This is a genomic window from Paenibacillus sp. VT-400 (genome assembly GCF_001029205.1).
Classification (GTDB): domain Bacteria; phylum Bacillota; class Bacilli; order Paenibacillales; family Paenibacillaceae; genus Paenibacillus; species Paenibacillus amylolyticus.
Genome location: NZ_LELF01000067.1, coordinates 461,370 through 692,055 on the forward strand (window position 1 = coordinate 461,370; position 230,686 = coordinate 692,055).

Genomic DNA, 230,686 nt, shown 5'->3' on the forward strand with positions numbered 1-230,686 from the left:
GGGATCGGGTGTATGTTGTTGTGGAACGCATCGCGGCAGGGCAATATGTGTTGGAATGTGAGGTCGCGGGAGCGGAAGGTAATGAATATACGGGGGCGCTGCTGCCCATCGATTATATTGCTGGCCTGACGACAGCTGAATTGACACAGTTGCTGGTTCCTGGCGAAGACGAGGAAACGGATCAGGCCTTATATGATCGCTATCAGGACAAAGTTTCCCGTCCGGTTACGAGTGCCAACAAATATCAGTATGAGTTATGGGCACGGGAAAACTCCGGTGTGGGCAAAGCAAAGGCTTTTCCACTGTGGGATGGTCCAGGTACAGTCAAAGTGGCATTGCTGAATAATGAAATGCAAACACCTGCTGATGCGGTCATTAAGGCGGTGCAGGAGTATATCGATCCAACCCAGGATGGAATGGGCGAAGGTGCTGCTCCAATCGGACCTGTGGTTACGGTGGTGGGAGCAGAAGAAGTACCTATTGATGTGGAGGTGCAGGTCACGCTTGCTTCTGGTTCAACTTACGAGGGCGTGAAGACACTTATTGAAACGGGAGTTACGGCGTATCTGAAAGAACTGGCTTTTGCCGATCCGTTGGTTCGTTGGACACGTATTGCCAATGTCATTCTGGATATCCCACCCGTGATCGATTATAGCGATCTGCTGGTGAATGGTGGTATGTCCAATCTGGAGATCGCCCCCGGCGCAGTAGCCGTTCTCGGGACGGTGAAGGTGACATGAGTAAAGCAGAGATGTTAATGACTCTTTTGCCCCCATTGTATGAAAATGTGCTGGAGATGCAGCTTCTCACGGAGACCGAAGGTGTAGAGCTGGACAAGCTTACGGTGGGTTTGGAAAGTGTGCTGGACCAATTCTACCCGGAGTCTGCGACCTGGGCATTGGAACGTTATGAGCGGGATTTGCAGATTCCGACGAACCAAGCCAAGCCAGACGACCAGCGGAGATCCGTAATCATCTCCAAAATGCGCGGCAGCGGCAAAGTCTCTGGCTCCATGCTCAAAAACGTGGCGCAGGCCTACGAAAGTGGCGGGATTGATGTATCCGTTACGCCAGAGGAGTACTTGATCCGAATTCGTTTCATTGACACATGGGGCTTGCCGCCCAATCTGGACGACCTGAAGGCAGCGATTGAGGATATTAAACCGGCACATATGACCGTGGAGTACCGTCTGCGGTATTTGACGATTGCGGAAGTTGAAAGCATGACGCTGGATGAGATCGAACAGACCCGACAGGATAAATTTGCAGGAGGTGGAGCTTAAATGAATGAACCAAAAACACCAAATTTGGGGTTGAATAAGATTGACCGTTCCTCGCCCTCGACAACCTATTTTGATCTGGACAAGTATCTGGATCAGAACTGGGAGAAGGTTGATAAAGGTGTGGGGCAAGTCGAAGAACAGGCTGAGGAAATCGCAGCACAGGTGAGTAGTATTCAAGAGCGGCTGGATACGGAGAAGCGTAGATCAGTGACGTTGGAGCCAGGATTGCAAGTTGTTCATGCTGAACGTGCCTCGGCGTTTAAATTGGAAGGTTTGAAGGGCCGTACGCTTGTGAATTTGTTGGGGCGTTGTGGAGGTATGGAGAGTTTAACTGGTTTGAACGCCATTCGATCTAATCTTTCGTTGGATCTGATGAATAAAGTAGACGGGAGCAGTGGACTAAAGGTTACGGTTAACTCCGCTGCTTCTCCTAGCGCGGCAGGTGTTGCTACAGTGTCTATTCCTAATTTTAAAGCGAATAGCTTTTACGTATTAGTTGCAAATGTAAAAAACGGAAATTCGATAGAAGGGGCAACTATTGGATTCGGTGGAGAATTTGGCGGGCCATATTCAACATTCGTTCAGACAACTGATAAATTTGTTACGGTATGGGCAAAAAAGAAAGTTTCTACGCAGGGGAGTGGCATTATTGATTTTGCAGTTTTTGGAAATCTAAATCAGTATGGTTACTTTGACTCTGGTCGCCTTTATGAAATCAGCGAATCCGAGTACAATGCGCTTGACAGCATGAATCCGGAACAGGTAGCTCTTAAGTATCCTTATATTGATAGTGTGCAACCTGTGCTAAATCCATACGTGATTAGGTATGGGGAGAATCTGTTGCCGCCATTCTACGAATGGGAGAACACAGGACACACTTTTCTAGAAACGTCTACAACTACGGCTACTGGTGAGTTAGTATCTGGTTCTATTGGAACTGATGCATATGCCGTGACTTACTTAAGTGTATTAGCAAATCAAGATTACACGATTAGTAACCCGGCAGCAAGTACAGGCAAAATTCGAGTAAGTGTATACGATTCATATACAAGATTACAAGGTATGTTCATCAATCCGGGAGAGACTAAAACCATTAAAACAGTCTCAAAGGCTATAAAAATGGGTGTGAATCTAAGTGGTGTTACGCAATATACAGAAGATTTTGATGTGAATAAATGGACATGGTCTACGGGGAATAAAGCGAGTTTTGCACATCCAATCATGACTCTTGGTAATGTGGTGAAACCGTTTAAAACACGTGAAGATTCTATGTTTGCACTTCAAACGAATTTATATGCAGACCCGGTGACAGGATTGAATGCTGACGAAGTGTTTGAAAAGAATGGCCAATATTACAAGATGACCAAGTGGCGCAAGATAATTTTGGATGAAAGTCTTCGTTACCGATCAATAGCATCATCGTCTGGTTACAAAATAGTTGGTTGTACTCTATCAGAACCAGTAGCTGCTTTTAACAGCTTGGTTGTTACGAAGTACAATGGTAATGTGCTCACTAAAAACGGAAATATGTCTGAATTTGATAACGCCTACTTCAGAATTGCAGATTTATCAGACTTTAATGTATCTATTGCTAATGCAGATAGTGGATGGGGAGATTCATATACGCCGACAGCGGATGAGATTAAAGCGTATTTTATGGGCTGGAAGATGTATCTTGGTAATCAAGGCGATGTTAGCAAGCCATACAATGGTGAAACAGTTGGCAAAGCTTGGTGTCCATTAGACTCAATATATATGTCAGGAGGGTCTGCGACTCACTTTACGACAACATTGCCGGGTTCTCCTATAATACGGTCAGCATATACAAGATATTCTGAATGGACGCCATATCAACTGATATACCAACTGGCATCCCCAACTATCGATCCGATCACGTCAGAGGGTCAATTAACGTTTTTTGAGGGAGATAATCAGGTTGAAGTAGGTACAGGAATGATAATTAGAGAGAGTGTTAATCCAGTATATACTTCAGATGTGCATAAATCATATAACATTAATAACTATAATTTGTCAGCTAAATTAAATAGTAAGGTTAAAAAAATACTGTCCGTTTATAAAAATGATGTCAGAGATTACTGGGAGATCCTACGATTTAATCCGGAGTCAGAAGTTTATGGGTTAGAGTTAGCTTCCATGCCAGCCTCTCAATATGATCCATCGGCTTATTATACTGTAACATATCAGGTTCTTGATCAATTTTCACCAATATCGATTAACGGAACGATAGGAGTGAGTGAGAAATCTATTATAGAACAATTTATAAACGATTCTTCCAATATTTCGAGGCAGCTATCTGTAATGGAAAACAAAAATAACGAAATGGAGTTACAGCAGTATGCCGACAAAAACTATCTTAGAAAATCATCTAACATCAATGAAAATGAAAATCTAAATAACTTTGTGTTTGAGGGAGAATTTTATTGTCAACTTAGTCTGACTGCTGAAACACTTAAAAATTGTCCTGTTAGAGTGGCATTCAGTCTTAAAGTTAGTAAAAATGGAACGCAATATAAAGAGTCTATTCCAGGAGTAACACAAACTTTAATAACATTTCTTCCAGTAGGATTTACGACATGGCAGCGGAATCTATATGATACTTGGGGAGCTTGGGTCCAGATTCCGTCCAGAGAGGAATTTGAGAGTTTAAAGTCCTCTGTCAGTGATGGGAAATCGGCTATCGCTGCCGCCATTACTGGCAAGGGAGTAGTGGCATCAGGCAGCGATACATTTAGTCAAATGGTTGCTAAAATTAAACAGATTAACACAGGTAAGAAATTTGCTTCAGGTAGTGTTCCTGCTCTAGGTGAAGGTAATTATCGTGATTTTCAAATTGGTTTCACGCCAAGCTTTGGAATCGCGCACGCAGTTCCCTATAATCCTACCGATGCTAGTTTTTTTGTTTATTCGAATATTAATGGTAGTATGTTCAGGATTGAGCCTATAACAGGTGGTGTTAGAGTAAAACCGGGTACAAATAGAGGAACATCTAGTGGTGTTTTTTATGCTTTTGAATAAGGGTAATATAGGCTCAAGGAGGTGAAACCATGGAAAGATGGGACACTCTATGGAAATGGGGAATTGCACTAATGAGCAGCTCAGTAACCTACTTCTTCGGAGGTTGGTCAGGGGTACTCGGCGTACTACTCGTGTTCGTCATCCTCGATTACCTAACCGGCTTCGCGGCTGCGGGCATGAGTGGCAAGTTAGAAAGTAATGTTGGGATGTTCGGCATCGCCAGAAAGGTGTTTATATTTGCAATGGTATCGGTGGCTCATCTGGTGGACGGTGTTCTGGGAGACGGACATTTGTTCAGGGATGCGGTCGCCTTTTTTTATATCGCAAATGAGTTGTTGTCCATCATCGAAAACGGGGGTAAGTTGGGCGCTCCAATTCCGCCAGTGATTCGGCAAGCTATTGAAGTGCTCAAGGGCAAAGGGGGAACCGGGGAACTCCCCGGTAATTTCTCCCCGAGTGCCAAAGACTCTTTTTCACAGGCAGATCCAGATGACTTAGATTCACAGGCTGGAGATAGTAAGAAGTAATGCGACTATAGCAAACTAGCACGTGAAACTACACATAACTCAACACATCAGGGACACGCACACAAGCAACCCCTAATCCAACCGCATTAAATATATACAAACGGCAATTTGCCGCATAAAGGGTGTGAGAAACATGCAAACGAGGAGTTCAGGCAACACACAGGGCATTGACGTCTCTCGTTACCAGGGCAATATTGACTGGGCGAAGGTGAAGGCGAGTGGCATGACATTTGTATTCATCAAGGCAACTGAGGGACAGACATATACCGATCCGAATTACCAGAAAAATGTAATAGGAGCACTGGCGGCGGGCTTGATGGTGGGAACGTATCACTTCTTCCGCGCGACATCGACCGATGGTGCCAAGGCAGAAGCGGTACATTATGCCAATACACTTAACAAAGTTGGAGGCGCCAAAGCGTTACAGCTGCCACCTGTTATGGACTACGAGAACAACCCCGGCAACCTGAGCAAAGCGCAGATGAATACAGTTGCCAAAGCTTTTTTAACCGAATTACAACGTCTGACAGGTGTAAAACCGATCATATACACGGGCAATTCATTTGCCGGGAATTTTGACACATCACTCAGCTCATACGATCTTTGGATCGCGCGTTACAGCAACACCCGTGTACCGGAAGACCAACCGGCATGGAAGCGTTGGACGTTCTGGCAGTATACGGATTCAGGCAAGGTGAATGGCATTAGTGGCAACGTGGATATGAATGAATTCGAGGGAACAGCGGCACAGCTCAGAGCAAGATACGCAGCAGCCACTCCGAAACCCCCGGAGCCATCCAATCCGACGAATCCAAGTCATCCGAATCCACCAACTGAACCACCGAAAGGGGGCGAACCGATGACAGCCGAAGAGAAAGCAGCGTTTGATGCGCTCAAATCCCAGGTCGACAAACTGCAGGCGCGTCAGCAAATGGAAGTTCCAGTATGGGCGAAGGCAGCTGTGGATGCAGCACTGGCATATGACACCAAAAATCCATTGTTCAGCATCGATAATGGGGCGAGTTATGATTTTTACCGTTTTATTACCGTGATGCATCGCAGAGGTTTGTTTAAAAAGTGAGCTGATTCTTAGCAAATTAAAATATTGATCTTATCTGAATGTGGATTGAGAAGAGAAGGGACACGGGATGCTTTTTGTCGAACTGTGTTCCTTTTTTGTGTTTTGTGTAAGTGATATTAACACATATAATAAAGTTGAAGACTTATGTCTGTAAATCTCTTGTCTAATTGATTAATGTGATGTAAAGTAAGTTACACGAAATTGTTTTTCACCACAGTTTATTTACACAATCCTCCTCATCATGACAAAACCATAACATATGAAGTTATTGTAATGTCTCCCTGTTGTACAATCCAACATCTCAAGATGACTCGTTCATACATTTTACACATCCAATTTGCAAGAGAAAACCACCGTAATAAACAACTTACACATCCAAACAACCTAGCCTATGTTGAGTTTCTTTCATCCGTATTGCTAACGAACGATAACGATACCTAATCCGGTCTCCACACTTCATACTCAACACGACACGCTCAAGGAACAGACTTGATTGCGTAGCCAGCAGCGTAGTATCCATATGCCCATCAGTATTTTTAATCTACCAACTTAAACTTACTCTTACCAGTCCATACCCACTGGCTGTTGCTAATTGACCTAAGTTCAAATAAAACGCAACAATTTCATTCAATTTCATAGATTCATCTCACAAGATACGTTGTAGAACCTTTTTCTTTTTCTATAAAAAGTAATCAAACGACGTCCTCAATCCATGTGCATGATCTGAAATTTACCTGTATTCCATACGTGTCCCATGCTGTTTTTACATTTCATATACATGCCGTACTTTTCCCAGAACTTTAATTAAGGTATCGCAGGCATCTAAAGCCTTTTATATGATACATAGCACCAAACCAATTGCCAACATTGGAGATCTTTCATGCCAGCATCACACACATTATGAGACAGGGAAGGGTGTTGTACGTATGCGAATGAGAAAGAAATGGATGTCCGGTTTTTTGACTCTGGCTTTGAGTACCGTCTTGGTGTTGTCAGGCTGTTCGAGCAATGAGGGGGCTGGGAATTCACCTGCTCCGGCGGAAGGCAGCGAGCCACCAGCCGAGGTGACAGAAGCGCAAGATACGATGATTATGGGGCGTGGCGGGGATTCCGTTGCACTCGATCCGGCGATTGTGACCGATGGAGAGTCTCTGAAGATTGGACATCAGGTGTTTGACTCGTTGCTGGATTACAAGGAAGGCGGAACAGAGGTCATTCCTGGACTAGCAGAGAGCTGGGAGATTTCGGCGGATGGGCTCAAGTATGTGTTTAAGCTGAAGTCCGGTGTGAAATTCCATGATGGAACTGACTTCAACGCAGAGGCTGTTGTGTTTAACTTCAACCGCTGGGGCGATCCGGCGAGTGAATATAAATTCGAGGGAGATTCCTTCGATTATTACGATTCCATGTTTGGTCCAGAGGACGGACGTGTGATCAAGGAAGTGAAGGCGACGGACGAAACTACGGTGGAGTTCACATTGAACCAGCCACAAGCCCCTTTCCTGCAAAATATTGCGATGACGCCATTTGGCATTGCCAGCCCAACCGCGATTCAGGAGAAAAAAGAAAACTTCAAGAGCGAGCCTGTGGGCACCGGCCCATTTGTATTCAAAGAGTGGAAGCGTAACGACTCCATCACCCTGGAGAAAAACGCGGATTACTGGAAAGAAGGACTGCCAAAGCTGAACAAAGTGATCGTGCGTTCCATTCCGGATAATACCGCTCGCTTCAATGCCCTGCAAAACGGCGAGATTGATGTCATGGAAGACCTGAACCCGGACGATCTGTCCATTCTTGAGGGCAACAGCGAGTTACAGAAGATCGAGCGTCCACCGTTCAACGTGGCGTATATCGGCTTTAACTTTAAGAAGAAACCATTTGATAATGTGAAAGTCAGACAAGCCCTTAATCATGCGGTGAACAAGCAGGCCCTTATTGATGCGTTCTTTGCTGGGCAAGCTGAACCTGCTGTGAACCCGATGCCGCCAACGCTGTGGGGATACAACGATACCATTGAGGATTACCCATATGATCTGGAAAAAGCAAAAGCTTTACTGGCCGAAGCTGGCTTCCCTGACGGATTGCCTGATCCAGTAACCTTCTATGCAATGCCGGTATCCCGCCCGTATATGCCTGATGGCAAAAAGGTGGCCGAGGCGATCCAGGCCGATTTTGAGAAAATCGGAGTGACCGTCACCATCGAATCACCGGAGTGGGCAACGTATCTCGAAGATACAAAGGCCGGGGAGAAGGACGACATTTACATGCTCGGCTGGACAGGTGACAATGGTGACCCAGATAACTTCCTGTATACACTGCTGGATAAAGATGCCATTCCAAGCAACAACCGCAGTTATTATGTAAACGAAGAGTTGCATGTGTTGCTGACGGATGCGCAGAAAGAAACAGATCAGGAGAAACGTGCGGAGCTTTACAAACAAGCGCAGGCAATTATCAAGGAAGACGCACCGTGGATTCCTCTGGTACACACGACGCCAATTCTGGCGGGTAAAGCAAACCTGAAAGGTTTCGTTCCTTCTCCACTGGGCACCGAATCCTATGCCGGTGCTTATTTCGAGTAAGCTGTAAGCTGAACTTATCCATTTCAGGATAACTGCGATCTGAAGATGGCACTACAGTTCGGAGTGATTACGTTTTAATTCTTTCTATCAAAGCGCTGGTGAGACGAAATGCTTGGCAGAACCCACATCCGGACGTAACTATCCAAAGCATGCGTTTTTGCCGGCGCTTTTTATTTTGCACGATATGTCGAAGGCAGGTGAACAGGATTGAACAGCTATATTGTCAAACGTGTGCTTGTGTTGCTGCCCGTACTTCTGGGCATGACCCTGATTGTTTTTTCCATCATCCACGCCATTCCGGGTGACCCGGCCGAGACCATACTTGGGCAAAAGGCAACCGAACAATCCAAGCAGGCCCTTCGTGACCAGCTCGGTCTGGATAAACCTTGGTTCCAGCAATATTTTGCCTACTTGGGCGATTTGCTCAAAGGTGACCTTGGAACATCCATCCGCACCAAGGTGCCTATTGCCCAGGAAATTGTGCCTTATCTGACAGCAACCCTTGAATTAACGATGGCAAGTATGTTGTTTGCTGTCATTATTGGGGTGAATGCCGGGATTGTCAGTGCATGGAAGCACAACTCCTGGTTTGATTATTGCTGTATGGTCATTGCTTTGGTGGGTGTATCCATGCCAATCTTCTGGCTCGGTCTGATGGAACAATGGTTGTTCGCGAACAAGTTGCAGTGGCTGCCTTCCATTGGTCGCATGAATGCACGTGATCCGGTGGAAGCCATTACGGGCTTGTATGTGCTGGATACGATGATTGCTGGACAATGGAATCAGTTGTGGACCGTAACGAAACATTTGATTCTGCCAAGTGTTGCACTGGGGACGATTCCGATGGCTGTTATTGCTCGGATGACTCGTTCCAGCATGCTGGAAGTAATGAGTTCCGATTACATTCGTACAGCGAAGGCGAAGGGACTGGGGCCGTTTTTTGTCGTATATGGACATGCGCTCAAAAATGCGTTTATTCCCGTGCTCACGGTTATCGGCATCCAGACCGGATCGTTGCTCGGGGGTGCGGTGTTGACCGAGACTATCTTTGCTTGGCCGGGCGTGGGACGTTATATATATGAAGCGATTAGTTCGCGGGACTATCCGGTGATCCAGAGTGGCATTCTGATCGTGGCGTTCTTTTTCGTGGTGATCAACCTGATTGTGGACTTGCTCTACGCCGTGTTTGATCCTCGTATCAGTTATAAATAGGAACTCCATCAAGAACCAATCTGCAGAAGCGAAGCTAAAAGCTTTCTGAAAGAAAGCTACATCGGAAGCATAGGCTACGCATGAATCACCATATTTTCACCTTTAAATAGGTGGATCAATATAATCTGGGGATAACAGCGATCAGAAGATGATACTGCAATCGTAGGGCTTGAGTGTAATAGAACGCGTTGATCTTTTGTTATATTCATGTTCAAGAAAGGAGACACCGCATGGCCAAATTATCGACCAATACCGGACCATCCATTGACGCTGCGTCGGCGAGCACATCCGGTCCATGGCGGGAAGCGTGGAGAACGTTTCGGAGAAATCGGCTTGCGCTTGCGGGTTTGATCATTATCGTATTTTTTATCCTGTTGGCCTTCCTCGCGCCATACATCGCACCTTACGATTACAAGGAACAGGTGCTGGTGGATCGGCTTCAGTCCCCTTCGGCAGAGCATTGGTTTGGTACCGATGATCTGGGGCGTGACGTGTTTTCCAGAGTGCTGCATGGGGCGCGTATTTCCTTGTGGGTGGGCTTTTTCTCCGTCATTGGTTCCATTATCGCGGGTACGCTGCTTGGTCTCATTGCCGGATTTTATGGAAGATGGGCGGACATGCTTATCTCGCGTCTATTTGATATCTTGCTCGCCTTTCCGGGGATATTGCTCGCCATCGCCATTGTGGCGATATTGGGCCCGTCTTTGCAAAATGCACTGCTCGCCATTGCCATCGTGAACATTCCAACCTACGGAAGATTGGTGCGTTCACGGGTACTCAGCTTGAGACAGGAGGAATTCATTACGTCGGCACGGACACTTGGAGCGGGCAATGGGCGAATCTTGTTTCGCCACATCTTGCCCAACAGCCTTACTCCTCTGATCGTGCAAGGTACACTCGGAATTGGGACTGCGATCATCGAAGCTGCTGCACTTGGATTTCTAGGCATGGGCGCGCAACCACCCGACCCGGAATGGGGTAAAATGCTGTCGGACTCCCGTCAGTTTATACAAAAAGCACCGTGGACACTGATCTTCCCTGGCGTTTCCATTATGTTGACCGTTCTCGGCTTCAACCTAATGGGCGACGGCCTGCGCGACACCCTTGATCCTAAAATGGCGAAAAAGTAGAATTCTCAAACTCAAACTCAAACTCAAACCGTGACCATAACCGTAACCGTAACCGTAACCGTAACCGTAACCGTAACCGTAACCGTAACCGTAACCGTAACCATAACTTGTAACCCAAGCTCGAACTCAAACTGCAATTTTGATTGAAACCCTAACTCTGCAAGCCTAACTTTTTCTGTAACGCAGCATGCGTGCCAAAGGCAACGTTAACACTAACCGTAAGCACTAATTTTTATCACAATCCTATCTGAAGCTGTAACGCCAACACTTGCTTCAACTCTAAAGAACCCGGGAGCCCTTATTTTACGATTTCCAGCCAATTTCCCAGTCTAACGAACCTCACACACTCTATTTTGCAAAAACCTGCAGAAAGTCTCAAAAGGTTGGCTAAAGTCGAGAAATAGCGTGTCTACGATTCGTTAGCTTACAAAAACCTCCCAAAAAGGCCAATTAACGCCTCTGAGATTCGTTAGCGCGTGACTGTCATACTGCTCAAGACATTCAAGTAACCAAGATACCAACATATCAACATACCAAAGTACCCATACAACATACATCAGTCTCAACACAGTAAGACCGAGGATACTACAAGGTACATCAGATGAATATGTTTTAATCCTATCTACTATAGCAACAGACACATTACAATCTTTCATTACGCCGGTTCGAACTTTGGTTCGAGGCGGCTTTTGTTTTACCTGCGGGATTACGGTAAAATGATTGGTGATGTGCAAAAGTTAAAGAGTTATTCGATCTTTTAGTTAAAATAACCGCCTACGTATTGACACCCAATTTTCCCATATGTTATATAAAAGGAAGGGTTTAGCACTCCGATCATCAGAGTGCTAACAGATGATGTTTTTACTATAAGCTTACATATGGAATGATTCTGTTTTGGGAAATAGATATTAAACCTGAATAGAACATGCGAAGCCAAGGTGTGCAACAGAATTGAAGCTACATTCCACGTCTAGGAGATATCACTTCATTGATATTCTTTATCCTAAAAAATCAGTCGCTGATCAGATGCAAAAGTAGTGCAGGGGACGAAATCGATTTGGAGGAAGCGGAGCGTTCGCCTTTATCACCGGATTTCTCCCTTTTTAAAAGGGAATCAAAGAAATCTGTGGATAACAGCGATCCGAAAAACGATTCGTAACCGGAACGGCTATATTGCAGAACGTCGTGCACTTATTTTTACAATGAGCCAGTTAGAAGTGAATCACAATATCTGTGGACTAGAGCGATCAAAGGTTTTTGAGTCTACTAATGGCCGCAGGATTATCTCAGTTGCTTTCTATTTTCAATCAAATCATTCGATATCCCAATTTGAAAGGAGTCCAACCATTCATGGCTAAAAAAGAATTCCAGGCAGAATCCAAACGTTTGCTGGATATGATGATCAACTCCATTTACACCCAAAGAGAAATCTTTTTGAGAGAATTGATCTCCAACTCCAGTGACGCCATTGATAAAATTTATTACAGAGCACTTACCGACGATTCGCTCGTTTTCAACAAAGAGGACTACTTCATCAAGCTTACGATTGACAAAGAAAACCGCACGCTCACACTGACAGATACCGGTATTGGTATGACGCAGGAAGAGCTAGAGAATAATCTGGGGGTTATCGCGAAGAGTGGTTCCCTGGCGTTCAAGAAAGAAAATGAAGCAAAAGACGGTCACAACATCATCGGACAATTCGGGGTTGGTTTCTACTCGGCATTTATGGTGGCGGACAAGCTGAGCGTAACAAGTAAAACGCTGGGCAGCGACGAGGCTTGGAAATGGGAGTCCGAAGGCGCGGATGGTTACACGATCACACCAGCTGAGAAAGATTCAGTAGGTACAGAGATCGTCCTGACGATCAAAGAAAATACCGAAGAAGATTCGTATGACGAATTTTTGGAAGAGTACCGTCTGAGATCCATCATCAAGAAATACTCCGACTTCATTCGCTACCCGATCAAGATGGATGTAACGGGTCAACGTCCGAAAGAGGGCACGGAGAACGAGTTCGAGGAATACCAAGAAGAACAAACTGTGAACAGCATGGTGCCGATCTGGCGTAAAAATAAAAGCGAATTGACCGAAGAAGACTACAATAACTTCTATATGGAAAAACGCTACGGTTTTGACAAACCGCTTAAACACTTGCATATTAGCGCAGATGGCGCTGTGGTATACAATGCAATCCTGTTCATTCCGGAGAATACGCCGTTTGACTACTATACCAAAGAGTATGAAAAAGGCCTCGAGCTTTACTCCAACGGTGTATTGATCATGGATAAATGCGGGGATCTGTTGCCAGATTACTTTGGATTTGTTAAAGGTATGGTGGATTCGGAAGACCTGTCCCTGAACATTTCGCGTGAGATGTTGCAACATGACCGTCAGCTTAGCCTGATCGCGAAGAACATTAAGAACAAAATCAAGAGCCAACTACAAAGCCTGTTGAAGGACGAGCGTGAGAACTACGAGAAGTTCTACCAAGCGTTTGGGCGTCAGTTGAAATATGGTGTATACAGCGATTATGGTGTGAACAAGGATACATTGCAGGATCTGCTGTTGTTCACGTCTTCCAAAGAGAGCAAACTCGTGAGCCTGGACGAATACGTCTCCAGAATGCCGGAAGATCAGAAGTACATCTATTATGCATCTGGTGAGTCCATTAGCCGTATTGAGAAGCTGCCGCAGATCGAGGGTGTTCTTGAAAAAGGGTACGAAGTATTGTACTTTACCGATGACATCGACGAGTTTGCAATCAAGATGATCACGAACTACAAGGAGAAAGAATTCAAATCCATCTCCAGTGGTGACCTGGGCATCGAAGATAGCGCAGACAAAGAAGAAACGGACGCACAGGACAACGACAACAAAGAGTTGTTTGAAGCGATGCAAGCTCAATTGGCAGGTAAAGTCAAAGCGGTTAAAGCTTCCAAACGCCTCAGAAGCCACCCGGTATGTTTGTCCACCGAAGGTGAACTGACGATTGAAATGGAGAAAATCCTGAAAGCTATGCCGAACAGCGAAAATGTACAAGCCGACAAAGTGCTGGAAATCAACGTGAATCACGATGTTTTCAAATCGTTGAAAGACGCTTTCGCGCAGGATCAGGAAAAGCTGAACCTTTACACAAGCCTGCTGTATCATCAAGCATTGCTGATCGAGGGACTGCCAATTCAGGACCCAGTAGAGTTCACCAACGATATCTGTAAGGTTATGGTGTGAACTTTCGTACAAGCGTGCGATAATATCCTTGATGTAAAAACTCACGCAGCTTCGAGAGTAGACTACGTGAACATTAAGTTTTGCTGCATCCACCATATTCATCCGACAGGGCATTTCCGTCCTGTCGGTTTTTGTTTTTTTACCTACAACGGGGAGGGCGCGGGGAAGGCAGACTATCATTGTAGTGATGGATGATATTATTCTAAGTTGAACTTGATTTACACTCGATTTTAGCGAACTGGATGGTGAATACCATTATTGTATTTTAAGGACAGCAAAAGTAGTGAAGGGGAAGGAATCGATTCTGAAGAAGCGAAGCGTTCGCCTTTGTCTCCGGGTTTTTCCCTTAGTAAAGGGAATTCAGAAAACCTGGAGACAACAGCGATCAGAAGAACGATCCGTAACCGGAACGGCTACCTGGTGGCACAGTGAGTACTTATGGTTGTTCTGCTATGGGAGCGAGCATATGTGAATAATGAGTTCAATATGAATCATTGTCATTTAGATGCACGGATGATAGTCTGGCAGGGTATAATAAGAGAAGATGACTGTTCATCACAAGTTGATGTAAGAAGAGATGACAATCGCAGACAGGTTTTACTTTTCGAAACCACAGATGTTGTGTATAATCACTCAAAATAGAGACAGTCGGCTAGGAGTGATCCCCATGCAATGGAACGATCTGAGAGAACATAGACAATATCCTGAATTAACCAAATTGGATGGATCTCGTGCAGCGTATGAGCGGGACTATTCGAGACTCATTCATTCACCGACCTTCCGTCGGTTACAGGGCAAATCGCAGGTGTTTGGCGCAGGAACGGGTGATTATTATCGTACTCGTTTGACCCATTCCCTAGAGGTGGCACAGATTGCAAGAGAGGCTGCCCGAAGTCTGATTCGCCGTTTTCCAGAGGTAGACTGGGACCGCGCGGACAACCCCGGCCTTATTATTGATTCAGAAGTGGTGGAGTGCGCTGCAATCGTACATGATTTTGGTCACCCGCCGTTTGGACATAAAGGTGAAGAAGTATTGGATGGTATTCTGGATGACCTCATTAACACCGAGGCTAAGAAAATCATGAAAAAAAGCCGCAGCGCCAAAGTTCCCAAGGTCGAGTCTGAAGTACGTTCCGAGTTAAAACGGAAATACGAGCATTTTGAAGGCAATGCGCACAATTTCCGTCTCATTATGCACTTGGAGAAGCGTGAAGATATCGACGGACTGAACCTGTCTGATGCGGTATTACTAGGGATAAACAAATATCCGTACCCTGGGACAGAGAGCAAAAAAGGCATGTATCATCATGAGTGGCAATATATTCGGGAGATCCGTGATCGCTGGAACGTGCCGGCAGGCAAGAAGACGCTGGAAGCACAGCTGATGGACCTTTGCGACGATATTGCGTACTCCTCACATGACCTGGAGGATGGCATCAAAGCAGGTAAAATTGAAGTACATGAGCATTTCCTGCAAGATCCGCATGTGAATCGACTGATTGTGGATAAAATTACAACGCTGGAGGATCTGTTCTGGAACGGATGGACCCGAGAAGCGATTGGGCAAAAGGTAGAAGAGGTCCTCGCTTCGTTCCTGCGCATCTGGAATGAAAAGATGCCGTTCTGCGAGCATGATTACTCGCGTACCCGCCGTGAGGTGAAAGCCTACTGGGTGAGCTTTTTTGTAGGCAGTCTGGGCGTTATTGACGACGGTGACTGGAAGAAGGTAACCTTTGTCCGTGAAGGGGCTGAAGACCTCGACATGCTGCGTACGGTGAGTGTGCTCAAGAGTTTTGCCTGGGTAACCATGATTCGTGACCTGCGTGTGCAGCGGCTACAGAAGCGCAGTGAGTGGATGATTAAGCGATTATGGGATGCATTCCTGGATCCTGAAACGTCCAAATCCATTATTCCATCCGACTGGCTGCAGCGGTATGAGAAGGATCAAGCCAAAGCCCAGCCGATCTGGACTTGGGAACACATGGTGATCGATTACATCGCAGGAATGACGGATGCATTTGCCGAGAAAATATATAATGAACTATATGGTCTGAAGGTGGGTTCGATCTACGATTTGGATTAAAATTAACCGATATAAAGGGAGATGAGACGCATGGCTAAGCGAATGAGTGAGACGTTCAGTCTGGGCGTACTTGACCTTGTTCCAAGGTTAGACGATGTCACAGCGGAACAGGCACTTCAACAATCAGTGACACTTGCGCAACATGCCGAGGCTTGGGGATACGCCCGATACTGGACGTCAGAGCATCATGATATGGCTGAACTGGCATCGGCCTCTCCCGAAGTACTGTTATCGCACATCGGAGCAAGGACAACAACGATCCAACTTGGCTCTGGTGCGGTCTTGTTGCCGCATTATAGCCCGCTCAAGGTTGCGGAGTCATTCCGCCTGCTGGCTGCGCTCTATCCGGGGCGCATTGAGCTTGGGCTCGGACGTGCTCCTGGCGGTGGACCTCATGCCACGATGGCACTCAGTGGCAATTACTTGCAGCATGTGTCCAAGCTGCCTGAATCACTTGCAGCACTCACAGAACTGCTCGAAGACCGTTACATGTACGAGGATCATTCCGTGACAGCTCGTCCGATTCCCAAGCTTCCGTTATCACTCTGGATGTTGGGAACTAACGTGAAGAGTGCAGAATTTGCGGCACGGTTTGGCATGGGATATGTCTTTGGTCAATTCATGAGTGATGCCGATGGTACAGAGGCTGTAAGGCGATACCGAGAAGGATTTATGCCTAGTGCAACGATGAAGGAGCCTGAGGTTATGGTGGCAGTGAGCGTATTGTGTGCCGAGTCAGAGACGGATGCTATGGCCTGGAGTCGTGACATGGCGGAGAGGCGCAAGCTGGATGGGAAAGAACATTCAACCGAGTCGAATTCAAGCGGTATCGCGGGCTCTGACACGAATGATGAAGCCGTTAGTGATCAAAATGAATCGGTACGGCACTATGCAGGTACACCTGAGCAGGTATGGGCTCGATTGCAACAGGTGAGTCGCAGGCTGGATACGGAGAGGTTGCTTCTGGTTACGGCAGGACCAGATTATGAACGCAGGTTGGATTCATATCGATTGCTGGCTGAGCATAAGACAGCAATACTGAACTAGGCTGATCGCTTTATGATGTTAGCCGTTGAAATCCGAACAAACCGAAGAGCTGCAGATCGGGACTTTACCGTATGCTGCAGCTCTTCGGTTTGGACTTTGTCAAGATTCAACAATCTTTTACAAAATCAAGCATCTTAATGACAAAATAATGTTATAATACTTTACGTCTATTTTCCTATCGATATAATATAGAGAAGTTCTTTTGACAAGAGGTCAAAAGAAGGGAAAACAGTGACATAAGCACCTGAATTCGGGATGACCGAAGAGGTCAAGGGGGAAATCATATGTTCAGCAGATTTAAGATCAAGAGTATCGGTCTGCGTATCAGCATCGCGTTCTACTTGTTAATCCTCTGTTTAATTATTTTGAGTGTCACGATTGTCACCCGGATGAATTCAATTGAAACCAACACTAATGAAATTACGAACAATTGGATGCCATCAATCCAGCAAATTAACCGGTTAAATTATACCACAGAACATGTTCTGTCACTAAGTTATCGTCACTTTGACGCGGATGAAACAGACAAGGCATTCTTGTCAGAAGAGCGTACCAAGTATATTCGTGAAACGACGCAGGCGATTAAAATCTATGATCAGCAGGAGAAGTCTGCGGAAGAGTTCGAACACTGGAATGCGTTCAAGAACAAATGGGAAGCGTATCTCAAGATTAATACGCAATCGATCAAGCTGAGTGATGAGGGTCAGACACAGCTGGCGAAGGAAGTGGCTGATAAAGGTGCTGATTCCTTTGACACCATGCAAGTCGATCTTGATTATCTCGTGGAATACAATCAGGAACAGTCCAATCTTGCGGCGGCCCAAACGATTAGATCGGTACAGGATGGTAGATTAATCATCATTATCGGTGTTCTTGTCATGATTGCCATTACAGCGATCAGCATTCCGATTATTCGTTCACAGGTCGTGAAACCACTGCTACGTGTCATTAGTGCGGTGAAACTGATTGCAGAAGGACAATTGAATGTTCAGGACATACATACCAAACATGAGGATGAAGTTGGTGTTCTGGCCAAAGCGGTGAATGACATGAAAGGTAACCTGACTTCCATGGTTCTGAGCGTCAGACGAATTGCGGAAGCTGTTAATCTACAAAGTGGGGAACTGGCAATATCCTCAGAAGAGGTTAAGATTGGTAGTCGCCAGATTGCTGTGACCATGGAAGAGTCAGCCAAGGCCGCAGAGAGCCAGGCAGAGACAGCCGTGGAATCAGCCCGTACGGTTGAAGTGTTGAATGATCACATTCAGAATCATACGGAACAAGGCAGCCAGTTGCGCGTCATGTCGGATCTTGTACTGGAGCAAGGGTTGAATGGTCGCAAGGTGATGGAACAATCCGTGCAGCAGATGCAACAGATTTCCGGTTCGGTCTCTGCTTCCATGAACAAGATGGAACGATTGAATCGTAAAAATGAAGATATTTCCAAGCTGGTTCAAGTCATTCATGACATTGCACGCCAAACCAATCTGCTGGCATTGAATGCCTCCATTGAGGCAGCACGTGCGGGAGAGAGTGGACGCGGATTCGCCGTAGTGGCATCAGAAGTGAGGAAGTTATCTGAGGCTGTGCAGACTTCGGTTGAAGAGATCACTGCGATTACCGAGGATATTCAGCAGGAGTCACAAGGGGTGGTTGCGGAATTACGTACGAACGTTCAGGAGACCGAACTGGGTCAGGAACATGTGCTTACTTCAGGTCAACTCTTCCGTACAATTAATGAATCGGTGGAAGGCATGGTTGGTGTCATCGGCACGATGACAGATGGTCTCGCAGGCATGCAGGAAGCAAGCGGAAGAATGAATGATTTCAGTCAGCAGATTTCCGCTGTTTCGGAACAATCGGCAGCGAGTGTGGAAGAAGTTTCTGCATCGGCGGAAGAGCAAGTAAGTTCTATGGAAACGATTAGCGGCAACATTCAAAGTCTGAAAGAATTATCGGAAGATTTGCTTACATCCATTGAAAAATTAAAAATATAACCTTCTTATAATAGAAGAAGCTGGAATCACGCAGGCGGCTAATGGTGAGAAATCAGTATCATATATGAGCTGTTGGCCTATAACGTTTACTGGCAAGAATGATTGGATTTCCAATGTTATAATCTCAAAATAAAGTAAGGCGTTCCTCAACAATGGGAACACCTTATTTTTTTTCTGTCCAAATAGATACGTGCAAGGAAATGGGTAGTTGTCTAGCAGTCTAACATTGTATACAATGACTACCTGAAGCAAACGTATGAGTCGTATTTGATATGTCTTCAATGAGCTTACTATTTATATAGAAGAAACATGATTAATGAAGGAAGGAGAGGGGAATTTTGCCTGATGAAACACTTGGTATGTACGCTACTTCTGGGAAACACCTCTATACCTTTGCTTGCCACGAGAACGAGCAAGAATTATGCATGCTGGAGCTGAATACGCTGCTTGAACCGAGTTCGGAGATCCCTATGGATATGGGGTCGTATGTGTGGTCTGAACGATGTATTCCACCTGGACGCAGTCCTTTTATCCATGGCAGACTGGACGTGATCGGCGAAGGGGAGACTGTGATGGATCTGCTTCCTCTTGCCAAAAATATTCACCTGTTGCCAGATGAGACATTCAAGGTAGTTTGTCTAAAAGAAGGGGATCAAGCCCCTGATTATGCACAGTCTCGTCAACTGGAAAAAGAAGTTGGCATGTGCATTAAAGGCAAGGCACAGATGAAACAACCTAAGGTGACTTTCGGCCTAATCCGAACAGGAGAAAAATGGATCTTGGGCCAGTGGACAGAAGCGGATCGATCATGGCAGATTCATCGGCAGAAGCCGCAAAATTACTCAACTGGATTTGGCATCACGCTTGCGAGAGCGCTGGTTAATATTGCTGTTCCGAGAGTAGATAATCATCGATTGCTTGATCCATGCTGTGGTATGGGAACGGTTGTGATTGAGGCTTTATCCATGGGAATTGATGCAAAAGGTAACGATCTCAATCCTCTGGCTGTCCGAGGTGCACGTATCAATTTGCCGCATTATGGATATGATTCAGATCGAATCACACTGGGGGATATGAATGAACTGCAAGATTTGTATGATGCGGCAATTCTGGACATGCCCTATAATCTCTGCTCTGTACTTCCGGATGCTGAGCAACGAGCCATGCTGGAGAGTTTGCGCAGATTGGCAAAACGGGCGGTGATTGTTTCCACAGAGTGGGTAGAAGAGCACTTGTTGGAAGCGGGATGGACTGTAAAAGAGTACCGAACAGTACACAAAGGCACGTTTATACGTCATATTTGGCTGTGTATGTAAGCGTGAAAAAACAAAAACTCTACCTCTGAGGAAATTTCCAGAGGTAGAGTTTTTTATTGGTTACATATCAATTGATATCGTTGATCTAATTTGCACAATATTGCATGGGAACGGGTGTTTGTGTTAATATTTATGACTATAATCCACAAGGTTCACCGGCAGGGTATCGCCAGCGACGTAAGCTTCCAGATTTTTGACGAAAATATCGACTGCTCGATCCGCGTATTGCTCTGTACTTCCTGCGATATGAGGCGTAATTAACACGTTCTCCATGCCCCATAGCGGGTGGTCTGCAGGAAGAGGTTCTTCTTCGAACACATCGAGTGCGGCGAAGGCAACTTGGCCGTTTTGGAGTGCATTCAGCAAGGCTTCCGTTTTCACACTGGGGCCACGGCCTACATTGACAAAGCAGGCACCGGATCGGAACTGCTCAAATGCAGTTTGATCATATATATGTTTGGTTTCATCAGTTAGCGGTAAAATGTTAATTACATAATCGCCCTGGCTCAAGGCTTCATGTAAACCGGTCATGTCGTACATTTGGTCCACATTGGGGACATCCTTACCTGAGCGGCGAACTCCGATCGTGCGCATGCCGAGTGCTTTAAGAATACGGGCTGTTTCCGTACCGATCTCACCTACACCAACGATGACCGCTGTTTTGCCATGCAGTTCCGGCAGTGGTTTGGCAGGAGCTTTCCATTCGGCCTGCTGTTGATGCAGCATAGCTTGTCTCAGCCAGCGACTGTGGGATAACATCATGCCCAGAATAATTTCGGTGATTGGAATCGCGTGAACTCCATTTGCACTGGTGACCTGAACGTTCTTTTGTTGCAAATCTGCGAAGGGGAGATTGTCCACACCAGCAGACCAGACCTGAACCCACTTCAACAGGCTATCCTGTTTCAATGCATGTTCTGTGACGAGTGGGGACCAGCCGAGAATAATCTCAGCTTCTTTCAACTCAGCGGGGTCCAATTCCTTGGCTTTTCCGAATTTCAGGGTGTATCCTGGTGCAGTATTCTGAATTCGTTGTTGCTGTTCTTCGGATAGAGATGGAAAACATACAATTTTACCCATAATGTGTGGTCCTCCTGAGATAAATAGTTTGATGAGTTTGATGATTAAAGTGTATCAGATTTGGTGTTGGATGTGCATTAAGGTGGGAAATGCAGGAATCTAGCCTTATTTGCAAATGGTTATATTTGTGTCACTCTATACTTACCCAACTTGAAACGATATGTATAGTTATGAAATAATAGAGCGAACTTTAGAGAGGTGTATGCAATGAATAACCAATCACATCAGGATCATTCATCCCGACGGGAAAGATTGTTTGTAGCCATTCGTCTTCCTGTTGCTGTTCAGCAGTCTCTTCAGATGGATGCGAGGCTTGTACAGAACAAGCTAGATTTTCGTAAATGGACAGATCATAGAGATTATCATATAACCTTGCAATTTCTGGGGGATACGTTAGTTAGTGACATTGGGCACCTGCGAAAAGCATTGCGCTCAGCAGCAAGCGGATTTCAGCCGTTTGAACTTCAGCTTTCCGACTGGGGCACATTTGGACTTGAAGAAGCACCTAAGGTGCTTTGGAAAGGTGTTAGCGGAGAGATAGAGCACTTGTTTTCATTGCAAAAACAAATCGTGCAGGCAACTTCGCCCCTGGGGTATGAAGCTGAATTAAGACCTTATGCTCCCCACATTACCATTGCCAGAAAATATCTGGGACAGCTTCCAGGTAATGAAAATAAAGGGATATCTGGAGTGCTTCCGGAACATTCCACAGGTGTTAATTCATGGATGGTGGAGGACATTGTACTTTATGTGACAAGGCTGGGACAATCGCCAATGTATGAGGCCGTGGATACGTTCACTTTTTCCTGATAATCATTTTTATGCCATAAAATCACATTGACATAACGTTTATCCCTATGTAATATTAGCCATCGTTATTCAAATTCTTTTTTTTGGGTTACTTAGTTAAGGGAATTGTTTCGACAGGAGGAATCTTCGAATGAACATTATAAGCAAAAATCGTTGGGTAGCACCGATGTTATCAGTGCTGCTTGTATGTATAGTGGGGGTAAATGTCGTTCAGGCGACGGGGAAGTGGAATGAAGCTAGTGATAGTAAACAGATGACCGAACTTGCGGCTTCTGGGCAAAATAACCAAACATCTACGCAAGAAGAGAGGCGCATGATGGAAGATGGGACAAGTCTGTCCTCTAATCTGTCTGCCCAAACCGTAGCGTGGACTGAATCTCTGCCAGCGAAGAACTGGCTTACGACTGCTCAAGAAGAGCAGGAATTGCAAGAAGCCAAGGCCAAGAACAAAGCTAGAGCGGTAGCTGCGGCCAAAGCCAAAAAAGAAGCTGCACTGAAATTGGCTAAAGTGAAACGTGCCAAAGAAGTCGCTGCTGTAACAACTCCCCCCCAAAAACTATACTTTACACGGACCAAACTTCTGAACCAGGAAGACTCGAAACTTGCAACCTGGTCATACAGTGTGTCCGATAAAGAACTGCATCTGCTGCAAAAAATCGTCATGGCAGAAGCGGAAGGTGAACCGTACGAAGGCAAAGTGGCAGTTGCCAATGTTGTCTTGAACCGGCTGCGGTCAGCCAATTTTCCCGATACCATTTACAAGGTCATCCATCAGAAATCCCAGTTTAGTCCTGTAGCGAACGGACGTATGAAACGTGTGGTTCCCAACGAGGACAGCATCAAAGCAGTGAATGCTGCGTTGAACGGGAAGAAGGAAGTTGCCGATGATACGTATTATTTCTTATCATTGACGCTTGCTGACGATCTGACAGTTGCCCGCTCGCAGAAAAAAGTAAAAACGATCGGTCATCATACTTTTTACAAGTAATTGACCCGTAAATTCTGCAAACAGGCAGGGTAGTTAACTGTGTGTGCTTCACACGGCCCTTGAAAAAGCCTGAATCGTAGTTTTATTTCGTTATTTAAAAATATCGTTATACTCTAAATTACCCTTTTTTCTGCCAAATCATACGGTGGAATTAGTGAAAATAAAAGAAGGTTCCCTTCCAAAAATTCGGAAGGGAACCTTCTTTGTATATCGTGAGCAATTGTCTTGTCCCCACTAACACCTCGTGAGAGCTGTTCTAAAGGTCCATAGAGGCGTCAGAATGGTATTCTGGTACCTGACAAGGACGTGGCAGTAATTCCGGCTGTGAAGCGCTCCAAGGAGGTTGTTGTGACTTCGGCTGTCGTCGGAAACAATAAGTCATGAACAGCTTGAGCACAGCACTTCGGATCATAGACCGAATGGTTACCTGAATGATGCGCTACGTTCAGCGGGCTTTCAGTTTGAGTAGATGCCTGCTCCACTAATTGTCTGAAACGATTGGTGATCACGTCGGCAGAGTGAATGACGTGGCCGTATCCGGCTTGTACAAAGTATTCACAGTTCTCTTCCTCTTGACCTGCAATCGGAGGAATGAACAACATCGGTAGACCCTTGGCCAACGCTTCAGTGCATGTCATGCCACCTGGCTTCGTAATCAGCACATCGGATACATCCATGAGTTTGCTTACTTCCCGTGTATATCCCAGAATACGAATATTCGGGTGCTGGAAGCAAGGCATTTCCTTCATTTTTGCGATCATTTTTTCATTGCTTCCTAGACAGAAGACCAATTGAACACGATCTGCCCAAGACGTGAGAGCTTTCATATGATCCTCATCAAACGAAAGTCCCCATCCACCACCCATAAGTAGCGCTGTAGGCATGTTCTGAAGCCCCATCTCTTCCCGTAGCTTCACCTTATCTCCAGCTTCCCAGAAGTCTGGATGCACAGGGATTCCCGTGATCTGAATATGGGAGGGATCGACACCCCGGATCTCAAGCAATGCTTTGACCTGAGGGGTAGAGACCAGATATTTGTTCACTTCCGGATTAATCCATGTTCCGTGCACGTCATAATCCGTCACGACCGTATAGAGCGGGATATTCAGACCCTGTCGTTTGAGCCGGGAGATGACAGCATTCGGAAAAGGATGGGTACAGATCACCGCATCGGGTTTCAGTTGGGATACGACCTGTGCCGTCTGTGTATAGAAAATTCGGTGCAACGCCAGCTTGGTAAAACCATTTAATGATTTATTGTACTGTGTGCGGTACAACAGGCTGACCAGTTTGGGTTGAACCGATAGTGTCTTTCGATATGCAGAGAAAATTAGTGGAGCTACCGTTGGGTTCAAAAATTTGCCTAGTTCAATGACACGACTGTGAACATGTGGACTGACTTTTTTGATGCCATGTGCCAGCGCATGAGCGGCCTGAGTGTGACCGGTACCGAAACCTTCCGATAATAAGAGCACTCTTGGTTTTCGCATGAGTTCACCTTTATTCATAAGTTTTAATTCAAAAAGAAGATATTCATTGTTTATTCTAGCTATGGAATGCGTTACTACATGAATATACATTGAAGCACAAAATCATGTTTCTTCTATGAATATTTACACCATATATCATACAATGAGACAACTTAGACTTCATTATATACACGTATTATCTGAGTCATCTTACACTATAGACGACGACAGAAGGAGTTTCCACTGCATTTAGGTTAAAAAATATTAACACAATTTTTAAAATGTTAGGGTTGCAATCTGTTTTAGAAGGTGGTATTGTAGTTTTTGACCGAATGACCGAATTGTATTTCTGGTCATTTATGTAGAGCGATTGAACAATGAATGTGATTAAAGGAGGGATTAGATGGCTCCGATTGACAGGAGACAGCAGGTTATTCATGCAGCAGCCCAGTCGTTTGCCATGTTTGGATACAAAGCAACGACGATGGATCAGGTCGCCAAGATTGCGAACGTTGGCAAAGGAACGATCTATACGTTTTTCACCAATAAGGAACAATTGTTTGATCAGATCCTGGTAGAAGTGATTCAGGAAATGAAGAACATCGCGCATCGTGAAGTACATCAGGAAAGTGCATTTTTTGATAATCTGTTTCGGGTACTGGATGCCTTGTTGGAGTTTCGTCGTGATCACGATCTGCTCGTTAAGTTATCTCAGGAGCTGAAGGACTTTGGAACGCTGCAGGCCAAGGAAGGTTTGGACAAGGTGGAGAAAGTAATCTCCGACTTTCTGGCTAAGGAGCTTGAGAAAGCAAAAGACAATGGAGAGATTCGAGATTGTGATCCGCAAGTCGTCGCATTTATGATGATTCGCCTGTATATTGCACTCACCTCAGACTGGAGCAAACAACATCAACCGCTGAGCAAAGAGGAAATCAAGACTTACTTTCGCCTTTTCTTAATGGAAGGAATTGCTGCTGTAACGTAATCCAAATTTAATCTACTATAATATAAGGATTTTCACGCGTATCAAGCAGGGAGGCTTGTCGGAAGACAGGTTGTTTTTTTGTCCTAAAGTGACCGTTTGAGGAAAGTAGTCACTTCGTGTTTCAGTATGTTTTCTGGAATGCGACATTGTATTTCATTATGGTTATTCCTGCTCATGGAGCAGAGAGATTAAGGGGAGAAAATGACATGAAATCTTTATCCGTGTTTTTCAAGGATGTGGGATCGGCCGTGAGAAACCCAAAGGTGTTGATCCCTGTTATTGCAATTATGTTTATACCGATCCTGTATAGTGGCATCTATCTGGCGGCCTATTGGGACCCGTATGGTCATGTGGATGAGATGCCGGTTGCCGTTGTCAATCTGGATAAAGGTGCTGAGCTGGAGGGCAAATCCCTCCATGTAGGTAGTGATCTGGTGGATGAGCTGAAGAAAAATGCCGATTTTAAATGGGACTTTGTCAGTGCCAGTCAAGCCAAAGAAGGCATGAGTAATGACAAATATTATATGCAAATTACGATTCCGGAGAACTTCTCATCCCAAGCAACAACATTGCTGGATGACAAGCCGGAGCCGGCTGATCTGATCTATGAACCGAATGGCAATTACAGTTTTGTTGGTGCACAGATCGGTAAGACCGCTATTAAGGACCTGAAAGCAAAAGTCTCAGCCAAAGTAACGGAATCCTATGCAGAGACATTGCTCGACAAGTTCTCCGAAGTATCGGATGGCTTGGCTGAGGCAGGCGATGGGGCTGGTGAACTGAATACCGGTGCAGGCAAACTGGATGATGGTGCTGTTAAGCTCAAGGATAACCTGGCGAAGCTTGCATCCGGAACGCTTGAACTTCAGGAAGGACTTTCTCCATTAAGTGATGGTGTTAACGCGCTGCATACAGGGGCAACCAAACTTGAAAGTGGAACATCGAATCTTGTATCCGGTCTGCAACAGCTTCAGGCAGCTGCTTCGAGCCAGCTTCAGAGCGGAGCAGATCAGTTGAAGGATGGCAGCGCCAAGTTGGAAACCGGACTCCAGTCTTCACTGGATGGCACAAGTAAGTTGCAGGCTGGCCTGAAATCTTCAGAACAGGGCAGTGCAAAGCTGTCGGATGGTCTGCAAAGTGCAGTTCAGGGCAGCGGTACACTGGCAACAGGCCTGCAATCGGCTGTAGATGGCAGTTCCAAGGTGGCTGATGGTGCACAGGGCGTAGCCGCCGGATTGAAACAGCTTGCTGCATCGAACCCCGAACTGGCTGAAAATGCGGATGTACAGAAGCTGCTTGCAGCAAGTGAAGCTGTTGCTGATGGCAGTGCACAACTGCATGAGAGCGAGCAGAAGCTGGCACAAGGTGCAGATCAGCTACATCAGGGCAACCAGCAACTGGCTGCGGGTGCAACCGAGCTTCATGGAGGTCAGGAGCAACTTCTTGCTGGTGCGAACCAGCTGGTGGATGGTCAGAAACAATTGCTGGCTGGTGCAGGGCAGCTTAGTCAAGGAGGAGCGAAACTCTCCGATGGTCTGAAGCAGTTCAGCGGCAAATTGGGTGATGCTGCAAGTGGCGGTACATTGCTTGCAGATGGTGCCAAGCAGCTGGGCTCAGGAACAACAGCTTTGCAAACGGGTGTAGGTAAACTCAGTGGTGGCGTTAGTTCACTAACCGATGGTTCCAAGCAATTGGGTGATGGCGCGGGCAAACTGGCTGACGGCCTTACTGAGCTAAAAGATGGCTCGAGTGAATTGGAAACCAAGCTGAATGATGCCGCACAGAAAACATCCGAAGTTAAGAAAACGGATGATGTAGTGAACATGTTCGCTGAACCGGTAAACTCCTCGGAGAATACAGCAGAGAATGTGAGCAATTATGGTACAGGATTGACACCGTTCTTCCTGTCGATCGGTCTGTTTGTGGGATCGTTGATTTCCACGATTGTATTGAAAATGCGGGAAACGTCCGTACCTGGTGCAACAGGCTGGAATCGTTTTGTCAGCCGGACACTGGTATTTGGCTCCGTAAGTATTTTCCAATCAGTTATCGTGGCAAGTTTCATGTTATATGGTCTTGGACTGGAGACGCACAGCGTAGGGCTGTTCTATCTGTTTACCATTATTACGGGGCTGACCTTCATGTTGATTGTTCAGGCACTTGTAACCTGGCTGGATCTGCCTGGACGTTATGTTGTCATTCTGCTTCTGGTCTTCCAGCTTGCGGCTAGTGCAGGAACCTTCCCGGTAGAACTGATTCCATCATGGCTTCAGGCATTTAGCCCTTGGTTGCCAATGACACACAGCATTATGGGCTTCAAAGCCGTAGTATCGAGTGGTAATCTGGATGTGATGTGGCATCAGGCAGGTATTCTTAGCATCTATGCAGGTGTATCCATTCTGCTGACGCTTGCTTACTTCCTCTGGAATGGCAGACGTCCGAAAAAAGAAGTCGAACAGGCTGATTCTGGTCAAGTTGTGACGGCATAAGTCGAACCTGATCTTCAGCAGGGTCATATTTTTGAAAAAAAACTTTATTTTCTTGTAGTGGAATTATGCAATATAGTAGTCAAATAGTGCAAATAGCCTGTGACCCCAAAAAGGGGTTGCAGGCTATTTTGTATACAAATGCATAGAGAAGTAAAGTTTCGCTGGCTTAAGCAGTGAAAATTTGGTGGAATTATGGATAAACGTAGGCGGCACATGGAACGATTTTCTTCTGTCAGCAATTTAATTCAGTTGTACTCTGGCTTAAAAAGTGTATAATTATTCGAAAAAGAGATGAATTTAAACGTCACTACTGTAAAGCTGTACTGCAAAACATTTCTTATCAGAGGTATTAAAAAGTTTAAATTGCGCTGATGTTAGGTCGGTGTTAAAATAATAGAACTATATCAAAAAAACGTCGCTCCATTTCAGTAGCCGTGCCAGCGGCTGCGTGTTGATTTATACAGGCTGTTTGCCGGATCGTCCGGATCAGCTCATCTCATCTCATTTAATGGCTTCTGCCCAATGCAGGCATTATTTTTGACAGTCTCATGCTGTCACCTCTTCTATCTAGCAGGCTCTATCGCAAGCGAAAGGCCAGCTCCTCCCGTTTCATTGTTGCCTGTTGCCTATGTTCTTGATCTTTCCGAAATACTTCATTATAGAAAGGTTGCGTTCCATGAGACACATCGGATTACCTCCAAAACAGGGTCTGTATGACCCGCAGTTCGAAAAAGACGCATGCGGAATGGGTTTTGTTGCCAACATCAAAGGAGTACCTTCACACGATATCGTTAGTCAGGCACTGACCATGCTCAGTAACATGGAGCACCGTGGAGGACAGGGAAGTGAGCCGAATTCTGGTGACGGAGCAGGTATCCTGATTCAGATTCCACATCGCTTTTTTGCAGAGGAAGCGAAACGCCTTGGTTTTGCATTGCCTGAACAGGGATTCTATGGCGTAGGGATGTTGTTCCTTTCCCAGGACCCTGCCATTCGCAGTGCGCATGAAGAGAGCCTTAAGAAGATTATTGAAGAAGAAGGTCAGACGTTCCTGGGTTTCCGGGATGTTCCTACTTTTGATGAAATGCTTGGCCGTTCTGCGCTTGCAGCAAAACCTTATGTACGTCAGGTGTTCATTGGAAGATCCGCAGATGTGAAGGATGAGCTTGGATTCGAGCGTAAGCTGTATGTTATTCGCAGACGTGCTGAGCTGGCTATTCGTTATTCGGCAGATGAAGCAGAAGGTGGTTCGTTCTACCTTCCGAGCATGTCTTGTCGCAAAATTGTATATAAAGGCATGCTGACAACTGAACAAGTTGGCGGGTTCTATCTGGATCTGCAGGAAGAACTCGTGGAATCGGCCATTGGACTTGTGCATTCCCGTTTCAGTACCAACACCTTCCCAAGCTGGGAACGTGCCCACCCGTATCGCTTCATGATCCACAACGGTGAGATCAACACGATGCGTGGTAACGTGAACTGGATGCATGCTAGACAGTCCTTGTTTGAGAGCGAGTTGTTTGGTAACGACATTGCGAAAGTGAAACCAGTCATCAATCCGGACGGTTCGGATACAGCTATGTTTGATAACACACTGGAGTTCCTGTATCTGAGCGGCCGTTCTCTGCCACACGTGGCCATGATGATGGTTCCTGAACCTTGGAGCACGGATGAGGGAATGGACCCTGCCAAAAAGGCATTTTATGAGTATCACAGCACAATGATGGAGCCTTGGGATGGACCAGCAGCAATGGCCTTTACAGATGGTTTGCAAATTGGTGCAACACTTGACCGTAATGGATTGCGTCCAGCTCGCTATTATGTAACCAAGGATGACCGTATTATCCTGTCCTCCGAAGTTGGGGTACTTGATATCGCGCCGGAAGAGATCCTGTACAAAGATCGTCTGCGTCCAGGTCGGATGTTGCTTGTGGATACACAAGAAGGCCGCATCATCGCGGATGAGGAAGTAAAAGCAATCATTGCAGCCGAGAATCCGTACCAGGATTGGCTTGATGAGCATTTGATGGATCTGAGCGAGTTGCCGGAAGCACCGGAACTTCCTGATCCAAAACATGATAACGTGACCCAGCTTCAGCTGGCATATGGTTATACATTTGAAGAACTGCGTAAAATCCTGGAGCCGATGGCAACAACAGGTATGGAAGCTACGGGTTCGATGGGTTATGATGCACCGCTGGCTGTGCTGTCGGATCGTCCGCAGCGTCTGTACAACTATTTTAAACAGATGTTCGCCCAGGTAACCAACCCGCCAATCGATGCAATCCGTGAAGAGATTGTAACGTCTACAGCAACAACCATTGGTCCTGAGCGCAACTTGCTGAACCCTGAACCGGAGAGTTGTCGCCAGATCCGTCTGGATACACCGGTATTGTCCAATGAAGACTTTGCGAAGATTCGCCATGTGCGTCGCCCAGGCTTCCGCTCCATGACGATTCCAATCTTCTTCACCGCTGCGGAAGGAGCAGAAGGACTTCGCAAAGCGATGGATTTGCTCTTCGAAGCTGCAGATCGTGTCATCGACAAAGGTCATAACATTCTGATCCTGTCTGACCGCGGTGTGGATGCAGAGAATGCTGCCATTCCTGCATTGCTTGCTGTAGCAGGTCTGCATCACCATCTGATTCGCCATGGAACCAGAACCAAAGTCAGCATTATGCTTGAATCGGCAGAACCGCGTGATATTCACCACTACGCGTTGCTGCTGGGTTACGGTGTAAGTGCGGTGAACCCTTATCTGGCCTTTGAAACGCTGGATGACATGATTCAGCAAGGATTGCTGCGTGGTATCTCGCATGAGAAAGCAGTGAAAAACTACATTAAAGCAGCTACCAAAGGCGTTACTAAAGTGTTGTCCAAAATGGGGATTTCTACGATTCAATCGTATCGGGGAGCTCAAATATTCGAAGCGGTAGGTCTGAAATCAGATTTCGTTGACCGTTACTTTACCTGGACACCTTCCCGTATCGGTGGAATTGGGTTGGAAGAAGTGGCAGCCGAAGCGTTGACACATCATAACCGTGCCTTTACGGAAAAAGACGGTAACGATAAAGTATTGGATTCCGGTGGGGATTATCAATGGCGTAACGACGGAGAAGAGCATCTGTTCAATCCGCAAACCATTCATACCCTGCAACATGCAGTACGCACTGGGGATTACAAGCTGTATAAAAAATATTCCAAACTTGTACAAGGTGAGAATGATCAATTGTTGACCATTCGCTCCATGTTGAAGCTGAAACCGGTTGGAGCTTCCATTCCACTCGAAGAAGTTGAATCCGTAGAAGATATCATGCGTCGTTTCAAAACAGGTGCAATGTCCTTCGGTTCGATCAGTAAAGAAGCGCATGAAGATCTTGCCATCGCTATGAACCGTGTTGGAGGTAAATCCAATACCGGTGAAGGTGGAGAAGACCCGGCTCGCTTCATTAAAGATAGCAACGGGGATTCCCGTCGTAGTGCGATTAAACAGGTAGCATCCGGACGTTTTGGTGTTACATCCAACTACTTGGTTAATGCCGACGAGATTCAGATTAAAATGGCTCAGGGAGCTAAACCAGGTGAAGGCGGACAGCTGCCAGGACGTAAAGTGTATCCTTGGGTTGCTGAAGTTCGTGGATCTACACCGGGTGTAGGTCTGATCTCGCCACCACCGCATCATGATATCTACTCGATCGAGGATCTGGCAGAGCTGATCTATGACTTGAAAAATGCCAATCCGCGTGCTGAGATTAACGTGAAGCTGGTATCGGAAGTGGGCGTGGGTACCATCGCAGCTGGTGTAGCCAAAGGCCGTGCCGATATTATCCTTGTCAGCGGTTATGACGGTGGTACAGGTGCATCACCGCAAGGTTCGATTCGCCACGCAGGTATGCCTTGGGAACTAGGTCTTGCAGAGACACATCAAACGTTGATGCTGAACAATCTGCGTGATCGTGTTGTCCTCGAAACAGACGGCAAAATGCTTAACGGCCGTGACTTGGCGATTGCTGCCTTGCTTGGAGCAGAAGAGTATGGATTCTCTACAGCACCGCTCGTTGCACTTGGCTGTATCATGATGCGTGTCTGTCAGATGGATACCTGTCCGGTTGGTGTAGCGACACAGAATCCGGAATTGCGTAAAAATTATATGGGTGATCCAGCTCATGTGGTTAACTTCATGCGATTTGTTGCTGAAGATGTGCGTGAGATCATGGCTGATCTTGGTTTCCGTACTATTCAGGAGATGGTCGGACGTACAGATTGCCTCGAAACGGTAGAAGCCGTAGATCACTGGAAGAAAAAAGGTGTGGATCTGTCTGTATTGCTGCACGTGCCTGAAATGCCGGAAGGCTCTGCACGTTACCGCACACAGCATCAGAATCACCAATTGGAAGAAACGCTGGATATGCAACAATTGCTGCCACTGGCACAGTCTGCTATTGAATCCGGGCAACCGGTTGAAGCGGTGCTTCCAATTACAAACGTTAACCGTGCAGTAGGTACCATTTTGGGTAGTGAGATCACACGCAAATATGGACTCGCAGGATTGCCGGAAGATACGGTTAAATTCAAATTTGTCGGCTCTGCCGGACAAAGCTTTGGGGCCTTTGTACCTAAAGGTATGACCTTGACCGTTGAAGGTGATTCCAATGACTACGTAGGTAAAGGATTGTCCGGAGGTAAACTGATCGTGATGCCTTCTCCGAAAGCAACGTTTGAGGCGGAAGATAACATCATTATCGGTAACACGGCTCTCTACGGAGCAACAAGCGGTGAAGCGTATATCCGTGGTATTGCGGGTGAGCGATTTGCTGTACGTAACTCGGGCGCCAAAGTAGTCGTTGAAGGTGTAGGCGACCATGGTTGTGAGTATATGACAGGTGGACGTGTCGTTGTACTGGGCGATACAGGTCGTAACTTTGCAGCAGGGATGTCCGGAGGTATTGCTTATGTGTATGATCCGGAAGGCACATTCCTGAAACGTTGTAATCTGGAAATGGTTCTTTTGGAACGTATCGAAGATGTGGCCGAAAGTGCAGATCTGCGAGGCATGATTCAACGTCATGTTGCCAACACAGGAAGTGCTGTCGGTCAGCGCGTTCTGGATAACTGGCAAGATGCGCTGAATCAGTTCGTTCGGGTTATTCCGAAGGACTTCAAACGTATGACAGAACAGATCGAACGGATTCAGGCAACAGGTTTGACGGGAGAAGCAGCGCTGCTTGCAGCGTTTGAAGCGAATATGCGTGAACTTGCACGTGCTGGAGGTTAATAACTTCCTTGTTCCAAGGTGGAGTTGCATGAACAGGTTGTATTAAGAATAATAGGAGCAATATGGTTGCCATTCCGGCATCATATTGCTCCTATTTTGCTTTCGACAAAATTAGAACCCCATCAAAAAACGTTATCGCCATGAGACGACAACATCGAGGAACTTTCTCAAGTATAATAAGGCTAGTTTTGGAGGGCAGGGAAAGTATAAAGATAAGAGAGGTTAGCGGAATGAATATGAAGCATCCAAACAGGGACGATCGTAGGCCGACAGGTAAACAAGTCGAAGCAACCCAGATGGACATCATGAAGGTGTTACTGCAATGCGGAATCGACCCGGAGCGTTGGAACCATTTCGTATCCTCCGTCAACAACAAGCGTCCTTGACACAATAGACAAGCATGGAATGAAAGGGAATTAAGTCACAAAAAAAGCCCAGAAGCCAGAGATGTTATCTCTCGGGAACTGGGTCCTCTTTTCGGGTTTAGTCCATACTGCGTTCCATTCGGACAAACGCAATAAAACGACGTGCTTCTTCTTCTGTTAAGGACTTCCCATCAATCATCAGATCGAAGCGTTCCAACACTTCCTTATCCGACAACTCCAAGGTATCAACGAATTCACGTACGTCTTCATCCATCACAACATCGCTTTGCTTTGTACGTCCTATAAGATAATCGATAGACACATCAAAGATGTCAGCAAGTCTCGTTAACACTTCGAAATCCGGTTTACGTCGATTCTTCTCGTAGTGGGAGAGAGCAGCTCTTGTAATATGAATGGAGCTCGCAAGTTCTTCTTGAGTAAGTCCCCGCTGTTCCCGTAATTCCGCAATGCGATTTCCGTAGCTCATAAGCTATTTCCCCCTGAACGACATCAAATATATATTGAAACAATCCTGAGCCAAGTGTTTGATCAGGGCAGCTTTCCTGCAAAAGAGTAACTCCTCATGTGTTTCCTTTAACCCATTTCAATTTGTAAATAGGTCTGTCTAAGGACATCTCAAATTGTCGTAAATCAAAAGAACCATGTCCAAATACCGCTTGACATGATACGTATTGTATCGTAAATTGGACGTATGGAGTTACAAAATGTATCATTTGGAATATTTTAAGTATCTCCTTGTTGCCTGGACCATATACCTGTGAGAAGGAAGTGGAGGCAGTCCATGTAGGCTAATCCATTCTAAAGGAATGAAACCATGTATTCAATAATTCAGGAATGGGCTGATATGAAATTAAATGTCCATATGTACATTCAGGAGTTTCACGGGAAAATGGTAGACCGCAAAAGACGCCCTGTTCTGTTACTTGGAATGGACACTCAAGCAATCACCTTCCTGAGCGACCTGAACTTGCCGGTATCATCAGAAATGCTCATTGGTTTGGATGTTGAAGATCAACATGTATGTGTACGACTTCACGCAAGGTTGCAATGGAAACAGCCCTTCGGAGAGCTCACAATGTATCATTCAAACTTGCATATTCAGCACGAACAGAAACTATATATAACTGGACAGTTAAACACAATGCTTACTGAAGTTCAGTTTCCCGCGGTTTCCCGTTTTCAGTATGAAAAGGCAACAGAACAAAAGGCTCTGCAAGAACCCTATCATTACATTGATTTCACCATATAATTCCAAGTCGATTCTTAACATTTTCTGAACAAAACATGTACTTAACGCCATTTTACTATATTTCATAGCGTTATGCATTAGTTCTTTAACACCAAAAGCATTTGCGCAATGAATAAAGGGGCGAGGGGGCTCATACTATTTCAGGAAGTTTGGATATGGTTGAAATGCACTGCCACATATTATCGGGCCTAGATGATGGTCCTGTTCGAATGGAGCAGTCCGTTGCGATGGCTGAGAAGGCGGCAGCCTCAGGAATTACCTCCATTATTGCTACTCCGCATCACCTGAACGGGCAATACAACAATGAACCGATGGTGGTCAATCAGGCCGTGAACCTGCTCCATGCAGAACTTCGCAAACGTAACATTCGCCTGGAGATCCGTCCCGGACAGGAGATCAGGGTGCATGACAACCTGATTGGAGACTTATATGCAGGAAAGTGCTGCACACTCGCCGGAAGTCGTTACATGTTGCTGGAACTACCCTTTGGTCATATTCCCTCACAGTTCCCCAGGATACTGCATGAATTACGAATAGCGGGAATTACCCCTATTATTGCTCATCCGGAACGTAATCGTGTCATTTTGAAGAAGCCAAAGTTGTTGGCTGATTACTTGAGTCAAGGCGGACTATGTCAGCTTACCGCTCAATCTTTCACTGGGCTTTTCGGACGGAAAGTTCGGCAGTGGTGTTTTCATTTTTGCAAAGAAAACGGGTTTCATTTCATTTCATCAGATGCACATGATACGTGCAAAAGGACATTTGCCATAAGTGAAGGAGAGCGGGCCATCGAGCGTCGATTTGGAGCTGAAGCCGTTAAAAGGCTGGCAGAGAATGCGTCGCATATTCTATCGAATTCGTGTCTGGTCACAGAACGCTGGAAACCTCGCAAATGGCTACTGTCCATCTGGTAGTTACATAGGATAGATCACAACGTATAGGAGGAATGAAAGTGGAACTGAAAGGATATTTTCGACTCTTACAAAAGAAACTGTGGTTGATTGTTGCAATTGCTTTGATAGCCGGTGTGGGTGCAGGGGTCAAAAGCATTTTCTTCACCCAGCCCATCTATGAGGCAAGTTCCAAACTGATCGTGAACCAGACCTCTAACGTTCAAGGCCAGGCGATGATGGACTTCAGCATGATACAAACCAATATCAAACTCATTAACTCATACAGAGAAATTATTAAATCTTCCGCCATTATGGATAAAGTCGCTACCACGTATCCGGACCTAGGCTTAACCTCTGCTCAGCTCATGAATAGCACTTCCGTCTCTACAGCCAGCGAATCCCAAGTGATGAGCATAACTGTACAAGGGACTACCTACGAAAAAGCCGCAAAAACGGTCAATGCCATCTCCAACGTGTTCCAATCTCAAATCCCCCTAATCATGAAAATCGATAATGTGGCTATCCTCAGTGAAGCAAAAGTGGATAGTAACGCATCTCCAATTAATATGAAAACCACATTAAGCATCATTGTCAGTCTGTTCGCAGGTCTTGTGCTCGCGATTGCACTCGTATTCCTGCTGGATTATCTGGATGACACATTCAAATCCGAAGCTGAACTTGAAAAAGAGCTGGGCCTGCCTGTGCTTACAGTGATATCCAAAATGAAAAAAGATGATCTGAAAAATACGAAAAATTACGTATCTCAACAGAAAGTGGGGGATGGCAAATATGTCGCGGCAAACCAATGAAAATAACAGTCTGGTGACCTATTTTAACTCCAAATCTCAAATCTCGGAGGGATACCGTAAATTACGGACGAACATCCAGTTCTCCTCAATCGACAGTCATATCAAAAAAATCATGGTGGCTTCCGCTGAATCCGGCGAAGGCAAGACCACAACCATTAGCAACCTGGCGGTAACCTATGCCCAGGAAGGCAAAAAAGTTCTGCTGATCGATGCGGATCTGCGTAATCCTTCATTGCACCAGGTGTTTTCCGTACCCAATCATATCGGTCTGAGTAGTGTGCTGTCTAATCAGTACAGTGTGGAAGACGTGCTTAGAGAGAGTTATATCGACAATCTCCAATTGTTCACTTCTGGCCCAATTCCGCCGAACCCTTCCGAGATGATCGGTTCCAACCGGATGAAAAGGCTGATTGAGAAGTTAGAGGATCAATATGATGTCATCATGTTTGATACACCGCCTGTGCTCGCGGTAACGGATGCACTCATTGTGAGTTCGCTGTGTGATGGTGTGCTGCTGGTCGTGAACTCGGGCAAGGTCAAGAAGGAATTGGTGAAGAAGACCAAGGCTGCTCTAGAGCATGTGAATGCACGAATTCTGGGCGCAATCCTGAACAATATCAAAAACGCTGCAGTTCCGGTGGGCTACGGAGAGAAGTAAACCTTCCATCCAATGCTCCCAAGTAAACAGGTAATGTCTACTGCACCTTTATCACTGTAGGCACTCGGTCATGCTGTGGGTTCAATGAACCTTAGACGTTAATCGTCGAAGGTATGACGTGAGGACGGGTTAGATGCCCTGGTTCAACTTTTATCAAACTAAAAAAAAAGAGGATAGGGTGGTATTTATGAAAAAAGTGAGAAAAGCAATCATTCCTGCAGCTGGACTAGGTACACGATTTTTGCCAGCCACAAAAGCGATGCCCAAAGAAATGCTCCCTATTGTGGACAAACCAACTATACAGTATATCGTTGAGGAAGCCATTGCCTCTGGAATCGAAGACATCATCATCGTAACGGGTAAAGGGAAGCGGGCAATTGAAGATCATTTCGACAACGCTTTTGAATTGGAACATAACTTGCTGGAAAAAGGGAAACTGGGCTTGCTTGAAGAGGTCCGCAAATCTTCTAACGTGGATATCCACTACATAAGACAAAAAGAGGCCAAAGGACTTGGTCATGCTGTCTGGTGTGCACGTAACTTTATCGGTGACGAACCTTTTGCCGTGTTGCTCGGAGATGACATCGTCGTATCGGAAGTTCCATGCACCAAACAATTGATTGATCAATATGATCAGGTTCAACATTCCATTGTTGGCGTACAAACCGTACTTGCTGAACAAACAGACAGATACGGCATTGTAGACCCGCTTCAATCGGATGGCCGTTTGACAGAGGTTCTCAGGTTCGTAGAGAAACCTGCCCAAGGCACAGCGCCTTCCAACCTGGCGATCATGGGGAGATACGTACTGAGTCCAGAGATTTTCGAACATCTGGAGCAACAAGAGATTGGTCAAGGGGGAGAAATTCAATTAACAGATGCGATTCAGCGCTTAAATGAGACACAAGGAGTGTATGCTTACGATTTCGAGGGAGTACGTTATGACGTGGGCGAGAAACTGGGATTCATTTTGACAACCATCGACTTCGCTTTGCAAAAACAGGAACTTAGAATTCCAATGCTGCAAGCTCTGCAACAGATTCTGGAAAAAGAGTCGGTAGAACATGTAGCCGGGGGGGAGTTTGAATGAGTCCATCTCCCCAAACGAAGGAAGCGGAGATCGTTATGGACCCAAGTCTGGGGTACAATGCATCAACGATGTCAGGACAAAATGCGGATAAAGTGTATCTATTTATGAAAAGAATGCTCGATTTGCTGGGTTCTTTCATAGGTTTGATCATTTTGTGCCCCTTGTTTGCGGTCATCGGATTACTGATCAAAATTGAGGCCCCGCAGGGGTCTGTTTTTTTTCGTCAGGTACGGGTCGGACAGAATGGAAAAGAGTTTCATATGTACAAATTCAGGTCCATGGTTGCGAATGCAGAAGATCTGCTGGAACAACTGATTGATCAGAATGAAGTGAACGGGAATATGTTCAAAATGAAAAATGATCCCCGCATTACCCGGATTGGCAAGTTCATTCGGAAAACCAGTCTGGATGAGCTGCCTCAGTTGTGGAACGTGTTCAGAGGAGAGATGAGTCTCGTTGGACCCAGACCGGCTCTGCCCAGAGAAGTGAAGAACTACACTTCCTATGACAGACAACGTCTTCAGATGATCCCGGGATGTACGGGATTATGGCAAGTCAGCGGTCGAAATAGTGTTGGTTTTGAGGAAATGGTGGAGCTGGATCTGACGTATGCCCGTGAGCGCAGCATGATGGTGGACATCAAAATTATCTTCAGAACGTTCAAGGTGCTGGTAGGTTCGAAGGATGCGTTTTGAAACACGATTCTGGCTTTGAGGTGGCATAGCAGATATGCAAAAGACCGGTATACTTGCTGCATTAAATATGAAGTCGTTTAATATCATTCTTTTTTCGCTGGTAATTGTCTTCGCAGCAATCTATCTTCCGCTAGTCTCGGTTGTTGCACTTATAGCTGTGATTCTGCTGGGCGTTTATATTAAACAGCCCAGCTGGATTTTTATGATTCTCATCGTAAGTTTTTCATTGTCCATTGACAAAATATTTAGCATTCATCTGGCAGGACTGGATTCGCTGTCCTTCTACAAGCTGGCGATTCTGGGTTTTGTCGTCTCTCTTTTTCTACGCTTTGGTATTCGCAAAGAGTTGATATATCCTGCACTGGCGATTGGTTTTTTATTTGTGGAGAGTTATTTTCTATCTGATCTGCCCAGTAAGGTTAGTCCGCTCGATCCATTCAAGGCCTTTCTGGGAGTCATTGTTCCTTTTTTGTTGCTGATGCCCCATTTTTCAAGAGAGATCAGTCAACGAATTATACGTGTACTCGCATGGTTGCCGCTGTTCAGTCTTGCTGGTGGTTATATTCTGCAACTCGCCGGCATATTGTCCATTACTAACCTGGAGATGTCGGGAGTAACCCGGTTACAGGGTGCTAACATCGCCGCGCATCTGGCCATGTTGTGTTTTATCTCCATCTGCGTCTGTCTGATTCAGATCAAGCAAGGCCATCAGGTTGTTCTGTATTACATGCTTACCTTGACACATCTGGTCATTCTGGTCCAGACGGGAACAAGGGGGCCCCTTATTGCGCTTATTCCGATTATTCTGGTCTATCTCTTTGATCAACTGAAAGCCTTCATCAAAGGCAGAGTCAGTGCCATTATTCCTCTTATTCTGTTCGTTGTCGCTGTGGCCTATATGGTGATTGCGCAGTGGGACAATTATGAGATGAGGTCAGAGAGCAAAGGCCTGTCGGGAAGGGATGTAGCCTGGAATTATTTTATTGGCAAAGCAAATGAGTATCCGATATTTGGACGTGGACTCGGCTCAACTCTCGTAGCGAATGATGGAAGTATTTTTTCCGGCTTCGTTGTTCCGCATAATGAATACATTCGTTTTTATTACGATGGCGGGTTAGTTGGAGCCATCCTGTTGTTTCTATCGCTGCTGCTGGTGTTTCGGGCTGTTTACTTCCGATTGGGCGGCATGATCCGGTTGTATTTTGCCGGTATGATTATCGGTTTCCTGACCTATTCCTTTTTTGACAATACCCTGTCCACGGTTCATCTGATTGCTCCATTCTGTATCTTCCTGAACGTGTTATATGCTACGGGAAATGGAGTCCATTCCAAGTCAGGGGCTGAAGCAGAAGTGGATATACAGATACAGCGAGCCAAGGACGTATCCTTTTCAAAGGAGATTAGAACATGAAGGTCTGTTTGATCAGTTCTACAGGCGGCCATTTTGATGAATTAACCAAAATTATACCTGCGGTTGAAGAACATGATTATTTCCTGATTACCGAGAAAAATAAAAGCAGAAAAGTAGAATCGTCTCAGGGCAAAGTATACTTCTTAATGCAGCAAGAGCGTAAAAATGCGATGTTCTTGCTAATCTTTGTGGCTAATATTATCAAATCGTTTTTTCTATATCTGCGTGAGCGTCCAAAGGTGATCATTACAACAGGGGCGGGAGCCACATACCCTTTTTGCCTCATTGGTAAAATCTTCGGTGCCAAGCTGATTTATATCGAAAGTTATGCCAAAATCTATTCCTCCAGCGCAACCGGGAGATTGATGTACAAAATCTCGGATGAGTTCTTCATCCAATGGGAAACGTTGCAGGATAGCTATCCCAATGCGAAGTACAGGGGGGCTTTATTTTGATATTTGCTATCGTTGGAACCCAGCGTTTTCCCTTCAATCGGATGTTTGAGCTTATTGATGAGGCGATTGAGGCAGGAATTATTGAAGAAGAGGTTGTTGCCCAATCCGGATATACCGAGTATCAGCCGCGAAATTTCACTGTGATTCCTTTCCTCACGCAGGAAGAGATGAATGAATATGTGGAGCGCAGCAGATGCATTATTTCTCATGCGGGTGTTGGCTCCATCACAAATTGTCTTGAACGTGGCAAGCCGGTTATTGTCATTCCACGCCGGAAAGAATGGGGCGAGCATGTGGATGACCATCAGCTTGAGATCTCCAAAGTTTTTCAGGAAAACGGCTATGTGGCCGTCGCGGAGAGTCGGGCTGAATTGCAAAATTTGGTTCCTTGCATAGAGGAGCTGACGTTCCAGCCCTATGTGAGAAAACAGTCTGATCTGATCTTATCCATTAAAAATTACGTGAATAGTCTATAAGAGGTATGAAGATTAACCATGAAAAAAAGGAGTCTATCATGAAACCAAAAGTATTGGTTGTTGGATCATCCTTGAAGGATATGGGCGGAATTGTGAGTGTCATCAAAAACATTGAGGATTCCTCCATCTCGGAAATGTATGCCATGCAGCGGGTCGAAACGTACATCACGGGCAGCGTGTTATCACGGCTGCTTATTTTTATACGGGGATTCATGCAATTCTGGATGAAACTGTACACGTTTAAGCCGGATATCGTGCATATTCATATGGCGAACAATGGGAGCTTTTATCGGAAGTCTCTATTTCTGCTAACCGCACGAAAGTTGTTTCGAAAGTCAGTCATTCTGCATATACATGCGGCCAGCTTTGATGATTTCTACAATCAATTTGCTCTGCAGCGCAATTATTGTCATTACATTCTGAATCAGGCAGACAAGTTGATTGTCTTGTCCCAGACGTGGAAAGAATACTTTGCTACGATTGTTCCGGAGACAGCCATTGAGGTTCTTTATAACGGGGTCTTTGTCAAAGAACCGTTTGTAAGAGAACAACAAACAGCCGTTAATGCTCTGTTCATGGGCAGACTGGGTGAGCGAAAAGGAGTCTATGATCTGCTTCAGTCCATTCAGCAATTGAAGGCGCTAGGCGTTACAGCTACCTTTAATCTGGCAGGGGATGGCGAAGTCGAAGAAGTCAAAGCAATCGTGCAGCAGTATGGAATAGAGGATCGTGTCAATGTACTCGGCTGGATTAACGGAGAGCAAAAGGAAAAGCTGATGCGGGAAGCGGATCTACTGGTCCTGCCTTCTTATCATGAGGGATTACCTATGGCCATACTTGAAGCAATGAATTGTGGCTTGCCCATTATATCGACCACCGTCGGAGGCATCCCCGAAGTGATTACATCCGGTCATAATGGGCTGTTAATCGAGCCGGGAGATGTGCACGGGCTGACATCAGCGCTGGAATATCTCATCACGGATGAAGAGGTTAGAGCAAGAATGGGTTCACATAACAGAGAGATTATATCGGATAAGTTCGATATGAATCTTCTCGTGGGCAGATTATCAGGAATATATGATGCACTTCAAGTGAAGGTATCCTAGTGAACAGGAAAAGGTGATGAAATGAACCCCTTGGTATCTTGCATCATTACGACCCATAACCGGGCCGATTTATTGAAAAATGCGTTGAGAAGTGTACGTGAGCAAACACATCCGTATCTGGAGATTTTCATTGTGGATGATGGTTCAGAAGATCAGACGCCAGAGATCTGTCAGGCTTGGACCCGGGAAGATTCACGGATTCGGTACATCCGAGTTCCATATCCCAAAGGAGCCAACCATGCACGGAATGTAGGGATATCCCAAGCCAATGGCAAGTACATTGCCTTCCTGGATGATGATGATGAATGGATGCCTGACAAAATAAAAACCCAGGCGGAAGTGTTGGAGCGTTCACAGGAATCATTCACCTTTTGCAGCAAGTATCTCGCATACACGAATGAGCAGCATCAGGTGGTCAAACGGAAATTGTCAGTGGAACCTCGCGATGTTATCCGGTATGAGGATCTGCTTACATTCAACTGGATTGGGGAAACGTCCAAAATCATGGTACTTACCTCACTGGCCCGTGAAGTTCGATTCGATGAAAATCTGACATCCGCTCAGGATTATGATTTTTATCTGCGTATATTGAAACGAGGCTACATCGCCGTGAATGTGAAAGAACCGCTGGTGGATATCAACATCCATAGTGGTCCACGAATTTCAACCTCTACAACGGCCAAGTACAAGGGCCAACGCAAGATTATTTTGAAATACTACAATGACATGTCCAAGGAACAGAAGCGCCGTCAGTTACACCATTATCGAATGCTCGAATGGTCGAGAAATACACTTCGCAATAACGTTTATTTGAAAAAAGCACTATCGCTGTACCCTTGGTGGAAAGATTGGGTACTGCTCAAGCGTAATACCAAAATTATGATGCAAGGATTTCTAATGAGATTTCATGCAAGGCGCGCAGTTGGAACGTATACAGAGGAACCTGTGCGAATGAAACTAAAGTAAGAGGTGCCTGGATGGAAAATCCGACGGTGTATATGCTGCCCAAGATGATTGAAAACAATAAATTCAATGAGCTGTTATCCGATTCCATTGAGAACAAGGGATGGGAAGTGAAACAGTTTACCAAAAGAGATCTAATCAAACTGAAAAAAAATGATGTGCTGCATTTTCATTGGCCCAGCTTCTATTACAGAGGTTCATCCCTGCTGGCAACAGTGATCAAATCCATTCTGTATGTATTGATGATTTGTTTTGCACGTTTGCGCGGGGCCAAATTGTTCTGGACGGTGCATAACATCTGGCCACACAACAGCGGCAAGACGCGGTTCGATTATTGGATGAGAAAAATACTGGTCCAAAATTGCTCCAAGCTGATTGTCATGGGTAAACCCTTGATCTCGGAGATCTGTTCAACATTCGGGATTGATTCCAGCCGGATCGAGGTCATTCCGCATGGACATTACAAGGGAGTGTATCAGGGTAAAGGCGTGAATATCCGCTCCCGGTTTGGCATCCCGGAGGATAGTTATGTGTATGCGTTCTTCGGTCAGGTGTCGCCGTACAAGGGCGTGGATGATTTGCTGGAGGCATTCAAGGATCTGGATTCCGAACAAGCCCATCTGTTGATTGCCGGCAAAAAGGTAAAGGATTATGACCTTGGAGATGAATTTCTCAAGAGTGGACATATTCATACTCATTTTCATTTCATCGAAGATGATGAATATTCGGATTATTTTGATGCAGTCGATTCGATCATTCTTCCATACAAGCAAATTGCCACTTCAGGCAGTGCGATTCTGGCATTGACCTTCTGTAAACCGGTGGTGGCACCACGGATTGGATTGTTGGAGGAATATCTGCCTGAAGATTGTGCCGTGCTCTACGAACCTTCCGATCCGGATGGATTGCTTAAAGCGATGAATATGATCCGGTTAAAACAATCGGAGTTTCAGGAAGGCAGTGGTTTTGTCAAAGCGTTGGAGCGGCTGGATTGGCCAGTGATTGCCCAAAGGACACTTACCCTGTACTCCAGTTAGTGCAGATGAACGGGTGGACCTAATTGAAAAATATGGGGATGAAATGATGAAGGTAACCGTCGCGATCTGTACGTATAACCGTGCACAGGATGCGGTAGAGGCCATACGAAGTGCAATACAACAGAATTACGCAAGCAGCGACTATGAGATCATACTCATTGATAACAATTCAAAAGACAATACACGGGAAGTCGTGCTTCAAACCATCTTGCAGCATGAGAACCATTCGATCCGTTATGTGTTGGAAGAAAAGCAAGGCTTGTCTGTCGCCCGTAACCGGGCCATTCACGAGGCACGTGGCGAGTATATCCTTTTCCTTGACGATGATGCCTTTGCTTGCAGGGACTGGATTCACCAGATCGTTAGTGTGTTTGAGATGAATGAAAATATCGGTTGTGTTGGTGGCAAGATTGACCCGATCTGGGAAGTGCCTGAGCCAATGTGGATTCCACCGGAGAACAGGTCGCTGTTCACCATTCTGGATTTTGCAGATGAAGTCACTGAAATGAAAAGTCCTTATATTCCATTTGGTGCAAATGTGGCTTTTCGTTTATCCGTCTTTGATCAACTGGCTCCCTTCCGTGAAGATCTTGGAAGAGTGGGGAACAACCTCCTCTCCAGCGAAGAGAGTGAGTTAATTGCAAGAATACGGACAAAGTTCAAGGTATATTACACGCCGTATGGCGCGGTACAACATAAAGTAGCCAAAGAGCGAACGACAAAGAACTGGTTTCTGCGCCGAATCTATTGGCAAGGTGTGAGTGATGCTATTCGGGATCAGGATCGTGGTGTTGTGCGTACGGCCAAACATGGCATCAAGCTTGCACAGGGGATCACAACCTCACTGATCTACATTTATAATGCAGATCGGTTCACACGTCAGCTTGCCAAAGTATGTTACCGAAACGGCATGATTGTTGGGTCGCTTCGTCAAAACAGTAAGGGATGAGGATCGCTATGGCGCAAGTTGCACTTCGCAAAGTATTCAGAGGAAACGGCTTAATGAGTGCCATATTTCAGACAAGTGGAACCAATCTGCTGGTCATGACACTGACGATGTTGTCTTCCATTTTGACGTCACGCATGTTCGGCGTAGAGGGAAAGGGTGCATTCTCGGCCATCCTGTTCTGGCCAGCACTCTTAACCGGATTGGTCGGATTCGGACTACCAACTTCTATCATTTATAACATCAAACAGAGCGCAACCGAGAAGAGTGCACAGTATGTTCGGTTAAGCTTTCTTTTTCAAGTTCCGGTGTGCATCATCATTGGCATTGTGGCCTGGTTTGGATTACCTTTCTGGCTCTCCAGCTTTCCGCCGGAGGTCGTGCAGATATCCAGATGGTATACGATTGCTACCGTTCCTGTACTTATTGTCATCAATCTCATATCAGCTCTCTCGCAGAGTCGGGAGAAATTCGCTGTATATAATGGTATCCGGTTAATGATCCCCCTGTTTAATGTAGGCGGGCTTTTTGTGTTATGGGGCCTGGGCATGCTGAGCATTCAGCTCGCGGCTGCGATCTATTTTGTAACCAGCTTCTCAGTGGTGGCGTGGGCTATCTATGCCAACCGTAATGAATTGAGACTGAGATGGTTCAAGGATCGGGTGGATCAGAGTTCGGCCAAGAAGCTTTTTGGTTATGGCAGCAGGGTGTATGGTGTTGAATTGTTAGGAACGCTGTATACCCAGTTTGATAAAATCATTATTTTGGCTTTGCTCACCCCGCGTGATTTTGGACTGTATTCCGTCGTATTTGCGTTATCCCGAATCTACAATGCGGTTCAGACGGCGATTAGCAATGTTGTTTTTCCAAAAGTGACTGGATTGCCCCAAGAGCAGATTATTCGAACAGTTGGCAGAGCCTTCCGCATCTCGCTCATGGTCATGATGATCATTGTAATACCCACCATGTTTGTGGGGAACTACCTGATGGGTCTTCTGTTTGGCTCCGAATTTTTGGAAGCGAGCGTAGCATTTTATATTTTGGCTGTGGAATGCATTATTGGTGGTGGCTCCTGGATTCTGGCATCCGCATTTAATGCACTTGGTCGGCCTGGACTTGTGATGATCAGACAGCTCATTGCACTCTCGGTGACGGTGGCTTTGTTCTTTGTATTCACCCCGCTGTGGGGGCTCAACGGAATTGCGATTGCTTTATTGATCGGGTCCATTGTACGAATGGTGGTTACTGTGGCTGCGATGAAGATTGTATTTAAGGTGAAGTTTGCCGCCATGTTCTATGACAAGGAAGATCTGACGTTTCTCTATGAACGGTTAAATAAAAAAAGAAGAAGAGTCACCCAAGGAGGAGATGGAGATGCTGGGCACTAACAATATTCATCCAATGGAAGAGTTGAAGGGACATTTACGTCAGATTTTGAAGGTCATTCCACCGCGTACCGAAATCTATTATTTGGATTACCCGGTGCATAGCAATGGTGGCGACTTGTTGATTATGAAAGGTACTGAGGCTTTCTTCCGGGACAATGATATTCATGTACGTGCCAGATACAGCATTCTGGATTGCCCTTTGTCCCTCAAGGTACCGGAAGGTATAACGATTGTGTTGCACGGGGGAGGTAACTTTGGTGATCTGTACCCTGCCCATCAGAAATTGAGAGAGCGCATGATTGCCCAGCATCCGAATCACCGGATTGTCATTCTGCCTCAGACGATGTTTTACAAGAGTGATATTGAATTGAAAAAGACAGCACAAGTATTCAATCGTCATAAGGATGTACACTTTTTTGTCCGGGATACCTTATCTTATGAGATAGCCAGTAAAGAATTTCAACAAACCAATGTGTATCTATCTCCGGATATGGCGCATCAGTTATGGCCTCTTAAGTCCAAGAGCAAGCCTACTGCAGAGATGTTGTATTTCTTCCGGAAAGACATTGAGAAAACTCAGAATCAGGTGCATTACGAATCCGTCAGTGGATCTAAGGCCACGTTTAAAGACTGGGAGACATTGTACAACCGGGTAGACCGGAAGATCATTCGCATGATTACATCCCGGTTAAAGTCAGGGAAAGGCAGCTCTTTTGCCCGCTGGTTGTGGTACAAATACTCTGATCGGATGGTACATACGGCCATTAAGGAATTCAATCAATACCAAACCATCACGACATCCCGTCTGCATGGACATATTCTGGCCTGTCTCCTGGATCAACCGAACATCCTGCTGGATAATTCATACGGCAAGAACTCGAATTATTATGCAGCTTGGACCAAGAGCAATCCGGCAGGCAGACTGGAATCCAATCAGACCAGCACATATAACAAACCAACCGAGACCGGCAAGGGAGCAAGTACGGTTGTGTTATCGGATGGTGCAGCCCTATGAGAAGTATTCTGTTATCCGGCGGTTCTGGCAAGCGTCTCTGGCCGTTATCCAACGATTCCAGATCCAAGCAATTTCTTAAAGTTCTTCATGGGCCAGAGGGAAATCCGGAATCCATGGTACAGCGGGTATGGGGACAGCTGAATCATGCCGGACTTGCATCAGAGGCGCTTATTGCGACCAGTTTGCCACAGGTGGAGATTCTGACTTCTCAGCTGGGAGACGATGTGAGACTGGTTGTGGAGCCCGAGCGCAGAGATACGTTTCCTGCGATTGCGCTGGCAGCCTCCTATCTGTATTCCGTAGAGAGTGTGAGTCTGAATGAGACGATTGCAGTGTTGCCTGTAGATCCCTTTGTTGAGAAAGAATTCTTCGAAGTGCTGGCAACCTTACCGGAGATGCTTGATAAGTCTGGTGCTGATCTGGCCTTAATGGGAGTTGTGCCCACATACCCGTCAGAGAAGTACGGATACATCATTCCGCAATCCCAATCTTCCAGTGAAAATAACAATGAATACGTGAATGTAGCGAAGTTCCAGGAGAAACCCTGCGAATCCGATGCGGTCCTCATGATTGAGCAGGCCGCATTATGGAATTGCGGGGTTTTTGCTTTTAAACTTGGTTATTTGATTAATCTGCTCATTGAGATGGAACTGCCGATCCAGTATGACGAGATGCTGAAGCAATACGGAAGATTGAACAAGATTAGTTTTGATTACCAGGTTGTCGAGAAGGCAAATCAGATTATTGCTATTCCGTATAACGGCTTCTGGAAAGATCTAGGCACGTGGAACACACTCACGGAAGAGATGGGAAGCTCGGTTGTAGGAAAAGGGTGGATTACGGGAGATTCCCTGAATACCCACCTGGTCAATGAATTGAACATTCCGGTTGCCATATTGGGCTTGTCGGATGTGGTGGTCGCCGTGAGTCCGGATGGCATTCTGGTCAGTGACAAAGAAGCCAGCCCACGGATCAAGGAAATCTTGAAGAACGAGGATCAACGCCCCATGTATGAGGAGCGCAGGTGGGGTTGCTACCGGGTTCTGGATTACACAAGAAACGAAGCTGGCGGCGAGGTTCTCACCAAACGAATCTGCATCAGTGCCGGGAAAAACCTGAGTTATCAATACCATTTGCTTCGCAATGAGGTATGGACGGTTGTATCGGGAACAGGGGAATTGATTCTGAATGGGCAGAGCCGAATGATCGGGCAAGGAGATACGGTGATCATTGACCGGAGTATGCTTCATTCCGTCAGAGCCGTTACGGAACTGGAGATCATTGAAGTACAGATCGGCAGTCAGCTGATTGAGGAAGATATCGTTAGAGTGTCTACCGAATGGCAGGACATTGTTCAGACATATGTGAAGCACGCGTAACCAACACATTAGGACATGGGGGAGATTATGGAATGAATATTACGGTGATTGGCACAGGGTATGTGGGTTTGGTATCGGGCGTATGTTTTTCGGAACTGGGAAATAACGTGATCTGTGTCGACAACAATGTGGAAAAAGTGAATATGTTAATGGACGGTCATGTTCCGATCTATGAACCGGGTCTGAAGGATATCATGAATGCCAATATGAAAGCAGGAAGGCTGTCCTTCACCACCAACATTCAGGATGCTATCAGTCGTTCGGATATCATCATTATCGCGGTGGGTACGCCATCCCTGCCTAATGGCGAAGCAAATCTGAGCTTTATTGAGCTTGTCGCGCGAGAAATAGGTTCTTATATGGATAATTATAAAATAATAATGACTAAAAGCACTGTTCCTGTCGGAACTAATGATCGTATTCAGGAATGGATCAGCAGTTTGACGAATCATCCATTCGACATGGCATCGGTACCGGAGTTCCTGCGAGAAGGTACCGCTGTCCAGGATACGCTCTATCCTGACCGGATAGTCATTGGGACACATAGTGAGCGGGCAGTCGCCACGTTGAAAGAGCTGCATCAGCCATTAACCGATCAGATTATTGTTACGGATATTCGCTCGGCCGAAATGATTAAATATGCATCCAACGCTTTCCTGGCAACCAAGATCTCATTTATCAACGAAATCTCTAACATCTGTGAAAAAGTAGGAGCAGATGTCAGCCGTGTTGCCGAAGGCATGGGCTATGACAGACGAATCGGTGCCTCCTTCCTCAAGGCAGGCATTGGTTACGGAGGTTCCTGTTTCCCTAAGGATACACAAGCTCTGATTCAAATTGCAGGTAATGTGGATTATGACTTCAAACTGCTGAAGTCCGTGGTGGAAGTGAACAAAGATCAACGCTTCAACGTCATTCGTAAACTGGAAGACGCACTAGGCTCACTCGAAGGGAAGGAGATTGCCATCTGGGGGCTCGCTTTCAAACCGGATACCGATGACGTTCGTGATGCTCCGGCGATTGAGATCATTCAACGTTTGCTTGAGCAGGGAGCAGTGATTCGGGCATATGACCCCATCGCTACCGAGAACTTCCGCAAAGAGGTGGATTCCCCATCCATTACGTGGGAAGAGCGTGCCATGAAAGCGGCGGAAGGTGCTGATGCACTCTGTGTTCTGACAGAATGGAAAGAGTTCATGGAGGTTAATCTGACTGATTTGGCAGCGCATATGAATCAACCCATCCTGATTGATGGAAGAAACATCTACGGAGAAGATCAGATTAAAGATACGTCCTTCCAATACTACTCCGTTGGTCGTCCAGGTCTAACCAATATTGATGGAAGAAAAACGGCAGTCATCTAACGGAGGCCATAACATGAGACGCGGGATCAAAATAACATTAGGTGCCATTTCCCTTGTTGCAGTTGTCATGATTGGATATTCTGTGTATCTGTATTCGCATGTTAAATCAGCGGCGGATCAAATGTATGAACCCCGGGAACCCATCAAGCAGGTATCTATTGTAGACCAGCGGGGTGGGGGAGATTTCCCTGTGGACATGGAGAATGAAGAACCTTTTAATGCTTTGATTCTGGGTGTGGATGAACGTTCCAATGATCGGGGGCGCTCCGACACCATGATTGTATTAAGTGTTAATCCTGCGAAAAAATCCGCACTTATGTTTAACATTCCCCGAGATACCAGAACGAATATTGTTGGTCATGGCACGGAGGATAAGATCAACCATGCCTATGCTTTTGGGGGCGTTAACATGTCTGTGCAGACCGTGGAACAATTGCTCAACGTTCCCATACATTACTACATGAAAGTGAATATGGAGGGCTTTGCACAAGTCATCGACATGGTGGGTGGAGTGAATGTGAATAACCCGTTTGCATTTGACTATGAGGGTTACCGGTTCGAGCAAGGGAATATCCATCTGGATGGTGAAGCTGCTTTGGGATTTTCGCGGATGCGTTATGATGATCCGAAGGGAGATCTCGGGCGGAATGACCGCCAGCGGGAGATCATCAAACAAGTGCTGAAAAATACGGTCCAGGTATCCAACGTATTGCAACTGGAGACGTTGCTGGACGAAGTCAGTGCTCACGTCAGAACCGACGTTACCTTTGATGAGATGAAGCAGATGTTCTCCAATTATCGTTCGGTACTGGATCATATTGAATCCGTTGAGATTAAAGGCACGGGCAAGAAAATAGACGGAGTGTATTACTATATCGTGGAACAGTCGGAACGAGACAGGATACATCAGATGATTGAAGAACATTCAAAATGATCGGATAGGGCGGTGAACCAGATGCGTATCTCCAGGCTAATGAAATTGTCCCTGATTGTGCTACTAATGTATATGCTCATGATACCGGCAAGTACAAATTATGTTCAATCAGCTCAAAACTATCAATGGAATAATATACCTATTGGTGGTGGGGGGTACGTTACAGGGTTGGTTATTCATCCGACTGAGCCTGATCTGGTTTACGCTCGAACTGACGTTGGAGGAGTATATCGGTTGGATACAGCTTCAGGAGATTGGGTTCCACTACTGGATCATTTTGGAGATGAGGACAGCAATCTGTACGGCGTGGATGGAATTGCGCTGGATCAGCAAAACCCCAATGTCGTGTATATCGCTGCTGGGAAGTACGGTAACGTGGGACCGAGTGATATTCTGAAATCCACGGATCGGGGAGAGACCTGGACTCGAACCGGACTTAATCTTCGGAATGAATCGAATGGAAATATCCATCGAGCCATGGGAGAGAGCATCGCAGTTAATCCCACGAACTCCAATTACCTGCATGTGGGTACACGATATGATGGATTGTACACTTCCAGTGATGGTGCAGCCACATGGAGCAAGGTATGGGATGTACCTAGCGGACTGTCCGGTGAGGGAATTCGGAGTGTAGCTTATGGATTGAATCCCGTGACAAAGCAAGGTCAAGTTGTGTATGCGGGGGTTCGCGGCATTGGTGTGTATAGCAAAGCACCAAGAAGCAATGGGCAGACCACTTGGCAACTTACCGGGAGAAGTCCCGAATATCCTGCACGTATGACTGTGGCGAAGAACGGGACGTTGTATGTGACCACGGATAATCAGGGCGTCTACAAGTTCAATGGTGTGCAGTGGACGAATATAACACCCAGCTCCAGTTACTCATCTTATTATGGAATCACGATTGATCCCAATAATGATAATCACATCCTGGCAGCCGTTCGAACAGGCGGAGATAATCTGCCACTGTATCGTTCCGTTAATGGCGGACAGAGTTGGACAACAGTTAGCAAAACGCTGGTATCCAAACCGTCTTGGTGGACACCCAACATGTTTTTCTCAGCGACATCCAGTATCAAGTTTGATCCACATAATCCGGGCACCGTATACGCTACAGACTGGTTTGGCGTGTACAAGACGGAAAATATCAATGGTACCAATGGATTGACTGGCAATACAGCGAGTACTTGGGAAGCCATTACCGATGGTCATGAAGAAGTCGTCGCACTCACGGCATCCACACCACCTCAGGGTGTTTCATTCTTCAGTGGTTTAACGGATCAAGTCGGATTTAGACATGAAAATGTAACCGATGTTCCTCTTAATAAAATCCCGCTCTCAGGTATGCGAGAAATTGTGAGTATTGACTATCACGAGGCAAATCCGAATTACATGATATTTCTGGGAAGCAGTGACTGGTATGGTACCACCACACGTTTATTTGTCTCTTCCAATAACGGGGTTACGGTAACTCCAATGAATGTTCCGGCTGGCTCCAAACTGGGGAGGGTCGCCTACTCGGCCATCAATCCAAATGTAATTGTTTATTACCCCCAGACCGGTAATCCGGTCAGAAGCACGAATCGTGGCGCAACATGGCAAAATATGAATGGTGCCCCTTTTCAGGCCATCGGGGGGAATATGGTCTTTGCCTATAATCATCCACTGGCTGCGGATCGCATCAATGGATATAAATTTTATATGTATGCTGCTGGTTATCTGTATCGGTCTACGGATGCAGGTGCCAACTGGTCCAAAGCGAATACGGTTCGCCTTCCGATTAATACGGATATCAATACAAGCTTCATTAAAGTCGAGGCTGCACCTGGCGTGGCGAATAATGTATGGGTGAGTCTGGGAACCGATGGATTATATGCATCAACGAACTCGGGAAATACATTTTCCAAGATCCAGGGTGTTCAGAATTCCAAATTATTTGCCTTTGGTAAAGCTCAGCCCGGCAGATTGGTTCCAGCTGTCTATGTATATGGCACCGTAAATAACGTGCGTGGATTCTTCCGTTCCGATGATATGGGGGTAACCTGGAATAATATAGGTCCTTTAGGTAATGGAATCGGGCTGGGCAATGAACCGCAAATTATGGCGGCAGACCGTCAAATCTATGGTCAGGTATATGTAGGTACAAATGGCAGAGGCATGTATGTTGGATCAATAGAATAACGAGAGAGATATGAAAGTGGTGAAGATCAAAATGATGGAGGAGGGCTCCGGGCGCACGAGACAAAAGCATGTACGAAGAACGTACGGATTTCTCATTGCTCTGCTGTTGATTGTGATCTGGATTCTGGTCATCTGGTCCATGTCCACGCAATCCTCTCAACAGCAAGACATTCAGCCTTGGCTTCATAAATGGTCTCAAAAATTGCACATCGGTTTTACACTTCCTGATGTGCAATTCACTTACGGGGAGTATGAGTATTCGCTGAAGCAGCGGCCGTATGATTTTGCAGAGTTCATCTTTCGCAAGAGTGCGCACTTATTTGTATACGCTGTGCTCGCCGTGCTTGTGTACGGCGGGATGCGGTACAGAAGAACCTCCCTTGTGACCAGTATCGTTTCTGCTCTGGCTGTGGTGTTTGTTATAGCCTCCATTGATGAGTATATTCAGCAGTTCAGCCCGGATCGGACAAGCTCGATACGTGATGTTGGAGTAGACTTGCTCGGCGGCTGCTGTGGGATTGCCATATATGCAGCACTTCAGTCCATGATCCGAAGGATCAGAAAGGGAAAGCGTACTTCCATTCACAGCGAGTGATTTCCCAGGAAATTAGATGTATCGCAACTTCTACTTGTCTGCTATCCATCATAAGTATGGAGTAGGACAAGGAGGACTGGACATGCTGCGAAGAAGGAACCGGAATGCTTTGCTCAAAAAGATCGGGTTCATCGCGATCATTGTATTATTGCTGTGGTTGATTGCCAGAACCATTCCGTATTTGTTTCAGGCAGATACATCGGATGAAGCTGCTGCTGTTGCCGAAGAGTTTTACAAATATGAGCAGACAGGTGACTTCGGCAGTTCGTGGGAACTCTTTCATCCCCTGATGAAAGAGCGGTTTCCCAAGAGTGCTTACGTACAGAACAGAGCACATATATTTATGCAGCATTTTGGCGTGGAAACGTTTGAGCTGGAGATGGAGAAACCAGAGCGCGAGTTCGATGTAACCGTGATTGATGGCGTTAAGCCATTTTCTGAAGCCTACAGAATCCGGGTCACCCAGAAGTACACAGGTACCTTTGGCCAATTCGATATTGTGCAGACCTGTTATCTGGTAGAGGATGGCGATGAGTGGACCTTACTCTGGTATTATCCAAATCAGAAAAATGAGGATACCTCTCAGGTCGACAATAGTGACTAATCAGGAAATAGTATTAACCCATACATTGAACCGAATTGTATCATTTACCTAACATAAGGCTCCATAAATGCGAGACTTTTGTCGCATTTATGGAGCTTTTTTTGTGTTTTTCTTGTTTTTATGGCTTTAAAGCCTTGACATTAGTCCCGGTGTCAAGTAAATTACGAGATAGATACAAAATGTATCAATTTTCAGCGTCTAACGACAAATAACAAGGACTTCTAAGCTCCTTGTGAGGGGAAGGAATATCATTGATCGAAACGGGCCGCTTTTACTGTGTCAGTTGTGGGATGATTGTGTCGGTCACTAGAAGCTCTGTCGAAATGAAGGAAGAGGGCAATGGAGGCAATCACGTATTTCGCACCGGATTCTACCGGAGTGAAATGCCGCTTGGATGCTGTGAAGCGTGTGTAGTTGAAGCGAAACGTCAGGGGAAATCCCAGTTTGCGGGACAATATACTAAAGATTATGATACACTATGTGCATATGAGAAACGGGCATGAATGATGTGCTCGTCCATGAAGGAGGGGATTGAATGCAGCAGGAGCCGGTCGTCCGGATTCAGGGCGTCAGCAAGATCATATCCTCCCGATCATTGGTCAGCGACCTGACTCTGGATATTTCTCCGGGGCAGGTTTTTGGTTTTTTAGGACCCAATGGCGCGGGAAAAACAACGACGATTCGAATGATGGTTGGACTGATGTCCATCAGTAAAGGTGATATTTTCATTTCCGGACACAGTGTAAAGAATGAATTTGAGAAGGCGGTAGCCCAGGTAGGAGCTATTGTGGAAAATCCGGAAATGTACAAGTTTCTGACCGGGTACCAAAATCTCGTTCACTTTGCCCGCATGTCGCCGGGAGTTACGAAGGAACGTATTGCGGAAACAATTGAGCGTGTGGGGCTCACAGCTCGTATTCACGATAAGGTCAAAACCTATTCACTGGGCATGCGCCAGCGTCTGGGTGTCGCGCAAGCGATATTACATAAACCGAAGCTGCTTGTACTGGATGAGCCGACCAATGGTCTGGACCCACAGGGTATACGGGAACTGAGAGATTATTTGCGTCAGCTCACCCAAGAGGAAGGCATTACGGTCTTTGTATCCAGTCATTTATTGTCGGAGATGGAGCTGATGTGTGATACGGTGGCCATCATCCAGAATGGCAAGTTGATTGATGTAAGAAACCTTCGGGCTGAAGCCGGTTCGGATGCATTAATCGAAGTTGCTTTTGAGCTGAATGATGCAGACCGTGCTGCGGATCTGATTCAGGGTGCTGTCGTACAGGGCAATGTCCTGGTGATGCGGGTGTCTCGTGAGCAGATTCCGGATATCAATGCCAAGCTGGTTAGCGAAGGGTTTCAGGTGTACGGTATTCGTAACGTGACTCACACCCTGGAAGAACAATTCTTGCAAGTCACTGGGGGTGGAGGCATTGGGTAGTTTTGGTAATCTGATATTGAACGAGAATATGAAAATTTTCCGTCGTCCCCGTACCTGGATCATGTTATCAATTCTGGCGCTGATCTCGCTATTAATGCCAGTGTTACTGCGAGAAGGCATGGGGTCCAATGAAGTTTTGTACTGGGAAGCGGCTGTAACGACCATCCAGGTTACATTTTTCCTGAACACGATCTTTTGTGTCGTGATTGCAGCGGAATCGGTTGCAGGCGAATTTACTTGGGGAACCATTAAGCTATTGCTGATCCGTCCATGGTCACGAAGCAAAGTTCTTGCTTCCAAATATCTGACCGTCGTTGGCTTCAGTATTGTCAGTACATTGCTGGTCATCGCGATGGCCATGCTGATGTCTTATATCCTTTTCTCCCATGATGCTCCGGGAGGAAGCGGTAGTCCGGCTACGAATGCTCTGACGTTATGGGGATATTTGTACGTTGATCTGTTCATTACGCTTGCGATTGCCTTTATGGTGTCCTCCGTATTTCGTTCAGGTGCACTTGCGATTGGATTATCCCTGTTCATTATGTTCTCACAGAGTATCTTCTCACTCATATTCAATCCGGTCCGTTATGAGTGGGCCAAGTATGTTCTATTCAACAACATGGATCTTAGCAAATACATGACCTCCGGGGCAGATTTTGCGCTAATGGGTGGTCCGAGTGCAGGAATGACACTGGGTTTCTCCATTGCAGTTCTGGCGGTGTATTACGTTATTTTCATGGTGATTTCCTGGGTTGTATTCAGCAAAAGAGATGTGGCAGGCTAACGCCTGCTTCTTTTTTTTGCTCCAATGTTTGTTTTGGAAAGAAAATAAGTGTATATTCAGCATCGCCTGTGGCATGACTGTCATTTAAGGGTACTTAGTATCATAAGTAAATGACTAGATATACATATGAACGCCGCAGTCACTTTGGCAGAGCAGCGCATGGAGGGATCACGTTTCTTGATAAATAACAAGTTCTACCGCATATGTACAGCGATTATTCTGCTGCTGCTCATCGTGTATCTGGGGGAAAAAGTGAACTTTATTTTCAGCCCCCTGACCTCACTGATTCACATCATCATCATTCCGCTGCTGATTGCTGGTTTCTTCTATTATCTGCTGCGCCCGCTTGTCGATTATATGGAAAGGCATAAGATCAAACGTGCATTATCAGTTCTGATTATTTATGTCGTAATTGCACTAATACTTGCAGGTTTTAGTGTGCTTGTATGGCCTTCCCTGCGTGAACAATTGATGAATTTCGTGGAAAATGCTCCAGCGTTGGTTACTTCACTCAGCGATCAGTTGAATGCACTTGAAAAGAGCAATGTTGTATCCAGATACCTGCCTGATGATTCCAATCTATTCTCACGATTATCCGATGTTCTGAGCCAAGGGATCACTCAGGTAACCAATTATGTCTCGGGGTTATTCTCCGTGGTATCCAATCTGGTTATTATTCTGGCAACGTTCCCGATTATGTTGTACTACATGCTCAAGGAAGGTAGCAAGTTTGGAACGAATCTGACCTTATTGTTGCCAAGACATTATCGGAAGGATGGGGAAGAAACCGTCCATGAGATCGATGAAGCATTAAGCAACTATATTGTTGGCCGGGTTATTGTTAATGTAGCCTTGGGGATTCTGATGTACATCGGTTTTCTCATCTTAGGTTTGCCTTACGCATTGCTGCTGACTGTTGTATCCATTATTCTGAACTTCATCCCTTATGTGGGTGCTTTGCTGGCAGCTATTCCGGTTGTCATTGTTGCGTTTATCGAATCACCTTCGATGGCGATCTGGTCACTGGTCATCATTGTAATCGCACAGCAAATTCAGGATAACCTGATCTCACCGTATGTCTATGGCAAACAGCTCGATATTCATCCACTGACTACCGTTATCCTTTTGCTCGTGGGTGCTGACCTGGGAAATATCTTGGGTATGATCATCGTGATTCCCCTATATATGATTCTGAAAATTATAGTTCGCAAAATCCATTATCGGATTGTCGAAGATAAGACTGAAACTTAAATGGAATTTGAAATACAACGCTGTCACATCGATAAGCTCAACAGGATAAGCCGCATATCAATGGTGAAGGGTCAGGTAAGTTTGCCCTCGCCATTGGTAGGCGGCTTTTTTTCATACATATTGCTCACTCTTGTTATACCTGTTATACTTGATATATAACAGACAACAAAAGAAGGTGAGCCCTTGATTATTCAACTGGATATGCAATCCGAACTTCCCATCTATTCGCAACTTGTTTATCAAATTATTGAAGGTATTGCTAGTGGTGAGTTACAGCTAGGTGAGGCGTTACCTTCGGTTCGGAATTTGGCCGCAGATATCGGTGTTAACCTTCACACCGTCAATAAGGCTTATACACTACTCAAGCAAGATGGATACATTCTGGTTCATAGACAAAAGGGAGTTGTAGTGAACCCTGATGGAATGCCTGGTTTAACGGATGATTTTTTGAAAAAGCAGCAAAGAGAATTAAGACCGATTATTGCGGAAGCGATCTGTCGAGGAATGACCAAAGAAGAATTATCTGCGGTGTTAGACCAAATGTATGATGATGTGAAGATGGGTCACAACAAAGAGTAAAGAATCAAGGGAGTGTGTTATGTATGCAGCTATTTAGTATATTACCTATCATTTTAATCTTTGCTCCATTAGCCTTACTTCTATCTTTTACACCATATCTGACAAGGGAAACCATTAGCTTTGGGGTTACGGTAAGTCAATATAATTACTACACACCCATCTTACGTAAGCTAAGAAGTACGTTTGCTACAGTAAGTCTGATCGGAAACGGGATGATTATACTTGTCTGTCTGTATTTTCTCCGATCTGCTAATGAAGATGCTACCGCAATGATTACCGGTGTTAGCACAATGATATTTATTGTGTACTGGGCAGCGCTACACATCTTATTTCATTTCAAGATGAAAAAGATAAAAGGAACACTTACAACTTTAGAAGCACCTCAAAGAGTTAAAATCGATACCACCTTCCGCCAAAATAAACTCACTTATTCCAACTATTGGTTTCTCATTCACATGGCTATTATTGTAGCCATTGCGATTATTTCGATCCTGAATTATAAGGCACTACCTAACGTCATCCCAATAAAATATGATCTTCAGGGCCATGTCACTTCCAGTGTGCCTAAAACCTACTTCTCGGTACTGGCTATTAATCTTGTACAGCTAGGAATCATTGCACTTATGATGTTGGTTAACTGGAGTATTAAATCAAGCAAACAACAGCTTACTACGTCTAATCCGGGCCAATTTGCTGCTGAAAATATTCAATTCCGCCGTAAATGGTCCCTATTTACGCTTGTAACAGGATTACTTCTTACCATCTTATTTGCCTTCATTCAGATCAATATGTTCGTCCCTAATCTGGTCTTGTTAACAGCTATTAGCTTCATCACTCCTGTGGTGATCGTGTTAGGTGTTGTATGGCTGTCTCTCACAGGCAGACAAGGCGGTGGGAAAATTCGTAATCAACAAGAGGATCATGAACGATCTAAGGAGCAGCCTGTGAATGACGATGATTATTGGAAACTTGGGTTTATTTACTTCAATGCCAATGATCCTTCTTTAACCATAGAAAAGCGTTATGGAATAGGCTGGACAATTAACTTCGCTCGTCCACTATCTTGGGTCCTGCTGTTATTCATCATTGCTATTGTTGTTATAAGCATAGTCCTGAGCCAATAAAGGCTCAGAATTCTATGCATATAATAGATGAAATTAATTATTAGGAGGAGTTATCACAATGAACAATTGGAAAAAGCTATTACTTTCTCTTACTTTCGTAGGTCTCATCCTTCCGGTAACATCCATCTCAGAAGCTGCTGAAAAATCCGCTGGTAGTGAAAATCTTGTTCCTATTCGTGAGATTGCAGAAAAGAATGGGGCAGAGGTATCTTGGCAACAAAAGACAGGAGAAATCACAATACGAAAAAGTGAGCTTACTATTGTAGTTAAGGTTGGAGAGAAACAGGCGATGGTGAATGGGCAAGCCATATCCTTAGACAATCCTGTTCAGTTAACGAAAGGAACTACCTATATGGAAGGGGCATTTCTTTCCGAGACGCTGAAGGCAGCACCTGAGGATATATTCATTTCCCTTATTAGTGAGGGCGATGGCAAGGAGGCTGCCAAGTATGTTCATACCTCTGTGAGTGGAGTGTTGTCACCCACGTTGTTGAGTCAGCTGTGGGGAGCTTTAGAAGGACAAAATGGCAAAATTACAAGTGAAGCCATAGCTAAGCATGTAGAAAATAATACAGTGCATCGCAATGTTACCTATACGTTCAAAACAGAGCTGACTCGTTTAAATATTACGGTCAGAATGAATCATAACGGACTTGTAGATGATTTGCATATTGCCGCCGCTACGCCAGATGTGTATCAAAAACCAAGCTACGACGACCCATCTGCCTATACAGAACAAGACATTACGGTTGGTCAGGGTGATTTAGCTTTGCCAGGGACATTAACTTTGCCCAAGGGAGAGGGACCTTTCCCGGTTGTCATTCTGGTACACGGATCTGGGCCTAGCAATCAAGATGCTGCCATTGGTGGTGCAAAGCCGTTTCGCGATCTTGCGGTAGGTTTGGCTTCACAAGGAGTTGCTGTATTAAGATACGATAAGGTCACATATGAGCATACCTATAAGGTGGCTTCACAGCCTAAATTCACATTAAAACAAGAGAGCGTAGTTCAGGTAAACGATGCAGTGGAATTGCTTAAAAAGAATACACATATTGATTCTACAGCGATTTTTGTAGCTGGACATAGTCAAGGCGGGTTTGCAATGCCGTTAATCATTGCTGAGGATAAGCAACATGATATTGCAGGAAGTATTTTACTTGCTGCACCAAGTAGTAGCTTTGCGGATGTGCTTACCGAGCAGCAGGACGAATTGGTAGAGCGGATGAAGCAGCTTGGTTTAGACACGGATGTCATACAAGGGCAAGCTGATTTTTATAAAAATGTGGCTGCGATGGTTAAAGATCCAAAATATTCTGTAGATCATCTTCCTGAGGCGTTTCCACTTCAACCTGCTTATTGGTGGTTTGAGCAGAGAGATTATGTGCCTGCGGAACTGGCTAAAACACAAAATACACCTATGCTTGTTATACAAGGCGAAAACGATGTGCAAGTGTCTATGAATCAATTCCAAACCTGGAAATCGTCTCTTCAAGATCATTCCAATGTTACGTACAATAGCTATCCAAAGGTAAATCATCTTTTATCCAGCTATGATGGGCTTTCAATCGGTCAAGAGTACGCTGAGCCATCTAATGTCTCCAAAGCTATTATCGATGATATTGCGAAGTGGGTATTAAAATCAAACTAAAAACGGGAGTTCCATTCTTGGGTTGAATGACAACTTGGAGAAGTGACGGATAGGGCGAGATATAATAAGAAGAGGAGCACTTACCCAAATAGGCAAGTGCTCCTCTTCTTATTTATAAATTGGCTTTATTTAGACCAATTGGACTCTTTTTCGTCTTCATCTGTATAATCAGACATGGTCAGTGGTTCCTTGGGAACAACGGCCACTTTGTAGAACCGATTCTTGTCTTTTTCCAGCAAAACAAAGATTAGATTCTCGAACTCATATTCTTCCTGTTCGTTCATCTCGGGACGATGGCTGTAGAGCCATCCACCAATGGTGTCCCACTCATCTGCATCCAGGCTGGACATAAACATGTCGTTCACCTTCGATAAGGAAACCTTGCCATCCATAATGACATAGTTCTCATTGATGACTTGAATATCTTCCACTTCGTCTGCGTCGAACTCGTCGCGAATCTCACCAACAATCTGCTCAAGCACATCCTCGATGGTTACAATTCCGGAAGTTCCTCCATATTCGTCGACAAGCACGGCGATATGTACGCCATCCTTCTGCATTTTCTTGAGCAAGTCCTTCACAGGAGTTGTTTCGTGAACAGCCGATACAGGCTGAATCAGGGAGGATAGATCAACAGGTTCATCGTTTCCGTATAGTTCCAGGAAGAATTGTTTCGTATTAATGATACCGATGATATCGTCTTTACTCTCATTCACTACTGGAAAACGTGTATATTGTTCTTCACGAATGATCTCCAGGTTTTCCTCATTTGTTCTATTCACATAAAGGCAGACCATATCGGTCCGGGGTACCATGATTTCTTTGGCTAACATCTCATCAAAAGCAAAGATCCGGCTTACGTAACCGAACTCGGCTTGGTTGATTTTACCACTTTCAAAGCTTTCATTAATGATGATCTGCAACTCTTCTTCGGAGTGTGCATCTTCATGTTCAGAAGCAGGTTTGATTCCGAACAGTTTCACCAGTTGGTTCGCTGAGCCGTTTAACAGCCAGATAAAAGGATACATAATTCGGTTGAACCAGATGATAGGTGTAGACGTCAGCAGTGCAACAGTCTCGGCTTTCCGGATTGCAATCGTTTTTGGAGCGAGTTCACCAACCACAACATGCAGATACGTGATGGAAGCAAACGCGATTACAAACGATAAGAATGAAGAAACCGCCTCAGGAATTTGCAAGCTTTCAAACACAGGGTGGAGAATCTTCTCTACCGTTGGTTCACCCAGCCAGCCCAGTCCCAGAGATGTGATCGTGATTCCAAGCTGGCAGGCAGACAAATATCCGTCCAGATTGGCAACGGCTTGTTTAACAGCCAGCGCACGCTTGTTTCCTTCTGCAATCATTTGATCGATCCGGCTCGGACGAACCCGTACCAGAGCGAATTCCACTGCGACAAAAAACGCCGAAAGTCCTATCAAAAAAGCAACCAATACTAAATTTAACGCATACCTCTCACTTTCCATTCACTGCTCTTCTCCTTTAGGTAATAAGTTTTTAACGATTATTATATCTAATTTTACGTAAGAAGACCACCTCCAGACAAAGAAATGAGGAAGAGTCTGGAAGGTGAAATGAGCAGATTGGCGTCACAATGCGAATTTGCTCAATCATTAAACTGATATGTAGAAGGTAACACAGTCAGAATATACAATGAACGAAGTACAAATTTGAATTTCCAGAATCAAGTATTCCGTCTGCTTATGTAAAGTTTTATCTAAGCAAACGTTACGAATAGGGGGTACATTGGGTATCTATGATTAGCTGTATACATAATCGTCAAAGATGTGTAGGTGAGAGAAAGGCAAGGTCATGAAGCTTGCCACTTGAGGAGGAAGCCGAATGTTCTGGCTGGTCATTATCTTACTCGTATTTATTTTCCAAGCAGCCACAATTCTTTTGCTGGAATTTCGTAATCCGGCTAAAGCTGTGGCTTGGCTGTTTATTTTGTTCTGCGTGCCTTTGATCGGTTTTGTAGTGTACTATTTCGTGGCGCAGGATTATAACAAACGAAAAAAACTCCGTAAGGGTGGATCGCGCATCTTCCGTGAAATGAAGGAAACGATCTGGGAACAAGCCCACATCATTGGAGATGTCGAACAGATGCCTGGCGATCGTTTCAGCCACCAGCATCGATTGTTTAACCTGTTATCCCATCTGTCGGAGAGCCCGATTACAGGTTGTAACCACAGTACGGTGCTCACAAATGGTGAAGAGGCATTTGCGGCAATGCTGAGGGAAATGGAAAAAGCAAAGCACCATCTGCATGTGGAATTTTACATTTTTCGTGATGATGTCATCAGCACCAAGTTTCAGGATGTCATGATTCGCAAGGCTCAGGAGGGCGTGAAGGTTCGGTTTATTTGTGACGGTCTCGGCAGTCACAAGATGAGCTGGAGTTTTATCCGCAAACTGCAAGATGCAGGTGTGGAGTTTCATTATTTTCTACCGCCACTGATTGCAACGATTGACCGAAGAGTGAACTACCGGAATCACCGTAAAATTGTTGTTGTGGATGGACAGGTTGGCTTCGTGGGTGGCATTAATGTAGGCGATGATTACCTTGGGCAATATCCAGAGGTGGGTTTCTGGCGGGATACACATGTGCAGATCGAGGGAGATGCCGTGTACTTCCTGCAAAGTACGTTCCTGAACGACTGGAAATTAGCTTCCGGTGAGCGAATTACCGAACCCCAGCTTGCGGAATTGTTTCCACCCCATATCTGTAGCGGGGAAGAACGAATTCAGATTCTGGCCAGTGGGCCGGATCAGGACTGGGATGCCATTCAGGAGATGTGTTTTGGGGCCATTTCGGTAGCCTGTGACCGAATTTACATTACCACACCTTATTTTATTCCTGATCCTGCCCTGTATGAGGCACTCAAAACAGCTGCTGTCAGTGGCGTTGATGTGAAAATTATCATTCCGTATCAATCCGATTCAAAGCTTGTTCATTTGGCATCCCTTTCATATGTAGAGGAACTTCTGCGAGCAGGTGTTGAGTTCTTCCAATATCGCAAAGGTTTTGTACATGCCAAAGTGATGATTGTGGATGAGTTGCTTGCAACAGTGGGCACGGCCAATATGGATATGCGCAGTTTTTTTTGCAATTTTGAGTTAACGGCTGTTCTATTCGAGTCCTCTCCGATTCGTCGTTTAATCACTGACTTTGAACGTGATCTCGGGGAATGCAGTCAGATCGATGGGGAGGTATTTCAGAAGCGTTCACGACGGCAAAAAGGTGCAGAAATGCTTTCTCGGATGCTTTCTCCGCTTCTTTAGCCGATTTAGGGCAGATTTCTGAAGATAAGTTCACTTTTTGTGAATTTATCTTCTTTTTGCTAAGTATTTTGCGCAAATTTGATCTTTTATGATATAATAGATATATAAATCATGTCTTGGCGAAGGAGGGGAGTCTGCGGGAAAACAGGCTCCCTTTTGCTCTCTTTTGAAAGTGCAAACCGGGATGAATAACATTTTGAATCCATTTTATATCGCCTTTAGATGCTTGCGCTGTATAGCCAGGGCACATATAGAACGCAATTTGCTGTTCTCCATATGGAGATTCACCCTGAGTATTTAAATGATTTATAAAATGGATTCACACACTGATTTAACGGGGGGGATACCATGTCCAATGTAACGGTGAAAGAACTAACAGCCAAGCAAGCTGACCGCGGGGTCAAAAGCTCGGTGTTTACATTAAAGCTGCTGCAACGTATTGTGATGATTCTGATCGGTGCTGCACTAATGGCTGTATCGCTTGAAGTGTTTCTCGTACCGAATGGTGTTATTGATGGTGGGATTACGGGGATTTCAATTATGGTGTCAGAACTTACACATCTGCCACTCGGAGTGTTCCTGACCTTGCTTAACTTGCCTTTCCTGATTCTGGGTTACAAGCAGATTGGTAAAACATTTGCGTTATCCACGCTGCTGGGGATCGTGGTCATGTCCATCGGGACATCATTATTGCACCATGTGCCTGCATTAACACCAGGGGAGCCTTTGCTCGGAGCTGTATTTGGCGGATTGATCCTGGGTGTGGGTGTTGGACTTGTCATTCGGTCTGGCGGTTCACTGGATGGTACGGAGATTGTGGCGATCTTGCTTAGTGAGAAGTCACCTTTGTCTGTAGGACAGATCGTATTGTTCATTAACGTGTTTATTTTCGCAGGTGCAGGATTTGTATTCGGCTGGCCGAATGCCCTGTATTCCATGATTGCATATTATATTGCGATGAAGATGATTGATATTGTGAATGAAGGACTTGACCAGTCCAAATCGGTATGGATCATTAGTGAGAAATATCGTGATATCGGTTCAGCCCTGACAGACCGTCTTGGTCGTGGTGTAACTTTCCTGGATGGAGAGGGCGGATTCAGCGGGGACGAGAAAAAGATCATTTTTGTCGTGATTACCCGTTTGGAAGAAGCGAAGCTGAAGACCATCGTTGAAGATTGGGACCCGCAAGCCTTTGTGGCTATCGGTAACATTCATGACGTGAAGGGCGGACGTTTCAAGAAAAAAGGTATCCATTAGCGATTGATATATACATGAATGATAATAGCCGACACCCTTGTGATGAGGGAGTCGGCTATTTTTTCTTCAAATGTTTGAGAATGAGCTCTACCGGTTGGGGTTCAACAGCTGCGATTAAATCACCGGTTTGGTTCAAGCGTTCAATAATGTTCATCAGATGGTAATCCTGGATGGAGACGTTCCTTCGAACCTCATCCCAGGTAAGGGGTGTAGAGACAGTGGCGCCGGATTTGGCACGTGGTGTATAGGGAGCGGCAAGGGTCTTGCCTCCATAATGCTGGAGATAGTCAAAATAAATGCGGTCTCCACGGTCCTTTTTGAGTCGTTCCAGTGTGAACAGATCCGGGTGCTTCTGAGTAACATATTTGCCTACAAAATAACCAACCTCTCTCAATTCATCAAAGGTTACTCCCTGCACAATGGGAACGATGATTTGAACTCCTGTTGCGCCCGAAGTTTTGGGAATGGACCTCAGACCAAGGGAAGTCAGGGTTTCGCCAACGATGAGTGCGGCCTGCATGATCCGGGGTTCATGTTCCTGAGAGGGGTCCAGATCAATCATCCATTCACTGGGCAGATGGCTTCCCACAGTATGCAGAGAAGGATGAAATTCAAGTGCAGCCAGATTACCAAGCCATAACAATTCGGGAAGTCCATTCATGACCACATAGCGGATGCCGTCGTGAACTTCAGTGCGCACATAATCTGGTACAGGCTCAGGGGCATTCTTTTGATAGAAAAATGTTCCTCCAGCGCCGTGGGGATACCTTATCGTGGTGAGAAGTCGATTGCTCGTATACGTGAGCAGATAAGGAGCCAGAGCGGCCAGCTTTTGCAGATAGATGGCTTTGGTAACGCCCGCTTCCGGCCATAAGAGCTTGTCCGGGTTGGTGACCGTCAGCTCTGTGCCTTCTATTATGATGGTTCCCTGGATCTTGGGGGCCATATGGAATACCTCCTATATGCTTAATGAATTATTGAAACATGGGCCGAAACACGAGTGCAGCGAACTCTTCATCATGGAAGAAGTTGGTTCGCCAGGCAATCCTCGCGGGTTACATCCGCGAAGGTTTGAATACTGGGATGGCGAAGGGTGTGATGATGAGTCAGCTCCATATATTGCACTTTGACTCCTATTCGCGGTTCCACCCAGGTGGTCTCCGCACTGCGCTCGGGTACATTATGGAACGGTCTGTCCTGCCTGATCAGAGGCTCGACTTGATGTGTGAGTTCCCGCCACGTATTGGAGTTCAGTTTGCCAGTCCCAACATGACCAATATAGACAAAATCAGGCCCGTCATATACACCGACCGCGACGGCATTCACAATACCGCTCCGGTACGTGACTCCCCCGATCATGGCATATACGTCATGCATGATTTTGACCTTCTGCCAACGCTGGTCTTTGCCCTGTATGCCATAACTGCTGGTGAGATCTTTGCAGACAATGCCTTCCATCTGATGTTGTCTCATGACCGTAAGCAGGGAAGCGGCATCAAGTGTATTGGTGACCTCCTGAACATGGGGAGCGGTGTTAAGCACCTCGTGCAACAGGCGCTGTCGATCTGCCAAAGGCTGATCCGTCACCCATTTCCCCTCATAGAACAGGATATCAAATACCATATATGTGATCGGAATCTGATGTATGGCTTGGGCGATACCTTCGGGTCTGCTCATCCGATCCCGCCGCAGAACGTGATAAAACGAAGGTTTTCCGGTATCCGGGTCCAGCGCAATAACTTCTCCATCCAAGATATAGGAGGAGCCTGAACACAGATTGCGTGGTGTTACCAGTTCGGGATACTGTGCGGTTCGATCATGTAATCTGCGATTCACCAGGCGCAGCTCATGCCCATCCTCATAGGCAAGCATGCGGACTCCATCCCACTTGACCTGGGCAATCCATTGCGGCCCTGTGGGCAAAGTATCTCTGGATATGGGTTCGAACGGAATCAGCGGTTTGAACATGGGGAACTCCTCTCTCGTACACCAATTAGCTCAGGTTAATTGGGAATTTTACTATATTTTTTGAAGCGGGACTTCATATGATGCACCAGAATGAGCAGTAATGGAAGTGCTATACCACAGGTCAGATCCCAATCAATCCAATAGGGAATAACGACCTTGAGATAAAAGTTCTCGTTTGGAGAGATTAGAATTGACATGGCGAGAATAAGCATGGCACCCGGCAGGATCAGAGAACGGTGACTGGACAAGCGAAACAGATGAGCGATGCCCAGGACAAAACCGTAGAAGAACAGAGCGGCTTTGAAGAAAACTGCAATAATCCAGACCGATGCTATGAAAGCTTCGATGCGTTGCATAAAGTTTCCGATATTGATCTTCTGTGAAAGGTTGAATGAAGCGAACCAGTGATGCTGGGTCATCCATGGTCCCATAACAAGCAGACACATACTTAGCGTCAGTGTGAGTAACAATCCGCCAATCATCCCTGCTAACAGAATGTCCTTCTCCAGATGGGGCTCATTTTTAGTGTAGGGAAAAAACATCATGAAGATGCATAGCTCACAGTAGGGATAGGTGAGTACAGCAACAAAACCTTTGAATGGATCAAGAAACCCTTGTGCCAGCACAGGTTGGATGTTGGCCAAACGTACATGGGGGATTAGACACACCGTCAGAATAAGCAGAAACAACACGATCAGAGGAAGAAAGACCTCAGCAGTTTTACCAATGCTCTCCAGACCCGACAGAAGCCCCCAGACAAGCGCACACATAAAAACCAAATGCAGAATCAGTAATGGAGATTCCGGCAAGATCTGAGTAGACATAAAATCGCCAATCTCCCTAATGAACGTTGAGGTACTGATCAGGAAATAAAAGAGATAAAAAGAGCCAAACAAGGTTCCGATCCAGGGTCCCAGTGTTCGAAGAGCATTTTGAATCAGATTTAACCGGGGATGCAGTTTGTAGGCAACTAGCATAATGAAGAGTATTCCCAAGCCCCCTGCGACTCCCAATAAGGCTGATAACCAGGCATCCTGATGAGCGTAGGATGTGATCATGGAAGGGAAGACCAGAATCTGCTCCCCAATTGTGCACAGGAACATGAGTGAAGCGAGCTGTCTAACTGTCAAACGTCCCTTTTCGATCATGAGGTATCTCCTTAACATATCTTGTCTATGTATTGGTTAGAATGCACCAATTGTGCCAGTTTTATAAAAGCCAACTCAAAAAGCCCGGGTAACTGATCTCTCTGTGATGTAGAGAAATCAGTTACTCGGGCTTATTAAAATGAGGTTAAGCAAACATATTGTAACGCCTAAACAAAATCAGTTCGCAGTTGTCAGACGTATACGAATATTTTGTGGGTCTACCGTAAACCAGGTATCCTCCACTTGGGTAACGACTGCACCGGATTGACGCAATTGCTCAAGTGCCTGATCCAATTGTTCCTGTGTGGCGTACACAATGGTGAAGTAGTCAATTCCTGTAGCGTTATCTGGATTAACAGGTGCGTTCACTCCCGCCCAGATATTAAGTCCCAGATGATGATGATAGCCACCTGCGGATACAAATAGTGCTGACATGTTGGCGAAGTTACCCACGATATCAAAACCGAGTATGCCAGTGTAATAGTTGCGAGCTTCTTCCAGGCTGCGGACGTGGAAATGTACATGACCAATAACGGTGCCAGTAGGCAGACCCTGCCAAAGTTCATTCTCCGAGATGGCAAACAGGCTTTCCACATCAACAGGATCACTTGCCATCACGTAGTTATTGTCGCTATCCCGTTTCCAGGTATCACGTGCACGGTCCGCATAGATCTCAATCCCGTTCTGATCGGGATCGGAGATATAGAAGGCTTCGCTGACCAAGTGATCGCCTTGGCCGATATCGATACCGGATGCAGCCAGATTACGAAGAGCAAGACCCAGGGACTTGCGGTCAGGCAGCAGGATGGCGAAATGATACAAGCCAGCGTGTGAGCGCTCCGGCAGGGTAATTCCATCCGTGAGCTCTTCCAATCGCAGCAGGGACTGTTTTCCGTCGGCTGTCAACGTGGCCACTTTGCCACTACGCTTCAGTAATTTTAATCCAACCACTTCGGTATAGAACTTAATTGAACGGTCTAGGTTCATAATTCGCAGACTCACTTCACCCAGATGGGTTGTGGCAGGGATTTGATATGTTGTATTCATGATTGTTTCCTCCTGATAATAGATAATATGGGTGCTCGTTTAATTGTGTATATGCGTTGAAAACGGATTATTTAATTGCATACTGTTGAAGCCGAATTACAGTGTGACTGTATATTCATAAATAAGTTACTTTTCATAAGTTAATATAAAATATAAATCAGCTTTCGTCAATCGTATTTTGCGATTATAACTGTAGTTTTATTGACAAGAACTGCTTCAATAGTTCTGTAAAACAAAAAAATCCGACTGTAAAGCCGGACTTGAGTTGAACGCATTACACACGCATATAACGATATCGGTCTTGCCTTAGCGACATTCAAACTTTTGGTTTGGGTGTGGCCTTTTTTCTTTTGGCTGGTGCAGAAGGTGTATCCGATTCTCCTCCGGCAACCGCTTGCGCAGGCGTTTTGCGCGGTGCACGTTTCTTAGGCTTGGCCGTTGTTGTCCCAGGGTCAGCCGGAATAGGCTTCACGGCCTCGATACTTGCCTGCAAGGCAGCCATCAGATCCATCACATTGGCTTCAGGTTTGGCTGGAGCAATCTTGATTTCTTCGCCCGCCACTTTGTGCTGGATAAGATCCAGCAGTTTGCTGCGATAGTCATCGGTGTATTTACCGGGTTCAAAAGGCGTGGACAATTGATCAATCAGCAACTTTGCCATCGTGAGTTCCTTTTCATTCACGTTCTGCACTTCCGGCAAGTTGGGCACCTGGGAGACAGGACGAATCTCGTCCGGATAGAAAATCGTCTCCATGGAGAGGCAATCTTCCAGCACACGTATGGCAGCCAGACTGCTTTTCGAGCGAATGGAGATTTTGGCGATGCCAATTTTGCCGGTATCCCGCATGGCGTTCATCAACAGTTGGTAGGCATTTCCACCAGCCTGATCGGGCGATAGGTAATATGTTTTCTGAAAATAAATCGGATCAATCTCAGTCAAGTCGACAAAATCCAGTATGGTAATGGTTTTGCTGGTGGAATCATTTAACGCTTCCAATTCATCTTTCTCGAAGAGAACAAACTTTCCTTTTTCATATTCATAGCCTTTGGTGATCTCTTCCCACTTCACGTCCACTTCACAGGAGGGACATTGACGAACATAAGCGAGCGGGCTGCCGCAGACTTTATGGATATAGCGCATCGAGATGTCTTTGTCTTCGGTAGCCGAGAACATTTTGACAGGGACATGCACAAGGCCAAAACTGATTGCACCTTTCCAGACGGTATGCATAGGTCGGCTCCTTTCATTGAGGTACCTTTATATTTAATAGTATGGGCATCTGGCGCGAGGGATAATCGTCTTGTAGACGAACGAATTCGTATGGTTCGGCGAGACTCGGGGATGATAACAGAAACATGCTTCGGATTCCAACAGGAAGATGAGCATGGGATAAGTAAAGTAGTTATTCTCGCAGCACATATGCCGGGAGGTGCAATATTGAAGAACAGACGTGATGAGGAAGAAGCTCACAAGCATGCATTTTCTCCGTATCCTCTTGCCAAAGCCGAAAGTGCTGAAGAATTCTATACACCTGCTACAGCTGTAAACTGGGAAGCGGTCACTTCGGAAGAATTGCCCCTTGATCGGGAGTCGTTCATGCTCGACATTGACCGGATGGTGAATGAAGGGTTAGGCGGGGGACAGGTTACGGAAGATAACGGTTATATTGGTGAAAGTACAACAGATAGCATGGTTCGAGAGTCACATGATGATCCAGAAGGGGAGTATGAATAAGATGATGGATGCAAAGCGCGCCAAAGCGATCTATGATTCGAAGGATACCATTGCCGTTACGCTGGAGGGAGATCCAGTCTGGATCGAGAATGTGGATGAAGCCAATGGTATGGCAACCGTTCAGGTTGGCAGCAGGCCTGGAAATACCCAGACGGTTCGTGTGGATCGTTTGGAGGAGTAGATACAAGATGCATTTAGTTATTGAGGCATTCGAGAATGAATAAAAGCTGAAATATATGTATAACACGGCCGGTACCGGGAGGTGCCGGTTTTTTGGTTTTTCCTAATAGGTGTCTGAAACTTCGAAGGAAGCGAGTTTTGAAACATGTCTAATAATGCACGTTATATTTCCGCTCGCCTCCTTGGATGTTGCGGGGGAAGAAAGGGACCGATATAATAAGGTTCAAAGTGAACTCAGGCGGCTGGACCGCCAAAGGTGGGGCGAATATTGAATCAGACGCACGAGCAGTGGGTGTATCAATCCCATGGCATTGCAGATACAGAAGCACTCGCTTCCGCACTCGCCAGACAGGCAAACGCCGGCATGGTGATTGCTTTGGATGGTGATCTGGGGGCGGGAAAAACGGCATTTTCACAGAAATTTGCCTGGCATTTGGGTGTACGTGATGTGGTAAGCAGTCCCACATTCACGCTAATCAAGGAGTACGAAGGGCGTCTGCCTTTATATCACATGGATGTATATCGCATATCGCTGGAAGAAGCGGATGAGCTTGGACTTGATGAATATTTCTATGGAGCCGGAGTCAGTCTGGTGGAGTGGTCGAGTATCATTCCCGAATTGCTGCCGCAAGAGCACTTGCATGTGCAGATTGAAACAACGGGCCTGGAGGATCGAACGATTACACTGGATGGGTACGGCGAGATTTATGCAGCTATGTGCCGACAGTTCAGACAGAATGGGGTCAAATGATGATGGAAGATTTACAAAAAGAGCCGCGTCAGCGGTTTTTGGCGTTGGATACATCCACCGCAGTGATGGCAGCTGCGATGATGGAAGATCATGCGCTTCTGGAAGAACGCAATGAACGGGCTGAGCGTAACCATTCGGTACACGTCGTACCGGTGATGGAGCAGTTGCTGGCCGCCAGCAACACACAGCCTGGGCAACTTGACGGCATTGCCGTTGGCGTTGGCCCAGGCTCGTACACGGGCATCCGCATTGCGGTGACCGCGGCGAAGACACTGGCCTGGGCGTGGGACATCCCCGTAGCCGGGGTGTCCAGCCTTCAGGCCATCGCCTGGGGCGGCTGGCACAGCGGCCTCGCCGCCAAGGCAGAAGCTGCGGCAGAAGATGCCGCAGCAGGGGCTGGCGGAACGCCATCCGCGGACCAGGGCAGCACAGGTGCTGCCCCTGTCCACTGGATCGTTCCGCTTGTGGATGCACGGCGCGGTCAAGCGTGCACCGCGCTGTTTGCCTCCGCCGGGAGCGATGCGCCCCGGCGTCTGGCGCCTGATGCCATCCGCAAGATGGACGGATGGCTGGAAGCCCTCGCCGCCCGCATGGCGGAGGCGGCGCCGGAAGAGCGGCCCGCAGCCGTCTGGATCGTCGGCGAGACGGGCCCTCATGCTGCGGCAGCGGCGGAGCTTCGCTGCCCCGCAGGAACGGCGCTCCAGCTCGTACCTTATGAGCTGGAAGGCCGCTGGGTTGGGCGCCTTGGCGCCGCCGCGCTGCTTGCAGGTCAGCGTGATGACGTGCATGCGCTGGTGCCGAACTACACCCAGCTGTCTGAAGCGGAAGCCAATCTGCTGCGCAAAGGCTAAAAGAGGTTGTTCAAAAAGTCCGCTATTGATTACGAAGGATACCTGGTGGCATCATCAGCATCGAATATGGAATTCAGCCGAAATAAGCGGGAGGCTTACGAAGTATGTTTCCTTTGGAAACATTGTGGTTGCTCACGTAGTTTACCCTACGATCCGCTACTCCATTTTTAGCTTCATCCCATCTTCACGGTACTGAAAACCGGTCTTTTTGAACACGCACTAAAGGGGAGGGGAAGCAGATGGACAATGTGGCGAATAATAAGCAGGAAGCAACGCTTCAGTTCAGGTTCATGACACTCGCGGATATTCCCGATGTGATGGAGATTGAACATGAGGCCTTTACCCTGCCCTGGACGGAAGAAGCATTTCAAAATGAATTGACACACAATCATTTTGCTAAATATATGGTGATGGAATTAGAAGGAAAAGCCATCGGCTATGCAGGTATGTGGACAATCATGGATGAAGCCCATATTACCAATATTGCAGTCAGAGGCGCGTACCGTGGACGCAAGCTTGGCGAAAAGTTACTGGATGAATTAATGAGCACAGCGGCTTATCTCGGGATGGAACGAATGACGTTGGAGGTCAGAGTCTCGAACAGCATTGCTCAGCGTTTATATCAGAAAAAAGGGTTTGAATCGGCGGGTCTTCGTAAAGGGTATTACTCCGATAATGGGGAAGATGCGATGATTATGTGGGCGAACTTGCCGTCTGCAGGCCGGAGCGGCGAAGAGGAAGGAAGCGTACTGGATTCATGAACGAACTCAATGAAAAAATAAATTCTGCACCATCCTATATTTTGGCGGTGGAGACAAGCTGTGATGAAACATCGGTAGCAGTAGTCAAAGATGGACGGGAAGTGCTGTCCAATCTGATCTCAAGTCAGATCGAGACGCATAAGGCATTTGGTGGTGTTGTACCTGAAGTGGCTTCACGGAAACACGTTGAAGTCATTACGTTGATGCTGGAACAAGCGATCGAACAGTCCGGCATTCGTCCGCGTGATCTAAGTGCAATTGCCGTAACACAGGGGCCTGGGCTGGTCGGTGCACTCTTGGTAGGAATCGTTGCGGCCAAAACGATGGCGATGGCACTGGGCAAACCGCTCATTGGTACACATCATATTGCCGGGCATATCTATGCCAACCGACTTACTCATGAACTGCAATATCCAGCGATGGCACTGGTCGTATCTGGTGGACATACAGAACTTGTGCATATGGAATCCGAGGGCAAATTCAAACTAATTGGTCGTACACGTGATGATGCTGTAGGTGAGGCGTATGACAAAGTAGCACGTGCACTGGGTTGTCCTTATCCGGGTGGCCCGCATGTGGACCGGATGGCATCTGAAGCGGAGGATGTAGTGCCATTACCACGGGTATGGCTGGAAGCAGGTTCGTACGATTTCAGTCTCAGTGGTCTGAAGTCTGCTGTACTGAATGTGCTCAACCAGGCCAAAATGCGCGGAGAAACCTTGGAGCCTTCTGCGGTTGCACGTGGTTTCCAGGAAGCTGTTGTTGAAGTACTGGTGGAGAAAGCGGTTAGAGCAGTTCGTGAATATGGTTCACGTCAACTGTTATTATGCGGTGGTGTTGCAGCTAACCGGGGGTTACGCTCGGCATTACAGGAGCGATGCACGAAGGAAGGGCTTGAACTGTTAATCCCGCCAATGGAATATTGTACAGATAATGCGGCCATGATTGGAGCGGCTGCGTATCTGAAATGGCAGCGGGGAGAAATTGCTGAATTTGATGCGAAGGCAGATCCGGGACTTTCTCTGGAGGAATGGTCCGTTCAGTCCTTATAGAGGTTGTTCAAAAAGCCCGCTTTTGATTACGAATGATGCCTAGCGGCATCATCAGCATCGAATATGGGATTCAGCCGAAATGTCCGTTGCTCACGTAGTTTTGACTACGCTCCGCTACTCCATTTCTAGCTTCATCCCATCTTCTCGGTACTGAAAACCGATCTTTTTGAACACGCACTTATAGTTTATATAGGCAAGCAGTTTGAGATTAAGAGTTGACAGCAGGGATGTAAAGAATGTATATTTAGTTACAAATTTAAACAGGAATTCAGATTCCTGAACTGATAAACGCGATGAACAGGAATAGTAAGGTCATTCCCGGTCTTAGAGAGCTGCGGTATGGTGCAACGCAGTCGAAGGAAACCTGAAACTCACCTGGAAGCGGAACGATGGAACACGGTGACTCCCTGGGAGAATCCGAAGGCCGATCAATGGCCCAAAGTACATGGTTACGGGTTGCCTCCGTGAATGGGCCGTTGTCGGTAGGACGTTATTACAAGGATCAACTGACGATAACTGAGGGGGCTTTCAGGCTGCTTTAAGTGATCCGGATATGCGAAAGCATTCAGGGGTTGTCTTGAATGAACAGGAAGGAAGTCAACAAGAGTGGTACCGCGAAGGTGAACAGCCTGTCGTCTCTTGCATTATTGCATGAGGTGGCAGGTTTTTTTGATTTTCAAAATAAGGCTGAATGAAGTTAGGTCATATTATAAATGTGATGAACGGGAGCAGTAGAATGATAAAGCGCTCAGAGAGCTGCGGGGTGGTGCGACGCAGTGGCTGGAATCATTCGAATCTCGCCCGGGAACGGAGCTGTGGAAGCGTGGGGACGATATCAATCGCCCAGTTGTCCTGATGGACAACAACATGTGTTACACAGCAACGGTTAACCCCCGTTATAGGGTGTTTCTCCGAATTCCAGTGGTGTCGTGCGTGTACGTACATCCAGCGAATCGGAGACGACGAGGTGGATGGAGTCCGGCGCAAGCCTGGCCCATCAAGCGAGAGTGGTACCGCGGAGGGGATAATAACCCGCCGTCTCTTATATGAGATGGCGGGTTATTTGTGTTTGCTGCCGGCAGCAGGGTGGGCATGGGAAGAACCATATGGAGATTGAAAAATCAGAAGGTCAGGGTGTAAGTCGACGTACACTCTGTCATGAAGGTAAGCAGGATATACAACGAACGAGTAGTGAACATTGAACAACAAGTACAGGCACTAAACATTCAACAGGTATTAGTGATCACCAAGGACTAAGCTACAAACAACATACACGTTTACAAACAAAATATATAACAACAGGGACGGCGATCAACGGGTGTGCTGTGTTAGTTGATACGTCACGAAACGATTATAAAAATTTGATGGAGGTTGATGGGTATGACAACAACTAATAACAAACGCATGATTGAGATTTTTGATACAACACTGCGTGATGGAGAACAGGCACCGGGAGCAAGTCTGCAGCCCGAGCAAAAGATTGAACTGGCACACCAACTGGCTTCTCTGGGTATCGACGTCATTGAGCCTGGATTCCCGATCTCCAGTCCAGGTGAGTTCGCGGCGGTTCAGGCGATTTCGAGACAGTTGCAGAACGTGGAGATCTGTGGATTCGCGCGTGCGGTCAAAGGTGATATCGATGCAGCAGTTCAAGCAACAGCGGATGCAGCACGTCGCCGAATTCACCTGTTTATCTCTTCTTCGGATATTCATATTGAGCATCAACTGCGCCGTCCGCGCAGTGAAGTGGTGGCTACCGCTCGTGAGATGGTATCTTATGCCCGCCAGTTCACGGACATCGTAGAGTTCACAGCGATGGACGCTGCTCGTACCAAGATGGATGATCTGATTGAAATGGTTGAAGTTGCCATTGAAGCAGGGGCCAGCATTATCAATCTGCCGGATACGGTCGGTTATGCCCTGCCACATGAGTATGGTGAGATGTTCCGCCGGGTGCGTGAGGGTGCAAGAGGCGGCGATCAGGTTCGCTATAGTGCCCACTGTCATAATGATCTGGGCCTGGCCGTAGCCAATAGTTTGGCTGCGATTGCCAATGGAGCTACCCAGATTGAAGTGACCATCAATGGTATCGGAGAACGGACGGGGAACTGTGCACTGGAAGAGCTGATTATGGCGTTGGAGACTCGGGGAGACGCAATTGGTGCAACGACGAACATTAAGCTGAATCAGCTGTATGAGACTTCACGTCAGATTAGCCGTGCTATGCACTTCCCGATTGCGTACAACAAGCCAGTGGTGGGACGTAATGCATTCCAGCATGAATCCGGTATCCATCAGGATGGTCTGCTGAAGAATCGGAGCACCTATGAAATTATGGACCCGGAAGCGCTGGGTATCCCACGCAGCATGATTATTCTGGGCAAACACTCCGGTCGTCACGCCCTGAAGGATCGGGTTCGCAAATACGGTTTTGAGCCGGATGAGCAACAGATGGAGCAATTGTATGAGGTGTTCAAAGAAACCGCAGACCAGCAAAAAGTGGTCAGTGACGACCAGTTATTACAGATGGTTAGCCAGACCATGAATATTCCTGCACAGGACTATGAACTGGTTGAATTGCAGGTGACGGCGGGCAGTATGACGGATCGAATGGCCGCCGTTCGCATTCGCACAAGCGCTGGAGAACAATCTTACTCCGCTGTTGGCGGTGGACCCGTGGATGCAACCATCCGTGCGATTGGTCAGAGCATTTCCGATGATATTGCATTTGTAGATATGGAGATGCATGCCTTGAGTGGTGGAGAGGGTGCAAGTGCAGAAGCTGTAGTTACCGTGGAGCGTGCAGGACGTGAGTTCCGGGGAACAGCAACACATAATGATATCGTCATGGCTGCCGGTTTGGCTTATGTAGCGGCTTGTAATGCTGCTGGGCTGAAGGCCGAGTCTTCCGAACATCATGAACAAGAAGCACATGCGTAAAACATCTTTTGCCAGATCGCATCTACAGCGGCAATAGTAGCAATTGCAATTCGTTGTAAATATGCATGGCATATAGTAAATAAATGACGGGCAGGCCTTGAACGACAAAGGTCTGCTTTTGTCTTATTATGGAGGTACATTGAGGAGTGGAATGATGCATTTGTCAAGGTGTTATTATAGTTATCCACATATCCAGTGTAATTTGTGGGTAACTATCCCAAAGCCAAACCAGCATAGTTTTCGAAACGAAAATGGTTTAGGGGATAGAATGACTCCTTACTATCCACAAAGTTGTGGATAAAGTGGATAACTTGGTGGATAAATATGGTTTTTGTGTGCAAAAGGCTATTCTACCGCTGTATAATTAAGCTTATTAATGTGCTTGCTATCTTGCTTTCTTGTGGATAAGTCTGAGGAACAGGGGGATAAAAATATTTTTCTTCATTCGAGTAAATTTGACAAAAGCCAAAACAGCTCTCCCAACCTCCGTATGTTAGAGTTCAATCTCAAGGAACATAAAGAAGATAGGGTGCATAGCTTCAATACGCATCCTCAACAAACAAAAAGCTGATCCCAATAAGGAATCAGCCGGTGGTACTACTATAATTGTATGACGCGATCAAGCCATGGTCTGAGTCTGTACTATTCGTACTATTCCATAGCTAGTTCTTCCCAGTCCTCGTAGGCTTTGGTGAGTTCTGCTTTGTGTTCCTCCGATTGTTGCTGGAGTTCTTGCAGCTTCATATAATCCTGATAGATTTCAGGCAGAGCCATCTGTGCCTCAAGTTCGGTGATCTTCGTTTCCAACTCCGCAATCTGTTGTTCCAGAGCTTCCTGCTTGCGTTGTCGGTTGCGCTCTTCACGCTTCGCCTGTTTTTCCGCTTCGAATGAAGCCGCTCCGGATTTTTCGGTTGTGGCTGTGTTCAGATCGGATTTGGACGAGTTCTTGGACGAAGCCTGACGTGCCTCAGCAGCTTCACGTGCGATGTCCTCAAGCTCCTGTTTTTTCTCCACATAATCATCGTAATTACCGAGATATTGCTCTGTGCCGCCTGGATGAAGTTCAACAATGCGTTCAGCCATTTTGTTGAGGAAGTACCGGTCATGGGAGATGAACAGCAGGGTGCCTTCATAATCCATTAATGCCGCTTCCAGCACTTCTTTGGCAAACAGGTCGAGATGGTTCGTAGGCTCATCCAGAATGAGCATGTTGGCTTCCTTCAGCATCAACTTGGAGAGAGAGACACGTGCCTTCTCACCGCCGCTGAGGGAGGAAATTTTCTTGAGCACATCGTCACCGCTGAACAAAAAGTTCCCCAGTACGGTCCGAATGCGTGCTTCTTCCATCCCGGGATAGGCACTCCACAGTTCTTCCAGAACCGTGTTGGATGGATTGAGCCCAGTCTGTTCCTGATCATAATAGCCAATCTGCACTTTTGTTCCCCATTGGATCTCCCCGCTTACCGGACGTAAACTTCCCGTAAGACACTTCAGCATGGTGGATTTACCAATACCGTTTGGTCCAATCAGAGCAACCGTTTCCCCACGCCGCAGATCGAAGGATACATTGCGGAATAATGGAGAAGCCTCGTCATAAGCGACAGACAGCTGATCCACTCGAAGCACTTCCTTGCCTGACATAACGGCGGTTTCGAAGGAAAAATGGGCTTTTTTCAAATCTCCCATTGGTTTATCAAGACGCTCCATTTTGTCGAGGGCTTTGCGCCGGCTTTGCGCCCGTTTGGTCGTCGAAGCACGTACAATGTTTTTCTGGACAAAATCTTCCATCTTGGAGATTTCGCCTTGCTGTTTCTCATATTGCTTCATCTGAGTTTCATATTCGGCAGCTTTGAGCTCCATATAACGGCTGTAATTTCCCGTATATTTTTTGGAGCGGTGACGTTCGATCTCAACGATGGTTGTTACGAGTCGATCAAGGAAGTACCGGTCATGGGATACCACGAGCAGTGCGCCTGAATAACCTCTCAGATAATCTTCCAACCAAGTAAGGGTGGCGATATCGAGATAGTTGGTAGGTTCGTCCAGCATGAGCAGATCGGGTGCCTGAAGCAAAATACGAGCAAGGGCAAGGCGTGTCTTCTGCCCGCCGCTCAGAGTAGCAATGGGGGTGTCTGGCGAAAATTCGCCGAATCCCATTCCGTGCAGTACGCTGCGAATGCGGGTTTCCATCTCATAACCGCCATGGTCCTTGAACCAGTCGGAGCGTTTCGCATAACGTTCCAGTAGGTCAGCATACTTTTTCTCGTCTTCCATCTGGGCAGGGTCGGCAATATCGCGTTCCATCTGACGCAAATCAGCTTCAGCCTGTGTCAGGTGAGCGAAGACGTTCATCATTTCTTCCCAGATGTTACGGTCGGATTGTAGCCCGCTGTTCTGAGCCAGGTAACCGAGCGTCGTTTCTTTGGACTTGAAAATCTGTCCTCCGTCATAGGACATTTCACCGGCTACAATTTTGAGCAAAGTGGATTTCCCTGCACCGTTTACACCAACGAGGCCGATGCGCTCGCGTTCTAATATTTGTAAGTTCACGCCGTCCAGGATTGGATCGACACCAAAACGTTTGATAATTCCGGATACTTGCAGCAGCATAAAATTAAGTTCCTCCATAGGTCCAGTTCTTGATATGACAACTATATCCCAGTTTACATGAAATACAGAGCAATTGCACCGATTGGGAACGCATGGGGCATGTAGTCTTTTTGATCAATCAATGATAAACTGAAAGAAGGCATGTTATTACATGAGGATTTTGCAGAAAATGAATCATTTTAACCATTTCAACAAGATGACAACTGGTCATAACATATAAATTGTTTTTAATGAGAGCTTTTTTCTACCTTCCCTATCAACAGGAGGTTATTCAAGGATATGCAGGATCATGCGGAACTGAAAAGTCAGCTTCGATCCAGACTGAGACAGAGCCGTGATCTGATGGATGCAAACATGCGTCAGCAGGCAATGACTAAGATTAACGCTGGAGTGAAGCGGGAGCTGGAGCGCCTTAGACAGGCCAAGAGCAAGGTTGTGAACAAACCACTCGTTATATTCAGTTATTTGTCCTATGGAAGCGAAGCGTCCACAGCTTTTCTGTTTCAAGAGGGCTGGAATCATGGAGATGTGATGTTTGCACCAAAAGTGTTGGCGAATCCACCTCGAATGGAGCTACGGCGAGTGACTGGAGAACAAGATCTGGAGCCAGGCATATGGGGGATACCGGAACCCAAGGATTCCTGTGAAGTCCTGACGCCTGATGATTGGCCGGATATCGATCTCATATTGGTACCGGGGCTTGGTTATGATCTCCATGGTGGGCGTATTGGTTATGGTGGCGGTTATTATGATCGTTTTGCCGAGACGCTTGCAGCAACATGTGTGATGACGGGCAAGAAACCGTTGATGGCTGCGATGGTGTTGCCGGGTCAGCTACAGGAGGAGATCCCGATGGACCTGCTCGATCTGCGGATTGATCTGTTGATAACAACCGAAGGTATATTACATATCGAATAAAGGGTTGTGATGTGATTGAGTTCAGAAGTGAACAACGGCCAGGCTTCCGGTGGTAAACTGACCCATTTTAATGAACAGGGGCGGGCCCGGATGGTTGATATCTCAGGTAAGGAAATTACCGTACGTACGGCTGTGGCTGTAACCAAAGTGACGATGAATCCAGATACACTGGAAGCGATTCGGGAGGGCCGAATTGGCAAAGGTGATGTTCTGGCTGTGGCTCAGATTGCCGGGATTCAAGGCGCGAAGAAAACGTCGGACTGGATTCCGATGTGCCATCCGCTGGCACTGACGGGTGTGGATATTCGTTTTCATGATAACGGAGTGGATGAATTACACATTGAAGTTACTGTCAAAACCGAAGGCAAAACGGGTGTTGAGATGGAGGCGCTCACGGCTGCCTCAGCTGCAGCACTGACGGTCTATGACATGTGCAAGGCCATGCAAAAAGATATGATTATCGGTCCAACCATGTTGAATTCCAAGAGTGGTGGCAAAAACGGTGATTACAGCCGATAGGCAATATTTATTTTCATAGAGGAGAAGGGTGATCTTTATGGTGTGGAGAACAGCAATCCTGACAGCCAGTGACAAAGGAGCCCGCGGGGAACGTGAGGATACGAGTGCACAAGTCATTCGGGAGCTGGTGGAAGAAGAGCTGGGTGGTCAAATCGTGGAGTACCGTATCGTTCCGGATGAACCCGATGAGATTATTGCGGCTTTGATTGAGATGACGGATTATTTTCACGCCGATCTGGTGCTGACTACCGGTGGCACGGAGCTGGCCATTCGTGATATTACTCCGGAAGCGACCCGGCGCGTAATTGAGCGGGAAGTTCCCGGGATGGCAGAGGCCATGCGGTACAGTGTAATGAGCAAAAACCGTTCTGCAATGCTGTTCCGTGGGGTATGTGGCATTCGTGGACGCACGCTGATTGTTAATCTGCCAGGTACACCAAAGGGTGTGCATGAACATCTGGCTGCCATTATGGATCAGCTTCCGGAAGCGCTGCTGATGGTTACGGGTCAGTTCAAGCAATAATCGAGCATGGACTCTGGGGCAAGATATCCGATTAGCCATGACCGTTGTTAGATTGTTCTAGTGACATCTCTTATTTGTGAATTTTGCGGGTTATGTAAGTGGTTACATCTATGGTATGATGGGCTTAAATTAAGAACGCAGCAGAGACATCTATGAACATCTGGCCGAGTATGCGCATCTTCGAAGCTTGAGACGAGGAGGAATATCAATGTTTAGTTCCATTGGACCAACGGGTTTTATTTTGCTGGCCGTGATTGCATTGTTGTTGTTTGGACCCAACAAACTTCCGGAACTGGGACGTGCAGTTGGGCGTACCTTCCGTGAATTCAAAGAGGGCGCTCGCGAGATTATCTCTGAGGATGACTCATCCAATCGCAAAGAGCAGGAGAAAGCGAAACCGCTGGCGGCTGAGAGCACACCTGCAGACAAGCCTGCTGATAAACGCCTGCCGGAATAATCTTGACGGCAATGAAAGAGAAATCCCTTCCGGCAGGAAGGGTTTTGTATTTTAAGCTGGCAATAATGGGGGGCAGGCATGACGCAGCAAATGGAAGAAATGTCGATTACGGAACATCTGAGCGAGCTGCGGAAGCGGCTGATTTATGTACTAAGCATTTTTGTGCTGGGACTGATTGCAGGATTTTTTGTGGCGGACCCGGTATACCAATATCTGACCAAGTCAGAGTCGGCAAAAGGTTTTGTGCTACATGCCTTCTCGTTCTGGGACGGGATTGGCATCTATATGAAGATTGCAGGGTTGTTCTCACTTATTATTACACTGCCGTTTACGGTGTATCAGATCTGGAAGTTTGTTAGTCCAGGGCTAAAGCCGCGCGAACGAAAAGCAACGCTGAAGTATGTGCCCTATGTGTTTCTGTTATTTCTGACAGGTATGGCTTTCTCGTATTATGTTATTTTTCCGATGGCACTTGCCTTCACAACAGCGATTACGGAGAAGATGGGGCTTGTGGAGACCTACGGGATGAAACAGTATTTCAGCTTCCTGTTTGGCATTGTGTTGCCTGTGTCCCTGTTATTTGAACTTCCTTTACTTATTATGTTTCTGACAGGACTGCGGATTCTGAATCCAATTCGTCTTCGCAAGATGCGCAGAGTCTCTTATTTTGTTCTGATCTTCATTGCAGTGGTCATTACACCTCCAGACTTTATTTCCGATCTGCTGGTGATGATTCCTTTGCTCCTGTTATATGAGATCAGTGTGTTATTATCCGCAATCGTATATCGCAAGCAGCTTGCAGCCGATGAAGAGATCGAATCCCGCTACGTTCGTGCCGAGGATAAGAAACATGCGGGCTGAATGAGGATAAGCTGTGATGTGCCCGGAAAAGACGGTATGTTCTTATCCGGGCTATTTCTGTAGACTGCCGACCAACACGACAGGACAAGCAGGCATATTATGTTCAACAATGGATACAATGGGGAAGGGACTGTCTGTTAACGTTGCAGAAGGGTTAAACAATTTCGTAGAATAAGATTAGTGAATTGCAACATAGAACCAGGCACAGCGGGTGTAATTTGGCTATGTTTGTGTAAATTCAACGTAAATTCTCGCAGGAATTCGTCAAAAGGACTTGAAATCATGCTTCAAGTTGAGTATCATAAAGTTGGTTGTTAGCACTGAACACTGTCGAGTGCTAATACATATGGCTACAACCTACAATGTAACGTTATATAATTTCAAAAGGAGGCTATTTTTCATGATCAGACCTTTAGGTGAACGCGTATTGGTAGAACCACTGGAGCAAGAACAAACAACTTCTTTCGGGATCGTACTCCCGGACTCCGCCAAAGAAAAACCGCAAGAGGGTAGAATCATTGCAGTTGGTGCTGGAGTATTGAAAGACGGCGTACGTGTAGCTCTGGAAGTGAAAGAAGGAGATCGCGTTATTTTCTCCAAATATGCCGGTACAGAAATCAAATTCGAAGGTAAAGAATATTTGATTATGAAAGAGAGCGATATTCACGCGATTCTCGACTAATTCAAATTTAATCGGATAACCGAACCATATAGCACTACCATTTTCCAACAAAAACTAGGGAGGTTTTCTTAACATGGCTAAAGACATTAAATTCAGTGAAGACGCTCGTCGCTCCATGCTTCGTGGTGTGGACGCATTGGCTAATGCAGTAAAAGTAACACTCGGTCCTAAAGGCCGTAACGTGGTTCTGGAGAAAAAATTCGGAAGCCCGCTCATCACAAACGATGGTGTAACCATTGCTAAAGAAATCGAACTGGAAGATGCATTCGAGAACATGGGTGCACAACTGGTTAAAGAAGTAGCGACAAAAACCAACGATGTTGCCGGTGACGGTACTACAACAGCAACTGTATTGGCGCAAGCGCTGATCACAGAAGGTCTGAAAAACGTAACTGCAGGCGCTAGCCCAATCGGTATCCGTAAAGGGATCGACAAAGCGGTTAAAGCTGCGGTTGCTGAATTGCAATCCATCTCCAAACCAATTGATTCCAAACAATCCATCGCACAAGTTGCAGCAATCTCTGCAGCTGACGAAGAAGTAGGCGAACTGATCGCTGAAGCTATGGAAAAAGTAGGTAAAGATGGCGTAATCACAGTAGAAGAATCCAAAGGATTCGCTACAGAGCTTGAAGTGGTTGAAGGTATGCAATTCGACCGTGGATACATCTCTCCTTACATGATCACTGATACGGACAAAATGGAAGCTGTTTTGGACAATCCGTACATCTTGATCACAGACAAAAAAATCTCCAGCACGCAAGATATCTTGCCATTGCTTGAGAAAATCGTTCAACAAGGCAAACCGCTGGTATTGATCGCTGAAGATATCGAAGGCGAAGCACTGGCTATGCTGGTTGTGAACAAATTGCGTGGTACATTCAATGCTGTAGCTGTTAAAGCTCCAGGATTCGGTGACCGTCGTAAAGCAATGCTGCAAGACATCGCTGCCCTCACTGGTGGCCAATTGATCACGGAAGAACTGGGTCTGGACCTGAAATCCGCTGTTGTGGAACAACTGGGTACAGCTCGTCAAATCCGCGTAACAAAAGAAAACACAATCATCGTTGACGGTGCTGGTAACAAATCCGATATCGATGCACGTGTTAGCCAAATCCGTACACAATTGGAAGAAACAACTTCCGAGTTCGACAAAGAGAAACTGCAAGAGCGTCTGGCTAAATTGTCCGGCGGTGTAGCAGTAATCAAAGTTGGTGCGGCTACTGAAACAGAATTGAAAGAACGCAAACTTCGCATCGAAGATGCCCTGAACGCAACTCGCGCAGCGGTTGAAGAAGGTATCGTATCCGGTGGTGGTACAGCGCTCATGAACGTATATAGCGCGGTTGCGGCTGTAGCTCTGTCCGGTGACGAGCAAACAGGCGTAAACATCGTCCTGCGTGCTCTGGAAGCACCAATCCGCACAATCGCAGCTAACGCTGGCGAAGAAGGTTCCGTAATCGTGGAACGTCTGAAAAAAGAACAAACAGGCATCGGCTTCAACGCTGCAACTGGCGAGTGGGTTAACATGATCGAAGCTGGTATCGTTGACCCTGCGAAAGTAACTCGTTATGCATTGCAAAACGCGGCTTCCGTAGCAGCAATGTTCTTGACTACTGAAGCAGTTATCGCTGACAAACCAGAACCAGCAGGTGCTGGTGGCGGAATGCCTGACATGGGCGGTATGGGTGGAATGGGCGGCATGATGTAATAAAGGTGTAAAAACCTTTAAAGCATCATGTGCCTGGCAGAGTGAATTCTCGTTACGATGTGACAAGAATTTGTGAAGCAGTCACTGATACAAACTATAAATAATACAAAAACCACTTCTTAATTAAGGAGTGGTTTTTGTGTTGTTGAGTATTCGGATAATCATAGTTAGTATCAAGAGATATGGAGGGCATATATCATGAAACATATTAGAAAAATGATAGTGGCAGGTTTAGTGTCTGCTGCTGTTATCATCTTAATCTATAATTTCACTTCTGATTCCGAACGAAAATTCGTAAAAGCAAATGAACCTAGAAATACTCCATCAACTACATTAACAGTAATTAATAATGAAGATTTCGCAGGTACTGCTAACACGCATCGGTTTGATATTCCGGCAGGATTTAGTTATGTGAAAGTAAGTTTCAAAAACATGGGTTCAAAACACTTCACGTTCACGATCAATGAAGGATCTACTAGTGGAACCGCGATAACGTCTGGCAGTGTTCCACCAGATGGAAAAGAGTATATATATTATAGTGACAAAGCATTGTCGACGGATTCGTATTATGTAAGTACCTCTTCTGCGCAAGGGATGTCGGGCATATTGGATATTTCTCTTGGAACTGATGTTAATTAAAGATTCGGTAATTCGCTCTAAATGTAGATTTGAAGCCCTGTGATTGAAACCTCGTTCCTATGGTTTCGTATGTACTGTGATACATAGAGAGCTTATCAGTAACGACTTGAGGAGGAAATGATTTGAGAAAGGGTACAAAGTGGACATTATGGATACTGGGGTTGATGATCGCTGCGATTTTTATCAACTTCTTTATTAATCTATATAGTTTCGCTTATGCGTTGATTACTGTGCTTATACTTGCCTTTATGGGGTGGGGTTTCTTAGCGAAATTAAAGAACGACGTTCGTCAGCATGAAGATTACCATAGAAGAGAGCATCAGTCTGCGAACGATGACATCGATAGATACACCAGGTAGAATTCAACCAACCTATCATACTTAGCACGTAGCATACATGAGAAGTTATAAGAAACTTGCACTGAAATGATTAAAAGGCTCCCGTGAGGGAGTCTTTTTAATGGCTGATTTTGTAAAAGGAAGTAGTGATGTTTTTCTATTGCTAAACAGACAGTTGTTAAGTAAAATAAACATATGAATAAGTGCTCATATATTAATATATAGACGATATTGGAGATGATACATATGTACGATGTATTGGTTATCGGAGCTGGACAAGCAGGCTTGGCAGCAGGTTACTATCTTCAGCAGTCGGGGTTAACCTTTTTAATCGTTGACGCTGCTTCATCTATCGGAGAATCTTGGCGTAAACGGTACGATTCCTTGCGTCTTTTCACCCCACGAATGTATGATGGCTTACCGGGAATGCCTCTTAGTGGAGATAAAAATAGCTTGCCAAGCAAAGATGAAATTGCAGATTATTTTGAAAGTTACGCTAAAAAAATGGATCTTCCAATAAAGTTAAACTGTTTAATCTCTCGTCTCACGAAGCAAGATGAGGTGTACTATGCTGAAACCAATGATGGAACGATTGAAGCGCGCAATATTATCGTTGCCACGGGGCCTTTCCAGACCAAAAATGTTCCTCATTTTGCGAAAGCATTATCCGAGCATGTGATTCAGCTTCACTCATCAGAATATAAAAATATCTCTCAATTGCTTCCTGGAACAACAGTAGTTGTAGGCGGAGGGAATTCAGGTGCCCAAATCGCCGTAGAGTTGACATCAGATGAACAACAAACCGTATACATATCCATAGCTCGAAATATTACCTTTAGGCCTTTGCATATTATGAGACGAAGTATATTCTGGTATTTTGAAAAGCTCGGAATATTACGTGCAAGTGCAGATCGTATGGTTGGAAAATGGTTGAGAAATCAGCCTGAGTACGTATATGGCTATGAGTTAAAAGAATTGATGACCCAGGGAAAAGTTAACCTGCGCCCACGTGCCATTAATGCAATAGATGACCGCATCCTATATGAGGAGGGTAGTGAGACACAAATAGACAATATTATCTGGGCGACTGGGTTTAAGCGAAATGATAGTTGGATCGATATCAATACTGCTTTTGATGCCCAAGGTGTAATTATATACGAGAGAGGCGTATCACCGGTTGCTGGATTGTACTTTGTAGGGCTACCTTGGCAAACATCACGGGGTTCAGCACTGTTGGGATGGGTTAAATACGATGCTCAGAAAATCGTTAATCATATCATTCAAAGGTAAGACACATTAAACTATATAAATTGAGCTAATCATTTACACGATAACGGAGAGGACAGAAAAAACCTGAAAAAGCAAAGCGTTCGCCTTTATCCCCGGATTTTCCCCTTCGGAAAAGGAATCAAAAAAATCTGGGGATAACAGCGATTGGAAGGTTATTCTGTCATCGTAGTGTCTGTGTAAATAACTTTAGTTCAACTTATATAGATTAGATATCAGGAATGATTAGCAAATATCATAACTCACATTTTTGGGTATATTCCTAAAAGGAGGGATATTATGAAATTATTTAAACTGCCAATGATTCTTTGTGTTATAGTGCTTGTATCTATTGTCTCAGCTTGTGGTGCGGATGATAGACTACACGGAAAGAGCGATAACTGGGATGTTTCTCTACAGAGATCAACAGGGAGCTATAGTATTACTTATATAGGTGATGAAAAGCGTATAAAGGATTTTGTGTTTGACCTTACCGGCAATAATATAGAACAACAGGGGAAAGCGCTTGAAGAACAAGGGGTACCATTCAGTATGTCGGGAACGGCTACTGAGGCGGAGAAAACGAAAGACCCAATTACTTTTAAAATGAGTTGGAACAATCAAAGCGAGATTGTAACTTTTGAGTAACTCTCGCATGCGGGAGGTGTTCATCATTGGTTTGGTCACAATTACTGAATCATTTCAATAGTACATTTTACACGATAGGCCGTTCCTTCATGGAGCGGCCTTTTTGCACAATCGCATCTTATCTCGCAACAGTTATTTCAAAAGTAGAGTGCTCAGAATCCTGTACGCTGAAGCGATATTCTAATCCGTTGCGAATAGTCGCTCCATCAAAATCAGACTGATTCACATCACGATCCAATAGACCGATATCCTGGATGACATCTTGTGCATCGTTAAACGTGTACTCACTATTGGTTGTGAGAATGAGTGTGGCGATAGCAGTCAAAAAAATTCCACCTGTTGGTTTACGCGTATCACCAGTTCCGTACAACCTGACTTCCTGTATGCTCTCATCTGCATTCACTGCACCAACCAAGCGTAATTCGTCATTGAATACATACTCGAAAGTGCCAGTGCCCTGCTCGGAAGAGTCTTGTATATTCAAGCGGGTAATACTCAACCCATTCAGTCGGTATTTGCCTACGGCGCCATTAAACTTGTTTTTAAATTCATCTGTAGTCATGTGGAGGCCAGAAAGTTCAATCTGGGATGAAGGGGTCTGATCTACTTCAGACTGAGTAGAGTTCGAAGATAAAGTCAGCATCCCATACAAACCTATTGAAGCAATCGCAAAACAGGCCGTTGTTAGAAAGATATATCTGATTGGCAACCTATTGCCTTTGCGAATAGATAAGATCATCCCAACAACAAATCCCAAGAAAGCGATCAAGCCAAGAATGAAGAGAGTGGTAAACAGATATTGCAAAGTCTCACCTCGTAATAGAGTAATAGCTGGTACAAATCTTTCTTGCACCTCATTCATTATAATGTTCCGATGACAAAGTTCAAACTCCCACTATTCACTGCCCCAACAAAAAAAGCACTGCCGGCATGCTGCCAGCAGTGCTTGCTTGATGTTATACAGGTCTTACCGTAAAGGTGAAGTGATACGCGCGGTTGGCTGGCAAGGTGTATTCGACATGGGTACGTGCGCCCCAGCTGTCATCTCCGCCAACACCCATTTGTTTGTAATTGATGCGGGCGACAGTCTGTGTGCTCTGAGGTAATTTGTACACATGGTCGTTTGCTTCCAGTTCCTCCGGTGTCCACGGCAACGCATTGATTTCAAATGGTATGGTGGCTTCAACATGAAGGCCAAGCTGACCATCCGCTGATGTAACTTCAGCAAAACGTACATCCGTTTTGTTACCACACTCTTGTGGTTTCAGATATGGAACAAATTGATCTCGAACCGCACCTGTGTAATAACCGAGACGTGCACTGGTTAGACGGTCTGCATAATTGTCATGCGGGCCTCTGCCGTACCAAGAGATTGTATCCAAGCGGTTATTCAGTTGTAGCAGCATACCAAATTCCGGTAGATCAGGTAAGCCTACGCCTGGAATAAGGGTTTGACTGATTTCCAATACACCATCCGCATCAATTCGGTATGTGATGGACAGCGTACATCCCGGATGTTGATCCCACGTATAATCGGTCGTTACAAGAATACCTTGTTCGTCTGCATGGTGCTCGAAGCGAATTAATCTGCTGGTAGCGTGAGCATCTCTCCAGAAGGCAGAACGCTCATTCAGGCGGTTCCCCATATCATTGTCTGTCATGGCTCTCCAGTAATTCGGCCGGACAGGTGCAAGCAATTGCTCCTGATTGTTAATCTGATAGGATGTTAACGCGCCAGTGGCTGGATTGAAGCTCAACGTGACTTGGCCTGTAGTCACTTTCAATTCATCTTGCAGATCCTGTACCTGCGGTGTATTGCCTTGCCCTTGGTGTACCTGTTGGATTGGACGCAATCGCGGAGATACCACGAACTGATCCCAGGCAATCTCATGACCTACTCCTGCCCATTTGGTTGCGATTTTTGTAACCAGAGATACAGTCAGCACCGCTTCCTGGAACAGATCGGAAGATGGCGTATAAGGGATTCGGACTTCAACCGATTCGCCAGGAGGTACCGCGATATCCAACGTACCGTTCTCTACAGATTTGCCATCGTGAGTTACTGTCCATACGAGCGAATATTCGCTCAGATCCGTGAACAGGAACTGGTTTTTGATGCGCAGCAGGCCGTCTTTGACATCAACGGTTTCCATACGAACGTTCTGATAACATTTCTTCACTTCTTCCAGCTTCGGTGTAACCGTCTTATCCGCCAGAATCAATCCGTTCCCGCAGAAATTGCCATCATGAGGAGATTCACCGAAATCGCCACCATAAGCAAAATATTCTACACCGTCTGCCGTAGTGGTACGAATGGACTGATCAACCCAGTCCCAGATGAATGCACCCTGCAACACATCATATTTATCGAACAAATCCCAATACAGATGCAGACCTCCACAAGAATTACCCATGGCATGGCTGTATTCACAGATGATGTAAGGCTTCTTAGGTCCCTTCATGCGCGCGTATTGCTCCACATCTTGTGGGCTGATATACATCGTTGATTCAATATCGCTTGCTGAATCGGAAGGGCGATAATGGAAGGTCCCTTCATAATGAACGAGACGGGTTGGATCGACTTGTTTCAGATAATCGTACATGGCGATGAAGTTATCGCCGCCGAAGGACTCATTACCCAGAGACCATATAATCACGGACGCATGGTTTTTGTCCCGCTGGAACATCGAGTTACAGCGATCTATTACGTTATTACGCCATTCCGGCTTGCTCGCGGGAATATTGTTCTCGTTCATTTCCTTTTGCCCATATTCCCAGGTGCCGTGAGTTTCCAGATTCGTTTCGTCAATGACATAAAGGCCATATTCATCACACAGTTCGTACCAGAGAGACTGATTTGGATAATGGGATGTGCGCACGGCGTTAACGTTATAGGACTTCATCAACTCGATGTCACGGATCATGTCTTCCCGTCCAATGGCTCGACCCTTATCCGGGGAAAATTCATGACGATTGACGCCTTTAAACACAATGCGTTTGCCATTGATTTGCATCAGGCCGTCCTTCAGTTCAAACTTGCGGAATCCGATCCGGCTACGGACTGCTTCCAGTGTTTCGCCTGATTCGTCCTGAATGGACAGCACAAGTGTATACAGGTTAGGGGACTCAGCGCTCCATAGTAGCGGCTTCATAACCTCTGCTGACAACTGTAATGAAAGTTCATCCTCGCCCTGGAAAGTAACGGCCGCAGTAAGTGGTTGCTTCAGCACTGTCTGCTGTTGTGCATCATAGAGCTGCGCCTGAACGGACAATCCGGCAGGGGTCTGCGCGTCATTATGATTAAATAATTTCAAATCCAGCAGTAGCTCCGCATCCTGATACGCGTCATCCAGTTCAGTACGAACAAAGAAATCGGCGATCTGAACCGGTGAAGGTGAATGCAGGTATACACCACGGAAGATGCCGCTTAACCGCCAGAAATCCTGATTCTCCAGCCAGCTCGCATCACACCAGCGATATACCTCCACAGCGAGCTTGTTCTCACCTTCCGTTAGATACGAAGTGATATCAAATTCTGCGGGCGTGAACGTATCTTCGCTATAACCGACCAGCTCCCCGTTCACCCATACATAAAAGGCAGATTCAACGCCCTCAAAATGAAGCAGGACAGGCCGGTCTTTCCAGTCTGCAGGAACAGTAAACGTGCGGATGTACGAACCCACCGGATTATAAGTTGTTGGTGCAAATGGTGGCTTCAATTCAGGCTCACGCTCGACCCACGGATACGTCATATTTGTATAGTGGGGATAATCGTAACCTTGCAGCTGCCAGTTGGAAGGAACAGCGATCTCGTCCCAGTCACTGGCATCATAGTTGTTCTCATAAAAGGATGTAATCCGTTGCTCCGGTGTCTCCGCAAAGGCAAACTTCCACTGACCATTCAGTGATTCGTACCATGGCGATGCGCTGGAATCATTGGACAATGCTTCTGTTATAGATGGAAACGCTACCATAGAAGCATGTGCGGGTAGACGGTTTACTTGAAAAGTCTCGGGATTATTGTTCCATTCCGGGTATCCATTTGCCGGAGGGGTGTGTACCAGTTTCTTTCGCATAACAGCAACTCCTTCTGAAATGTTATAATATTGTCATTATAGAATTGAATTGATACTTAGAGAATAAAGAATATTGCCCATATATATCACAATATGAAACTAACGATGAAGAAAGTGGTGTACTGGATGGATACCCGGATTTTTTTTGGTAAAACAGAAGAAGCTGCTCGCCTGCCGATCTATATGACCACGGTTGGTTACTGGGAACACCAATATGAAACCGAGCGTCCAGAGGGATTCCCGGATTATCAGATCCACCAGATTATTCATGGTCAGGGGAGGCTGATTATACAAGAAGACGAGTATATCGTCGGACCGGGTGACGTTTTCTTTCTGTATCCCGATGTTCCGCATCGATATATGCCCATCAGTGACCGTTGGGAACTGGCTTGGGTCTCGTTTCAGGGGAGAGAGGCTAGCCAGTTATTATCTTATGCGGGGATTACCGGTTCACGCGTATGCAGACTCAGGACAGCAACGCTGCTACGTGGCCTGGAGCAACTTCTGGTTAGAGGAGAGAATGGCGGTGATACGGATTACGCAGATTACGATGTGGAGTGTTCCAAACAATTATATGCCCTGCTACTGGATCTGAAGCCACTACTCATCGCATCCGCCAATTATAATGATGAACTGGAGCGCTTGAAGCCTGTGCTGCGTTATATCGCAGAGCATCTGGATCGTTCACTTTCCCTGAAGGAACTGGCCGATGTGGCTGTGGTATCTCCCCAATATTTGTGCAGGCTATTTCAGAGGGCACTCCATACCAGACCTGTATTTTACGTGAACCAGGAACGGATCAATCGAAGCAAACAACTTATGTTCAGTGAGAGAGAGCTTCGAATATATGAAGTAGCTGATCGGGTGGGTTACGAGAATGCCAGTTATTTCTGTGCGATGTTCAAAAGGCATACAGGCATGAGTCCAGAGCGTTTTCGCAAACTGCATGGACTGAATTGAAAGTCCGAATACTATTATTCATTTTGAATTTTGATCTGTTATTCATCCCAATTTCAGTTTCCATTAAGGTTGGGAAGGTAAGATAAGTCTTGTAAACCCCTTCTCGTGTTAAATAGATGTGTGACTGGCCCTATCGGATTGTCCTCCGGTAGGGCACTTTTTTTTCTTCATTTCTGCGGTTGGTGGTATGATAGATGAATACATAATGTGTAACCAACTCTAGTGACCGGAGGATGGAATTGTGGATCACAGTTTGCACCCGTTGTTTAAGCCTATTCAGATGAATGGAACGTACCCTAACAGTTATTATGTTGAGAAAATACCTGCTGCCGGCCTGATGGCTTATGTGGCCTGTTATTGGGAATCAGGATCTCTTCCGAACACACATGCGGATGTTGCTAAGAGAGAAGGTCCAGAGCGATCGATGATGACGGTACCTGCCCGGGTATTACCGGATGGTTGCACGGACATGCTGATTACATACGACCCGGTCTGTTCAAAGCACTCCTATGCTTACTGTGGCAATTATACACAGCCGTTCGCTGTACCTGAGCCAGCCGATGATGGTTCCCCTGCTGGAGACTACACCTTTGGTGTCCGGTTCTTCCCGGGTGGAGCGCATGTCTTCCATGGCATGCCACTGGAGTGGTTTACGGATAAGCGAATTGCCCTTCAGGAATGTTGGCCGGAGAAGCTGAACGGGCTTCAGGAACGGATGGCCGAAACGAATCATTTTGCAGAGCGAGTAGAGGTTATGAATGCGTACTTGAGTCCGTTTCCCGTGCAGGCAAGCACATCGGAGAACAATGTGATGAAAAACGTGCTGCACCGCATCTTTATCGATGGGGGACGTATGAGTGTCCAAGAGCTGGCGATGCGTGAAGTGATCAGTGAGCGGCAGCTGCATCGCAAGTTCTCGGAGTGGGTCGGAATCAGTCCCAAACGATTCAGTGAGGTGGTTCGTTTTCATCGTGTGTTGAGTGATATTCATCAGGGGAACACGGCAGATTGGGCAATGCTTGCCCAGATTCATGGATTTTTTGACCAAGCCCATCTGATTCGGCAATTTCGCAAGTTTTATGGAGAGACTCCGTTGACGGCAGCTAGGGAGCATGGCAGAATGTTGTCCGATTTGTACAATAGATCTGTAGCACCTTCGGTTATACTGAAGTCGTGAGAATAAAAGATAAGGGAGACATCATATATGAATGGAACATTGCAGATTCGGGATCACTTGTTAAATGAATTGGAAACAGGGGTACGGACGGGGGCTTCGTTAATTCGCTTGATCCGTTCGGAGGATTGGTCGTATCGTCCACAGGGGAATATGCGTTCATTGGTGGAGCTAGTACATCACTTTATCCAGATTACCGCATCCGATCTTGCCATTATGCAGGAAAAAGGTGAAGCTGAGGTTGGGCTGGTGGAGAATAGCCTGTCCGGGATTGAGGATATCGAGAAGCTTGAAGCAACATTATGGAGCAATTTCGAATCCTACAAAGCTTATATCACGGGATTGAGCGAAGACGACTTTTTGAATCGTTCAACAAAAGCTTTTTATATGGAACATGGTCACTTGCAGGTTCAATGGCAGATTGAAACGGTAACACACGTATTCCATCACCGTTCGCAGCTGTATAACTATCTCAAGCAGCAGGGCCATGAACTGAACTTTTTCATGCTGTATGCGTAATTAAACCTGTAATATTAAAGTAAGCTTAGTTGGCTCCACCGGATGGTCCGGTGGGGCTTTTTTTGCGTACATTCGTCTATCAATCTATGAAGTCTATCAAAATTGGACATTATGACCCTGGTAATTCACCGTTGCTTTAATAGATTTCAAGCATAGAATACCGTATCAAAGCAAAAAGGAGGTGAATTCAATGGCCATCCTTTTACCGATACAAAATTACAACCTTCCTGCCGGAGTAGGCAAGTCCTACTACGAAAATTTGGCTGGAGGCACAAATGCCAGCGCTACAGTGAACAACTTTGGACCTTTTCCGGTATCTCTCGTGATCACACGTGTTAATGCACCAGTAGTCACTTACGTTGTTCCTGTAAACAGCAGCCTTACCATTTCTGCTGGTGGAGTTCTGGTGTTTGCTTTGTTAGCTAACCTTGGAGGCGCAGCTTCCGGAACAATTCAATTCGCCGTAGCAGATTTGTAATTGATGTGAACTGGATTGGAACGGCCTCTGTCGGACATCTTGTCGGCAGGGGGTTTTCTTTTTTTATGGATATACATAGATTTAAAGTAATTAAGTGGCTGGTTTACGATTACATCTGTATTCGATATGCTTTTAAAATTTTTTCTTGGTAAATAATAAAATGCGTATTACCTTTAAACTTTAACAGCGCCTTTATACAGGTTTGTTTACTTTGGCATTCATTCGATTAATTTAAGGTATAGGCGGCACGCAGATTGGTGTTGGCATACAGGAGGTTAGTGGATGATGAATAGAACAATCTTATTTGAAACGGAACGGTTGGAATGTGCGACTTGGAACGAAGGAGATCGTGCGTTGGCGTTTGCATTGTGGGGCGATCATGAGGTTGCCAAGTGGATTAGCGGCAAGGGATTTCTGAGCGAGGATGAAGTAGAAGCGAGATTAACACAGGAGATTCAAAGGCAGAAGGAAGCGGGTGTGCAATATTGGCCCCTTTTTGAGAAAGAGTCCGAGGTGTTTGTGGGCTGTTGTGGCCTGCGTCCGTATTCTTCAGAAGAGGATATGTATGAACTGGGATTCCATCTAACCCGGGATCACTGGGGCAAAGGGTATGCCCAGGAAGCGGCGCGGGCGGTGATTGCTTATGCCTTTGACAAAATGAATGTGAAGGCACTGTTTGCCGGGCATCATCCGGAGAATGAAGTGTCACGTCACATCTTGATCAAGCTGGGATTTGAGTATACAGGTGATGAACGTTATGAACCAACAGGAAAGATGCATCCATCATATGTGCTGCGAAAATAAGAAACCCCCGACCAATGAAGGACAGGGATTGCGTGTTAGGCGATACTGAATAATACGGTTTTGGTTCCCACAAGTATAGATCCGCTGTTAACAAAATAATAGTTGGAGGCGGCATCCAGCGTTAAAGGTCCTGTCCAGGTGATCGTAGCAAACTGACTACTAAATATGCCTGTTGGAGGGACATCACTTAAGGCGAGTGTGACGGTCACATTGCCACTGATCGTGGAATTGGTAATGTGTGAGTATCCTCTTACATTAATGGTGCTGTCTGAAGTACTATCTACCATCCTTTGAATATTCAAACCGTTATGAACCATGGTGTTGATGCGACTGTGATACAGGTACGCATTCAGATTACCCATATGGCCCGATTGTACAATATTTCCTACGACTCTGGCATTGAGCAGTTGAAATTCAATGGTCGTGAACGGGTCACCCACAGCCACGTTCTGAAAAGTGACGTCACCGCTTATAATGGCGCCGTCCGTGTAGTTGGTATGCGTACTGACGGACGTGCCGTCATTAAACGTTCCTATAACCGTAACAGGACGAGCATCAAATGCGGGTCCTTGAACCAGATAGACATCTTCTGCAGCCTGACTTGTCTGGATCGTGACATTCCGGGGAATGGAAGAAACGAAGTTAGCCAGATCCGAATTTCCGAGTTGCCAAGGGCCAAGTCCCAGAATTTGCACATGTCTTGCAGGAGGAATAACGATGTCTTCATTGAAGGATGAATTGCCGGCAATAAGAATAATCAACCGGGCTCTCATGCCAAAAGTAACCGCAAGAGGGCTGTTCGTAGCTGCGTCGATAGCAGCCTGCAGAGAATTAAATGGATCAAAGGGTGATCCGGTACCTGGTCCTGGAGCGCTGGAGTCAGCCCAGTAGATCGTCTGTCCCCACTCGAAGTCGGGAGTGCCACCTTCGGCACCCAGCAATTCAGAAGTTACCAGTCGATGGGCAGCGACCAATTGTCCTGTGGCATTTTTGCCCCACATGGAAACGTCGGTTAAGCTCTCCGCCAAGCCACTGGTAGTGAAAATAAATTCGAAGCCATCCAAGTCTGCATAATAACTCTTGGTGAAGACTTCATTGGGCGCAAGCGAGATGGATTCCAGTACATACAAGGTTCGGGTTCCGTTCAGCGCATATCCTTCGATAAGAACAGTTGAGGAGTTGACTGGATCTTCGTTATCAATCTTGACAGTAACCGATTGGGTGAGTCTTGATCCGGATACCAGATTGTTCTCAATGGGCCCGGATGAGATTGTGGCCATCTGATTTCCTCCCCTTTTTTTATAGAGTTAGTTCATTCGAAACAATGCGATGTGCGGTGACGATTTGCCCGTTGCTGTCTTTTCCCCACACTGAAATTTCAGTTAATGCAGCTGCGCCTCCACCCGTTGTGAATACATATTCGTACCCATCCAGGTTGGCATAGTAGGTTTGAGAGAAGACTTGCCCGGGGGTCAGATTAACGGATTGCAGCACGTATAAGGTCCTCGTTCCATTCAGGAAATAACCTTCAATGAGTACATTGGACGTATTGATGGAATCGGTGTTGACCATTTTGATGGTGACTTGTTGTGTAGGTCTGCTGCCACCGGAGAGGTTGTTCTCGATCGGGCCTGTAGAAAGGACTGCCATAGGTCCAACTCCTTTTTTATGAATGTTTTTTTCAGAGAAAAGCTAGAATAGCATATGTTAGAATCCACAAAAGCGTTTGGACAGAGAGAGATATGTACTGAATGAAAAGGAGGAACTGAATCTTCTGTCCCAAGGAGATATATGTTTTCATGCTTTTTTTATTTCGCTTTCAGCTTCTATTAAGGTAGCAGAGGTAAGATAAGTCTTGTAAACCCCTTCTCGTGTTAAATAGATGTGTGACTGACCCCGCCGGGCGCCGGTGGGGTATTTTTTTGTTTTATTTTCAAATAAACAAAAATAAACAAAAATAAATAAAAGAATATATCTGTGTTTATTATTGACTACCAAAGATAAACAAAGGTATAATGAATGTGAAATAAAGAACTTACTATGTACGTGGCAAGCCATTTGATTTTCAATATAAGGAGAGATTGATCATGAACGTGACCCTTACCAATGAAACAACGCAGGTTGTAGGTTTCCATATCCCATTTGTTCGTGAGATGGCTGAGATTACACAACATATGTGGAAAAATGGCTGGGATGAGCGTAATGGCGGTAATGTCAGCTATCTGCTGGAGGAAGAGGAAGTTGCCCAATATATCGATATCCATCATGTGATTCGCAAGATCAAACCAGCATTTTCGGTGCAGGAGCTGGCAGGCAAGTATTTTATCGTGACCGCATCGGGCAAATATTTCAAAAATGTACTCGCTGATCCGGAGAGTAATCTAGGGGTGCTGCGTGTATCGCAGGATGGACAGGAGCTGGAAGTGCTCTGGGGATTGAAGTCGGGGGCGAATCCAACAAGTGAGTTGCCTACACATTTCATGAGCCATATCGAACGTTTGAAACTGGACCCGAACCACCGGGTTGTCATGCACAACCATGCCACTCATGTATTGGCTATGACGTTTATCCACGAATTGGATGAAGCAAAATTCACGAAAACGCTGTGGCAGATGTGCACGGAGTGTGTGGTTGTATTCCCGGATGGGATCGGCATTATTCCATGGATGATTCCTGGATCAAACGAGATTGGACGCGAAACGGCTGAGAAAATGAAAGAATACCACGCGGTCATCTGGCCGCAACATGGCATCTTTGGAACAGGAACAACGATTGACGAGGCATTTGGTCTGATTGAGACGATCGAGAAGGCAGCCCAAGTGTATATGCTGGTCGCTGGTCACGAGATCCGGCAGAGAATTACGGATGAACAGCTGACCACACTGGCGCAAGCGTTTGGTGTTACCCCTCGTCCCGGAATTCTGGGAAGTTAATATAGTTAACGCATAGATCAAGGAAGTGGTCTTTGGTTCATTGAACCAAAGGCCATTTCCTTTTTTTTGACGAACAATCGTCATTTTGGTTCAAAAAAGTTCAAATTGCTGAACAAGAATGGCTTTGTTATCGATTATTGAATCGTAGAATGCATTATCACGCGCTGGCGAATTTCGGGTGAAATGACGTATTGTCAACGGCTCTGCGATTTTGCATAATAACAATGCTTCACAGATGAGAGACGGAAGGAAGTTATGATCATGCTTGGCAAAATGAAGAGAATCTTAATAGGCAAGCCCATGAAATCGGCTGAACTGGATGGAGAAAAATTGGGGAAATGGAAGGCACTCGCCATCCTGTCCTCGGATGCCCTATCGTCCGTTGCCTACGGTACGGAACAGATTTTGCTGGTGCTCGTTGCGGCCGGATTCGCCGCCCTGTGGTACTCCGTTCCGATTTCCATCGCCGTGCTGGGATTACTCGTCATTTTAATTTTTTCCTATCGCCAGACGATATTTGCTTATCCAACAGGGGGCGGCGCTTATATCGTAGCCAAGGATAACCTGGGTACAACATCCAGTCTGATTGCCGGAGGATCTCTGCTGGTCGATTATATTTTGACCGTTGCGGTAAGTTCGTCCGCAGGGACGGATGCGATTACGTCGGCTTTTCCTATGCTGCATGACTACAGTGTTGTGATTGCTCTGATTATGATTGTTTTTCTAACCATTATGAATTTGCGGGGAGTGACGGAGTCAGCGTCTGTGCTGGCGATCCCCATCTATCTGTTTATCTTTTCGATTGCGGTTCTGATTATCTCGGGCGGAATCAAATTTCTTGCCGGGGGGATGGAAGCAGCTGCACCTGAATTCGGAACAAGTCTATCCCATGTGAGTATGTTTCTGTTATTAAAAGCATTCAGCTCCGGTTGTTCGGCCTTGACTGGCGTGGAAGCGGTAAGTAACGCGATCCCGAACTTCAAGCAGCCTGCTGAGAAAAATGCCGCGGGTACATTACTGCTCATGGGTTGTATATTGGGAGCCATGTTCATCGGTATCACCTTACTGGCTTATGGGTACGGAGTGAAGCCTGATCCCAAAGCAACGGTCATTTCCCAGATTGCTGAAGCGACGTTTGGAAGGGGCACGATGTATTTTATCATCCAGGGTGTAACGGCACTGATCCTGTTCCTCGCAGCCAACACAGCTTATTCGGCTTTTCCGCTGTTATCCTTCATGATGGCAAAGGATAAATACATGCCGCATGCATTTATGGTCAGAGGAGACCGGCTTGGTTTCTCAAACGGGATCATTTTTCTTAGTGTGATGTCTGCGCTGCTGGTGGTCGGGTTCAAAGGGAATACGGAAAGCCTGATTCCGCTCTATGCGGTAGGGGTGTTCATTCCATTTACGCTGTCACAGCTCGGTATGATGATTCGCTGGATCAAAGTCAAACCGTCTGGCTGGCAGATGAAGTTGCTGGTCAATACCGTCGGTATGCTGACTACATTATCGATTACCCTGATCTTTATTTTCACCAAGTTCACGCAGACATGGGTCATCTTTATCTTTTTGCCGGTCGTTGTTTATGTATTCATGCGTATTCACCGTCACTATTGCAACATCGCCGATGAACTACGTATTGATATTCAGGTTGATAAGCCAGCCAAAAAAGGTAATACCATTGTCATTCCTGTTGCAGGCATTACCCGGGTCGTCATGAATACGATCAGTTACGCCCAGACGATGTCGGATCACGTGGTCGCACTTTATATTGGCTTCGATGATGAGGCGATACGCAAGATGGAGCAGAAGTGGGAGGAGTGGAATCCAGGTGTTCGTCTGGTCGTGATCAAATCGAGATACCGTAGCATTATGGGGCCGCTCAAGAAATTCATTGATACAGTAGAGTGGAAAACGGCTGAGACCGATCACATCACTATATTGATTCCGCAATTCATCACCAAGCACTGGTGGCAAAATGTACTGCACAACCAGACCAGCTTTATGATTCGTGCTTATCTGATTAATTACAAAGACGTGATTGTCACAACGGTGCCATATCATCTTAATCGTTAACTCGAACGGTTAATCGCTTTAACCCGTTTGGAATATTTACAGATTATTGTAAAATGAGTCACTTTTATTAATAGACAAACGTTCATATTCCATTTACACATCAAACCGCAGGGATATCTCCAAACAGGGGAGTTCTTGCGGTTTTTTGTCGTGAAATCCGGTCTGGATACCGCTTTCGAATGGATGCACATTTCCGTAAAGTCCCTTGTCCATGATTAACGTTACGTTGATTCAGAATGAATTTTGCTGTGACATTTGACTCTTACACTAGATAACGTGGTGCTGAAGTTGATCTAACATTTCACACACACTGAATGCGTGAAACAAGGGGGAAGAAAATCCGATGAGTGAGCTTGATAACCGGATCAGCTTGCCCGCCGCCAAACGGCGCGTATCCGGTACGAGTGCGCGCCGGACAGCCTCGCTACGTGTGCAGCGAATGCGGGAGAATCTGCTGGCCTATGGTTTCCTGGCACCATCGCTGCTTTTGTTTGCAGTGTTTCTGTTTTACCCGATGTTTAAGTCCGTGTACCTCAGTCTGCATTCCACAGATCCGACGGGACAGATTGCGGCTTATGTAGGACTGGATAACTTCAAGGCTGTGTTCCAATCAGGACTGTTTATGCAAGGGATGAAAGTGACGTTACTATTTGTGCTGTTTACAGTCCCCACAGGTATGTTGGCTGCTCTGATTCTGGCTGCACTGACCCACAACCGGTTCAAGGGAATGCGTGTGTTCCAATTTGTATTCTCTCTGCCCGTGGTGTTATCCGTTGGTTCGTCAGCGGTGATCTGGAAGTTTCTATTCCATCCGACCCTGGGCATGCTGAATTATCTGCTTGGCAAAGTAGGTATCGATCCAATTCCCTGGCTTACCAGCCCGGATTGGGCATTGATTTCAATCTCCATCATGACGATCTGGATGAACCTTGGATTCAACTACATTATTCTATCCAGTGGTTTGGCGGGCATCCCGGATGAGATCTACGAGAGCGCCAAGATTGACGGTGCAGGACCATTGCTGACGTTTCGCAAAATTTCGATGCCGCTACTGTCACCAACGTTATTCTTTGTCACGGTCGTATCGATCATTGGTGCTTTTCAATCGTTCGGTCAGATCAACATTCTAACCCGGGGTGGCCCGATGGACAGTACAAATGTTTTTGTATATTCCATCTATCAGGAAGCCTTTGTTAATTTCCGCTTTGGTACAGGTAGTGCACAGGCACTGATCCTGTTTGTGGTGATTATGCTGTTGACCCTGATCCAGTTCAAATGGGTAGAAAGGAAAGTGCATTACCAATGAGTGCGACATGGACCAAAACGCTGTTGTATGTATTACTGACGATCTGTGCAGCGCTTGTGCTGTATCCGGTGATGTACACCTTTTTCATGGCCGTGATGACGCCGGAAGATGCGAGCGCTTATCCGCCGCATATCATTCCAAATTCAATCGATCTGTCCAACTTTAGCGAAGTATTTGATATTGTTCCGATCGGTCGATTTATCGGCAATACCTTTCTTGTCGCAGGACTCACAACGCTTGGTCAACTGATTACAGCGAGTATGGCAGCCTATGCTTTTGCAAAAATGCAGTTCAAAGGCAAAAACGTCATCTTCAGCATGTTTGTCGCAACGATGATGATTCCATGGGAAGTGACGATGATCCCAAATTACCTGACAGTTCGCAGCTGGGGCTGGCTGGATAGTTACCAGGGGTTGACGGTGCCGTTTCTGGCAACGGCGTTTGGTACATTCCTGCTAAGACAGTTCTTCATGCAACTGCCCAAGGAACTGTTTGAGGCAGCGAGGATCGACGGTTGTGGTCATATTCGCTATTTCATATCGCATGTCTTGCCTTTGTCCCGTCCGGCACTGGGTACACTGGCAATCTATTCATTCTTAAGCATGTACAATTCGTATCTCTGGCCGCTGCTGGTGACAAACACACCGGAAATGAGAACCGCACAGATCGGCATCTCGATGCTGGAGTTCCAGGAATCCACAGCGTGGAATCTGGTATTTGCCGGAACAGCGATGGTCATTCTACCATCCTTGCTGCTATTGATCTTCGGGTTGAAACAGCTTGTCCGCGGAATGGCCGCAGGCGCGCTGAAGGGGTAGGCAATGAAAGTTTTACAACTATTTAATTGAAGTGGAAGCTCTGAAGGTTTTGATCTAAAGATTTTAATTTAGAGGTTTTGAATTAAAACATGTATCAGGTCTTAAGTTTTGGATACCAGGAGCGAATAAAATGAGGCTCGTGCTTCAAATAAAATGTTGAAATGAACGACGGTAGTAGTGGAGGGGACGAACTCGATTCTGAAGAAGCAAAGCGTTCGCCTTTATCCCCGGATTTCCCCCTTTGAAAGGGAATGAAAAGAAATCCGGGGATAACAGCGATCAAAAGAACGATTCGTAACCGTAACGGCCACACCGCGTCATCCCCAAGATTTTATTGTACGCGAGCCATATAAAAGGAGAGCGATTTCGTTTGAAAAAAAGAGGAACATTTGCATTAATGCTGGCTGCACTCATGTTGGTCATTGCCGCTTGCGGAACAAAAGCTGAAACAAGCAGCCCGGCAAGTGGAGCACAAGCAGAAGCGGCCGCAGCTGAAACAACACAATTGACGTGGTGGCATTCCATGTCTGGCGCTGGGGAGAAAGCCATTAACCAACTCGCTTCCGATTTTAACGCTAGCCATCCCGACATTCAGGTGAAGCCCATCTATCAAGGGAAGTACGATGAAAGTCTGAACAAACTCAAAGCATCCATGGGCTCAGACAGCGGTCCAGACATTATCCAAGTCTATGAGATTGGTAGCAAGTTCATGATTGATTCGGGCATGATTACGCCAGTACAACAGTTCATCGACAAGGATCAGTTCGACCTGTCCCAACTGGAGCCAAACATCATCCGATACTACACCATCAATGGCAAATTGAACGCCATGCCGTTTAACACATCCAACCCTATCCTGTACTACAACAAGGATATGTTCAAAGCAGCAGGTCTCGACCCGGAGAACCCGCCCAAGACGTATGAAGAGTTTGAACAAGCAGCAAAAGCATTGGCGAAAGACGGTAAGCCAGGTGCATCCATGGCGATCTACGGCTGGTTTATGGAACAGTTCTTTGCAAACCAGAATGCAGATTATGTAAACAATGGAAACGGAAGAACTGAGGCAGCCACAGAGTCTCTGTTGAACTCCGAAGCTGGAGTGAAGACATTAACGTGGTGGAAAAAGATGATTGATGAGAAGACCCTCTCCAATCTGGGACGTAGCACAGACGATACAACAGCAGCATTTACCGCTCAGCAAATCGGTATGACTCTTGATTCCACAGCTGGCCTGCGTAAAATCGTAGAAGGTTCAGGTGGCAAGTTTGAACTGGGAACAGGCTTCCTCCCTCGTCCAGCGGATGCCAAAGAAGGCGGCGTTGTAGTGGGTGGAGCGAGCTTGTACATCATGAACAACAAATCGGAAGCGCAACAGCAAGCGGCATGGGAATTCATCAAGTACTTGGCTACACCAGAGGTACAAGCGAACTGGAGTGTTGCGACAGGATACTTCCCTATTACGACAGCAGCCTACAATGAGCAAGTATTAAAGGATAATATGGCGAAGTACCCACAATTCCAGACAGCAGTCGACCAATTGCACGCTTCCGCGGATTCGACAGCAACATCCGGGGCGTTAATGGGTGTATTCCCGGAAGCCAGACAACTTGTCGAAGGAGCGATTGAAACGGTCCTGAATGGACAAGGTACACCACAGGAAGCACTGGATGCAGCGGCTAAACAAATTACAGACAAGATTGCGCAATATAACAGCACGGTGAAGAAATAATTTAATTCATATCCATGTTGAATGCAGTGGTTAAGCTGCATTCAATTTTTTTGTTTTACTAAAAAGAAAGACTAACATTTTTTGTTAATGATTCCGAAAATAGAATAGGAAGCTGAAAGGGGTATCCCAATACATGGATTCATGAAAAGCAATGGACAATATTAAAAATAAGAAGGAGTACAAGTGAATGAAAAGAGTAACGGTTCTAATGATGGCATTTATGTTGTTGTTTGTTTCAAGTGTTTATGCGGAAGAACTTAAAGTTAAAGATATTGAACTCATCCCTAATACTTCAGTTTCGGTCGGTGGTAAGATTAATCTTAATATAGTTGTTGTGTATGATGACGAAAATTCAATACATAGCGATAACGATCCATACTACAGAAGAAATACAGGTCTTACAAAAACAGATTATACGATAAGTGAACCTCATATACTTCAAGTGCTGAGCACTGGGATGGTAAAGGTAATAGGTGTAGGTTCTTCAACAATTACTGTTAAAGTCGAAAATGTTGAAAGATCAGTTACTATTTCAGGTAGTTTGGATGAAGCAATTGATGGAGGATACATAAAAAATGGTGTGACTCTTGTTCCGATGAAAGAGGTATTTAAGGCACTGGGAGGGAGTGTTAGTTACATTGCTCAACAGGACGCCTTCGAGATTAAAGTTGGTTCTACCAAACTAACTCTCCCGAAAACGGGAACAAAAGCAACGTTAAATGGAGAGCCATTAACTCTCAAGTCCCCGTTGCTTGTTCAAAATGGCGTAACTTTGTTTCCTGCTTCTGTTCTCTCAGATGCTCTGGATGGAACTGTGACTTATAACTCTAAAGCTAAGCAGATGCAAGTATCCATTGGTAAAGGTAAAATGACTATTAATATTGAACAACCTCAAAAACAAAACAGTGTAACAGGAACAACTCCAACAAAAGGGAAACTTTATGCTGTGCCAGCTACTGGAGATATGAAAGGGTGGAGCATTCTCAAGGGTCATCCTTACGAAAAAAGCATCCGTGTGTACTTCAAAATCAATGGGTCAAATGTACAAATATATACTAAGGATATAAGGAAGGTAGATCTGAATAAAAAAGTAACATGGACCGATTTAGAGGGGAAAAAACACACGAATACGGTAAAACAGTTATATACTGTTTTTGGGGAATTAAGTAATGAATATACTAGTGACATACTATATAAAATGTTTGGAAAAACATATTCAGACTGGATCGGGTCAACTTCACTGAATGCAGATCGATACGTTGACCAATACTTGGAGCAACAAGGATTAATTGAACCCTATGGAAGTAATATTACTTTGACACCAGACACAGAAGTGTATTGAAAACCGTCTGTAACATTTCGAAAAAGTGAAATTAGTATCATTTTTCATATTTTATATTATCCCACAAGAAAGTCTCTGAGAGTAATTGGAGATGTTCTTGTGGTTTTTTTTTTAACATTCTATTAACTCATACTGATTTTGCGCTTAATAGTTCTCTTTTATACTCAGTTAATGTGGTGATCTAAAGTGATCCGTACATATCGTTTTATCATGTGAAAATGCATGTCTCAAGACTCAGGTTTTAGTGGGTTTAAAGAAATGAGTACTGTTACTAAATGTCGAATTCGTATATATATTCAGTATAAATGTCAATTTAATTGACGTTAAGTAACTGTATATCTAACATTTATATAACTTTAATAGGCTTAATAACGTGTTTTTAGTTAAAAGTTAGTACTATTTATTCATTATTATAGAGGTTAGTTTAGAAAATGTGATATGAGTGTTCTATTTTCTTTCATAACGAAGAAATATTGTTTACACAAGTCTGTTATTCAGTTATCTTATATTTGAACTAATGTACAAGCTGGCTGAACAAATGATTGCCAAGTTGAAAACATGGGGGTAGGACGAATGAACAACAAGCAAGTGAAACGTTGGGCACAAGGGTTTCTGGTTTTCGTTCTTGTCGTTACAGGTGCGGCACCAATAGGTGGATTAAGTAGCACCGCATATGCTGATGAGGAAAGTGTAGTAACGGAAGAGCCGCACACAAGTGATCAGGAGACTTCCATACCGAATACTGTCCCAACTGAAGAATCGTCAGACCTGGAGGGGACAGAGTCACCAACTAACGAAGATGGTGATTTTGATGGAACTGAAAGTGAAGAACCAGCTGAGACGGATAACTCAGAAGTACAGGAAGCAGACGAGACTGGAATCATATCCATTGCTGATGCGAGAGTCCTTGCACCAAATACAAATGTAGCCGTTTCAGGTGTCGTAACGTACAGTGAACTCTCCGGAGAATTCACGAATTATTATATTCAAGACGAAGAAGCTGGCATTGTAGTCCGAGCGAAGAATCAGGTTGATGTGGGGGATCGCATTGAAGTGTATGGTCCAATTACCCACTACAGCGGACTCGTCCAGATCGAGAAGGATAAGTCAGGTTTTACCGAAGGATACATGAAGGTCACTGAGCAAAATGTGACACTCCCCGGACCCAAAAATATGGTGTCCACAGACTTTGTCAGACCAGCAGACCAAAGTAACAAAGGTCCGGGCGAAAAGTATGAGGGAATGTTTGTCGAAGTAAGAGATATTCAGGTAATACGGGGCAGTAGTTCGACGTTTTACGCTACGGATAGTCATGGTGCTGAGATGACGATTTATGCCAAAAACTCTCCTACCGCGCTAACTGTCGGCAAAACCTACGAATATGTGCAGGGTGTTCTGACATTCAACAGTAATTACGGATTAGAGATTTTGCCTAGAACAGCCGCAGATGTTGTAGAAAATAGCCTGTCTGTGATGGCAAGTGTTCCATCTGGCGGGATTCCCCGGAACAATGAAGTCACATTAACCTCTCCAGCCAAGAGTGCAGTTGTACATTACACGACGGATAATACAGAGCCTACTTCTTCTTCCGCCGTGTATAGTAGTCCAATAGTGATTGATCAAGACATCGTAATCAAGGCTGTTGCCATTCTTAATGGACAATCCAGTGCAGTGTACACCTTTACGTATCAAATACTTCCTGATAAAGAAAACGTGCGTATCCATGATATTCAGGGCGCAGGACATACCTCTGTTTTTAACGGATACGATGTTAAGGATATTGAAGGTATTGTTACCTCTGTCAGTACAAGCAGTTTTTACATGCAAGAGCTTCCGGGCGAGATGGACGATGATAACCGGACATCCGAAGCCATTCAGGTTTATAAACCAAGTCATGGAGTTATCGTTGGCAATCAGGTGAAGGTATCTGGGAAAGTTACGGAATATGGGGCGGTTAACGAATTAACCACCACGCAGATTACGGCGAGTGCCATTGTAAAAGTAATAAATAAGGTAGATCTACCTGCACCTGTGAAGTTGGGTGTCAATGGACGTGTAATTCCAACCGTCATTGACTCAGACTCTTTTGCAGAATTTAATCCCGAGACGGATGCTGTAGACTTTTTTGAAAGTTTGGAAGGCATGCGTGTTGAACTGGAAAAGCCTGAAATTATAGGTCCTTACTCCAGTCAACCGGGTCTGGCCGTTGTTGTGGATAATGGTGAGAATAATCCACTTCGCACACCTAACGGTGGTGTTATTCTGACCGATAACAAGAAAGATATGAATGAGAGTGATCTCAATCCGCAGCGTCTATTTATCGGCAAGAAACCTTCCAAAGCAGTAAAAACAGGCGATAAGTTGGATGGTAATGTAGTCGGAGTAATGACCTACTCTAGTGGAAATTTCAAGGTGAGTCCTGAAGGGAATTTACCAGCAGTTATCCCGGGAGAAACGAAACAAGCGACTACTTCCATTGAACAAGCGGCAGATAAACTGACCATTGCTACGTTTAATGTGGAGAACTTCAGCAAAAAAGATTCAACACGAGCCAATAAAATCGGTAAAATCATGGTGGATAATCTGAACACGCCAGACATCATTGGCATAATGGAAGTTCAGGATAACGATGGCGATGCCGACACGGGCACAACAGCGTCCAATGAGAGTTTTCAGACGCTAATTGATGCAATCAAAACGAACAACGGACCAACATATCGATATAGTGAGATTTCTCCGGAAAATAACAAGGATGGCGGGGCACCTGGTGCCAATATTCGTGTAGGGTTCCTTTATCAGCCGAACCGTGTATCGTTGGCTAATGGTATCGGAAAAGGAAATGCTACGACAGCGATCACAGTCAAAGCTGACGGCAGTCTCTCCAATAATCCGGGTCGTATTGCACCAGGGGACGAGGCGTTCGCCAGCTCCCGCAAACCGCTCGCCGCTGAATTCGAATTCAATGGTAAACGTGTAGTGGTGATTGCCAATCACTTCAATTCCAAAGGTGGAGACCTGAAACCTTTTGGAAGTATACAACCTGCCACTCGGAGCAGTGAAGTTCAACGTGCGAAGCAAGCTACATTGGTGAATGGGTTTGTGAAAGAGTTACTGAACAAAGACCCTGAGGTGAATGTCGCCGTTCTCGGTGATTTTAATGACTTCCAATTCTCGGATACTTTGAACATTGTTGAAGGTAATGAACTGGACAACCTGGTAAACGAACTACCAGAAAATCAGCGGTATTCCTACATCTATGATGGAAACTCCCAGACACTGGATCACATTTTGGTGAGTAAAAATCTAACTGAGACGGCAGCCATCGAAGTGGTACATGTGAATGCCGATTTTGAGACAGCAGATGGACGAGTGAGCGACCATGATCCATTGCTTGCACAATTGAGTATTGGAGATCCAGTGGAAGAAGGCGACTTCAACCTGCGCGTACTGCACACAAACGACACGCATGCGCATCTGGATAACATCCCGCGCCGAGTAACGGCAATTAAGGAAGCGCGCAATGATAATACCCTGGTGCTGGATGCAGGGGACGTATTCTCTGGTACATTGTACTTCAATCTGTTTAATGGTCTGGCTGACCTGGAGTTCATGAACATGATCGGATATGATGCGATGACCTTTGGTAACCATGAGTTTGATAAAGGTCCAAGCGTACTGAGAGCATTTATTGAAAAAGCAGAGTTCCCGTTTGTGAGTGCTAATATTGATTATTCAAAGGATGCGAGTTTGAGTGGTTTGTACAGAAATAGCATCGGTAACCCGGGTGATAAAGCCGAAATCTATCCGGCGATTATTACGGAAGTGAATGGTGAGCGAGTCGGTATTTTCGGACTGACGACACCGGACACGGTATCTCTTTCTTCACCGGGAGATGACTTGAAGTTTATCGATTATAAGGCAAGTGCACAAGCAACTGTACAAATGCTGCAAAATGAAGGTATCAATAAAATTATTGCTTTGACTCACCTGGGCTACTCAGAGGATCTCGAATTGGCAGAAGCTGTAGAAGGGATCGATATTGTAGTAGGTGGTCATTCACACACCATTCTGAACGCACCAGTTTTGGTGGATACCCATGCGGACCCAACTTTGGTTGTGCAGACTGGGGAATATGACGTTTCTCTTGGTCAATTGGATGTTACGTTTGATGAAGCAGGCGTATTGAAGAAGTGGAACGGCAAATTATTGAGTCTGGATGCCAAAGATGCTAACGGCCAATTCGTCTATGCTGATGATGTGGAAGCCGCAAACAAGCTGAAAGAATATGCGCCTCAGCTGGAACAATTCAAGAAAACGGTTATCGGTAAAACAAATGTCTTTCTGGATGGAGAACGGGGCACTGTGCGGAAACAGGAAACCAATCTAGGAAATCTGATGACAGATGGCATGCTGGAGAAAGTGAAATCCATTGTGCAGGAGAATGATGTCAAAGGATACGTCGCGATCCAGAACGGTGGTGGCATTCGAGCTTCATTCCAGACAGGTGATATTACGCTGGGTAATCTCCTGACTGTGATGCCATTCGGTAATAACCTGTCTGCGTTGAAAATGACAGGTAAGGAAATCACAGCCGCGCTGGAAAATGGAGTTAGTGGTGTGGAAACGGGAGAAGGACGTTTTCCGCAAGTAGCGGGTATGCGTTTCTACTACGATTCCACGAAACCAGGCGAAAAAATTAATGCAACGACCAATACCGTGACCCAAGTGGGTCAACGTGTGGTCAAAGTTCAGATTAAGAATGCAGATGGTGCGTACTCGGATATTGATCCGAACGGGTATTATATCGTTGCTACCAATTCATTCATGGCTAACGGTGGAGACTTCTATCGTGCTATGAGAACGGCAAAAGATGACAATCGATTCTACGAATTAAATCTGGTCGATTATGAAATCTTCCATGAACATCTGGACCGTGTAGGTACAGTTGATCAAAAGACAGAAGGACGCAGTATGGATTTGAAGGGAGCGCCACTTCCGGGGGAAGGAAATGGAAGCAATCCTGGTAATGGTGGCGGGAATAATGGAAGTAATCCGGGCAGTGGTAACAGTGGTGGAGGTTCTACAACACCTACCCCGCCTGTAACTCCAACCACACCGACTACACCAACCAATCCTACAGACCCAACTACGCCAACCGTTCCGGGTAATGGAGGAAGTCCTAATCCAACCACACCGGTTGTGGACCTGAAGGACATCGGAAATCACTGGGCGGCTGCTGCCATTGAGCAGGCCATTTCCCGGGGAATTGTGAACGGATATCGGGATGGTAATTTCCGTCCGAATGCACCAGCGACACGCGCCGAGTTCATTGTGATGTTGGGAAGAGCATTTGAACTTCCAGCCAGCAACAAGGCATTGACGTTTAAGGATGCTGCTGGGATACCTGCATGGGCGCAATCCTTTATTGCTCAGGCAGTGGATCAAGGCATCATTAGTGGATATACGGATGATACGTTCCGTTCATCGGGCAAAGTATCTCGGGTAGAGATGACGGTTATGCTCGTCAGAGCACTCGGCCTTCCAGTGGAGTCCGATCCGGCACTGAGTTTCGCGGATGCAGATAAAGTACCTGCATGGGCCGTTCCGTATATCGCTGCTGCATATGATGCAGGACTGGTGAAGGGAACAGGCAAAAATATGTTTAACCCCCTCGCTGAAGCAACACGTGCTGAAGTGGTAACCTTGTTATTGTCAGCAAGCGAGTTGCAAAAGCAATAAACGCATGATAAAAGACGGTTTAAAACAGCTTGCAGACTCCCATCTGCAAGCTGTTTTTTTACTAATTAATGCCTGTTAATTTTCACCAAGTGAAGGTATAGTAGACAGGATTATATTGAAGGAGTGTTGACGTAATGCAAGATCAACCCGTTTTAATCGCACTATTTGCCATAGCGGCAGGAATTTTTAGTTTGCTCGGTGGTATCAACAATTGGGATTGGTTTATGAAGAGCTTTAGAGCAGGAATTTTTGTGAAGACCATTGGACGGCAGGGCGCAAGAGTGGTATATGGTATTCTCGGTGTAGTCATGATTGTCATTGGTGTATTACTGTTACTGATCGGATAGTTATTGGGAAATAAACGAACTAACCAAGTATCATCTACATACGATGTTCATGAGCGAAGGCAAAATAAGAGGATATGTGAGAAGAGTCAAATGAAAAAAGCGTTTGAATGCTTAAAGCAGCAGTATGCAGTAACACCAGCATACAATATCTAATCAAATAGCATGCCTGAAAAAAACATAGCCATAACAAAAAGACCACCGAAATTTTTCGGTGGTCTTTTACCAAATTCAGGTTTATCCATCTCAATCTGGTTTAATTATCTTTTAAGTCTTCAACAGAGTTGATATCCATGTAAGTCGGAACAACCAGACCTTGTTTAACTCCTGTCATGCTGACAGCGATATCTTCAATCTTGTCTCCATATGTCTTCCAGTAGTCCCCATGTGTAAGCGGGAGCCAAACGGCTGGAGAAGCATCGATATCACCTGCCGCCAAGCCTGCCCACATGGGACCAGCTTCGACTTGCAGTGCTTTGACTGTGTAACCCAGATCCGTCTCAAGCACATACTTCATCAGGTTGGTACTCGCAATTTCAGAGTCCCATGCAACATAACCGAGACGTAAATTGTCACCTTTAACCGGGGTTAACCCCTTGGTCCATTCTTCAATTTGGTCCGGATGTTTTTCTGCATAAGTCTTGGCAGCTTCTTCAGGCGAAACGCCCTTTTGAATGTCTACCATGATTTCACTCATTTGATCTGCAGTCCAATTAAAACGAGAGAAGAACTCATAGGCAACGGGATGATCTTCTTTGATTCCCTTACGTCCAACCGTGTGAACTTCCTCTGCATCGCCGAAAATTAAGTCGGGATCATCCAAATACTTCAGATCATACTGATTGAACATCCAGTGCGGAGTCCAACCCGTAACGATGATGGGTTCTTCATTTTTATAAGCTTTGTCCAATGATGCAGTCATTGCTGCTCCAGAACCTTCAATCAGATTCCAGTTAGACAATTCATAATGTTTAATGGCGTTTGCTGTGGCCTTCATCAGACCTGCACCCGGGTCAATACCAACAATCTGGTGATTAACCTCTTCGCCCACATTAGCACTTGCCGATGGAGTGGAAGAAGCTGCACCTGTCTCCAGATCTGCAATCGAATTGACTTCAGTCATGTACTTAGGAACCACGAGGCCTGTACGTACACCTGTCATATTAGCCCCCAGATCGTCCACCTGGTCTTTGTAACGTTCCCAGTAGTCTGCGTGTGTCAATGGCAGCCAAGCTGCTGGAGAGGCATCTACGTCGCCTGAGGCAACACCCGTCCACATTGGTCCGGCTTCGACTTGCAGAGCGTTAACTTTATAACCCAATTTGTTTTCCATCACATATTTTAGCAAGTTCGTACTTGCGATTTCGGAATCCCAAGCCACATAGCTGAGTTTGAATGCATCACCGTTCACTGGAGTCAGACCTTTGGTCCACTCAGCAATCTGATCGGCATGTTTCTCAGCATAAGCTTTAGCTGCTTCTTCTGCAGATGTGCCATCTTGGATAGCAGTCATCATTTCACCCATTTCATCCGATGTCCATTGGAAACGGGACAGGAATTCAAACGCAACAGGGTGATCTTTTTTCAGACCTTTACGGGCGATGGTATGAATTTCTTCAGCATCACCGAAAGATTTTTCTGGATCTTCCAGATATTTCAGATCATATTTGTTGAACATCCAGTGTGGAGTCCAACCTGTAATGATGATTGGATCTTCATTTTTGATGGCTTTGTCCAGCGTAGCCGTCATGGCTGCACCAGAGCCTTCAATCAGAGTCCAGTCAGTCAATTTATAGTCTTCGATCGCTTTTGCAGCGGACTTCATGATACCAGCCCCTGGATCGATACCAATAATCTGATAGTTCACTTCTTGACCTACAGCATTGGCTGCTGAGTTGTTGCCACCAGCCGAAGTTGTGCCACCAACGAAGTATTGTGAGAAACCAGCTACAAGCACAAGGAATGTTGCCGCAGCAGTGATCCATGCTTTTTGCTTGGCTGTAATGCGTGAGGTTTTTTTGCGACCTGGCATAAATACATTTTGTGTAAAACGGTCCAGAACAATCGCGAGTACAACAACGGCCAGACCGGCTTCGAAACCTTTACCGATTTGAAGCTGTGTTACAGCACGATAGACTTCCGCACCAATACCTTGTGCACCGATCATGGATGCAATAACAACCATGGACAGTGATAGCATGATGGTCTGGTTAATACCGGACATCACGGTAGGCAAAGCGAGTGGAAGCTGTACTTTGAACAACTTTTGCATGGAAGTTGAGCCGAATGCATCAGCTGCTTCAACCAATTCGCCAGATACCTGTCTGATACCCAGGTGAGTCAGACGAATCGTTGGCGGAATCGCAAATATAACAGAAGCGATAACACCTGGAACGACACCTAGACTAAAGAATGTGACCGCAGGCAACAAGTAGACAAATGCAGGCATCGTCTGCATGAAGTCAAGCAGCGGTGTAATGATACGCGCCGCAGTTTTACTGTATGCGAGCCAGATTCCGACAGGTACACCAAGCAGGATCGAAACCAATCCTGAAGTGATAACCAGGCCGAGTGTGTCCATCGATTGGGACCAGTATCCCAAGTTATCTACGAGCAAGAACCCGATAACCGTAAATAGTGTCAGTGGGAGTCGTCCTACGAGGAACGCAAGAACACCCAATATGGCAATGAACAGGAGTGGATGGGGCAGCATGAACAGCCCGGAGAAGAATCCAACTACTGCCTGAATAACAATAGAGATTACATTAAACAATCCGGAGAGCGAGGAGCTCATCCAGTCAACGATGGATTCAATCCACGATGCTAGTGGTATTTTGGGAATCATTCTCAAGTTCCTCCTTTACTGCAACTTCACCGCTAAGTGCACCCAGCAGGGCACCGCGGACGATAACACCTTGCAGACGGCCATTCTCACCAACAACAGCGAGCGGCACATGGGCTGAACTTACAATCTCGAACAATTCATGAATCAGGGTTTCAGGCGACACCGTCGGCCCGTCCGTGATCAGAATGTCATTTAATACTTTATTTTCGCGCATTGCACGGGTTGCATCTTCTGCAGTAATGACACCAAGCAGCTTCTTCGAACGGTCAATGACAAACAGATTAGAGACACCATTTTCGCGCATGAGTTCGAGGGCTACCCGAGGACCTCGGTCAAGTGTGATTGTCTCAGGGCGACGCATGACGTGAGCGGCAGTGAGGACCTTGGACAGATCCACGTCTTCGACGAAGCGGGCCACATATGAGTTGGCCGGTTGAATCATGATTTCTTCCGGTGTACCGATCTGCACAACTGCGCCGTCTTTCATGAGGGCAATACGATCGCCGATGCGCAGCGCTTCGTCCAAGTCATGGGTAATGAAAATAATGGTCTTTTTCATTTTATCCTGAAGCTCGATCAACTCATCTTGCATATCACGGCGAATCAATGGATCAAGTGCACTGAAGGCTTCATCCATCAGTAGTACTTCCGGGTCATTGGCAAGTGCACGCGCCAAGCCGACACGTTGCTGCATCCCGCCACTAAGTTCATCTGGCATTTTGTCTTCCCAGCCTTTAAGGCCAACCAGCTCAAGTGAGGTTTTTGCCTTCTCCCGGCGTACTTCCTTATCTACTTTTTGTATTTCCAATCCATACTCCACATTATCAAGAACGGTACGGTGCGGGAACAACGCAAACTTTTGGAAGACCATGCTAATTGTTTTCCGGCGCACTTCGCGCAATTGTTCTTTGTTCATCTTGCGTAGATCCTTACCATGGACCAGAATTTCTCCGGATGTTGGTTCAATCAGACGATTGAACATCCGAACCAGTGTGGATTTACCACTCCCGGACAGTCCCATAATAACGAAAATCTCGCCTTCCTTAATGTCCATGTTGACCCGGTTGACACCAACCGTTATCTGTTTTTCTTTGGCCAACTTTTCTTTACCCCAACCTTGCTCCAGTAATTGCAGACCTTGCTCGGTTTGGGGTCCAAACAATTTACTTACGTTTTTCACTTCAAGTATGGTCATGTTTTCACCCCTTCTGATGTGTTGTGCACTTCGAACGGCTTTCAGCATCCATAAGCCCATACACTTATGCGCCCAGCCACGAAATCCGGTAATTGTTGCTTCGCTTCCCGTCTTTCTGGGTAACGTTTTTAAGTCTAACAATACTTAACCAGTATATCAACCGAATAAACAGTACATAATGTTTGTACAGTAAAAACTGTACAAAGTTTTTCGTCCAAATACTCCGTCATTCTCCTTATTCTGGCTAATAAGGCAGCTTTACATTTGACATTGCTTTTCCTACAATAGAAAATGAGCTGAATTGAAGCTGAATTTTTTGGTTAAAAGATAGTCATAGGCAATTGTAGCCTGGTAAAGTTCCCATTTTCATACATTGGGTGAATGAAAGCCCTCTGGCATATATGATGTCCGGCCGAGTGCTTTCCCATGTAAGCAGGACTTTTAAAGTGTTGCAATTATTTCGCCAAAGACTGTGGAATGTTCAGAATGGAGGTTGCAAGCATGGGCTTGGACCATTTACAAGAGGAACAGCAGGCAACCGTGCTGAAGATTCGTAAGCGCGTCATTGAAGCCATTGGACGTAATATGGATCTTTACGGCGTTACGCTGTCGACGGGACACTTATATGGATTGCTATTTTTTGCAGACAAACCAATGACCCTTGACGATATGGGACGGGAAATGGAAATGAGCAAAACGAGTATGAGTACAGGTGTACGAACACTGCTGGATTTGAAAATGGTAAATAAAGTGTGGAGCAAGGGCTCCAGAAAAGACCTATATGAAGTAGAATACGACTGGCATCAGACGTTTACGGATTATTTTGCGATTAAATGGAGAAAAGCCGTGGAGAGTAACCTACAGATTCTACGCAAATCAATTGAAGAACTGAATCGGTTAGTCGAAGGTCTGGATGAGCAGGCAGACGCTGAACTTATCCACATTCTGATGGAAGACAAACACAAAGTTTTGCAAGCGGAAGCATATTACAAATGGTTGGATCGGTTGATTGATACCATGGAAAATGAAGAGATATACAAGCTGGTTCCGAAGGAAGAGATTAAGGAACATTCATAATTACATGCAAAGGGCCCTTTCCGTTATAGGAGAGGGCCCTTTGGCCTGTGCAATATCTTACTGAATTATTAATGAAGGAACATGATGTAAAAGATAATCTTGCCCATCGTATCGACCTATGTTCACATCTAATGTCCGATCAGACCTGCCTGAGGAAAGACTACAGACTGCTGAGCAATCTGTTCCAGTTCGTTCAGAATCTGCAACCGGCCACCCGGGGTCCAGCATAACCGTTGCCAGTTCGCAATATCGTGAACGTTACCATACAATACAGCAGGGGATCGATTCCACGATGCCGTTTGTTTCATGCGTCGGAACACCTTTTCACTGGCAGGTTGAAGCGAAGCACGATGGATTAACAGGTAATCCGTGTCCAGCACGGGAATACTATCCGCTACATACTCATTTCTGGAACTTTCGCGAGATACAAGCTGAGCAGGCTGAAGTCCCAATTCAGCATACAACAAGTGATTTAATGGATGCTCGCCAGTCCCTTGTAAGCGAATGGATTGATTCGTAACCTCCATCAGAGCCAACCGTTTTTGTCCGAAATAGGGTTGCAGGTTTAGGCTTGCTTCAAGCTTGCGAAACTCAAGTTCTTTGAAATTCAGCAACGCTTGTTTCTCACGTCCGACCAGTTCGGCTATGCGAATATGGTTCTCTTTCCAGTCATTAGTGGACTCCAAGATGATGGTGGGTGCAATACTTTTCAGGCGATCATAATAGGGCTTGTGGTAAAAGTCACCGATGATCAAGTCTGGCTTCGCCTGCCGAAGTTGATCGAATTGTCTGGTTAATCGGCGTTCTTGTTCATATTCATCCGATTCTCGGTCAAATACACCTTCACCTTCCAGCACAGCTACCGGGAGCAGTCCAAGCGAGGCCAAGTTCTCATGGAATCCCATAATGGATGCCGTAGCTACGCGAAGTTGATCTCTTTTCATATATACGCTGGGAGCAATCCCCAAGGTTTGTTTGAATTTGCGGCTAAAATAATACTCATTACCATACCCGACAGATACCGCGACGTCTTTGAGGACACAGGATTCCTCTGTCAGCTGTTTTTTGGCTTCGTTTATACGTAAACGATTCAGGTAATCGGTCGGTGACATGCCTTTGGCCTTCTTGAAACTGCGTGAATAAGAGCTGGGGGTGAGTCCAGCAATCTTGGCAAGCTGATCCATGCTGATTCCTTCACTCATGTAACGTCGCATATACATAATACTGCGTTCCAAGGCAGGGTCCACTTTCTCATGATTGGCTTCCAGCCTGTTCTCTGAGAGAAATTGCAACAGCTCATGCAGCTGGCTATGTATGCTGATAAAGTGATCGGGTTGAAGGCCGCGATAGGTTTCATACAGTTGTTCCAAACGTAATACAGCCTGCTGCTCATGACGAACCAGCAACCTGCCTGTCTCCCAATCCAGCGGGAAGGCGGGTGATGAGGTCATTTTCCATTCACCGCGCACTTGCTGCAAACAAACCGTATCCATGCTTACCAATATACATTCGGTAACGTTCGAGCGTGCAGCGGCCTCGATGGTTGTTCCTGGCTTCAGTACAAACAAGCTGCCCGCTTGCGCCGTATAGACTGTATCATTCAGGACCAGAACACCGTCTCCTTGCAAAATAAGACATAGCATGGGCCGTGACACCGTCTTGCCTTGCACACGGAAATTCTCCCCACGACGCACACGGCACATGGAGGAGAGGAGCGGTAGAGATGAGGTTTCAGCAATGAAGGGAAACTGTTCAGTCATACGGACCATCCTTTTGTCTTATTTTCTTAATGATAACAATTATCATTCTCATATGGAAGATGTTTTTGAAAAATAGTTTTCGACAACCAAAAAAGGACTACCAAGAGCCGTTATGGCTGCATGGTAATCCTTTTTGTTATGGACAAGTCCGTTGAATGGGCTATACGCCTGAATCAACATGAGATGTTAGTACGGTGTCACCAATAGAATATTGTCGAGGAAAACGTCACTCATTACTTTTTTCCCTGTTCCACCCGTTTGCACGTGATACAAGCGATATTGATCTTTGGCATTGATGTAGAAGAGGCCCGCAACATCATCTCTGATATGGAATGCATCCCATTCGTCCCCGGTAAGTTTCGTTACCTTGAGAGCTGTATTAACCGAATAGAGTCCATTGTTGCCCGAGATGTATGCAGCCGTAGATGTACCATTGGTCAATTGATTCGCAACATACGTTACATTGTTCAGGTTCAGGTTGGCAGACTTGGTCACTTTGTTGCCCGAGACCGTTTTGGCATAAGCCTTTTTGTCTGCATCAATAATGACAACCTTGTCTGTTCCTAAGGCACTTATTTCACGAACGCTTTTGTTATGAAGCTGAAGTGTTTTGGCTGAAGTTGTTAATGCAAACGCTTTGCCTTTGGCATAATTGTAATCCTTGTTGCTGTCGAGAACGATTCCTTTGTTATACACGTAAAGATTGTTTCCCCAACCACCGGAATATACAGCGTTCACATCCAGTTTGGCTTTGGGATTAACAGCGGTCGCTTTACCAGTGTTGTAGTTCACCTTATACATGACAACAGCATTGGTGGAATAGAAATCCTCGTACGGGTCTGTATTTACCATCAGTTGCAGTTCGTTTTTAGCTTGATTTGTAAAATAACGTCCTTCCACTGCGCCTGCGGCAATCCGCTGCACAGCTCCAGCACCGTTGGACGTTTTGGACACGATCCACGTGTTTCCATTAACCAACGCATTATAGTAAGCACGCCCTTTGGTTACCAGGAGGAATGGAAAGTCGGTATCAGCCTTGTCAGCAATCTTGGTAACAGCTGAAGCGTCACTATTGCCATTCGCGCGATAAATCGTGCCTGTAGCGTCCAGATAATAGATGAATCCGTTATCCGTATAATAGCTGAGTACATCTGTAGCAAATGTCTCTGCCACATCGCTGGACCCGTCATTTGGAACCCGAAGCAAGGTTGTGGAAGAAGCAGACTGCGTGTAGTAGAGGTAAGAGCCTGCCGCGAGCAAGTCTACACCTTGGAAATCAATTAATACTTCTGTTGTATTGCTGCCATCCGCGGAAACTTTGTACAAAACTCCGTCGGACTCATAATACACTGTGGATTGGCTAAGTGAAGCTGCCTGGGCTGCGCTTCCACCTCCTAATGTCACTGCTGCAATGAGTGTAAATAACAGCAATGTACAGATGGTGCGTTGTACGTATGTATACCCTGTTTTCATTCGTTCATCGTCCCCTTCGTTCTTCTATATGTATGTCGTTAATTCCTTATGTTATATCGGTAAACTATGGAAGATATGTTAGATCTCAAACATGAAAAAAAGAAGAAATGAAATTGAATTTCATACACAATCCAACCTGAAATCGAATTGCGCATGATGCTGCCAATCCCATCCCAAAGCATTCTCTGCCTGACTTGATCATGATAACATTACACTCAACCAGAGCAGAGGAGTGAGCGATCATGGTAATGAATGTGGCGATCATCGGATTTGGGAATGCAGTGGTGAATTATCATTTGCCTTATCTGGACAAAAAAGAAAACATCAAGGTGAAGACGATATACCGTCGCGAGGAAGATCGGGTTGGCGACACAGAGCGTGAATCACTTTATCCCGAGATTACTTTTACGACGAATATCGAAGACATATTGCAGGATGATGAGATTGAATTGATTGTTGTTGCCACCCATGTGGATAGCCATGTAGAGTACGCCAAGCTGGCATTGGAACACGGGAAACATGTGCTGGTGGAGAAACCTTTTGCCTCTACTTCTGCGGAAGCCAAAGATATCTTTGAACTAGCCAATCGTAAACATCTCATCGCCATGGCGAATCAAAATCGCAGATTTGATGGTGACTTTCTGACATTAAAAAAAGTGATTGAGAGCGGCAAACTGGGGAATATTGTTGAAATCCAGTCCCACTATGATTATTTTCACCCACAGTACGCGAGAAGTGGATTTGGATTGATGCATGGCTTAGCTGTGCATACGATCGATCAGTTAATCTCCATCTATGGCGTAGCTGACCGTATTGATTATGATGTTCGGAGTTTGATCGCGCCGGGTGAATCCGATGATTATATCGATATTGATTTTCGTTATGGACGAATGAAGGCCACGATTAAGTGCAGTCTGCTTGTGAAGATCGAACATCCAAAATTCATTGTGCACGGGGATCGAGGGAGCTTTGTCAAATATAGCAGTGGGCATCAAACGAAAAATGGAGATGGACGAACCAGGGTATCCATTGAAGCTGAACCGGAGAATAACTGGGGTACGATTAGTTATGTGGACGATGAGGGAGCATCACACACGGAGAAAGTTCCTTCGGAAGCAACGGACTATGGCGTTTTATATGATCAACTGCTTCAAGCCATTCGACATAACGGTGACAAACCGGTCAAGGATGAAGAGGTTTTATATGTATTGGATATTTTACATGACGGAATCGAAGCGGCGAAGAGAGCCAACTGACAAACCAACGACAGGAGCGAAACGATATGATGAATATAGCAACGATTGGTACAGGGTCCATTGTGGATGCCATTTTATCTGCGATAAATGAGCTGGAAGATGTTACGTGTACAGCGATGTACTCTCGGAAGAGAGAGACAGCACAGGAGCTTGCGGGTAAGTATGGGGTCGATACCATCTATACGGACCTGGAATCCCTATTTTCAGATACAAATGTAGATCTCGTATATATTGCTTCACCAAACAGCATGCATTACGAACAGGCCTATCAGGCACTTCAACATGGCAAACATGTCGTCTGTGAAAAACCGTTCACATCCACGCTTCAGGAAGCAGAAACGCTGATTGCACTTGCAAAAGAAAAGAATCTGTTGCTGTTTGAAGCCATTTCCAACATTCATCTGCCCAATATTAAAGTCATACAGGAGCAACTACCAAAGCTTGGTCCGATCAAACTCATCCAGTGTAACTACAGTCAATACTCGCGCAAATACAATGATCTGCTTGCAGGGGAAACGCCGAACGTATTCAATCCACATTTCTCTGGTGGCGCGCTGATGGATATCAATATTTATAATCTGCATCTGGTCATGAATCTGTTTGGCAGTCCGAATACCGTATCGTATACCGCGAACCAGCATGCTAACGGCATTGATACGTCAGGTGTAGTGGTTCTTAAGTATCCGGAGTTTATTGCGGAATGTGTAGGTGCCAAAGACACAAACGGCATGAACTTTGTGCTTATTCAGGGCGAGAAAGGTTATCTTCAGGTTGTAGGAGGAGCTAACGGTTGCCGGGAGATCAAGCTTCAGATCGGGAATGAGCCTGCTGTGGCGTATAATGCGCAGACCAAATTGAATTGGCTGTGCTATGAGTGGGAAGCGTTCAGGGACATCCATGCAAGTGGTGATCACAAACGGTGTTACGAACTGCTCGAACACAGCCAGTCTGTAATGAGTGTACTTATGAGTGCACGTAAGGATGCCGGGATTGTATTTGCAGCAGATCAACGGTAATCGTTAATATGTATCGCTAATGCTCCCCATGTACAACATGTCGAAAATGTAGAGTACCGAGACCATCGAAGACATTTTGGACAGTCTTAACTGTTCATTGTATCCGTAAGCCAGCAGCGTTTCATCACAATGTCTGGAGAGGGTTGAATGGTTGTTGCCCGTGACCGCGATGACTTTCATCTGTTTGTTGCTCAGCACTTTGGCAGCTTCAATCATGGATTGATTCTCACCTGTGTGCGAGATAACAAAAGACAGCGTCAGGCTGTTGGGATTCATCGTGTTCAAGTAATGCATGTTGGGACTATTATGAGCAATCGCAGATATGCCGAGTTCATTCCACTTGGCACAAGCCTGCTGAGCCAGATAATAATTCATATCACTGCCATAGATATCGATACGTACGGATTCTTTGACCCAGCTCGCGATTCGTAGCAAAACAGGAGCGTTTAACATCCGGCGGGTATCCTCCAGCGCCTGCTGATACAGGTAAGGAACTGAGTCGATGGCAGCCAGCACGTTGCCTTGTTCTGCAATTGCATGATCCTGCTTCTGCGTCGCAGAAGGTATCTGTTGATATTCAAGAGCAAGCTTGAGCTGAAAGTCTGGGTACCCCTTGGTACCCAGCTTTTTGCATAAGCGAACAATGGTGGATGAGCTTGTATAAGTCTGCTGAGCCAGTTCATGGGCAGTGGAATCAAATACAACTTCGGGATTGCTCAGGATATAGTCCACAATATGCTTCTCCTGTGCCGTTAATTGTGAAGCATATTTTAATTTTTGAAGTAGTTTAGATTCCATACAGTTGTTCCATTCCTCTCTAGAATCATCCCATAGCATATATCTCCACATCATAACCTGCGTATATTTATTTCTCAATCTGTATAGCGGAGCGACAGTGTAGTTTGTTGAATTTCGTCGCTACACTCCACATCATTCAGATCTGACTTTCCGCCAGTTGCTGACGACTATTCCACGACGTGACCAGACGAAGAAGAACCACACTTATGAGCAGGAGCACTGCTCCAATCATGACTAACATCCAAGGACCAATCAGCAGCATGCCACTGGCTTGACCAGCGACTAAGGCGATGAGGGGAAGGACAATTAATCCGCCGAGTTGATAGGCTTCCTGGAACCCACGGACCTTGGCCGAGATCAGGACGTTTAATAAAATGACCATAAGACTGCAAGCGGGAACAACCCACACGACAAGTATGATCCAGTTCAGATTGGGAAACATCAACGTTCCAAACATGGGGTACATCAGAATATTGGCAATGATTCCGTAGATCAGGAAAGTAACCCAGGATAATAGAATGGAAGGGATCAGGGCAGCTAGCACTTTGCCTTTAAAAAGAGTGTCCATACTTATCGGTGTGAACAACAATCCTTCCAGCGTCTTGCGTTCCTTCTCACCAGCGAAACTATTGGCCGTCAGAATGCTGGAGGCCATCACCGGAATGATGAGAAACAAGGGAGCGAACATATACATGGCCAAGTAATAGACAATACGATGATTATCTGTAGGCATGGAAGCAAGCTGAGGAATCTGTCCACCATGGGTTAACGCATCCAATGATTCGAGTAGAAAGCTGATGTTGCCCAGAGAACGAAGTTCCATTCTGGAGGCCGCCCACAGGAGGGCGGAGGGCATGATGATTCCAATAATCAGTGGAACGATCAACATGGGCAACCAGAGCTGAATGCTGGCTGTGACGGACCGGATATCTTTACGTACCAGTGCACGTATGGCTTGGCGGTTATTCATGGTGATGTGCCTCCCTTATGGCAAAATAGATACTTTCCAGATCACTGCCCGTGATGCGGGCCTGATAGACTTGACCATGCTCCGTTAATTGCCTTAGCAGTAATGGAATGTCTTCACGCGATGTAAGCTGAAATACTGCTTGATGTGCGAAGATTATTTCACGTGTGTAGTCGGTTGCTGTGTGCCATCCATCCGGCATGTCGGCTTCTACTTCGAGCTTCGGAGTGGACAGGTACCGGCTAACAATCTCCTGTTCCGTGCCTTCCTCCACGATGCGCCCCTTTTCCATGAAAATATAATGATCACAGACAGCTGACAGTTGGGACAGCACATGGGATGAGACCAGGATTGTCATCTTTTCTTCCTTATTTAACTGACGGATAATGCGCAGCACCATCTGAATTCCATCCGGATCCAGGCCATTGGTGGGCTCATCCAGAAACAGGATGGAAGGACGGTGCAAGAGTACTCGTGCAAGGCCCAAGCGTTTCTTCATGCCTGTGCTATAGGTGCCGACTTTTCGATGCTGATAATCCTGCAACTCGAACAGATTTACAAGCTCGTCGATTCGTTTCTTGGCATGCTTCAGGCCAAAAACATCTGCGAAGAAAGTCAGATTGTCACGCCCGCTCATATTTTCATATAATCCACTTTGCTCGGTAAGAGTGCCACACATGGCCAGTACTTTCTCTGCCTCACAAGCGGCGTCCAATCCGTTAATGGTTACCTGTCCACTGGAAGCGCCCAAAACCCCATTCATGATACGGATCAGTGTGGTTTTGCCCGAACCGTTGGGTCCAATCAACCCGGTGACACTGCCTTGTTTAACTGTAAAACTGACATCATGCAGTGCTTGATGCACTTTGAATTGCTTGGATATGTTGCGTACTTCGATCATGTATATTCACCGTCCGATCTGAGTTTGGAGATTATACGTGTGGTAGGCTGATATCGTTCAAATGGACGACAAAAAAGATATTTTCCTCCTTCAATAGTCCCGAATGGAGGATGCACATTTACCCAGAAGTCTGCCTGAAATCGGGTCTCAGGTTTGTTTTCACTCTGTCTTGTAACATGTATCCTTATTTTAGGGTAGAACATCCGTTTCATTGCTATTCATAACGTGGTAATGAAAGATAAGGCCTTACGTCTCATGAATGCCTGAAATATGCATATAACGCCGGTCTTGGTTATTCAGGGCCGGCTTGACGTGATGTTTTGGCGTGCCTGTCACGGGGAACGTCTGTTTCTAACGATTACATAATGAATTCGTCTAACACATCCATATGAATACATCGTATGGGTACATATTGTGTATTGGACGTAGAGGAAGGTGAGTGAGTCATGACAGCATCCAATGAATATCGTTTTCAAGTGAACCTGAGCGGGATGATCCAGATTTTATCCAACCATCTATATAGCAGTCCTAAAGTGTTCTTGCGCGAACTGATGCAGAATGCGACGGATGCGATTACCGCACGAACGGAGGCGGAGCCAGGGTATCAGGGTGAAGTTCGTGTTGAACTGACGGGAACAGGTGAGCAATTGACCATGATGGTGGAGGATAACGGCATCGGCTTGACTGAAGCTGACATCCATGAATTCCTGGCGATGATTGGACAATCCTCGAAGAGGGGGCAGCAAGCGCTGCTGGATGGAGAGACGTCCTTTATCGGGCGTTTCGGGATCGGGTTGTTATCCTGTTTCATGGTGAGTCACGAAATTGTCATGCTGACGCAATCCGCGAAGGGCGGCCCTTCGATGGAGTGGCGGGGCAAGCCGGATGGCACCTATACGATTCGACAGTTGGACACACAGCTGTCCCCGGGGACCAAAGTATATCTGCGTTGCACATCGGACGCGGTGCACTACTTTGAACCGGATTATGTGAAAGAAGCTCTGTTCTATTACGGAGCATTATTGCCGTATCCGGTCACGCTGTATCATGACGGCGTGCAACATGTGGTGAATAGCGAGACACCGATCTGGCTGATGGACCCTGCACTCGCACGTTCACGCAGATCAGAGGTATTGGCATTTGGTGAACGTCTGCTTGGTGAGCAGTTCCAAGACTTCATTCCGTTGACGACAGCTTCAGGCCGTACCGGAGGTATTGCTTTTGTACTGCCACACGCGGTTAATCTGAATGCCAAGCGTTCTCACCGGGTTTACCTGAAGCGAATGCTGATTTCGGAGAAGGCTGAGAACATTTTGCCAGAGTGGGCTTTCTTCGTGAAATGTCTGATCTGGACAGATGAGCTTCAACCGACGGCATCACGGGAACATTTTTATGAAAATGAAAAGCTGGAGGAAGTTCGCTCCGAACTCGGAGACGCACTTCGCAGGGGACTGGCTGACATGGCTGAGAGCCAGACGGAACGGCTACAGAAGCTGATTCGCCTGCATGCCCTGTCCATGAAGGCACTGGCTGTGCAGGACCAAGCATTTTACGCGATGATTCATCGCTGGTTGCCATTTGAGAGTACGAGGGGGCACCGTGAATTGGGTGAGTTAATTGATGAAGGAGAGACATTGTATTTCACGTCCTCTGTTGATGAGTACCGTCAGATTCATCATGTAGCTTCCGCACAATCGATGCTGGTAATTAACGGTGGTTATATCTATGACAGCGATTTGATGGCGACACTGCCGATGACCGTGCACAACGTACACACGGAGCGGCTACAGCCGGATCAGGTCTCGATGAGTTTCACCGATGTGCCACCCGCTGAGCGTAATCAGTATTATGATGCCTTGCGACTGGCCGATTCTGCCTTACAGCGCTTCCGTTGTCGGGCTGAGGTGAAAGGTTTTAAACCTTCGGATCTGCCGGTGTTGTTCACGCTGTCTCAGGAATCCTCAACACTTCGTGCGCTTGAAAAAGCAAGCGAGGAGAGCACGGAATTGTTCTCGTCTGTTCTGGGTTCATTGTCTTCTGGCATGAGTTCAGCAGGGTACTCAACTTTGTATTTGAACGTGAGTAATCCGATCATTCAGCGGGTACTGACATCACCGGATGACCAGATGACGCCGATTGCCATCGAAATGTTATACGTCAATGCACTGATGATGGGGCACTATGCAATGAGCAAGCAGGAGCTTGAAGTGTTAAATCAGGGCATTGTTCGTTTTATAGATTGGGGTTTGCGTGCAAATACAGATCGTAAGGGGGATGCCTGATGAAGACAGAGATGGATTTTGAAGAACTGATGGACGAGGCCTATGGTTTGCCCAATGGTCCGGCGAAACTTGGTATGCTGGAGGAAGCAGCAAGAGTTGCCGATGTGAACGGCATGGAGGAAGAGGCATATGAAGCAAGATCGGAGATTGTGGAGACAGCAACATTCTGTGGTTATCCGATGAAAGCGCTGATTGCTTTTTCCTGGCAGCTGGGCAAGTTCGACCAACAGCCCGAAGAATATGATGAAGAAACGTTAATGTGGTCGTACAAATGGATATTGGGCAAGATGCCCGACTTCCCGGAAATATCACGCGAGAAGATCCTAGAGCTGTTGGAGGATTTCGGACGGCGCTTCAAGTCCTACGGTTACAGCGAACGCTCCTACTGGTATTATCGGTTCCGGATCTTTATGGATTTTGGGGAGCTGGAGGAAGCGGGACGCAGTTATGATCGATTCAGAACGATGGATCGTGACTTTATGAGTGACTGCGAAGCCTGTGAGCAGGATGAGATTATGCGATATTTCTTGTTAAAAGGAGACGATGAGAAGGTGTTGGAGGCGGCACAGCCTATCCTGAAAGGGCGTATGAGCTGTGCAGAGATTCCGCATCTGACTTTGTCTGAAATTTTGATGCCGTTATATCGGTTGGGACGGACTGCGGAAGCAGATAAACATCAGACCAAGGGATATCGCCTGATTAAAGGCCAGAACGATTTTGTGCAGAGTTTTGCGGAGCAGATGGATTATCTCACACGTACGAACCCGGCAAAAGGCATTGATGTGCTGGAGGAAACACTGGTGTTTGCTGCTGATCATGAAGATCCTTACGCCAAAATGTTGTTTTATGCCAGAGCAGCATCGTTGCTTCGCCGCTGGGTGGAAGAATCTCCAGAATACCGATTGCGTCTGCCAGCATCCTTCCCGTATGAAGGCGATCCGGGCGACCTGCTCAAGCTGGCCGATTACTTTGCGGAGCATGCTCAGACCGCTGCAGCCAAGTTTGATCAGCGCAACGGGAACCTCCATGTATCTTCGTTGATCGAATAGAGACGGATATAACTCATTAACCGATCGCTATAATAAGTTATGAAAAGTAACGAAACAGGCTTGTTCGAGAAGGATCGTATCCTTCTGAACAAGCCTGTTTTTTTCTTGCATCATAAGCATGATCAATCTAATCGGTATGAAGATATTTTATTTTTATTGTGCTGATGTTGCAGAAGGGACCGTTACTGGTACAGGAACCGGTGCAGTTTCAGATGTCTCATCTGCAGGCTCAGCTCCTTCGGCAGGTTCTGCTTGTGGTTGTTGAGCTGCCATCAGTTCAGCGACGATTTGATCTGTTGGTTGGGTAAGCAGCGCATACATGATCGCAGCCTCTTCCTGACGAATCAGAGGTTTGCGGGAAAGGAAATCAACAGAACCATCCTCCATTACCTTCACCTCGGGTCCATGGATACCAAGCTTCGCCATCATCTGAATGGCTGGTACAGCCCATGCATCTGTGTGCCCCGCAAGTTTCACATCATTGAACAGTTCGCTAGGATATTGTAGTTGCATAATTCTCCACATCATGACCATTGCTTCCTGTCGGATAATCACTTGATCCGGCTTAAATTGCTGTTCGTCCGTGCCAGTAATCATACCCAACTCATATCCGAGTTGAATATATCCGGCTGCTGCATGATCTGCCCAGTCGGTGCCAGCAGGAGGCGTAGTTTTGCTGGGCTTCAATCCACTCAGTTTAAGGGTGTTCTCAATAAATTCAGCTCGTGTCACACCTGTTTTTGGTTGGAAGGACTTGTTGCCATCATTCTCATAATATCCAAGAGATTGTATGGCATAGATGGCTTCGGCATAAGGACTGTTCTCACGAACATCCCGGAAGCCCATAGGCTTTTGACCTTTTTTCTCATAACCCATAGGGTTGAGGTAAGGTTCTTTCATGTATGTGGTTCCATCTGCATATTCTTTGAATGCTGTGAATTGACCAGTCAATTCATCTTTGAAGAGATTATCTTCCACCTGAATCAGGTTGCGTTGACCCAGGAATACATCGTTAATGCTCAGTTGTCCTGGCTTATCCCCGCCACCTTTCAAGGAACTTACAATTGTGCTAAGTCGAAGATCTGCGTACAATCCGGTGAAGCGTTGCAGCTCAGCTGCGGATTGCGGCGTGTATGCCTTGAACTGTACAGGCTCTGCATATTCCGGGAAGAAGCTCTGGATGAATGCAGGGTAGAACAGGTTACGAAGTGCTCCATTTTGATTATACGTCAGGAAAACGCCTGTATTTTGCTCGGGAATAAGGAAGAGATAAGAGCTGAATCCGGTCAGGTCGCCTCCTTTTGTAATAACTTTTGGACTACTTCCTGCTCCGGGAAGCTGAAATGCAGCTTCGAATCCATACGTCGTGTTTGGTAACAGTGGATGAATGGAAGAACGGTACTGTTCCATACTTTTTACCGTGGATTCCTTGAAAATTCGCTTGTTGTCCTTCACGCCATCATTCAGGAACGCAATCATGAACTTCCCGATGTCCTCAGCGGTAGACAACATGCCACCTTGAGGCATTGGTGTTGGAGAGATGGTGTAAAGATCAAGCGGATTGTGTGCCGCATCATAGCCCGTGGCCAGCTGCTTTTGGAACTTATTGTCCAGCATGAAACTGCTGTTATCCATTCCTAGCGGTTTGAAGATATGTTGTTGCATGTAGGATTCAAAGGGCTCGCCGCTTACATTCTCAACAATCATGCCAAGCAGCAAAAACGAGAAATTATCGTACATATAGGCGCTACCAGGCTCGCGAACGACAGGAGGCATGTGTTGCTGTGCGTAATCCTCCATCGCTATGTACTTGTCGAAATCAGTATGGATGTCTTCCTGCTGCGGATCACGAATCTCGAATCCGGTCGTGTGTGTGAGCAGGTTCTCCACAGTTACAGGTTTGTCAAAAGGATTATCGAATTCGAGCCCTTTCACATAGGTCTGAAAATCAGCTTGCAGATCAACCTTGCCTTGCTCCACTAGCTGCATTACAGCAGCTGACGTGAACGTTTTGGATACAGAGGCTACACGGAAGGCCGTATTTTTCGGATCGATCGCTGTTTTACTCTCCACATCGGAGAAGCCATATCCTTTTTCCGCCAGAACTTTGCCATCCTTCACAACAACAACGGAGGCTCCCACATAATGGGGTTTTGCCTCAGGTGAATCGAAGAATGAATCCAGAAAAGCTGTAGCCGATTCAGTTGTCAGCGCTTTCGTCTTTCCTTGTTCAGCAGCTACTGGAGTCGCGGTCTCCGCCTGAACTGCGGGTACCCACAGACTGAGAGACAGAACCGCAGCCATAAAAGCTCCTGTTAGGGAGGTGAACCTGAAACGGGTCTTTCGTTTGGATAAATGCATGCAAACACTCCTTTATGAAAATATTTACAAAATAGTTACCTACCCATGTATTACTGATTACTCGCACGATAGGTTTCACGATAATAGATTCCAATGTTGGCAATCCAGATCACAGAGAGCATCACAATTGGGAATGGAGCAAAGGTAAAGAGCATCGAATATAGAACCATAGAGACCATTCCAACACCAAGAAGTACATTCATCATCTGAAAAGAACGATAGGCTGCGCGATAGACAATCCATTTCTCGCCTTCATCCAGCTTCTCAAAATGATCCTTCTTCATGTTGCGCGAGTTCAGATCCAGAGTGCGCTCAGGATAATAACGGTTGTATCGCTTCACAGTCAGAGTTTGCACGACCACAACGATGATAATAGAGATACACGAAGCAACAAAATTCAAGAGGTTGAACAGTTCTGGAGAATTCGGCATGGTTCGGTTGGATGCATACAAGGACAAGGCAAGTGCTGCCCAGGTAAACGTAAGAATAACGCTGAATCCGCTGAGTATCATCGCTTTACCGAGGGAGCGCTCTGCGGGAGAGATGAGTGAATCGGAATCTCCATAAGCGTCATTTTCCATGGGAGGGACAGATGGCGTGCGGGAGAGACTGAAGATGTTCCACACCGTCATAACTACCACAAGAGCCGCCAGGATTGCGAATAAAAGATCATAGTCATAATACACGGACAGCGTCCAGTTCAAGTCAGAAGGGAGTTTACTGACTCCGCTAGCGCCGAGAAAACCAACTACAGCGCCACCGGCTGCATACAAGGGAAGACGCAACCGCTTTTTAATGGACGAGGATGATGAATTTTTCATTTTAATCTCCACCTTTCAGTTCAAAGATTTTTTCGACAGGTTCACGAAATACATGTGCTATTTTTAGTGCCAGAACGACCGACGGAGAGTAATCTCCACGCTCAATCAGGGCAATGGTTTGACGGGATGCACCAATGAGTTTGGCCAGTTCTGCTTGGGATAGCCGGTCTCTGGCTCGTAACTCCCGAACGTGATTGTGTAATTCTTCCACTTGCTCACCTCCATGAACCTAATGTACATGATATTTGACTAAATGTAAACTATAATATACAAAATGTTAAAGATAATTTACTTCTGAACGTTGATCATGGACATGAAAAAGAGAGCCAGTTGGGCTCCCTAGGATGATTATTTTGTTGTCGGAAAAGTTGCCAGAAAAGTGAAATCAAGATGCATCTGCACACGGCAGATGTTGATTTTGTTCCTCTGCCCTCCGAAGTAACATTCGGAAAAAGACGAGCGCTCCAAGCCCCATCAGGATATACAGACCAGCCATCGCATAGGAGGGCAGAAAGGCTCCAATGGTTAACCCGAGACTGCCGAGAAGGGCAGCAGCGTTGTAACTCAACCCGTCAGCAGCCATATAGGCAGCACGGTCCGAATCTGGAATCATGCCCGCGAGCATGACCTGACGAACAGGGGCGTACATCAATTCTCCAATGGTTAGCAATATAGCGGATGAGATGAGTAACCAGGCCCAGTTGCTGAAAGCAAGTACGGTGAAACCTGCGGTATAGAGGAGCATACCAACAGTCATAATAGATCGGGACTGGAAGCGACCTATCCATCTGGTGAATGGAATGGCAACCAAGGCAACCATTACGGTGTTGATGACCATGATCAGGCTGAACATATGCAGACCTGAGATATCTGAGCCGAACAGTTGGGCGGTGAATTCATTTTTTAGACGAACAGCGATGTATTTATCCAACTGAAATTCCAGGGAGACTGCAAGTACAGTGGCCGTGAAAAATATCATGAAACGTTTGTCCTGAAAGACCGCCCAGTACGTTTTCAGTATGTTCCTCTGGATGGGAGCATCACCATAACCTAATGCGCGTTTATCCATTGTTTCACGAATCATAAAGATCAAAATAAACAAGGTAGCTAGGCTTTCAAGGCATACCAGACTGAACAATAGGAAACGAAATGATTCGAAAAATAGCCCGCCCATCAGTGCACCAAAAGTTACAGCAACGTTTGTTGTCCAATATTGCAACCCATATACATAATGACGTTCATGTTCACTGCTCACGTCGACAATCATAGCATTAGCAATCGGCACGGTGATCCCTGAACTGAGACTGCTGAGCAGAAACATGAGGCAAGTGACGATGATTGAATCCATCCACGGCGAATTGGCGATGGCCAAGCCGAGTAGAGCCATGACTTGGAGACTTTGTGCGATCACCATTAATTTTTTTCGTCCAATTCGGTCAGACCAATATCCTGCCCACAATCCCACAATCATGGAAGCCACAATATTGACCGTCAGCAATAACCCCGCCAAACCTGCGCCAATCTGAATACTCTGATAGATCGCCATGAATGGAATGATGGACTTTTGGGTCAGATCGGTGAAAAAATCAGTAATGATACGTATCCTGATGTTCGGGTGCAGATCGGCGTATTTCATAAATCGTTGTTCTTCCTTCCCACTGGTCATGTTGATGTTACTGAGTATAATGGAGGAAAACCTGAAGAAAAACTGTAGAAGCATCCGGATGGATTTCGTATTTTAGCAGAAGGTAGGGCAACTATGGACGTATCAGAACATTACATTCAACTGCGATTAAACTTTCCACATGTACATGATGAACAAGAAGTACTTACAACGGTAGGTGAACTTGCCGATCTTTTATGTTGTACCATGCGCAATATGAACCTCATTATGAACAAATTCAAGGAGAATGGATGGGTCAGGTGGAACCCGCAGCGCGGAAGAGGCAAAAAATCGATGCTGGTATTTTGTGTCCCGTTGCTTGAAGTGGCGCGTGAACGGTTTGACCATCTCCTGGATGGGAACAGGATGGAGGATGCCTATGAACTGGCCACCACCTTGCCAATTACGATGAGAGAACATCTGATGCAGCAAATGCAGCATCAATTCGGTCTGCGTTCGAATGGAGAGGACAGAGGACGAGTGGATACATTGCGGATTCCACGGAATATCCCTTTTAAGACATTGGATCCCACGCAGACGGCCATGTGGGGAGAAGTTTTTATTGTTGCGGAGGTTTTTGATCGTTTGGTTCGTTATAATGCTGAACACCAGGTCTGTGAACCGAGTCTGGCTGTGGCATGGGAGAGTCATTCAGAGGGGAGGGAATGGACTTTTTATCTGCACAAAGGTATACCCTTTCATCATGGAAGAATATTGGATTCAGAGGACGTGAAGTTTACCTTTGATCGCATTATCTCTGACAATAGTAACCCGTGCAGGCCTCTGTTTGGATCTATTGAGCGCATAGAGACGTTGGACGAATTGACTGTACGTTTTGTGTTAAACAAGCCTAACTTCATGTTCCCGGATCTGATGAGCAGTATGTCTGCATCGATCTTGCCGAGAGATGTGGAGATGAATCCGCTCCATCCGATTGGAACAGGACCTTATCGGTTGACACGTCATGATTCCAAGCTGCTTGTGTTGGAAGTATTCCCTTCCTACTTCCGAGGCCGAGCCTATATTGACCGCGTTGAAATATGGCAACTTCCCCATTCTGGGAGGGTGGAGTCCGTCATCAAGCATAATATATTTCCGGATGCGGAGCCTCGTGCCGTGCAGCATGAGATGCAGGGTGGCATGTATATGACGTTTAATATGCAAAAGGAAGGGCCGCAGCATGATGTGAATTTTCGCCGGGCTGTTCAACAGCTATTGAATGCGCAGGAGTTGTCGCAAGCGCTCGGAAGCACGAACACGCAGGCTGCTTATAGTCTGATTCGAGGACGAGTACAGCAACCTTTAAAGGTGGGTTCAGATCAAGGGGAGCCATGGAAACAGCAATCGGAACAAATAGAATGTTCGGTCACACCTGTATCTGACCTTTCCGTGGAGACCTCACTGGCGCGGGCCTCAGCATTACTGCGTCATAGCTCTTATCAAGGGCAGAGTTTAAGCCTGTGGGTGGAAGAAGGCGAGAAGATGGAGACGGATATGGTCTGGTTTGCAGAGAGATGTAAACAGATTGGCCTACATATCAACATTATGCCGGGAGATCCGGTCCACGCAGTCTATCAAGATGGGTTTGGGGATTGTGATCTGATCTATACAGGAGAAATCTTCAATGATAATGTCGTGCTGAGTCTCGTGACGATGTACACCTTCCAGAACACGTTATTCCTGATTGCTATGAATGATTACTGGAGACATGAACTGGAACAGGAATGTGGACGAGTGGTCATGATCCAGGAACCTGCGGAGCGGTTGAATAGATTGATTCGGCTAGAAGATCGACTGATTCAGGAGGCATTGCTTCTGCCGACATACAGCTTCAAGGAAGAACACGCCCATCATGATTCGTTGCGAGATTATCGTCTTGCGGGGTATGGTCTGCCTGATCTGCGCAGATTGTGGGTGAAGAGAAGCCCTGGGGCCGCTGAAGAGGATACGAGTTATCCGGTGTATATTCCGTTGTGGTAGGACTATGCAAGCGTAGTAATGCCGTATTAACTGACTTCACCGATTGCTTGTCAAACTAGTCCGCATATATCGAACAAGTCCCTCATAACATGTACTAATCAAGTAGGGGTTCTGCTGCAAGCACAATCCTGAAGTGAAAACATGTGCTAAAGGGGATGATGTCATGCGCCGAATATCATGGATGCTTGCCATGGTATTGGTCTTATCGGTCTTGCTTGCCGCCTGCGGGAAGAAGGATGCGGCAGCTGTGGTCAAAGATCTGAACGAAGTCGTAGGAGAGATGGAAAGTTACCAGGGGGCAGGCGTGATGACGCTGCATACCGGAGATACGCCGCAGCAGTACAAAGTCGAGGTATGGCATCAGAAGCCTTCCTATTATCGTATTGCGTTAACGAATGCCAAAAAGGATGTAACACAGATTGTACTGCGTAACGATGAAGGCGTGTTTGTTTTGACACCGAGCCAGAACAAAAGCTTCCGTTTTCAGAGCAATTGGCCAGATAATCAAGGACAGGTATATCTCTATGAAACATTGATTCGGAGCATTACGGGGGATACAACCCGTCAGTTTGCCGACGAGAAGGAGAGCTATGTATTTGATGTAGCTGCCAATTATAATACACATGCACTCGTCAGACAGAAGATCTGGCTGAATAAAAGCGATTATGCACCTAAACAGGTGGAGGTATCCGACTCCAATGCCAATGTTGTAGTCGATGTGAAATTTGACTCCTTCAAATTCGGGACTGAGTTTGAGAAAGATGCCTTTGACATGCAACGTAACATGACAGCCGCTACAGAAGAAGGCGGCAAAACAGGAACGGACTCCGTTGTGACTCCTGTGGAACAAACCGGTAATGAGGGCGGTAAAGAACCTGCCAATCCTCAGACTGCGCCGGAACCTGACGGAGCTGTCACTGATGGACAGACGGGTATAGGTGGGGACACAGAGCAGCAAGGTACAGAGGGTGCTGCAACAGGTCAGGAAGGCGAAGAGCCGACACTTGCAGAACCGGAAGGGGCAGACAGCTTCGGCGTGATTCAGCCGACCTATGCGCCGGAAGGCGTGCAGCTCAAGGACGATCAGATTCTGGAAGAAGCGGGAGACTATTCGGTTATGCTTCGTTATGAAGGAACATATAATTACACGATATTCGAAGCCAGACCACAGGATCGAGCTGTATCACTTGCTCCATCCAGTGTAGTAGATCTTGGATTCACACTGGGGATGATCAGCGGAGATGCATTGAAGACTCTGACATGGATGACAGATGGCATAGAATATCGGATCACCAGTGCCGACCTGCCTCAGAACGAAATGGCACGCATTGCAACATCGATGCAGGAAGAGTCAGGCAAATGATTTTTGAACAAATGAACGAATAGTAGCATAAACATAAGGAATGCTAAGAAGCATCGGAGACCTGTTCTCCGGTGCTTTGCTTTGATGTAAGAAAGGTATTCATTTAGCGCTGTTTTTCTTACCCGATACACTCAATAAAGCAAAATGCGCTTCTACGCAGAGGGAACCGGGTAAATAATCGATATAAGCAGATTTTGCTTGGGTGAAAAGTGGGATTTTGCCCTGCTAATCTCGCTTATCGGTCTTCTTCTGTGTTCGCATTTGTTCTTCAAAAGGCGCAACTTACAGCTGTTTTTGGATGCGAAACTTCGGTTCATTTGACAGTCACATGCTGGAGCATTACGATGGAGTCTGACGTGAGCCGGATTAAGATGATTAGAGAAGGTGACTTAACGTGCAAGGACAATATCGGCCGACCCAAGCGGAGATCAATTTGGATCATTTGTGTACTAACGTAGAAGCTTTCCGCGAGGCATTGCCTCAGGGCATGAAATTCCTCGCCTGTGTGAAGGCCAATGCCTATGGACATGGAGCGGTGGAGACGGCTAGGGAACTGGAACGAGTGGGTGTGGATTACTTAAGTGTGGCTTTTCTTGACGAAGCTCTGGAACTGCGACAACATGGGATTACGATTCCAATCCTGGTACTGGGATATACGCCGCCTGAAGGGATCGCTGTTGCATGGCAACATGATGTGACCGTCACACTGTTCAGCAGGGAAGTGCTTGACGCCATTCGACATCTGGATGCGAGCACATTCGCTAACCAACTGAAGGTTCATATTAAAATCGACAGCGGCATGGGCCGATTAGGTCTGTTGCCTGGCGATGAGGCATTGGCTTTCATTCAGGAAGTAGCTTCGCTCAATCAGGTGATGCTGGAAGGTATGTTTACCCATTTTGCCAGAGCAGATGAAGAAGACAAAACCTATACACTGGAGCAGTATAGACGGTTCCAAAGCGTAGTTCATGCGCTCAGGGATCAGGGATGTTCCATCCCGATTATACATACGGCGAACAGCGCCGCTGCCATTGATACACCGGAATTGTCCTATGACATGGTACGTGTGGGAATAAGCCTGTACGGACTGTATCCTTCGGCTGAGGTGAATCATCAGGTGGTGAAGCTGTCCCCGGTATTGACGCTGAAGACAAAAGCGGTTCTGATCAAAACACTGCCACCCCATTGGGGGATCAGTTACGGAACCCGTTATTTTACGCAAGGTTACGAACGAATAGCGACCCTGCCGATCGGATATGCAGACGGATTCTCCAGAATGCTGACAGGTAAAGCACAAGTGCTTGTACGCGGCCGCCGCGTCCCTGTCGTCGGTACAATCTGCATGGATCAGTGTATGGTGTCGTTACAATCTTTCGCGGAAGAGGCGGAAGAAATTCAAGTCGGCGAAGAGGTTGTCCTCATCGGTCATCAGTCTGGTGGCGTAATAACCGCAGACGAGGTGGCATCTCAGCTCGGTACGATTGCTTATGAAGTGATCTGCATGATGGCGCATCGCATTCCGCGGGTATATACCCGCGGGGGAGCAACAGTCGCCAGAATCAATCCACTTTTGACATCCTGACAGGTAAACTGGACGTCATTCCCAATAAACTTTTTTTCAGAACAGAAGGAAAACTGTCGGAGCATCTCGAATTATGTATGACGGTAAGGATTTAATTCCTGAATTGAGATGTTTGGTCTGTACGAATATTGTTCCCCGTGTTTATAATGGAGTACAGCATACTTGATATACTCGGGGCATATATATTCCTTTGTATAAAAGTTCTGGGAAAACGTAATACTGGTTCACAATGGCGAAAGGTTTGTGGGGGTGGAAGAAAGGTGGCCAACTTGCAGAACACCAAGCGGATCATGATCAGTTTACCTGATTATCTTTTGCAGGAAGTGGATGGCATCGTAGCGCTGGAGAATTCCAACCGCAGCGAATTGATTAGGCAGGCTATGAAGCTGTATTTAACGGAGCGTAAGAAACGTTACATCCGTGAAACGATGCAGCGAGGGTACATGGAGATGGCAAAAATTAATCTGACCATGGCATCCGAAGCCTTTCATGCGGAGGAAGATGCGGACAGCACTCTGGACCGCTTAGTTAGCGGGGTGTAGACATTGATCGTAAAACGTGGTGACGTTTTTTTTGCGGATCTTTCTCCCGTTGTCGGTTCCGAGCAAGGTGGAGTCAGGCCGGTTCTGGTGATCCAGAATGATATCGGCAACCGGTTCAGTCCAACTTGTATTGTGGCGGCTATCACCGCCCAAATCCAGAAGGCAAAGCTGCCAACGCATGTTGAAATTGATGCGGCGGCACACGGCTTTGACCGGGACTCGGTTATTTTGCTCGAACAAATACGGACGATTGATAAACAGAGGCTGACTGACAAGATTACCCATCTGGACGAGGAGACCATGAAATTGGTCAACGAAGCCTTACAGATCAGCCTTGGTTTAATCGATTTTTAAGGCAGCAACCAGCGTCTTGTACGTTGCACTGCCGTCCGTTGGCAATGGATGTTCCCGTAAGGGAACACACTGAATTCAGACTGTAACCAAAAGAGCGTATGACATCCTTCGGGCTGTTATGCGCTCTTTTGATTAAAGCTTGATGAAAGCGTAGAACATTGGCGATCTTTTCGCTATAATGAAACCTGAGAAACCGTTTACCGAAAGACCTATATATAGAGGTGGAGGAGACATATGAGCATTTACATCAATCAGGAGAAACTTCAGTTTCATTTACAGACCCGCGAGGCCAGTTACGTATTTCAGGTACTGCCTTCAGGATATTTGGTGCATTTGTATTATGGCAAAAAATTACGCGACACCGATCTGAGCTGGTTGCATGTTCGTACAGAACGAGCATCTTTCAGTCCGAACCCGGTACCAGAGGACCGTACAATTTCATTTGATACATTGGCAGTGGAACTACCCGTGTATGGCACAAGTGATTTCCGTAATCCGGCTATCCAACTGGAACTTGAGAATGGCTCGACGGTTTCGGAGTTTACGTATACAGGCCATCGATTGGTCAAAGGAAAGACAGCGCTTACTGGTTTGCCAGCAACGTATGTTGAATCCGATGAAGAAGCAGAGACGCTGGTTATTGAGTTGGAAGACCGCGTTGCAGGTATCAAAATCGAGCTTTCCTATACAGCCTTTACGGCATTTAATGCGATTACACGCTCCATGCGTATCGTTAATGAGAGCGCTACCTCAGTGAATGTGGCGCGTGTGCTCAGTTCATCTGTTGATTTTCCGCATGCAGATTATGAATTGTTGCAGTTGTCAGGTGCATGGACACGGGAACGTGATATTGTTCGCAGACCGCTTGCGTCAGGCCTGCAAGGGATTGAGAGCCGTCGCGGTTCAAGCAGTCACCAGCAGAATCCTTTTATTGCACTGATGACACCAGGCACGGATGAAGACCATGGTGAAGTTTACGGATTCAGTCTCGTCTATAGTGGCAGCTTCACTGCGCAGGCTGAAGTGGATCAGTTCCACACCACCCGTGTGTCACTCGGAATCAATCCGTTTGAGTTCAGCTGGAAGCTGGAGCCGCAAGAAACGTTCCAGACACCTGAGACGGTTATGGTGTACTCGGCTGCAGGTTTGGACGGCATGTCACAGTCCTACCACGAATTGTATCGGGAGCGTCTTGCGCGTGGTAAGTTCCGCAATGCGGAACGTCCGGTTCTGGTCAATAACTGGGAAGCAACCTACTTTGGATTCAATGCAGACAAGATTGAACAGATCGCTCGTGCTGGACAGAAGCTGGGTATTGAGCTGTTTGTCTTGGATGATGGCTGGTTTGGACATCGGGACAGTGACAACTCCTCGCTGGGCGACTGGATTGTAGATAAGAACAAATTGCCACAGGGACTGGATGATCTGGCTAACCGCGTAACAGGTTTGGACATGCAGTTCGGATTGTGGTTTGAGCCTGAGATGATCTCACCAGACAGTGAGCTGTACCGAGCGCACCCGGACTGGTGTCTGCATGTGCCAGATCGTCGCCGGACAGAAGGACGTCAACAACTGGTACTCGACTTCTCTCGTCAGGATGTACGTGATGAGATTGTGCGGATGTTAACAGACGTACTTGGTTCTGCACCAATCACTTATGTGAAATGGGACATGAACCGCAATATGACGGAAGTGGGTTCTGCGTTGCTTCCGGCAGATAGACAGCGTGAGACCGCACATCGTTACATGCTCGGACTGTATGACGTTATGGAACGAATCACTTCGGCGTTCCCGAACATTCTCTTCGAAAGCTGTTCAGGTGGTGGTGGCCGCTTCGATCCAGGTATGCTGTATTACATGCCACAGACGTGGACAAGTGATAACACGGATGCTATATCCCGCCTGCGAATTCAATACGGTACGAGTCTTGTATACCCGGTAAGTTCGATGGGATCGCATATCTCAGCGGTACCGAATCATCAGGTCAACCGGATCACTTCGCTTGAGATTCGGGGACATGTTGCGATGTCGGGCAACTTTGGGTACGAGCTGGACCTGACAAAATTCACGGAGGAAGAGAACGACATCGTGAAAGCCCAGGTTGAGCTGTACAAGGAGATTCGTGGAACGGTTCAATATGGAACATTCCGCCGTTTGCTCAGTCCGTTTGAAGGCAATGAGACGGCGTGGATGTTTATTGCACCGGACGGAAGCGAAGCTGTTGTATTCTACTTCCGTGTGCTCTCTGAGCCCAATGCGCCACTTCAGCGCCTGAAGCTGAAAGGATTGGACCCTAATGCGGATTACCGTCTGAAAGGCGGATCAGAGACCTTTACCGGCGATGCCCTCATGTATGGCGGTATTTCGGTAGGCAGCACATCAGGAGACTATCTGAGCGAAATGTTCCGGTTCGAGCGCGTCTAGATTGCTATTTTATTTAAAGCTTTAAAAAAAAAGGAAGGACCGGGGAGCGTCGTGATGACGTTTTTCGGTCTTTTTTTGATGTAATGGGGAAGGCTGGAGGATGACATCATTCTGTCAGAACTTGTATGCTTGCGGATTGATGGAAATCTGGACGTGATTCTGTGATAATATAGGGTAGAGTGGAAGAAACAAATGGTTCAACTATACTGTAATTACAGCAGCAAAGCTGCCCTGAAATGATTGTAACGAACGATTCAGGAAGGAAAGAGGGATTTATTTTGTCTGAACAGGAAACGGTTCTGGAACCCAATGAAGAAACAATAAAGGCAGAACGCCATGAACGAATCATCAAACAGGTAGCCAAGGAACTGTCACTGTCCTTGAAGCAGGTCCGCACAACGTCGGAGCTTCTGGACGAAGGCAATACGATTCCATTTATCGCCCGCTACCGTAAAGAAATGACTGGAGAGCTGGATGAGAACCAGCTGCGATCGATTGAAGAACGCATTGTTTATCTGCGCAATCTTGAGGATCGCAAATTGGAAGTCATCCGTATTATAGAGGAACAGGGCAAACTGACCGGAGAACTGAAGCAATCCATTACGCAAGCTGTGAAGCTACAGGAAGTGGAAGACTTGTATCGACCTTACCGTCAGAAGCGGAAAACGCGTGCCAGTGTGGCCAAGGAAAAAGGTCTTGAGCCCCTTGCTGTATGGATCTGGGGTCAACCGAAACAAGGAGATGTACTCCAGGAAGCTGCGAAATATATCAATGCTGAACTGGGTGTAGAAGATGCGGAGTCGGCGCTTCAGGGAGCCAAAGATATTCTCGCAGAGAACATCGCAGATGATGCTGCCATTCGTGCCTGGATTCGTCGATACACCTTGGATCACGGGATGCTGACTTCCGAAGCGAAGGATGCTCAAGAGGAGTCCGTGTACGAGAATTATTATGATTACCGCGAATTGGCCAAAAAGATGCCTCCACACCGTATTCTCGCGATTAATCGCGGTGAACGTGAGAGTATTCTGAAAGTCGGCCTGGACGTACAGGCAGAACCGGCCCATCGCCATATGGAAGGACAGATCATTCGTGGTGCTTCTGCCGTGCAGGATATCCTGCGTGATGTGATTGAAGATGCATACAAGCGGCTGATTGCGCCTTCCATCGAGCGTGAAGTTCGTGGAGAGCTCACGGAAAAGGGTGAAAATCAGGCCATATCGGTATTCTCGGCCAATCTGCGTAACCTGTTACTTCAACCGCCGATTCATGGCAAACGTGTGCTGGGTGTCGATCCGGCCTATCGTACCGGTTGTAAACTGGCTGTAGTAGATGATACGGGCAAACTGCTGGAAGTGGCTGTGACCTACCCAACGCCACCACACAACAAGAAACGTGAAGCTGCCGAAGTATTCCATCGCATGATCAAGCAATATGATATCGGACTGATCGTCATTGGTAATGGTACCGGATCACGTGAGACGGAGCAGTTTGTTGCCGAGATCATTCAGGAGAACGGTGATGAAAGTCTTGTGTATCTGATTGTTAACGAAGCAGGCGCGAGTGTATATTCTGCATCCAAACTGGCCCAGGAAGAGTTCCCGGATCTGGATGTTGCGGAGCGCAGTGCAGCTTCCATTGCACGTCGTGTACAAGACCCGCTGGCGGAGTTGGTTAAGATTGATCCAAAAGCCATTGGCGTGGGTCAATATCAGCATGACGTCTCCCAGAAGATTCTCGAAGAAAGCCTGAAGGCTGTCGTGGAATCCGCAGTTAACCATGTGGGTGTGGATGTGAATACAGCATCACCTTCGTTACTGTCATATGTTGCCGGAGTTAATGCTACGATTGCCAAAAACATCGTGAAGTACCGTGAAGAAAATGGCCGGTTTACAAACCGCCGTCAGCTTCAGAAGGTGCCACGTCTGGGTGCCAAAACCTATGAACAGTGCGTAGGATTTATGCGTATTGGTGAGGGAGAGAACCCGCTGGACCGTACACCTATTCACCCTGAGTCTTACAAGGTAGTGGATCAGCTGTTCAAGGAGCTTCAGGTTGCACTGGACAAGCTGGGCAGCAAGGAACTGTCGGTATTACTGTCAGAGCAACAGCCAGAACAATTGGCTGTGAAACTGGACGTAGGTGTGCCTACATTGCGTGACATTCTGGACAGCTTGCAGCGTCCGGGGCGTGACCCGCGTGAAGAAATGCCGTTGCCAATCTTCCGTACAGATGTATTGAAAATTGAGGATCTGGTGGAAGGCATGGAGCTGCAAGGTACGGTTCGGAACGTTATTGATTTTGGTGCCTTTGTTGATATTGGGATCAAGAGTGATGGGCTTGTCCATATTTCACAGCTCAGCAACGGATATGTTAAACATCCGATGGACGTTGTGTCTGTCGGGGATAATGTAACGGTCTGGGTTATGAGTGTGGATACCAAAAAAGGCCGTGTCGGCCTGACGATGAAGAAGCCTGCTTCTGCGCAACAGTCTTCTTAAATAGTAGGATTGGAGAACAGCCTTCCCTAACCAGGAAGGCTGTTTGTTGTCGACAGTAATAGTCCCGTTATCCGTTCTAATTCCTCTAGTAAGTACGGTGGGCAATATGTGCATTTTCTTAAAGTGCGTGTTCAAAGGGCCATCCTTCGTAATCCAATGCAGACTTTTATGAACAACCTCTTAAAGTTCGTTCTCCGCGCTGCGTGGTGTGCCATTTGCTGGTTTGTTACGATAAAAGAACCAGCATTCGTTCAGCAACTTGATTTGCCGGCTGTCCTTTTTGTGAAATGCACGCATCAGTTGATTGCAAAGCCATTGAGGCAAGGGTATCTCCTCCTCTTGCATAATTCATCTGTACGTTAGCATATGTGGCAATAGCCTGGACTGTGCGGGATAAGTGGAGGCCTCCGGCAAATCAATCTTGTTCACTCAAAAAAAAGCACAAATCCCAATTCAGGGAAATGTGCTTTCGTTCTCATCATTATAAAATGATACCAGCGGTGAATTAGAGGGCTTCCATCTCTTCTTCATACCATTGTTCCAGTTGGGCCTGAAGAGCCCGAATCTCGGTAAGGAGAGAAATCAAAGGATAATGGCTTTCACGTAATACTGCAAAAGATTCTTCAAGCGCATTGATATAATCAAGGCCACCGATGATAGTAAGATTTTCGTTTAGGAGATCGAGGCTGTCACATTCGGCGATCGCCCAAGGCAGGACAGGGACATCTGCTGCAGTGAGTTTATCAATTTCCTTGTGCAGGCGCAGGTTGAGCGCACTGAGTTGATAGGCGTAATCTGCGGGCATTTCCACGAACTGCAAGTGTTGTTCCTGCTGCAGGATGACATAGCGCATTGTAGGCATAACGAGTAATAATCTCCCCTCATACATTCTACTTGACAGTGTAGCCTACGAAACGGTTAAAATTCAAGTATTATACCGGAAAAACAAATGCTCCGAGGGGGTGCAAGGAGAGGATATCGATGGAAAATGAGGAATTGCAACAATGGATTGAACAGGTATCACTGGATCATTTCGGAGTGCCGTTCACCCATGAAGCGTTGTTTAACAGTCGCCTGACCACGACGGGGGGGCGTTATATGCTGAAAAGTCACCGGATTGAGATCAATCCGCATCAACTCGAAGCCTATGGGCGAGATGAGGTTGAGAAAATCATCAAGCATGAGCTGTGTCACTATCATCTGCATATTCGTGGGCGCGGCTATCAGCATCGTGATCCGGAATTCAAGGCTTTATTACAGAAGGTTGGTGGCTCGCGTTACTGCCAATCACTTCCTGACGGCAAAGGCAGAAAGCCGCTGCCATATCGTTATAAGCTGGTGTGCAAGAGCTGTGGTACGGAATATTTGCGCAAGCGGAAAATAGATCCGAAGCGTTATCGTTGTGGTCGTTGCGCGGGAAAACTGGGGCTTCAGAATATCTGATGTGCGTATCGTTCAATGTATTAAAGAAAGTGCTGGAAGGGATGTTGACTTGGATTATTAATCATGATAGATTAATCTTATTCAAGTTAATTTTCCCTGATAGCTCAGTTGGTAGAGCACTCGACTGTTAATCGAGTTGTCACAGGTTCGAGCCCTGTTCGGGGAGCCATTTCTTGGAGAGATACCCAAGTGGCTATAAGGGGACCCTCTGCTAAGGGGTTAGACTGCGTAAGCGGTGCGAGGGTTCGAATCCCTCTCTCTCCGTTCTGAATTAAACTTCTCTGCAAAGGGATGAGAACCCTAAAGGTTCGTCGGAGCATAAGCTTCGTTAGCAATACTTCGCAGTCTCGAACGAAGTGAGAGTACCCCTCTCTCTCCGTTCTGATTGCACAAAAAATCCTCTTCACATTAGACCGGTTAACGGTCAGTGTGAAGGGGATTTTTTGCGTTCTCATCTTTGCTTATCCCTGGTGTACGCTTCGGCCTAAAGTGAAATGCTCAACATCTCGTATAAACCTTTCTTGCCTGCTTCCGTTACTTCGACAGAGCGACTTCCTGTTTTTTGACGAATCCAGTCTAGTTCCGCTAACCGATGTCTGAGTTGTTCCCCAAGCATACCTGAGAGATGATGACGGCGTTCGCTCCAATCCAGACATTTGCGAGCGATGGCACGGCGTGATCCCGGCTTCATCTGAAGTTCAATTCCGAACGTAGTGAACCACTGTATTCCTTTCTCTGTAACTTGATAATCCTTGCTGTGTGCCTCTTCGGGGTCTGAAAGATACCCCTTTTGTACTAAGGCTTCACAGAGCGAGATTCCCAATTTCCCGGCCAGATGACCATAACAGGTCCGTGCATGACTCAGTTGTTGAAGCTGATCGGATTGTTTGAGAGAGCGGATCTGTACAGGCGGAGCAATACTGGCCATGCTTTCAATCAGATTAGCAATTTCTTTGTTTGCAAGACGGTAGTAGCGATGGCGCCCTTGTTGTTCAACTTCGAGTAATCCTCCCTCTACGAGTTTAGCTAGATGGCTGCTTGCCGTCTGGGGAGTGACACTTGCCATATGAGCAAGCTCTCCTGCAGGCAACGCACGGCCATCCAGTAAGGATGACAGAAAAATAGCGCGGCTTGGATCAGCGATTAACGACGCAATAACAGTAATATTCGGATATACATTCATACTTCGATCATACCTGAACTATTACTGTATTACAATCGAGTTGTATCGTCCCATATGGGTCAGATTGAGCTTATAAAGCATTGGAATGGAACAGGAGAGGTACAGGATGAAAAAGATAACGAAACAGGACTTTGCTACAGAGCAGTTGTCCGCGAGTCCAGAAGTGATTCAACATGAGACGATTAATCCCAGTATTTTATATTATGGTACGCCTGTAGTGCTGCTAAGCACATTAAATGAGGATGGATCAACCAACCTGTCACCATTATCCTCGTCTTGGGCACTGGGGGATTGTCTGGTTCTCGGTCTTGGGACACAGGGCAAAGCCTATGAAAATCTGAGTCGACACCCGGAGTGTGTAATTAATCTGCCGGATGCGAACATGTGGAAACAGGTTGAGGCATTAGGACGTTATACGGGAGTCACACCGGTTCCTGAGGAGAAAAGGAAGATGGGCTATGAATATTGTCCTGATAAATTCACTGTAGCTGGACTGACATCCGAATGCTCGGTTCAGGTGGCACCAGATAAAATAACTGAATGTCCGCTCCAGATTGAAGCGGCTGTACAACACATACGTATTCCCGAACATACACCGTTCATGGCGATTGTTGAAGTGAAAGCGTTGAAGGTGCACGCGCACACAAGACTAATATCTGGACCGAACAAAATTAATCCAGAGGAATGGCATCCGCTGATATATAATTTCAGACATTATTTCGGATTGGGCAAGAGACAAGGGGAAAATTTCCGGGCAGAGAATTGACCTAAGTGGGGGCTTTTTATTGTATAAGTTAAACTAATCATTTACACGTAACGGAGAGGACAGAAAAAACCTGAAAAAGCGAAGCGCTCGCCTTTATCACCGGATTTTCCCTTCAGAAGAGGGAATCAAAAAAATCTGGGGATAACAGCGATTGGAAGGTTGTTCTGTCATCGTAGTGCCAGTGTAAATAATCTTTAGTTCAACTTATATAGTCATGTAAAGATTGGGTAATAGTAAAGATAGACTCATGTAAGCATATACATAATGAAAGAGGTGATGTGCATGGAAGTGGAATATTTGATGCGTGTACTCATAGCTGGAATATGTGGTGTGCTAATCGGATATGAGCGCAAAAATCGAATGAAAGAAGCGGGAATCCGTACTCATTTTGTGGTCGCCGTTGGTGCTGCCCTGATGATGATTGTATCGAAATACGGATTCCAGGATCAGGCTGGCTGGGACAATCTGTCCCTGGACCCTTCAAGGATCGCTGCACAAGTTGTTAGTGGTGTGGGGTTCATTGGAGCAGGGATGATCTTCACACAGCGGCACACGGTCAGGGGATTGACCACAGCAGCTGGCATATGGGCTACGGCAGGCATGGGACTTGCTGTCGGTTCAGGTCTGTATTGGACGGGTGGAGGCGTGACACTGCTTATTGTCGTGGCACAGATGTTACTGCATAGACCCACACGCTGGCTGGTATCCGCCCGAACAGAGACATTAACCATCCATCTGCAAAATGAGGGAGAGGCCCTGAAGACTGTTTTGGCATTGCTGGGACAGGAGAAGATCTCAGTCATCGGATTTAAGACAGAACAGCAAACAAGCACAGACTCCGTGGAAGAGACAGTGCTTGAGTTCACATTGCAACTACCGGGTTCATACCGGGGCGAGCAACTGATTATTTTGTTACAGGACGTGCCTCACGTTCGATCTGCGGAGTTAAAATGAAGAGAACCTGCATGGATCAACAGGTGACCACGCAGGTTCAGTACTTAATTCAGTATGGGTCCAATTACTGACCTTCTCCGACAATCGTTTCTGGGCGGGATACCGGTTTGCCTTCAAGCAGGCACTCGATGGCATGGGCAACACCGTGCTCCACATTGGTCAGCGTTATGGCTTTGGCTAATGCCTGGATTTCGGGTTCGCCATTACCCATGGCGATGCCGAGTCCTGCCATTTTTAACATGGAGACATCGTTGAAGTTATCACCGATCGCTACTGTATCTTCCATGGAGATGTTCAGGTGAGCCGCCAGTTTGGTGAGGGCATTACCTTTGGATACGTCCGGGTGCTGCATTTCGAAGTTATGCTCAAAGGAAACAACCATTGCGACATCGGATCGGGATGCGAAGTATTCTCGTCCTGTCTTTACTTTGTCCGGATTCATGGAGAAGGCCATAATATTATAGATGTAGGCTTCTGCCGGAATTTCGAGATGGCTGTTTACGCGGTGGTAGTCTTTTTTGTCATAGTGTTTCTTGATGGAGCGAATCATGCGTGCAATGTCCTCACCAGGGTTCGAACCAAGAACACGTTCCATCTCGGCGAGCAAGGTCTCATGACTGCTACGCGGGGCATAGATGCCTTGTTGCGTTGAAGCCTCATAATAGACATCATGATCTTCCAGCCACTGCATGACGGAAGCTGCTGTGTCACGCTCGAGCGGAAGATGGAATAAACGTTCACCGTCTGCATCATGAATTGTCGCTCCGTTGGAGCCGATAATCGGGGTTTTGATTCCGCCTTCGCGGCTGATGGTCACAACATCGGAATAGACACGTCCTGTTGCAATGGTAACTTTCATACCGGATTGCTGGGCCTTTTGGATGGCTGCGGCATTCTCCGGGCTAATCTGGCTATCTATGTTCAACAAAGTTCCATCTAAATCTGTGGCAAATAATTTCATATATTTACAACTCCTTATCATCTGTAGGTTCAGGAATGAGAATCTCAACCTGTTGTTCGGCTAGAAAAACAAGCCATTCTTTGGTTGGCCATTGATCCGTAATCAATACATCCACCAATGACCAGTCGGCAAAACGATAACCATAACGTCTATCAAACTTGGATTGATCTGCAAGAACAACAACTTTCTTGGCAGCTTTCATCATTTGGTGTTTAATTTTTCCTTCCTCTTCGGAAGCACTGAAGCCATCCATGGTGATACCGCCAATTCCGATAAAGGCTTTATCTACATAATAGTGGGAGAGGGTCTCGATAACAGAGGTACCGTAGACATAACGTTGTTCCTTATCTACTTTGCCTCCGAGCAAACGAATCTGGACAGCAGTGTGATTGGAGAGAAGATCAGCGGAATGAATCGAATTAGTAATGACGGTACAGGATTTGCCGTTTAAGTTCTCGGCACAGGCCTGCACAGTCGTGGAAGAGTCCAGAATAATGATCTCGCCTTCCCTTACAATGGCCGCAGCGAGTTTGCCGATGGCCCTCTTTTCCTCAGATACATCGAGTAAACGGTCTTTGTAGGATCTGAATTCTTGCGGAGGAGGGGGGAGAATCGCGCCGCCACGTGTTCGGATAATGGCATCCTGTTCCTCAAGCTTAATCAGATCCCTGCGTGCAGTATCCCGTGATACATCAAACAAGGCGACAATATCATCGGCTGAGATGCGATTGTGTTTGCGTAGATGTTCAACAATGAGCTGCATTCGTTCTTCTTGAAACAAACATGTCACCTCCGAGTGTATGGATGACCGTACTTATACTGATACTTTAATTATAAGTATTCTTAATGTGATTTGCAATATTATAAGTGAACGTAAGTTTTTATAAGTGTTTTGATGGATGGTTTACATTGTTCCTGCACGGGGATGACATTGGCATGAACGGGAGGTGGCTAATAACGGGGCTCTGAAGAAGAGTATGCAATGGGCAAAAAGGCTTGAAAAATAAATTTTTAAAAAAGTATTGCAAGTTCAAATTGTCCTGTGGTATACTCATTCTTGTCGCCAAGAAAGACAATTTGTTATTAAGGCCCGTTGGTCAAGGGGTTAAGACACCTCCCTTTCACGGAGGTAACAGGGGTTCGAATCCCCTACGGGTCATATCTTCACCACCTCATGAGATCTACATTTTCGATGAGTATTCCTCAAAGTCATTGCTCTTATAGACAAGAATGAAGCATGGCACATCCGGTGAAGTTTACAGCAAGAGCCATTAGCTCAGTTGGTAGAGCACCTGACTTTTAATCAGGGTGTCGAAGGTTCGAGCCCTTCATGGCTCACCATTTTTACAATTGAATATGCGGTCGTGGTGGAATGGCAGACACGCTATCTTGAGGGGGTAGTGGGTGTATACCCGTGGAGGTTCGAGTCCTCTCGACCGCATCACAGCAACAACATAAGATAGACTTCTATGATCATTCATGGGAGTCTATCTTTGTGTTATACGATATACCTCATCCTGTTTCAGGCATATAAAGGCTGAGCATTCAGGAATAATGTGGTATAATTCAAGCAGATGAGTTGATTATTACGGTTGGAAGGCGGTTCTTGTATGCAGTCGATCTATGAGCGAATTGAACACCTGATTGCCGAACGAGGAATGACCAAGAAGGCTTTCTGCCAACAGCTGAAGATTAGCACAGGCAATCTGGGTGATTGGAAACGTGGCAAGTCTATTCCGAGTACGAATAAATTAATTGAGATTGCTTCGTTTTTTGATGTGAGCCTCGACTGGCTCATGATTGGACGTCCATCGAAGGAAGCGATGGTTCGGGAAAAACGGGAGGATTATTTTTTTGACGTTTTGCGGCAATTGAATTGCCAAGAAAGTGAATTATCGACTGTGGAACAGTCTTTTATCAGCGAATATATTGAGTTCACCCGTTACCGCAAATCCAAGGAAAGTAAGGATGCAGGCGACTATCGCTATAAACCTGAGAACAAATCAGAGAACGATTCTGAGGAAAACGAAGCGTAAGTGATATGAGCAGCATCCATAGACTGAATGTACAAAACCTCTGGACTAATCCGAACACACTCGGAGACAGTTCAGAGGTTTTTTTTGGTGTTAACTATGCTTGATGCCCTTATTTACGAAAGACAAGAGTTTCTTTGCCCAGCAGCTGTGGGCGGAGTGTGTTCCAGATCTGAAGACACTGCTCCTGAAGTTCCCAAGCTGCCATGCCAAGGAGTCGAACGCCGATGCCTCCGGTTGCCAGCAAACTTGCACCTGCGAGCATTCGCCCATCTGGTGGCAGCGCAGATCTGACTTGCTCCAACTCCGCAGTACCAAGACCTGGGGCAATCATCCATAACGCAGCGGTATGTGTGTAGTGAAGGAGAGACGCTGAGTGTTTGGGATCATCGGTATCCGGTTCGAGTCCGAATCGATCCCAGACAGCCAGTTGTTCACCTTGCCATATCTCCGTCAAGCTGCGGTAACGCTCGAATTGGAAGGCTTCTCCCCGATGAATCCGTCCGGCAGACCAGATATCTGCATAGGCCAGGATTGCCTGTTCTTCCAGCTCGAAGGTTACAGCGAGCGAAGAAGAACTTCCCTTGAAGGGAATGACGCATTCAGGAAAGTATTCCAGCGTAGCCCCTTTTCCCAACCGAAAGTGATGATTAACGGATGAGGGAATGGAAGGTGTAGGATGAAGCCTGGTAGCTGACGTACTACTCAGCATCACATGGGTTCCTTCACCTAGTTCCCACTCGGAATGATAATGATCCCCGTTAAGGACTCCGGGCGAGACGTCTGACGTGTACACACATAATTCGGTTCCGCCTCCGGGAGGTCGAAAGGATCGGCTAAACCGGAGTGGTGCGCTGTAATAACGATCAGTCATGACAGTCCGGTCGCCTTGAAAGGCAAAGGTGGCCCGAAGCTCGCTGCGGCGTGTGACGGGCGCACCTGCACTTTCATTCCTATTTATCTCTGTTCCCGTGGGGACAGAAGATGAATTAATGCGAGTGAGTGCCATGTTCATGGCTGTGTGAATGCAGATGTGCAGCGGAAGCATCGTCATCCATATATTGATGTTCAAGCCAGTGGACAATCTCGGATACACCTTCACCGCTCATTAGATTAGACATGACATAAGGGCGGCCTTCGCGTACCCGCTCGGTATCATTTTTCATAACTTCCAGGCTTGCTCCAACGTAAGGGGCGAGGTCGGTTTTGTTGATTAACAGCAGATCTGAACGTGTGATGCCGGGACCGCCTTTGCGAGGAAGTTTTTCTCCTTGAGCAACGTCGATAATGTAGATGAACACATCAGCCAGTTCCGGACTGAATGCAGCAGAGAGATTGTCACCACCGCTCTCGATGAAGATCAGTTGCAGATCCGGGAAGCGTTCAATTAACTCGTCAACTGCTTCGAAATTCATGGAAGCATCTTCACGGATAGCCGTGTGCGGGCATCCGCCTGTCTCTACGCCGATAATGCGCTCTGGTGCCAGTGCATTCTGACGCAGCAAGATTTCGGCATCTTCCTTGGTATAAATGTCATTCGTGATGACAGCAAGGCTATAACGTGTACGCAGTGCCTTGGACAGCTTCTCCACCAAGGCTGTTTTACCTGAACCTACCGGTCCACCAATTCCAATTCGCATCGGACGACTCCGATCAAATGCCTTACGTTCCCACTCCGGATGATGCGTATGATTAGCTCCTCCACACATAACAATTCCTCCTTGGTTAGATAAAAGTTGTAGTTAAGACATAAACAGCCGCGCGGGTAAGGTCTCATGCCGCATGGCGTAGATTTCCTGGGCGATTCCGAAGCTGTGCATATCTTCCGGGTCATTTTCCCGAATGAGCGCCCATTCCGCTTCGATATCATCAAGCAGTTTCTGAATCAACATCTGCGCTTCGGTTTGTCCGATGGGCAGCAGGCGAAGTGCGCTGTTCACATAAGCGTTCACTGAGGTATACAGATGCCCGGTAACGGCTTCATCCAATTCAATCTCCAATTGGTAGTTGATATAACCGTGAATGGTCGTGATGCCGCAATACGCGCCATGTTCCCGGATGGCCTTATCAATCAGGGAAAAGTCCATCCATGGATAGAGTGAACGGGCCAGCTTGAGCAGTCGCTTTCCCATTTTGTGGCCGCTTTCCCTGAGTTCCCGAGGGGAGCGCTGGGCGTGGACACGTTTGTCATACAGGGCAAGTAGAGCGGCATCTTGCTGTTTTATCGCCTGATAGACGCCTTTGATGGCAAGACCATCTAGTCGTACAAGACTGGAGTGAAGCTGGCTGCGAATAAACTGTTCAAGCTGCGCGGTATTTTGCACGGTGCCATCATGCGTGTAAGCTTCCAGACCGAAGGAGTGGGAGAAACCACCGATGGGCAGGGCTGAATCCAGCAGCTGAACGTAACGGAGTAGCTTCGTGCCACTATTCATCATGAGCGCCCCCTTATCAGCTAATCCGTATTCCTATCAAAACATAAAGTACCGCTGTGCCATAGGCAACTCGTCTGCGGGTTCGCAGGTGAGAAGCTCGCCGTCGGCGCGTACCTCGTAGGTTTCGGGATCGACTTCAATGACAGGGGTGACGTCGTTATGAATCATGTCTTTTTTGCTGACTGAGCGACAGCCTTTAACGGGTTCAACCCGCTTTTTCAGGCCCAATGACTCTTTGATCCCTGCTTCTGCTGCGGCTTGGGAGACAAATGTGATCGATCCGCTGGCAATGGCGCTACCATAGGCTCCGAACATCGGTCTGCCAAATACCGGCTGAGGTGTCGGGATGGACGCATTGGGATCACCCATCTGGGCAAATGTGATCATGCCACCCTTAATGACAATCTCGGGTTTAACACCGAAGTAAGCCGGTTTCCATATGATTAGATCTGCCAGCTTGCCAACTTCCACCGAACCGACGAGATGACCGATTCCGTGAGCGATAGCTGGATTGATAGTGTACTTGGCGACATATCGCTTGATCCGATCGTTATCGGAGGGAGAATTCGGGTTGAGCTCAAGTTTGCCGCGCTGTTTTTTCATTTTGTCGGCTGTCTGCCAGGTGCGGATAATGACTTCGCCCACTCGGCCCATGGCTTGAGAATCGGAACTGATGATGCTGAACACGCCAAGATCATGTAAAATGTCTTCGGCTGCGATTGTCTCTGGACGAATCCGTGAATCGGCAAAAGCTACATCTTCCGGGATGGAAGGGTCCAGATGGTGACACACCATCAACATATCAAGGTGCTCTTCTACGGTGTTGCGTGTGTATGGTCGTGTTGGGTTGGTTGATGAGGGGATAACGTAGGACTCCCCAGCGGCCCGGATAATATCCGGTGCGTGTCCGCCACCAGCGCCTTCCGTATGGTACGTGTGGATCGTCCGGCCGTTGATTGCAGCCAGGGTGTTTTCGAGAAATCCGGTTTCGTTCAGTGTATCGGTGTGGATAGCGACTTGAACATCATGTTCCCCGGCGGCAGTCAGGCAGGCATCGATAGCGCTCGGGGTAGTGCCCCAATCTTCATGCAGCTTCAGGCCGATTACCCCAGCTTCAATCTGTTCAATTAAAGGTGCGGTACTGGAACTGTTGCCTTTGCCAAGGTAACCGATGTTCATGGGAAAAGCCTCTGCCGATTCTAACATCCGATGGATGTGCCAGGCTCCTGGTGTGCAGGTGGTGGCTTTGGTTCCTGTTGCTGGTCCTGTTCCGCCGCCGATCATGGTCGTGACCCCGGAGGATAACGCAGTCTGAATCTGCTGTGGGCAGATGAAATGAATATGGGTATCAATGCCGCCAGCGGTTACAATCATGCCTTCACCAGCGATGATTTCGGTGGAAGCACCGATGACCAGTGCGGGATGAACGCCATCCATTGTATCCGGGTTACCGGATTTGCCAATGGCGCAGATGTGACCATCCCGAATGCCGATATCCGCTTTTACAATGCCCCAATGATCGATAATGATAGCGTTGGTGATAACAGTATCAGGAGTGCCGTCGCTTCGCAGAGCAGTGGTGGACTGGCCCATTCCGTCGCGGATAACCTTGCCGCCCCCGAATTTGCTCTCGTCTCCGTAGACGGCATAATCATGTTCAATCTCTGCCCATAGTTCGGTATCTGCAAGTCTTACGGCGTCGCCGGTTGTTGGTCCAAACATGGACGCGTATTGTTCACGGCTCATTCGTTTCATGAAGGTTCACCTCCATCTTGTATGGGAGGGGAGAACGTCTTCAGGAATGCCTCCAGTTTCAGTGGATCAGGGGCTTGATCCGCAGAGCCTTCGGTTAATCCGTTGAACCCGTGAATCTGGCGTTTGCCGCCAAAGGTCGTGAGTTCAACAGGTTTCTCTTCACCGGGTTCGAAGCGAACTGCGGTGCCTGCCGGAATGTGCAGGCGATGTCCAAAAGCTGACGTGCGATCAAAGTCCAGTGCTGCATTAACTTCATAGAAGTGAACGTGAGAGCCGACTTGGACGGGGCGGTCGCCGCGGTTAAGGACAAGGAGTCGTAGGGTTAAACGATCCGGATGACAGATGATGTCGTCATCTGGCTTCAAGCGGTATTCACCAGGAATCATGGTTTCTCCTGCCTTTCTCAGCGTATAGGTTCATGTACAGTAACCAGTTTTGTACCGTCAGGAAATGTGGCTTCTACCTGTACTTCAGGAATCATATCGGGAACACCATCCATACAGTCTTCACGTGTCAGGATGGTGCCTCCGTATCTCATTAATTCGGCAACACTCATTCCATCCCGTGCTCGTTCCATCAGTTCGGAGGTCAACAAGGCGATGGCTTCGGGAACATTCAACTTGAGTCCGCGTGCTCTTCGTTCACGGGAGAGGTTAGCGGCCACGGTAATCAGGAGTTTTTCCTTTTCCTGCTCAGTCCAGTGCAAGGCAATCCGACCTTTCGCTTATAATGTCTGATATGTTCATGGATCATATTGTATGTTAAATATACTCACACAGGGTGATTTCTTTGTCAATAAGCTTCAAGGCTTATTAGCAGTATGCATGAAACAGGTAGGCATGAAATAAAATTATGTAAGCTATATTGACATGAAGAGAGTAACCCTCCATAATTTGGATCAACGAACATTTCGGACGCAAATGACCTTAATGTTCGTCAATAGACTAAAAAAAGGGAGTGTAGGCTATTGAAGAAGAGGTCGGTCAAGTTATGGAGTATTTTGCTGGGTGCGGTCATTGTGATGACAGGATGTGTGGAGGGCGCTGCGCCTCCTGAAGCTTCGGGTTCAGGTGGTACAGGAGAGCCGGCTGCATCCGGTGATACGATTAAAGTAGGTATTCTTCACTCTCTCAGCGGAACGATGGCGATCAGTGAAGTATCTGTTAAAGATGCGGAGATGCTTGCCATTGAAGAGATTAACGCCGCAGGCGGAGTTTTGGGTAAACAGATCGAACCTGTAATTGAGGATGGCGCTTCGGATTGGCCTACTTTTGCGGAGAAGGCTGGGAAGTTACTGCAACAGGATAAGGTCGCTGCTGTATTTGGTGGATGGACCTCTGCAAGTCGGAAGGCTATGCTCCCGGTGTTTGAACAGAATAAAGGTCTATTGTTTTACCCGGTGCAATATGAGGGATTGGAATCGTCGCCAAATATTTTTTATACAGGAGCAACTACCAATCAGCAGATCGTTCCATCCGTAACCTGGTTACTGGAGAACAGGGGCAAGACGTTTTATCTGCTCGGTTCAGATTATGTATTCCCAAAAACGGCCAATCAGGTCATTAAGGCACAACTCGCAGCAGAAGGCGGCGAAGTAGTGGGTGAAGAATACACACCGCTGGGTCATACCGATTACAGTACCATTATCAGCAAAATCAAAGCTGCAAAGCCGGATATTGTATACAATACGCTGAACGGAGATAGCAATGTGGCCTTCTTCAAACAATTGAAAGATGCCGGAATCTCCTCGGATCAGATGACGACCCTCTCGGTAAGTGTGGCGGAGGAAGAAATCCGTGGTATTGGCGCAGACGTATTGAAGGGGCATCTGGCTTCGTGGAATTATTATCAGACAACGGATACACCTGAAAATGCTACATTTGTTGCCAAGTATAAAGAAAAATATGGTGCTGATCGAGTGACAGCTGATCCGATTGAAGCGGGATATGTGGCGGTTTATCTCTGGAAGGCGGCGGTGGAAAAAGCAGGATCAACCGACGTGGAGAAGGTGAAGGCAGCTGCCAAGGGTCTGGAGTTTGATGCCCCGGAAGGTAAGGTAACCGTGGATGGAGAGAATCAGCATATCTACAAAACCGTACGGATCGGTGAGGTGCAGGAGGATGGGCAGTTCAAGGAATTGTGGAATTCTGGTGAGCCTGTAAAGCCGGACCCTTATCTGAAAACGTATGAATGGGGAGCAACCCTCAGCGCTAAATAACATAGAAACCTCGCAATAAAACAGGCAACTCGCTTCAAAGCAGCCGAAACATAAACGAGGGTGTGACAACACATCCTCTTACCGTATCGCGGTAAAGCGTTACTGTGATGTGAAAAATGTTACTGCCGCTAATTGAATTCATGTGAAATATCGAGAGTCACGGTATGGAGGAGGGGATAGCGATGGATATGTTTATCCTGCAGATGTTCAACGGTCTGAGTATCAGTTCAATTCTGTTGTTGATTGCATTGGGGCTTGCAGTAACGTTTGGGCTGATGAATGTCATCAATATGGCTCACGGTGAACTGATCATGATTGGTGCATATGCAACGTATGTAACACAAAATCTGTTCATGTCCTATGCTCCAGCGGCGTGGTTCGGTGCCTATTTTGTTGTGGCTCTGCCGATTGCGTTCATTGTAGCGGCTCTGATTGGCTGGTTGCTTGAAGTGGTGCTGATCAGGCATCTGTATGGCAGGCCGCTGGACAGTCTGCTTGCGACATGGGGTGTAGGCATGATGCTGCAACAACTGGCCCGTACAATATTCGGAGCACCCAATGTGGGAGTATCCAGTCCGGCTTGGCTCAATGGGGGATTGGCGATCTCGGATGGTATTGTATTTCCGTATAAACGAATTTTCATTATCGCACTGGTTGCGGTGGTGCTGCTGTGTATGTATCTCTATATCTATCGAACATCTTCCGGAAGACGAATGAGGGCTGTGATGCAGAATCGGAGCATGGCGGGGTGTCTTGGGATTTCGACCCGGCGGGTGGATGGCATGACCTTTGCGATTGGTTCGGGCATTGCCGGAATTGCTGGCTGTGCATTAACGCTCATTGGTCCGATTGGTCCTTCGCTTGGTACGTATTATATTGTGGATGCGTTCATGGTGGTTGTTTTGGGTGGTGTGGGAAAATTGGTTGGAACCGTGTGTGGTGCATTGGGGATTGGTATGTTCAACACGCTGTTCGAAACTTATACCTCGGCCTCCATTGGCAAGGTGCTTGTGTTTGTATGTATCGTTGCTTTCCTGCAATGGAAACCACGCGGCTTGGTCGCGATGCGCACACGGAGTCTCGATTAACGTGAAAAAGGGGGTTAGTTCATGTCCGCTTTACTCAAGACTGGCAGTCTGAAAATGAGGATTATCTGGGCGGTTGTGCTGATCATGATGTGTCTTGCCCCGCTAATCTCCACGGAGTTTCGTCTGAGTCTGTTAGCCAAGTTTTTGGCACTGGCAATCCTGGCCATCGGTCTCGATCTGATCTGGGGATATGGGGGTGTGCTGAGCCTTGGGCATGGGGTGTTCTTTGGTCTGGGTGGGTACGCGATGGCGATGTATCTGAAGCTTCAGGCCAGTGGAGCAACGCTTCCTGACTTCATGGGATGGAGTGGTCTCAGTAGTCTGCCGTGGTTCTGGGAACCATTTCGCTCTTTCCCGGTGGCGCTGTTATTGGGGATAGCCCTTCCGGCATTGCTTGCCTTTGCCCTGGGGTGGTTTACGTTCCGTAACCGGATCACCGGTGTTTATTTTACCATCCTGACTCAAGCCTTGGTTCTCATTACGGTAACACTCTTTGTTGGTAAACAGGAATGGACGGGTGGAACAAATGGCATTACCGGATATAATTCGATCTTTGGTTTTACACTTCATTCCGCTGGAACGACGATTGCTCTCTACTATATAACGCTTGCTGTTCTGGTGATCGCTTATATGCTCTGTCGTCGAATGGTGAACAGTCGGTTCGGCCAAGTGCTCGAAGCTGCGCGTGATGGGGAGAATCGGGTGCGATTCCTCGGATATGATCCGGCAGGATATAAAACGCTGGCTTTTGCTTTTTCCGGTGCGCTTGCAGGCATCGCGGGCATGTTGTTTGTTCTTCAGGTGGGTATTATCTCGCCATCGATGATGGGGATTGTGCCCTCTATTGAGATGGTCCTGTGGGTTGCGCTGGGTGGTCGCGGTACGCTTATTGGAGCGATTATCGGAGCGGTGGTGCTGAATGCAGCCAAAACAGGCATAAGTGAGGCTTATCCCGAAGGGTGGCTGTTTGTCATTGGTGGGCTCTTTGTAACGGTAGTTTTGTTCATGCCAAACGGTATTGTAGGTGTATATCGTCATGTCGTTCGCTTGCTGAAGCGGAGAGGAGAGAGTGCGCATGTCCAAGTCACTCGGGAAAAACCTAAAGTCTACTGAGGAATCAGCGGTGTTGGTAGCCGAGGATATTACGGTGGCCTTTGGTGGGTTCGTTGCTGTCAAAGGCATGAATCTGAAGCTGCATGAACATGACCTGCATTTTCTGATCGGACCCAATGGTGCTGGGAAAACAACGATGCTGGATGTGATATGTGGCAAAACAAAACCCATGTCCGGCTCGGTGAAGATGGCGGATGGCACGGAATTAACACGACTGAAGGAGCACCAGATTGTTCGCAAAGGTGTGGGACGCAAATTCCAGGCGCCATCGATCTTTGCAGGTCTGACGGTGCAGGAGAATCTGACGCTGGCGGCGGAGACTCGCCGTTCCCCTTTGCAAGCCATCCGTATTCGTCGATATGGGAAAATGAGTGCTGCCATGGAGCATGTTACCCTCCAGATTGGTCTGCAAGACCGCGTTGATGCTCGTGCAGGAGCGTTATCACATGGGGAGAAGCAGTGGCTGGAGATTGGCATGTTGCTTCTACAGGAGCCGCGGGTGTTGTTGCTGGACGAACCAGCCGCAGGCATGACGGATGAAGAAACACACAAGACCGGGCGACTTCTGCAAGAGATTGCGCGTGAACGCTCGGTTGTGGTGGTGGAGCATGATATGGAGTTTGTGCGAGAGTTCGCAGCCAAGGTAACGGTGATGCATGAAGGGAAACTGCTGAAGGAAGGTACGATGGCGGAGGTACAGGCAGACCCGAAAGTGGCAGAAGTGTATCTGGGCAAAAGGAGGGATGACCATGCTGTCGCTGCAACGAATTGAATCCGGCTACGGGGAAAGCAATGTGCTTCGTGGTGTGAACCTGGATGTACCGCCTGGACAGGTGGTGTGTCTGATGGGCCGTAACGGTGTGGGGAAAACAACGTTGATGAAAACATTAATGGGGCTGCTCAAAACACGCAAGGGTAGTATTCAGTGGCAAAATCAGGAGTTATCCACCTTGGACACAGCCAAGCGGGCAAGGGCAGGGATTGGTTATGTACCGCAGGGGCGGGAGATTTTCCCGCAGCTTACGGTGAAAGAAAACTTATTGCTCGGTCTGGAGACAAGTGCACCGGGAGTAAAAACGTTCCCGGAGGATGTACTGGCGATGTTCCCGGTGCTTGCTACGATGTATGGACGGCAGGGCGGGGATCTGAGTGGTGGACAGCAGCAGCAGTTGGCATTCGCCCGGGCATTGGCTTCGCGTCCGGGGTTGTTGCTACTGGATGAGCCGACAGAAGGCATCCAGCCTTCTATCGTGGAGGACATTCGGCAGGTTATTTTGCAGCTCAAGGCAAAGGGGAACCTCTCGGTTCTGCTGGTAGAGCAGAGTATTGATTTTGTACGAAGTGCCGCAGATTACATCTATATCATGGACAAAGGAACCATAACCCTGCATGGGACACCGCAAGAACTGGATATGTCGCAGTTTGAACATCATCTCTCCGTATAGTTGTAGTTAGTCGGCCAGTGGAGAAAGGTTTTAGGAGCGCTTGTCCAGGATATTTGAGTATTTCGGATATAACCGCCGGATGCATTCCGGACAGATGTCATGCGTGAATTCGGCGTGGGTATGCTTCTCCAGATAACTCTCAACGGAGTTCCAGTGTTCCTCTTCGTCCTTGATTTGTTTGCAGACAGCGCAAATAGGCAGCAGTCCGCGCAATGTGCGCACTTCAGACAATGCTTTCTTCAATTGGTGTTCTGTCTTTCTTTGTTCGGTAATATCCATGTGTGCAATTAAAGCGAGATCGGTATCCAGAATTGAATTTGAATAAGATAGAGGGGTGAGTTCTACACGAAACCACCTCTTTTCGTTGTATACAGTATACACGCAGATGTCATATGTATGATTTCGATTAAAGGGTATTCCGCGTTCTTTCAAATTCTGTGCGACAAGTGCCATGTTAGCGTTCTTGCCTCGTTTTGCCCAGGCTTCCGTCAGGTGCAGGTAGTGTCTATGACTACTGTGTATATCCGGGTTTGGTGAGCATTGACCAAGTCCCTGTTGCCAGGCACGGTTACAACTTTGGATAATCCAATTGTCATCAACAATGATGAGCTGGTGACGTATGGACTGGAACGACAGCCTCTCCAGATCGGATGTAACATGTCTCATGGATGAGACCCTCCTTTGGCAGAAATCTTATCTCAGTTCATCTGGAATATCCAAAATATCAGCGACCAGGTGCCTGAATCGGGTTGCTTTGCGTGTGCCGTGAATAAGATTGGATAAACGATAGGGTGGGATGCCATGCTGTTCACAAAAGGTCTTCTGGTCCACTTGAAGTTCGGTTAGCCGTCGTTTGATGGCCCATCCGAACGGAGTAACTGGTTTTTTCTTGTTCAAAAGGGTTCACCCCTGGTTAGAATGTAGTATTCAGCCGCCCTTTCTTCATGTAGAATATATAGAAATGCGAGCTGTATGTTTTATTATATACGTAAATTCGTCATCTAACAATTAAAAAAGACGGAAAAAAGTGTATTTTGTGATTATAAATGGCGTAAATACGTAAATAAAACAAATGAAATGACAAAAAACACGTCGGCAAGGAGGTTGCCGCGTGTTTTTTAGTTTTTTTGAATGAAGGGGAGCAGGCATGAGGAGGAAGAGGATTAGGCCCTGTAGGCATGAAGTCCAGCTCCGAGCATATGGAAACTGGGGAAAAACGATTTCATGGACATCGAGGTTGGCTGTGCCAGTCCATCCGCAGCCGAGGCGCTGACGGTCTTCCATTCATTCTCCAGATCTGTGGCCAGGCGGACCATCAGATCCTTGGTTGTATCGTTGTTCAGGGGAATGACTTTGGAGGCTTCGGTTATGCAGGCATTCATGGCTGAATGCAGGTAACCAAGGACCGCCTCCTCGACCGGGATGTCGAGGTGGTGGTTAATCCAGGCGTGAACAGTGGAGAGGCAGCCAACCGAATCGTATTTGGCAAAGATCTGTTCGAGCTGGCTGAATTCAATCCAGGGGTGCAGAGCTCGTGCGAGTCTGATCAATCGTTTACCCATGGCGGCAGCTTGTTCTCTGAGATCTCCAGGGGTTCGCTGAACATGGACGAGCTTGTCGATCAGAGCTATCCGCCATGTATCCTTGTGATCTGTTGCGGTATAGATGCCTTTGATAGCCATACCTTCAAGACGAACGATGCTCGGATGCAACTGACAACGCATGAATGATTCGAGATCTTCAGCATTACGAATGGTACCCTCCCTGATATGGATATCCATGCCGAAGGAATGGGTGAACCCTCCAACCTGAATAGAGGAATCAAGCAGTTTGACATAATCGAGCAGCTTATTCCCACGGTTCACAATCATTCGCCTCCTGTGTTCGTTAAATGTCACTTAAAGTAACATTTATGTTCCTTTTTGTTTGCTTTGTGTTTAGAAATCCGAATTATATGATAGTTATCATCCCATAAATGTCCGCTTTTTGTCAATAGTATCCGTGAAAATTAATGGATTAAATCTGGAATTTAATATTTGTGTTATTTTATATAACTCATTGTGTTATTTATGTGGTGAAGTGCAGGGAGGACTATATATAAGGAAGGACTATATATAAATGAATCAACAAGATCGGCTCTTACCGAAAAAGAGGGGATCAAATCTAATCATATGCAGTTCATGGGTAAAGATGACGAGATTATGCGATTTTTGATGAAAATGCCTAGCTGAAAAAGAAGTATTAAAAAATACTTTACTTTTAGTTCTGAACCCGGTATAATCAATTCTGTTGCCGATTATTTACGACATGCGGTCGTGGTGGAATGGCAGACACGCTATCTTGAGGGGGTAGTGGGCGTATGCCCGTGGAGGTTCGAGTCCTCTCGACCGCATCATATGAACGATTAAAAAGAAGCTTTCCATTAATGGGAAGCTTCTTTTTTTTGTCTTTTTCGAACAGTATGACATCTGGGTTGAAAAAAGGCCATCCATTACCGGAGGAATGTTGCTCTACCTTCCGGCTACGGGTGGCCTGTGTATTATTTTTGCAGCAAATTCTTGATATCTTCTTCAATCTTGTCCGGTGTTGTTTTGGGAGCATAACGTTTAATGACCTGTCCGTTCTGATCCACGAGGAATTTGGTGAAATTCCATTTGATTGCTTTGGAGCCGAGCAGGCCAGGAGCTTCTGTGCTCAGGTGTTGGAAAAGAGGGTGAGCGCTTGAGCCGTTCACATCAATTTTCTCAAACATGGGGAAGCTCACGCCATAATTCATCTGACAGAACTCGGCAATATCGTCGGAAGATCCTTTTTCCTGTGCAAACTGGTTGCTTGGGAAACCAAGAACTTCAAATGGAGCATCTTGAAACTTGTCTTGCAATTCTTGCAGACCTTTGAATTGAGGGGTAAGGCCGCATGAGCTTGCCGTATTCACAATCAGGAGCACTTTGTCACGGTAGTCGGACATTTCAACTTCTTGACCGCGAAGGGTATTCACTTTGTAATCGTAGACTGTCATCTAAATCGCCTCCATTTATTTACTCTTATATCTTCTATTATATTGGTTGCAATTAAATATTGCAAAACTAATATGGTGTTAAAAGAATCAAAACAGGCCAGTTGTGCTGAATACGTGAATGAATTACGAAGGGATTTTCGTCAGAGTGAGAATTAGATAGCCTTGAAGAGATGGATAGAGTATAACCTTATTGTAAGCGTTATTATGAACGAGTATTGGCAAAAATCTGCCGATTCGGTGATCTGTAAGGACTTTACACCGTCATGGCGGGGGTGTATGATTCATAACGTAATTTCAATTTAAACTAAATTGTACTTGAAAAACGAAACAAACGATAATATCGCTCGATCTTACCTTAAGATATACGAACGATGTTTTAATCGCTGAGTTTCCATTCATTAATGAATGGGAAACGGGGGAACCAACGGAATGCGCTGTCCAGGACAGTGGGCATTCATGGGGTGAATTTTCCGGTGACAGCCGGAAATAGGGCGACTCTCGCGCCCGAATCCGTCAGCTAACCTCGTAAGCGTTAAAGGGAGAGGCAACAAGCCGTACGCTGGTTCATGGTGTTTTCGCCATGGGTTATTTAAGAAGCGTTCGGGAGGCCTTGGTCCCCCACGCTTCTTTTTTGTTGTCTTTTCACGCCAAGGGAGGAACGAATGATGGATACTGAGATGATCTTAGTGACTGCTCCAAATGAAGCAGGACGCAAATTTATCAAATTGCTGATGTACAAAAAAATGCCGTTTGCCGTTCTAACCAACAGTGCAGGGGAAGAGCGAAGACTCCGTAGAATCGGAGTAGAACATGTCATTCGCATGAATACGGCTGCAGCTCAAAAATGGTTTTTGCCGCAGGGCAGCGTAGGCAACGTGTTTATTTTCGAGAACAGCCTGAATCTGACCTGTCGTTATTTACAGATCTGCCGTTCATGGACATCGAAATCCCTGTGCGTCATTACGGAGCAGAGTCATCCTAAGGGCATCTATCGGGGCATGGGCGCAGACCGGATTGTATATTCGCTCAATGGGGAAGTTGGCTTTCTCCTCAATGGTTAATGCCATAGCTTGTGATTGCTCAGGTGTAAGGTGCCTGTTATAATTGAATGTATTAGAATCAATTTCAGAATTCACTCAAGGTATTATGAAATTGATTCATCGATAAACGGAAGTTTGAGGAGACTCATGCATGATGGTGAGTCTTCTTTTTTATGCTTACAAGGAGGAATTGGAGTGCCGGATGTAGGTGGATTGAAATGGTTGTTTTTTGATGTTGGAGATACGCTGGTGGATGAATGGGAGCCGGTTGATGATATTATCGGACAGTTCGTCCGCGAAGCCTGTGCATTGAGATATCCGGTGAAGATTGAGGCGGTAAGAGAACTGTTCGCGAACTGTTACCGAAAATATGAGCAATGGCCTATGAGAGTGGCAATTCGCACATTTGTTAAAGACGAGGGACATCAAAAACAGATTCAGGACAAGCTGAAGTTTCAAAAAGATCTTGAACGTCCTTTTCCTTCAGCAGATTCCGTTCTTCAGCAGTTGTCACGGCATTATCGCATTGGCATTATTGCCAATCAGAGTCCTGGAACGGAAGAGAGACTGGAGAGTTACGGCTTGCGGAAGTATGTTGATGTTCTGGCATGTTCGGCTGAAGAAGGAGTGTCCAAGCCAGACCCTGAGTTATACGCTGTGGCCTTGAAGCAGGCCGGTTGTGAACCGGAGGAAGCCGTCATGATCGGCGATCGGATCGATAACGACATTATACCTGCTCGGAAGCTGGGCATGCGTACGATTCGAATTATGCAGGGTTACGGAAGATTCCAGCCAGAACTATCGGATGACAAACGTGCGGATTGGACTGTTGATTCATTGGATCAACTCTTGCCGTTACTGATACCAAATCAGGATTAGATTCAGATGGTTGTTTATTGGATTGCAACAATAAAGGCTGATCAACTTGGGTATAGCATACCGGAGTTGATCAGCCTTTTTAGTATTTAGTCGATTAGAATGAGATTAGAACAAGCGGATCGTCTGAATGATCAGATATACATTTAGCATAACGATAATAGCTGTAATGACCCATGAGATGATTTTGAGCCACAATTTGTTGGCGAATGCACCCATACTTTTTTTATCACTTGTGAACATCACCAGGGGAATTACAGCAAAGGGCAATTGAAGTGACAGCACGACCTGGCTCAAAATGAGTAGTTCTTCTGTGCCATGTTCTCCTGCAATCGCTGTGACAATTACCGCCGGGATGATGGCGATCAGACGTGTGACCAGTCTGCGTAGCCATGCCGGAATTCGAATGTTCAGGAAACCTTCCATAACGATCTGCCCAGCGAGTGTACCTGTAAGGGTAGAGTTCTGACCTGATGCTAACAGCGCCACACCGAACAGGATACTTGCAACCGTAGTACCCAATAGAGGTGTCAGCAGATGATAGGCATCAGCGATCTCAGCAACCTGCGTCATACCAGCACTGTGAAATACAGCGGCAGATACAATCAGGATGGCTGCATTGATGAACAGGGCCAGTGTCAACGCGATTGTAGAATCCATGGTCGAGTACCGAATGGCTTCTTTTTTGCCCTGTGGGGTCTGTTCGATCTGACGGGTCTGCACAATGGAAGAATGCAGGTACAGATTATGCGGCATCACGGTTGCTCCGATAATACCAATGGCAATATAGAGCATGGCCGGGTTTTGCAGAATCTCAACATTTGGTACAAAACCATGGAGAACACCGCCCATATCCGGTTTCGCCAGAAACAGATCAATCCCGAAGCAGAGGGCTATGGTTGCCATCAGCACAATGACAAGTGTTTCCAGAGCGCGGAAACCTTTGTTTTGCAGTACAAGAATCAGGAGTACATCAACTGCGGTGATGATAACGCCGTATAACATGGGGATGTTAAATAACAGTTTTAATGCGATGGCAGAACCAATGACTTCAGCCAGATCGGTAGCTGCAATGGCAAGCTCACACAAAATCCATAACATCATAACAACAGGCATGCTGAATCGTTCACGACAGGCTTGAGCCAGATCCCGTCCAGTGACGATGCCGAGCTTGCCAGCCAGCGACTGAAGGACAACGGCCATCAGGTTCGATAACAGGATAACGGATAACAAGGTATACCCGAACTGCGAGCCGCCTGCGATATCTGTTGCCCAATTCCCGGGATCCATGTAACCTACGGCAACAAGGTATCCTGGGCCTACAAAGGCGAGGAATTTCTTCCACCATGCAGCATTCTGCGGAACTTTCATGGAACTATGTGCTTCTCCAAGGGAAGGGGCCATGCCCGCAGTAGACAATGATTCTCTTGAAGGAGCGTTGAACGGATTTTTTTTACTCATACGATGATCACCTGACTTTGAATTATTGATTTTGAAATATTGATGCGGTACAAACCGCTCATGATATATCTAAATTTTTATGTTTATTGTTACATTGTACTCCTTCAATTATTTTTGTCTAGTGCAACTTTTATGTATCAACACAAAATTCCGGTTCCAGCTTGAATATGCCCCTTCGTATATTACCCAACCTTGGGGAAAATACAGCCATGGCATTGAAATGCATGAAAATTATAAAGTTGTAAAAGCTGATAAAGATACAAAATTGCGTTTCAAAATGAGCCAGAAGTTTAAATTGAAAGGAAGGCAGTAAAAAACTATATGGATAAGGGAGAGATTCTTAATGGAAGCTTTATATACAGCAGTAGCGACAGTTAAAGGTGGACGTACAGGTTCGGTGACTTCTTCGGATGGCGTACTCAAGCATGATCTGAAAATGCCAAAAGAGCTTGGTGGCTCCGGTGGTGAAGGTACTAACCCTGAGCAGCTTTTTGCCGCTGGATATGGAGCATGTTATGAAAGTGCCCTTGCCAATGTAGCACGCAAAGCAGGTGTGAAATTGGAGGATGTGGTCGTTACAAGTAATGTATCCATTGGTAAAGACCCTGCGGATGACGGTTTTCAGCTGTCTGTTCGTCTGGACGTTAGCATGCCTGGTGTAGATCACAGTCAAGCAGAGGAACTGGCCCGCAAGGCGCATGATTTCTGTCCATATTCCAAAGCAACACGCGGCAACATTGATGTTGTATTAAACGTAGTTTAAGATTTGACTCCTGGTAAGTAAAGGGAACATATAGAGCAGGGTATCCCAGATACCTGATGTTCGACTACAAAGCCCTGCTGGCAATCGGCAGGGTTTTGTGTTGATTATCATATAAGGACATGATGCAGGAGATTAGATGCCAGATCGCGTACTATTTTACATAATTGCACTCTCACTTCATGCTACACATTCCATAAAGGGGGAACGAAGATGAGTATTGAAGAGATGATCGAGCGGCGATTTGTGTGCACAAAATGCAGGGGTACGGATTGTAACATTAAGGAAGTTTCCATGTCAGGAGCAGGTCTGAGCAAGATGTTTGATATACAGCATAACCACTACCTGTTCGTGGCTTGTGCTTCCTGCGGGTATGTTGAAGTATTTGATCCGGATGTCTTGAAAGGGAAAAAACAGGGACAGGTAGGGACGATTCTGGATATTCTGTTTGGCGGGTAGACATGCGCGAGTTGACATTGATCTGAATTTTCTTTAATATAACTTAGTACTGAGTAGTGTCATTGCATGAACCAAATTTGAATTAAACAGGTGATATCCATGTCTTATAGACCGCGTATTGCAGATTTAGAATTAGCTTATGGTAACAAGGAAGACGGATTGTATGAATTCAAAATGAATTTGGTAGACGGTACAAAATGCCGTGTATTCTACACCCGTTCCCCGGAATGGAAGATGACCAATATCAGCCGTCTGCAGAAAACGCCTTGTCCAGTATGTCGCAAAGATTTCATTTGCAAATGTATGGACCAGTGGGCAAGTGACCTGCATCAACAGATGATCGATGACCAATGGATGGAAAAGGCAGTTACGGAGTAATTGTCGGACAGATACGAGCGTGGGCACAATGCCTGCGCTCTTTTTCTTTATATTTCCCATTAATGCATGTTCAAAAAGAGCGGTGTTCAGTCTTTTTGAACTACCTCTAGAAATAAATATAGAATTAGTGAACAAGAAGGCCCAGATTGGGTAAGTTACTCTAACCGCAACAATAGGAGGCAGCCAATATGACAGCAAATCAAACAGATGTGCATCAGGGACATCCGATCGTACTGGTGGATGGTGTCTGTCACTTCTGCCAGGGCTTAACCAAATGGATTATCAAGCGTGACCCGGAAGGAAAATATCATTTTGCATCGCTTCAATCGGATGTAGCCAAGGAACTGCTGGCGAAGGGAAATTTGTCGACAGATAGTATGGACACCTTTGTTCTGATTGAAAATGGAAAATACTATACACGTTCAACCGCCGCACTGCGATTGGCCAAAGGTCTAAAATTTCCTTATCCATTATTATATGTATTCATTATTGTACCGAAATTCATTCGTAATGCGGTCTATAACATGGTGGCACGCAACCGTTATCGCTGGTTTGGCAAGGATGAAGCATGTATGCTGCCTACACCGGAGATTAAAGATCGATTTCTGTGAAAAAGTCTCGTGCGACACATTTTATCCAAATGTGATGATTAATAGCGGAAATAATTGGGTAATGACTACAGATCATATCTATTTTGGGAGGAAAACAACTTGAAGAAGTGGACTACATTAATTATCGGGGCATTATTAGCAGTAAGCTTGGCAGCATGCGGAAACGACACAGATAATACGGCAACGCCGCCAGCGACTAACAACGAAACATCTAACGAGGGTAATACACCTGCGGAGCAGGAAACAAAGATCCCTACCCTGGATGAGTTGATTACCAAAACGAATGCAGCAACCAAAGAAATGAAAAGCTTCACAACTGAAGCAAACATTGATCAGAATCTGAAACTGGATGCTGGTGAACAGTCACAGGATCAACAGGTTAAAACATCGCTCAAAATGGATATCATCAAAGATCCAATGATGATCTACCAAGAGATGAAAATGGAAATGTCTGGGCAGGAAGCGCAGAATGTAAAGCAATACATCACTTCAGATACGATCTATTCACAAGTGGGAGAACAATGGGTTAAAATTCCTGAAGCTCAAACCAAAGAATTGGTGGAGCAGATGAAAGCAAGCATGAATCCAGAAGGTGAATTGGATCAGTTCAAAAAGATTGAGGAAGACACCGAAGTTACAGAAGATGGCGACAATTATGTCATTAACGCTAATGTATCCGGTGATAACGTAAAGGAACTGGCCAAAGCCGTGATGGAGCAAAACGGATCGAATGCCCAGACCCAAGCGATGCTTGAACAAATGAATATTACAAGCATGAAGATGAAATATATGATTAACAAGGAAACCTATCTGCCTGCAGGTACGGATGTAAACATGGTCATGGAGATGGAACAGAATGGACAGAAAATGACGATGGACATGAAGATGAACAGTACATTTTCTAACCACGATCAAGTGGAAGAGATCAAGATTCCACAAGAAGCATTGGATAGCGCTAAATAATTTGGTTATGCCAAATGTGCTGAAGATGATTTAATGCGGTAAGCGAGCATCAATGTATGCCGTTTGCAGGGCACCTCTGAACTAGATTTGTGTGAGCCGAGAGGTTTACCGGATTAGAATCAGGGGTGTTTTTCTGTTTAGCGGAGATTATGGTCAGGGTTCAAGGTGTTATAGTATAGTCATATTGAAGTAGAGAGGGGGATATAAAAGATGATTGAATATGCACACATCCACCATGTTAGTCTGGCTGTACGTGATCTGGAAATCGCGAAGAAGTTCTACTCGGGGTTACTAGGCATGCAGGAGATTGAACGTCCAGCCTTCCGCTCCACGGGTACATGGTACGCTATCGGCAGCCAGCAGCTTCATCTGCTTCAGCACCCGGAGGGTCACACGTTACGTGAGGCTGGGATTGATACTACAGACGGTCACTTTGCGATCTGGGTCACCAGTTATTCAGGGACTATAGCCTGGCTGGAGCAGCAGGGAATTGAGTATGAAGCGAGACCTGACAGTGTGGCTGGATTCGCGCAGATTTTTGTACTTGATCCGGACCGTAACATTATTGAGTTCGATTCACCGTACAACTCTTAAGGAAAAAGGGTTAGAATAAATCCCTTGCTCCCCCAGAAATTGTATGCTATATTATCCATACATTCATAGCACGTGACGGAAGCACCGTCCATATACTGCATATTCATGCGGTTATTGGACGGTGCTTTTTTGTGCTTTTTGACAGGGAGGGAAGGAAAAATTGATTGTACTGAAGGTTGTTCTGGTTTCAAAGGATAGGGATTACATTAGCGCTTGGCTTGATTATGTACAGGGAAATTCATCTGGTCTTCATGTGCGTTTCACAGCATTCTCCCAAGGGGATTCGTTCAAGGATCACATGAAAGAGCAAGAAGGTAGAGAATTACCGGATCTGGTTATTGCGGAACCGGAGTTTCTGAATGACTGGCTGAATAACGGGGGAGAAGTATCAGGTGTACCTTGGCTAATGCTTAGTGAAGGGATGGAGGAGGTGGATGAGGCTAAACGGCTGATGAAATATCAACCCTTGCCTGCTTTGCTGGATGCTGTGATGCATGCTTGCCGGCAGCCGCGCCGTAAGAAGGTTCACCATCCAGGGCAAGAGACTCTCTCCATCGGTGTAGTATCCGCTTCGGGTGGAAGTGGCAAAACGGCAGTGGCCCTGCATATGGCGAAGCAATTGGGACTTGCAGGTTATGCTGTTCTCTATCTGAATCTGGAGACGCTGGACAGTACGCTCCCGTTTCTGGAAAAGGGACTAACTAGAAGTGGGCAGCGTCACCCGGATGCGGAGACGGGATTGTCCCGCCTGTTATACGATCTGAAGGTGGGCAGGAAGGAATCCGGCAAGCAGTTACAGGTACAATCGAAGGGCGTAGATGGATATGTGGTCCGGCATGAAGCGTTGAAATCCGATGTGTTCTGGCCATTATCGAATCGGAAAGAACTGTTGCAAATGACTCGTGAGGATACGTCGAATCTGCTTCGTTATTTAACGGATTGTGGACAGTATGACGTGCTGATTCTGGATGGGGATTCCGGTTGGGATGGGCGCAGTGAAGGGGTGCTGGATGCAGCAGATGCATTTGTCTGGTTGGTTGAGGATGATATATCTGCCATGCATCGTTGGGGACAATGGTTACAGCATGCTGAGCGTACGAAGCCAGATTTGTATGAAAGTATGCTCGAGCGTTCACGCTTTGTGGTTAACAAATATCGGGACAATGTCGTCAATGTACTCCCACGCCCTGATCTGCATCTGGATGCAGTGTTGCCCTATATTCCTTCTTGGAAGCAACTCAGTCAGGAGGAAGTCATGCTTAGTTCTCCGATCTTCCAACGTGAAGTGAAGAGATTATGTGCCATGCTGGTCCAAGATGGCGAAGAAGAATTGAAGCAGACGGGACGAATTCAGAAGCAGGATCGGTGGGCACTATGACGGATTCATCCAATAGAATACTGGAGCGTGAAGAACAGTTTCAGATGATGCGCAGGGAAGTCAGGGCTGGCCTCGATTTAACCTCTTCCGCAGGAGATGATGAACTGTGGCAGGGAATAGAACGCAAAGTTCTCACCGACCCGAAGCTGGATGATCTGACCTCAGGAGAGCGTCATACGCTGGTACAGCGATTGTTTGATTCCTTTCGTGGATTGGATATTTTGCAGCCACTTGTGGATCATCCCGATATTACGGAAATTATGATCAATAGTCACAAGGAGATTTTTGTGGAGCAGGAAGGTGAAGTCAGCCAGATCACCCTTGAATTTGAGTCCAGGGAACGGCTCGAGGATATCATCCAGATGATTGTGTCCGGGGTAAACCGGATTGTAAATGAGTCTTCTCCAATCGTAGATGCCCGTTTAAAGGATGGTTCGCGGGTCAATATCGTGTTGCCTCCTATTGCCTTGAAAGGACCCACGATGACGATTCGTAAATTCCCCAGTGAACCGATGAAGATGTCTGATCTGATTGAAAAGGGAGCCCTGCATGAAGAAGCGGCAGAATTATTGCAGCAGTTGGTACGGAGCAAATACAACATCTTCATTGGAGGTGGGACCGGATCGGGAAAAACGACCTTTCTGAACGCATTATCACAGTTCATCCCTGCCGATGAACGGATTATTACCATTGAGGATTCAGCTGAGCTACAGATAGTTACGGTACCAAATCTGGTATCACTGGAAACGCGGAATGCAAACACCGAAGGCAAGGGACAGATATCTATTCGGGATCTGATCAAATCTTCCTTACGGATGCGTCCGAACCGGATTGTGATTGGTGAGGTAAGGGGCGCAGAAGCGCTGGATATGTTACAGGCCATGAACACTGGCCACGATGGATCATTGTCTACAGGGCACGCAAACACGATTTCCGACATGATTAGCAGACTCGAAACGATGGTACTTAGCGGTGCGGATCTTCCTATTGCGGTTGTAAGGCAGCAGATTAGTTCGGCGATCGATATATTTGTACATCTGTCCCGGCTACGAGACCGTTCACGGCGGGTGACAGAGATTAGTGAAGTGATTGGCATGCAGGACGGTGAGGTTATGCTGAATCCACTGTTTCGTTTCCATGAACAACAAGAGCGTGAAGGCAAAATTATTGGCGGGTTAGTACAGGTTGGAAAGTTGAATCAGGTGGATAAAATTCAGATGGCTGGGCTCGGGGAATGGCTGGATGGATACATAGAACAATATAGTGTTGAGATAGATTCATCAGATAACAACGCGAATTAAAGTCATTGGAAGGTGATTACTGTTGGGTGAAACCAGACAGATGTTGACGGATTACACCGTATATACGCTTTCCCGGAGACAACGAATGATCTGTATGCTGATTAGCGGTCTGCTGTTTTTTGGCATTGGAATTCTGTTCTACCATCACTGGTTGGCTGGAGCGATCCTGGCTGCGGGTTGCATATGGGTGCCAAAACATTGGACTAAAGTGCTGTTGGAACGAAAAAGAATGACACTCAGTTTACATTTTAAGCAAGCGTTATATGCATTATCTTCGGCACTGGCCGCAGGAAAATCGGTGGAAAATGGATTCAAGGAATCCGTAGAGGATCTGCGGATGTTGAACCCGGAAGCGGATACCGATCTGATTCGTGAGTTCACGATATTGCGGACTCGGATGGAGTATGGACAACCAATCGAAGAGGCACTACAGGATTTTTCGGATCGGGCGCAGATTGAAGATATTACGAACTTTGCAGATGTGTTCATTACGTGCAAACGAACTGGCGGGGATCTGGTTGAGGTGGTGCGTCGTACCTCTGCGGTGATTGGTGAGAAGCTGGACATTCAGCAGGATATTATGGTCGCGGTATCGCAGAAAAAGTTCGAATCAAAGGTGATGTTTGCCGCTCCATTTATTTTTCTGATATTCCTCAATCTGACCGCCAAGGACTTTATGGAGCCGTTATATAGCGGGATGGGGTACCTCATCTCTAGTGGAGCATTGGTAGTACTCGCCTGCTGTTATCTGTGGATTAATCGCATTATGGATATCAAAGTATAAGGAGCTGAAACGATGCTGCTTCCCGTTATAGTCGCAGGGATGCTCGGAGCGGGATGGCTGGTGCTGGATCGAACCCGGGGACAGACCTACCGGCATCTGCGCAAGCTGGATATGGAAGGATTACGACTGAAAAAATTGCATGGTCCCTTCCTGTTTATATTGGACAAGTTCGAGATTGGACGCAGATTGCCAGTGCTCATGTTTCGAATGCAACATGCCATTCAGAAAATGTACGGCATACAGCACAGCGGAGAGAAAACGATGCTGTATTGCGCTGAAATGTTGACTTATACATGGCTCATGCTGCTGGTGGGCTGCCTGTTATCACTAGTTGGAGATATGGGCATCGGAGGTATGGTGGGTGGGCTCGCGCTCGGTGCAGCGTTGCCTTTTGCGCTCTACAAAGACCTCAATACAAAGGTACAGCGAAGAGACCAGGATATTCTTATGGAACTGCCTGAGCTGCTGAATCGAATTGTACTGCTGGTTGGCGCGGGGGAGACCGTGCAGCGTGCCATCGTTCACTGTGTGACAAGCCAGGGGGAACGGAATCATCCGCTGTACAACGAACTCAGAAAGACGGTGGGAGATTGGAATAATGGTTACTCGTTTCAACAATCATTTGAACAGTTCAGTCGTCGCTGCGGTGTACAGGAAGTGACGATTTTTACGACAACGGTGCTGCTGAATTTCCGACGTGGGGGAGGTGACTTTGTATTGGCGCTGCGGGATCTGTCACATGTGTTGTGGGAGAAACGCAAGGCTGTCAGTCGGGCGAAGGGAGAACAGGCTTCTTCCAAACTGGTGTTTCCAATGGTACTGATCTTTTTTACGATTGTGGTCATGATCGGGGCACCTGCTTTTATGATGATGAATATGTAGGAGGAATTGGGATGATGGAAGTATTGAAGAACAAGGTAAACGCATTTTGGAAGGAAGAGGACGGACTCGGCACGTTGGAGCTGATTCTGATTATCGGAGTTATTATCATTATTGCTTTGATTTTTAAAGACCAAATTAAAAAATTGGTAGAAAGACTGTTAACTAATGTGAGTAATAAAAGTAATGAATTCTTCGAATAACAAGTTCAAAAAGGAAGAAGGGAGCTTCACCGTTGAAGCCTCCCTGATCTTCCCTGTTGTGCTGTTTATTCTTGTGTTGTTGCTCTTCTTTACCATGTACATGTATCAAAAGACATTCCTGAATCAACATGCTTATGCAGCTTCCGAACGTGTAGCCTATAGCTGGGACAACAGCCACAAGCAGGCGATGACAGGTGAATATGGTGTTGGAGAACATGACAATCTGTACTGGAGACTGACGGACGATCGTATGCTTGGAGCACTGTTTGGCTGGGCGGGAGCGGATAATCAGGTTAGCGTCTCTATACCTGGTGGTGAAGGTGGCAATCTCTCGGAACAGAAATTAGCACAAGCGGTGCAACATATGCCCTCAGCTATGAAAGGAACGATTGAGTATCAGAATTCTCTGATTCAGCGGAAAGTAACCACCAAGCTGGAACAAGTAATTTCTTTGCCTCTTCCTTCTTTTTTGTTCGATTCAGGTAACCGTGTCCTCACTCAAGGATCGTCCGCAGTAGTTGAACCGGTTGAATTCATTCGAACGGTAGATTTAATCCGGTATTACGCAGCCAAGTTTAAAGGAAAAGGCGGTGCGGCGACCAGTACAGCGGCAGAAGCCGGACAGGTTGTGCAGCATTTTGGCAAAAGCAAAAAGTGAGAAAAGGAGGAGGGCGGAGCTGTTAAGAAAAAAAGACGGTGAGTCGGGAGCCGTAACCCTTTTTTTAATATTAATATTGGCCGGAGTTTATATGTTTGTCGCTATATTTATTGATTACGCTCGTATAGCGGCATTCAAGGTGCAGACCGAACGCATGAATCATGCTGCGATGAGATCCGTCATGTCAGCCTATGACACATCACTCCGGGAGTATGGTCTGTTCGGGTATGGCGACAGCAGTGGGGATGCAATTATGGCTAAAGTGTTGAATGATAGCGTGAAGCCTTCAGCTGTAAAAGATGGATTCCCCATTCTGGATATCCAGTGGGATACAACTTCGCTGAGCATGGAGCGTGAACTGGGCAGATACGATATATTTAATCGCCAGATTCAGGAGGATATGAAGTATCGGGCTCCGGTTGATTTTACCCTTGAAGTGATCAATCGGTTCAAACCGATATCAGATGAGATGAAGGAAGCCGCGCACACGGTAGACTTGCTGAAAAAATTACAGAAGTTATATGACAAACGTGAAGAATTACTGGATGAAGCCATTGCCAATCAGACGGAATCCGCGGAGAAACTGAAAAATCTTCCGAAGTTGATCATGGACCCGCCTTCACAAGCCATCTATGAAGAAATGTTGGAAGAAACACCTGAGACAGCTGCCGAGGCAGCAGCACGTTATGCAGATTATCTGAACAAGAAACAGGCGGATGAGGGACTGCCGTTCAGAGAGCAACAATACATATTGGAACTGGCTCGTTATCGGACTGGTGTTGGTAATGTGGTGACAGGCATCAGCATGATCGTACAGCCCGCGTTACTGGCCCATCAAACAAAGCTGGAGGAAGCACAGTCCAAAATCGAAGAAGCGCGCAAAGTTAATGAGGAAATGAAACGTGTGATCGCGGAGGGGGAGAACCGTTCGCAGAATGCAAGCTATGACAACGTGGGCAACTCGAGTTTGCCTGGGACGAGTCCTGCATCTACAGGATCAGGCAGTGAAGCTAAGAGCACACGCTCCCTCGCCTCGGAGCTTGTGAGGGAGGATAGCCTATTTGATCAGTTGAAGGCACGTGTGGTTTCACAGAATTCGGACTTCGACAACGTTAGAAGAGACAACATGGAGTTGAATAATCAGCTTCGCAGCGTTACGGGAATGAGTGGAGTTCCGATTAAACCGGCGGTCAGACAGGCCAGTCAGGTTACGGAACGATATATGGACACCTATGTACGTAGCGGTCCTGCCAATTTCATCCTCCAAAGTAAGAAGGAGCTGGAGAGTGGTCGTGGGTCGGATGCCCAGCGCAAAGCGAATGACAAAGAATCCAAAGGGAAATTGAAGGAAGTCAAACGAATCTTGTCGCAGATTAAGAATGGAAGTTCGGGTTCCATGGACGCTTTCAAACAGTTGGAGGAATATTACAACGCTAATATTTCTTTTAATGAGGCTAGTCGTGAGGAAGCCAAAAAGACAGAGATTGCGGGTGACCCCTACGACTCTGGTGGCGATGCCATGAAGGGAATGGATAGTTTGTTTGGCGGGATGTCCGGTCTGCTGGACAGTCTTGGCGACGAATTATTTCAGAATGAATATGCTTTAGCCTATTTCAATTCCATGGATTTTGGTCAGTTATTTACCTGGACTGAAGGTAGTGGAGATGCTGGTGATGTTTTCAAACTGGAGAATCAGGAACTGGAGTATATCGTTTACGGGTTTCATAATCCTTCGGGTAACATCGCTGCGGCATATGCGGAGATATTTGGTATGCGGCTGGCTATTCGGACGGCAGAAGGGTTAATTGAGCACAGCAAGCTTGGGAATCCACTTCTGGTTTTATCGGCGGCAATCTTATATGGGATTACAAACGCCATCGCGGATATGTTGAAACTAGCAAAAGAGGGCAGTGTGGAATTGTCCAAGTATATCAAAGTCAAACTGACGTACAGGGACCATCTCCGATTGTTCCTATTGATGCATAGCAACAATGAACGCAAAATGTCCAGAATGCTGGCGCTAATTCGATTGAATACGGGTGTGAATCCGGATGAGAAACAGACGTATGCTTCGGGTAACATGCGTAGTAGCATCAAGTTGTGGTTTTTACCAGGGGTGGTTAGAAGCATAGGTGCAGTTATGGGTAGTGCGGACCAAGTTGAAGATGGACGATTTTTCATTGAGCGGAAGGCGGATTATTCCTATTGAATGATCAGGATCGTTTCGGTGGAGGGATTATGGATAAGCAGCAACATTATGAAAAAGAAAGCGCACAAAAGCAGATTCGTTTAACACGAATAATCAGATTGCAGCGTTTGAAGTCTCTCAAAAAGCAGATATGTTCTCCAAAAAAGGAACAGGGTAGCATGGTTCTGGAAGCTTCACTGGTGTTACCTGTCTTTCTATTCTTTATCATGTTTCTCATCTTCATAGTGCAAATGACTCTAATCTCCACAGCGTTACAGAGCACGGCGGGTGAAGCGGTGAAGCAATTGTCAACGAAAATATATCCCGTTTCGCTTGCATTCACACCTTCTAATTCTGCCGGCGGAGAAGGTTCAGGAGGGGGCTGGAAGATACCAGAGTTATCACTGACGGAATGGGCAGAAGGTTATGCTTCTTCTCTACCCGAGCCTTTAAGTGATTGGGTACGTTCAGCGGCGGCCAGTGGTGAACAGCCACTACAGGAGATCAAAACATCCGTCTTGGAAACCGTACTTGATCCCACGGTAAAACCGCTGCTTCAGCCTTTTATCGAGCCAACGCTGCTTAATATGGAACGTGTTCATGTGAATGGTATTTCGATACCAGATCTCAAAAACAAAACAAATCCATACTTCCGACTTGAACTGAGTTATGAATTGCCTATAAAAGTCCCCTTTCTCAGTAAACCACTTCGGATTCAGGCTGCTGCGGCAGAACGGGTATGGATTGGAGATACCGGAGAAGGATCAGATGGCAGTGCAGGAGACGGGGATACTGCGGGTTCAGCAACGGTACTGTCGAAGCCTGACCCGGCATACATAGGCAACAATGCAACGATCAAGGTGAAGGTAGAACCAGGAGCGACAGCCAACTTAACGATATTTTACAAGTCAGGTGAAAGTTCTGCGAAGCACATCGGCTGGGCCACCGCAGATGAGAATGGAATTATTGAATGGAATTGGTTTGTTGGTACTCGGACAACAGAAGGAACATGGAGTTTTGTTGTCGAGACAGGGGACGGTGCCAAGACGGAGACTACGTTTACCGTGACCTCCAGAAAATAAGTGAGGAGATGATGGAGGTGGAGTGGTTTTACATTGCCTGTGGCATATACATCATTGCAGCTTTTATTACAGATATTCGTTCAATGAAAATTCCAAATCGATTGACTTTACCCGTGACTGTTGCTGGCGTCTTGGCCCATATCATATGGGAAGGTTGGGATGGTTTCTTGTTTTCAGCCGCTGGATTTGTAGCAGGTTTTGGCATTTTGTTTCTGATGTATGCGATTGGAGCCGTAGGGGCAGGAGATGTGAAATTGTTTGGTGGGATTGGCGCATGGACGGGACTTGCTTTTGGCATTCATGTCATTATTTACTCCGTTTTGTACGCGGGCGCAATTGGTCTAGTGATACTTCTATTCCGTAAAGATTCAGCGAAGAGAATTCGAGGCATGGCAGGTAGTCTTGCAGGTTTTTTTATGCTCGGTTCGCTCAAGCTGGTAAATAAAGAGAAGACATTGAAGTTTCCGTTTATGCTGGCGGTGTTACCTGGATTTATCACGGTCCTTGTCTCAGGACTTTTCCCTTGATATCAGGAGTCTGGAAAACATTAGGATAACAGTGATCGAAGATAGCACTGCGATTGGAGTGGAAGAGTGTGGTGTATTGTAACTCAACTTATATCAACTAAACTTTTTACACGAGAACGGAGAGGACGGAAAAAACCTGAAGAAGCGGAGCTAAAAGCTTTCTGAAAGAAAGCTGCATCGGAAGCATATGCTTTGCCTTTATCCCCGGATTTTCCTTTTTACCAAGGGAATCAAGAAATCTGGGGATAACAGCGATCGGAAGGTTGTTCCGTCATCGAAGTACCCAGTGTAACTTTCTTTAGTTGATCCTATATAACAATGGAAAGAGAGGATTGGCATGTATGGACTAACGAGAGATTTTATTCGTAATGGTGGGGCTTTCATGGTTTTGGAGAAAGCAGACGGGTTACGAATGGAGGAATTGAGCCGTGTACAGATGGGGATGTTGTCCTCCAATCAGATTCCGCGACTTCTTCCTGTTCATATTCGGGAAGTCGATCGAAATGTAACTTTGCAGTACGACATATCAGGGTACAAGATGTTATCTCAGATGTTAAAGTCAAGCAAAATCAAATTGCGTGTTCTGTATGGTTTGTTGTTCCAACTAGCCGATGCCTTCATGGAATGCCGACAGTATATGTTGGAGCCCCGTAAATTATTGATCCAGGAAGAGTACTTGTTCATTAACGGTTCATTCGAACAGGGTGAACTTGGGATGGTATATGTACCAATTATGGATACAGTTGAAGTTGATCCAACGTCTCAGCAATTCCGTGAACTGGTGATCAGGCTGATGGCACATGTACAGGAACTGCAGGGAGAAGGCATTCAGCGTGTTCTGCAGTTATGTGACAACGAACGCTGGGATATAAGACAGTTGCGAGAGCTTCTGTTGGAATTATACGCTGACGAGCAAGAGAATGGAGGAGGCGCAGCATTTCTCTCGTCCAGAACTTCGGAAACACCCAATGATCCAAGAGGTGATCTTCATTCGTCGATTTCTGAGCGAGATAGCAGGCTAGCCACGGGTACTTCTCGGCCATATCAATCCGGTGCTCCCATTCAAAATGCTGCTGTGGGACCGCAACTAAATTTCCGTCAGCCGCAGAAAACATATGAAATCGAGGTGGAAGACATTCCGGTGAGATCTCGAACCTTTCCAGGCAGGCGCTCACCTGAGCAAGTTCCATTAGAGAGTTCAAACGGTATGGATAAGAGAGGAAGTAACTCGTATGATTCGTTAGAGCGTGTTGATATGGAAGTGGAGGAAAAGCCCGGATCTTCCAAAGTAACTTATATCATATTGGGCTGTATGGTTGCCATGGCATTGGTATGGAGATTTATTTACATGGAGCAACCAGGACAGACGCAGATGATCCTGTGCATGGTACTAAGCCTTGGCTTGTTTGGTGTAGCAGGATGGACGTGGAAGCGCAAGGGAAGCCCTCATAATGACTCAGAGAATAAGCGGTCTTTTTCATTCAATTTAGGTAAGAACAAAGGTAAGCAAATGGAAGATGAAGAGGAACAATTTCAGGAAAGTTGGCGCTGGAATACAGCTGATAGGAAAGAGGAACGCATAAACCAAATGGTTGCATCCGCCTCAGAAGGTGGTAGCGAGCATTCCCGTTTTCAAAATTTGCATATGACACCTGAACACTCCGAACCACCGTTCGTTCAGCGCCATGTGGAAACGGTAGCTTCAACTTCAGAGCTAATTCGACAGGATGCAGTTGCGGAGGCAACCGTAAATTTGCAGAATCTGAGTGGAGGTAATGTTACAGGGGCAGGCCCGGTGATGGCGTCTTATTATCTTGAACGAAGATCGGGAAGCAGTGACCAACATGAACGGATGGATGTGCAAGGAGCATCTTTTGTCATCGGAAGATCAGCAGACATGGTTCAGTGGGTGGACACAGCGACCGGCGTGTCCCGTGCTCATGTGGAATTGAGCCGGAACAAATCGGGCTATGTGATTAAGGATCTGGGTTCCGTCAATGGCACCATTCTTCAGGGCAATATTCTTGCTCCGTATAAGGAGTATCCATTGGCGGATGGAGACACATTTACACTTGCGGAGTCAGTCTACACTTATCGGTCGGTTGGATAAGACATAGTTCAATCAGTCAGATAAGCCGCGGTGCTTCAGATCTTCCAGTGCCTGGGTTAAGGTTGGGAAGGTGAACTGGAATCCGTGGTCGAGAGCTTTTTGCGGAATAACTCTCTGCCCCTGAAGCACGACAACGGATAGTTCTCCGACCAAGGTTTTAATCAGGAAGCTGGGTACGGGGAACCAGTGAGGGCGATGATACACTTTACCGACCGTACGACCGAATTCATCATTGGTAACAGGATTTGGTGAGGAAGCATTGACCGGACCTGACACTTGTTTATTTTGAATGCTAAAATCAATGAGTCTTACGATATCCATAATGTGAATCCAGCTGGTCCATTGCTTGCCACTGCCGATCTTGCCACCAACACCCAGCATATAAGGAAGTTTCATCAATGGAAAAGCACCTCTTTTATGTCCAAGCACCAGACTCACCCGGATTTTAACGAGTCTTACATTTTTGATTGCATCTGCAGCAACTTCCCATTGTTCCGAGACCCGGGAGGGGAAATTCATTGATTTTTGCGGACTGCTCTCGTCAAAGGTTTCGGTAGGAGAGGTTCCATAGATGGCCATGGCAGAAGCCTGAACGACCACTTCCGGCTTTTGTTCCAGGGATTCTACCAATCGGGCTACCCGCGCTACAGTCGTGACTCTGGATTCAACAATCTCCAGCTTCGCTTTGGTTGTCCAACGTTGATTCAGCGTTTCTCCGGCAAGGTTAACGAGAGCGTCCATACCTTCCAGCAAGTGAGGTTGTTCTTCGACTTGTTCCCACGATATATATGTAAGATTTTTACTTGGATTATGCAAGTCAGGCAGTTTTCGTGTAATAACTTTCACATGGTGCCCGGCTTGCAGCCAGTAATCTACAAGTGCTCCTCCTACAAATCCGGTACCTCCACAAATGGCAATTTTCATATCAAACATCCTCTCTGTATTTTCACTGCGCTGATACATACCGTTGGATCGACAAACAGCCCCGTACGGTAAGCAATGCCTGTTGGGAACAACTTACCTGACGGAGCATATCTGTATCTAATTAACCAAATCTATATGCCACTTAACTCATCTTTTATTTTATTTAATCAAATGTTGATAAGGGGAATAATCGATTTTGTTTTTCTCCAAAAATTTTACCAAAAACTTATTATCCCGCTTCGGTGTGGCAATAATGTATCCTTTGATGCAATGATCTCTCGATACTTCCGTGGCATTGTCTTCAACTGCAATCTTACCGATCTCTGCAGCAATGGAATGTTTGGCGATGTCACGAAATGGCCCGGGCACAGGCTCCACTAGTTGATCCAAAAAAGCTTTGGCTTCATCTGTCCATAAGTGACGGCTGGCCTCAACCCAATAATTCTGCCAATCCAGTTTGGACTTTCCGTCTGCTTTTGGTAGCACTTTCAAAAACTTGCGCATCATGAAAAATCCACCGATACACATGCTGCCTAGCAATAAAAAAGTCCAGAATGCGATCGTATTCATAAACCAATTGCTGGGGGAATAGCTGTTCAGTATTATCGCGTAGGAGTCGAAAATCATTGCGGAGTCACCTCGGTTCATTGATTTTCACGGAAAGACGGATTCCGCCTACCCATGTTCCACATATTAGCTGTCAAAAATAGCCTCTATCCCGAATTATAGCGCATTTCTAGATTTATTTCGATAATCGCGTTAGAATAAGGGATAATTCAGAATAAGGGGGATCAATAATGCTGAAAATCGGCTCCCACGTGTCCTTTTCGGACAAGGGATTATTGAGTGCAACGAAGGAAGCGTCCTCGTACGGTTCCAGTTCGTTTATGATATATACGGGTGCACCACAGAATACACGTCGCAAGCCAATTGAGTCCATGTATATTGAAGAAGGCAAGGTTGCCATGCAAGAGGGTGGAATGGAAGATATCGTTGTCCATGCACCGTACATTGTTAATCTTGGCTCATACAAAGATAATACGTTTAGACTGGCTGTAGATTTCCTTCAGGAAGAGATCCGTCGTACACATGCCATTGGTGTGAAAAACATCGTATTACATCCCGGCGCTTTTACAGATAAAGATGCCCACTATGGGATCGGACGGATCGCAGAAGGATTGAATGAAGTGCTGGAGGGTGTGAAAGAGACAGATGTGAACATCGCTCTGGAAACCATGGCTGGCAAAGGTACGGAAATGGGGCGCAGTTTCGAAGAAATCGCCCAGATCATCGAGAAAGTAACGTATAACGAGCGCCTGACTGTGTGTATGGATACATGCCACATTCATGATGCCGGATATGATATCGTTAACGATTTTGACGGTGTACTGGAACAATTCGATCGTACGGTAGGACTTGACCGCATTGCCGTAATGCATATTAATGATAGTAAGAATGCTGTGGGTGCGCACAAGGACCGTCATACACCAATTGGCTCTGGCTGGATCGGGTTTGAAGCGATTAACCGCATCGTCAACCATGAGAAGCTTCAAGGACGTCCATTTATTCTGGAGACACCTTGGATTGGTAAAGAGGCTAAGACACAGCGTCCAATGTATGAGGTGGAGATTGCCCTGCTTCGTGGGGATGTTGCCGGTCGATTCGGCCAGGAATTCCTGACAGAAGTAGAACAGTTGCAACACTTTTTCAAAGGTAAAGAGATTGAGTCTCGTTCGTATATTCTGGATGTGTGGACGTTGCTCAAAAATGATGCCAAAGCCAAAAAGGCAGATCCGCGCGAACCGCTGGAACGTCTCTATGACATGGTGACTGAAGCTGCTCTGTTCCCGCATTTGAATGAAGAACAACTGAACCATCGCTTGATTGCATGGCTTGCGGGTTAATCCCGCAGGTCATGGCTTAATTGAAGGAGGAAGAATAACCCGATGGAGATCCACGCTAAACAAGTACGCCTTGATTCTAAAAACCGCGCCGATCGTGCGCGCATGCTTATTTCCTGTCCGGATGGTCCAGGAATTGTAGCTGCCGTATCTCATTTCCTGCACCAGCATGGTGCAAACATTGTTCAGTCGGACCAGTATACAATGGACCCTGCTGGCGGCATGTTCTTTATGCGAATTGAGTTTGATCTTCCGCAATTGTTGGTCAATTTGCCGAAACTGGAAGCTGATTTTGAAGAAGTAGCAAGCCGTTTCCAGATGGAATGGACGTTATCTGCGGTCAGCCGCAAGAAGAAACTGGCTATCTTTGTATCCAAAGAAGATCACTGTCTGGTTGAATTGTTGTGGCAATGGCAGGCAGGCGACCTGGATGCAGATATTGCGCTTGTGGTCAGCAACCATCTGGACATGAAGGACTATGTAGAATCATTTGGCATTCCATATCATCATATCCCAGTTACAGCAGATACGAAAAAAGAAGCGGAACAGCGCCAACTGGACGTCATCGGCAACGATGTGGATGTGATCATTCTGGCTCGTTACATGCAGATTATCTCTCCGATGTTCATTGAGCATTACCGCAATCGAATCATTAATATTCACCATTCGTTCCTGCCAGCCTTCGTGGGTGGTAAACCGTATGCACAGGCGTACAACCGCGGTGTCAAAATTATCGGTGCGACAGCGCACTATGTTACGGAAGAACTGGATGGCGGCCCGATTATTGAACAGGATGTGCAGCGTGTAAGCCACGGGGACGATGTAACCGAGCTGAAGCGTATTGGACGTACCATTGAGCGTGTTGTGCTCGCACGTGCCGTGAAATGGCATGTCGAAGACCGTGTTCTTGTTCACGAAAATAAAACCGTTGTATTTTAAGCTCACGCTTTAATACTGTGCAAGGTTGATTCGGAACCACGTAATAGACTAACAATAAAGCGACCCCAATTCGTTTACGAAACGGGAGTCGCTTTATTTGTTGTGTTGATATACTTTCCGCACAAGCCAACCATAATACCAAACAGCAGATGTCCTACAATCCAGTAGAGGATGGCGGACACATCGTACAGGTCTGGCACACGTGATGACAATTGAGAGAGTGGGATATAGAGCAAGGACGAGACCGCACCAAGTAAAATTCCTTTGATCATAGGGCGGCCTGAATGCCTTACCCACCACACATAGAAGATACCGATGACAACGGACACGATGAGATGCAAAGCAAATTCAATGAATTCGGGTAAGGTTGGCGGAAGACCAGGCACAAAATCAATATTCAGCAGCAGAGTATATACTTGTTCACCTGTGATGGCCTGAATCATTTTGAGGAAAAATCCCAGGACAACCCCCGAGAGAATTCCCGTTAAAATACCGGATATCCAGGGTAATGAGTGTTTTGCCGATGTTGATGGGTGAGCAGCAGGATCTGGCATGATCGAGACCTCCTATGATTGACGCGTGTACATCTGAAAAAAGTAAACCACAGCCCGACTTTCGAATCCATATTCAGGAACATTATATGTGAATTGAGGATGAATATCTAAAAAATGCATGGTTTTCAGGTTAAAGGTTATACTTCATGCGATGGATTTGCGAGGCTCCTTAAGTCTACTTTTGGAATTTAGTACCTTGTACAGTACGATTTTTGCTTGATAGGCCAAGGAATATTCATCACAAACCACCGATTTTTCACGAACTTCTAAAAGAAGGTTATGGAAAAGCTTCACGCCAAGTGATACAATACAAAAGTGAATAAGTCAAAATGAAACACTCAAGCGGATTCACTTATTGTGAAATTCGGTTTGCTTGTATGATGAGAGGGATTCGCTTGCGCACCCGACTTATCTAAAGACATGAGGAGGACAAACCATGACTGACAAGAACGAAGCGATTCAAAAGGACGAGAACACTACAATCGACAACCTGTCGATTACTACCGTACGTACTTTGGCGATTGATGCAATTGAGAAGGCAAATTCCGGACATCCGGGTATGCCGATGGGCTCCGCTCCAATGGGGTACCAACTTTTTGCAAAAACGATGACTCATAACCCGGACCACCCAACTTGGGTTAACCGGGACCGTTTTGTCCTGTCTGCAGGACATGGCTCCATGTTGCTGTACAGCTTGCTGCACCTGAGCGGATATGATCTTCCAATGGAAGAACTGAAACAGTTCCGTCAATGGGGAAGCAAAACTCCGGGTCACCCGGAATTCGGACATACTGCAGGTGTTGATGCAACAACCGGCCCACTGGGTCAAGGTATTGCAATGGCTGTAGGTATGGCGATGGCTGAAGCTCAACTGGGCGCAACATACAATAAAGACAAATTCAACGTAGTTGACCACTACACTTACGCAATCTGTGGTGATGGCGACTTGATGGAAGGCGTATCTCATGAATCAGCTTCCCTGGCTGGACGTTTGCACCTGGGCAAACTGATCATGTTGTTCGACTCCAATGACATCACGTTGGATGGTAAATTGGATCTGTCTTCTTCCGAAAGCATCGCGAAGCGTTTTGAAGCTTATGGCTGGCAAGTGCTGCGCGTTGAAGATGGTAACGATCTGCCTGCAATCGAAAAAGCAATTCAGGAAGGTCAAGCAGATACACTGCGTCCTACACTGATCGAAGTTAAAACGGTTATCGGTTATGGTAGCCCGAACAAACAAGGTAAAGGCGGCCACGGCGGTACTCACGGATCTCCACTGGGTGCAGACGAAGCCAAATTGACTAAAGAGTATTACAAATGGGTTTACGAAGAAAACTTCCACGTACCAGCTGAAGTTCGCGATCACTTTGCACAAGTGAAAGATCGTGGTATCTCTGCTAACAAAGCATGGGACGAGAAATTTGCCGAGTACAAAAAAGCTTTCCCTGAGCTGGCAGCTCAATTCGAAACAGCGATTAACGGCGACCTTCCAGAAGGTTGGGACCGTGATCTTCCTAAATATGCAGCAACAGACAAAGCTCTTTCCACTCGTGTAGCATCCGGTAACGCTCTGAACGGTCTGGCGCACAACGTGCCACAACTGACAGGTGGATCTGCTGACTTGGAAAGCTCCACAATGACTCACTTGAACAACCTGGAGAACTTCACACCTGAAGATTACTCCGGCCGTAACATCTACTTCGGTATCCGTGAATTCGGTATGGCTGGAGCAATGAACGGTATGGCACTGCACAGCGGTGTGAAAGTATTCGGAGGTACGTTCTTCGTATTTACCGATTACCTGCGTCCGGCTGTTCGTCTGGCTGCCCTGATGGGATTGCCTGTAACGTATGTTCTGACTCACGACAGTATCGCTGTTGGTGAAGACGGTCCTACGCACGAACCGATCGAGCAATTGGCATCCCTGCGTATCATTCCTAACCTGACGGTTATTCGTCCGGCTGATGGTAATGAAACTTCGGCTGCTTGGGCTTACGCGCTTGAGAACAAGAGCAACCCGGTTGCACTCGTACTCACTCGTCAAAACCTGCCGATCCTGGAAGGTACCGTTGAAGGTTCACGTGAGAACGTGAAACGTGGTGCTTATGTTGTCTCTGATGCAAAAGATGGCAAAGCGGTAGCACAAATTATCGCTACAGGTTCTGAAGTGCAATTGGCTGTTAAAGCTCAAGCAGCACTTGCAGAACAAGGCATCCAAGTTCGCGTAATCAGCATGCCAAGTTGGGATCTGTTCGAGAAACAAGATAAAGCTTACAAAGAGTCCGTTCTTCTTCCGGATGTTAAAGCTCGTCTTGCGATTGAAATGGCTTATCCAATGGGCTGGGAGAAATATGTTGGCGATCAAGGTGACATTCTCGGAATCAGCACATTTGGTGCTTCCGCGCCTGGCGACCGTGTTATCCAAGAATATGGCTTTACAGTGGATAACGTGGTTAGCCGCGTAAAAGCATTGCTGTAATAGCTTCATAAGCGTTGTTATGGTTGGGAGAGCATCATGCTGTCCTGATCCATGGCAGTAAGTTATTTCCGCAGAGATGGGCGGTGATTCGTTCGTTATCGCCCTGATCTGTTTTGCCTTTTGTTTTCATTAACTTCAGGGGAGCGGGTACGCATGTCACAATTCGATCAAGTCAGTGTAGTGAAAGAGGCCAACATTTATTATGATGGTCAGGTAACCAGCAGAACGGTTATTTTGGGGGATGGCAGCAAAGTGACTCTGGGCATCATGCTTCCAGGCAGTTATGAGTTCGGTACGGATTCCCGTGAAATTATGGAGATTCTGTCCGGAGATCTGAAAGTATTGCTTCCCGGAGAAGAAGAGTGGCAAGAGATTCAAGGCCAAGCTACGTTCCACGTGCCTGCCGAATCCAAATTTAAACTGGAGATACGCAGCGTTACTGACTACGTCTGCTCGTACCCGGCGGAATAACATAAGAAGGGTAAGCAGAACCGCAACCTGCGGATTCGGTTTACCCTTTTTGCTTCTTGAATTCTAACGACAAAGTTCGAGCTGCAAGCTTGTCAGCCCCGTGGATTTGAAGTATCCTTAAGGCAAGTTGTTTAGAATGGAATACGGACATAATATAAGAGGTTGTTCAAAAAGTCCGCTTTTGATTACAAAGTTTGAACACGCACTATAATCGAAATCAGGAGGTTTTTGAGATCATGGCAAAAAAAGTGACATTTGACTATAGCACGGCATTGCAATTTGTAAATCAGCACGAAGTGGATTATTTCGCAGAACCGATTCGTCTGGCTCATGAGCAGCTTCACAACGGAACAGGAACAGGCTCCGATTATCTGGGCTGGATTGACCTGCCAACGGCTTATGACAAAGAAGAGTTTGCCCGCATTCAAAAAGCGGCTGCCAAAATCCAAAGCGACTCCGAAGTACTGATCGTTATCGGTATCGGTGGATCATACCTGGGTGCACGTGCAGCGATTGAAATGCTGACTCACTCTTTCTATAACAATCTGCCAAAAGACAAACGCAAAACGCCTGAAATCTATTTTGCAGGAAACAATATCAGTTCCACATATGTAACTCATTTGCTGGATCTGGTAGAAGGCAAAGATTTCTCCGTCAACGTTATCTCCAAATCCGGTACAACAACAGAGCCGGCTATTGCATTCCGTATCTTCCGTGCAGCGCTGGAAGAGAAATATGGTAAAGAAGAAGCTCGCAAACGCATCTATGCTACAACAGACAAAGCGCGCGGTGCATTGAAAGAACTGGCAAATGCAGAAGGATACGAATCTTTCATTATCCCGGATGATGTAGGTGGACGTTACTCCGTTCTGACAGCTGTAGGTTTGCTGCCAATCGCAGCAGCGGGTATCAGCATCGAAGAAATGATGCAAGGTGCGGCTGACGCATCCAAAGAATACAGCAATCCGAACGTAGCTGAGAATGAAGCATATCAATATGCTGCTGTTCGTAACGCATTGTATCGCAAAGGCAAAGGCACTGAGATTCTTGTAAACTATGAGCCATCTCTGCACTTCGTATCCGAGTGGTGGAAACAACTGTTTGGAGAGAGTGAAGGTAAAGACTACAAAGGGATCTATCCTGCATCCGTTGATTTCTCTACAGACTTGCACTCCATGGGTCAATTCATCCAGGAAGGTAGCCGGAATATCTTCGAAACTGTTATCCAGGTTACTGAAGTTGCTGAGCATATCTCAATCAAATCCGATCCGGACGATCTGGATGGTTTGAACTTCCTTGAAGGAAAAACTATGGACTTTGTTAACAAAAAAGCGTTCCAAGGAACACTGCTTGCACATACGGATGGTCAAGTACCAAACCTGATTGTGAACATTCCAGATATGACTCCATATTCTTTCGGATATCTGGTATACTTCTTTGAAAAAGCATGCGGTATCAGTGGCTACCTGCTGGGCGTCAATCCATTTGACCAACCAGGCGTGGAAGCTTACAAGAAAAATATGTTCGCTTTGCTGGGCAAACCAGGCTTTGAAGAAGAGAAAGCAGCGCTCGAAGCGAGACTTTCCGAATAATTCATTAGTTTGCTCATATAGTTGAATAAGGTAATGTAAATCTAACCGGGAATCACTGTTCGTGTAAGATGCAGGGTTCCCGGATGTAGATAACCAGGGCAGTTCGTCCGCGTTCGCGCGGTGAACTGCTTTCTTGTAAAATGGACTCAGGAAAAGATCAGAAAGTTGGATTTAGGATGATTGAACGTTATCGCACGGTTCGAGGACCGGGCAATCTGGAAATTGTAATCAAGAAGTCGCGATTTATCGGTCATATTATGCCGGTCACGACAGAGGAAGAAGCTGTTGCCTTCATCGATGAGATCAAGAAAAAACATTGGAATGCCAATCATAACTGCTCTGCATACATGATTGGGGAGCGGGACGAGATCCAGAAGCAATCCGATGACGGTGAACCCAGCGGAACAGCAGGGAAACCCATTCTTGAAGTGATCAAAAATCAGAAATTAAAAAATGTGGCAATTGTGGTTACGCGATACTTCGGGGGAATTATGCTTGGAGCTGGCGGGTTAATTCGTGCTTATACGGATGGAGCTGTAGCAGCCATTGAAGCCGGAGAAGCCATTACCAACGTGCTGCATCGTGAAGTGTTTGTTGAACTGGATTATACGTGGCTGGGTAAAGTGGAAAATGAGTTAAGAAGCCGGGAAGTCCGTACAGGTGAAACTGGATTCACCGATAAGGTTACGTTGACTTGTCTTCCGCCGGATAGTGAAACCGAGGCTTTTATAGCCTGGATCACGGATTTGACGCAAGGGCAATCCCGGATCACGGAGGGACAGCGGCTTTATTTTATTGAAGGGGAATAAAATATATGGCTAGAAGAGCAGTCGAACAGGAGTTGTCGAGGGAGCGGATACTGGAGGCGGCGAGGCACCTTTTTATTACCAAAGGATACCGCGCCATTTCGATGCGAAGCATCGGCCAGCATCTGGGCTATAGTCATGGGTCGCTGTATTATCACTTTAAGGAAAAGGCAGAGCTGTTCTATGCCATCGTGGTTGAAGATTTCAATCATTTGGGGCATTTGCTGCTGCAAGCCATGGTCAGGCCAGTTCGTGATGATGTGAGCAAGGTAGAGCACATTATGATGGAGTTTATTCGCTTTGGTCTGGAGAATCCATACCAATACGAAATTATGTTTATGATCAGGGACGAAGAACTATTGTCTTATTGTCGTACCGAACAGGGACGTTGCTTCGAATTGTTTGCATCGATTATAAGGCAGTATATGAATGAAGCGAACTGTACGGAAGAGGATATTCAAAGGGTACCGCGTACGCTATTTTTGGCTATGCACGGATTCATTTCTTATTACATTCAGGACCGTTTAACGTTTGTGGAGATTGAATCGTCTGCGCTGTCTCATGTCAAAGTGCTGTGCCGCAATCTGGGTCAGCAGCCTGGCGACCAATAATGGCGCTGTTGTTGCACCCCTACACTTCAGGGCGGTGATTTGTCATAACTTTAATTCTTTATAACGTTGTCTCGCGAAAGTTAGTAAACGCAGCAGACCAAGTCAGGCGGCTCCGACCCGGAATGAGGGTGGACCGCCTGTTTGTGTTTGCAAAAATGAACGAGTAGGGCAGGCCTATTGGACCCAACTAACCTTCCATGATTTTGAGAAAGTACTCCCGCTCACGTGGCCCATCGAATTCGCAAAAGTAAATGCCTTGCCAGCGGCCGAGAAGCAGCCTGCCTTCGTGAATAATCACCGTCTGTGATGGCCCTGTTGTGATCGATTTGAGGTGAGAGGCTGTATTGCCTTCGGCATGTCGATACTCGGGGTGCTCCCAAGGGTACACTTCGTCCAGGCGCAACAAGACATCGTGTTTCACATCCGGGTCTGCATTTTCGTTGATGGCTATACCCGCCGTCGTATGTGGACAGTAGATGAGCATCGTCCCATTCTGCACCCCGCTACTCTGGACAACCTGCTTTACGTCCCATGTGATATCCTTCATTTCATCTCGTGTGGAAGTGGATATATTCTTCTTGTATAACATGTTAAATCACTCCTTAGGATCTCATTTCTTACCCTCGATTGTACCTTAACCACTACATACCAAACAAACCACATATGAAGACGGATATGTGAATCGCACAATAACGGAGAGGTCAGAAATAACCTGAAGAAGCGGAAGCTAAAAGCTTTCTGTAGGAAAGCTGCTTCGGAAGCATAAGCTTCGCCTTTATCACCGGATTTCCCCTTAAAAAAGGGGATCAAAGAAATCTGGGGTTAACAGTGATCGGAAGGTTGTTCTGGCCGCGCAGTGTACAGTGCGATTTTTATTAATCGTTCTCATATGAGGCCCAATTATATTCAATAAAAGCATTGACGATTAGCACTGCAAACTGGTAAAGTATCAGAAAAGCAAAACCAAGTAGACTAATGGGAATAATATTAAAGTAATATCATCCAACTTAGGAAAAATGTCGTATTGAAGCCAGGAAGACTGCCGACCGGAGCTAAAGCCGGAGGCTGGGAGGGAACGCAGCAATGAATACCGTTCTTCGTCATAAGGGATGGACTTGGGGATTCCGCAGTACCGTATTGTTATATTTTATCGTACTTATTGTACTTCCAATCATCGGTGTGTACGTCAATTCCTTCTCTGAAGGATGGAGCAACTTTGTTCAGAGCATTATGGACCCCATCGCGTGGAAAGCCGTACTGCTGACCATTCGGCTGGCCGTGATTGCCACGCTGATTAATGTGGTTTTGGGCACGATGATCGCCTGGGTGTTGACAAGATATCGCTTTGTGGGCCGATCGTTTCTCAACAGTCTGGTTGATCTCCCGTTTGCACTGCCAACAGCGGTGGGCGGCTTGATGATTATGCTGCTTTTGGGTCCAGTCAGTGCCATCGGGAAACTGGCAGAATCCATGGGATTTGAGATTGTATTTCACCAGCCCGCCATTGTTATCGCGATGACCTTTGTCACGTTTCCGTTTGTTATCCGTGCAGTGCAGCCTTTGCTGGAAGAAATCGATCCTTCCGAGGAAGAGGCCTCGTACACGATGGGGGCATCCAAGGCTCGCACGTTCATGCAGGTTATTCTGCCTTCCATGGCACCTGGCATGATCAGTGGGGGGATGTTGGCTTTCTCCAGAGGACTGGCTGAATTCGGGGCTGTTGTGCTGGTGGCTGGTAACATTCCGGGAAGAACACTGACCGCTTCCGTATTTATTTACGGGGAGATTGAAAGTGATAATCCAACGGGAGCCGCCGCGGTATCCGTGTTGCTCCTGACGCTCTCCTTCCTGATCCTCTGGCTGATCAATCTGGTGCAGATGCGGGGGAGAAGACGATGAGACGACTGTTAATCGGACTGACGTTTGCGGTATTTATTGTACTGCTGATCATCCCGCTTGGACGCATTTTTATTGGCGCATTTGAAGACGGGGCAGGTGGATTCCTGAAAGGGTTAATGCGTCCTGAGGCGTTACATGCCTTGATGATGACCGGACTGGTGGTTCTGGTGGTCACCCTGTTAAATACATTGTTTGGCATCATGATGGCTCTGTATCTGGTTCGTGCCGGATGGATGAGTGAACGGATAAAAGGGCTGCTGAACAGCATTGTAGACCTGCCTTATGCCGTATCTCCTGTCATTGGCGGCTTGATGATTGTGTTGATGTTGGGACCTAACAGCATTATGGGCGCTTTTTTTGAAGGGATTGGATTCAATGTGGTCTATGCCTTCCCGGGTATGGTGATCGCAACGTTATTTGTTACCTTTCCACTGATGGTCAGAGAGGTTATGCCTGTCCTCCAGGAACTCGGTTCTCAGCAAGAGGAGGCGGCATCTACACTTGGCGCCTACGGCTGGAGAACGTTCTGGAGTGTGACATGGCCTTCGATCCGCTGGGCGGTAGTGTATGGTCTAGTCTTGACGGTTGCGCGCTCGCTTGGGGAATTCGGTGCAGTGCTGGTGGTATCCGGTAATATTATGAACAAAACGCAGACCGCAACAACGCTGGTGTACCAGGATGTTGAGAATTTTAATGTAGCTGCCGCAAATGGTGTGGCATTGGTGCTGGTCACCTTCTCCGTCGGGCTGCTGCTTATGATGGAATGGGCCAAGAAGCGAAAGGAAGTGCATTGATATGCATGTAGAAGTCCGTGATCTGAACAAACATTTCGGTGATTTTCATGCGGTAAAAGATGTCTCATTCGATATTGCCAAAGGCCATCTGATCGGTCTGCTTGGACCCAGCGGAGGCGGGAAAACGTCCATTCTACGGATGCTTGCGGGTCTGGAGAATCCGGGTTCTGGAGAGATTCGCTTTCATGGAAAAGTGGTGAACCATCTGCCTCCACAGGAGCGGGGCATCGGATTTGTATTCCAGAACTATGCCTTGTTCAAACATATGACGGTATTTGAGAATATCGCCTTTGGACTCAAGGTCAAGAAGACACCAAAAGCCCAGATTCGTGATCGGGTGATGGAACTTGTTGAACTGACCGGGTTAAAAGGTTTCGAACAGCGCTATCCACATCAGTTGTCTGGTGGGCAGCGTCAGCGTGTTGCTTTTGCCAGAGCACTTGCCCCGGAGCCCCAGCTATTATTGCTGGACGAACCGTTCGCGGCCATTGATGCTAAGATCCGTCAGGAACTGCGTTCATGGTTGCGTGAGTTGATTGAACGGGTAGGGATTACTTCGATATTTGTAACGCATGACCAGGATGAAGCGATTGAAGTGGCGGACGAAATCATGATTATCAGCCAAGGTCGTCTCGAACAGAAGGGCACACCTTGGGATATCTACAAAAACCCGCAGACACCGTTTGTCGCTACATTTATCGGGGAGTCTACGGTTGTGGAGGATGCCTCCCAGCTGAAAGGATTCGAACATGCGGTTGAGGGTGAAAGTACACGAGCGCTGATTCGACCGGAGTATATTGAGATCGGCTTGAAAAATGAGTTCACCATGTTGTCTGCAACGGAAAAAGGTACAGTCAAACATCTTCATTTCCGCGGCAGTGAATGGATGGTAGAGGTGGATGTACAGGGTCATAAGTTAATCACATATCGTTCCCTGGAGAAAACGACATTGGAGATCGGTCAACAAATTCGCGTCCTTGTACACCGTGCATACCTGTTCAATGACTCCAACAGTTGGGTGGTTGAGAACCGACTGAAGGAAGATCCGATGCCGGTGATGATTTAGATCAAGTGGAAGAAAGGGGCTGCCCATGCAGACGAGGAAGAAGAAAGCCATACTCTTATATGTCGCCCTCATGCTTCTGCTCGTCTGCATGACCGCTGGATGCAGCAAGCAGGAGGAGTCAAGCGAACAGAACGAGCCCTCTGGTAACGATTCATCCAATACGCTGGTGATTGGTGCTTATAGTGTAGCGAAAGATGCTGTAGGCGAATTGCTACCCAAGTTCCAAGAGGAGTGGAAGGCAAAAACCGGACAGACGATTAACTTTCAAGAATCCTATGAAGCTTCGGGCACACAGGCAAGAGCCATCGTTGGTGGATTCGAGGCTGATGTAGCCTTGCTCGCGATGGAGAGTGATATCGAGAAGTTGGTCAAAGCCGATCTGGTTAGCTCTGATTGGAAACAGACCCCTAATGAGGGCATGATCACCCGTTCAATTGTTGTTCTGGGCACAAGAGCGGGCAACCCGCTCGGTATTCGTGATTTTCAGGACTTAACCAAGCCAGGAGTGAAGGTACTGTACCCCAATCCAAAGACATCCGGAGGCGCACAATGGGACATTAATGCCATTTATGGTGCCGGATTGAAACTGTCGGAGGAGCAAGAGGGGAAGAAAGATCCTGCCGCAGCCAAGGCTTTTCTCGAACAGGTACATCGTAACGTTGAATCATTGGACAAGAGTGGGCGTTCTTCGATGGCGGCATTCGAATATGGTGTGGGTGATGTCATCGTCACGTATGAAAATGAATTGCTTGCCCGGATCGCCAAAGGTGTAGATTATGACATCGTCATTCCAAAAAATACGATCCTGATTGAGAACCCAGCAGTTGTGGTGAATAAATATGCCGATAAACATGGAAATCGCGAACTGGCAGAAGCCTTTGTCGCATATCTGCGTACACCAGAAGCGCAGCGTATTTTTGCCAAGCATGGTTTTCGTTCAGTAGATCCGGATGTATTTGCACAGACGGAGTCGACATTCCCAACGCCAGAAGGACTATTTGATATCAACTATCTGGGTGGATGGGACGAGGTACGCAGTACGTTGTACTCCAAACGCGGCGTGTGGTATCAGGTGCTCGCTGGATTATGAGTATTGCTGATGTAATCGAATAGGTAACCGAGCATGTAGATACTAAACCTTCATTTCAATGGAAGTAGAGATGGAGGTTTTTTACTGCCAAAAGGTTATAATAGAGGTATACTGAATCATGATTGTTACATAGTACTAGCAGGAAGGCGTGATAGTATGAACACAGAGATCAAATTATCCCAAAGTACAGCGATTCGACTGGAGCAGGCCCGTGGTAAGGGTATGACTGAGGAAGAAATTTTAAAAGCTATTCAAGCGAAAGACGTTTCCGCTTTTGACGCCGTGTCTGAAGAGGAATACCGATATACCGAATTTTTCTCGTATGCGGATGAACATGGTGAAAATCTGGAGGAAGCAGTAAAAGATGGCTACCGGATTACCTTTAACACGCGTGGTGGACTCGGAATCTGGTTGGAGAAAGCCTTCAAGGTACAGCCCGAGAAAGACTTCACAGTGGGTGAAGGAATCATCACCGGATTACAGTTGAAACCGGAGCAGGCAGAGGTACTGGCGAAGCGGCTTGCATCGAACTGGGTCATTACGGATTCGAAGGATGTACCTGCGGGTCAGGAATTGACGTTGAAGCTGCGGGCACTGGTATAGTTCCAGCGCGGAGTGGATGTGACTCGAATTAATCGGTCGTGGCCTGTTTAAAAGGTAAGGCCTGATCTTCATGCGGACGACCCGCTTATAAGGTTGCATCACATGCTGACGAAGCGTACGCTCCCGAATGGAGCGAAGCATGGAATTAAAGTCTGACGGTGAACGGTCAGACCACAGACTGTCCCGAATTGCAGTGGAGAACTGCAACGGGATGGTCTTTTTTTTGCAAAAACGGAGGTGGACGATTACAATCTACATATCATTAATTCAGGGGGAATGCGGATTGAATCAGCTAACATTTCTGGGCACTGGCGATGCGATGGGCGTTCCACGTGTGTATTGTGATTGCGAAGTATGTACAGAGGCAAGGCTTACGGGAGAGAATAAACGGAAACGCTCTTCTGTTCTGATTGACGGTGGTGGGGATGGTGCGGGTGAACAGTTCATGATTGACTGCGGACCAGACTGGAGATCACAGATGGAGGATCAGGGAATGCGCATGGTGCATACGCTGCTCATCACTCATGCCCATTTTGACCATATTGGAGGATTGCCGGAATGGGCGGATGCATGCCGGTGGTTGGGTGTAAAGGGGCGTTTGTATGCACCACGCGAAGTGATTGCCACCATTCAGGGACAGTTTCCTTGGTTGGGTCGTCATACGGACTTTCTGGAAACGGATGATGATATTGAACTAGGCGGCTGGAAGGTACATTCCTGGAAAGTATGCCATGGACATAACGGGTATTCGTACGCCTATCGATTGGATCAGGGTGGGTATAGCTGGGCGTATTGTTCAGACGCTATTGACCTGAAGGATGCCGAGAAAGAGCCTTTGCACGGACTGGATATGCTGGTGCTTGGAACAAGCTTTGTGCATGAGCTTGCGGAATTCTCAACACGTTCCGTGTACGATATGCGTGAGGCGCAGGAGCTGCTGTGGGAACTGAAGCCGGGTCATACTTATTTTACACATATGTCTCATGACGTCGATGTACGGCAGAATTATAATCTGGATCAACGTATTACGATTGCCCTTACCGGGATGAAGGTACCGCTTGGAACATTAAAGCTGGAAACGAATGCGTAACTCAACTTAACTAGCGTAACAAAAATAAATTCAGAAGAGCGTATCCTTTACAAAGGGTTCTTCGTTTACATAGTGTAAGTCAAAATCAATCAGGAACCAGCAAAGGGGGGCCCCCAAGATGGCCTTTGTGAAGTCCGTGGATTGCAGAATCAACAGACCACATGATGATGGTAAACAAGATAAATTCGATATTGAATTTAATGGCAACGACAGAAAAAATCAATTGAACCCAAGCATCCATACCGTACTACCCGATCTGATGGGTTCGTTGTATGCGTATTGTCTATCTCTGACGAAATCAGTTCCAGACACGGAGGATCTGGTTCAGGAGACCTGTCTCAAAGTGTTGTCGTCGAGAGTGGTTGGAACTTCCGGGATGAATAAAGATATAAACTGGGAAGCTTATCTGATTCGTATTGCTCGCAACAGCTGGATTGATATCTTACGTCAGCGGGAGAGATTGGCTTATAAACTGGATAGCTTGAAGCCGCTCCTACACGAAATGGAGGAGGAAAGGCGATTCGAGGAATTGGAGTCTGCCGTACAACTTCTTGTAAATACGCTACCACCGTGGCAGCGAGTGATATATGTATTACGTGAATTAATGGGTTATAGGGCGGCAGAGACTGCGGAAATGCTGGATACGACAGAAGGCGCTGTGAAAGCAGCGTTAAGTCGTGCTCGCTCTGCCATAGCTGAAGTGAGGCACAGGTTGGAACAATCGGACGCTGAATTGCAGTATGAGGAAGGCGCAGTGGAGGACAATCGGGAGGAACTGCGCAACTATCTGCTGGCATTTCGTAATGGGGATACAGCCCGAATGATTGATCTGTGCCTGAACCGGACCGATGACCCGATGGCTGTGGCGGGCACGATTTTGCAGCATACTTTGCCGTCTCCAACCATGCAACCAATGATGTACGGGTACTCTACTTCTGGCATGAACTCGATGTCGTATGGAGGAGGATACACGGTCAACATGGTTGCCTAAACCGAGGAGGCGACACACATGAATGTAGTACCCTATGTAGTGGAACAGACAGCTCGCGGAGAGCGGAGTTATGATATTTATTCACGTTTGCTCAAAGATCGGATCATTATGGTGTCCGGAGAAATTGAGGATCAGATGGCAAATGCCATCGTGGCCCAGTTATTGTTTTTGACTGCAGAGGACCCGGAGAAGGACATCCAGATGTACATCAACAGTCCTGGTGGGTCGGTGACTGCGGGATTCTCGATCTATGATACGATGCAATTTGTGAAGCCGGATATCTCCACGATCTGTACAGGTATGGCGGCAAGCTTTGGTACGATCTTGCTGGTGGGTGGAACAAAAGGTAAACGTATGGCGTTGCCCAACAGTGAGATTATGATCCATCAGCCACATGGCGGTACACGAGGGCAGGCGTCGGATATGCTGATTCATGCTAACCGCATCATTCAGCATCGTCAACGTCTTAACAAGCTGTTAGCCGACCATACAGGACAGTCAATTGAGCGGATTGAGAAGGACTCGGATCGAGACTATTTCCTGACCGCTGCGGAAGCAGTCGAATATGGATTGGTGGATAAGGTCATATCCAGCTCATAACAGTAGCCCGTAAGGTCATGTGACCTTTCGGGCTTTTTTCGATTTATAACCAAACCTTACATTTCTTTTGCAAGCGTAATAAGCCTGCTCATGCCTTCCCGAATCTGCTGCTCATGTGCATAAGAGAAGGACAGGCGCAGCTTGCGACTGGCTGAATGATCCGAAGAATCAAATACGGTTCCGGGTACAAAGGCAACGGATTGTTCCATGCATCGGTGAAGCAGTCTCCCTGTATCCACACCCTCAGGAAGCTCTACCCAAAAGTTGAGTCCGCCCTCCGGCCGGGTCCACGTCCAGTCCGTTTCCAGCAGAGATTGTTCCATCACTTCCATCCGTAGCTGGATAGCGGTCCGCAGCTTGGATAGATGCTGATGCATGCGTTCTGACTGAAAATAACGGAGAAAAAGCTTCTGGTTCAGAAGGGGCGATCCGTTATCTGTCAGTGATTTTACAGCCTGTAGTCCTGGCATGAATCGCTGGCGGCATATGATGGCTGCAATCCGTAGCCCGGGTGCAACGTACTTGCTGTAACTGCGGATGTACAGAGTGTGTCCAGTAGTATCGTAGGTGAAAATGGGTGCAGGAGGTTTCTCCTTAAAATAGATATCATAGGTACTGTCGTCTTCGAGCAGAAAACAACCATACTGTTCTGCAAGTTCAGGTAACTGCTTACGCTGTTCTACTGGAACATTAAGGCCGGTTGGATTCTGAAAGGTCGGTGTCATATAAAAGAGGCGCGGCTTCTCACTCTTCATCAGATGTTCGATCTGCTCCAGATCATACCCGTCCGAGTGAATATCCGTAAAGATCAGACGAGCACCTTGTTTGCGGAAAATCTCCATTGCCGGTCCATACGTAGGCCGTTCCATTAACACCCGATCCCCGGGTTTGACCAGCGTCCGCGAGATGACATCAATCGCTTGCTGCGCCCCCGAAGTAATGAGTACTTCGTCTGCGGAGAGGTAGAAGCGTTCTTTTTTCGTTAGGTGGCTTGCCAGCGCACTTCGCAATTCCAGATCTCCCTGAATCGTGGAATACGTTCCGAGCAAACGGGGATATTGATCCAGCAGATCACGCATTAGTTCACCCCAATAACGGTTGGGCAGCAAAGAGGGATCGATTAACGATTTGGAAAATTGGTATTCTGCTTCAAGGGACTGTACCCGTGCAAGTGAATCCCAATGCAGCCAGGCAGACACGGCGGGATCATCCGCCTGATCCGTTACTGAGAATGGAGTCGCTGGGCTGACATAATAGCCAGACTTATCCTTCACATAAACACTCCCACGTTCCTTTAACTCCTGATAGGCTTTGAATACGGTCAGACGATGTACGCCGAGTAGCTCGGACAGGCTTCGTACAGATGGCAGTTTTTCATGTTCGGCCCACTCTCCCGCTTCTATACGTACAACGAGATAATGGATTACTTGCTCATATAATTTCAGGCTGTTATCTGTCATCATCATGGTTCTGCCCACCCGGCTCACACTCCTTTTGAACTCTATTGTAACAGCTAATGGGAGAAAACTGTTCTGTTTTGTTCATTCTGTTCTGTAGACCATGAGATATGATGGAGAACAGATAAAGGAGTGGTTATCATGGTGGGGATTGCATTTACGGTTATGTGTCTTATTTTCGGTACAACATTTCTGGCTATTAAAATTGGAGTAGAGGCAGGCATGCCGCCTTTTCTGTCAGCCGGATTGCGATTTTTAATCGCGGGAGCGCTGATGTTTGCATGGATGAGGATGAAGGGCAAAGTGAGCTGGTCGCTCCTGTTCCGCAAGGAGATGTTGTTAACGGGAGCGGGGCTGACCTTCGGCACTTTTGCCACATTATATTGGGCTGAACAGCATGTGAGCTCGGGTGTGGGTGCCATTCTGTCAGCGACAGGGCCGCTGATGATTATGTTGATGCAGACGGCGCTGTTACGGCAAAAAACATCTGCCCGTATGATTGTGGGCTGCCTGATCGGGTTCACCGGTGTGGTACTGGTTGTGTTGCCAGGTGTATCGCTTGGTGCAGGTTCCCTGTTCATGTGGGGTTGTATCGCGGTACTAGTGGGGGAGGTCTGTTATTCAGCAGGTGCATTGTACTCCAAAAAGGTCATTCATCAGTTCAAGGAGGCTAGTCCTGTAGCGATCAATGCGGTGCAGATGATGTATGGGGGACTGCTGTTATCCCTGCTCTCGGTCGGAACGGAATCGTGGAGTATGTCTGCTCTGGACTGGGTGCCTGCCGTCTCGTCGGTGATCTATTTGACTGTCATCGGCTCCATGGTGGGGCATAGTCTGTTCTATTGGATTATGTCGCGTACCAACCCGTTGTTTCCAGCAACATGGTTATACATTTCACCACCCATTGCCGTAGGGCTTGGTGCTGTTGTCTACGGTGAGCATGTCAGCTGGGTTACATGGATCGGTGTAGTGCTGGTCGTTTCAGGTCTGCTGGCGATGAATGAGAAGGTGAGCGGCTGGTTGAAGAAAAGAAGTCGTGCGAGGATGACAGTGCAGGCTTCCGAATCTGTTTTAAAATAGGTAAAGTTGGAAGGTATGCAGCTCAATCTCAAAATCAGCCATTGATTTTAGGTTGAGCTGTTTGTTATTTCAACATGATATTCTCGTTAACCAGTAGGTAGTAATATTCATCCATCTGTTCTGCCGTAACATTTTCTTCGAAATGTTGTATCCACCACATCACAAGTAAACGAATCACCCCCGAGTGAAACTCGGCAACAAGTTCTATGGGAAGTGAAAATTGTTTACCTCTTCTCTTCAATTCCAGAAAATCCCTTCTGAATATCTCTCCGATATAATGTATGAAAAAGTTGTTAAACCCCTCATCCTTCTGTTGGTTCTGCACAATTGTCTCCAGTACATTTCCGAACAGAATTTTAGATATGCTTTGCAAAGGCTGCTGTAATCGATCTTCTACATTCATGTGTAAATAATCCCGAAGGACCCAAGATAGGGTGGAGGACAGCAGAGCAAATTTATCCTTGAAATGTTTGTAAAACGTTGTTCGGTGAACCATAGCTTTGTCACATATTTCATTAATTGTGATGTTGCTGAATAGCTGGTCTTTCTCACATAACAGATCGAGTAGCGCCATCGTTAACAATTTATGAGTTCGGGTAACTCTCAAATCCACCTTTTTATCAATCATTTTCATCTACATCAGTTCCTTATTGTAGTTTAGCTATATAGTATCAACACATTGATTCTTACATGGAACGAGATTTCAAGTGTATATTGGTATTATAAGTAATTTTTTGATAGGGCTACAAGTGTAGATAAAATATGATGGATTAGAGAGGATGAAGTGGCGATGTCCGACATGAAAAAAGCTGTGGTGATCGGGGCAGGTATTGCAGGGTTAATCACTGCAAGGATGTTATCTGATTATTATGATGAGGTATGTATCATTGAGCGAGATGAATTGCCTTCTGAGCCGGCAAATCGGCAGGGTGTGCCTCAATCCTTTCATCCACATCGTGTATTACCGCGCGGCGGACTCATTCTGGAACATTACTTTCCCGGATACAATGACGAATTGGTCGCGCTTGGTGCCATTCCTTCACATGAAGAGAAGTTTATGATTGCCAATCGCTACGGTACATTAGTTAATAAAGCGAATGCTGCTTCCTCATTCAAAATTGCATCGAGCAGCAGAGCTCTGCTGGAATGGGTATTGCGTCAGCGAGTCCAGAACATAGATCATATAAGCTTCTTAACGAGCACGGAAGTTACTGGTTTAATGGCATCAGAAGATCAGCGTTTGATTACAGGCGTGTATACCAAAGAAAGAGGCCGGGATAATCCGGAAGCAATGCTTGTAGCAGATATGGTTATTGATGCCGCGGGACGTTCTTCCAAATTGATCAGATGGCTTGAACAGATAGGGTTGTCCGTGCCTGAGCCGGAAGTGCTAAAGGTGTCTCTTGGTTACAGCACCCGCTATTATAAGATACCATCCTCTATTCAAAATGACTGGGGAACGGTGATAACAGAGTCCGATCCTGTGCAAGGAACTCGTGCAGGCATGTTGTGGCGCATTGAAAATGATATCGCTGGTCTGTTACTGTTCAACGCAGGAGGAGATGAATATCCTCCAACCCATCCGGATGAGTTCCAAGAGCAAATCAAACATCTGTTTGCTTCGGATGAAATCGTAGCGTTGGCAGACCAGCTGGAGCCTTTTCAAGGGCCTCGTGGATACCGTATTTCCGAGTCTGTTCGTCAACATTTTGAACTGATGGAGAATTGGCCCTCCGGATTACTTGTCCTTGGCGATGCATTCTGCAGCTTCGATCCGATCCATGGTCAAGGCATGACGGTCGCTGCAATTGAAGCCGAGACCATAGGGAAATGCTTGGATGAGCAGCGAATGCATCCTGAGCCGCAGTTTGAGCGCCAAGTGTTGCTTCGTATGCAGCAGGCCATTGAACCAGCCTGGTGGCTTAGTTCTGTGGCCGATCTGCGTTGGAAAGGGGTCGAACATGTTGGGCCTTCCCGAATGAAAGGGGTTGCGTTTGCTCAGAAGTATATAAACTTGTTTACTAAGCAGGCGATGAAAAAGGCGAGTCAGGAAAATAATAAACATCTCTTTTTTACCCAGTTCCTGATGAATGCTCTAATCCTTCCTCCAAGTGAATACTTTAAAGGTGAAATCCTGAACATGATCCTGAACGACAACGGTTCCGAAGAAGAAATGGAGTTAAGAGCAGAGCTTGGTGTCCAAGATCCGGAGTTATTCCAGCAAAGAATAGATGAGATCATTCCGTCATTTCAACTGGAATTTGATGGGCAAATCAAAAAACTGCTGGAGTCTTTCCAGCATGCCATGAGCAAGTAAAACAATGAATCGTGGTGCGTGAAAGTAGGCAAAACATGAAACGAATAATTTTAAATTTCATAGCTAGCATTGTAATCTCATTTATTGTATTTTTTATTGTTTTATTTTTTGCCGATGTCCCAGATACAAATCGTGTCATCTTATCTATGGCGATTACGATTTCACTACAATTATCCTTGATTACCGCATTGTTGCTCTCAAAACATAAAAAATAACAGAAAAATATACCAAATATAATCGCTAAATAGGATAATGAACATATTTTTAAAATCAAAAAAACAGCCCTGTACGGCGAAATTCGCCGACTGGGCTGTTCGTTGATCTCATTTACTCTGCGTTCAACACAAACTTCTCGATAACTTCTTTTACACCGTCTTCGTTATTACTTGCCGTAATGTAATCTGCCAGCTCTTTCAGCGCAGGAATGGCATTTCCCATCGCTACACCAAGACCAGCAACTTCGAGCATCTCATGGTCGTTCCAGGAGTCGCCGATGGCAATACACTCGCTGAGCTGGTGACCAAAATGGTCCGCCAGGAAGGTCAGGGCGTGGCCTTTAGTTCCTTCGTTGTGCATGATCTCCAGGAAGTAAGGTTTGGACTTTGTGATATGGACTTGAGGTCCGAGCAATTCACGCAAGTCAACGGCAACCTTATCCAAGTAGTCTGGCTCATCGATAATAAGCAACTTTGGTGTTTTTTGTTCGATGACTTTGATGAAATCAGATTCGATGTAATATTGGGTGCCGTTTAATTTGGCATAATCACGCAGCTTGTCGTTTTCCTCACGGGCATATAACTTATCGTCAATGTATGTTTGAAGGTGGAGATTGTTCTCCAGGCAGTAATCATACAATTTGCGGGAAGCTTCCTGTGGAACGTAACGCTCATAAAGGACTTTTTCGTCCAGCAGGTTTTTCACCAGTGCGCCCTGATACGTAATAATCGGAACGTTAAGTCCGGTTTGACGAGCAAGCGCTTGTGCGGAAGCATAAGCACGTCCAGTCGCCAGCGTTACAGTTACACCATGGGCAACCGCTTGTTCCAGTGCTGTCTGTGTAGCAGGGGTTACTTCTTTGTTGTCGTTGATCAGTGTGTCATCAATGTCGATTGCAATCAATTTGTAGCTCATCTGTGTTTCTCTCCTTTTTTATCTGTATTTATTTGTATCTATACCCGACTTAATCTATATCAGTTCAACTAAACGTTTTACACGAGAACGGAGAGGACAGAAAAAACCTGAAGAAGCGGAGCGTTCGCCTGAAAGCTTTCTGAAAGAAAGCTACATCGGAAGCATAAGCTATCCCCGGATTTTCCCTTTGAAGAAGGGAATCAAAAAAATCTGGGGATAACAGCGATCGGAAGGTTATTCTGTCATCGGAGTGGCAGGTGTAAACATTCTTGGGTTGAACTTATATACCTACTCTTCCAGGAAAACAAGGCCGATAAAGTCTTCCAGCTCAAGGTTGCCGAAGTAATGTTTTACATCCAGGCCCTCAAGTGCAGTACGCACCTCGGTTTCCTCATACCTCTTGCCGCGCAGCATATTTTCGATATCCGCTACATCGCCTACACCGAAGAAGTCGCCAAAGATTTTGATATCTTCGATACGTCCATCCTTGATGTTCATGCGCAGATCGATGATGCCAACAGGGAATTTGCGAGTGTGCTTCACATTGCTTTCCGGAGACAAGCCATAGTTCCAGTCCCAGTTATTATAACGCTCAGCGGAGATTTCCTTGATTTTGTCCCAGTCCTTGTCAGTCAGCTTGTATTGCGGGACGTCTTGTGGCTCCATTCTGAAAATGTGACGTAACAGCTCATCGCGGAACTGCTCAATCGTCAGGTTGGTGTCAATCAGATCCCGTATGTTGGCGACCCGGCTGCGGACGGACTTGGTGCTCTTGGATTTGAACTTCTCGGGATTGACGTTCAGGGAAGCCTGAACATGCTCCAGATTCAGATCAAACATCAATGTGCCATGACTGAACATACGCCCACGTGTAGAGAACTGGGCATTGCCCGAAATTTTCTTTTCGCCGACTTGCAGATCATTACGCCCGGTCAACTCGGCATTTACACCAAGCTCGTGCAAAGCTTCAACCACTGGCTGGGTAAACTTGCGGAAGTTATGGAAGGATTGACCGTCATCCGCTGTAATAAAACTGAAATTCAGGTTGCCCAGATCATGATATACCGCTCCGCCTCCCGAAAGACGACGAACCACCTGCACACCGTTATCCTGAACGTACTCGATATTAATTTCTTCAATCGTATTTTGATGTTTTCCGATGATGATCGACGGACGGTTGATGTAGAACAGCAGATAGCTGTCATCCTCCATCGGCAGATGTTTCAGAATGTACTCCTCAATCGCAAGGTTTACAGAAGGATCTGTAATGCCCTGGTTGTCTACAAACAGCATGGTCATTCCTCCATTAATGTATGTGAGGGATTGCTAGTCCCTTATGTAGTGAACCTTGTATATCAAAAGGAACCGAAATTCCTCTTCTATTGTAAACGAATTATGGTTGGGACACAAAGAAAACAGGATTGACCCACACCTCCCGTGCCATCCATAATAAAAAGGACATACAGAAAGGATGACGGAAGAATGACCGGTTATATCGAAGTGTTCGGACATGGCGGGGACGTGGAGACGGCTGCGTCACGATTTGGGAGGGAAGCCGCTGATTTTCTGGATTTCAGTGCCAACATTAATCCACTCGGTCCACCCAGAGGGGTGCTGGAGGCTATACAGCAAGGATTGCAGTCGGTGATTCGGTATCCCGATCCGGCGCATCGCGGATTCAAAGCACTGCTGAGCGAGCGTCTTGGTGTGATGCAGGAGCTGATTTCCGTGGGCAACGGCGCAGCCGAAAGCATGGCGCTCATTCTGCTGGGGCTTGCCCCGCGCAAGGTGGGTACGGTGGAACCGGGATTTTCGGAGTACCGGTCGTTGGCACGACAATTCGGTGCCGAGGTTGTGCATACGGAGGGAAGAGAAGAACTGGCGTGGCGAGCGGAACCCGAGGACATCGAGCAACTCATGGAAAAGGTAGACCTGCTCTTCCTCGGCCAGCCCAACAATCCAAACGGTGTACAATATCCACTTGAGGTATTACAAAGGCTTGCACGCAAAGCGGAAGAAACGGGAACCGTACTTGTCATTGACGAGGCCTTTATGGATTTTATTCCGTTAGACCGGCGTCAGTCCCTGGCAACACATCTGAATGACTATCCGAATGTGATCATCATTCGCTCGATGACAAAGTTTTATGCCATACCGGGCTTGCGTCTCGGATATGCTCTGGGCCGTGCCGAATACATTCAGGCGATGACAAAGAAACAGGTGACCTGGAGTGTCAACGGTCTGGCGCTCATGGCAGGGGAAGCCTGTCTGCGCAGTGGAGAACGGTACGAACAGGAGACCATGTCACAGATCACGCGGGAACGGGGGCGTCTCATCGAAGGGCTGAAGGCGTACGGATGTACGGTGACACCGGGAGAGGCGAATTTTATTTTGGCACGTGTGCCGGCCCCTTGGACAGCGGCATCAATGCAGGAGGCGCTGGGCCGAAGAGGCATTCTGATTCGTAGCTGTGCCATGTATCCGGGGCTTGACAAAGGGCATGTACGTTTCGCGGTCAAGGATGCAGATGCCAATGCTACATTACTGGAAGGGCTGGGCAGCGTGCTGGAAACCAAGGGATATCCGAATGTCAATCAGACCTCCATTCATGAATCAAGTCAGCAGGAGCAGACAAAAGATTCCGAACAGGAACAGGGAGGGAAGCGGCAATGACACTCCCGTTTTATAACTACTTTACGAATGGAGAAACAGAAGAGAATGAATATGCTTCCTCTTCCTGGCCGGGACTGAACATATCCGCACATGAACGACATATCAAAGCTCAGAGCCCAAGGTCTGCCCAAGCGCTGTCGAGTGCGGTATATGGCGGCGGGATGCTTGAACTGGATCGCATATTTAACCTCTATGTGGACAGGCATTACCGCTGTGATGATCCGCCGCGTGATATCGAACAAGCGCTGAATGAATGGCATGAGCCACGCGATCAATGTGCCGGATTATTGACGGCCGTAAGGCTGGAGCATACCTCCATTCAGGAATATACAAGTGATGAATTTGGCCTTCTGTGCTGCACCACTGCGGGTGTATCAAATGCCGCACGAGCGGGGTCGGAGAGAACGGTATTTGATGCGGCGGAAAATAAGACGATGTCTTCCGGCAGGGAGCGATCTGCTCCTTCAGCACGGAATCTGACGATGCCATCCTATGTCCCGGGTACAATTAACATCATGCTCTGGTTGAATGGACGCATGACCAGCGGGGCGATGGTGAATGCAGTACAGACGGCGGTGGAAGCCAAAGCGGCCGCGCTGGCGGATGCGGGTGTTCTGGATTCGGAGAACGGGTTGCCCGCCACCGGTACTACAACCGATGCCATTGTGTTGGCGGTACGTCAGGCAGTGGAGGAACTCATCCGATGATCACTTATGCCGGGACAGCAACTACGGCAGGGGCGGCGATTGGCAGATTGGTATACGACACGGTAACGGAAAGCCTTCGGGCCGGACTGTTATGGAAAGAGAGGGTCAGGAACAAATGACTTTTGAGGTGGAGCATCTATGGACCTGGCCGTTCTGGACAGGCATGGCGGGAGCCTGGATTATTATACTGGCGTACCTGTTGGACCGATGTATTGGAGATCCGCGCTGGATTCCCCATCCGGTGATTGGCATGGGAAAAGGCATCTCGGCGTTGGAGCGTGTCATTCGCTCGCGTGTGAACACAGATTCGGGGCTGAAGAGAGCCGGGCTGTTGTTCCCGATTGTGATTGCGGGGGGTTCTTTTGCGATCACGTGGGGATTCGTATATCTGCTTGGACTAATCAACCCTGTCATTGCAGCGGCAGCTGAAGTGGTGCTCATTGCAACGACCATTGCTTCAAAAGGGCTGAAGGATGCAGGTATGGAAGTGTATCGTTATCTGAAGCAGCAGGATTGGCCGGCGGCTAGACGTTCACTGGGCATGATTGTTGGACGTGATACGGCGCATCTGGATGAACCCGAGGTTGTGCGGGGAACGGTAGAGACGGTTGCCGAAAATATCGTGGATGCCATTGTATCGCCGTTATTCTATGCGCTCATTGGAGGCGCTCCGCTTGCTATGGCTTATCGCGCCGTCAACACGCTGGATTCCATGGTTGGATATAAAAATGACAAGTATCTGCATCTTGGCTGGGCCTCGGCCCGTCTGGATGATGTGGCGAACTGGATACCTGCCCGGCTGACCGCGATTCTGTTAATCGTGGGTGCCTGGGTCATGAAGCTGGACGCCAAAGGAGCAGCACGCATGGTTGCACGGGATGCAAGACTACATCCAAGTCCGAATAGCGGTTTTCCCGAATCAGCGGTGGCTGGAGCACTGGGCATCCGGCTTGGCGGACATAACGTGTATCACGGCGTTGCTTCATTTCGTGCCTACATGGGTGAAGCCACACGGCCGATGGAAGCCGAGGATATTGTGCAAACGTCACGTCTGATGTTCTGGTCGGCAGGGGCTTTTGTGGTACTATGCGTGTTCATAACGCTGGGTGTGTGGCTGGCAGGAGGGACGTTGTTATGGCCGTAAATGAAGAGAATGCAGGCAATGAAGTACATAGGGATCAACCCGGGCCGCTGAAACGAAACATTCTGTGGGTCCGTCATGGGACAACGTTGTGGAATGTGGAAAAAAGATACCTGGGGCATACCGACATCGGTCTGCTGCCAAATGCCAAAGAAGAGCTGGCTCCGCTTCATGAACAATTGAGCGGTGTTTCGTGGAATGAGGTATATTGCAGTGATCTACTTCGCTGCCGACAGACGCTGGAACAGATTCTTCCTGATGCCATCGGACAGGTGAAGTTCGACTCGCGCCTGCGCGAGAATGATTTTGGACAGTGGGAAGGGCTGACGTATGATCAGCTTAAGGATAACCCTGTGTACCGAAACTGGATTGATACGCCGCAGGAAGTCACTCCGCCCGGCGGGGAATCGTGGCAGGAGTTTACCGGACGGTTGGATTCCTTTCTCCAAGTGATGTTGTTGGAGGGTCGTCCTTCAATGCACGTTGATGAGGGGCGCGAGTCAACCATAGTTGTGGTTACGCATGGTGGTGTCATCCGGTATGCCTTGTCCCGTCTGATTGCCGGGCTTGGGTTCTGGGATACACATGTAGTACCGGGACAGGCGATTCAGGTTCAGCTTGATCAACAGGGGAATCAGTGGTTTGGCAGCAGAGTGACTTTTCCGCCGATCGGGTTGTAAGGATGTACAATATACCCTATAATCACAACAGAAGTGTGACTTCAGCATGGATGCAGATTCGCTGCAGGCTGTGAAGCCTGAACGAGTATGTAGCATGCAGAAATTACACGACAATGGTTTACCATATCAGCGACCAAGGGTCCCGCGTGTGAAGGCTGTTTTCATGGCAAATTTAGTACGAGTCATGAAACACACAAGGGTGAAATGGGGAAGCCGGTGCAAATCCGGCACGGTCCCGCCACTGTAAAACAGGATGATTCCTGTAAGTCAGGTTACCTGCCCTGGACGTACAAACCGGTGTTCCTTCGAGGAAAGGACAGCGTTTCGGGCTATTCTATGCGCATGGACAACCCTTGGTTGAACATGTACAGATCGCCATATGCGAGACGTCATCCCTGATCCTTGTCCAAGGATTGGGGATTTTTTATTGTTCATGTAAGATGAACCGAGACCAATTTTACACGAGGTCACTCCGATTGCAGTACCATCTTCCGATCGCTGTTATCCCCAGATTTTTTGATTCCCTTTTTGAAATGGAAAATCCGGTGATAAAGGCGAACACTTCGTTTCTTCAGATTGGTTCTGCACTCTCCGTTAGCGTGTAAATGTTGCAGTTCAAACCTTACACAGGAACACCAAGGCATGGGGAGTAAGAGTTTGAGCACGATGCAAGAAAATAGTACAAATAGAGAAGGGGAGAATAACAGAATGAATTTCAAGAATTGGAAAAACGTAGCGTCCCTGCTAAGTGCAGCGGCACTCGCACTGGCTTTGGCCGGATGTGGCAATGCAACAACAAACGAGGGTACAGGTACTTCACAGCAACCGGCACAGGAGCAGTCCCAAGGCCAGGCGCAGACGGACCTCAAAACACAATATCCACTTACCGTTACCGATGCAACGGGTGAATCGTTCACCTTTGAAAAGGCACCTGCCAAAATCGTATCCGTGTCTCCGGCTGAGACGGAATCCCTGTTTGCCCTTGGATTGGACGATCAAATCGTTGGTGTATCCGACTATGACGATTATCCGGAAGCGGCAACAACCAAAGCTAAAATGGGCGGTATTACCAAGCCCAATGAAGAGTCCATTATTGCCGCTGAAGCCGACATTGTCTTCACAGGTATCTCCATGAGCGAAGATGCAGTGAAGAAACTGCGTGAACTGGGCATTACCATTTTTAAAACGGATCCTAAATCCATTGACGACGTGATGAACAATATCGAAACCTTCGGTAAAATCACCGATCATCAGGAAAAAGCACAAGAAATCATCACCCAGATGAAACAGGACGTGACGGATGTAACCGAAGCGGTGAAGGCAGTTAAACCGGAAGAGAAGAAAAAAGTATACGTTGAATTCTCTCCAGGCTGGACTGTAGGTAAAGGCGAATTCATGGATGAACTCATCACTGTAGCCGGTGGTAGCAATATTGCTTCCGACAAAGAGGGCTGGTATGAAATCAACGAAGAGAACGTGATTGCCTCCAACCCGGATGTGATCCTGTATGCCAACGATGTCATTGACGAAAACTCTAAAACACTGGATCAGATCATCAAGGCGCGCAGCGGCTGGGATCAAATTACGGCTGTGAAAAATGACGCGGTTATTGGCCTGGATGCCAACCTGCTGAGCCGTCCGGGTCCACGTGTAACTCAAGGGTTGAAAGAAGTAGCCAAAGCGATCTACCCTGACTTGTTCCAATGAGTAAAAAGCTGATCCTGTTCGGAACGACGGGCATGGTGCTGCTGGTGCTCACTGTGCTCATCTGCACGGGCATTGGTTCAGTAGCGTTGCCGATCCGGGATATTGCAGGCATCCTGATTCACAAAATTCCCTGGGTGGGCGATTGGATTACACCGGATTGGAATAAGGCAGCCGAACAGATTATCTGGAAAGTCAGATTCCCACGTGTACTGCTTGCCGTGCTCGTGGGCGCATCGTTGGCGATTGCTGGTACGGGATTCCAGGGGGTTCTTCGGAACCCACTGGCAGACCCGTTCACCCTGGGCGTGTCATCCGGTGCTTCGGTGGGTGCAGCCTTTCTGATTTTCTTCGGATTGCAGTATGCACTGATCGGAATCTGGACGTTGCCACTGGTGGCGTTTTTGACGGGTGTAATCACGTTATGGTTTGTTATGGCACTGGCTCGTGAAGGGCGTAAAATACCTACACACAGCCTCATTCTGGCTGGTGTGGTCATGCAAAGTTTCCTGGGCGCAGTTGTTTCCTTCCTGTCGACCATGTCGAAACAGACGATTAATGAAATTATATACTGGACGATGGGAAGTCTGGCTCTGCGTGGGTGGTCGTATACGGCCATCCTTTTCCCGTATTTTCTGTTAGGGCTGGTCTTTCTCTGGAGCCGCGCACGCTCGTTGAATGTGCTTGCACTGGGAGAACGTCAAGCCGCACATATCGGGATCGGAGTGGACAGACTCAAGCTGTCCGTGCTGGCAGTTGGCACACTGCTGACTGCTGGGGCTGTCTCGGTATCGGGTGTCATCGGATTCGTTGGATTGGTGATCCCGCATATGTTGCGGCTGCTGGTGGGACCGGATTACCGACTGTTGGTACCTTTGTCTGCCATTGGTGGAGCGATCTTCATGGTGTGGGCCGATACCATCGCAAGGTCGTTGCTGGCACCAACTGAGATTCCGCTCGGTGTTGTCACCGCCTTTGTTGGTGCGCCGTTCTTTGCTTACCTGCTGAACCGGAACAAAAAGTTGCAGAAGGGGATGATGCCATGAATTCCAGTACCAGTTCCAACTCGACTTCACTTATCTCCATTAAGGGAGCAGGGAAGTCATATGGCAATCATCAGGCACTGCACAATGTAGACTGGCATGTTGGCGAAGGTGACTGGTGGGGAGTTGTCGGACCAAACGGCAGTGGCAAGTCCACCCTGATCCAGCTTATTGCCGGAACGGAACAGTTAAACGAAGGTCAGATTCGTATCGATGGTCGAGACATCGGCTCTTACAGCCGTAAGGACCTGTCGCGCATGATCGCTGTATTGCAGCAGGATGGCTTACCAGCCATCTCCTATCCCGTGCGAGACGTGGTGGAGATGGGGCGATATCCATACCAGAATTGGCTGGGGCGGGAAGTGGGCGATGGGACACTTGTAGTGGACAGGGTGCTTGAAGACCTTGGATTGACAGAGCTGGCGGACAGACCGCTGGATGCACTCAGCGGCGGGCAACGGCAGCGGGTCGCACTAGCCAAAGTTATGGCTCAGGAGCCGAGGTTACTGCTGCTGGACGAGCCGACCACGTTTCTGGATATTAAATATCAATTGCAATTCATGGAATTGTTATCGGCATGGCGACAGAGAAATAACATTACGATTGTGGCTGTGCTGCATGATCTGAATCTGGCCGCGTTATTTTGCGATCACATTCTGGCGCTGCGTGAGGGCATGGCGGTTGGAAAGGGTACACCTCATACGTTGATCAACGATGAGAATATCCAGGATATATTTCGCGTCAAACCCGCGATTGTCTCTCATCCCGACCATGCCATACCTCAACTGCTGCTGCGACGGGACATCGATTAAATGAAGCGGGGCAACCCATATTTTGATGAAGGAAGTGCTGGTTGTATGAATAATGAACAGGTGTTGGAGCATTTAACAAGTAAGATTACTGCTCCTGACCAGGAAGTGGCGGCAGAAACCTCTGCGCATGTGGATTCGTTGACGAAGCCACCGGGAAGCCTGGGCAAATTGGAAGAGCTGGTGATCCGCTTGGCAGGTATGACGGGCAATGCAAGTCCACGTTTTGATCACAGAGCGGTCATTGTCATGGCCGCAGATCACGGCGTAGTGGAAGAGGGCATCAGTGCTTTTCCTGCTGAAGTGACCCCGCAGATGGTCCTGAATTTCCTCGCTGGAGGTGCGGCAGTGAATGTGCTTGCCCGTCACGCCGGAGCAGATGTGATCTGTGTGGATATTGGTGTGAATGCCGATCTTGAACATCCTGACCTGCTTTCCCGTAAAATTCGCAAAGGCACGGCCAACATGGCCCGAGGGGCAGCGATGACCCGGGATGAGGCAGTTCGGGCTATCCTTGCAGGAGCCGAAGTTGTAGCGGCAGAGGTGGCGAAGGGAACACAGCTATTTGTCACCGGGGAGATGGGAATTGGCAACACCACTGCAAGTGCTGCGGTAATGAGCGCGTTAACCGGAGTTGCACCAGCTGCCGCCGTGGGGCGAGGAACCGGCATTGATGATGCAGGCTTGCAGCGCAAGGCTGCTGTAGTCAGCCGGGCGCTTAGCGTAAACGCACCAAACCCGGAAGATGCACTGGATGTTCTGTGCAAGGTGGGTGGACTGGAGATTGCCGGACTCACAGGGGTTATCCTCGCAGCAGCAGCTCATCATTGTCCGGTCGTTGTAGACGGGTTCATCTCTACCGCCGCAGCGCTGGTGGCGAGACAACTTGCACCTCTGAGTACAGCTTATATGATCGCTTCTCATACCTCACACGAAAATGGACATGAAGCGCTGCTGCGTGAACTGGACCTGAAAGCGATGCTGGATCTGGACATGCGTCTGGGTGAAGGCACGGGCGGCGTGCTTAGTCTTCATCTGATTGACGCAGCCTGTCTCATTCTGAATGAGATGGCAACCTTTGCAAGCGCGGGTGTGTCGGATGGAACAAGCCCTGCTCCAGATTCCGTTGCGTCGGTTGATTCATCCCTGCAAGGAGAGAGTTCACGATGAGTGTACTGGTGACAGGCGGCGCACGCAGTGGCAAAAGCTCCTTTGCCGAGCGTCTCTGCATGCAGCGTTCCTCGGAGGCGTGGTATGTGGCGACAGCTCAGGCGTACGATGATGAAATGCGTGAGCGCATCGCCATGCATCAGCATCAGCGCGAGGCATCGGGGTATCTGTGGCATACAACAGAAGAGCCGATACATCTACCTGCTTTGATAAGCCGCATGGGTGAAGGGCATACAGGGACTTCTGCACCCACCATTCTGGTGGATTGCCTGACGCTGTGGCTGACAAATGTTTTGTTAGCGCATGAGCATGACGAGAAGCAGGTGTTACAGGCACATTTAGACGCGTTGGTTGAAGCGATTCGAACCTATCCCGGTTTGCTTGTTTTGGTTACAAATGAAGTGGGAGATGGGATCGTACCGGAATATGCCCTTGGCAGGAAATATCGGGATTTGGCCGGTGTACTGAATCAGCGTATTGCGGCGATATGCGGTGAAGTGTTTCTGGTGACCGTAGGCATTGCGATTGAACTAAAAAGCAAGGAGTACCGCTTATGAAGGATGGCACGCCTGCTCCTCAGCGTAAACATGCGGCGGCAGCCGCTTTTCAATTTTTGTCCCGTTTCCCTGTCAAAATGCAAATCGATTTTGTCCCGCCGTTGCTGCGGGAAAGTGTTATCTTTTATCCGCTGGTCGGTGCTGCAATCGGTCTGTGTGTCTGGCTCGCGGGAGCCTTAAGCGGTGCAGTGCTTCCGGCCTTTCCGGCTGCCGTCCTGACCTTGACGTTATGGGTATGGCTTACCGGAGGGCTCCATCTTGACGGATGGATGGATACGGCGGATGGCTTGCTCAGTTATCGTACCCGTGAACGGATGCTGGAGATTATGAAGGACAGCCGTGTCGGGGCAATGGGCGTGATCGCCTGCGTGTTGCTTCTGATGATGAAGGCTGCGCTGATCGCTGATTTTATTGCCCGGGGCCACTGGGTGTACGGTGCGTTGCTGATCCTGCCCATGATCTGGAGCCGCTGGTTCATGGTGTATGCGATGTCGGCCTGGCCGAATGCGCGCGAAGATGATGGACTTGCTGTATTGTTTAAAGGTCTCGGGGAGCGGAAGGAGGTCCAGCGTGCACGAAGTTCAGCTGTGGGCCTGACCTTGGTCGCAGGGGCACTTACGTTTGCCTCGGTGTGGCTTTTCAAGCCGGATATGGGGATTGCGGATGCGATGGTGAGTGGGCTGGGAACACTGCCATGGTGGCTATACCCGGTGACGGCAGTTATTATACTGCCTGTGGCGTGTTATTATATCGGCCGATTCGTGGCTGCCCGGATCAGTGAACGGCTCGGCGGTTTAACCGGGGATACGTATGGTGCCATGAATGAGCTGCTGGAGGCGGCTTTGTTGACCGTGCTGAGCGTGCTTCAAGGACTGTTCTGGCTGTAACTTTTGAGTAAGAAGCAGTATGGAAAGTGTTACGCATGAGGTTGGGAGCAAGGTGATCTGGATATAACACGGAGACAGGGGGAGAGAGTGTGGAAGATAGGCTATCACAACCAGCGGCGGTACTGATGCTGCAAGGAACGGCTTCCGATGTGGGCAAAAGTGTCATCACAACGGCATTGTGCCGGATTTTTAAGCAGGATGGCTTCAAGCCTGCTCCGTTCAAGTCACAGAATATGGCACTGAATTCCTATGTGACGGAAGATGGCAAGGAGATTGGTCGGGCCCAGGGGGCACAGGCCGAAGCCTGTGGTATTGAGGCGACAACCGATATGAATCCAATCCTGATCAAGCCGGTGAGGGACATGCATTCGCAGATCGTGGTACATGGTGTACCTTTTGCCCAGATGAGTGCATCGGACTACCGTCAGCATTTCCTGCCTGAAGCAAAGCAGACGGTGATGGATGCGCTGAATCGGTTGCGGGACACCTATGATGTGGTGCTGATGGAAGGAGCGGGCAGTCCGGCCGAGATCAATCTGAAGGACCGGGATATCGTCAACATGAATCTGGCAGGCTGGGCCGATGCGCCGGTGATTCTGATCTCCGATATTGATCGGGGCGGAGTGTTTGCTTCCATTGTAGGTACGCTGGAGCTGCTGGAACCCCATGAGGTGGCGCGAGTCAAAGGGTTCATTATCAACAAGTTCCGCGGTGATCTGTCCCTGTTGCAACCAGGACTCGACTGGCTCGAAGAACGGACAGGCATTCCAGTATTAGGTGTTTTGCCTTACATAAGAGATATTCAGATTGAAGCAGAGGATTCAGTGGTGCTGGACTCCATGCGTCATGGTAAATCCGGCAAAACCGAGCTGGATCTGACGGTGATCCGATATCCGCGAATTTCCAACTTTACAGACTTTGACGCACTTTCCCGTGAACCGGATGTGAATGTGCGTTACGTGACCTCGCCAGAGGAATTGGGCAGTCCGGATGCCATTCTTCTACCGGGTACGAAGGATACCATAGGTGACCTGGCATTTCTGCGTGAGTCTGGACTGGAACAGGCGATTGCGAGCCAGACCGAGCGTGAGCATGTTCAGCTCGTAGGAATATGTGGCGGATACCAGATGCTGGGACGTCATCTGAAGGACCCGTTTGCTGTGGAGGCGAATCAGATCCAGGAAGCAAAAGGACTTGGCTGGCTCCCGCTATCGACAACATTTCTTCAGGAAAAGCAGACCGTCAGAGCTTCCGGACGGGTGCAGCCTGATCACCCGCTTCGTCTGTATGGTGAGCAAGATGTAGCAGATGCTTCATTACCCATTAACGGATATGAGATTCATATGGGCGTTACGGAGTGCCATGAGCCTGAACGTGTAACCGCGTTGTTTGAAATCTCGCATCCAGGTGGTCAACCTTTCCAAGAAGGCTGGGGCTCAGTAGATGGCAGCGTGTGGGGAACCTACCTGCATGGTTTGTTTGAAAGTGATCAATTCCGACGTTCGTGGCTGAATGCCTTGCGTGCAGGAAAGGGACTGGCTCCACTTCAGGAGACATATAGTGTGCATGAACGTAAGGAGATGGAGTTTGATCGGGTAGCCGAATCGTTGCGTTCGTCATTGGATATGAAGCGTGTGTACGAGATTATGGGTGTTCAGGCACCCGAGTGAAACAACAATACCCCCATGTCCGACAAACCGTTCTATAGAAACGGAATGTTAGCGACATGGGGGTATTGTATATCCTATGATTAAATGAGGTTTAAAACAGGTGATGATAGGTTAATGGTTAACCTGTTAGTTTATTTTGAAATTTTTCATAGCGGATTGCAGCTCTACAGCTTGTTCATGCAGGTGACGAACTGTATTCGAATGTGAATCCATCTCGCTGAGCTGAAGATCTGCTGTTGAAGCAATCTGTAACATGCTCTCACGGGATTTGGTCGTAATCTGTGCCGTTTCTTCAACGGACGCACTCACTTCTTCAGCACCAGCTGATACTTGTTGTGTAGAAGCCGAGACGGTCTGAATGGTCAGATTCACGTTCTGAATCAATTCATTCAGTTGCTGGAAGGCTGAGCCTGCTTGTTGAACGACAGTTGTGCCTGAACCAATCTCCTGGGTTACACGGTTCATGGCATCAACCGAACGTTCAGCATCTTCACGAATGGTACCCAGATAATCCGATATTTCTTCCGTGGCTGTCTTGGATTGCTCGGCAAGTTTACGAACTTCTCCAGCAACAACAGCGAATCCGCGGCCATGCTCTCCGGCACGTGCTGCTTCGATGGAGGCATTGAGTGACAGCATGTTAATCTGTTTGGTGATCTCAAAAATGGAAGCAACAATGGTGCCGATAGCTACCGAACGTTCATTCATAGTTTCAACATATCGCAACGATTCGCTTGCTGTCTGGCCTACACGCTCCATCTGCTCAATGGCATTCTGAGCCAGTCGGTTACCGTTAACTGCCTCGTTGGCTGCTTCACCAATCTGGTCAGACACTTCAGCAGAAGAAGAAGCAATATGCATGATACCTTGCGTAATTTCTTCCATAGCTCTGGCGTTCTCGGATGCGCTTGACGCAATGCTGATGCTGCCTTTTTCTGCATCTTCTGCAGAGCGGCTGGAGTTTCGAACCATACCGGACATCGATTCAACCCGCTGAAGCAGGTCATTGGAGCCTGATACAACTTCATTGGACGTGGACAAGGCACGGCTAATCATTTCTTTCAGGTTATGCGTCATCGTCTGGAAGCTTGCGGCAAGCTGGGCAATTTCATCTTTACCTTTGATCTCTAGTTCAGCGGTCAGATCACCCTGGGATATTTGTTTACTATGTTGAACGAGCTTGATGATTGGTTTGGTAACTCTTTTGATCATACTAGTGGAGATAAGCCAGCCGAGTACAAACACTAATGCTGTAATTCCAAGACACAACCAGAAAATCTGAGTAATCTTGTCTTGAATGAACTGGGCATCCATGCTCACAGCCATAATCATGTTACTTCCTGCAATGGGGATAAAGGCTGCTTTATGTACACCAAAGGAATCGGAGTAGACCTCACTGATTACCATTTCTTTGTTCTCAATAGCTGCATTCATTGCGGGTTCTACACTAATCTCATCCTGGGCTTTCATGTTTGAAGAAGGGTTGGCCACAACCACTTTGGCTGAGCCATCTTGAATAGCAACAACGTAAGCCGCATCCAAATTATGTTCTTTTGCTTTATCTGCCAGGTACGATTCCACGGTCATGGCAGCACCTTCAGAACCGGCTCCGCCACTCTGTACCTGCAGGATTTTGGATGCTGAAGTATTCTTGTATATATCCTGAATGGACGTGTTTAGGACTTTGTCAAACTGCGGTAGCACGTAGCTTTGAATAATATTCATCGATACGGCGTAAAAACTAATACTGAACAACAGGGAAGCAACCAGCAGAACGAGGAACAAAGTGCCTCTGATTTTACCGGCAACGGTGCGATTACGAAACATATGATCATCCTTTCACGTCAAGTTCATTAACATTGTCGCTTTTCCGTAATCCTAAGACCTATCTACCAATGAAGAAAGACCTAAATTGAACATTGAGAAAACTTGGGAATAAGCGGATATACCTATATTACAAAATTAACCGGAGGTTGAATAGAACAATTTTCACGATTTGGTGTATTTTTTTCAGAAATAGATGAATCTGTTACATGCATATTACATAATATCAATTAATACCTACCAGAATAGTTTGTTATATGTTATATTGTAAAATGTCTTTGTCGGAAGTACAAAAGATAGAAGAGAAAATCGGATATTTTCCGGTTACACACATGCCTGAGGAGGATTTAAAGAAATGGATACTTTTCTAGTCATATTGAATGTAGTGGTTATACTTGCCTTACTTGGCATCCTCTACTGGATGCAGAAAAAACATATCTCCTTTACAAAACGCGTATTTGCGGGTCTGGGACTGGGGGTTGTTTACGGGGTTATTCTCCAATTGGTGTACACATCAGGTTCTGATGTTGTTACGAAATCAGTCGATTGGTTCAATCTGGTCGGTTCAGGATATGTTCGTTTGTTACAAATGGTCGTGATCCCATTGATCATGGTGTCGATCATCTCAGCCATTATGAATCTGAAGGGCAAGCAAAATCTCGGCAAGATGAGTGTTTCCATTATTGCCATTCTGTTGATCACCACAGCGATTGCCGCAGGTGTCAGCATTGTAACGAGCCTTGGCTTTAACCTGACTTCCATTGAGATTCAAGGAGGAGACCGGGAGAATGCGCAGATTCAGAAGGTGGAGGAACGGCTTGTTGATGTGAAGGATCAGACAATCCCGCAGCAAGTGCTGGAATTCATTCCTTCGAATCCATTTGCAGATATGACAGGAGAACGTCGTACATCCACACTGGCGGTGGTTATCTTCTCCGCGTTCATCGGTGTAGCTGTACTTGGACTGGATCGCAAAAAACCTCAGCAGGCGGAGACGTTCCGCGGTATGGTTAATGCGGTATATGCAGTGGTTATGCGAATTGTTACACTGGTGCTGAGGCTTACGCCTTACGGGATTTTAGCACTGATTACAAAGGTAACGGCGACAACCAATGCGGAAGAGATATTAAAGCTCATCAAATTCGTGATTGCGTCCTACGTGGCCCTCATCGTGATGTTTATTATTCACCTGATCATTATCTCGCTGTCCGGCTTCAACCCGGTTACGTATTTGAAGAAGGTGCTGCCAACACTGGTATTTGCCTTTACATCCCGTTCAAGTGCAGCAGCGATTCCGCTGAATGTGGAGACACAGACGAAGAAACTCGGCGTATCGGACGGCATTGCGAACCTGTCTGCAAGCTTTGGGGCTACGATTGGGCAAAACGGCTGCGCCGGGATCTATCCGGCCATGCTGGCGGTGATGATTGCTCCGACGGTCGGCATCGACCCGCTGAGCTGGGACTTCATTGTGACTTTGATCCTCGTAGTCATGATCAGTTCGTTTGGTGTGGCTGGCGTTGGCGGCGGGGCAACCTTCGCTTCCCTGATCGTATTGTCCACCATGAATCTGCCTGTGGCTCTGGTTGGCCTACTCATTTCCGTGGAGCCGCTGATCGACATGGGTCGTACAGCGCTTAACGTGAACGGGTCGATGACATCAGGACTCGTGACGAGCAGAATTTTGAAGGAAAACGATCGGGACACGTTTAACGATCAGAGCCGTGAGCTGGATTCTGCGGCTCAGGCTTACTACAGAATGGATTAGATAGAAGCTCACATTAAGATAACTAGAGCCGTCTACAAATCAAGTGAGAAAAGCCGTCCTTCGGAGGAATCCGGAGGGCGGTTTTTTTGCGGCAATCAAACTATGCTGTGCACGGTGGTGAAGCAGTCTTCTTTTTCTATACACGGTGCAAGGGGAATAGAGGTAGGAAAAACTAGTATGGTCCAGAGGGAAGCGGGAGGAATATAGAAGGGGTCGTAGTCACTCAGGCACGCTTGGAGTTATTTAGTTCTGTTCATGGGACGAGAAATGTGATAGAGTATTCATGTTTTGGCCCTGAGCCAAACCGCGGTTCGTAACCATCCCGCGTAATCAAAACTAGGAAGGCAGTGTATGTATTTATGTTTAACTTAGGGTGGGGAGCAGTTTTTGTTCTCGTAACTTATGGATTTTTCCTGTTGTGTTACCGCTTGTTCGGTAAAAAAGGTCTCTATGCCTGGATTGGTGTGGCTACGGTTATAGCCAACATTCAGGTGACCAAAACGATAGATATCATGGGAATCGTACTGACGTTAGGCAACACGATGTATGTCAGCATGTACCTGACCAGTGACCTTCTTAATGAGAAATATGGACCAGGTGAGGCACGCAAAGCCGTATGGTTCGGGTTTTTCACGCTCATCATGACAACGGTTCTGATGCAGATGGTGTTGTACTTTGACCCGGCACCAACGGACTTTGCACAGGAATCTATGGCGAAGCTGTTTGGTCTGCTGCCACGTCTGGCACTCGGAAGTCTGACGGCATACTTCATAAGCCAGTTCCTGGATGTTCGATTGTACTCTTGGCTGCGCAAGGTGGCCCCAGGGCGCAATCAGTTGTGGATACGCACCAACGGTAGTTCGATCATCAGTTCATTTGTGGATACACTGGTGTTCTGCACGATCGCGTTTGCGTTCATCTACCCTTGGGATGTTTGGCTGGAAATCTTCCTGACGACGTATATTATCAAATTTGTATTAACTGCGGTTGGAACGCCGTTTCTGTATGCTGCACGTAGCTTTAAGTTTAAGGATGAGGCTTAGACAATATTCAAAGAGTATCACTTAAAAAACCCCTCTGCGTAGTCAATTGTAATTCGGACTCTGCAAGGGTTTTTTTTCATAGAAAAGACCCGAAACAAGAAAAATCCTTTTTACATTTTTATGAAAAAGTTATAATATAAACGACCTGTCGTTATGAGCGTGTATCAATAGGAATGATCATTTCATACAAAGGGGAATCGCACATGTACTCTACACTGCGTTATACACTGGAAAGCAATGGCACAACCTACGAGAATGATAACATTAATGCTTCGTTATTGGTGGAGTTGATCTCCAATCTGGAATTGCAGGAATTCGTAGTACTTCAACCTTCGGAGCTGGTGGAGGGAAGTATGTATATGCAGGCTGCTGCGCTTGAGGAACCAGGGCAGATGGTGGCGGAGATTCGTTTGCAGGAAGGCGAGAACGGTTTCCGACATTACAGCTGCAGAACAACAGATACGACTGGGATTATTCAATGGTTTCTGGATTACTGGGGGAAGCAACAGCTGCCACAGCTGGAGTCTTGGCAGGATATTACGCATGAGTTTGACTAATGGTAAATGAGTGAGCAGGAATAAAATTACGTAGAATGCAGACGGAGTAATTTAGGATATGCTTTGTATTAATTAAAATCCCGCAACCCATGATATTCATGGAATTGCGGGATTTTTGCGTTCGCGTGTGTACTTGCTACTTTTTCTGTATACAGGCCTGAGGCGTACGCGAAAAGAGTATATTATTTTGAAGAACAGTTCAGCGCAGTTTCGTGCAGTTTAGTTCATGATGCATAATATCGGCTAAGCATTGATGTATCTGGGCTATTTTTGACATAGATCCAATTGGACTAGTCGGTAAGGATTTGCAGTTCTTTTGGATATGTCGTCAGAACTTCGATACCCGTCTCGGTCACAATTACATCATCTTCGATGCGCACGCCGCCTGCTGCGGTATATATGCCCGGTTCAATCGTGAATACGGTACCTTCATTCAGGATGTCCATATTCTCTCCATGGAGAGAAGGATACTCATGTACGTCAATACCGAGTCCATGGCCTACTCTATGCATAAAACGCTCGCCGTATCCCGCTTCTTCCGTGACCTGGCGCGCTGCACGATCCACTTCGGCGCAGGTGATGCCTGGTTTCACGATTTGGATAGCAGCTTCGTTCGCTGCGAGCACAGTGTTATAGATAGTTTTGAGTTCAGGAGAGATGTCACCAAAGGCGAATGTACGTGTGATATCCGAGGCATATCCGCCAGCATAGACACCCATGTCAAACATCAACAGGTCACCATGTTGCAATTTCCGTTCACCCGGTGTACCGTGTGGCAGACCTGTTTTGGGTCCCGTGAGCACCATGGTATCAAAGGAAGGGCCATCGGCACCCAGCTTTTTCATCTGATACTCCATCTCGGCGACAAGTTCGATCTCGGTTACACCTGTGCGAACATGAAAGAGGCCTTGACGCAATGTTTCTTCAATCAGATAAATGGCGTGGCGAATGCGGGCTACCTCATCCGGTGTTTTTTTCACACGTAATGTGCGAAGCAGGGGGCCAACATCTTCAAAGCTGGCAGCACCGAGAGCGGCGGTCAGTTGTTCATAACGTGCGACCGTTACGTATTCTTTCTCGAGACCAACCCGGCCCAAGCGCCCCTGATAACGATCAAACAAAGCGTAGGGATTATCCGTATCCGTGTGAGTAGCAATGTTGGATACCGAGGAAGCGGCTGCGGCAGCTTCAGCATCAAGCGCAGGTACGATCAACAAGGGTTCTTCGCCATGTGCGAGAACCAGACCGAGGAAGCGTTCATGCGGATTGCTCGCAAATCCAGTTAAATAGTAGATATGTTTTGGATCTGTGATCAGCATGGCGTCCAATCCTTGCCCGGACAGATCGGCTTCAAGACGAGATAAAGGGTTTTGATTCATAAGTGTAGTTGTCCACCTTTCCATTCATACTATCCTTCTATTATAAAAGATTATGATGGAATTCCAAACTGCGGTGATTTCATATCCTCGGAATACCTTGAATTCTCGGTTTAAGCGGCTGGTATGAAGGGTAATACAGGGCGAAACCGCTTTACAGATGAGTAATAACACCACAACTATAGCGAACAATACATTAACAATACGTTGAAGCTTGACTTATTTATTTTATACAGAAGAAAGATATACGAAGGGAGATGTAATCATGAATAATCGAGTAACTGTTCCACTGTATGCTTCATTATTAAGTGTGGCACTGTTAACCGCGTCATGTTCTTCAGGCGAACCTTCTACGGGAGGAACAGAGCAGACGTCTCAGGGACAGGGAACAGGTCAGGGACAGACAGCCAATGGAGGCAATACCGGTGCAAGTGGAAATGAGAGTGGAGCGCAGGGAGAGGCGGTTATTCCGTATCAGCCATCTGTTCTGGTTGAAGGACTGAATGCACCATGGGAGATTGTGAGTGTGCCTGATGGTCGGATGTTTGTAACGGAACGCCCTGGTGCGATTCGGGTTATTGAGGATGGAAAACTAGCCCCTGAACCACTGATTGAATTCTCAGCCCCATTTAATGAAGAAGGTGAGGGAGGTCTGTTGGGTCTTGCAGCTGATCCGGACTTCGAGGATAACGGTTACTTGTATGCATACCACTCCTACCTGGAAGGCGACGACATTGCGAATCGAGTGTTACGTCTCAAGGTGAATGATGGCAAAGCGGTCATAGATCAAGAGTTGCTTGGTAACATTCCAGGCGGAACAAATCATAACGGTGGGCGGATCAAAATTGGCCCGGATAAGTTGCTCTATATCACAACAGGTGAGCGTTATGAACCGGAACTGTCACAGAACAAAGATAGCCTTGGAGGTAAAATATTGCGGATAGGCCTCGACGGATCGATCCCAGCAGACAACCCATGGCCGAATTCACCTGTATACAGTATGGGACACCGTAACGCACAGGGACTGGCATGGAATCCGGACAACGGTTACCTCTATTCTACCGAACATGGTCAGCGGAATCATGATGAGATTAACCGGATTGTGGCCGGGGAGAATTATGGCTGGCCTGAGGTGGAGGGAGACGACGATGACAATGGCGCATATCAGGCTCCGCTTGCACATAGTGGGAAAGATACATGGGCGCCGTCTGGTGTAGCTTTTGTAGAAGAAGGACCTTGGGCTGGATCACTCATTGCTGC

At 46.7% G+C, this 230,686-nt stretch carries 204 protein-coding genes, 6 tRNA genes, 2 riboswitches and 2 other annotated features (2 of these 214 only partly in view); of the genes, 159 read left to right on the plus strand and 51 right to left on the minus strand.

All coding sequences use genetic code 11. The annotated features are described in order from the left end of the window. The 14 genes from EL84_RS12705 to EL84_RS12765 all read left to right on the plus strand — a co-directional run. Positions 1-740, plus strand: the 3' portion of a protein-coding gene (locus EL84_RS12705) for a baseplate J/gp47 family protein (RefSeq protein WP_047841953.1). The gene continues 319 nt to the left of window position 1, outside the view; the window shows 740 of its 1,059 coding nt (coding positions 320-1,059); the start codon falls outside the window, past its left edge; it ends in the stop codon at positions 738-740. Beyond that, positions 737-1,282: a putative phage tail protein gene (locus EL84_RS12710; RefSeq protein WP_047841954.1), complete on the plus strand. Its 546-nt coding sequence runs from the start codon at positions 737-739 to the stop codon at positions 1,280-1,282. Before EL84_RS12705 ends, EL84_RS12710 begins: the two co-directional genes overlap by 4 nt. Next, complete coding sequence (locus EL84_RS12715) at positions 1,283-4,318, plus strand: pyocin knob domain-containing protein (RefSeq protein ID WP_053061470.1); 3,036 nt, start codon at positions 1,283-1,285, stop codon at positions 4,316-4,318. 29 nt (positions 4,319-4,347) lie between these two features. Beyond that, the gene (locus tag EL84_RS12720; protein WP_047841955.1) at positions 4,348-4,845 is read left to right on the plus strand and encodes a holin family protein; all 498 of its coding nucleotides are present in this window, start codon (positions 4,348-4,350) and stop codon (positions 4,843-4,845) included. 133 nt (positions 4,846-4,978) lie between these two features. Continuing rightward, positions 4,979-5,926, plus strand: a complete 948-nt coding sequence (locus EL84_RS12725) for a glycoside hydrolase family 25 protein (RefSeq protein WP_047841956.1) — start codon at positions 4,979-4,981, stop codon at positions 5,924-5,926. A gap of 932 nt (positions 5,927-6,858) precedes the next feature. Further along, a complete protein-coding gene (locus tag EL84_RS12730; RefSeq protein ID WP_047844149.1) occupies positions 6,859-8,508 on the plus strand; it encodes an ABC transporter substrate-binding protein in 1,650 nt (549 codons plus the stop codon). Positions 8,509-8,715: 207 nt separating this feature from the next. After that, entirely contained in the window at positions 8,716-9,720 is a 1,005-nt protein-coding gene (locus EL84_RS12735) for an ABC transporter permease (RefSeq protein WP_017690144.1), read from the plus strand. Positions 9,721-9,950: 230 nt separating this feature from the next. Continuing rightward, the gene (nikC, locus tag EL84_RS12740; RefSeq protein ID WP_047841957.1) at positions 9,951-10,850 is read left to right on the plus strand and encodes a nickel transporter permease; all 900 of its coding nucleotides are present in this window, start codon (positions 9,951-9,953) and stop codon (positions 10,848-10,850) included. 1,350 nt (positions 10,851-12,200) lie between these two features. After that, positions 12,201-14,081, plus strand: a complete 1,881-nt coding sequence (gene htpG, locus EL84_RS12745) for a molecular chaperone HtpG (RefSeq protein ID WP_047841958.1) — start codon at positions 12,201-12,203, stop codon at positions 14,079-14,081. 258 nt (positions 14,082-14,339) lie between these two features. Beyond that, on the plus strand, positions 14,340-14,513 hold the full coding sequence (locus EL84_RS32000) for a hypothetical protein (RefSeq protein WP_161799424.1): 174 nt from the start codon (positions 14,340-14,342) through the stop codon (positions 14,511-14,513). Positions 14,514-14,748: 235 nt separating this feature from the next. Further along, on the plus strand, positions 14,749-16,164 hold the full coding sequence (locus EL84_RS12750; RefSeq protein ID WP_047841959.1) for a deoxyguanosinetriphosphate triphosphohydrolase family protein: 1,416 nt from the start codon (positions 14,749-14,751) through the stop codon (positions 16,162-16,164). A gap of 30 nt (positions 16,165-16,194) precedes the next feature. Continuing rightward, positions 16,195-17,211 (plus strand): MsnO8 family LLM class oxidoreductase, encoded by a 1,017-nt coding sequence (locus tag EL84_RS12755; RefSeq protein WP_152683013.1) that lies wholly within the window; start codon positions 16,195-16,197, stop codon positions 17,209-17,211. Positions 17,212-17,495: 284 nt separating this feature from the next. Beyond that, positions 17,496-19,208: a methyl-accepting chemotaxis protein gene (locus EL84_RS12760; protein WP_053061471.1), complete on the plus strand. Its 1,713-nt coding sequence runs from the start codon at positions 17,496-17,498 to the stop codon at positions 19,206-19,208. A 338-nt stretch (positions 19,209-19,546) separates the two neighbouring features. Then, positions 19,547-20,524: a TRM11 family SAM-dependent methyltransferase gene (locus EL84_RS12765; RefSeq protein WP_235431524.1), complete on the plus strand. Its 978-nt coding sequence runs from the start codon at positions 19,547-19,549 to the stop codon at positions 20,522-20,524. A gap of 123 nt (positions 20,525-20,647) precedes the next feature. On the opposite strand, the gene EL84_RS12770 is transcribed toward EL84_RS12765, so the two are convergent. Continuing rightward, on the minus strand, positions 20,648-21,604 hold the full coding sequence (locus EL84_RS12770; RefSeq protein ID WP_047841960.1) for a D-2-hydroxyacid dehydrogenase: 957 nt from the start codon (positions 21,602-21,604) through the stop codon (positions 20,648-20,650). A 207-nt stretch (positions 21,605-21,811) separates the two neighbouring features. Between EL84_RS12770 and thpR the strand changes: the two genes are divergently transcribed. Beyond that, a complete protein-coding gene (gene thpR, locus EL84_RS12775) occupies positions 21,812-22,414 on the plus strand; it encodes an RNA 2',3'-cyclic phosphodiesterase (RefSeq protein ID WP_047841961.1) in 603 nt (200 codons plus the stop codon). Between the two features lie 130 nt (positions 22,415-22,544). Continuing rightward, the gene (locus EL84_RS12780; RefSeq protein ID WP_047841962.1) at positions 22,545-23,402 is read left to right on the plus strand and encodes a cell wall hydrolase; all 858 of its coding nucleotides are present in this window, start codon (positions 22,545-22,547) and stop codon (positions 23,400-23,402) included. A 275-nt stretch (positions 23,403-23,677) separates the two neighbouring features. Here EL84_RS12780 and EL84_RS12785 read toward each other — a convergent pair whose 3' ends face one another. Beyond that, positions 23,678-24,892 (minus strand): UDP-N-acetylglucosamine--LPS N-acetylglucosamine transferase, encoded by a 1,215-nt coding sequence (locus EL84_RS12785; RefSeq protein ID WP_047841963.1) that lies wholly within the window; start codon positions 24,890-24,892, stop codon positions 23,678-23,680. A 382-nt stretch (positions 24,893-25,274) separates the two neighbouring features. Between EL84_RS12785 and EL84_RS12790 the strand changes: the two genes are divergently transcribed. The 4 genes from EL84_RS12790 (at position 25,275) to EL84_RS32005 (ending at position 34,006) form a co-directional block, all read left to right on the plus strand. Next, on the plus strand, positions 25,275-25,856 hold the full coding sequence (locus EL84_RS12790) for a TetR/AcrR family transcriptional regulator (RefSeq protein WP_036611349.1): 582 nt from the start codon (positions 25,275-25,277) through the stop codon (positions 25,854-25,856). Between the two features lie 206 nt (positions 25,857-26,062). Then, positions 26,063-28,345, plus strand: coding sequence for a YhgE/Pip domain-containing protein (locus tag EL84_RS12795; RefSeq protein WP_047844153.1), 2,283 nt, complete (start codon positions 26,063-26,065; stop codon positions 28,343-28,345). Between the two features lie 676 nt (positions 28,346-29,021). Continuing rightward, positions 29,022-33,620, plus strand: a complete 4,599-nt coding sequence (gltB, locus tag EL84_RS12800) for a glutamate synthase large subunit (protein ID WP_047841964.1) — start codon at positions 29,022-29,024, stop codon at positions 33,618-33,620. A gap of 230 nt (positions 33,621-33,850) precedes the next feature. Next, complete coding sequence (locus EL84_RS32005) at positions 33,851-34,006, plus strand: hypothetical protein (RefSeq protein WP_017690128.1); 156 nt, start codon at positions 33,851-33,853, stop codon at positions 34,004-34,006. A gap of 97 nt (positions 34,007-34,103) precedes the next feature. Here the strand turns inward: EL84_RS32005 and EL84_RS12810 are convergent, their stop codons facing one another. Then, positions 34,104-34,472, minus strand: a complete 369-nt coding sequence (locus tag EL84_RS12810; RefSeq protein ID WP_047841965.1) for a helix-turn-helix domain-containing protein — start codon at positions 34,470-34,472, stop codon at positions 34,104-34,106. A gap of 378 nt (positions 34,473-34,850) precedes the next feature. On the opposite strand from EL84_RS12810, the gene EL84_RS12815 reads away from it, so the two are divergent. The 28 genes from EL84_RS12815 (at position 34,851) to EL84_RS12950 (ending at position 62,084) form a co-directional block, all read left to right on the plus strand. Further along, positions 34,851-35,255, plus strand: coding sequence for a hypothetical protein (locus EL84_RS12815; protein WP_127551237.1), 405 nt, complete (start codon positions 34,851-34,853; stop codon positions 35,253-35,255). Positions 35,256-35,410: 155 nt separating this feature from the next. Continuing rightward, complete coding sequence (locus EL84_RS12820; RefSeq protein WP_036611338.1) at positions 35,411-36,169, plus strand: tyrosine-protein phosphatase; 759 nt, start codon at positions 35,411-35,413, stop codon at positions 36,167-36,169. A gap of 32 nt (positions 36,170-36,201) precedes the next feature. Beyond that, the gene (locus EL84_RS12825) at positions 36,202-36,957 is read left to right on the plus strand and encodes a YveK family protein (protein WP_235431525.1); all 756 of its coding nucleotides are present in this window, start codon (positions 36,202-36,204) and stop codon (positions 36,955-36,957) included. After that, a complete protein-coding gene (locus EL84_RS12830) occupies positions 36,938-37,615 on the plus strand; it encodes a CpsD/CapB family tyrosine-protein kinase (RefSeq protein ID WP_047841967.1) in 678 nt (225 codons plus the stop codon). The genes EL84_RS12825 and EL84_RS12830 overlap by 20 nt, the downstream gene beginning before the upstream one ends. Before the next feature lie 187 nt (positions 37,616-37,802). Further along, positions 37,803-38,705 (plus strand): UTP--glucose-1-phosphate uridylyltransferase GalU, encoded by a 903-nt coding sequence (gene galU, locus EL84_RS12835; protein ID WP_036611572.1) that lies wholly within the window; start codon positions 37,803-37,805, stop codon positions 38,703-38,705. Next, positions 38,702-39,400 carry a sugar transferase gene (locus tag EL84_RS12840; protein ID WP_036668903.1) on the plus strand — a complete coding sequence of 233 codons (699 nt, stop codon included), beginning with the start codon at positions 38,702-38,704 and terminating at the stop codon, positions 39,398-39,400. The genes galU and EL84_RS12840 overlap by 4 nt, the downstream gene beginning before the upstream one ends. A 34-nt stretch (positions 39,401-39,434) precedes the next feature. Further along, positions 39,435-40,811, plus strand: a complete 1,377-nt coding sequence (locus EL84_RS12845) for an O-antigen ligase family protein (protein WP_053061472.1) — start codon at positions 39,435-39,437, stop codon at positions 40,809-40,811. Then, a complete protein-coding gene (pssD, locus tag EL84_RS12850) occupies positions 40,808-41,266 on the plus strand; it encodes a PssD/Cps14F family polysaccharide biosynthesis glycosyltransferase (RefSeq protein WP_036668906.1) in 459 nt (152 codons plus the stop codon). The genes EL84_RS12845 and pssD overlap by 4 nt, the downstream gene beginning before the upstream one ends. Next, a complete protein-coding gene (pssE, locus tag EL84_RS12855) occupies positions 41,263-41,742 on the plus strand; it encodes a PssE/Cps14G family polysaccharide biosynthesis glycosyltransferase (RefSeq protein WP_053061473.1) in 480 nt (159 codons plus the stop codon). Before pssD ends, pssE begins: the two co-directional genes overlap by 4 nt. A gap of 38 nt (positions 41,743-41,780) precedes the next feature. Beyond that, a complete protein-coding gene (locus tag EL84_RS12860) occupies positions 41,781-42,848 on the plus strand; it encodes a glycosyltransferase family 4 protein (protein WP_047841968.1) in 1,068 nt (355 codons plus the stop codon). Positions 42,849-42,869: 21 nt separating this feature from the next. Beyond that, positions 42,870-43,814 (plus strand): glycosyltransferase family 2 protein, encoded by a 945-nt coding sequence (locus tag EL84_RS30825; RefSeq protein ID WP_053061474.1) that lies wholly within the window; start codon positions 42,870-42,872, stop codon positions 43,812-43,814. An 11-nt stretch (positions 43,815-43,825) separates the two neighbouring features. Next, the gene (locus EL84_RS12870; protein ID WP_047841969.1) at positions 43,826-44,848 is read left to right on the plus strand and encodes a glycosyltransferase; all 1,023 of its coding nucleotides are present in this window, start codon (positions 43,826-43,828) and stop codon (positions 44,846-44,848) included. A 43-nt stretch (positions 44,849-44,891) separates the two neighbouring features. After that, positions 44,892-45,797: a glycosyltransferase gene (locus EL84_RS12875; protein WP_235431526.1), complete on the plus strand. Its 906-nt coding sequence runs from the start codon at positions 44,892-44,894 to the stop codon at positions 45,795-45,797. An 8-nt stretch (positions 45,798-45,805) separates the two neighbouring features. Continuing rightward, positions 45,806-47,182 carry a lipopolysaccharide biosynthesis protein gene (locus EL84_RS12880; RefSeq protein ID WP_036668918.1) on the plus strand — a complete coding sequence of 459 codons (1,377 nt, stop codon included), beginning with the start codon at positions 45,806-45,808 and terminating at the stop codon, positions 47,180-47,182. Continuing rightward, positions 47,169-48,197, plus strand: coding sequence for a polysaccharide pyruvyl transferase family protein (locus EL84_RS12885; protein WP_047841970.1), 1,029 nt, complete (start codon positions 47,169-47,171; stop codon positions 48,195-48,197). Before EL84_RS12880 ends, EL84_RS12885 begins: the two co-directional genes overlap by 14 nt. Then, positions 48,194-49,576: a sugar phosphate nucleotidyltransferase gene (locus tag EL84_RS12890; RefSeq protein ID WP_047841971.1), complete on the plus strand. Its 1,383-nt coding sequence runs from the start codon at positions 48,194-48,196 to the stop codon at positions 49,574-49,576. Before EL84_RS12885 ends, EL84_RS12890 begins: the two co-directional genes overlap by 4 nt. A 32-nt stretch (positions 49,577-49,608) precedes the next feature. Beyond that, positions 49,609-50,940: a UDP-glucose dehydrogenase family protein gene (locus EL84_RS12895; protein ID WP_047841972.1), complete on the plus strand. Its 1,332-nt coding sequence runs from the start codon at positions 49,609-49,611 to the stop codon at positions 50,938-50,940. A 13-nt stretch (positions 50,941-50,953) separates the two neighbouring features. Beyond that, positions 50,954-51,874, plus strand: coding sequence for an LCP family protein (locus tag EL84_RS12900; RefSeq protein WP_047841973.1), 921 nt, complete (start codon positions 50,954-50,956; stop codon positions 51,872-51,874). Positions 51,875-51,895: 21 nt separating this feature from the next. After that, positions 51,896-54,055 carry a hypothetical protein gene (locus tag EL84_RS12905; protein WP_047841974.1) on the plus strand — a complete coding sequence of 720 codons (2,160 nt, stop codon included), beginning with the start codon at positions 51,896-51,898 and terminating at the stop codon, positions 54,053-54,055. 10 nt (positions 54,056-54,065) lie between these two features. Continuing rightward, positions 54,066-54,650 carry a VanZ family protein gene (locus EL84_RS12910; protein ID WP_047841975.1) on the plus strand — a complete coding sequence of 195 codons (585 nt, stop codon included), beginning with the start codon at positions 54,066-54,068 and terminating at the stop codon, positions 54,648-54,650. A gap of 82 nt (positions 54,651-54,732) precedes the next feature. After that, positions 54,733-55,254: a hypothetical protein gene (locus EL84_RS12915; RefSeq protein WP_036668926.1), complete on the plus strand. Its 522-nt coding sequence runs from the start codon at positions 54,733-54,735 to the stop codon at positions 55,252-55,254. Positions 55,255-55,505: 251 nt separating this feature from the next. Beyond that, positions 55,506-55,757, plus strand: a complete 252-nt coding sequence (locus EL84_RS12920) for a hypothetical protein (protein WP_127551208.1) — start codon at positions 55,506-55,508, stop codon at positions 55,755-55,757. A 32-nt stretch (positions 55,758-55,789) separates the two neighbouring features. After that, the gene (locus EL84_RS12925) at positions 55,790-56,698 is read left to right on the plus strand and encodes an ABC transporter ATP-binding protein (RefSeq protein ID WP_047841976.1); all 909 of its coding nucleotides are present in this window, start codon (positions 55,790-55,792) and stop codon (positions 56,696-56,698) included. Continuing rightward, a complete protein-coding gene (locus EL84_RS12930; RefSeq protein WP_076319075.1) occupies positions 56,691-57,482 on the plus strand; it encodes an ABC transporter permease in 792 nt (263 codons plus the stop codon). Before EL84_RS12925 ends, EL84_RS12930 begins: the two co-directional genes overlap by 8 nt. Before the next feature lie 177 nt (positions 57,483-57,659). Continuing rightward, positions 57,660-58,733, plus strand: a complete 1,074-nt coding sequence (locus EL84_RS12935; RefSeq protein ID WP_081745953.1) for an AI-2E family transporter — start codon at positions 57,660-57,662, stop codon at positions 58,731-58,733. A gap of 183 nt (positions 58,734-58,916) precedes the next feature. After that, positions 58,917-59,312 carry a GntR family transcriptional regulator gene (locus EL84_RS12940; protein ID WP_036611299.1) on the plus strand — a complete coding sequence of 132 codons (396 nt, stop codon included), beginning with the start codon at positions 58,917-58,919 and terminating at the stop codon, positions 59,310-59,312. A 23-nt stretch (positions 59,313-59,335) separates the two neighbouring features. Next, positions 59,336-60,436 carry a DUF1648 domain-containing protein gene (locus tag EL84_RS12945; protein ID WP_047841977.1) on the plus strand — a complete coding sequence of 367 codons (1,101 nt, stop codon included), beginning with the start codon at positions 59,336-59,338 and terminating at the stop codon, positions 60,434-60,436. A 58-nt stretch (positions 60,437-60,494) separates the two neighbouring features. Continuing rightward, the gene (locus EL84_RS12950) at positions 60,495-62,084 is read left to right on the plus strand and encodes a stalk domain-containing protein (protein ID WP_047841978.1); all 1,590 of its coding nucleotides are present in this window, start codon (positions 60,495-60,497) and stop codon (positions 62,082-62,084) included. A gap of 125 nt (positions 62,085-62,209) precedes the next feature. On the opposite strand, the gene EL84_RS12955 is transcribed toward EL84_RS12950, so the two are convergent. Further along, entirely contained in the window at positions 62,210-63,568 is a 1,359-nt protein-coding gene (locus EL84_RS12955; RefSeq protein ID WP_036668939.1) for a hemolysin family protein, read from the minus strand. A 376-nt stretch (positions 63,569-63,944) separates the two neighbouring features. Between EL84_RS12955 and cls the strand changes: the two genes are divergently transcribed. After that, the gene (gene cls, locus EL84_RS12960; protein ID WP_047841979.1) at positions 63,945-65,384 is read left to right on the plus strand and encodes a cardiolipin synthase; all 1,440 of its coding nucleotides are present in this window, start codon (positions 63,945-63,947) and stop codon (positions 65,382-65,384) included. A 348-nt stretch (positions 65,385-65,732) separates the two neighbouring features. Continuing rightward, a complete protein-coding gene (locus EL84_RS12965; protein ID WP_036668942.1) occupies positions 65,733-66,644 on the plus strand; it encodes a YitT family protein in 912 nt (303 codons plus the stop codon). 55 nt (positions 66,645-66,699) lie between these two features. Here EL84_RS12965 and ligD read toward each other — a convergent pair whose 3' ends face one another. From ligD to EL84_RS12990, 5 genes are all read right to left on the minus strand, one after another. Beyond that, positions 66,700-67,590, minus strand: a complete 891-nt coding sequence (gene ligD, locus EL84_RS12970) for a non-homologous end-joining DNA ligase (protein WP_047841980.1) — start codon at positions 67,588-67,590, stop codon at positions 66,700-66,702. A 71-nt stretch (positions 67,591-67,661) separates the two neighbouring features. Then, positions 67,662-68,612, minus strand: coding sequence for an RNA ligase family protein (locus EL84_RS12975; protein WP_047841981.1), 951 nt, complete (start codon positions 68,610-68,612; stop codon positions 67,662-67,664). A 35-nt stretch (positions 68,613-68,647) separates the two neighbouring features. Then, a complete protein-coding gene (locus EL84_RS12980; RefSeq protein WP_047841982.1) occupies positions 68,648-69,760 on the minus strand; it encodes a GerAB/ArcD/ProY family transporter in 1,113 nt (370 codons plus the stop codon). Positions 69,761-69,937: 177 nt separating this feature from the next. Continuing rightward, positions 69,938-70,807, minus strand: a complete 870-nt coding sequence (locus tag EL84_RS12985) for a VOC family protein (protein WP_047841983.1) — start codon at positions 70,805-70,807, stop codon at positions 69,938-69,940. Positions 70,808-71,123: 316 nt separating this feature from the next. After that, positions 71,124-72,038: a Ku protein gene (locus EL84_RS12990; protein ID WP_047841984.1), complete on the minus strand. Its 915-nt coding sequence runs from the start codon at positions 72,036-72,038 to the stop codon at positions 71,124-71,126. 207 nt (positions 72,039-72,245) lie between these two features. On the opposite strand from EL84_RS12990, the gene EL84_RS32145 reads away from it, so the two are divergent. The 7 genes from EL84_RS32145 to EL84_RS13025 all read left to right on the plus strand — a co-directional run bounded on the left by EL84_RS32145 (position 72,246) and on the right by EL84_RS13025 (position 79,077). Continuing rightward, the gene (locus tag EL84_RS32145) at positions 72,246-72,542 is read left to right on the plus strand and encodes a hypothetical protein (RefSeq protein WP_076209630.1); all 297 of its coding nucleotides are present in this window, start codon (positions 72,246-72,248) and stop codon (positions 72,540-72,542) included. A 4-nt stretch (positions 72,543-72,546) separates the two neighbouring features. Next, positions 72,547-72,723, plus strand: coding sequence for an H-type small acid-soluble spore protein (locus tag EL84_RS13000; protein ID WP_026081228.1), 177 nt, complete (start codon positions 72,547-72,549; stop codon positions 72,721-72,723). 267 nt (positions 72,724-72,990) lie between these two features. Further along, a complete protein-coding gene (gene tsaE / locus EL84_RS13005) occupies positions 72,991-73,473 on the plus strand; it encodes a tRNA (adenosine(37)-N6)-threonylcarbamoyltransferase complex ATPase subunit type 1 TsaE (RefSeq protein WP_047841986.1) in 483 nt (160 codons plus the stop codon). A gap of 2 nt (positions 73,474-73,475) precedes the next feature. After that, positions 73,476-74,324 carry a tRNA (adenosine(37)-N6)-threonylcarbamoyltransferase complex dimerization subunit type 1 TsaB gene (gene tsaB, locus EL84_RS13010; protein WP_047844159.1) on the plus strand — a complete coding sequence of 283 codons (849 nt, stop codon included), beginning with the start codon at positions 73,476-73,478 and terminating at the stop codon, positions 74,322-74,324. 239 nt (positions 74,325-74,563) lie between these two features. Continuing rightward, positions 74,564-75,085: a ribosomal protein S18-alanine N-acetyltransferase gene (gene rimI / locus EL84_RS13015; protein ID WP_036668955.1), complete on the plus strand. Its 522-nt coding sequence runs from the start codon at positions 74,564-74,566 to the stop codon at positions 75,083-75,085. Further along, positions 75,082-76,137, plus strand: a complete 1,056-nt coding sequence (tsaD, locus tag EL84_RS13020) for a tRNA (adenosine(37)-N6)-threonylcarbamoyltransferase complex transferase subunit TsaD (protein ID WP_036611272.1) — start codon at positions 75,082-75,084, stop codon at positions 76,135-76,137. The genes rimI and tsaD overlap by 4 nt, the downstream gene beginning before the upstream one ends. A 284-nt stretch (positions 76,138-76,421) precedes the next feature. Continuing rightward, positions 76,422-76,780: a binding site (T-box leader), on the plus strand. A 66-nt stretch (positions 76,781-76,846) separates the two neighbouring features. Continuing rightward, positions 76,847-77,183 (plus strand) — a binding site (T-box leader). 334 nt (positions 77,184-77,517) lie between these two features. Continuing rightward, positions 77,518-79,077 (plus strand): 2-isopropylmalate synthase, encoded by a 1,560-nt coding sequence (locus tag EL84_RS13025; RefSeq protein WP_036668956.1) that lies wholly within the window; start codon positions 77,518-77,520, stop codon positions 79,075-79,077. Positions 79,078-79,728: 651 nt separating this feature from the next. Here EL84_RS13025 and EL84_RS13030 read toward each other — a convergent pair. Further along, a complete protein-coding gene (locus EL84_RS13030) occupies positions 79,729-81,687 on the minus strand; it encodes an ABC-F family ATP-binding cassette domain-containing protein (protein WP_036668959.1) in 1,959 nt (652 codons plus the stop codon). A 279-nt stretch (positions 81,688-81,966) separates the two neighbouring features. Here EL84_RS13030 and EL84_RS13035 point away from each other — a divergent pair, with 279 nt between their 5' ends. The 11 genes from EL84_RS13035 (at position 81,967) to EL84_RS13085 (ending at position 90,246) form a co-directional block, all read left to right on the plus strand. Continuing rightward, positions 81,967-82,605: a 5-formyltetrahydrofolate cyclo-ligase gene (locus tag EL84_RS13035; RefSeq protein WP_047841987.1), complete on the plus strand. Its 639-nt coding sequence runs from the start codon at positions 81,967-81,969 to the stop codon at positions 82,603-82,605. Positions 82,606-82,620: 15 nt separating this feature from the next. Next, a complete protein-coding gene (gene moaC, locus EL84_RS13040; protein ID WP_223869015.1) occupies positions 82,621-83,124 on the plus strand; it encodes a cyclic pyranopterin monophosphate synthase MoaC in 504 nt (167 codons plus the stop codon). 37 nt (positions 83,125-83,161) lie between these two features. Next, a complete protein-coding gene (locus EL84_RS13045) occupies positions 83,162-83,647 on the plus strand; it encodes a molybdenum cofactor biosynthesis protein B (protein WP_017690080.1) in 486 nt (161 codons plus the stop codon). A 208-nt stretch (positions 83,648-83,855) separates the two neighbouring features. Further along, positions 83,856-84,104 carry a twin-arginine translocase TatA/TatE family subunit gene (gene tatA, locus EL84_RS13050; protein ID WP_036668966.1) on the plus strand — a complete coding sequence of 83 codons (249 nt, stop codon included), beginning with the start codon at positions 83,856-83,858 and terminating at the stop codon, positions 84,102-84,104. A 78-nt stretch (positions 84,105-84,182) separates the two neighbouring features. Continuing rightward, complete coding sequence (gene tatC, locus EL84_RS13055; RefSeq protein WP_047841988.1) at positions 84,183-84,965, plus strand: twin-arginine translocase subunit TatC; 783 nt, start codon at positions 84,183-84,185, stop codon at positions 84,963-84,965. A gap of 400 nt (positions 84,966-85,365) precedes the next feature. After that, positions 85,366-85,647 (plus strand): co-chaperone GroES, encoded by a 282-nt coding sequence (gene groES, locus EL84_RS13060; RefSeq protein WP_017690077.1) that lies wholly within the window; start codon positions 85,366-85,368, stop codon positions 85,645-85,647. Positions 85,648-85,720: 73 nt separating this feature from the next. Further along, positions 85,721-87,355: a chaperonin GroEL gene (groL, locus tag EL84_RS13065; RefSeq protein WP_036611259.1), complete on the plus strand. Its 1,635-nt coding sequence runs from the start codon at positions 85,721-85,723 to the stop codon at positions 87,353-87,355. Between the two features lie 198 nt (positions 87,356-87,553). Continuing rightward, complete coding sequence (locus EL84_RS30830; RefSeq protein WP_053061475.1) at positions 87,554-87,994, plus strand: hypothetical protein; 441 nt, start codon at positions 87,554-87,556, stop codon at positions 87,992-87,994. A 122-nt stretch (positions 87,995-88,116) separates the two neighbouring features. Beyond that, positions 88,117-88,353, plus strand: coding sequence for a hypothetical protein (locus EL84_RS13075; protein WP_047841989.1), 237 nt, complete (start codon positions 88,117-88,119; stop codon positions 88,351-88,353). 216 nt (positions 88,354-88,569) lie between these two features. Continuing rightward, entirely contained in the window at positions 88,570-89,622 is a 1,053-nt protein-coding gene (locus EL84_RS13080) for a flavin-containing monooxygenase (protein ID WP_047841990.1), read from the plus strand. Between the two features lie 276 nt (positions 89,623-89,898). After that, positions 89,899-90,246 (plus strand): hypothetical protein, encoded by a 348-nt coding sequence (locus EL84_RS13085; protein WP_047841991.1) that lies wholly within the window; start codon positions 89,899-89,901, stop codon positions 90,244-90,246. A 118-nt stretch (positions 90,247-90,364) separates the two neighbouring features. Here EL84_RS13085 and EL84_RS13090 read toward each other — a convergent pair whose 3' ends face one another. Together EL84_RS13090 and EL84_RS13095 are read right to left on the minus strand one after the other, a co-directional pair. After that, positions 90,365-91,051, minus strand: coding sequence for a hypothetical protein (locus EL84_RS13090; protein ID WP_161799425.1), 687 nt, complete (start codon positions 91,049-91,051; stop codon positions 90,365-90,367). 151 nt (positions 91,052-91,202) lie between these two features. Then, positions 91,203-94,322 carry a glycoside hydrolase family 2 TIM barrel-domain containing protein gene (locus EL84_RS13095; protein WP_047841993.1) on the minus strand — a complete coding sequence of 1,040 codons (3,120 nt, stop codon included), beginning with the start codon at positions 94,320-94,322 and terminating at the stop codon, positions 91,203-91,205. Positions 94,323-94,427: 105 nt separating this feature from the next. Between EL84_RS13095 and EL84_RS13100 the strand changes: the two genes are divergently transcribed. From EL84_RS13100 to EL84_RS13120, 5 genes are all read left to right on the plus strand, one after another. Then, entirely contained in the window at positions 94,428-95,282 is an 855-nt protein-coding gene (locus EL84_RS13100; protein WP_235431527.1) for a helix-turn-helix transcriptional regulator, read from the plus strand. A 241-nt stretch (positions 95,283-95,523) separates the two neighbouring features. After that, positions 95,524-96,459, plus strand: coding sequence for a helix-turn-helix domain-containing protein (locus EL84_RS13105; protein WP_047841995.1), 936 nt, complete (start codon positions 95,524-95,526; stop codon positions 96,457-96,459). Between the two features lie 27 nt (positions 96,460-96,486). Further along, positions 96,487-96,975 carry a DinB family protein gene (locus EL84_RS13110; protein ID WP_047841996.1) on the plus strand — a complete coding sequence of 163 codons (489 nt, stop codon included), beginning with the start codon at positions 96,487-96,489 and terminating at the stop codon, positions 96,973-96,975. Positions 96,976-97,165: 190 nt separating this feature from the next. Continuing rightward, positions 97,166-97,453 carry a hypothetical protein gene (locus EL84_RS13115; protein ID WP_036611237.1) on the plus strand — a complete coding sequence of 96 codons (288 nt, stop codon included), beginning with the start codon at positions 97,166-97,168 and terminating at the stop codon, positions 97,451-97,453. A gap of 282 nt (positions 97,454-97,735) precedes the next feature. Then, the gene (locus EL84_RS13120) at positions 97,736-98,257 is read left to right on the plus strand and encodes a GNAT family N-acetyltransferase (RefSeq protein ID WP_082219006.1); all 522 of its coding nucleotides are present in this window, start codon (positions 97,736-97,738) and stop codon (positions 98,255-98,257) included. A gap of 35 nt (positions 98,258-98,292) precedes the next feature. On the opposite strand, the gene EL84_RS32525 is transcribed toward EL84_RS13120, so the two are convergent. Beyond that, entirely contained in the window at positions 98,293-99,537 is a 1,245-nt protein-coding gene (locus EL84_RS32525) for a hypothetical protein (protein WP_235431528.1), read from the minus strand. Between the two features lie 19 nt (positions 99,538-99,556). Continuing rightward, positions 99,557-99,907, minus strand: a complete 351-nt coding sequence (locus tag EL84_RS13130; RefSeq protein ID WP_047841997.1) for a hypothetical protein — start codon at positions 99,905-99,907, stop codon at positions 99,557-99,559. A gap of 437 nt (positions 99,908-100,344) precedes the next feature. On the opposite strand from EL84_RS13130, the gene rhaD reads away from it, so the two are divergent. From rhaD to EL84_RS13170, 8 genes are all read left to right on the plus strand, one after another. Next, a complete protein-coding gene (gene rhaD / locus EL84_RS13135; protein WP_047841998.1) occupies positions 100,345-101,190 on the plus strand; it encodes a rhamnulose-1-phosphate aldolase in 846 nt (281 codons plus the stop codon). 261 nt (positions 101,191-101,451) lie between these two features. Then, positions 101,452-103,269: an APC family permease gene (locus tag EL84_RS13140; protein WP_047841999.1), complete on the plus strand. Its 1,818-nt coding sequence runs from the start codon at positions 101,452-101,454 to the stop codon at positions 103,267-103,269. Between the two features lie 439 nt (positions 103,270-103,708). Next, a complete protein-coding gene (locus EL84_RS13145; protein WP_372238423.1) occupies positions 103,709-104,575 on the plus strand; it encodes a carbohydrate ABC transporter permease in 867 nt (288 codons plus the stop codon). Beyond that, positions 104,572-105,393 (plus strand): carbohydrate ABC transporter permease, encoded by an 822-nt coding sequence (locus EL84_RS13150; protein ID WP_036669010.1) that lies wholly within the window; start codon positions 104,572-104,574, stop codon positions 105,391-105,393. The genes EL84_RS13145 and EL84_RS13150 overlap by 4 nt, the downstream gene beginning before the upstream one ends. Positions 105,394-105,790: 397 nt before the next feature. Then, complete coding sequence (locus tag EL84_RS13155) at positions 105,791-107,122, plus strand: ABC transporter substrate-binding protein (RefSeq protein WP_047844164.1); 1,332 nt, start codon at positions 105,791-105,793, stop codon at positions 107,120-107,122. Between the two features lie 187 nt (positions 107,123-107,309). Further along, entirely contained in the window at positions 107,310-108,464 is a 1,155-nt protein-coding gene (locus tag EL84_RS13160; protein ID WP_053061476.1) for a copper amine oxidase N-terminal domain-containing protein, read from the plus strand. A gap of 573 nt (positions 108,465-109,037) precedes the next feature. Then, complete coding sequence (locus tag EL84_RS32010; RefSeq protein ID WP_053061477.1) at positions 109,038-114,203, plus strand: S-layer homology domain-containing protein; 5,166 nt, start codon at positions 109,038-109,040, stop codon at positions 114,201-114,203. Positions 114,204-114,337: 134 nt separating this feature from the next. Then, positions 114,338-114,550, plus strand: coding sequence for an immunity 17 family protein (locus EL84_RS13170; protein WP_047842001.1), 213 nt, complete (start codon positions 114,338-114,340; stop codon positions 114,548-114,550). Positions 114,551-114,803: 253 nt separating this feature from the next. Here EL84_RS13170 and EL84_RS13175 read toward each other — a convergent pair whose 3' ends face one another. Both EL84_RS13175 and EL84_RS13180 read right to left on the minus strand, forming a co-directional pair. After that, on the minus strand, positions 114,804-117,392 hold the full coding sequence (locus EL84_RS13175; protein ID WP_047842002.1) for a glycine betaine ABC transporter substrate-binding protein: 2,589 nt from the start codon (positions 117,390-117,392) through the stop codon (positions 114,804-114,806). Then, positions 117,358-118,587: a quaternary amine ABC transporter ATP-binding protein gene (locus EL84_RS13180; RefSeq protein WP_036611218.1), complete on the minus strand. Its 1,230-nt coding sequence runs from the start codon at positions 118,585-118,587 to the stop codon at positions 117,358-117,360. Before EL84_RS13180 ends, EL84_RS13175 begins: the two co-directional genes overlap by 35 nt. A 501-nt stretch (positions 118,588-119,088) precedes the next feature. On the opposite strand from EL84_RS13180, the gene EL84_RS13185 reads away from it, so the two are divergent. Further along, complete coding sequence (locus tag EL84_RS13185; RefSeq protein WP_036611216.1) at positions 119,089-119,664, plus strand: GbsR/MarR family transcriptional regulator; 576 nt, start codon at positions 119,089-119,091, stop codon at positions 119,662-119,664. Between the two features lie 128 nt (positions 119,665-119,792). On the opposite strand, the gene EL84_RS13190 is transcribed toward EL84_RS13185, so the two are convergent. Both EL84_RS13190 and EL84_RS13195 read right to left on the minus strand, forming a co-directional pair. Then, on the minus strand, positions 119,793-121,424 hold the full coding sequence (locus EL84_RS13190; RefSeq protein ID WP_047842003.1) for a helix-turn-helix domain-containing protein: 1,632 nt from the start codon (positions 121,422-121,424) through the stop codon (positions 119,793-119,795). A gap of 186 nt (positions 121,425-121,610) precedes the next feature. Then, on the minus strand, positions 121,611-122,897 hold the full coding sequence (locus EL84_RS13195) for a hypothetical protein (protein ID WP_047842004.1): 1,287 nt from the start codon (positions 122,895-122,897) through the stop codon (positions 121,611-121,613). A 242-nt stretch (positions 122,898-123,139) separates the two neighbouring features. On the opposite strand from EL84_RS13195, the gene EL84_RS13200 reads away from it, so the two are divergent. Beyond that, positions 123,140-124,153, plus strand: coding sequence for a Gfo/Idh/MocA family oxidoreductase (locus EL84_RS13200; protein ID WP_047842005.1), 1,014 nt, complete (start codon positions 123,140-123,142; stop codon positions 124,151-124,153). A 29-nt stretch (positions 124,154-124,182) separates the two neighbouring features. Continuing rightward, positions 124,183-125,169 carry a Gfo/Idh/MocA family protein gene (locus EL84_RS13205; RefSeq protein WP_047844166.1) on the plus strand — a complete coding sequence of 329 codons (987 nt, stop codon included), beginning with the start codon at positions 124,183-124,185 and terminating at the stop codon, positions 125,167-125,169. Between the two features lie 3 nt (positions 125,170-125,172). Here the strand turns inward: EL84_RS13205 and EL84_RS13210 are convergent, their stop codons facing one another. The 3 genes from EL84_RS13210 to EL84_RS13220 all read right to left on the minus strand — a co-directional run bounded on the left by EL84_RS13210 (position 125,173) and on the right by EL84_RS13220 (position 127,835). Continuing rightward, entirely contained in the window at positions 125,173-125,967 is a 795-nt protein-coding gene (locus tag EL84_RS13210) for a MurR/RpiR family transcriptional regulator (protein WP_235431529.1), read from the minus strand. A gap of 136 nt (positions 125,968-126,103) precedes the next feature. Next, the gene (locus EL84_RS13215; protein ID WP_047842007.1) at positions 126,104-126,937 is read right to left on the minus strand and encodes an ABC transporter permease subunit; all 834 of its coding nucleotides are present in this window, start codon (positions 126,935-126,937) and stop codon (positions 126,104-126,106) included. Continuing rightward, positions 126,930-127,835: an ABC transporter ATP-binding protein gene (locus EL84_RS13220; RefSeq protein ID WP_047842008.1), complete on the minus strand. Its 906-nt coding sequence runs from the start codon at positions 127,833-127,835 to the stop codon at positions 126,930-126,932. The genes EL84_RS13215 and EL84_RS13220 overlap by 8 nt, the downstream gene beginning before the upstream one ends. A 446-nt stretch (positions 127,836-128,281) precedes the next feature. Here EL84_RS13220 and EL84_RS13225 point away from each other — a divergent pair, with 446 nt between their 5' ends. Both EL84_RS13225 and EL84_RS13230 read left to right on the plus strand, forming a co-directional pair. Further along, positions 128,282-130,117: an HSP90 family protein gene (locus tag EL84_RS13225; RefSeq protein WP_047842009.1), complete on the plus strand. Its 1,836-nt coding sequence runs from the start codon at positions 128,282-128,284 to the stop codon at positions 130,115-130,117. Continuing rightward, positions 130,117-131,166 (plus strand): hypothetical protein, encoded by a 1,050-nt coding sequence (locus EL84_RS13230; protein WP_047842010.1) that lies wholly within the window; start codon positions 130,117-130,119, stop codon positions 131,164-131,166. Before EL84_RS13225 ends, EL84_RS13230 begins: the two co-directional genes overlap by 1 nt. Positions 131,167-131,319: 153 nt before the next feature. On the opposite strand, the gene EL84_RS13235 is transcribed toward EL84_RS13230, so the two are convergent. The 4 genes from EL84_RS13235 to EL84_RS13250 all read right to left on the minus strand — a co-directional run bounded on the left by EL84_RS13235 (position 131,320) and on the right by EL84_RS13250 (position 135,984). Next, positions 131,320-133,527, minus strand: coding sequence for a serine hydrolase (locus EL84_RS13235; protein WP_047842011.1), 2,208 nt, complete (start codon positions 133,525-133,527; stop codon positions 131,320-131,322). A gap of 50 nt (positions 133,528-133,577) precedes the next feature. Beyond that, complete coding sequence (locus EL84_RS13240) at positions 133,578-134,348, minus strand: DUF3169 family protein (protein ID WP_047842012.1); 771 nt, start codon at positions 134,346-134,348, stop codon at positions 133,578-133,580. 1 nt (position 134,349) lies between these two features. Then, positions 134,350-134,559 carry a helix-turn-helix transcriptional regulator gene (locus tag EL84_RS13245; RefSeq protein ID WP_017690042.1) on the minus strand — a complete coding sequence of 70 codons (210 nt, stop codon included), beginning with the start codon at positions 134,557-134,559 and terminating at the stop codon, positions 134,350-134,352. A 174-nt stretch (positions 134,560-134,733) separates the two neighbouring features. Next, positions 134,734-135,984, minus strand: a complete 1,251-nt coding sequence (locus EL84_RS13250; RefSeq protein ID WP_047842013.1) for an MFS transporter — start codon at positions 135,982-135,984, stop codon at positions 134,734-134,736. Between the two features lie 123 nt (positions 135,985-136,107). On the opposite strand from EL84_RS13250, the gene EL84_RS13255 reads away from it, so the two are divergent. From EL84_RS13255 to EL84_RS13285, 7 genes are all read left to right on the plus strand, one after another. Continuing rightward, positions 136,108-137,991, plus strand: a complete 1,884-nt coding sequence (locus EL84_RS13255) for an ABC transporter substrate-binding protein (protein WP_047842014.1) — start codon at positions 136,108-136,110, stop codon at positions 137,989-137,991. A gap of 163 nt (positions 137,992-138,154) precedes the next feature. Next, complete coding sequence (locus EL84_RS13260) at positions 138,155-139,354, plus strand: outer membrane lipoprotein-sorting protein (RefSeq protein ID WP_047842015.1); 1,200 nt, start codon at positions 138,155-138,157, stop codon at positions 139,352-139,354. Between the two features lie 394 nt (positions 139,355-139,748). Beyond that, a complete protein-coding gene (gene alr, locus EL84_RS13265) occupies positions 139,749-140,936 on the plus strand; it encodes an alanine racemase (protein ID WP_047842016.1) in 1,188 nt (395 codons plus the stop codon). Positions 140,937-141,196: 260 nt separating this feature from the next. Beyond that, positions 141,197-141,478: a CopG family ribbon-helix-helix protein gene (locus EL84_RS13270; RefSeq protein ID WP_017690037.1), complete on the plus strand. Its 282-nt coding sequence runs from the start codon at positions 141,197-141,199 to the stop codon at positions 141,476-141,478. A 3-nt stretch (positions 141,479-141,481) separates the two neighbouring features. Continuing rightward, positions 141,482-141,832, plus strand: a complete 351-nt coding sequence (locus tag EL84_RS13275) for a type II toxin-antitoxin system PemK/MazF family toxin (RefSeq protein WP_024630714.1) — start codon at positions 141,482-141,484, stop codon at positions 141,830-141,832. Positions 141,833-142,066: 234 nt separating this feature from the next. Continuing rightward, complete coding sequence (locus EL84_RS13280) at positions 142,067-144,256, plus strand: alpha-galactosidase (RefSeq protein WP_047842017.1); 2,190 nt, start codon at positions 142,067-142,069, stop codon at positions 144,254-144,256. 278 nt (positions 144,257-144,534) lie between these two features. Beyond that, positions 144,535-146,757, plus strand: coding sequence for a Tex family protein (locus EL84_RS13285; protein ID WP_036611182.1), 2,223 nt, complete (start codon positions 144,535-144,537; stop codon positions 146,755-146,757). Positions 146,758-146,937: 180 nt separating this feature from the next. On the opposite strand, the gene cmpA is transcribed toward EL84_RS13285, so the two are convergent. Both cmpA and EL84_RS13290 read right to left on the minus strand, forming a co-directional pair. Continuing rightward, positions 146,938-147,081: a cortex morphogenetic protein CmpA gene (gene cmpA, locus EL84_RS31745; RefSeq protein WP_017690033.1), complete on the minus strand. Its 144-nt coding sequence runs from the start codon at positions 147,079-147,081 to the stop codon at positions 146,938-146,940. Positions 147,082-147,262: 181 nt separating this feature from the next. Then, the gene (locus tag EL84_RS13290) at positions 147,263-147,619 is read right to left on the minus strand and encodes a hypothetical protein (RefSeq protein WP_047842018.1); all 357 of its coding nucleotides are present in this window, start codon (positions 147,617-147,619) and stop codon (positions 147,263-147,265) included. Positions 147,620-147,738: 119 nt separating this feature from the next. On the opposite strand from EL84_RS13290, the gene EL84_RS13295 reads away from it, so the two are divergent. From EL84_RS13295 to EL84_RS13305, 3 genes are all read left to right on the plus strand, one after another. Next, a complete protein-coding gene (locus EL84_RS13295; protein WP_036669054.1) occupies positions 147,739-148,200 on the plus strand; it encodes a SprT family protein in 462 nt (153 codons plus the stop codon). Between the two features lie 93 nt (positions 148,201-148,293). Next, positions 148,294-148,369, plus strand: a tRNA-Asn gene (locus EL84_RS13300). Positions 148,370-148,375: 6 nt separating this feature from the next. Next, positions 148,376-148,464 (plus strand) — tRNA-Ser (locus tag EL84_RS13305). Between the two features lie 220 nt (positions 148,465-148,684). Here the strand turns inward: EL84_RS13305 and EL84_RS13310 are convergent. Next, a complete protein-coding gene (locus tag EL84_RS13310) occupies positions 148,685-149,383 on the minus strand; it encodes an ArsR/SmtB family transcription factor (RefSeq protein WP_047842019.1) in 699 nt (232 codons plus the stop codon). Positions 149,384-149,489: 106 nt separating this feature from the next. On the opposite strand from EL84_RS13310, the gene EL84_RS13315 reads away from it, so the two are divergent. Together EL84_RS13315 and EL84_RS13320 are read left to right on the plus strand one after the other, a co-directional pair. Continuing rightward, complete coding sequence (locus EL84_RS13315; protein ID WP_047842020.1) at positions 149,490-150,149, plus strand: flavin reductase family protein; 660 nt, start codon at positions 149,490-149,492, stop codon at positions 150,147-150,149. Between the two features lie 282 nt (positions 150,150-150,431). Then, the gene (locus EL84_RS13320) at positions 150,432-151,103 is read left to right on the plus strand and encodes an MgtC/SapB family protein (protein WP_051449621.1); all 672 of its coding nucleotides are present in this window, start codon (positions 150,432-150,434) and stop codon (positions 151,101-151,103) included. A gap of 64 nt (positions 151,104-151,167) precedes the next feature. Here the strand turns inward: EL84_RS13320 and EL84_RS13325 are convergent, their stop codons facing one another. Both EL84_RS13325 and EL84_RS13330 read right to left on the minus strand, forming a co-directional pair. After that, positions 151,168-152,064: a Cof-type HAD-IIB family hydrolase gene (locus EL84_RS13325; RefSeq protein WP_036610865.1), complete on the minus strand. Its 897-nt coding sequence runs from the start codon at positions 152,062-152,064 to the stop codon at positions 151,168-151,170. A 4-nt stretch (positions 152,065-152,068) separates the two neighbouring features. Beyond that, on the minus strand, positions 152,069-152,845 hold the full coding sequence (locus EL84_RS13330; protein ID WP_047842021.1) for a DeoR/GlpR family DNA-binding transcription regulator: 777 nt from the start codon (positions 152,843-152,845) through the stop codon (positions 152,069-152,071). A gap of 306 nt (positions 152,846-153,151) precedes the next feature. Here EL84_RS13330 and EL84_RS13335 point away from each other — a divergent pair. The 4 genes from EL84_RS13335 to EL84_RS13350 all read left to right on the plus strand — a co-directional run bounded on the left by EL84_RS13335 (position 153,152) and on the right by EL84_RS13350 (position 154,100). After that, positions 153,152-153,223 (plus strand) — tRNA-Glu (locus tag EL84_RS13335). A 106-nt stretch (positions 153,224-153,329) separates the two neighbouring features. After that, positions 153,330-153,405 (plus strand) — tRNA-Lys (locus EL84_RS13340). A 17-nt stretch (positions 153,406-153,422) separates the two neighbouring features. Further along, a tRNA-Leu gene (locus EL84_RS13345) sits at positions 153,423-153,505 on the plus strand. 169 nt (positions 153,506-153,674) lie between these two features. Further along, on the plus strand, positions 153,675-154,100 hold the full coding sequence (locus tag EL84_RS13350; RefSeq protein WP_036610863.1) for a helix-turn-helix domain-containing protein: 426 nt from the start codon (positions 153,675-153,677) through the stop codon (positions 154,098-154,100). A gap of 109 nt (positions 154,101-154,209) precedes the next feature. Here EL84_RS13350 and EL84_RS31330 read toward each other — a convergent pair whose 3' ends face one another. The 6 genes from EL84_RS31330 to EL84_RS13380 are packed head-to-tail and all read right to left on the minus strand — an operon-like array spanning position 154,210 to position 158,993. Continuing rightward, positions 154,210-155,181: an urease accessory protein UreD gene (locus tag EL84_RS31330; RefSeq protein ID WP_161799426.1), complete on the minus strand. Its 972-nt coding sequence runs from the start codon at positions 155,179-155,181 to the stop codon at positions 154,210-154,212. Continuing rightward, positions 155,087-155,806 carry an urease accessory protein UreG gene (ureG, locus tag EL84_RS13360; RefSeq protein WP_017690021.1) on the minus strand — a complete coding sequence of 240 codons (720 nt, stop codon included), beginning with the start codon at positions 155,804-155,806 and terminating at the stop codon, positions 155,087-155,089. The genes EL84_RS31330 and ureG overlap by 95 nt, the downstream gene beginning before the upstream one ends. Before the next feature lie 33 nt (positions 155,807-155,839). Next, positions 155,840-156,535, minus strand: coding sequence for an urease accessory protein UreF (locus tag EL84_RS13365; protein ID WP_082219012.1), 696 nt, complete (start codon positions 156,533-156,535; stop codon positions 155,840-155,842). A 33-nt stretch (positions 156,536-156,568) separates the two neighbouring features. Beyond that, positions 156,569-158,287 (minus strand): urease subunit alpha, encoded by a 1,719-nt coding sequence (ureC, locus tag EL84_RS13370; protein WP_036610857.1) that lies wholly within the window; start codon positions 158,285-158,287, stop codon positions 156,569-156,571. Then, positions 158,284-158,673, minus strand: coding sequence for an urease subunit beta (locus EL84_RS13375; RefSeq protein WP_047842024.1), 390 nt, complete (start codon positions 158,671-158,673; stop codon positions 158,284-158,286). Before EL84_RS13375 ends, ureC begins: the two co-directional genes overlap by 4 nt. Positions 158,674-158,690: 17 nt before the next feature. Next, the gene (locus EL84_RS13380) at positions 158,691-158,993 is read right to left on the minus strand and encodes an urease subunit gamma (protein ID WP_036669066.1); all 303 of its coding nucleotides are present in this window, start codon (positions 158,991-158,993) and stop codon (positions 158,691-158,693) included. Positions 158,994-159,254: 261 nt separating this feature from the next. Here EL84_RS13380 and urtA point away from each other — a divergent pair, with 261 nt between their 5' ends. From urtA to urtE, 5 genes are all read left to right on the plus strand, one after another. Continuing rightward, the gene (gene urtA, locus EL84_RS13385; RefSeq protein WP_047842025.1) at positions 159,255-160,505 is read left to right on the plus strand and encodes an urea ABC transporter substrate-binding protein; all 1,251 of its coding nucleotides are present in this window, start codon (positions 159,255-159,257) and stop codon (positions 160,503-160,505) included. 182 nt (positions 160,506-160,687) lie between these two features. Then, positions 160,688-161,593, plus strand: a complete 906-nt coding sequence (gene urtB, locus EL84_RS13390; RefSeq protein WP_036610830.1) for an urea ABC transporter permease subunit UrtB — start codon at positions 160,688-160,690, stop codon at positions 161,591-161,593. Between the two features lie 21 nt (positions 161,594-161,614). Then, positions 161,615-162,706: an urea ABC transporter permease subunit UrtC gene (urtC, locus tag EL84_RS13395; RefSeq protein ID WP_047844167.1), complete on the plus strand. Its 1,092-nt coding sequence runs from the start codon at positions 161,615-161,617 to the stop codon at positions 162,704-162,706. Then, positions 162,669-163,478, plus strand: a complete 810-nt coding sequence (urtD, locus tag EL84_RS13400) for an urea ABC transporter ATP-binding protein UrtD (protein WP_047842026.1) — start codon at positions 162,669-162,671, stop codon at positions 163,476-163,478. The genes urtC and urtD overlap by 38 nt, the downstream gene beginning before the upstream one ends. Then, positions 163,456-164,151: an urea ABC transporter ATP-binding subunit UrtE gene (gene urtE / locus EL84_RS13405; protein ID WP_047842027.1), complete on the plus strand. Its 696-nt coding sequence runs from the start codon at positions 163,456-163,458 to the stop codon at positions 164,149-164,151. The genes urtD and urtE overlap by 23 nt, the downstream gene beginning before the upstream one ends. A gap of 30 nt (positions 164,152-164,181) precedes the next feature. On the opposite strand, the gene EL84_RS30835 is transcribed toward urtE, so the two are convergent. From EL84_RS30835 to EL84_RS13420, 3 genes are all read right to left on the minus strand, one after another. Continuing rightward, positions 164,182-164,817, minus strand: a complete 636-nt coding sequence (locus tag EL84_RS30835) for a hypothetical protein (protein WP_053061478.1) — start codon at positions 164,815-164,817, stop codon at positions 164,182-164,184. A 27-nt stretch (positions 164,818-164,844) separates the two neighbouring features. Next, positions 164,845-165,048, minus strand: a complete 204-nt coding sequence (locus EL84_RS13415; protein ID WP_017690011.1) for a hypothetical protein — start codon at positions 165,046-165,048, stop codon at positions 164,845-164,847. A 266-nt stretch (positions 165,049-165,314) separates the two neighbouring features. After that, on the minus strand, positions 165,315-166,016 hold the full coding sequence (locus EL84_RS13420) for an urease accessory protein UreF (protein WP_161799427.1): 702 nt from the start codon (positions 166,014-166,016) through the stop codon (positions 165,315-165,317). 444 nt (positions 166,017-166,460) lie between these two features. Between EL84_RS13420 and EL84_RS13425 the strand changes: the two genes are divergently transcribed. After that, positions 166,461-166,543: transfer RNA gene (locus EL84_RS13425), tRNA-Leu, on the plus strand. A 147-nt stretch (positions 166,544-166,690) separates the two neighbouring features. Here the strand turns inward: EL84_RS13425 and EL84_RS13430 are convergent. Further along, positions 166,691-167,170, minus strand: coding sequence for a glutathione peroxidase (locus tag EL84_RS13430; protein ID WP_036610823.1), 480 nt, complete (start codon positions 167,168-167,170; stop codon positions 166,691-166,693). A 371-nt stretch (positions 167,171-167,541) separates the two neighbouring features. Beyond that, a riboswitch (cyclic di-AMP (ydaO/yuaA leader) is annotated at positions 167,542-167,717 on the plus strand. A gap of 115 nt (positions 167,718-167,832) precedes the next feature. Here EL84_RS13430 and EL84_RS13435 point away from each other — a divergent pair. Both EL84_RS13435 and EL84_RS13440 read left to right on the plus strand, forming a co-directional pair. After that, positions 167,833-168,231, plus strand: a complete 399-nt coding sequence (locus EL84_RS13435; RefSeq protein ID WP_235193755.1) for a hypothetical protein — start codon at positions 167,833-167,835, stop codon at positions 168,229-168,231. Positions 168,232-168,405: 174 nt separating this feature from the next. Next, entirely contained in the window at positions 168,406-169,089 is a 684-nt protein-coding gene (locus EL84_RS13440; protein ID WP_047842028.1) for an HAD family hydrolase, read from the plus strand. 105 nt (positions 169,090-169,194) lie between these two features. Here the strand turns inward: EL84_RS13440 and EL84_RS13445 are convergent, their stop codons facing one another. Next, on the minus strand, positions 169,195-170,490 hold the full coding sequence (locus EL84_RS13445) for an Nramp family divalent metal transporter (RefSeq protein WP_047844170.1): 1,296 nt from the start codon (positions 170,488-170,490) through the stop codon (positions 169,195-169,197). A gap of 400 nt (positions 170,491-170,890) precedes the next feature. Between EL84_RS13445 and EL84_RS13450 the strand changes: the two genes are divergently transcribed. The 16 genes from EL84_RS13450 (at position 170,891) to EL84_RS13525 (ending at position 185,422) form a co-directional block, all read left to right on the plus strand. Further along, positions 170,891-171,310 (plus strand): organic hydroperoxide resistance protein, encoded by a 420-nt coding sequence (locus EL84_RS13450; protein WP_036610819.1) that lies wholly within the window; start codon positions 170,891-170,893, stop codon positions 171,308-171,310. Between the two features lie 210 nt (positions 171,311-171,520). Then, entirely contained in the window at positions 171,521-171,766 is a 246-nt protein-coding gene (locus tag EL84_RS13455; protein WP_036610816.1) for a zinc ribbon domain-containing protein, read from the plus strand. A 99-nt stretch (positions 171,767-171,865) separates the two neighbouring features. Further along, the gene (locus EL84_RS13460) at positions 171,866-172,144 is read left to right on the plus strand and encodes a hypothetical protein (protein WP_036610814.1); all 279 of its coding nucleotides are present in this window, start codon (positions 171,866-171,868) and stop codon (positions 172,142-172,144) included. A gap of 188 nt (positions 172,145-172,332) precedes the next feature. After that, the gene (locus EL84_RS13465) at positions 172,333-172,755 is read left to right on the plus strand and encodes a thiol-disulfide oxidoreductase DCC family protein (protein WP_047842029.1); all 423 of its coding nucleotides are present in this window, start codon (positions 172,333-172,335) and stop codon (positions 172,753-172,755) included. 99 nt (positions 172,756-172,854) lie between these two features. Next, complete coding sequence (locus EL84_RS13470; RefSeq protein WP_036669080.1) at positions 172,855-173,718, plus strand: DUF6612 family protein; 864 nt, start codon at positions 172,855-172,857, stop codon at positions 173,716-173,718. A gap of 210 nt (positions 173,719-173,928) precedes the next feature. Beyond that, a complete protein-coding gene (locus EL84_RS13475) occupies positions 173,929-174,312 on the plus strand; it encodes a VOC family protein (RefSeq protein WP_047842030.1) in 384 nt (127 codons plus the stop codon). Positions 174,313-174,472: 160 nt separating this feature from the next. Next, a complete protein-coding gene (locus EL84_RS13480) occupies positions 174,473-175,690 on the plus strand; it encodes a hypothetical protein (protein WP_047842031.1) in 1,218 nt (405 codons plus the stop codon). Next, complete coding sequence (locus EL84_RS13485; protein WP_047842032.1) at positions 175,687-176,991, plus strand: CpaF family protein; 1,305 nt, start codon at positions 175,687-175,689, stop codon at positions 176,989-176,991. The genes EL84_RS13480 and EL84_RS13485 overlap by 4 nt, the downstream gene beginning before the upstream one ends. 40 nt (positions 176,992-177,031) lie before the next feature. After that, the gene (locus tag EL84_RS13490) at positions 177,032-177,775 is read left to right on the plus strand and encodes a type II secretion system F family protein (protein ID WP_047844171.1); all 744 of its coding nucleotides are present in this window, start codon (positions 177,032-177,034) and stop codon (positions 177,773-177,775) included. A 12-nt stretch (positions 177,776-177,787) separates the two neighbouring features. After that, positions 177,788-178,657: a type II secretion system F family protein gene (locus EL84_RS13495; RefSeq protein WP_047842033.1), complete on the plus strand. Its 870-nt coding sequence runs from the start codon at positions 177,788-177,790 to the stop codon at positions 178,655-178,657. A gap of 11 nt (positions 178,658-178,668) precedes the next feature. After that, complete coding sequence (locus tag EL84_RS13500; protein WP_047842034.1) at positions 178,669-178,857, plus strand: Flp1 family type IVb pilin; 189 nt, start codon at positions 178,669-178,671, stop codon at positions 178,855-178,857. Beyond that, a complete protein-coding gene (locus tag EL84_RS13505; RefSeq protein ID WP_047842035.1) occupies positions 178,841-179,515 on the plus strand; it encodes a TadE/TadG family type IV pilus assembly protein in 675 nt (224 codons plus the stop codon). Before EL84_RS13500 ends, EL84_RS13505 begins: the two co-directional genes overlap by 17 nt. A gap of 91 nt (positions 179,516-179,606) precedes the next feature. Next, complete coding sequence (locus EL84_RS13510) at positions 179,607-181,724, plus strand: hypothetical protein (RefSeq protein ID WP_053061480.1); 2,118 nt, start codon at positions 179,607-179,609, stop codon at positions 181,722-181,724. 29 nt (positions 181,725-181,753) lie between these two features. Continuing rightward, on the plus strand, positions 181,754-182,785 hold the full coding sequence (locus EL84_RS13515) for a hypothetical protein (protein WP_047844173.1): 1,032 nt from the start codon (positions 181,754-181,756) through the stop codon (positions 182,783-182,785). 11 nt (positions 182,786-182,796) lie between these two features. Further along, the gene (locus EL84_RS13520; protein ID WP_047842036.1) at positions 182,797-183,312 is read left to right on the plus strand and encodes a prepilin peptidase; all 516 of its coding nucleotides are present in this window, start codon (positions 182,797-182,799) and stop codon (positions 183,310-183,312) included. A gap of 382 nt (positions 183,313-183,694) precedes the next feature. Next, a complete protein-coding gene (locus EL84_RS13525; protein WP_161799428.1) occupies positions 183,695-185,422 on the plus strand; it encodes a DUF6382 domain-containing protein in 1,728 nt (575 codons plus the stop codon). A gap of 12 nt (positions 185,423-185,434) precedes the next feature. Here EL84_RS13525 and EL84_RS13530 read toward each other — a convergent pair whose 3' ends face one another. Together EL84_RS13530 and EL84_RS13535 are read right to left on the minus strand one after the other, a co-directional pair. Beyond that, positions 185,435-186,346 carry a TIGR01777 family oxidoreductase gene (locus EL84_RS13530; RefSeq protein WP_047842038.1) on the minus strand — a complete coding sequence of 304 codons (912 nt, stop codon included), beginning with the start codon at positions 186,344-186,346 and terminating at the stop codon, positions 185,435-185,437. Positions 186,347-186,505: 159 nt separating this feature from the next. After that, positions 186,506-186,973, minus strand: a complete 468-nt coding sequence (locus EL84_RS13535; protein WP_036610792.1) for a DUF2621 domain-containing protein — start codon at positions 186,971-186,973, stop codon at positions 186,506-186,508. A gap of 170 nt (positions 186,974-187,143) precedes the next feature. Between EL84_RS13535 and EL84_RS13540 the strand changes: the two genes are divergently transcribed. Both EL84_RS13540 and purU read left to right on the plus strand, forming a co-directional pair. Further along, positions 187,144-188,250 carry a deoxyribonuclease IV gene (locus tag EL84_RS13540; protein WP_047842039.1) on the plus strand — a complete coding sequence of 369 codons (1,107 nt, stop codon included), beginning with the start codon at positions 187,144-187,146 and terminating at the stop codon, positions 188,248-188,250. A 42-nt stretch (positions 188,251-188,292) separates the two neighbouring features. Beyond that, complete coding sequence (gene purU, locus EL84_RS13545; RefSeq protein WP_047842040.1) at positions 188,293-189,186, plus strand: formyltetrahydrofolate deformylase; 894 nt, start codon at positions 188,293-188,295, stop codon at positions 189,184-189,186. Positions 189,187-189,260: 74 nt separating this feature from the next. Here purU and EL84_RS13550 read toward each other — a convergent pair whose 3' ends face one another. Beyond that, complete coding sequence (locus tag EL84_RS13550) at positions 189,261-189,740, minus strand: hypothetical protein (RefSeq protein WP_047842041.1); 480 nt, start codon at positions 189,738-189,740, stop codon at positions 189,261-189,263. Positions 189,741-190,176: 436 nt separating this feature from the next. On the opposite strand from EL84_RS13550, the gene tkt reads away from it, so the two are divergent. The 5 genes from tkt (at position 190,177) to EL84_RS13575 (ending at position 195,699) form a co-directional block, all read left to right on the plus strand. Then, a complete protein-coding gene (gene tkt, locus EL84_RS13555) occupies positions 190,177-192,219 on the plus strand; it encodes a transketolase (protein WP_036610788.1) in 2,043 nt (680 codons plus the stop codon). Positions 192,220-192,372: 153 nt separating this feature from the next. Next, the gene (locus tag EL84_RS13560; protein WP_017689983.1) at positions 192,373-192,690 is read left to right on the plus strand and encodes a pyrimidine/purine nucleoside phosphorylase; all 318 of its coding nucleotides are present in this window, start codon (positions 192,373-192,375) and stop codon (positions 192,688-192,690) included. Between the two features lie 236 nt (positions 192,691-192,926). Then, a complete protein-coding gene (locus EL84_RS13565; protein WP_017689982.1) occupies positions 192,927-194,282 on the plus strand; it encodes a glucose-6-phosphate isomerase in 1,356 nt (451 codons plus the stop codon). 176 nt (positions 194,283-194,458) lie between these two features. Beyond that, positions 194,459-195,091 carry a YigZ family protein gene (locus EL84_RS13570; protein WP_047842042.1) on the plus strand — a complete coding sequence of 211 codons (633 nt, stop codon included), beginning with the start codon at positions 194,459-194,461 and terminating at the stop codon, positions 195,089-195,091. A gap of 5 nt (positions 195,092-195,096) precedes the next feature. Further along, a complete protein-coding gene (locus EL84_RS13575; protein WP_036669101.1) occupies positions 195,097-195,699 on the plus strand; it encodes a TetR/AcrR family transcriptional regulator in 603 nt (200 codons plus the stop codon). Between the two features lie 187 nt (positions 195,700-195,886). Here the strand turns inward: EL84_RS13575 and EL84_RS13580 are convergent, their stop codons facing one another. Continuing rightward, positions 195,887-196,288 (minus strand): secondary thiamine-phosphate synthase enzyme YjbQ, encoded by a 402-nt coding sequence (locus tag EL84_RS13580; RefSeq protein ID WP_047842043.1) that lies wholly within the window; start codon positions 196,286-196,288, stop codon positions 195,887-195,889. A 494-nt stretch (positions 196,289-196,782) separates the two neighbouring features. On the opposite strand from EL84_RS13580, the gene cysT reads away from it, so the two are divergent. The 8 genes from cysT to clpP all read left to right on the plus strand — a co-directional run bounded on the left by cysT (position 196,783) and on the right by clpP (position 203,832). Further along, on the plus strand, positions 196,783-197,598 hold the full coding sequence (gene cysT / locus EL84_RS13585) for a sulfate ABC transporter permease subunit CysT (RefSeq protein WP_017689978.1): 816 nt from the start codon (positions 196,783-196,785) through the stop codon (positions 197,596-197,598). Beyond that, positions 197,595-198,392, plus strand: a complete 798-nt coding sequence (locus EL84_RS13590) for a sulfate ABC transporter permease subunit (RefSeq protein ID WP_047842044.1) — start codon at positions 197,595-197,597, stop codon at positions 198,390-198,392. The genes cysT and EL84_RS13590 overlap by 4 nt, the downstream gene beginning before the upstream one ends. A gap of 1 nt (position 198,393) precedes the next feature. Beyond that, positions 198,394-199,458, plus strand: a complete 1,065-nt coding sequence (locus EL84_RS13595) for a sulfate/molybdate ABC transporter ATP-binding protein (protein WP_047842045.1) — start codon at positions 198,394-198,396, stop codon at positions 199,456-199,458. 25 nt (positions 199,459-199,483) lie between these two features. Further along, positions 199,484-200,548 (plus strand): sulfate ABC transporter substrate-binding protein, encoded by a 1,065-nt coding sequence (locus tag EL84_RS13600; protein WP_036610768.1) that lies wholly within the window; start codon positions 199,484-199,486, stop codon positions 200,546-200,548. 156 nt (positions 200,549-200,704) lie between these two features. Beyond that, the gene (locus tag EL84_RS13605; protein WP_047842046.1) at positions 200,705-201,151 is read left to right on the plus strand and encodes a hypothetical protein; all 447 of its coding nucleotides are present in this window, start codon (positions 200,705-200,707) and stop codon (positions 201,149-201,151) included. Positions 201,152-201,434: 283 nt separating this feature from the next. Then, positions 201,435-202,241: an MBL fold metallo-hydrolase gene (locus tag EL84_RS13610; protein WP_047842047.1), complete on the plus strand. Its 807-nt coding sequence runs from the start codon at positions 201,435-201,437 to the stop codon at positions 202,239-202,241. A 118-nt stretch (positions 202,242-202,359) separates the two neighbouring features. After that, positions 202,360-203,232: an RNA polymerase sigma factor gene (locus EL84_RS13615; protein ID WP_053061481.1), complete on the plus strand. Its 873-nt coding sequence runs from the start codon at positions 202,360-202,362 to the stop codon at positions 203,230-203,232. A gap of 18 nt (positions 203,233-203,250) precedes the next feature. Beyond that, the gene (clpP, locus tag EL84_RS13620; RefSeq protein WP_017689971.1) at positions 203,251-203,832 is read left to right on the plus strand and encodes an ATP-dependent Clp endopeptidase proteolytic subunit ClpP; all 582 of its coding nucleotides are present in this window, start codon (positions 203,251-203,253) and stop codon (positions 203,830-203,832) included. A gap of 56 nt (positions 203,833-203,888) precedes the next feature. Here the strand turns inward: clpP and EL84_RS13625 are convergent, their stop codons facing one another. Continuing rightward, positions 203,889-205,310, minus strand: coding sequence for a PLP-dependent aminotransferase family protein (locus EL84_RS13625; RefSeq protein WP_235193757.1), 1,422 nt, complete (start codon positions 205,308-205,310; stop codon positions 203,889-203,891). A gap of 120 nt (positions 205,311-205,430) precedes the next feature. On the opposite strand from EL84_RS13625, the gene EL84_RS13630 reads away from it, so the two are divergent. Further along, a complete protein-coding gene (locus tag EL84_RS13630; protein WP_036610747.1) occupies positions 205,431-206,369 on the plus strand; it encodes a DMT family transporter in 939 nt (312 codons plus the stop codon). A gap of 64 nt (positions 206,370-206,433) precedes the next feature. On the opposite strand, the gene EL84_RS13635 is transcribed toward EL84_RS13630, so the two are convergent. Further along, the gene (locus EL84_RS13635) at positions 206,434-207,003 is read right to left on the minus strand and encodes a TetR/AcrR family transcriptional regulator (protein ID WP_036610746.1); all 570 of its coding nucleotides are present in this window, start codon (positions 207,001-207,003) and stop codon (positions 206,434-206,436) included. 156 nt (positions 207,004-207,159) lie between these two features. On the opposite strand from EL84_RS13635, the gene EL84_RS13640 reads away from it, so the two are divergent. Further along, positions 207,160-208,686, plus strand: a complete 1,527-nt coding sequence (locus tag EL84_RS13640) for an NAD(P)/FAD-dependent oxidoreductase (protein ID WP_036610744.1) — start codon at positions 207,160-207,162, stop codon at positions 208,684-208,686. Positions 208,687-209,013: 327 nt separating this feature from the next. Here the strand turns inward: EL84_RS13640 and EL84_RS13645 are convergent, their stop codons facing one another. Further along, positions 209,014-209,817 carry a Cof-type HAD-IIB family hydrolase gene (locus EL84_RS13645; RefSeq protein ID WP_036610742.1) on the minus strand — a complete coding sequence of 268 codons (804 nt, stop codon included), beginning with the start codon at positions 209,815-209,817 and terminating at the stop codon, positions 209,014-209,016. Between the two features lie 288 nt (positions 209,818-210,105). Further along, positions 210,106-211,110, minus strand: coding sequence for a lipoate--protein ligase (locus tag EL84_RS13650; protein WP_036610740.1), 1,005 nt, complete (start codon positions 211,108-211,110; stop codon positions 210,106-210,108). Between the two features lie 189 nt (positions 211,111-211,299). Here EL84_RS13650 and cobD point away from each other — a divergent pair, with 189 nt between their 5' ends. From cobD to EL84_RS13705, 12 genes are all read left to right on the plus strand, one after another. Continuing rightward, positions 211,300-212,490 carry a threonine-phosphate decarboxylase CobD gene (gene cobD, locus EL84_RS13655; RefSeq protein WP_047842048.1) on the plus strand — a complete coding sequence of 397 codons (1,191 nt, stop codon included), beginning with the start codon at positions 211,300-211,302 and terminating at the stop codon, positions 212,488-212,490. Beyond that, positions 212,487-213,197, plus strand: coding sequence for an adenosylcobinamide amidohydrolase (locus tag EL84_RS13660; protein WP_053061482.1), 711 nt, complete (start codon positions 212,487-212,489; stop codon positions 213,195-213,197). The genes cobD and EL84_RS13660 overlap by 4 nt, the downstream gene beginning before the upstream one ends. After that, positions 213,194-213,316 carry a hypothetical protein gene (locus EL84_RS32735; protein ID WP_268794683.1) on the plus strand — a complete coding sequence of 41 codons (123 nt, stop codon included), beginning with the start codon at positions 213,194-213,196 and terminating at the stop codon, positions 213,314-213,316. The genes EL84_RS13660 and EL84_RS32735 overlap by 4 nt, the downstream gene beginning before the upstream one ends. A gap of 44 nt (positions 213,317-213,360) precedes the next feature. Further along, the gene (gene cbiB, locus EL84_RS13665) at positions 213,361-214,341 is read left to right on the plus strand and encodes an adenosylcobinamide-phosphate synthase CbiB (protein WP_047844175.1); all 981 of its coding nucleotides are present in this window, start codon (positions 213,361-213,363) and stop codon (positions 214,339-214,341) included. Continuing rightward, complete coding sequence (locus tag EL84_RS13670) at positions 214,332-215,018, plus strand: histidine phosphatase family protein (protein ID WP_053061483.1); 687 nt, start codon at positions 214,332-214,334, stop codon at positions 215,016-215,018. The genes cbiB and EL84_RS13670 overlap by 10 nt, the downstream gene beginning before the upstream one ends. A 180-nt stretch (positions 215,019-215,198) precedes the next feature. After that, a riboswitch (cobalamin riboswitch) is annotated at positions 215,199-215,317 on the plus strand. A gap of 409 nt (positions 215,318-215,726) precedes the next feature. After that, on the plus strand, positions 215,727-216,725 hold the full coding sequence (locus EL84_RS13675) for an ABC transporter substrate-binding protein (RefSeq protein ID WP_047842049.1): 999 nt from the start codon (positions 215,727-215,729) through the stop codon (positions 216,723-216,725). Beyond that, positions 216,722-217,768 (plus strand): FecCD family ABC transporter permease, encoded by a 1,047-nt coding sequence (locus EL84_RS13680; protein ID WP_036610733.1) that lies wholly within the window; start codon positions 216,722-216,724, stop codon positions 217,766-217,768. Before EL84_RS13675 ends, EL84_RS13680 begins: the two co-directional genes overlap by 4 nt. Then, positions 217,765-218,577, plus strand: a complete 813-nt coding sequence (locus EL84_RS13685) for an ABC transporter ATP-binding protein (RefSeq protein ID WP_047842050.1) — start codon at positions 217,765-217,767, stop codon at positions 218,575-218,577. Before EL84_RS13680 ends, EL84_RS13685 begins: the two co-directional genes overlap by 4 nt. A gap of 45 nt (positions 218,578-218,622) precedes the next feature. Continuing rightward, on the plus strand, positions 218,623-219,744 hold the full coding sequence (gene cobT, locus EL84_RS13690; protein ID WP_047842051.1) for a nicotinate-nucleotide--dimethylbenzimidazole phosphoribosyltransferase: 1,122 nt from the start codon (positions 218,623-218,625) through the stop codon (positions 219,742-219,744). Beyond that, a complete protein-coding gene (cobU, locus tag EL84_RS13695) occupies positions 219,741-220,301 on the plus strand; it encodes a bifunctional adenosylcobinamide kinase/adenosylcobinamide-phosphate guanylyltransferase (protein ID WP_047842052.1) in 561 nt (186 codons plus the stop codon). Before cobT ends, cobU begins: the two co-directional genes overlap by 4 nt. After that, positions 220,298-221,188, plus strand: a complete 891-nt coding sequence (gene cobS / locus EL84_RS13700) for an adenosylcobinamide-GDP ribazoletransferase (RefSeq protein ID WP_047842053.1) — start codon at positions 220,298-220,300, stop codon at positions 221,186-221,188. Before cobU ends, cobS begins: the two co-directional genes overlap by 4 nt. Positions 221,189-221,313: 125 nt before the next feature. Then, the gene (locus EL84_RS13705; RefSeq protein ID WP_047844177.1) at positions 221,314-222,858 is read left to right on the plus strand and encodes a cobyric acid synthase; all 1,545 of its coding nucleotides are present in this window, start codon (positions 221,314-221,316) and stop codon (positions 222,856-222,858) included. A 126-nt stretch (positions 222,859-222,984) separates the two neighbouring features. Here EL84_RS13705 and EL84_RS13710 read toward each other — a convergent pair whose 3' ends face one another. Beyond that, positions 222,985-224,685 carry a methyl-accepting chemotaxis protein gene (locus tag EL84_RS13710; RefSeq protein WP_047842054.1) on the minus strand — a complete coding sequence of 567 codons (1,701 nt, stop codon included), beginning with the start codon at positions 224,683-224,685 and terminating at the stop codon, positions 222,985-222,987. A 352-nt stretch (positions 224,686-225,037) separates the two neighbouring features. On the opposite strand from EL84_RS13710, the gene EL84_RS13715 reads away from it, so the two are divergent. The 3 genes from EL84_RS13715 (at position 225,038) to EL84_RS13725 (ending at position 228,050) form a co-directional block, all read left to right on the plus strand. Continuing rightward, positions 225,038-226,450, plus strand: a complete 1,413-nt coding sequence (locus tag EL84_RS13715; protein WP_047842055.1) for an L-cystine transporter — start codon at positions 225,038-225,040, stop codon at positions 226,448-226,450. 359 nt (positions 226,451-226,809) lie between these two features. Next, positions 226,810-227,493, plus strand: a complete 684-nt coding sequence (locus EL84_RS13720) for a queuosine precursor transporter (RefSeq protein WP_036610716.1) — start codon at positions 226,810-226,812, stop codon at positions 227,491-227,493. A gap of 203 nt (positions 227,494-227,696) precedes the next feature. Further along, entirely contained in the window at positions 227,697-228,050 is a 354-nt protein-coding gene (locus EL84_RS13725; protein WP_047842056.1) for a hypothetical protein, read from the plus strand. Between the two features lie 290 nt (positions 228,051-228,340). Here EL84_RS13725 and EL84_RS13730 read toward each other — a convergent pair whose 3' ends face one another. After that, positions 228,341-229,429 (minus strand): M24 family metallopeptidase, encoded by a 1,089-nt coding sequence (locus tag EL84_RS13730; protein WP_047842057.1) that lies wholly within the window; start codon positions 229,427-229,429, stop codon positions 228,341-228,343. A 262-nt stretch (positions 229,430-229,691) separates the two neighbouring features. Here EL84_RS13730 and EL84_RS13735 point away from each other — a divergent pair, with 262 nt between their 5' ends. Continuing rightward, positions 229,692-230,686 carry the 5' portion of a PQQ-dependent sugar dehydrogenase gene (locus EL84_RS13735; protein WP_047842058.1) on the plus strand. 217 nt of this gene lie beyond the right edge of the window, so only the first 995 of its 1,212 coding nucleotides appear in the window; its start codon is at positions 229,692-229,694; its stop codon lies beyond the right edge, outside the window.

Bases quoted from the DNA above. Each gene is read 5' to 3' on its own strand.
- EL84_RS13225 (WP_047842009.1), top strand. From the start codon at position 128,282: ATGACAGCATCCAATGAATATCGTTTTCAAGTGAACCTGAGCGGGATG.
- pssD (WP_036668906.1), top strand. From the start codon at position 40,808: ATGAAGGTCTGTTTGATCAGTTCTACAGGCGGCCATTTTGATGAATTA.
- cobU (WP_047842052.1), top strand. From the start codon at position 219,741: ATGAGTGTACTGGTGACAGGCGGCGCACGCAGTGGCAAAAGCTCCTTT.
- EL84_RS13085 (WP_047841991.1), top strand. From the start codon at position 89,899: ATGAAATTATTTAAACTGCCAATGATTCTTTGTGTTATAGTGCTTGTA.
- EL84_RS12875 (WP_235431526.1), top strand. From the start codon at position 44,892: ATGATGAAGGTAACCGTCGCGATCTGTACGTATAACCGTGCACAGGAT.
- EL84_RS12760 (WP_053061471.1), top strand. From the start codon at position 17,496: ATGTTCAGCAGATTTAAGATCAAGAGTATCGGTCTGCGTATCAGCATC.
- EL84_RS13645 (WP_036610742.1), bottom strand. From the start codon at position 209,817: ATGAGCTACAAATTGATTGCAATCGACATTGATGACACACTGATCAAC.
- EL84_RS12815 (WP_127551237.1), top strand. From the start codon at position 34,851: ATGAAATTAAATGTCCATATGTACATTCAGGAGTTTCACGGGAAAATG.
- EL84_RS13045 (WP_017690080.1), top strand. From the start codon at position 83,162: ATGGTGTGGAGAACAGCAATCCTGACAGCCAGTGACAAAGGAGCCCGC.
- EL84_RS12890 (WP_047841971.1), top strand. From the start codon at position 48,194: ATGAGAAGTATTCTGTTATCCGGCGGTTCTGGCAAGCGTCTCTGGCCG.
- EL84_RS13595 (WP_047842045.1), top strand. From the start codon at position 198,394: ATGCATGTAGAAGTCCGTGATCTGAACAAACATTTCGGTGATTTTCAT.
- EL84_RS13030 (WP_036668959.1), bottom strand. From the start codon at position 81,687: ATGCTGCTGCAAGTATCCGGAATTATCAAACGTTTTGGTGTCGATCCA.
- galU (WP_036611572.1), top strand. From the start codon at position 37,803: ATGAAAAAAGTGAGAAAAGCAATCATTCCTGCAGCTGGACTAGGTACA.
- EL84_RS13175 (WP_047842002.1), bottom strand. From the start codon at position 117,392: ATGATTCCCAAAATACCACTAGCATCGTGGATTGAATCCATCGTTGAC.
- urtC (WP_047844167.1), top strand. From the start codon at position 161,615: ATGTCCGCTTTACTCAAGACTGGCAGTCTGAAAATGAGGATTATCTGG.
- EL84_RS12720 (WP_047841955.1), top strand. From the start codon at position 4,348: ATGGAAAGATGGGACACTCTATGGAAATGGGGAATTGCACTAATGAGC.
- gltB (WP_047841964.1), top strand. From the start codon at position 29,022: ATGAGACACATCGGATTACCTCCAAAACAGGGTCTGTATGACCCGCAG.
- EL84_RS13280 (WP_047842017.1), top strand. From the start codon at position 142,067: ATGAGCATTTACATCAATCAGGAGAAACTTCAGTTTCATTTACAGACC.
- EL84_RS13215 (WP_047842007.1), bottom strand. From the start codon at position 126,937: ATGAATAACCGCCAAGCCATACGTGCACTGGTACGTAAAGATATCCGG.
- EL84_RS12870 (WP_047841969.1), top strand. From the start codon at position 43,826: ATGGAAAATCCGACGGTGTATATGCTGCCCAAGATGATTGAAAACAAT.
- groES (WP_017690077.1), top strand. From the start codon at position 85,366: ATGATCAGACCTTTAGGTGAACGCGTATTGGTAGAACCACTGGAGCAA.
- EL84_RS13715 (WP_047842055.1), top strand. From the start codon at position 225,038: ATGGATACTTTTCTAGTCATATTGAATGTAGTGGTTATACTTGCCTTA.
- htpG (WP_047841958.1), top strand. From the start codon at position 12,201: ATGGCTAAAAAAGAATTCCAGGCAGAATCCAAACGTTTGCTGGATATG.
- EL84_RS13325 (WP_036610865.1), bottom strand. From the start codon at position 152,064: ATGAAATTATTTGCCACAGATTTAGATGGAACTTTGTTGAACATAGAT.
- EL84_RS12945 (WP_047841977.1), top strand. From the start codon at position 59,336: ATGCAGCTATTTAGTATATTACCTATCATTTTAATCTTTGCTCCATTA.
- cobD (WP_047842048.1), top strand. From the start codon at position 211,300: ATGACCGGTTATATCGAAGTGTTCGGACATGGCGGGGACGTGGAGACG.
- EL84_RS13250 (WP_047842013.1), bottom strand. From the start codon at position 135,984: ATGAAATACGCCGATCTGCACCCGAACATCAGGATACGTATCATTACT.
- EL84_RS12905 (WP_047841974.1), top strand. From the start codon at position 51,896: ATGCGTATCTCCAGGCTAATGAAATTGTCCCTGATTGTGCTACTAATG.
- EL84_RS12840 (WP_036668903.1), top strand. From the start codon at position 38,702: ATGAGTCCATCTCCCCAAACGAAGGAAGCGGAGATCGTTATGGACCCA.
- EL84_RS13510 (WP_053061480.1), top strand. From the start codon at position 179,607: ATGTTTGTCGCTATATTTATTGATTACGCTCGTATAGCGGCATTCAAG.
- purU (WP_047842040.1), top strand. From the start codon at position 188,293: ATGGAGATCCACGCTAAACAAGTACGCCTTGATTCTAAAAACCGCGCC.
- clpP (WP_017689971.1), top strand. From the start codon at position 203,251: ATGAATGTAGTACCCTATGTAGTGGAACAGACAGCTCGCGGAGAGCGG.
- EL84_RS13100 (WP_235431527.1), top strand. From the start codon at position 94,428: ATGAAGAAAGTGGTGTACTGGATGGATACCCGGATTTTTTTTGGTAAA.
- EL84_RS12980 (WP_047841982.1), bottom strand. From the start codon at position 69,760: ATGATCGAAAAGGGACGTTTGACAGTTAGACAGCTCGCTTCACTCATG.
- EL84_RS13150 (WP_036669010.1), top strand. From the start codon at position 104,572: ATGAGTGCGACATGGACCAAAACGCTGTTGTATGTATTACTGACGATC.
- EL84_RS13650 (WP_036610740.1), bottom strand. From the start codon at position 211,110: ATGCTGTTTGTAGACAACCAGGGCATTACAGATCCTTCTGTAAACCTT.
- EL84_RS13640 (WP_036610744.1), top strand. From the start codon at position 207,160: ATGTCCGACATGAAAAAAGCTGTGGTGATCGGGGCAGGTATTGCAGGG.
- EL84_RS13565 (WP_017689982.1), top strand. From the start codon at position 192,927: ATGGCAAAAAAAGTGACATTTGACTATAGCACGGCATTGCAATTTGTA.
- nikC (WP_047841957.1), top strand. From the start codon at position 9,951: ATGGCCAAATTATCGACCAATACCGGACCATCCATTGACGCTGCGTCG.
- EL84_RS13495 (WP_047842033.1), top strand. From the start codon at position 177,788: ATGCTGCTTCCCGTTATAGTCGCAGGGATGCTCGGAGCGGGATGGCTG.
- EL84_RS13220 (WP_047842008.1), bottom strand. From the start codon at position 127,835: ATGATCGAAGTACGCAACATATCCAAGCAATTCAAAGTGCATCAAGCA.
- ligD (WP_047841980.1), bottom strand. From the start codon at position 67,590: ATGGCCCCCAAGATCCAGGGAACCATCATAATAGAAGGCACAGAGCTG.
- cysT (WP_017689978.1), top strand. From the start codon at position 196,783: ATGAATACCGTTCTTCGTCATAAGGGATGGACTTGGGGATTCCGCAGT.
- EL84_RS12965 (WP_036668942.1), top strand. From the start codon at position 65,733: ATGTCCAATGTAACGGTGAAAGAACTAACAGCCAAGCAAGCTGACCGC.
- EL84_RS13605 (WP_047842046.1), top strand. From the start codon at position 200,705: ATGAACACAGAGATCAAATTATCCCAAAGTACAGCGATTCGACTGGAG.
- EL84_RS12780 (WP_047841962.1), top strand. From the start codon at position 22,545: ATGAACATTATAAGCAAAAATCGTTGGGTAGCACCGATGTTATCAGTG.
- EL84_RS12785 (WP_047841963.1), bottom strand. From the start codon at position 24,892: ATGCGAAAACCAAGAGTGCTCTTATTATCGGAAGGTTTCGGTACCGGT.
- tsaD (WP_036611272.1), top strand. From the start codon at position 75,082: ATGAACGAACTCAATGAAAAAATAAATTCTGCACCATCCTATATTTTG.
- EL84_RS32735 (WP_268794683.1), top strand. From the start codon at position 213,194: ATGATCACTTATGCCGGGACAGCAACTACGGCAGGGGCGGCGATTGGC.
- EL84_RS12985 (WP_047841983.1), bottom strand. From the start codon at position 70,807: ATGAATACAACATATCAAATCCCTGCCACAACCCATCTGGGTGAAGTG.
- EL84_RS12895 (WP_047841972.1), top strand. From the start codon at position 49,609: ATGAATATTACGGTGATTGGCACAGGGTATGTGGGTTTGGTATCGGGC.
- EL84_RS13685 (WP_047842050.1), top strand. From the start codon at position 217,765: ATGAATTCCAGTACCAGTTCCAACTCGACTTCACTTATCTCCATTAAG.
- EL84_RS13515 (WP_047844173.1), top strand. From the start codon at position 181,754: ATGGATAAGCAGCAACATTATGAAAAAGAAAGCGCACAAAAGCAGATT.
- cobT (WP_047842051.1), top strand. From the start codon at position 218,623: ATGAATAATGAACAGGTGTTGGAGCATTTAACAAGTAAGATTACTGCT.
- EL84_RS12755 (WP_152683013.1), top strand. From the start codon at position 16,195: ATGGCTAAGCGAATGAGTGAGACGTTCAGTCTGGGCGTACTTGACCTT.
- EL84_RS12885 (WP_047841970.1), top strand. From the start codon at position 47,169: ATGCTGGGCACTAACAATATTCATCCAATGGAAGAGTTGAAGGGACAT.
- EL84_RS13590 (WP_047842044.1), top strand. From the start codon at position 197,595: ATGAGACGACTGTTAATCGGACTGACGTTTGCGGTATTTATTGTACTG.
- EL84_RS13290 (WP_047842018.1), bottom strand. From the start codon at position 147,619: ATGCCTACAATGCGCTATGTCATCCTGCAGCAGGAACAACACTTGCAG.
- EL84_RS12825 (WP_235431525.1), top strand. From the start codon at position 36,202: ATGAAAGTGGAACTGAAAGGATATTTTCGACTCTTACAAAAGAAACTG.
- EL84_RS13705 (WP_047844177.1), top strand. From the start codon at position 221,314: ATGCTGCAAGGAACGGCTTCCGATGTGGGCAAAAGTGTCATCACAACG.
- EL84_RS13115 (WP_036611237.1), top strand. From the start codon at position 97,166: ATGGCCATCCTTTTACCGATACAAAATTACAACCTTCCTGCCGGAGTA.
- EL84_RS13230 (WP_047842010.1), top strand. From the start codon at position 130,117: ATGAAGACAGAGATGGATTTTGAAGAACTGATGGACGAGGCCTATGGT.
- EL84_RS13130 (WP_047841997.1), bottom strand. From the start codon at position 99,907: ATGGCAGTCCTTTCTACAGGCCCGATCGAGAACAACCTCTCCGGTGGC.
- EL84_RS12810 (WP_047841965.1), bottom strand. From the start codon at position 34,472: ATGAGCTACGGAAATCGCATTGCGGAATTACGGGAACAGCGGGGACTT.
- EL84_RS13535 (WP_036610792.1), bottom strand. From the start codon at position 186,973: ATGATTTTCGACTCCTACGCGATAATACTGAACAGCTATTCCCCCAGC.
- EL84_RS13155 (WP_047844164.1), top strand. From the start codon at position 105,791: ATGCTGGCTGCACTCATGTTGGTCATTGCCGCTTGCGGAACAAAAGCT.
- EL84_RS13730 (WP_047842057.1), bottom strand. From the start codon at position 229,429: ATGAATCAAAACCCTTTATCTCGTCTTGAAGCCGATCTGTCCGGGCAA.
- EL84_RS13185 (WP_036611216.1), top strand. From the start codon at position 119,089: ATGGGCTTGGACCATTTACAAGAGGAACAGCAGGCAACCGTGCTGAAG.
- tatC (WP_047841988.1), top strand. From the start codon at position 84,183: ATGACGCAGCAAATGGAAGAAATGTCGATTACGGAACATCTGAGCGAG.
- EL84_RS13500 (WP_047842034.1), top strand. From the start codon at position 178,669: ATGATGGAAGTATTGAAGAACAAGGTAAACGCATTTTGGAAGGAAGAG.
- EL84_RS13205 (WP_047844166.1), top strand. From the start codon at position 124,183: ATGAATATAGCAACGATTGGTACAGGGTCCATTGTGGATGCCATTTTA.
- EL84_RS13035 (WP_047841987.1), top strand. From the start codon at position 81,967: ATGCAGGATCATGCGGAACTGAAAAGTCAGCTTCGATCCAGACTGAGA.
- EL84_RS13450 (WP_036610819.1), top strand. From the start codon at position 170,891: ATGGAAGCTTTATATACAGCAGTAGCGACAGTTAAAGGTGGACGTACA.
- urtB (WP_036610830.1), top strand. From the start codon at position 160,688: ATGGATATGTTTATCCTGCAGATGTTCAACGGTCTGAGTATCAGTTCA.
- EL84_RS12820 (WP_036611338.1), top strand. From the start codon at position 35,411: ATGGTTGAAATGCACTGCCACATATTATCGGGCCTAGATGATGGTCCT.
- EL84_RS13210 (WP_235431529.1), bottom strand. From the start codon at position 125,967: ATGGAATCTAAACTACTTCAAAAATTAAAATATGCTTCACAATTAACG.
- EL84_RS12975 (WP_047841981.1), bottom strand. From the start codon at position 68,612: ATGTTCAAACCGCTGATTCCGTTCGAACCCATATCCAGAGATACTTTG.
- tsaB (WP_047844159.1), top strand. From the start codon at position 73,476: ATGGAAGATTTACAAAAAGAGCCGCGTCAGCGGTTTTTGGCGTTGGAT.
- EL84_RS13660 (WP_053061482.1), top strand. From the start codon at position 212,487: ATGACACTCCCGTTTTATAACTACTTTACGAATGGAGAAACAGAAGAG.
- EL84_RS13445 (WP_047844170.1), bottom strand. From the start codon at position 170,490: ATGGCCCCTTCCCTTGGAGAAGCACATAGTTCCATGAAAGTTCCGCAG.
- EL84_RS13485 (WP_047842032.1), top strand. From the start codon at position 175,687: ATGACGGATTCATCCAATAGAATACTGGAGCGTGAAGAACAGTTTCAG.
- urtE (WP_047842027.1), top strand. From the start codon at position 163,456: ATGCTGTCGCTGCAACGAATTGAATCCGGCTACGGGGAAAGCAATGTG.
- EL84_RS13615 (WP_053061481.1), top strand. From the start codon at position 202,360: ATGGCCTTTGTGAAGTCCGTGGATTGCAGAATCAACAGACCACATGAT.
- EL84_RS13580 (WP_047842043.1), bottom strand. From the start codon at position 196,288: ATGTTATACAAGAAGAATATATCCACTTCCACACGAGATGAAATGAAG.
- EL84_RS30825 (WP_053061474.1), top strand. From the start codon at position 42,870: ATGAACCCCTTGGTATCTTGCATCATTACGACCCATAACCGGGCCGAT.
- EL84_RS12845 (WP_053061472.1), top strand. From the start codon at position 39,435: ATGCAAAAGACCGGTATACTTGCTGCATTAAATATGAAGTCGTTTAAT.
- rhaD (WP_047841998.1), top strand. From the start codon at position 100,345: ATGAACGTGACCCTTACCAATGAAACAACGCAGGTTGTAGGTTTCCAT.
- EL84_RS12830 (WP_047841967.1), top strand. From the start codon at position 36,938: ATGTCGCGGCAAACCAATGAAAATAACAGTCTGGTGACCTATTTTAAC.
- EL84_RS13145 (WP_372238423.1), top strand. From the start codon at position 103,709: ATGCGGGAGAATCTGCTGGCCTATGGTTTCCTGGCACCATCGCTGCTT.
- EL84_RS13120 (WP_082219006.1), top strand. From the start codon at position 97,736: ATGATGAATAGAACAATCTTATTTGAAACGGAACGGTTGGAATGTGCG.
- EL84_RS13295 (WP_036669054.1), top strand. From the start codon at position 147,739: ATGGAAAATGAGGAATTGCAACAATGGATTGAACAGGTATCACTGGAT.
- EL84_RS13455 (WP_036610816.1), top strand. From the start codon at position 171,521: ATGAGTATTGAAGAGATGATCGAGCGGCGATTTGTGTGCACAAAATGC.
- EL84_RS12715 (WP_053061470.1), top strand. From the start codon at position 1,283: ATGAATGAACCAAAAACACCAAATTTGGGGTTGAATAAGATTGACCGT.
- EL84_RS13430 (WP_036610823.1), bottom strand. From the start codon at position 167,170: ATGACAGTCTACGATTACAAAGTGAATACCCTTCGCGGTCAAGAAGTT.
- EL84_RS13320 (WP_051449621.1), top strand. From the start codon at position 150,432: ATGGAAGTGGAATATTTGATGCGTGTACTCATAGCTGGAATATGTGGT.
- EL84_RS13525 (WP_161799428.1), top strand. From the start codon at position 183,695: ATGGTTTTGGAGAAAGCAGACGGGTTACGAATGGAGGAATTGAGCCGT.
- EL84_RS13725 (WP_047842056.1), top strand. From the start codon at position 227,697: ATGTACTCTACACTGCGTTATACACTGGAAAGCAATGGCACAACCTAC.
- EL84_RS12990 (WP_047841984.1), bottom strand. From the start codon at position 72,038: ATGCATACCGTCTGGAAAGGTGCAATCAGTTTTGGCCTTGTGCATGTC.
- thpR (WP_047841961.1), top strand. From the start codon at position 21,812: ATGAATAACCAATCACATCAGGATCATTCATCCCGACGGGAAAGATTG.
- urtD (WP_047842026.1), top strand. From the start codon at position 162,669: ATGTCCAAGTCACTCGGGAAAAACCTAAAGTCTACTGAGGAATCAGCG.
- cobS (WP_047842053.1), top strand. From the start codon at position 220,298: ATGAAGGATGGCACGCCTGCTCCTCAGCGTAAACATGCGGCGGCAGCC.
- EL84_RS13630 (WP_036610747.1), top strand. From the start codon at position 205,431: ATGGTGGGGATTGCATTTACGGTTATGTGTCTTATTTTCGGTACAACA.
- EL84_RS13260 (WP_047842015.1), top strand. From the start codon at position 138,155: ATGCGCCGAATATCATGGATGCTTGCCATGGTATTGGTCTTATCGGTC.
- EL84_RS13365 (WP_082219012.1), bottom strand. From the start codon at position 156,535: ATGATGAATAGTGGCACGAAGCTACTCCGTTACGTTCAGCTGCTGGAT.
- EL84_RS13170 (WP_047842001.1), top strand. From the start codon at position 114,338: ATGCAAGATCAACCCGTTTTAATCGCACTATTTGCCATAGCGGCAGGA.
- EL84_RS13200 (WP_047842005.1), top strand. From the start codon at position 123,140: ATGGTAATGAATGTGGCGATCATCGGATTTGGGAATGCAGTGGTGAAT.
- EL84_RS13025 (WP_036668956.1), top strand. From the start codon at position 77,518: ATGACAACAACTAATAACAAACGCATGATTGAGATTTTTGATACAACA.
- EL84_RS13160 (WP_053061476.1), top strand. From the start codon at position 107,310: ATGAAAAGAGTAACGGTTCTAATGATGGCATTTATGTTGTTGTTTGTT.
- EL84_RS13635 (WP_036610746.1), bottom strand. From the start codon at position 207,003: ATGAAAATGATTGATAAAAAGGTGGATTTGAGAGTTACCCGAACTCAT.
- EL84_RS13720 (WP_036610716.1), top strand. From the start codon at position 226,810: ATGTTTAACTTAGGGTGGGGAGCAGTTTTTGTTCTCGTAACTTATGGA.
- EL84_RS13240 (WP_047842012.1), bottom strand. From the start codon at position 134,348: ATGAAAAATTCATCATCCTCGTCCATTAAAAAGCGGTTGCGTCTTCCC.
- EL84_RS13550 (WP_047842041.1), bottom strand. From the start codon at position 189,740: ATGCCAGATCCTGCTGCTCACCCATCAACATCGGCAAAACACTCATTA.
- EL84_RS12770 (WP_047841960.1), bottom strand. From the start codon at position 21,604: ATGGGTAAAATTGTATGTTTTCCATCTCTATCCGAAGAACAGCAACAA.
- EL84_RS13435 (WP_235193755.1), top strand. From the start codon at position 167,833: ATGATGGATACTGAGATGATCTTAGTGACTGCTCCAAATGAAGCAGGA.
- EL84_RS13255 (WP_047842014.1), top strand. From the start codon at position 136,108: ATGGACGTATCAGAACATTACATTCAACTGCGATTAAACTTTCCACAT.
- EL84_RS12900 (WP_047841973.1), top strand. From the start codon at position 50,954: ATGAGACGCGGGATCAAAATAACATTAGGTGCCATTTCCCTTGTTGCA.
- EL84_RS12790 (WP_036611349.1), top strand. From the start codon at position 25,275: ATGGCTCCGATTGACAGGAGACAGCAGGTTATTCATGCAGCAGCCCAG.
- EL84_RS30835 (WP_053061478.1), bottom strand. From the start codon at position 164,817: ATGAGACATGTTACATCCGATCTGGAGAGGCTGTCGTTCCAGTCCATA.
- EL84_RS13560 (WP_017689983.1), top strand. From the start codon at position 192,373: ATGTCACAATTCGATCAAGTCAGTGTAGTGAAAGAGGCCAACATTTAT.
- rimI (WP_036668955.1), top strand. From the start codon at position 74,564: ATGGACAATGTGGCGAATAATAAGCAGGAAGCAACGCTTCAGTTCAGG.
- EL84_RS12925 (WP_047841976.1), top strand. From the start codon at position 55,790: ATGCAGCAGGAGCCGGTCGTCCGGATTCAGGGCGTCAGCAAGATCATA.
- EL84_RS13315 (WP_047842020.1), top strand. From the start codon at position 149,490: ATGAAAAAGATAACGAAACAGGACTTTGCTACAGAGCAGTTGTCCGCG.
- EL84_RS12710 (WP_047841954.1), top strand. From the start codon at position 737: ATGAGTAAAGCAGAGATGTTAATGACTCTTTTGCCCCCATTGTATGAA.
- EL84_RS13235 (WP_047842011.1), bottom strand. From the start codon at position 133,527: ATGCATTTATCCAAACGAAAGACCCGTTTCAGGTTCACCTCCCTAACA.
- EL84_RS13350 (WP_036610863.1), top strand. From the start codon at position 153,675: ATGCAGTCGATCTATGAGCGAATTGAACACCTGATTGCCGAACGAGGA.
- EL84_RS13530 (WP_047842038.1), bottom strand. From the start codon at position 186,346: ATGAAAATTGCCATTTGTGGAGGTACCGGATTTGTAGGAGGAGCACTT.
- EL84_RS13180 (WP_036611218.1), bottom strand. From the start codon at position 118,587: ATGACCATACTTGAAGTGAAAAACGTAAGTAAATTGTTTGGACCCCAA.
- EL84_RS13475 (WP_047842030.1), top strand. From the start codon at position 173,929: ATGATTGAATATGCACACATCCACCATGTTAGTCTGGCTGTACGTGAT.
- EL84_RS12795 (WP_047844153.1), top strand. From the start codon at position 26,063: ATGAAATCTTTATCCGTGTTTTTCAAGGATGTGGGATCGGCCGTGAGA.
- EL84_RS13675 (WP_047842049.1), top strand. From the start codon at position 215,727: ATGAATTTCAAGAATTGGAAAAACGTAGCGTCCCTGCTAAGTGCAGCG.
- EL84_RS12750 (WP_047841959.1), top strand. From the start codon at position 14,749: ATGCAATGGAACGATCTGAGAGAACATAGACAATATCCTGAATTAACC.
- tatA (WP_036668966.1), top strand. From the start codon at position 83,856: ATGTTTAGTTCCATTGGACCAACGGGTTTTATTTTGCTGGCCGTGATT.
- EL84_RS13375 (WP_047842024.1), bottom strand. From the start codon at position 158,673: ATGATTCCTGGTGAATACCGCTTGAAGCCAGATGACGACATCATCTGT.
- EL84_RS12910 (WP_047841975.1), top strand. From the start codon at position 54,066: ATGAAAGTGGTGAAGATCAAAATGATGGAGGAGGGCTCCGGGCGCACG.
- EL84_RS32005 (WP_017690128.1), top strand. From the start codon at position 33,851: ATGAATATGAAGCATCCAAACAGGGACGATCGTAGGCCGACAGGTAAA.
- EL84_RS13310 (WP_047842019.1), bottom strand. From the start codon at position 149,383: ATGAATGTATATCCGAATATTACTGTTATTGCGTCGTTAATCGCTGAT.
- EL84_RS13540 (WP_047842039.1), top strand. From the start codon at position 187,144: ATGCTGAAAATCGGCTCCCACGTGTCCTTTTCGGACAAGGGATTATTG.
- EL84_RS30830 (WP_053061475.1), top strand. From the start codon at position 87,554: ATGAAACATATTAGAAAAATGATAGTGGCAGGTTTAGTGTCTGCTGCT.
- ureC (WP_036610857.1), bottom strand. From the start codon at position 158,287: ATGAAACGAATGAGCCGTGAACAATACGCGTCCATGTTTGGACCAACA.
- EL84_RS13505 (WP_047842035.1), top strand. From the start codon at position 178,841: ATGAATTCTTCGAATAACAAGTTCAAAAAGGAAGAAGGGAGCTTCACC.
- EL84_RS13460 (WP_036610814.1), top strand. From the start codon at position 171,866: ATGTCTTATAGACCGCGTATTGCAGATTTAGAATTAGCTTATGGTAAC.
- cbiB (WP_047844175.1), top strand. From the start codon at position 213,361: ATGGCGGGAGCCTGGATTATTATACTGGCGTACCTGTTGGACCGATGT.
- ureG (WP_017690021.1), bottom strand. From the start codon at position 155,806: ATGTGTGGAGGAGCTAATCATACGCATCATCCGGAGTGGGAACGTAAG.
- EL84_RS13490 (WP_047844171.1), top strand. From the start codon at position 177,032: ATGTTGACGGATTACACCGTATATACGCTTTCCCGGAGACAACGAATG.
- EL84_RS13570 (WP_047842042.1), top strand. From the start codon at position 194,459: ATGATTGAACGTTATCGCACGGTTCGAGGACCGGGCAATCTGGAAATT.
- cls (WP_047841979.1), top strand. From the start codon at position 63,945: ATGTTCTGGCTGGTCATTATCTTACTCGTATTTATTTTCCAAGCAGCC.
- EL84_RS13520 (WP_047842036.1), top strand. From the start codon at position 182,797: ATGGAGGTGGAGTGGTTTTACATTGCCTGTGGCATATACATCATTGCA.
- EL84_RS12860 (WP_047841968.1), top strand. From the start codon at position 41,781: ATGAAACCAAAAGTATTGGTTGTTGGATCATCCTTGAAGGATATGGGC.
- EL84_RS32525 (WP_235431528.1), bottom strand. From the start codon at position 99,537: ATGGCCACAATCTCATCCGGGCCCATTGAGAACAATCTGGTATCCGGA.
- EL84_RS13095 (WP_047841993.1), bottom strand. From the start codon at position 94,322: ATGCGAAAGAAACTGGTACACACCCCTCCGGCAAATGGATACCCGGAA.
- EL84_RS12725 (WP_047841956.1), top strand. From the start codon at position 4,979: ATGCAAACGAGGAGTTCAGGCAACACACAGGGCATTGACGTCTCTCGT.
- EL84_RS13710 (WP_047842054.1), bottom strand. From the start codon at position 224,685: ATGTTTCGTAATCGCACCGTTGCCGGTAAAATCAGAGGCACTTTGTTC.
- EL84_RS13080 (WP_047841990.1), top strand. From the start codon at position 88,570: ATGATACATATGTACGATGTATTGGTTATCGGAGCTGGACAAGCAGGC.
- EL84_RS13670 (WP_053061483.1), top strand. From the start codon at position 214,332: ATGGCCGTAAATGAAGAGAATGCAGGCAATGAAGTACATAGGGATCAA.
- EL84_RS12950 (WP_047841978.1), top strand. From the start codon at position 60,495: ATGAACAATTGGAAAAAGCTATTACTTTCTCTTACTTTCGTAGGTCTC.
- groL (WP_036611259.1), top strand. From the start codon at position 85,721: ATGGCTAAAGACATTAAATTCAGTGAAGACGCTCGTCGCTCCATGCTT.
- EL84_RS12730 (WP_047844149.1), top strand. From the start codon at position 6,859: ATGAGAAAGAAATGGATGTCCGGTTTTTTGACTCTGGCTTTGAGTACC.
- EL84_RS13140 (WP_047841999.1), top strand. From the start codon at position 101,452: ATGCTTGGCAAAATGAAGAGAATCTTAATAGGCAAGCCCATGAAATCG.
- tkt (WP_036610788.1), top strand. From the start codon at position 190,177: ATGACTGACAAGAACGAAGCGATTCAAAAGGACGAGAACACTACAATC.
- EL84_RS13190 (WP_047842003.1), bottom strand. From the start codon at position 121,424: ATGACTGAACAGTTTCCCTTCATTGCTGAAACCTCATCTCTACCGCTC.
- EL84_RS32010 (WP_053061477.1), top strand. From the start codon at position 109,038: ATGAACAACAAGCAAGTGAAACGTTGGGCACAAGGGTTTCTGGTTTTC.
- EL84_RS12880 (WP_036668918.1), top strand. From the start codon at position 45,806: ATGGCGCAAGTTGCACTTCGCAAAGTATTCAGAGGAAACGGCTTAATG.
- EL84_RS13465 (WP_047842029.1), top strand. From the start codon at position 172,333: ATGACAGCAAATCAAACAGATGTGCATCAGGGACATCCGATCGTACTG.
- EL84_RS13575 (WP_036669101.1), top strand. From the start codon at position 195,097: ATGGCTAGAAGAGCAGTCGAACAGGAGTTGTCGAGGGAGCGGATACTG.
- EL84_RS12915 (WP_036668926.1), top strand. From the start codon at position 54,733: ATGCTGCGAAGAAGGAACCGGAATGCTTTGCTCAAAAAGATCGGGTTC.
- EL84_RS13195 (WP_047842004.1), bottom strand. From the start codon at position 122,897: ATGAAAACAGGGTATACATACGTACAACGCACCATCTGTACATTGCTG.
- EL84_RS13600 (WP_036610768.1), top strand. From the start codon at position 199,484: ATGCAGACGAGGAAGAAGAAAGCCATACTCTTATATGTCGCCCTCATG.
- EL84_RS13000 (WP_026081228.1), top strand. From the start codon at position 72,547: ATGGATGCAAAGCGCGCCAAAGCGATCTATGATTCGAAGGATACCATT.
- EL84_RS12955 (WP_036668939.1), bottom strand. From the start codon at position 63,568: ATGGAAAGTGAGAGGTATGCGTTAAATTTAGTATTGGTTGCTTTTTTG.
- EL84_RS13110 (WP_047841996.1), top strand. From the start codon at position 96,487: ATGAATGGAACATTGCAGATTCGGGATCACTTGTTAAATGAATTGGAA.
- EL84_RS13680 (WP_036610733.1), top strand. From the start codon at position 216,722: ATGAGTAAAAAGCTGATCCTGTTCGGAACGACGGGCATGGTGCTGCTG.